This is a genomic window from Bradyrhizobium frederickii, from assembly GCF_004570865.1.
GTDB lineage: Bacteria > Pseudomonadota > Alphaproteobacteria > Rhizobiales > Xanthobacteraceae > Bradyrhizobium > Bradyrhizobium frederickii.
Window position 1 is genome coordinate 55,884 of record NZ_SPQS01000005.1, and the last position, 230,686, is coordinate 286,569.

Below are 230,686 nucleotides of genomic sequence, written 5' to 3' on the forward strand. Positions count from 1 at the left end.
GACATGCTGGGCGGCAAGCGCGAGCAGCGCGTGGTCGATGCTGTTGTCGGAGAGAATCGCGAGCGGGTGTTCCGCGCTGAGGCCCTGCGCCAAAATCCAGGACGCCGCCGCACGCACCTGGCGCAGCGCCTGCGCATAGGTGACGGTGGTCCACGGCGCTTCGACATTGCCGCGCTCGGCGAGGAAGATCGCATCCGGCGTTTGCCGCGCCCATTGCTCCAGCCAGTCGCCGACGCAACGCGCGGCATCCCGCAACGGATCGGGCGATCGCAGCACGATGCTGCCGTCGGCGCGATGCTCTGCGACGGTCCGCGGGCTTGCGAACAGGCCTGCAACGTCACCACGTGGGGCGACTGTCATATGTGTCTCCTCCCTCCGTCCGGATACGACCGGCCGCGACCTCGTTCGGGCTGCTTGGCCACAATGTTGGGCTTGACAATTGTTGTCGTCAACAACAATCTTTTGCCTCGCTGACGCGCTAAGCTTGCCGGGCGGGAGACACGATGTGACAGCCAGCGCACCCCAGATTGCCCCACGCAAGCGCGCCGGCAATGGCGCGGCGCCCAGCGATGTCGCCGACGACATCGGGCTCGATGCGCTGGTCGGGCACGCCGGCTACGCGGTGCGGCGCTTCCAGATCTGGATCTTCCAGGACTTCATCAAGACCCTCGGCGAAGTCGACATAAGGCCGACGCAATATTCGGTGCTGACGCTGATCGGCGCCAATCCGGGCCTGTCGCAGATGGCGGTGGCAAAGCGCCTCGGCATCGAGCGCGCCCGGCTGGTGCATCTGCTCGACAGCCTCGAGCTGCGCAGGTACGTCAAGCGGGTCAAGTCGAAGGCGGACCGCCGTTCCCATGCCCTGCACCTCACCGCGCAGGGCGAGACGGCGCTGGCGAAATTCAAGCGGCTCGCGGCCGAGCACGAGCGGCACGTCGAAGAGAAGATCGGCAAGGAAAACCGGGCGCAGCTGCTCCGGATCCTCGCTGGCTTCACCTGATCTCGACTGCCCATCATTTAGGCTGTCGCTCGGCAAAGGGCGGTGATGCCGCCGCCGGCGGGCTTGCCGAAATACCTCATAACCAACTGATTACATTTATAATCTTCATCAGCGATCGGGCGTCCTGCTATTGTGCACAATGGCACATCGCTTGCTTCCCTCACGGTGAGGACAGATTGCCGGAGTTTTGTCGCCATGGGGGCTGAGCAGCCTGAAACGATCGCCGCGATTGTGGCCGCGCATCGCGCGGGCACGCTGACGCCGGCAGAGACGATCGCGCGGACCTATCAGCGCATCCGCGACCACGACGATCCCGCCATCTTCATCAGCCTGCGCGAGGAGAAGGATGCGGTCGCGGAAGCCGAGAGGCTCGCCGCGCGCGCGGACGCCGCCAGCCTGCCGTTGTACGGCGTGCCGATCGCGGTGAAGGACAATATCGACGCGCTGGGCTTTGCGACCACCGCGGCCTGCCCCGCCTTTTCCACCGCGCCGACACATGATGCGACCGCGGTGGCGCGCCTGCGCGCCGCCGGTGCCATCATCATCGGCAAGACCAATCTCGACCAGTTCGCGACCGGCCTCGTCGGCGTACGCTCGCCCTACGGCATTCCCAGGAATTCGATTCGTGAGGATCTCATTCCCGGCGGATCGAGCTCCGGCTCCGCCGTGGCGGTCGGCGCCGGCCTCGTGCCGCTGTCGCTCGGCACCGACACCGCCGGCTCGGGGCGTGTGCCGGCGATGCTCAACAACATCGTCGGGCTGAAACCGAGCCTCGGCATGATCTCGAATGCCGGCCTCGTGCCGGCCTGCCGTACGCTCGACTGCATCTCGGTGTTCGCGCTGACGGTCGACGACGCGGCGCTGGCGCTGTCCGTGATGGCGGGACCGGACCCCGCCGATCCGTTCTCGCGCGACCGGCCGCTTGGCGCGATGACGCCGCTCCCGGCAGATCTGCGCCTTGGCGTGCCGCGCAACGGACAGCTGATCTTCTTCGGCGACAGGAATGCCGAGACCGCTTACGCCGATGCGCTGAAGCGCTGGACCGCGCTCGGCGCAACGCTGGTCGAGTTCGACCTCGAGCCGTTCTACGAGACGGCGCGGCTGCTCTATGAGGGCCCGTGGGTCGCCGAGCGTTACCTCGTGATCAAGGATCTGCTCGCCTCCGCGCCGGATGCGATCCATCCCGTCACGCGCGAGATCACCGCGGCCGGCGCGCGGCTCACGGCCGCCGAGACCTTTTCGGCGCTGTACCGCCTGCAGGGCCTGCGCAGGATCGCCGAGCGCACCTTTGCCAATATCGACGCGCTGGTGCTGCCGACGGCGCCGACCGCCTATACGACCGCGCAGGTGCTCGCCAATCCGATCGAGCTCAACAGTCGGCTCGGCACCTACACCAATTTCGTCAATCTGCTCGACCTCTGCGGCCTGGCGCTGCCGGCGTCGATGCGCGCCGACGGCATTCCGTTCGGCATCACGCTGCTCGCGCCCGCCGGACGCGATGCGATGCTGGCGAGCATCGGTCGCGTCTTCCATGCGGATACCAGGCTGAGCCTCGGCGCGAAAGGCGCGGCACCAGCACCGCTCGCGCCGCTGCCGGCAAGCCGCAGCGACGACATCCCGATCGCCGTGGTCGGCGCGCATCTGTCCGGCATGGTGCTGAATGGCGAATTGACAGCGCTGAACGGACGCCTGATCGAGACGACCAGGACAGCGCCCGATTACAAGCTCTACGCGCTCAAGACCACGCCGCCGAAGCCCGGCATGCTGCGCGTCGCCGCCGGCAAGGGCGCGTCGATCGAGCTGGAGATCTGGTCGCTGTCGCCATCCGCCTTCGGCCAGTTCGTCAACGCGATTCCCTCGCCGATGGCGATCGGCACGGTGCGGCTGGCCGATGGCCGCTCGGTGAAGGGGTTTCTCGTCGAGCCCGAAGTGCTGGGAGATGCGCACGACATCACGGCGCTTGGAGGATGGCGCGCGTACATGAAGGAAGCTGCGACAAAGAAGATTTCGTAGGGTGGGCAAAGCGTAGCGTGCCCACGATTCCCTGAATCACAAGAAGACCGTGGGCACGGCGCTTCGCGCCTTTGCCCACCCTACGGCACCGCGTGCGCGTCCTACACCGACACCGCGTAGATCTCGTACTCCCCGCGCACCAGCTCGATATGCGCGCGCATCGCGGCTGCCGCGCCCTGCTTGTCGCCGCGCATGATGGCGACGACGACGCGGTCGTGCTCGGCATGCGATTTTGCCAACCGGCCGAGGTTGCGGAACTGGGCGCGGCGGAACGGCTGCACGCGGACGCGGGTGGCCAGCGTGATCTCGGCGATGTAGCCGTTTTGCGAACCGGCATAGATGGCGTTGTGGAAGCGTTCGTTGACCTCGTGAAAGCGATCCGGGTTGCCGGTGTAGCTCAGCACGCGCAGCTCTTCGTGGATGGCCTCCAGGCCGTGGCGCTCGGCCGCGGACATGCGCTCGGCCGCAAGGCCAGCGCACAGCGCCTCGAGCTCCGCCATCGCCTCGAACATGCTTGTCAGCCGCTCGATCGAGGGCTGCGCCACCACCGCGCCGCGATGGGGCCGCGCCTCGACGAGGCCGCTCGCCACCAGCTGGCGCAGCGCCTCGCGCACTGGCGTGCGCGAGACGTTGAAGCGCCGTGCGATGTCAGTCTCGTCCAGTGGTGCGCCGGGGGCGAGGGCGCCGCGCACGATCTCGTCCGCGAGCTGCAGGCGCAGCTCCTCGGCGCGCGTGACCTTGTGCACGCTGGGTGGCGCTCGGTCGACGCGAGGCACCACCGGCTCGGCCGGCGCTGTCCCTTGCGGAAGATCGTCAAGCGTCATGCGGTCTCTTTCGGCTCGTCGATGATGCTGACATGGGCGGCGACGACACGCCAACCCTCGGGAAAGCGGATCCAGGTCTGCATCTGCCGGCCGACCTTGCCTGGCGCCGTGTCGCGATAGAACAGGGTGGAAGCCACCGCGGTGTCGCGGCCATAGCTGGTAATGACCGTCTTGGCGGTGCGGCGGTTCAGGCCGACGGGCGAGCGCGCGGCACGGAAGCCGCTGATCGCCGCATAGCCATAGAGGTTCTCGCCGATGCCGTAGCGCAAGGTGCGGGGATCGTTGCGGAACAGCTCGCCGAGCACGGCGACGTCGTTGTTGACGAGGGCCTGCTCATAGCGATCGAACGCGGCTTTGACGTCCGCGATCACGTCGGGGAGATCGATCTCCATCTCAGATTCCTCTCGGCGATGGCGCGGCGGCCACGCCCATCTTTTCCAAGGCGTAGGCGACGCGGAGCGCAATGTCCTCGCGCCAGGGCGCGGCGATGATCTGCACGCCGATCGGCAACGGCTCGAGCGGCACCGGGACCGCCACCACCGGGAGGCCGATGAACGAGATCGGCTGGGTGTGGATGCCGATATTGGCGCGCACCGGCAGCTCGACGCCGTCCAGATTGAAATTCACCTGGCCGAGCTTCGGTGCCGTACAGGGCGTCGCCGGCGCGAGCAGCACGTCGACTGACTTGAAGATGTCCGCGAGCTGCGCGCGATACCAGCGGCGGAATTTCTGGGCGCGGTCGACCAGCGGCGCCGGCACCATGGCGCCTGCGATCAGCCGGTCGCGCACGGCCGGGTCGAAATCGTTCGGGCGCTTGCGCAGGCGATCGAGATGCAGCGATGCACCTTCGGTCGTGGTGATGACATAGGCCGCCGCGCGGGCACGGGCGGCCTCGGGCACGTCCACGACCTGCGTTGCGCCGAGCGCCCTGGCGACGCGGCTGACCGCTTCGACGGCTTCCGGAAACACATTCTTCTGGAAGTAACCGCCGGCGATCGCGATACGCAGATCCGAAACCGGGTTGGCGATCAGCGGCAGCGTCGGCTCCAGACCGCGCGTGGTGCAGGCGCTGTCCTCCGGGTCCGGCCCCTGCATCACGTCATAGGCGAGCGCGAGATCGGTGGCGGAGCGCGCGAACGGGCCGAGATGATCGAGGCTCGCGACGAAGGGGAACGAGCGCGCCCGCGACAGCCGGCCATAGGTCGGCTTCAGGCCAAAGATGCCGCAGAACGAGGACGGCACGCGGATCGAGCCGTTGGTGTCCGAGCCGAGCGCGATCGGCACCAGCGCGCCGCCGACGGCGCTGCCCGAGCCGCCGGAGGAACCGCCGGTCATCCGCGTCGTGTCATGCGGATTGCGCGAGGGACCGTCATGGACGTTCTCGCCGGTGAAGTCGTAGGCGTATTCGCCCATGTTGAGCGCACCGACGAGCACGGCGCCGGCGGCCTCCATGCGCTCGATCAAGGCCGCATCGCGCCTGGCAGGCGGAAGGTCGCGGTTGATCTTCGAGCCGGCCCGGGTGGGGAGGTCGGCGACGTCGAACAGGTTCTTCACCGCGAAGGGGACACCGGCGAGCGGGCCGACTTCCTTGCCTGCGGCGATGTCGGCATCGATCGCGCGTGCTTTCGCGCGGGCGCGATCGGCGGTGACATCGGTAAAGGAATTGAGGATGCCGTCGTGCTGCTTGATGCGCGCGAGCGCCGTTTCAGTGGCATCGAGTGCGGACATCTTGCGGGCCGCAACCGCGCTGGCGATTCCGGCGGCCGTCGTCTCTGGCTTGCTGGTCATGGCGATGTCAGGCGGTGAAGATCGGCGCCGGCTCGGTCTCGTCCGGCAGCGCGAATTCGTCGACCATGCGGCCAAGCCGCAGCGAGACTTCGAGATTGGCGCGCACCGCGGGCCTCCAGGCCTCCTCGACCGGCAGCGCCAGCGCTTTCGATACGGCGTCGATATAATCGTCCAGCGGCTCGGCCATCACGCTCCCAAACAATCTCTCAATGCACCGGCAACGGCGGATGCGGGATCGCCGTCAGCAGTTCCTTGGTGTAGTCGTCCTGCGGATCGCTCAAAACCTGCTCGGAGGAGCCCTCTTCGACGATCCGTCCCGTCCGCATAACAATGACACGATCGCACAACAAGCGCACCACATTCAAATCATGCGAGACGAACAGATAGCTCATACCTAGCCGCTGCTTCAGGTCCTGAAGCAGGTTCAGCACGACGGCCTGAACCGAGACGTCCAGCGCAGCCGTCGGCTCGTCGAGGATGACGAGCTTCGGATGCAGCGCGATGGCGCGGGCGATGCCGACGCGGGCCTTCTGGCCGCCGGACAATTGATGCGGGAAGCGGTCGAGCAGATTGTGCGGCAGGCCGACCATGGTGGCGAGCTCCTCGCAGCGCGCGCGAAGCGCGTCGCGCCCCCTGACGTCGCCGAGCTGCATGATCGGGTCCGCAATGGCGCGCGCGGCGGTGAAGCGCGGGTTGAGGCTGTCGGTCGGATCCTGGAACACCATCTGGATACGGCTGCGCTGCGGCAGCCGGGCAAAGGCTGATGGCGCGATGCCGGAGATGTCCTCGCCATCGAACTGGATCAGGCCGGAGGTCTGGTCCAGGAGCCGCATCACCATCATCGACGTCGTCGATTTGCCGCAGCCGGATTCGCCGACGAGCCCGACGCTCTCGCCATGGCCGATCGAAAAGCTGATGCCATCGACGGCACGGAACACGTCCGGCTCGACCGGCGGCTTGCGGCCGAACAGCTTGCCGAGCACGGCGGTGGCGCCCTGGCGGGGGTACTCCTTGACCAGCTTGTCGACGAGAAGGAGGGGCTGGCTCTCACCACACGCGACACTGTGCTCCCTCGCCCCGCTTGCGGGGTCGCGACGAGCTTCGCTCGCGCTGGGAGCGTCGGGGTGAGGGGCTCCCTCCGCGAGCACGGTGCTGGGAGAGTCCCCCTCACCCGCCACGCTCCGGGGCGCAATTGCGCTCCCGAGCGTGTCGGCCTCTCCCCGCACGCGGGGAGAGGCGAAGGAAGCGCTCTCCTCTTCAGGCAACAAGTCTCGCAGGCTCACGCCCAGCCGCGGCGTCGCGCGCATCAGCTTCTTGGTGTAGGGGTGCTGCGGGTTTGCAAAGATGTCGGCGGCCTTGGCGGTCTCGACCACGCGGCCCTTCTCCATCACGACGACGCGGTCGCAATAGGCAGCCGCGAGGCCGAGATCGTGCGTGATCAGGATGGTCGACATCGCGCGGCGCCTGGTCAGCTCGACGATCAAATCCATCACCGCCTTCTGGGTGGTGACGTCGAGGCCGGTGGTCGGCTCGTCCGCGATCAGGAGCTGCGGATTGCAGGCGAGCGCGAGGGCGATGACGACGCGCTGGCACATGCCGCCCGAGAGCTCGAAGGGATAGGCGTGGTAGCGCTCGCGCGGGCGGGCGATCTTGACCTGCTCCAGCGCCTCGATCGCCTTCTCGCCGCGATCTGCGACCTGGGCCTGCTGCACATGGGTGCGCAGCACGTCCTCGATCTGGTCGCCGACTTTCCGGATCGGGTTGAGCGCGGCGCGCGGGTTCTGGAAGATCATCGAGACTTCGCGGCCGCGCAGATCGCGCATCTGGTCTTCGCTCGCCGCCTTCACGTCGATGCCGGAGAACATCACCGAGCCCTCGGCGATCCGCCCGGCACGGTCGAGAATGCGCATCACCGCATAGGACGTCACCGATTTGCCGGAGCCGGACTCGCCGACGATGGCGAGCGTCTCGCCCTTGGCGACGGAGATGTTGACCTGCTGCACCGCTTTGACGATGCCGCGGCGGGTGGTGAACTCGACCGTGAGGTCCTGAACGTCGAGCAGCGGCTGGACGGTCATGCGGGCCTCCCCATCAAAAAGGTCGAAAACAACCCCATGCACAGTAGAATGGCATTGGAATCGTTGGGGAATTTTTGACGGAAATTCGCGCGTGAGGGAGGCACCGCTCTCTCATTCCCTCCCCCCTTGCGGGGGAGGGGCAGGGAGAGGGGTGCTACACGGGGATTCTCTCCGCACGCGAACACCGCGGCATCCGGATCACCAACACCTTTTACTGGGCTACCCCTCTCCCCAGCCCTCCCCCGCAAGGGGGGAGGGAGCGATAGAGAGGTGCCCTCCTCACAGCTTCGCTGCACGTCTCTGCCCCTAACCATCATCATGTCCTCCGCTGGGGATCGACGATGTCGCGCAGGCCGTCGCCGAGGAGGTTGAAGCAGAATACGGCGATCATCAGCGCGAGGCCGGGGAAGAGCGCGATCCACCATTCCCCTGACACCATGAAGCCGGCGCCTTCGGCGACCATGATGCCCCATTCGGCGGTCGGCGGACGGACACCGAGGCCGATGAAGGACAGACCGGCGGCGTTGAGGATGGCGTAGCCCATGGTCAGCGACATCTGCACGATCATGATCGGCATGATGTTCGGCAGGATGTGCACCAGGAGGATGCGGAATTCGCCGTTGCCCGACAGGCGCGCGGCCTGCACGAAGCCGGCGTTGCGGCGCACATTGGCCTCGGCGCGCGCGACGCGGGCATAGAGCGGGAAGTTCACGATCGCGGTCGCCAGGATGATGTTCTGCACGGTGTTGCCGAGCGCGGCCACGATGCCCATCGCCAGCACGAACAGCGGGAAGGCCATGATGGTGTCGGCGATGCGGCCGACGATGCGATCGGTCCAGCCGCCGAAGTAACCGGCCGCGATGCCGGCAAGGCCGCCCATCAGGAACACCAGCGCAACCGAGGCAATCGCGATGAAGGTATCGAGCCGCGTCGCCACGATGACGCGGCTGAAGATGTCGCGCCCGAGCTGGTCGGTGCCGAACCAGTGCGCCGCCGAGGGCGGCTTCAGCGCCGCGGCGGTATCGGACGCGAGCGGATCATACGGCACGACGTAGGGTCCGAAGACCGCGGCAAGCAGGATCAGGATCAGCAGCGCGAAGGCAAAGCCCGTGACCTTGTTCTCGCCGAGGACGTAGCGGGTCTGGTCGAGGATCGCGACGAGGCCGGACGTACGCGCGGGACCGACGGGTTCGACAGCAGGCGCAACGGAGCTCATTGTTTCACTCCTGGAGCTTCATGACTTTGGGTGGCGAGCTTGGAGTTGGCTTCACCTCTCCCGCTTGCGGGAGAGGTCGCGCCGACGGCGCGGGTGAGGGCTTTCTCCTCTTGGGAGTTCTCGACCGCGGAGAAACCCTCTCCCCAACCCTCCCCCGCAAGCGGGGGAGGGAGCGCACCGTCCGCGTGATTCGCATCGAACGCGATCATGGTCGGCTACCCCTCCAACCGCACCCGCGGATCGATCACGCCGTACAAGATGTCGATCACGAGATTGAGCAGCACGTACATCACCGCCATGGTCAGCACGAAGCCCTGCACCGGCGCGAAGTCCGACGCGATCAGGGCTTCTACCGCGTAGGAGCCGATGCCGGGCCAGGCGAACACTTTTTCCACCAGCACGTTGGCGCCCAGCAGGAACGAGAACACCATGCTGAGCGTGGTGATGACGGGCAGCATCGCGTTGCGGAACGCGTAGGTGACGATCACGGTCGCCGGCGACAGCCCGCTGGCGCGCGCGGTGCGGACGAATTCGGACGCGAGCACCGCCAGCATCGAAGCGCGCGTCATGCGCGCGATCGGCGCCAGCGAGAAGATCGCGAGCGTCGTCGCGGGCAGAATGAGCTGGCTCAGCGCGGAGCGGAACGCCTCGAGGTCGCGCGCGATCAGCGTGTCGATCAGGTAGAAGCCGGTGACCGTCGGCGGCGCGCTGTAGAACACGTCGAGACGCCCGAGCGGCGCCGGCGACCAGCCCAGGCGGAAATAGAACACATAGACCAGCACGAGGCCGGTGAAGAACACCGGCAGCGACACGCCGGCCGTCGTCGTGACCCGGCAGAGATGGTCGATCCACGACCCCGGCCGCGTGGCTGCGAGCACACCGAGCGGAATCGCGATCACGACCGAGACGATGAGGCCGAGCAGGGTCAATTCGGCAGAGGCCGGCAGGCGGTTGCGGATCTCGGCCGCGACCGGCTGCCCTGTCGTCAGCGAGTTGCCGAAATCGCCATGGGCGAGATCGCTGGTGTAACGGAAGAACTGCTCGATCAGCGGCCTGTCGAGGCCGAGCTTTTTGCGGATCTGCTCGACGGCTTCCTTCGTTGCCGCGGGGCCGGCGAAGTAGGCGGCGGGATCGCCGGGCAGCGCGCGCGTCAGCAGGAAGGTGACGATGACGACCCCGATCAACGAGGGAATCGCGAACATCAGGCGCTTGCCGATCATGGTCAGCATGGGGCGCTCCCCATTGTGGACAGAACGCTCTCGGCACGCTCGGCTATGTTCCCTCCCCCCTTGCGGGGGAGGGCTAGGGAGAGGGGTGGCCGCGGGAGAGGTCTGAGTTCGTGGCTACCCCCCTCCCTGCCCCTCCCCCGCAAGGGGGGAGGGAATGAGAGAACTGCGCTCACCTCACTTCGCTTGAGGTGACCAACCGATGCTGATGCGAAGACGACATTCTCGATAGTCGACAACAACCTCGCCCCGCGCTCCGCTGCGTTTCCTCCCCCCTTGCGGGGGAGGGCTAGGGAGAGGGGTGCCACACCGGGACTCGCAGCGTGACAAAGAACACGCCGCGCGCGACGAGGAGCACCGTTTCCTGGGCTACCCCTCTCCCCAACCCTCCCCCGCAAGGGGGGAGGGAGCCTGAAGAGCGTGCTCACCTCACTCGGGAGGACAGCCAGCACTGTTGGCCCCATGCCCCCTCACCCCTTCGCCATCGCGCGATAATCGAGGCGGCGGTGGAACCAGTATTGGTAGCCGCTGATATTCTTCTGCATCGCGACGTTGACGAAGGGCTGGTAGAGCGGGATGCGCGGGATGTCGGTGAAGGCGAGATCGACGAAGCCCTTCACGTCCTTGTCGTAGGCCGCCTTGTCGCCGCTCGCGGCAGCGGTGCGCGCGCCGTCGATCAGCTTGTCCATCTCCGCCGACTTGTAGCTCATGGTGTTGAAGACGGAATTGTTGCCGTGATAGCACCAGTAGAAGAAGTATTCGGGGTAATCGAGCCAGCCCGAGAACACGTTGGTGAAGAGTGGCATCTCCTTCTTGTTCAATTCGGTGCGCCAGTTGGCGCCGGGCACCTTGTTGATGGTGGTCTTGATGCCGATCTGCGCGAGAGATTCCTGCACCAGCACGCAGAGCGGCTCGTTGACGCCGGCGAAGTTGAGATCGAACGAGATCGTGGTCTCGAAACCGTTGGCGTAGCCGGCCTCGGCCAGCAGCGCCTTCGCTTTCTCAATGTCGGTGTTGTATTTGTGCGGCTGCGGCCAGGCCACTTCGGTCGGCTTGTCCTTGGCGGCACCGAACATCGGGTTGGCGAGGCCGAACATCACCGCATCCATGATCTTCTGATAGGGCAGCGCGTAGGCGACGGCCTGGCGCACCTTCGGATTGTCGAAGGGCGGCTTGGTGACGTTCATGCCGATATACTGGATGCCGTTGGAGAACGGCAGCGACACCACGTTGAGCTTGCCGTTGGCCTTCATCTCCTGAAAGTCCTTGTTCGGCAGCTCGTAGGAGATGTCGGCATCGCCGCGCTCCAGCAGCGCGCGGCGGTTGCCGGCCTGCGGCACCATGCGCCAGATCACGCGCTTGATCTTCGGCAGCGGGCCGCAGACCCAGTCGTCGTTGCGCTCCATGATGACTTCGGTGCCGGCGGTCCACTTCGTCACCTTGTAGGCGCCGGAGCCGGCGGTCTGCTGCTTGGTGAATTCGAGACCCCAGGGATCCTTCTCGCTGGCGTTCTTCTTCACCAGCTCGGAATTGACGATGCAGGGCACGATCACGGCCAGATCGGGTATAGTCAGCTTGTCCTTCTTCAGGAAGTCGACGCGCACGGTATGGTCGTCGATGACGACGAACTGCTCCGGCTTGGTGAGCGAGCCCGCGCTCATCTGGAAGGTCGGAAAGCCGCCGACGCTGACGGCGCGGTCGAGCGACCACTTCACGTCCTTGGCGGTGACGGGCGTGCCGTCGTGGAATTTGGCGTTCTTGCGCAGCTTGAAGGTGACCGACATGTCGTCGATCTTGAAGTCCTCGGCGAGCTCGCCCTTGAACTTGTCGCGGTCGTAATAGGGCACGCCGCCGGGGCCGCTCTTCATCTCGTGGCTGATCAGCCGGTCGTAGCAATTCCAGGACACCTCATAGCCCGGCACGTTGGTGCCGACGCCGTGGATATCGAGATTGTTGGGGCCGCCTTCCGAGACGATCAGCAGCGTCTCCGAGCGGGCGTCGGCATAGGCGGTGGAGATCACGGACGGCATGGCCGGAAGCGCCGCTCCGGCGGCCAACCCGGAAACGGATTTGAGGAAATCGCGGCGCTTCATGAAATGCTCCAACACAAAGGGTTTGGTTGGAACCGGATTCGCAAGGTTCGTGCCAAGGCTTAATGAGGCGTTACGCCTGGCCTAAGGCACTGGGACTAAAAGTCTATTCGCTTTCCTCAAGGAGAAAGGGGGGAGCAACGACACCCAGCATTGCATACAAAGAGATGCCTTTGCCTAAATATTGGGCTATAAGGTGCCGCGACCCATTCCGGAGGCGGTCATGGAGGCCACGACGGAGCGGTACGCCCCAGCCGTCGTTCCCGGGCGATGCCAGCATCGAGCCCGGAATCCATCGGGCGGCAAAACGCGCGGAGCAATGGATTCCGGGCTCGCCGCTGCGCGGCGCCCCGGAATGACGGGAGGCGTGGCGCGCTCACCCCGACCAGATCAGCTCCTGCAATTCGACGAGATTCCCCGCCTTCTCCTGCCAGCCCTCGATGCAGATGTGGCTGTTGAGGTCGCTGGCCCGGTGCAGCAGCATCAAGGCCATCAGGCGGCGCTTGAGCGCAAAGTCCGGCTTCGCATAGCCGAAGCCTTCGAGCAGGCTCTTCACCCGGCCCGGGCGGCCCGCCGCCATGAAGGCGCTGGGGCCGAGCAGGTCGTAGTCGCGCCACCCCGCGAGCACGTCGCCGAAGTCGAACAGGCCCTTGAGCGACCATTGGCCGTCGTCGCAGGCGAGCAAAAAGTTTTCCGGAATGTATTCGCCGATCAGGATCACCGGCGGCGCGTCCATCGGGATCAGCTCTTCTGCATCGCGCAGGAGATCATCGAGGCCGGCGAGAAACTTCGGCGCAAGGCCGAGACGGGTGTGCCTGGCACGGCAGCCCTGCATCTGCCTCCGCAGGAAGTCGTCCCAGCGCGGCTCGATCGAGGCGAGCGGTCCGAGCGGAGTGCGCTGGACGGCCGCGATGGTCTCGCCGATCTGGCGCAGCACGCGCTCCTTCAGGTCTTCCGGCAGTTGCGGCCAGACCTCCGAGCCGAGCGTGCCGGCAAGGCGCGTGATGATCAGATAAGGCCAGCCGTCGCGCATCCCCTCCGCGACGATCTCCGGGATCGGCAGATCGAGACGGCCGGCGAGCTGCGCCAGAGCGCCACGCTCCGAGACGAATTGCGCAGCGAGCAGCGGCGGGAAGATCTTCAGGATCAGCGTCTCGCCGAGACCGACCACGAGATTGGTCCCGGTCGCGAACACATGCGGCGCGCCGATATCGAGACCGTGGCTGCGCGCGATGTCGAGCGCGATTCCAAGCCATTGCGCGGGAGCGGAGCGAAAGGCGCGGAAGCTCTCCGCGTCGGTGAAGTGAGGGAGTGTCATCGATATTGCGCTTGATGCGATTGAGCTCGTCATGCCCGGGCTTGTCCCGGGCATCCACGTTCTTCGTACTGCGTGGCAAGGCGTGGATGGCCGGGACAAGCCCGGCCATGACGCGGTGGAAAGACCTTGCGCGTCAACGTCAAGCCTGGCTTCCTTGCATCGCTACCGCTCCGGGCTTGCGCGCTCGAACTGGCGGAGCAGCTTGTTGCCGCGCTCGACGGCGGAGTCCAGTGCGGCTTGCGCGCTCTTGTGGCCGGCGAAGGCCTGCTCCAGCTCGTCCTCGATCGCGCCGCGGATCAGCACGAAGGAGCCGAGCCGGATGCCCTTCGAATTCTCCGTCGGCGGATGCAGGGTGATCTCCTCGAACGAAATCGCCGAGCCCGGATTGCGCTCGTAGAAGCCTTGCGACCGCGTCAGCTCGAACGCGCCGCGGGTGATCGGCAAGTATCCGGTGTTCTGGTGCCAGGCGGCCTGCACGCCGGGCTGCGACAGATAGGCGAAGAACCGCGCCACGCCCTTGTATTCCTCGCGCGGCCGGTCGCGCAGCACCCACAGCGTGGCGCCGCCGATGATCGAGTTCTGCGGCGCGTCCTTCACGTCGGGCCAATACGGCATCATGCCGTAACCGATCTCGAACTTCGAGTTCGCCTTGATGTCGGCGCGCGTCGCCGAGGAGCCGATGAAGATGCCGCATTCGCCGCGCTGGAAGCGCGGTTCGGCCGCTTGTCCGCGGCCGCCATAGTCGAACACCTTGGTCTTCTGCCATTCGGCGAGCTGGGCGACGTGACGCACGAGGGTGGGATTGTTGATGGTCAATTCCGCATCCAGCCCGGCAAAGCCGTTGGCCCGGCTGGCCACCGGCAGATTGTGGAAGGCGGAGAAATTCTCGACATGGATCCAGGACGGCCAGGACGTGGTGAAGCCGCAAGAAGCGCCGTGGTCGCGCAGGCGCTTTGCAGCCAATCCCAGTGCCGGCCAGGTCTTCGGCGGCGTCTCCGGATCGAGGCCGGCGTCGCGGAACATGGTCTTGTTGTAGTAGAGGATCGGCGTCGAGGAATTGAACGGGAACGACAACAGATTGCCGGCCGCGTCGGTGTAATAGCCGGAGACCGCGGGCAGGTAATCGGCGAGCGAGAACGGCTCGCCCTGGTCCCGCATCAGGTTGAACACCGGGTAGATCGCGCCTTTGGCCGCGGTCATGGTGGCGGTGGCGACCTCGTTGACCTGGACGATCGCGGGCTGGCTGCGCGAGCGGAAGGCGAAGATCGCGGCCGTCACCGTCTCGGTGTAATTGCCCTTGTAGACAGGCACGATGCGGTAATCGGACTGCGAGGCGTTGAAGTCGGCAGCGAGCTTTTCCAGCTGCCGGCCGAGCTCGCCGGACATGGCGTGCCACCACGCGATCTCGGTGGCGGCCTGCGCCGGTGCGGCGAATGCGAGGGCCGCAAAGGCGGCGACGAGCTGCAAAAGGCGCAATGCTGACCTCACGATGGCTCTTCCCAGAACGCACGGCGGAGGCCGGCCGCCCTGCTTAAGGCGCGGCATATCGAGTTTCAACCGGGATGAACGGCGGCCGCGCCGCACAATCGGCTCGCGGGCCCGGCGCGGGATGGCCTTCCCTTAACCATCTGCTAGATTGCATTGAACCTTTTGCTCCCGCCATAGACTCCACCACTGAGGGGTTGAGTGTGCCAGTGTTGAACCGTGCCGAACTCTCGCGGACCGGGGTGATCTTCGTCGCGCTTCTGCTTGCCGCGGTCTCGATGGACATGCGCGCGACGGGTGCCGTTGCGCGTGAATTTCGCGCCGCCGACACCCAGGCCGAGAACTACCCGACCGTCCAGGCGCTGCGCTATATGGGCGCCCTGATCGCCGAGCGCACCCAGGGCCGCCACGAGATCAAGGTGTTCCACTCCCGCCAGCTCGGCGAGGAAAAGGAGACCATCGAGCAGACCCGGGCCGGCGCGATCGACCTCAACCGGACCAACGTGGCGCTGATCGGCAACTTCGTTCCGGCGATGAACGTGCTCGCCATGCCGTTCCTGTTCCGGTCCATCGAGCACATGCAGAAGGTGCTGGACGGGCCTGTTGGCAGCGAGATCCTCGATAGTTTCGAGCCCTACGGCTTCGTCGGGCTCGCCTTTTACGATTCCGGCGCGCGGTCGATCTACAACGGCGTCCGCCCGGTGCGGGGGCTTGCGGATCTCAAGGGATTGCGGATCCGGGTGCAGCAGTCGGAGTTGATGAGCCAGATGGTCCGCGCGCTCGGCGCCGAGCCGGTCGAGCTGCCCTACGGGCAGGTGCTCACCGGTCTCGCCAACCATCTGATCGACGGCGCGGAAAACAACTGGCCATCCTTCGTGACGACGGACCATTACAAGCATGCCGGCCACTACACCCTCACCGAGCACACGATGAGCCCCGAGGTTCTCGTGATCTCGCTGAAGGCCTGGCAGAGCCTGTCGCCGGACGACCGGAACATCTTTCGGGAGGCCGCCCAGCGCTCCAGCCGGTTCATGCGGGAGAAATGGCGCGACCTCGAGGAGCAATCGCAGCGCAAGGCGCAGGCAGCCGGCGTCACCGTCATCAGGGATATCGACCGCAAGCCGTTCGAGGACGCGATGGCCCCGATCTACGCCAAGGCCGGGCGCGATCCCGCCGCGGCCGCGCTGATCGAACGCATTCGCAAGGTGGAGTGAGCCGCGTTGGCTGCGCTTGGACATCACGAGCACGCGGAACGGCCGCCCGGCCCGATCGGGCGGATGCGCGCGCGCCTGGTCGGCGTGCTGCGGGCGGTGCCGATCCGCTGGCGCATCCTGTCGATCGCCGCGCTGAATTCCGCCGTGGTGGTGGTGCTGGTGGCGATGATCTGGAACGGCGCGCAGGTGCTGGGCTCGGCCTGGGACGATGTCCGTCAGGTGCGCGAATCCGACCGGATCCTGGCGCTGCTCGAAAGCGAGACCGGACGGCTGCACAATCTGATCCACCGCTACATCAACCAGCCGAGCCCGGACCTGTTCGCCGAGATCCTTTTGCTGCGCGAGGCGGTGCTGGGCACGTTGTCCAACCGCGCCGCCAAGGACCCGATGCTGTCGGGCTCGGTCGAGGAGCTGGAGCGCACCACCGACCGCTTCCTCAACGGCTTCGGCGAGCTGCGCAGCGTGCAGTCCACCATCGCGAAGACCTATGAGGAGCAGGTGCAGGGCCCGGCCCGGGACATGGCCGGCCTCTACTCCATCATCGAGGGCGCCACCGGCCACCGCGACGCGCTGATCTGGCCCTCGCTCGGAAAATCCCGCGAGGCCTTCACCGCGATGCTGGTCGCCGCCAATTCCTATTACCTGTCGCTGTCGACGGGCGCGGCCGACGACGCGCGCCGCAACACCGAGACGATCGAGAAGACGATTCCCGTGATGATCGATCTCGCCGACAACGATCTCCAGCGCATGGCGCTGCAGCGGCTCGGCGCCCGCACCGCCGCGCTGCGCGAAGGCTTTGCCAAGCTGTCCGAGCAGCTCGCGAGCCGCACCGAGCTCTTGCGCAACAGCATCGACGCCAGCCAGGCCGAGGCGATCGGCGCCATCGACGACCTCTCCACCAAGATGCGCCAGCGCGAACAGAAGGCGCAGGAGACCTTTGACCGCACGCTGGCGGATATCTCGCGGCGGGTGCTGTCGATCGCGGTGATCTTCCTCGGCATCATCCTCACCGCCGGCGTGATGATCGCGCTGTCGATCCGGCTGCCGCTGCAGCAGATCATGACCGCGATGCGCGCGATCACGCTCGGCGACCTCGACCGCGAGGTGCAGGGCACCAAGGCGCGCGACGAGGTCGGCGCGATGGCACGCGCGGTGGAGGTGTTCCGCGAGAACGCCATCGCCAAGCGCCAGACCGAGGACGAGCTGCGCGCCTCCAAGGAGAAGGCCGAGAGCGCGCTGCTCGAGCTCAATACCGCGCAGCAGAATTTGATCGATGCCGAGCGGCTGGCCGCGCTCGGCGGCCTCGTTGCCGGCGTCGCGCACGAGGTCAACAACCCGATCGGCATCAGCCTCACGGTTGCCTCGAGCTTTGCCCGGCGCACCGAGATCTTCGAGGCCCAGCTCAGGGGCGACGGCGGCCTGCGCCGCTCGCAGCTGGAAGAATTCGTGCAGTCCTCGCGCGACGCCTCGCAGCAGCTGGTCGCCAATCTCCAGCGCGCCGGCGAGCTGATCCAGTCGTTCAAGCAGGTCGCGGTCGACCGCTCCCATGCCGAGCGGCGGCAATTCTCGCTCAGTGAGGCCACCGACCAGATCATCGCCAGCCTGCGCCCGGTCTTGAAGCGCTCGCCGATCACGCTCGAGGTCGACGTGCCCGAGGGGCTGCTGCTCGACGGCTATCCCGGCTCCTATGGCCAGATCCTGACCAACCTGTTCCTCAACGCCGCCAACCACGCCTTCGCCGACGGCCGCGCCGGCACCATCACGATCTCGGCGCGGCCGCGCGGCACCGACGATGTCGAGCTCATCTTCACCGATGACGGGGCCGGCATGACCCCGGACGTGCAGCGCCAGGCCTTTGACCCTTTCTTTACCACCCGGCGCAATGAAGGCGGCACGGGACTTGGCCTGCATATCGTCTATAACCTCGTCACCCAGCAGCTCGGCGGCCGCATGATGCTGGAATCCAAGCTGGGACAAGGCACTACTTTTCGCATTATCATGCCCCGCATCGCCAAGGGCGGTGCGCAAAGCACAGAAAGTGACGGGACTTCTCAATGGCCGAACAGGACGATGTCCTCCACCTGATCGACGACACCGGTACCGCGTCGGAGGATAGCAGCGCCCGGAAGTGGAAGATCGCCGTCATCGACGACGATCCGGCGGTGCATGACGGCACCCGCTTCGCGCTGTCCGACTACAGCCTCAACGGCCAGAGCCTGGAGATCCTGTCGGCCTATTCCGCGGCGGAAGGGCGCAAGCTGATGGCCGAGCACAGCGACATCGCCGCCGTGCTGCTCGACGTCATCATGGAGACCGACGTCGCCGGCCTCGAGCTGGTCGAGTTCATCCGCAACGAGATCAAGAACGAGACCGTGCGCATCATCCTGCGCACCGGCCAGCCCGGCCAGGCGCCGGAGCGGCGCGTGATCGTGCAGTACGACATCAACGACTACAAGGCCAAGACCGAGCTCACCGCCGACAAGCTGTTCACCTCGCTGACGGCGGCGCTGCGCTCCTATCAGCAGCTCGAGCGCATGGTGCAGACAAGGCGCGGGCTCGAGATCATCATCGACGCCGCCTCGACGCTGTACGACTTCAAGTCGATGCAGCGGCTCGCCGAGGGCGTGCTGACCCAGCTCGCCTCGCTGCTCAACGTCGACTGCGCCGGCATCCTGGTTCTGCGCGACAATGGCGGTCTCGACCCCGAGCTCTCGGTGCTCGCCGGCAGCGGCTGCTACAGCCGCTTCATCGGCACCACGACGTCGAAGGCGCTCGACCCCGATCTGCGCGAGATGGTGGAGGCCGCGTTCCAGCGCCGCAAGAACGAATTCGCCGACCACCGCAGCGTGATCTATCTGCGCACCGGGTCGGGCCGCGAGGTGGTGGTGCTGCTGCAGGCCGAGCGCGAGCTGTCGGAGACCGACCGCTCGCTGGTCGAGATCTTCTCCTCCAGGCTCTCGATCGCCTTCGACAACGTGATTCTGTATCAGCAGCTGCAGGACGCCAACACGCAGCTGGAGGACCGCGTCGCCCAGCGCACCCGCGCGTTGATGCAGGCCAACCGCCGCCTCTCGGCGCAATGGCTGCGGCTGCAGCGCGCCAACGGCTTCAAGAACGAGATTTTGGGCACCGTCGCGCACGATCTGAAGAACCCGCTCGGCGTCATTCTCGGCCGCACCGAGATGCTGAAGGAGCTGATCTCGACCGCCGCGTCGCAAAGCGGCGTGGTCGCGCAGGTCGACCACATCCGCGACGCCACCAAGCGCCTGATCACGATGGTCGACCATCTGATCTCGGACGCAATGGCCGACGCCTTCGACATCACCATCCGCCGCGAGCCGGTCGACGTCGCCGCTTTGGTCAAGGAGGTCGCCGAAGCCAACCAGCCGCTGGCCGTCAACAAGCAGCAGGCGATCAGCGTCACCGCGCCGGCCAACATCGTCACCATGTGCGACATCGACCGCATCCGCGAGGCGATCGACAACCTCATCAGCAACGCCATCAAATACTCGCCGATCGGCGGCAGGATCAACGTCGCCGTCAGCGATGAGAGCGGCGACACCACCGTCCGCATCAGCGACGAGGGCGCCGGCCTGTCGCCGGAGGATCTCGGCCGTCTGTTCGGCCGCTTCCAGCGGCTGTCGGCCAAGCCGACCGCCGGCGAGAGCTCGACCGGCCTCGGCCTCTCCATCGTCAAGCGCATCGTCGACATGCATGGCGGCGAGGTGACCGCCGACAGCGCCGGGCCCGGCCAGGGTTCGACCTTCACCATCACCCTTCCCGCGACCGAAATGCCGTGATCGAGAGACCATGACCCAAAGCCAGCACATCATGATCGTCGACGACGAAGCCCCGGCCCGGGAGATGGTCGGCGATTATCTCAAGATGCACGGCTTCACCGTGACGCTGTGCGACGGCGGCAAGTCGCTGCGCACGGCGATCCAGGGCAGCATGCCCGATCTTGTCGTGCTCGACCTCAACATGCCGGAGGAAGACGGCCTCTCGATCATCCGCGACCTCAAGAGCCGCATCAACGTGCCGGTCATCATGCTGACGGCGACGGCGAGCCCGATCGACCGCGTCGTCGGACTCGAGCTCGGCGCCGACGATTACGTGGCCAAGCCCTGCGAGCTGCGCGAGCTGATGGCGCGCATCCGCTCGGTGCTGCGCCGGAGCGTGCCGGCCAAGGCGGCCGCGCCGGAGGCGGCGGCGAAATCCGACAAGGACCAGCTGGTGCGCTTCGGCACCAAATGGCTCGATCTCGAAGCGCAGGCCTTGCGCGACGACGAGGGCAACGAGCATCCGCTGACCGCGTCCGAGTTCGGGCTGTTGAAAGTGTTCGCGGCCAATCCGAAGCGCGTGCTGTCGCGCGAACGCCTGCTGGAATTGGCCAATGCGCGCGACGCCGAAGCCTTCGACCGCGCCGTCGACCTGCGCATCATGCGCATCCGCCGCAAGATCGAGCCCGATCCGGCCAAGCCGGCCGTGATCCGCACCATCCGCGGCGGCGGCTACCTGTTCTCGCCGCAGGGTGAGAAGGCGTAGCGGCGGGCGTAGAGGGCGGCACCCTCCACTGTCGTCCCGGACAAGCGCGCCCTCAGGCGCGCGCCGATCCGGGACCCAGAATCACAGGCCGCGCTTTGACGCCGGGCTGGTAACTCCGAATCTTCGTCAAACTACTCCCTGTGGTTATGGGTCCCGGCTTCGCTTCGCGCCCCGGGACGACAGGGGTGGGTGCGGCACGGCCGAACGCAAATCGCCGGGATTCGTTCCGTGGCGTCCCCGTCCGCCTCTCAAGGCCTCCTCCCGTATTTTCCGTACATTGAAATTGCACGCTTTTTTGCCTCGAATGTTTCGTCGCGCTCCCTCCGACGAAACAATTTGGCGGCGCACGAAACCATTTTCCGCTTTTCGTGCAGACGTCCCGAAACGTTGGCTGATTAACACTTTGGTCCAAGGAAACGCCGCTCGGTTGCGGCGCTACGGGGAGCCAAGTCCATGCCGAACGTCATCGCCATCAACGCCCAAGCCAGCCAGAGCATCATCGCCGCTCAGGCGACCTCGGACGACATGCTCCTCGAAAGCATTGCCGACGGCAACCGGACGGCCATGCACATCCTTTATTGCCGGCACAATGTGCGGGTGTACCGCTTCATCCTGCGCATCGTGCGCGACGCCACCGCGGCGGAAGACCTCGTCAGCCAGGTGTTTCTGGACGTGTGGCGAACCGCCGGCCAGTTCCAGGGCCGTTCCCAGGTCTCGACCTGGCTGCTCTCGATCGCCCGCTTCAAGGCCCTGACCGCGATGCGCCAGCGCCGCTTCGAGGACATCGACCAGGAGGACGTGCGCCAGATTCCCGACGGTAACGATACGCCCGAGACCTCGCTCGACCGCAGCGACACCAGCGCCATCCTGCGCGCCTGCGTGCAGAAGCTGTCGCCCGCCCATCGCGAGATCATCAACCTGATCTACTATCACGAGAAGTCGGTGGAGGAGGTCGGGCAGATCATCGGCATTCCCCAGAGCACCGTGAAGACGCGGATGTTCTACGCCCGCAAGCAATTGGCCGAATTGCTTAAAGGCTGCGGCGTCGAGCGCTTCGCCGCCTGAAGTTTCGATATTTCAATGGGATAGGACCTTGCTTTTGGTCCTGTCCGGGACACGGAAGTGTTACCGCCCACGAAACAATTGAAACAAAGCACAACATCAGGCGGAAAAACTTCCCCCCTATAAAGTTCACATACGGTTTTGCTTAAACCTCCCAAGGACCTCCAACGACCCGGACGGGATGCCCCCCTCCGGGTCGTTTTGTGTCTTGGGGGGCTCCGAGCTCATGTCGCGCGCTAAGTGAGGCGGGCACCGACCTCTCATTCCCTCCCCCCTTGCGGGGGAGGGAGCGCACCGTCCCTGGGGCCACCGGGGTTGCCTCGCCAAGCCACCTACTCTCGGCGGTCGCGCTGCTGCTCGGTGCGCTGATGGGCTGTTCGATTTCGATCCGAATTTGCTGCGCGAGGCCGCCTGCTGCTCAACGCCAGCAGCTGATGCCGCACGGACATCGCGCGGCGGGTTTCAGTTGCCGGCCTTGTTGCTTGACTCCACAAACCCGTCCGTGGAGTTTCCAAGGCGACGCAATCATCCGCCCGCGATGGACGACACCACCACCAGCAGCGACATTCGCCTCCGTGAAGGCTCCTCGATCGCGCAGCGGCTGGTGATGTCCGGCTTTGCGGCCGCCGTTGCGCTCTGCTTCACCCCCGGCCTGTTCACGCACGACACCATGGAGATCATCATCTCCGTGGTCGCGCTGCTGGTCGGCGCCGGATTCGTCGTCGGCATCATGATGGCGCCGGCGGTGGTGTGGATCATCACATCGGATGAAATCCTGATCGGACAGCAGCGCCCGTTCGGAAAGCTCCGTACCAGGATCATCGCCAAGGACGACATCGCCGGCTTGCAGGTTCCCGGCAGCAAGAGGACGAAAGCCCGCTTCCAGCTGGCGTTCACATTGGCCTCGGGAGAGCGGTTGACGTCGCCGCCGATCTCGGACGTCACGCACGTTCATGACACCGTGGCGCGGATCGCCGCGCAGTTCGACGTTCCTGACGTCGAGGCGCCGAGCAATCCGCTCGATGCCAGCAATCCCGAGATGCGTCTCGGCGATCCGCTCGAGCCGTTTTCCGCCCGGGACATCCGGATCGTTGCGTTCATTGCCCTCGCCCTGTGCGCGGTGCCCTACGCCTACAAGCTCTGGCGGGGGCTATCGCCGACCCATGTCGACATCCTGCTGCTGCCGCTCGGCGCGCTCGCCGCCTTCGCCGTGCACCGCTACGCCAACCTCGTCACCGGCGCGTTCTGGATCATCCGGCAAGCCGACATCCGCGTCGAACGCCTGTGGGGCGACGGCAGCTTGCGCGCCGACCATATCGAGGGGCGCGACGTGAAGACGATCACGGTCGAGCGCCGCGGCCGGTCCGAGGACGAGCATTGCATCGTGGCGATCCGGCTGCATTCGGGGCAAAGATTTCGCAGCCCCCGCATCGGATCGCGGGTCGAGGCGCGCGCGGTGGCGACCGAGATCGTGCGGCGGCTCGGGATCGCGCCGGAGAGCAACAAGATCTGACTGGCGCTTGGCAATGGTCGGAGACGGTCTTTCCGCGACTTCGGTCTGAGCCTCTCCCGCTTGCGGGAGAGGTCGCCGCGTCCCGGGCGATGCGAAGCATCGTCCCGCGCGGCGGGTGAGGGTTCTTTCCTCTAGGGGAGTGTCCCATTGTGGAGACACCCTCTCCCCCGCCCTCCCCCGCAAGCGGGGGAGGGAGCGCAGTACCGCCTTGGCCACGACCTAAGCTTTTCGCGCCATCCCCCGTTTGTGGCATTGCCCGGCTTCGTCAAGAAACCATAGGCATTCTAGTGACATACTAGAGCGGCGCGCCATCAACTTGCCATGAACTTGCCCCTCAGGTTTGATGGCTTTGAATGATTTGCGCTGTGGCAGCGGGGAGAGATTGAAATGGCGGATTTTCGTCACCTGACCGGAATATGCGTGGCCGCGATCGGCCTGTTCCTGTCCGCGCCGCAAAGCTTCGCCCAGCAGCCGGACCGCGGCGACGAGCCGGGCCTGGTTGCCGACGACGGCTATCAGCTCGAGCCGGAATGGCAGAAGCAGGTGGTCTATTTCCGCACCACCGAAGCGCCGGGCACGATCATCGTCTCGACCGCCGAACGGCACCTGTATCTGGTGCAGCCCGGCGGGCGCGCGATCCGCTACGGCATCGGCGTCGGCCGCGACGGCTTTCAGTGGCAGGGGCTGGTGACCATCACCAACAAGAAGGAGTGGCCGGACTGGACGCCGCCGCCGGAGATGATCCAGCGCCAGCCCTATCTGCCGCGCTTCATGGCCGGCGGCCCCGGCAATCCGTTAGGGGCCCGCGCCATGTATCTGGGCACTACCGTCTACCGTATCCACGGCACCAACCGCCCCGACACGATCGGGACCAAGGTGTCCTCGGGCTGCTTCCGCCTCGTCAACAACGACGTCGCCGATCTCTACGACCGCGTCCCTGTCGGCACCAAGGTGGTCATCCGGCAGAAGCCTGAGCTCTGAGACTCATGATTCGAGCGTGATCTCTTCGGACGACCGCGTCGCCTTGCCGGCGCGGCTTGTCCGGACCGGGATCATGCTCTCCCGCCCTCGCCTGATTCCTTTTCCCGATTTTTCGAGAGAACAACATGATGCGCACTTTTCGTGGCGGCCTGCTGATCGGGCTCGCGGTCGCCGTGCTGGTCGCCGTCCTGGCCATCATCTATGAATTCTACGACACCCGCACGCTGAAGCGCACCGTGCGCCGCGGCGAGGTGCTGTGCGGCGTCAACAAGGGCCTGCCGGGCTTCTCGATCCCCGACGACAAGGGCAACTGGACCGGCTTCGACGTCGATTTCTGCCGCGCGGTCGCCGCCGCGATCTTCAACGACCCGGGCAAGGCGAAGTTCGTTCCGCTCGACGCCAACGAGCGCTTCAAGGAATTGCAGAGCCGGAAAGTCGACATCCTGTCGCGCAACTCGACCTGGAGCATGGCGCGCGAGCTCGACTACGATCTCTACTTCCCCGCGGTCGCCTATTACGACGGCGTCGGCTTCATGCTGCCGCGGTCGCGCAACAAGGAAACCTCGCTCGACCTTGATGGCAGCAAGGTCTGCGTGCAGACCGGGACCACGACCGTGCTCAACGTCGCCGACTACTTCCGTGCCAACAACATGAAGTACGACGAGGTGAAGTTCGAGAAGCTCGACGATGTCGTCAAAGCCTACGACACCGGCAAATGCGACACCTTCTCCGCCGACGTTTCCCAGCTCTATGCGCTCAGGCTGAATCTGTCCAAGCCCGGCGACCACATGATCCTGCCCGACATGATCTCCAAGGAGCCGCTTGCCCCCGTCGTGCGCCAGCGCGACGACGACTGGATGATGATCGTGAAGTGGACGCTCTACGCGATGATCAACGCCGAGGAGTTAGGTGTGACCTCGGAGAACATCGACGAGGCCTTGAAGTCGAAGAAGCCGGAAGTGATGCGCCTCGTCGGCACCGAAGGTCGTTACGGGGAGCAGCTCGGCCTCACCAAGGACTGGGCCGCCCGCATCATCCGCCACGTCGGCAATTACGGCGAGATGTACGAGCGCAATATCGGCGAGAAATCGAAGCTGAAGATTCCACGCGGCATGAACCAGCTGTGGAACGCGGGCGGCGTGCAATACGCGCCGCCGATGCGGTAACAGGTCATTGCGAGCGCAGCGACGCAATCCAGTATTCCGCGGTGATGGGCTGGATTGCTTCGTCGCTGCGCTCCTCGCAATGACGGATTCTGGCCGGCGCTCTTCACAATTCAACTGTCATCGCCCGCGAAAGCGGGCGATCCAGTACGCCGCGGCCTCTCCGTAACTTTCTGCTGTCTCTGGAATACTGGGTCGCCCGGTCAAGCCGGGCGACGACACCGGCTGTGAGGCGCGGCCTTCGCGCCTCGGCTCAATACCCCCGCGCGCGCGCCAGCTGTTCGGTGTGGTAGTTGGCATCGCCGAACAGCTCCTCGCACACCCGCGCGCGCTTCATGAAGAAGCCGATGTCGAACTGGTCGGTCATGCCCATGCCGCCGTGCATCTGCACGCCTTCCTGCACGGCGCGCGTGGCGGTGGTGCCGGCGCGGGCTTTCGCCACTGCGACGGCTGAGGCAGCCTTGGCAACATCCGCGTCCAGCGCCTGGAGCGCCTTCATGGTCGCGGCGCGGGTGATCTCGATGTCGACATAGAGCTCGGCGGCACGGTGCTGCAGCGCCTGGAATTCGCCGATCAGCTTGCCGAACTGCTTTCTGTTCTTGAGATACTCGACGGTGCGGCCGAAGACTTCGTCGCTGAGGCCGACCATCTCCGCAGCGACTGCGCCGCGGCCGATGTCGAGCACGCCGTCGAGCAGCGCGGCGCCCTGATCGACCTCGCCGAGCACGCTGTCGGCATTGACTTCGACATTGGAAAGCTCGATCCGCGCGGCATTGTGCGCGTCGACCATGATGGTGCGCTCGACCGCAACGCCCTTGGCCTTGGGGTTGACCAGGAACAGCGTGAGGCCGTCACGCTCACCGGCTGAGCCCGCGGTGCGGGCGGCGACGATGAAGAGATCGGCGACGTGGCCGTCGACCACCAGCGCCTTGGCACCGGAAAGCTTGAAACCGTTGCCGGCGCGCACGGCCTGCAGGCTGGTCTGCAGCGGACGATGCTTGGCGCCCTCGTCGATCGCGAGCGTCGCGAGCAACGAGCCGCTCGCGATCTTCGGCAGGTATTCCGATTTCTGCGCGGCATTGCCGCCGCGGTTCAGCGCCGAGGCCGCAACCACTGAGGTCGCGAGGAAGGGCGACGGCATCAAGGTGCGGCCGATCTCCTCCATCACGATTCCGGCTTCCATGAATCCAAGCCCGCTGCCGCCGAATTCCTCCGGCACCAGGAGGCCGGCAAAACCCATCTCGGCGAAGGAATGCCAGAGCTCCTTGGAGAAGCCGGTGGGGTCCTTGCTGTCGCGCAGATGCCGCAGATGCGACACCGGCGCCTTGTCGCTGATCAGCCCGCGCGCGGAGTCGCGGAGCATCGATTGTTCTTCGGTGAGGACGAGGGCCATGTGCGTGTTTCCGATTCGAAATCTGTTTGTTGTCGTCATTCCGGGCTGACCCGAAGGGTCAGACCCGGAATCCATCAGGCCGCATGCATGCCGTGAGATGGATTCCGGGTTCGCGCTTCGCGCGCCCCGGAATGACGGGTGCGAGAGCGTGGCTTACGCCCCCGGCAGATCCAGGATGCGCTTGGCGACGATGCCGAGCATCACCTCGGACGTGCCGCCTTCGATCGAGTTGGCCTTGGTGCGCAGCCAGGCACGCGGACGGGCGCCCTGCTTCGAGCGCTCGCTCTCCCATTCCAGCGCATCGACGCCGCCGGCCGACATCAGGATCTCGTAGCGACGCTTGTTGAGCTCGGTGCCGTAATATTTCATCGCCGACGAGAACGCCGGATGCGCCTGCCCTGACTTGGCGAGATCGACAGCACGCTCGGCGCAGGCCGCAAGGGCGGCCTCATCCACGTCGAAGCTGGCGATCTTGCCGCGCAGCATGGCATCGTCGAGCTTGCCTTGCGCATCGGTGCCGACGGAGTCGGCCGCGATCTGGCCGAGCGGCCGGCCGACGCCGCGCTCGCCCATCCCTGAGATCATCGCACGCTCGTGCTGCAGCAGATATTTCGCGACGTCCCAGCCGCGGTTGATCTGCCCGACCACGTGCGATTTCGGCACGCGGACGCCGTCGAAGAAGGTCTCGCAGAACGGCGAATAGCCGGAGATCAAGAGGATCGGCTTGGTCGAGACGCCCTTCGAGGTCATGTCGAACAGGATGAAGCTGATGCCGTCGTGCTTCTTGGCCGTAGGATCGGTGCGGACCAGGCAGAAGATCCAGTCGGCGTAATTGGCGTAAGACGTCCAGATCTTCTGGCCGGTGATGATGAAATCGTCGCCATCGCTCTCGGCGCGGGTCTGGAGCGAAGCGAGATCGGAGCCGGCGTTCGGCTCGGAATAGCCCTGGCACCAGCGGATCTCGCCCGCCGCGATCTTCGGCAGATGCTCCTTCTTCTGGGCGTCGTTGCCGTATTTCAAAAGCGCCGGCCCGAGCATCCAGATGCCGAAGCTCGACAACGGCGGACGCGCGCCGATTCTTGCCATTTCCGCGCGCAGCACCTTGTGCTCGGCGGCGCTGAGGCCGCCACCGCCATATTCCTTCGGCCAGTCCGGCACGGTCCAGCCCTTGTCGCGCATGCGCTCGAACCAGATGCGCTGCGGCTCGGAGGAGAACTTTGCGTTGCGCCCGCCCCAGAATACGTCGGCGTCCGACGTCGCGGGCTTGCGCATCTCCGGCGGGCAATTGGCTTCCAGCCAGGCGCGCGTCTCGTTGCGGAATGTTTCGAGCTCGGCGGATTCAGTGTCGCTCATGGGTCGTTTCCATCAATCAAAATCGACTTTGTTGGCGAGGAGTCTGGGCCAAGCCCCCGCGGAATTCAACCACTTCCGCGCGCCGCATTCCGCTATAGTCGCGGCGCGGATGGTGCTTGAAAACAAAGAGGAAACGACGATGCGCCTGAAACTTCTTTCGTCTGGCGAAATGAACGAGAGCCAGCGGCAGACCTACGACGAGTCGATTGCCGGCAAGCGCGGCAAGCCGCCGGCACCGATGATGGCCTGGCTCAACAGCCCGGAGATGGCGCGCCACGCCACGCGGCTCGGCGAGGTCCTGCGCTTCGACACGATATTCCCGGCAAAGCTCTCGGAGATCGCGATCCTGGTGACGGCGCGGCACTGGACCGCGCATTACGAATGGTACGCGCACAAGCGCCTCGCGCTTGCCGGCGGTATGGATCCTGGCGTCATCGACGCCATCCGCGACCGCCGCACGCCCGAGTTCGACGATCCCGAGGCCAGGATGATCTACGACCTCGCGAAATCACTGCACGAGGGCCACGGCGTCGAGAAGGGCCTCTACGACGAGGCGGTGAAGCTGCTCGGCGAGCGCGGCGTGGTCGAGGTGATCGGCCTGTGCGGCTATTACACGATGGTATCGATGACGCTGAACACGTTCGAGTTCGAGCTGCCCGAGGGTGAGGTGAAGGAGCTGAGTTAGTTTCCGATCGGGAAACGATGGGTTTCGAGATGAGCAATAGCGCTGTCCCGAGGCCCGCCCTATCTGGAGTTTAGCAACGGAGCATTCCCATGTCGCAAAATCCCGCCGTCGCCGCCGGCACAAGGATCGGCCACGTCCACCTCAAGGTCGCCGATCTCGATCGCGCGCTCGGCTTCTATTGCGGCGTGCTCGGCTTCGAGCTGATGCAGCGGATGGGCTCAGGCGCCGCCTTCATCTCGGCCGGCGGCTACCACCACCACATCGGGCTCAACACCTGGGAAAGCAAGGGCGGCTCGCCACCGCCGCCCGGCACGACCGGGCTGTTTCACACCGCGATCCTCTATCCGACGCGGCCGGCGCTGGCGGACGCGCTGCATCGTGTGCTCACGGCCGGGATTGTGCTGGATGGGGCGAGCGATCACGGCGTCAGCGAAGCGCTGTATCTGCGCGATCCCGACGAGAATGGCGTGGAGCTGTATTGGGACAGGCCCAGGGAGCAATGGCCGTTCGGGCCGGATGGGAAGCTGGCGATGTTCACCAAGCGGCTGGATGTCGAGGGATTGCTGAAGCAGCGGGAGGTGCCGTAGGGTGGGCAAAGCGGAGCGTGCCCACGAACCCTTGTGAGTCATTGAGAAATCGTGGGCACGGCGCTTTGCGCCTTTGCCCACCCTACGAGAGCTTTGTCCGCGGCTTGCCCCGCACCATGATCAGCGCAGCCGCCGCGACCTCCAGCGCAACGCACAGATAGAACGGCAGCGAATAGCCGCCGGACCAATCGCGCAAGGCCCCGACGACGCCGGGGCCGAACGCGTAGGTGACCTGGTTGATCGCGGTATTCAGGCTGATCAGCACGCCGAACGCGGCGCTGTCGAACTCCTGCTGCACGATCAGCGACGGCAGCGTGATGAGGTTGCCGACGGAGAAGCCGAACAATGCGCAGGCCGCGATCAGCACGTAATCATTGTGCAGGTTGATGACGACACACAGCGCCGCGGCCTGGCTCAGGAACGACAGCGCCGAGGCGAGGCGCTGGTTGAGGCGGTCGATCACCAGCGAGAACAGCACGCGGCCGACCACGGCCATCGCGGTCAGCACCGCGACCGCGACGGCGGCGCGCTCGCGGCCGATCACGGGATCGAGGAACGAGATCAGGTGCACGATGAAGCCGACCTGGGCGAACAGCACCAGAGCGAATGCAATGGTCACCGTCAGGAAGCCGACGTCGCGCAACGCCCAGGCGCGGATCTGCGTCGATGATTGCGGCTTGGCCCGCGCCGCCGCGTGCCGGCCGTGGTGATCGGGCGGCCGGCCGACGAGAACAAGGATCACCGGCAGCAGCAGCGCCAGCATGGCGCCGGCAGCGATGTACATCGCGCTGGCGAAGCCGACATGACCGATCAGCATGACCAGCAGCGGCACGCCGGCGATGCCGCCGAAGCTGGCGCCGTTGAGCGCGAGGCTGATCGCCATGCCGCGCTTGCGGTCGAACCACAGGCTGATCGTGTTGGTGATCATGGCAAGACTGGTGCCGGCCCAGCCGAAGGCGAGCACGGCATTGGCGAGATAAAGCTGCCAGGGCTCGCGCACCGCGCCGATTGCGACCGCTGCAGCCGCCATCGCCAGCGTGCCGGCGATCAGGCTGAGGCGGGGGCCGTATGTCCGCACGGCTTCGCCGACGAACACGACGAGCAGCGCGCCGAACAGATAAAAGAACGTCGTGCCGGAGGAGATCAGCGTGGTGGGCCAGCCCCGCGCGCGCTGCAGCTCGGCGACATAGACGCTCTGGCCGTAGAAGCCGAGCCCCCAGCCGAAGGTCGCGAGCAGGAAGCAGACCGCGACGATGCGCCAGCCTTCGTAGCGGAGCGAGGATTCGTCGATTGGCGCGGTGGGGCGGGGGTTGTCGAGCATTTGCGCTGGTCCTTGGTTTCCCCCCGCGAGCGCCGTGCTTCACGCTCGCCTGTTGATGACGAGCATCATGTAACAACCCGGGCACCGAAAATCACTTCGACCCGGATCGAAGTATCAACGTTGCTGACAGCCTCCTGCCAACTTAGACCGCGTCCGGGAACTCACCCATGGCCGCGTCCAAGCGCGCCCTGCGGCGACGGGCCCAGGAGACCAGCGAGAGCACGACGAGACCGAGAACCACCGGCGGGAACACCACCAGGTTCACCGCCGACCAGCCGTAACTGGCGAGCAGCTGCCCGGAGGAGAACGAGCCGAGCGCCATCATGCCGAACACCAGGAAGTCGTTGAAGGCCTGCACCTTGTTGCGCTCCTGCGGGCGGTGCGTCTCCAGCACCAGCGCGGAGGCGCCGATGAAGGAGAAATTCCACCCCACCCCGAGCACGGCCAGCGTGGCCCAGAAATGCATCGCCGTGAGGCCGGAGAGACCGATGGCGGCGGCGCCGGCCTCCAGCAGCAGGCCGGCGGCCACGACCTTCGGGGCGCCGAAGCGGGCGATCAGCGTGCCGGTGAAGAAGCTCGGCCCGTACATGGCGACGATGTGCCATTGCAGGCCGAAATTGGAATCGGAGACGGACAGGCCGCACATCTTCATGGCGAGCGGCGCCGAAGTCATCACCAGGTTCATCATGGGATAGGAGATGACGCCGCACAGCGCCGCCGCGACGAAGCGCGGCTGCGTCACGATGGTGACGAGCGGCCGGCCGCCATGCAGATCGGCCGGCGCGGGCTTCGGCATATCGACACCGGCGACGATGCCCATGGCGATCAGCGCCACGGCGGCCTGCACCAGGAAGCTGAAGGCGAACAGATAAGGCTGCCAGACGTCCATGGTCCATTGCACGAGCTGTGGACCGAGCACGCCGGCGAACACGCCGCCCGCCATCACCCAGGACACCGCCTTGGGCCGGTAGGCCGCGCTGGCGCCGTCGGCGGCGGCGAAGCGATAGGACTGTGCGACGGAGCCGTAGAGGCCGCCGAGGAAGGTCGCGATGCAGAACAGCGCGAACGAGCCGTGCAGGATCGCGAACGAGCCGAGCAGGCCGGTCAGCGTGCCGAGGCCCGTGCCGATGACGAAGGCGACGCGGCGGCCGAAACGGCGCGAGATCGCGCCGGTCGGCAGCGTGCCGGCAGCAAGTCCGACCACATACATCGAGATCGGCACGGTCGCGAACGACATGTCGGGCGCGAGCGTGGCGCCGACGATCGCGCCGGTGGCGAAGATCACGGCCGAGTTGGCACCGGTCAGCGCCTGGGCTGCGGCGAGCCGCACCACGTTGGCGCGCACGCGGGCGTCGTCGGCGATCTCATGGGCTGCAGTCACGTCAAGCATCGGCTTTTCCGCCCCAACGGGCTCTCGAGGGGCTCTGTTGATTCCCGGCACTATGGAGGGGTGCGGGAGGGCGGGCAACCGGCGCAAACGGGCGCAGGCCATGCCTCTGACGCAATCGGTGCAATGATAGCGGCTCGCACCCTTGACGGCTTGCGCTCGATCAAATCTGATCCGCCGCGATTTTCCCGGGAGTTTCATTCATGTCCGTCGACGACAGGCCCACGCTCAGCGCTCCCGACGACGATCCCTTTCTGTGGCTGGAGGAGATCGAAGGCAAGCAGGCGCTCGATTTCGTCGAGCGGCAGAATCAGCTGACGCTGCAGGCGTTCGGCGGCAAGGCCTACGAGCACGACCGCGACGTCTTAGCTGCGATCTACGACCGGCCCGACAACATTCCCTATGTCACCCGGCGTGGCTCCGATCTGCACAATCTCTGGAAGGATGCCGCCAACCCGCGCGGCCTGTGGCGGCGGACGACGCTTGCGGAGTTTCGCAAAACGACGCCTGCATGGGAGACCATGCTGGATATCGACAAGCTGGCGGCGCGCGAAGGCGAGGACTGGCTGCTCGGCGGGATCGCCACGATGCCGGGAAGCTCGCGTGCGGTTCTGAGCCTGTCGCGCGGCGGCAGCGACGCCGTGACGCTGCGGGAATTCGACATGGATACGAACAGCTTCGTGACGGACGGCTTTACGCTGCCGGAGGCGAAGGGCGGTCTCGACTGGCTCGATGCCGACACGCTGCTGCTGTCGAGCGCCTATGGCGAGGGCATGGCGACGAGCTCGGGCTATGCGCGCACGGTCCGGCTGTGGCGGCGCAGCCAGCCTGTCGAGCGGGCGGAGGTGATCATCGAGACCACCGCCGATCACATGGCGATGTCAGGCATGGCCGACGACACCGGACCTGAGCCGCGGGTCTGGATCGTCGACCAGATCGATTTCTTCAATCACGCGATCTGGCTGCGCGACGCAGCCGGCGGCATGACGAAGCTCGATCTGCCGACCGGGATCTGGCTGCAGGCGCATGGCGACTGGTTCGCGATGAAGCTGCGCAAGGACTGGACGGCCGGGGGGCGGACCTACGCCACCGACACCGTGCTCGGCATCTCGCTCTCGGCGTTCCTCGCCGGCAGCCGCGATTTTGCGGTGCTGTTCGAGCCGGCGCCGCGGCGCGCGCTGCAGGGCCTGTTCTGGGCGGCGGGCAAGCTCGTGCTGTCGATCCTCGACGAGCTGCGTCCGCGCTTCGAGATCTGCACGCCGTCCGCCAACGGCTGGAGCCGCGACACGCTCGCCGGCCTGCCTGAGATCGGCGTCGTCGACGTCTGGCCGCTCGATCGTCATCCTTCCGAGAGCAACGGCGATCTGCTCGCCAACGTGCAGGATCCGCTCACGCCGCCGTCGCTGCTGCTGCTCGAACGCGGCGTCGCCAGCCCGATCGTGCTGAAGCAGGCGCCGAAGACCTTCACCGCCGACGGGCTTGTGGTGACGCAGCACGAGGCGGTCTCGATCGACGGCGAGCGCATTCCCTATGTGCAGACCGGTCCGGCGGACGAGACCGGCGATGCACCGGTTTATATGAGCGCCTATGGCGGCTTCGCGCTTGCGGTGAAGCCTTATTACAATTCCTCGCTCGGCAAGCTGTGGCTAGAGCGCGGCGGCACCATTGTGCAGGCGAATCTGCGCGGCGGCGGCGAGTTCGGCACGCGCTGGCACGATGCCGGCCGGCTCGCGGGCAAGAAGCTGTCGCACGACGATTTCGCCGCGGTCGCCGCCGACCTGGTTCGCCGCGGCGTGACGCGGCCGAAGCGCATCGCCGCGCAGGGCGGCTCGAACGGCGGCATCCTCATCACCAACATGCTGGTGCGCTATCCCGAGCGCTTCGGCGCGCTGTTCTGCACCATCCCGCTGATCGACATGCGCCGCTACACCAAGCTGCTCGCGGGCGCGAGCTGGATCGCGGAATACGGCGACCCCGACAAGCCCGAGGAATGGGACTGGCTGAAGACCTACTCGGCCTATCACAACGTGAGGGCCGGCCAGCCCTATCCGCCGATCCTGATCGCCACTACGCGCCGCGACGACCGCGTCCATCCCGGCCACGCGCGCAAGATGGCGGCGAAGCTGCAAGCAATGGGCTACGAGGCCTGGTTCTACGAGCCGGCCGCCGGCGGCCACGGCTACGGCAAGGACAACAAGGAACGCGCCGGTTTCGAGGTGCTCGGCTTCCGGTTCTTGAAGGAGAAGATCGGGTGGCGGGACGGCGAGGTGTAGTCGTGACTCCGCCTCAAGCCTCTGATCGCATCGCGACGTAAGGCGGCCACCACGCTCTCATTCCCTCCCCCCTTGCGGGGGAGGGGCAGGGAGGGGGGTGCCACACGGGGACTCTCTCTATGTACGCGCGACATGATCGGAGATGGTTAGACCTTTTGCTGGGCTACCCCTCTCCCCAACCCTCCCCCGCAAGGGGGGAGGGAGCGCAGCGCCGTTGCGGCGCGCAGCCGGGCCCAAGCCAGCAACGCCTCAGCGCGAAAACACCAGCGTCAGATTGTTCGCGGGCATGTCGATGGAATCGACGAGGCGAAGGCCGGCGGCCGTCGCGAGCGGTTCGAGGTCGGCGATGTCGCGCACGCCCCATTCCGGATTGCCTTCACGCAAGGAGGTGTCGAACACCGCATTGCTGAGCGCGGTGTGCTTGCCGTCGCGCTTGAAGGGACCGTAGAGGAACAGCTTGCCGTCGGAGCGCAGATAGCGGCCGGCGCCGGCGAACAGGCCCTCGGCCACGGCCCAGGGCGCGATGTGAATGACATTGGCGCAGAACACGGCGGCAAGGCTCGTCGGCGCCTGCCCGCTCTTCATCTCCGGACACCAGTCGGGATCGGTGAGATCGATGCGCAGCGGGCTGCGGACGTTTGGCAGGCCCGAATAGACGCGCCAAGCCTCGATGCTCCTGAGATGACGCTGATTGAGGTCGCTCGGCCACCAGACCAGGCCGGGCGTATGGCGGGCGAAATGGACCACATGCTGGCCGGTTCCGCTGCCGAGCTCGACCACGTTGCCGGTCAGGCCAGTGAGGTGCTGTTCGAGCGCCGCCCAGATCGGCGCGTGATTGCGATGGAACGCGGGCGCATCGAGCCGCCCATCCGGCTCGACCCGGCCACCATCCCTGCCAAACTCGACGACATATTCAGCCAAGTGAGATCCCCAAAATATGCACACAGAAAGGAAGGCCCGAAGGGCCAAACGCCCTAGAATAATTTGCTAGTGCCACCCTATTGAATGAACGAACTATCTCATGGGTTGCAATGCGGAGGATATTAACTCCATTTTGCCGCGTGCATAGTCTTGATTGTCAGGCGATGCCCTTTGTGCTTTGCAACGCCTATATATTTCCACAAACGAGATCATCGACATAACGCTCGGGACGATGCCTTGACCGCCTTTCCTTGCAAGCCTGCCATCCTGCTGGCGCTGGCCCTCTGCGCCGGCGCGGCTCCGGCACAGGCGCAATCCACTGTGGCCGACGGCCAAAAACTCGCCTTCGACCGCGGCAAGGGCAATTGCCTGACCTGCCACATCATCAAAGGCGGCGACTTGCCGGGAACGATCGGTCCGGAACTGAAGGACCTCAAGGCCAAATATCCCGATCGCAACGAGCTCACCGCGATCATCTTCGACGAGACCAAGCGCAATCCGCAAACCATGATGCCGCCGTTCGGCCGGAACCGGATTTTGACCGAACAGGAGATCAGCGCGATCGTTGATTTCCTGCAGACCCTGTAACGGCCGGCTGCCCAGGAGACCAGAGATGACCACGACCACCGGCCCCGTTGCGACACGGCGCCTGATCCTTCAGGGCGCGGCCTCCGTCGCATTGCTCGGCCTCGGCAATCTGCCGTTCACGGCGACGTCCGCGCGTGCGGCGGCCAACGACAAATATCCGGAAGAGGCCTTCAAGCAGAAGAACGAGGCCGACGCGATCAAGGCGCTCTACGGCAAGACCGCCGAGCCCTCCGACAAGGTCAAGCTGGATGCGCCCGAGATCGCCGAGAACGGCGGCGTCGTGCCGGTATCGGTGACGACGACGCTCGACAAGGTGAGCTCGATCTCGTTCCTCGTGGCCGAGAACCCGTACGCGCTCGCCGCGTCCTACAAGATCGCCGAGGGCACGATTCCGGCCATCGCCAACCGACTGAAGATGGCCAAGTCCACCAAATTGGTCGCCATCGTCGAGGCTGACGGCAAGCTCTACAGCGCGACCAAGGAAGTGAAGGTCACCGTCGGCGGCTGCGGCGGCTAGGAGGATCGGTCCGATGGCATCAAGCATTCGCGTGCGCGCAACGTCCAATGGCGACATCACCGAGGTGCAGGCGCTGATCCAGCATCCCATGGATACCGGCCTGGTGAAGGATCCCAAGGGTGAGCTGATCCCCGCGCACTACATCCAGCAGCTGAAATTCGAATGGAACGGCAAGGACGTCTTTGTCGCCGATTGGGGCACCGCGGTCTCCAAGGACCCCTATGTGAAGTTCAGTTTCAAGGGCGCCAAGAAGGGCGACGAGCTCAAGATCTCCTGGACCGACAACAAGGGTGGCTCGGATACGACCACCGCGAAGATCGCGTGATGAAGACCCGGTCTGCCCTGCTGCTTGGCTCGCTCAGCGCCGCACTCGTTGCGCTCGCCCTCACCGCTCCGCGCGTCGTCGCGGCCGACAAGGTCGATCCCGTTGCCGACGCCAAGGCGTTCCAGAACTTCTTCTTCCAGAAGTTTCCTGACGTGAAGCACGAGGACTTCGTCAACGGTCCGTATTCCATGAACGCCGATTTGAAGCGGCAATGGCAGGAGAAGGAAGAATTCCCGCCCTACGAGTTCGCGCTCGAGGCCGGCAAGGAAATGTTTGCGACGCCGTTCAAGAACGGCAAGACCTATGCCGACTGCTTCCCGAACGGCGGCATCGGCGTCCGCCAGAACTATCCCTATTTCGACACGAAGGAAGGCAAGGTCATCACACTGGAGCTCGCGCTCAACCGCTGCCGCGAGGCCAATGGGGAAGCGCCCTATTCCTACGTCAAGGACGAGATGGCCTCACTGACCGCGTACATGGCCTACACGTCGCGCGGCAAGCCGATGGACATCAAGATCCCCGACGATCCGCGCGCGCTCGAAGCCTTCGAGAACGGCAAGCGCTATTTCTACACCCGCCGCGGCCAGATGAACTTCTCCTGCGCAAGCTGCCATGTGCAGAGCCCGGGCGAGCGCATCCGCGCCGAGATCCTGGCGCCGGCGCTCGGCATCATGAACGCGATGCCGATCTACCGCTCCGAATGGAGCGGCATGGGCACGACCAGCCGCCGCTTCGTCACCTGCAACAGCCAGACCCGCGCGGTTCCGCTGGAGCCGCAGGCGGACGAATACCGCGACGTCGAATATTTCCTGTCCTACGTCGCCAACGGCCTGCCGATATCAGGCCCGGGAGCGCGGCCATGAAGCGGACACTTGCTCTCGCCATGCTGCTCGCGCTCGGCCTCGTCGCCACGGCGCGCGCGGCGACCGAAGCGGACTACAAGGCGGCGTACACCGCCGCCGAAGCTGCATCGAAGGAGGCTGCCGGCTTGCGCAACCAATGGACCGTGACCGTCTCGATGCTGGCCGCGGCCAGGAAAGCGGCCGATAGCGGCGATTTCGACCGCGCCATCGCCGCAGCCAGGGAGGCCGAGGCGCTGGCAAGGGCGTCGATCTTCCAGGCGACGTCTGAAAAAGAGGCCTGGAAGGCGATGGAAATCCGCTAGACTGACCTCAACTGGAACAGTCTTGCGACCATTGAGGGCGCGGAGAATTATGGGATGGCGATCCGCCGCCGCGATTTCCTGAAGTCTGCAGGCCTTGCCGCCGCATCGCTCGGTCTGCCGCGGCTTGCGCGCGGCGCCGAGACCGCGAGCATTTACGACATCGAGCGGTTCGGCAATGCGCGCATCCTGCACATCACCGACACGCATGCGCAACTGAACCCGGTTTATTACCGCGAGCCCAGCGTCAATATCGGCATCGGCGAGATGGCCGGACGGCCGCCGCATCTGGTCGGCCGCGCCTTCCTGGAGCGGTTCGGCATCCGCTCCGACAGCGCCGAAGCCTATGCCTTCACCTGTGTCGAGTTCGAGAAGTCGGCAGGCCGCTTCGGCAAGCTCGGCGGCTTTGCCCATCTGAAGACGCTGGTCGACCGCTTGCGCGGCGACGTCGGCGAGCAACGTTCGCTGCTCGTCGACGGCGGCGATCTCTGGCAAGGCACCGGGCTTGCCAATGTCATGCAGGGCCGCGACATGGTCGAGGTCGCCAATCTGCTCGGCATCGAAGCGATGACCGGACATTGGGAATTCACCTATGGCGAGCAGGCGCTGCGCGACAATCTCGAGCGCTTCAAGGGCGAGTTCCTGGCGCAGAACGTCTTCCTGACCGAGGAAGCCGCGTTCAACGACGCCCTCGCCTTCGACAAGGCCACAGGGCGCGTGTTCAAGCCATCGATGATCAAGGAGATCGGCGGCCATCGGGTCGCGATCGTCGGCCAGGCCTTCCCCTACGTGCCGATTGCGCATCCCAAGCGGTTCACGCCGGACTGGACCTTCGGCATCCGCGAGGAGGAATTGCAGAAGCATGTCGATGCCTTGCGCGGCACCGACAAGGTCGACGCGGTCATCCTGCTGTCGCACAACGGCATGGATGTCGATCTCAAGCTCGCAAGCCGCGTCACCGGCATCGACGTTATCCTCGGCGGCCACACCCATGATGCCGTGCCGCAGCCGATCGCGGTGAAGAACGCCGGCGGCATCACGCTCGTCACCAATGCCGGCTCCAACGGAAAATTCCTCGCCGTGCTCGATCTCGCCATCGACAGAGGCAAGGTCAGCGACGTTCATTATCATCTGCTGCCGGTTTATTCCGAGCTGCTGAAGCCCGATCCGGCCATGGCCGAGCTGATCGGCCGGCTGCGCGCGCCGCATGTGAGCGACTGGTCGGAGAAGATCGCAACGCCGGACCGCCTGCTCTACCGCCGCGGCAATTTCTCCGGACCGGTCGACGAGCTGATCTGCACCGCGCTCCGCACCGAGCTCGATACCGAGATCGCGCTGTCGCCGGGCTTCCGCTGGGGCGTCACCGCGCTGTCCGGCCAGGCGCTGACCATGGAGGATCTGCTCGCGGGAACCGCGATCACCTATCCCGAAACCTATGTGCAGGAGATGACGGGCGCCCAGATCAAGGACGTGCTGGAGGACATCTGTGACAACCTCTTCAACGCCGATCCCTATTACCAGCAGGGCGGCGACATGGTGCGCGCCGGCGGGCTCAGCTACACCTGCACACCGACCGCCGCGATCGGCAGCCGCATCTCGGATTTGAAGATCCATAATGGCAAAGCGATCAGCGCCGGCCATCGCTACAAGGTCGCAGGCTGGGCTTCGGTCACCGGCCAGCAAGGCGCACCGGTGTGGGACGTCGTCGGCAAATATCTGCGCTCGGGCCGGATGTTTCAGGAGCGGCTCGGCTCCGGTGTCACGCTCAAGGGGGTCGACGATAATCCAGGCATAGCGGGACAGGGATGAGGCGCGCGCAGATCCTATCCGCATTGATGCTGGCGCTGCTCGTCCTCGCCGCCGTCCCGCCGGCCTCGGCGCAACAGGTGCCGCTCCAGGACAAGCCATTCGCCGAGCACAAGATCGTGCTGCAGCTCTCCGACGGCGATGCGAGGAAGCAAGCACTGGTACTCAGCGTCGCCAACAACCTCCTGAAGGCCTACGCCCCCGACAAGATCGCGCTCGAAGTGGTGGCGTTCGGCCCCGGCATCGACCTCTTGCTGTCGGGCAGCGAGCGCCGCAAGCAGGTGGAAAGCCTGATCGCGCAGGGCGTGCGGTTCGACATCTGCCTCAACACGGTGGACACGATCGAGCGCGAGACCGGCAAGCGGCCGGAGTTCATCCCCGCGGCGACGCCGGTGCAGGTCGGCGTCGGGCAGATCCTGTTCCTGGCGGAGAACGGCTACACGCTGGTGAGGCCGTAGGACTCCGTCCCACGGCGCCCCACGTGCTCAGTGTCATTCCCCGCGAAAGCGGGGAATCCAGTACTCCGCAGCTTCTCCGTATCTCACTTCGGCCTCTGGAATACTGGATCGCCCGCCTTCGCGGGCGATGACAGCTGGGCGTGAGGCAATGGCATGGCCGACCGGCCTCCTACACCCGCACCGCAACAAAAATCTTCCAAACCCTCCCGCCCAAACAGTGAATTGCTTCTCTTTCCGGCCCGGAACGTAGTAGAATCCTCGAAATAAGTTCCACTGCCGGGCTTCCTGCCATGATCTTCCGCCAGCTCTTCGACAGCGTTTCGGGCACCTACAGCTATCTCCTCGCCAGCCGCCCCGGCGGCGAGGCGCTGATCCTCGATCCCGTGCTGGAGAAGGTCGATCGCTATTGCCAATTGCTGCGCGAGCTCGACCTCAAGCTGGTCAAGGCAGTCGACACTCATCTGCATGCCGACCACGTCACCGGCCTCGGCGAGCTGCGCGACCGCACCCATTGCATGACCGTGATGGGCGACCAGACCAAGGCCGACGTTGTGGCGATGCGGGTCGCCGACGGCGACAAGGTGACGATCGAGGGCCTGACGCTCGACGTGATGTACACGCCCGGCCACACCGACGATTCCTATTCCTATCTGATGGGCGATCGCGTCTTCACCGGCGACACGCTTCTGATCCGCGGCACCGGCCGCACCGATTTCCAGAACGGCTCCTCGCGCGCACAGTACGATTCGATCTTCAACCGGCTGCTGAAGCTGCCGGACGAGACCATGGTGTTCCCGGCGCACGACTACAAGGGCGACACCGTCTCCACCATCGGCGAGGAGAAGCGCTACAATCCCAGGCTCCAGGTGCGCTCGGTCGACGAATATATCGAGCTGATGGCCAATCTGAAGCTGCCCAATCCGAAGATGATGGACGTGGCGGTGCCCGCCAACATGCATGTCGGCCTGCATCAGGAGGAGCTGGAGAAGGAGGGCCGCGCGCTCAGCGCGGCCGAGGCGATCCGCAGTCTCGGCCGGCCGGATATCCTGCTGGTCGATCTGCGCGAGGGCAACGAGCGCGCCAAGCACGGCATGCTCGAAGGCGCACTCCATGCGCCGTATCAGTCGGTGGAGGAGAGCCTCAAGCCCGGCGGCATGCTGCGCGAGGTCGCAGCCGCCACCGGCCGCCGCATCGTGTTCTTCTGCGCCTTCGGCGAACGCTCGGCGATGGCAGTGGCCGCCGCCAAGGAGGCCGGCCTTGCCAATACGGCGCACATCGCCGGCGGCCTGGATGCCTGGAAGAAGGCCGGCGGGCCGCTCGTGCACTGACGGCCGCGCGGCGGCTTGAGATAAGTCAGCCGCCGCCCACATATTCGGACTAGGATCGGATGCAGCATCACCATCCGGGACCAGCCATGACCAAGACCGCCAAGCCGAGCGAGCCGCCCAAGACTGCCAAAGAGAAGCCGGCGAACGACAAGGCGAAGAAGCCGCTGCCGGTCGACATCGACGACGACGATTACGAAGACGGCGACATCGCAACACCGAAGCGCGACCGGCACGGTCCGGACGACGAGCCGCTGTGAAGGTGTGAAGCTTCCTCACGAACGGTGCGTCCCCTCCCCCCTTGCGGGGGAGGGTTAGGGAGAGGGGTGCCGCACGGCGCACTCTTTCGGGAGTGCGATGATCTCTTTGCACGGACGACGGACAGACCGTTTGCTGGGCTACCCCTCTCCCCCGCCCTCCCCCGCAAGGGGGGAGGGAGCGCAGTGTGCCTCGCTGAAAGGAGTGAGCCTCTGCGGCCCCCGCCCGCACTACCTGCCATGCGCCTGCGTTCATGGACAAATAACCGCCCTTCGATAGTTTCCGCACCTCGCAGGGAGTGAAACGGAACTGCAATGGTCGACATTCTCGCCGCACCGCAGCAAGGTAAGGCGGACAGCGCGCTGCGCACGCTGATCGGAATCTCGATCGCGCATTGGGTCAGCCATTTTCATCTGCTGGTCCTGCCGATGCTGTTTCCGTTTCTCAAAGCGCAGCTCGGCGTCGGCTATATCGAGCTCGGCTTCGCGCTCACCGTGTTCGCGGTAGTGTCCGGACTGACGCAGGCGCCGACCGGCTATCTCGTCGACCATTTTGGCGCGCGCAAGATCCTGCTGATCGGCCTGACGCTGGGCGGCTGCGCGCTGATCCTGCTCGGCCTGCATCTCAGCTACGTCTCGCTGATCGCCTGCGCCGTGCTGCTGGGCCTCGCCAACAGCGTCTATCACCCCGCGGACTACGCGATCCTGGCCGAGCACATGGACGAGGCGCGAATGGGCCGCGCCTTCTCGATCCACACCTTTGCCGGCTTTCTTGGCGGCGCGGTGGCGCCGGCGATCGTGGCGGCGCTCGTCGCCCTGTCCGGCGGCGTCGGCGCGCTGATCGCATCGGGCGCGATCGGCATTCTGGTGGCAGTGCTGCTGCTCGTCATGAACATTCCCGACGCCGGCGCCAGCAAGACAAAGCCGGGCGCGGAGAACACGCCGAGGCAGGCCGTCATCACCCCGGCGCTGGTCACGCTGACGGCGCTGTTCATGCTGCTCAGCCTCTCCGTCGCCGGCATCAACAATTTCGGCGTCGTGGCGCTGATGAGCGGCTACAGCATCTCCTATTCGGCGGCCAACGTCATGCTGACGGCATTCCTCGGTGCCAGCGCCGTCGGCGTGCTCGCCGGCGGTTTTCTCGCCGATCACACCGAACGCCACGGCTATGTCGCGGCGGCCTGCTTTGCTGTCAACGCGGCGATCGTGCTGCTGATCGCGCTCGCGACGCTGCCCGGCTGGGCCTTGACCGCGGCGATGACGGTCGCGGGCTTCCTCTCCGGCGTGATCGCGCCCTCGCGCGACATGCTGGTGCGCAATGCCGCACCGGCGGGCGCCGCGGGCCGCGCTTTCGGCATCGTCTCCACCGGCTTCAATCTCGGCGGCATCGTCTCACCGCTGCTGTTCGGCTGGATCATGGACCAGAGCGCGCCGCGCTGGGTGTTCGGCGCGTCCGTGATCTTCATGGTCGCCACCGTGGTGCTGTCGCCGTTCACGGAACGGAAGCGGGCGAAGGCGTAACCACGGCGAAGAGTCGTAGCGCGAAACTGGTCACTCCGGAGTGGGCGATTCGCGCCCTCTTACGTCGGCGACACCGCGCCCTTCAGCGCGGCCGCCTGTGCCGCGGCACCACGCCTCAACCTCGCCTTTTCCGTGTTCGGCCAGAGCAGCAAGAGGCCGAGCAGGCCGGAGCCGACCATGATCACGGCGTTGATGGTGAAGCCGGTCATGTAGCCGTCGAGCGTGCTGCCGGCACGCTGGATCGTCGCCCCCATCACCGCCGGCGCGATGATGCCGGCCAGCGTGTACAGCGCACCGTAGATCGCGAGGATGGCGCCGCGCTGCGAGGTCGGCGTGAACTCGCCGAGCATCGGCGGACAGACGACATAGATCGCCCCGCACAGGCCGGAGCCGACCACCAGCAGTGCGATCTGCAGGCCCGCACCCTGAACGTGCGGCATCATGGCCAGGATCAGCCCACCGATCGCCAGCGGCACCGAGCCGAGCACGCCGCGTGCCACGCGCGTGTTGTAGCCGCGCGCCATCATCACCTGCGAGATCCAGCCGGTGAGAATGACGATGGTGGCGCCGAACACCCAGGGCAGGATCGAGATGAAGCCGGCCTGGCTCTGCGAGAAGCCGAGCCCCTTGACGATGAACGGCGTGAACCAGGTCAGGCCGAGCGACAGCGCCCAATAGGCACCGAAGGTCGCCGCGACGCAGCCGATGAAGGTGCGAGAGGTGAGCAGTTGCAGGTAGGGAATCTTCTGCTCGGTCTCGGCAAGGACCTGCGTGTCCTCCAGCGGCCCTTCCTTGCCGAGCGCAAGCCAGGCACAGACCCAGATCAGGCCCACGATTCCGAGCGCACCGAAGGCATAGTGCCAGGAATGATTGACGATGATCCAGTTCAGCGCCGGCACCGCCAGGATGACGCCGAAGGCCGAGCCCTGCGACAGGATCGCGGTCGGCAGCGTGCGCTTCTCGTCGGGGAACCATTTGTAGATGGCGTGCGCGGCGACCGAGAAGGCCGGGCCTTCGCCGGCGCCCAGCACGATGCGGCAGATCAGGAGCGTGGTGAAGGAGACGGTGCCGACCATCGGAAACTGCGCCAGAGCCCAGATCACCGCGAGCGTCAGCAGCACCCAGCGCGTCGGCACCTTGTTGACGATGAAGCCGACCACGATGGCGGCGATCGAGAACAGGAAGAAGAACGAGGAGCCGAGTAGGCCGAACTGCTCCGGCGAGAGCTTCAGATCGGTCATGATCGGCACACCGGCGAGACCGACGACGATCTTGTCCGCGAAGTTCACGACCATGAAGAGAAAGAGGAGAAATGTAACGGTCCAGGCGCCCTTCGGCGTTGGCTTCGCCGAATCCCTGGACTCCCCTGCCGTCCTGCCCGCCGCATGGGGCGTTCCCTGAGCGCTCATCGTTCTCCCCGCATGTCCTTTCTGGCACTTTTTTGATTTGGCCATCTTGGAATCCAACAACGAAGCTAACAACGGCTTCGAAACCAACGCAACCCGGCATTTCCGCAGCAAGTGTGCTACGCCACGAGTCCGTTAATTCCGTCCGGCGCCATTCATCGTGCTGAGCATCCGAAATCTTTCCAAGACCTTCTCCTCGGCCGGCGAACCGGTTCATGTGCTGCGCGGCGTCGATCTCGACCTCAGGGCAGGCGAGCGCGTCGCGCTGACCGGCGAGTCCGGCAGCGGCAAGAGCACGCTGCTGCACCTGATCGCGGGGCTCGACGCCGCCGACGGCGGCACGATCCGGCTGGAGGACGTCGAGGTGACCAAGCTCTCCGATGCGGGGCGCGCCAGCTTGCGGCGCGACCGGATCGGCCTGGTTTTTCAACAATTCAATCTGATCCCGAGCCTGTCGGTCGCGGACAATCTGGTCTTTCAGGCGCGGATCGCGGGCCGGCACGATGGAGCCTGGACGAAAGAGCTGGTCGAACGGCTCGGGCTTGGATCACTTCTGAAGCGCTATCCCGAGCAATTGTCCGGAGGTCAGCAGCAACGGGTCGCGATCGGCCGGGCCTTGGCGACAAAGCCCTCGCTGCTGCTGGCGGACGAGCCGACCGGCAATCTGGACGAAGACACCGCCGAGGACGTGCTGGCGCTGGCGCGCGACCTCGTCGCGCGCACCGGCTGCGGCTTCCTGATGGTGACGCACAGCCTGCATCTGGCCAGAGCGCTCGACCGCCACCTCACCCTGCATGCGGGGCGGATCGCATGAGACGCGCTCTCTGGATCCTCGCGGTGCTGCTCAGCCATTGGCGGCGGCACAAGATGCAGTTCGCGACGCTTCTGGTCGGGCTGATCGCGGCGACCGCGCTGTGGAGCGGCGTGCAGGCCATCAACCAGCAGGCCCGCACCGCCTATGACCGCGCCGCGGCGACGTTCGGGGGCACCCGCACGGCGATGCTGGTCGCGCCACATGCAGCGACGTTTCCCCAAGAGTTGTTCGTAAAACTCCGCCGCGCCGGCTGGCCGGTGTCGCCGGCGCTGGAGGGACGGGTCCAGATCAACGGCCGCTCCATACGCTTGCTCGGGATCGAGCCGGTGACGTTGCCGGTCGAAATCGGCAACGCGCCGCGCCTCGGTGCTGCGGATTTGGGAAGTTTCGTGGCGGCGCCGGGCCAGACCTTGGTGGCCCGGGAGACGCTGAGCGACTTGCAGGAAGCGGAAGGCGCGGCACCGCTGATCAGCAACGGCGCAACGCTGCCGCCGCTGCGCGTGCTGCCGCATCTGGTGCCCGGCGTGCTGGTGGTCGACATCGGCGTGGCGCAGCGCCTGCTGAACAAGCCGGATCAGCTGTCGCGGCTGCTGATCGGCAAGCCGAAGAGCAGACCTGCTCCGCTCGCAAGCATTGTCGGCGACCAATTGCAGCTGATCGAGCCGACCGCGGAGACCGAGCTGGAGCGCCTCACGGACAGCTTCCATCTCAACCTCACGGCGTTCGGCCTGCTGTCGTTCTTCGTCGGCCTCTTCATCGTCAACTCAGCCGTCGGCCTCGCCTTCGAGCAGCGGCTGCCGATGCTGCGGACGCTGCGCGCCTGCGGCGCCTCGGCGCGGCTCGTCAACACCGTGCTGGTGGTCGAGCTCGTCGCGCTGGCGCTGGTCGCGGGATTGATCGGCCTCGTGTGCGGCTATTTCATTGCCGCCGTGCTGCTGCCCGACGTCGCGGCGTCGCTGCGCGGGCTCTATGGCGCGCAGATCCCGGGGCAGCTCAGCCTGCGGCCCGAATGGTGGCTCGCCGGCATCGGCATCAGCATTGCGGGCGCGCTCGTCGCGGCGGCGACCAGCCTGATCAAGGCGATCAGGATGCCGGTGCTGGCAACGGCGCAGCCGCGCGCCTGGCAGCAGCGGCAGCGCCGCTGGCTGGTCCTGCAGAGCTGCGCGGCCGGCGCCGTGTTCGCGGTCGCGCTGCTGCTGCTTCGTTATGGCGAATCACTGATTGCGGGCTTTGGCTTGCTCGCGGCCCTGATGCTCGGCGCGGCCTTGATCCTGCCGGCCTTGCTCGAGCTCCTCCTGCTCGCGGGCCAACATGCCGCGCGAAGACCGCTGGCGCTGTGGTTCTGGGCGGACAGCCGGCAGCAGCTGTCCGGATTGTCGCTGGCGCTGATGGCGCTGTTGCTGGCGCTCGCCGTCAATGTCGGCGTCTCCATCATGGTGGAGACGTTCAGCCGCACCTTCCTCGGCTGGCTCAACGGACGGCTCGCCGCCGACGTCTACGTCAGTGCCTCCGACAATGCCCAAGGTGTCGCGATCCGCAACTGGCTGAAACAGCGCGGCGAGGTGCAGGCGATCCTGTCCGGCGGGCGCGCCGAAGCGCAGCTTCAGGGTCAGCCGGTGGAGCTGCTCGGCCTGCCCGATCACGCGCTCTATCGCGAGCGCTGGCCGCTGCTGGACGCCGCGCCGCGGGCCTGGGCCCGGCTCGTGCCCGGCAACTCCGCCTTCATCAGCGAGCAGCTCAGCCGCCGCCTGAATCTGCGCATCGGCGACGTCGTCGAGGTGCCGGCACCGGGCGGGACCTGGGAGCTCGACATCGTCGGGATCTACGCCGATTACGGCAATCCGAGGGGGCAGCTGACCGTGAATGTCGCGGCCTTGATCCGGCAGTTTCCGCAGACGCCGCAGACGCGGATCGGCCTGATCGTCGCGAAGGAGAACATCTCGGGCCTGATCGCGGCGTTGCAGAAGCAGTTCGCGCTCGACGACCGCAGCGTCGCCGACCAGGCGACGGTGAAGGCGGAATCGATCCGCATCTTCAACCGCACCTTTGCGGTGACCTCCGCGCTGAATGCCCTCACGCTCGGTGTCGCCGGGATCGCGCTGTTCACGAGCCTGCTCACGCTGGCGAATTCCCGTCTGCCGCAGCTCGCGCCGCTGTGGGCGATCGGCATCACGCGGCCGCGCCTTGCCGCGATCGAGCTGACCAAGACGCTGTCGGTGGCGCTGTTCACGGCGCTGCTGGCGGTGCCGCTCGGCCTCCTGGTGGCATGGTGCCTGATCGCGATCGTGAATGTGAAGGCATTCGGCTGGCGGCTGCCGTTCCATGTGTTTCCGGAGCAATTGATCGGGCTGGTCGCGGTGGCGCTGCTGGCCTCGCTGCTGGCGGCCCTCCTGCCGGTCGTGCGGCTAGCGCGGATGCAGCCGACAAGTCTCGTCAAGGTGTTTGCCAATGAGCGCTGATCGCATGTCGCGCCGCGCCTTCGCCGGCGGCATTGCCGCGCTGGCACTCGCGCGCCGCGCCGGCGCGCAAGGTTATGCCGGGCTCGGCGAGACAGCGGATGGCTTTGCGAAGGTGACGCCGGGAAGGCCGTTTGCCTTTCCGGCCGATCACGGGCCGCATCCGGAGTTTCGCATCGAGTGGTGGTATCTCACGGCCAACCTCGTCGACGGCAGCGGTGCGGCTTGCGGCCTGCAATGGACGCTGTTCCGCCAGGCGGCGCAGCCGGGTCCGCAAGGCGAAGGCTGGGCCAATCAGCAGGTGTGGATGGCCCATGCCGCGGTGACGCGCGCCGACACGCATCGCTTCAACGAAACATTCTCACGTGGTGGCATCGGGCAGGCTGGCGTCACAGAAAAGCCGTTCGATGCCTGGATCGACGATTGGCAAATGAAGGGCCTCGAGCGCACCGACGATCGCCATCTGGCGCCGCTGACGCTGAAAGCGTCCAGCACCGATTTCAGCTACGCGCTGACGCTGGAGGCCGATCGTCCGGTCGTGTTGCAGGGTGATCGCGGCTACAGCCGCAAGTCGGAGCGCGGGCAGGCGTCGTATTATTACAGCCAGCCGTTCTACCGCGCCCGCGGCACGCTCACCATCGACGACAAGGCGGTCGATGTCTCGGGCCAGGCCTGGATGGACCGCGAATGGAGCAGCCAGCCGCTCGACAGGGATCAGACCGGCTGGGACTGGCTGTCGCTGCATCTGTCGTCGGGCGACAAGCTGATGCTGTACCGGCTGCGCCAGAAGGACGACAAGAATTATCCGTTCGGCAATTGGATCGACGCCGCAGGCAACACGCAGATGATCGCGGGGGACGACATCCAGATGATTCCGAAGGCGACGGCGGAGGTCGCAGGACGCAAGGTCCCGGTGGAATGGCAGATCGCGATCCCGTCGCGATCGTTCTCGATCCTGTGCAAGCCGCTCAATCCGAAAGCCTGGATGGGGACCGGCTTCGCCTATTGGGAAGGGCCGATCGGCTTTGCCGGGAGCCATGACGGTGTTGGCTATCTCGAGATGACCGGCTATTGAGGCCGCGACCTCTTCAAAGGGATTCCGCGATGTATCACCTCACCGCCCTCGTCACCCTGCTGGCGATCGCATTTTACTTCTTCACCAGCATCAACGTCTCGCGCTCGCGCACCAAGACCGGCGTCAAGGTGCCCGCGATGTCAGGCCATCCGGATTTCGAACGCGCCTTCCGCATCCAGATGAACACGCTGGAATGGATGCCGATCGTCCTGCCGGCGCTCTGGCTGTTCGCGGTCTATATCAGCGACGCCATCGCCGCCGGACTCGGCGCGGTCTGGATCATCGGCCGCATCGTTTATTTCGTCGGCTATTCGCAGGCAGCGGCCAAGCGCGGCCCGGGCTTTGCGATCCAGGGCATCGCGGCGATGGCGCTTTGGGCGGGGGCGCTGGGCGCGGTGGTGTTGCGATTGCTGTGAGGTAATCCGTCGCCACACATTCAGTGTCGTCCCGGACAAGCGCAGCGAAGCGGAGCGCTGATCCGGGACCCATAGCCACAGGGAGCTGCTGGGGCGCGAGCCGGCAACTCAGAGTCCCCGTAACCACGTCCGCCTGTGGCTATGGGTCCCGGATCTGCGCGCGCTTGGGGCGCGCTTGTCCGGGACGACAGGGAGAATGGGGCGCCAGCGCCGCCCTTCACTTCGTCAGCGGACAGCCGCTTTCCTTGGCGGTGAAGAAGGCCTTGTCGCCGGGGACGGTGGCGAGCAGCTTGTAATAGTCCCAGGGCTTCTTCGATTCCGCGGGCTTCTTGACCTCGAACAGATACATGTCGTGGACCATGCGGCCGTTCTCGAGCACCTTGCCGCCTTGGGCGAAATCGTCGTCGACCGGAAGTTCCTTCAGCTTCTTGGCGACGGCATCGGGATCCTTGGTGCCGGCGGCCTTGACCGCCTTGAGGTAGCTCAGCGTCGCCGAATAAGTGCCGGCCTGGATCATGTTCGGCATCCGGCCGGTGCGCTTGAGGAAGCGTTCGCCGAGATTGCGACTCTTGTCGTTGACGTCCCAGTAATAGCCTTCCGTCAGCACCAGGCCCTGCGCGGCCTGCAGGCCGAGGCCGTGCACTTCGGCAAGCGTCATCAGGAGGCCGGCGAGCTTCTGGCCGGCGGAGACGATGCCGAACTCGGACGCCTGCTTGATCGAGTTGGTGGTGTCGAGGCCGGCATTGGCGAGGCCGACGATCTTGGCCTTGGAGCTCTGCGCCTGCAGCAGGAAGGATGAGAAGTCCGAGGAGTTGAGCGGCACGCGCACCGAGCCGACCACCTTGCCGCCATTGGCGGTGACGATCTCGCTGGTGTCCTTCTCCAGTGCATAGCCGAAGGCGTAATCGGCGGTGAGGAAGAACCAGGTGTCGCCGCCGGCCTTGGTCAACGCGCCGCCGGTGCCGACGCCGAGCGCGCGGGTGTCGTAGGCCCAGTGGAAGCCGTAGGGCTGGCAGGCATCGCCTGTCAGCCGCGAGGTCGCGGCGCCGACGACGATGTCGATCTTCTTCTTTTCCTTGGACAGGTCGTGGATCGCGAGCGCGACCGAGGAGGTCGTCAGCTCCGTGATCATGTCGACATTCTCGACGTCGTACCAGCGCCGCGCGATCGAGGTCGCAAGGTCGGGCTTGTTCTGGTGATCCGCGGTGACCAGCTCGATCTTCTGGCCCAGCACCTCGCCGCCGAAATCCTCGATCGCCATTCTGGCCGCCTCGACCGACCATTTGCCGCCGTAATCGGCATAGACGCCGGACTGGTCGTTGAGGATGCCGATCTTGACGCCTTGGGCGGAGGCCGGCGCCGCCAGCACCAGGACAGAGGTTGCGACGGCGGCCAAAAGTGCTGATTTCATTCGTTAAGCTCCCGGTAGTTTTCTGTTTTGAAATCGCGCGGATAGTAGTGAAGAACGCCGCGCGCGCCCATCCGTTTCGTGTTGGTCGTTAGTATGGGATTCTGCTCGCCACGTTCTCCGCGTCGTCCCGGACAAGCGCGCCTTAAGCGCGCGCAGATCCGGGACCCATAGCCCCAGGAAGGGTTTTGGCGAAGACTCGGAGTTGCCGCTGCCCGCGCCAAACCACTCCCTGTGGTTATGGATCCCCGCGTTCGCGGGGATGACAGCGATGGGTGTGGAGACGGCTATGGCCATAGAGGCAGCGTCAGGCCGCCAGCTCCGGCTTCTTCCCCTCGTTCCGCCCCTCCGCCAGGTTCCGCACCACCACATAGAAGATCGGCGTGAACAACAGGCCGAACAGGGTGACGCCGATCATGCCGAAGAACACGGCGACGCCGACCGCCTGCCGCATCTCGGAGCCGGAGCCGGTCGAGATCACCAGCGGCAGCACGCCGAGGATGAAGGCGAAGGAGGTCATCAGGATCGGCCGCAGGCGCAGGCGGCAGGCCTCGATCACGGCCTCCAGCCGCGGCTTGCCTTCATTCTCGATGTCGCGCGCGAACTCGACGATCAGAATTGCGTTCTTCGCGGCCAGCCCCACCAGCACGACGAAGCCGATCTGGGTGAGGATGTTGACGTCCTGGCCCATGATGCGCACGCCGATGGTGGCGGCGAGCAGGCACATCGGCACGATCAGGATCACCGCGAACGGCAGGGTCCAGCTGCCATATTGCGCGGCGAGCACGAGATAGACGAACAGCACGCAGATCGGAAACACGTAGAGGCCGGCATTGCCGCCGGTGATCTGCTGATAGGACAGATCCGTCCATTCGAAGGTGAAGCCGCTCGGCAAGGTGTCGTTCGCCAGCTGCTTGATGGCGTTGAGCGCGGTGGTCGAGCTGGTGCCCGGCGCGGGCTCGCCCTGAAGCTCGGACGCGGCATAGAGATTGTAGCGCGCGACGCGGTCGGGGCCCGAAACGTCCTTGAACTCGACCACGCTGCCGAGCATCACCATATCGCCGGAAGCGTTGCGCGTGCGCAGGCGCGCGAGATCGCTGGGCTCCTTGCGGAACGGAAAGTCAGCCTGCGCGGTGACGTGATAGGTGCGGCCGAACAGGTTGAAGTCGTTGACGTAGGTCGATCCGAAATAGCTCTGGATCGTGTCGTTGATGTTCGAGATGGGAACGCCGAGCTTCTGCGCCTTGGTGCGGTCGATGTCGACGAAGAGCTGCGGCGTGTTGGCTGTGAACGGCGAGAACACCGAGGGGCCGAGCAGCGAGGGCGATTTGCGCGCCGCGGCGACAAGCTCGTCGGTGGCCGCGGCGAGCATTTCAGGCCCGCGGCCCTGGCGGTCCTGAATGCGGATGGTGAAGCCGCCGCCGGTGCCGATGCCCGGCACGGCCGGCGGCGGAATCACGATGATGAAGGCGCCCTGGATTGCGGACAGGCGCTTGCGCAGCTCGACCGTGATGGCGTTCGCGGACAATCCCTTCTTGATGCGCGCCTCGGGTTCGTCGAACACCGGAAACAGCGCCGCGGCATTGCCGGCCTGCGTTCGCGTGGCGCCGGAGAAGCCGGCAAAAGCGGCGACGCGGACGATACCCGGCGTATCCAGCGCGATCCGCTCGATCTCGCGCACGACCTCGGTGGTGCGCGCCAGCGAGGCGGCACCGGGCAATTGCACCGATACGATGACGTAGCCGCGATCCTGCGCCGGGATGAAGCCTTGCGGCGTCGTCACGATCAGCCAGCCGGCGCTGCCGATCAGCACCACGTAGATCAGGAGCATCACCACCGAATGCCGGATCACGAAATTGGCAAGGCCGGCATAGCCATGCGCCAGCCGGTCGAACACACGGTTGAACACGCCGGTAAATGCACCCCACGCCCGCGCGATGACATTCCAGCTCGCGGGTGGCCGCTTCGACTCGTGCGGAGTGAGGATCTGCGAAGCCAGCGCCGGCGACAGCGTCAGCGAGCAGAAGCAGGAGATCGCGGTCGCAACCGCGATGGTGACGGCGAATTGCTGGAAGAACTGCCCGGAGATACCGCCGAGAAACGCCGTCGGCACGAACACCGCGCACAGCACCAGCGCGATCGAGACCAGCGCACCGCCGACCTCTTCCATGGTCTTGAGCGCGGCGTCGCGCCGGCTCATGCCGTGTTCGAGATGCCGCTCGACATTCTCGACCACTACGATTGCGTCGTCGACCACGATGCCGACGGCGAGGACGAGGCCGAACAGAGTGAGATTGTTGATGGAAAAGCCCAGCGCGGCCATCACCGCGAAAGTGCCGACCAGCGACACCGGGATCGCGATGATCGGAATGATCGCGGGCCGCCATCCCTGCAGGAACACCAGCACCACGACCACCACGAGCAGCATGGCCTCGTAGATGGTCTTGATCAGCTCGTGCACGGACTGCGCGATGAACTCGGTCGGATTGTAGCCGATATTGTAGTCGAGACCTTTCGGGAAGCTCTCCTTGAGCCTCGTCATGGTATCGTTGATGTTCTTTGCCGTGGCGAGAGCGTTCGATCCCGGGCGCTGCGTCACCAGCATGGCGACCGCGGATTTGCGCAGCAGGAAGCTGTTGGTGGAATACGCCAGCGCACCGAGCTCGATGCGGGCGACGTCGCGCAACCGCACGACGCGGCCGTCGGAGCCGGCCTTGATCAGGATGTCCTCGAACTGCTTCTGGTCCTTCAGCCGGCCGGTGAAGGTCAGATTCGGCTGGAAGGCACGATCGGCGATCGGCGGCTCGGCGATCTGGCCGCCCGCGATCTGCACATTCTGGGCGCGGATCGCGGCCAGAACCTCGGCCGAGGTCAGGCCGAGATTGGCGATCCGGTCAGGATCGAGCCACAGCCGCATCGAATAATCGCGCGCGCCGAAGATCTGGATGTCGCCGACGCCGTCGAGGCGCAGCAGCTGGTCGCGAACCTGGAGCAGCGCGTAGTTGGAGATGTAGAGCTGGTCGAAGGTGTCGTCCGGCGACAGCATGAACACGACCATCAGGATGTCGGGCGAGTTCTTGCGCGTGGTGACGCCGTTGCGCTGGACCTCCTCCGGCAGGCGCGGCTGCGCGATCGCGACGCGGTTCTGCACCAGCACCTGGGCCTTGTCGAGGTCGGTGCCGAGCTTGAAGGTGACGGTGATGGTGAGCTGGCCGTTCGAGGTGGCCTGGCTGTAGAGATACAGCATGTCCTCGACGCCGTTGATCTCCTGCTCGATGGGAGCTGCGACCGTGTCGGACACGGTCTGTGCGGAGGCGCCGGGATATTGCGTGGTGACGACCACGGTCGGCGGCACCACCTGCGGATATTCCGAGACCGGCAGCGTGGTGTAGGCGAGCGCGCCGACGATCAGGAGCACGATCGACAGCACCATCGCCAGGATGGGCTGGTTGATGGAGAGACGGCCGAGATTCATGACTTGTCACCGGGCTTGCCACCGGCCGGTGCTGGCGCGGTCTGCGGAGCGACCTTGGCGCCGACGCGGGCGCGCTGAATGCCGTTGACGATGACGCGATCCTCCGGCTTCAATCCTTCGCGGATCACGCGCAGGCCGTCATCCAGCGGGCCGAGCACCACGGGACGGGCCTCGACGGTGTCATCGGGCTTCACCACGAAAACGATCTTGCGGGACTGGTCGGTCGCGACGGCAGCATCCGGAATCAGCAGAGCCTCGTACGGCGCGCTGCCGATCAGCCTGACACGGCCGAACTGGCCGGGCAGGATCGACAGGTCGGTGTTCTTGACGACCGCGCGGCTCCGCAGCGTCCCGGTCGAGACGTCGAGGCGGTTGTCGAGAAAATTGATGCTGCCTTCATGCGACGGCTTGGTCTCGCCGGCGAGCGTCACTTGCACAGGGTTCGCCGTGTCGCGCGAGCTTGGGCGCCGCCCCTCGAACCACAGCTTGCTGTATTTGATGAAGGTCGCCTCGTCCATGTCGAAATAGATGTAGATCGGATCAAGGGTGACGATGGACGTCAGTAATGTCGACGTGCCGCTGTCGCTGCCCTGCACGAGATTGCCGGGACTGACGAGATGGCGGCTGACGCGGCCCGTCAGCGGCGCCGTCACATGCGTGAACTCGATATTGAGCCGGGCGGCCTTCAGCGCGCCTTCGGCCTGCGTCTCGGCGGCGTGCGCGGCCTGCAGGGCCTGACGGCGTTGATCCACCACCTGCTCGGAGACGGCGCTGCTCTGCACGAGGCTGAGTCCACGATCGAGCTCGCGCTTGGCAAGCTCCACCTTGGCGCGTGCATCCGACAGCTGGCCCTCCGCTTGCGTCGCCACCGCCTCGAACGGACGCGGGTCGATGACGTAAAGCAGATCGCCCTGACGCACGATGGCGCCGTCCTGGAATTCGACCGAGTTGACGAAGCCGCCGACGCGCGGGCGCACCTGCACCTCCTCGACCGCCTCGAAGCGCCCGGTGTACTCGTCCCAATCGGTCACGGTGCGCTTGACCGGCTGGGCCACCGTCACCGGCGCCGGCGGCGGAGCAGCGGCTTGCGAGGTCGGTTGTCCGCAACCGGTGAGTGCGAATGTCGCGCCAAGAAGCGCGGCGATTGCACCGAGTCGAGCCAGAACGAAATCGTGCTTTTTGACAAACCGCTCGCTTCCATCCGGTCCGCTCATCCCAGGTCCTCGCACAAAAGCCGCAGAAAATGCAGGGTACGCCCCTACCTGCGGGCGCCACAAGATGGGTGGCAAAGATGAACTCTTCAAGACCGCGATGCGCAATGCTGGGACGAGCGCCCGGGCCGGATGGCGGGTTGACAGCCAGATCGGCGGCCCCACGCGCGGCGGATTGCGAAGGGCGCTATTCGCGGGGGTCATGAATTGGGAGGGTGCCACCTTCGCCTCTCCCCGCGTGCGGGGAGAGGCCGGAGCGCATCGCAAGATGCGATCCGGGTGAGGGGGGAGCCTCCGCGAGTCCAACTGTCAGCTCCCTCGCGGACAGCCCCCTCACCCCGACCCTCTCCCCGCACGCGGGGAGAGGGAGAAGAGCCCCAGCGTCTTCACACATGACGAAGGCGGGTCGCTCGGCTAGGCTACCCCCTACAAAAACAAGGCGAATTGTCCGGGAGGACAGGCGTGCACCAGGGACGTGTCGTTTTCGGCGCGATCGAGGAGGTCGTGTTCGGCCATCCTGCGGCCGGCGCCATCGTCGCGCAGATGGACCGGCTGGGAGCGCGCCGCGCCTTCCTGATGGTCTCCGGCACGCTCAACCGGCACACCGACGAAATCGCGACGATCAAGCAGGCGCTGGGCCCGCGCTGCGCCGGCCTGTTCGACGCCATGCCGGCGCATACGCCGCGCGACGCGGTGATCGCCGCCACCCTTGCGGCGCGCGAGGCGGAGGCTGACCTGATCGTCACCGTCGGCGGCGGCTCGATCACCGACGGCGCCAAGGCGGTGCAGCTTTGCCTCGCCAATGGCATCACCGATATCGACGGCATCGAGCGCATCCGCGTCCGCAAGGGCATCGCGCCCGAGATGAATGCGCCGACGGTGCGGCAGATCAGCGTGCCGACCACGATCGCCGGGGGCGAGTTCAGCGCAATCGCCGGCGTCACCGACCGCAGCACCAATGTGAAGCAGATGCTGAGGCATCCGCTGACGGTGCCGCGCGCGACCATCCTCGATCCGGCCATCACCGTGCACACGCCGGAATGGCTGTTCCTGTCGACCGGCATCCGTGCCATCGACCATTGCGTCGAAGCGATCTGCTCGCGTGAGACGCATCCTTATGCCGACGCGCAATCGGTGAAGGGCCTCGCCATGCTCGCCGACGCGCTGCCGCGGGTGAAGGCCAACTCCGCCGATCTCGACGCCCGAATGGACGCGCAGATCGGCACCTGGCTGTCGATGGGTGCGCTCGCCGCCGGCGTGCCGATGGGCGCAAGCCACGGCATCGGCTACGTGCTGGGCGCGGCCTTCGACGTGCCGCACGGCTACACCTCCTGCATCATGCTGCCGGCGGTAATGCGCTGGAATGCGCGCGACAATGCCGAGCGGCAGATGATCGTCGCCGCCGCCATGGGCTATCCCGGCCGCAACGCCGCCGACGTGCTCGATGCCTTCATCCGCTCGCTTGGCATGCCGCGCAGCCTCGCCGACGTGCGTGTGTCGCCCGAGCATTTCGAGTCAATCGCCGAGCAAGCGATGCGCACGCCCTGGGTGCCGCGCAATCCGCGCAAGATCGAAGGCCCGGCGCAGGTGCGCGAAATCCTGCTTCTCGCCGCATGATTCAAGCCGGAGGATAGATGTACACTGGTCACCACGCCCGCCTGCGCCCGCTGCAGCCCGCCTTCATCATGGCGGCCACAGGCGAGGCCGTCACCTACCGCGAGCTGGAGGCGCGCAGCAACCGGCTGGCGCATCTGTTCCGCAAGCACGGCCTGAAACGGCTCGACCATTACTCGATCTTCATGGAGAACAATTCGCGCTACCTGGAGGCCTGCGGCGCGGGCGAACGCTCCGGGCTGTACTACACCTGCATCAACTCCTTCCTGACGCCGGGCGAGCTCGCCTATCTGCTCGTCAACAGCCAGTCCCGGATTCTGATCACCTCGGTGGCGAAGCTCGACATCGCGCGCGAGGCGATCAAGTCCTGCCCCGATATCAAGCTCTGCATCGTCGCCGATGGCCCGGGCGAGAGCGAGCGCATCGTCGGGCTGGCGGACGTGACCGCGGACATGCCGACGACACCGATCGCGGACGAATGGCTCGGCACGGCCATGCTGTATTCGTCCGGCACGACGGGGCGACCAAAAGGCATCCTGCGGCCGCTGCCGGAGGAGCCGCCGAAACACAATCTGCCGCTGTTCGATTTCCTGACCAAGCTCTGGCACTACCGTGAGGGCATGGTCTACCTGTCGCCGGCCCCGCTCTACCATTCCGCACCGCAAGCCGCCGTGAACCTCACGATCCGCATGGGCGGCACCGTGATCATCATGGAGAGCTTCGATCCCGAGCGTTACCTCGAGCTGGTGCAGCGCTGGGGCATCACCCACACCCAGCTGGTGCCGACGATGTTCTCGCGCATGCTGAAGCTGCCGGAGGAGGTCCGCAAGCGCTACGACCTGTCGTCGCTCGAGATCGCGATCCATGCCACCGCGCCCTGCCCGGCTCTGGTCAAGGACGACATGATCAAATGGTGGGGACCCATCATTCACGAATATTACGGCGCCACCGAGGGCCTCGGCTTTACCGCCTGCAATAGCGAGGAATGGCTGGCCCACCGCGGCACCGTCGGCAAGGTGCTGCTCGGCGATCTCCACATCCTCGACGAGAACATGCGGGAATGCCCGACCGGCACGCCCGGCCAGGTCTGGTTCAAGACGGCGACGCCGTTCGAATATTTCAACGATCCGGAGAAGACCAAGGAGGCGCGCTCGCCGGACGGCAGCATGAGCACGGTCGGCGACGTCGGCTATGTCGATGCCGATCGCTTCCTCTACCTGACCGACCGCGCCACCTTCATGATCATCTCCGGGGGAGTGAACATCTATCCGCAGGAATGCGAAAACCTCCTGATCACCCATCCGAAGGTCGCCGATGCCGCCGTGTTCGGCGTGCCCAATGCCGATCTCGGCGAGGAGGTGAAGGCGGTGGTGCAGCCGATGCCGGGCGTGGTGCCGAACGCGGCGCTGGCCGAAGAGCTGATCGCGTTCTGCGCGAAATCGCTGTCGCGGCAGAAGGTGCCGCGCTCGGTCGATTTCGAGAAGGAATTGCCGCGGCTGCCGACCGGGAAGCTGTACAAGCGCCTGCTGCGGGACCGGTATTGGGGAAACAAGGCGTCAAGGATCGTGTGAGGGTTTCCGCTACGTAAGGTGCGCAAGCAAGCGCCACACGCGCAACTGTCGTCCCGGGGCGCGACGAAGTCGCGAGCCCGGGACCCATAACCCCAAGGGAGGAGTCGTTGCGCGGCGGCAACTCCGAGTCTTGGCCAAACTGCCTCCTGTGGTCCCGGATCTTCGCTGCGCTCGTCCGGGACGACGGCGGTGTTTGTCGAGGCAGCTGCGCGCAACAGCTGCACCAGGACCATCTCTTCGCACCTGCACTCTCACATAGTGAGACGATGAAGACCCTGCGGCCTTCCGTCATCCGAATTGTCGAGGCGGCATGCGGCGCTATCGGGGTTGCCTCCCCCGGCTTGCGTGCTATCGTCGCGACAAACAGGCCGCAAAAGGCCGATGTCCAGGGAGGATGAGCATGCGGAGCGTGTGGGCGCTTGCCGTAACGGCGGCGCTATCTGTGCTGATGGCCTCAACCACCACGCTCGCCGGCGAGCCGAAGCAGGGCGGAACCTTGCGGATGTATCACCGCGACAGTCCGGCCAACGCCTCGATTCTCGAAGGCGCGACCTATTCGGTCAACGTGCCCTTCATGGGGGTCTTCAACAATCTCGTCATTTATGATCAGCACATCGCGCAGAACAGTCCCGACACCCTGAGGCCCGAACTCGCCGAAAGCTGGTCCTGGAGCAGCGACAACAAGAAGCTGACGTTCAAGCTGCGCCAAGGCGTCAAATGGCACGACGGCAAGCCGTTCACGTCGGCCGACGTCAAATGCAGCTTCGATCTGCTGATGGGTAAATCGCAGCAGAAGCTTCGGCAGAATCCACGCAAGGCCTGGTACAACGAAGTCAACGAGATCACGACGAGCGGCGATTTCGAGGTCTCGTTCGAGCTGAAGCGGCCGCAACCCTCGCTGCTGGCGATGCTCGCGTCCGGCTATACGCCGGTCTATCCCTGCCATGTCTCTCCGGCGGACATGCGCACCCATCCGATCGGGACCGGACCGTTCAAGTTCGTCGAGTTCAAGGCCAATGAATCGATCAAGCTGACGCGAAATCCGGACTACTGGAAGAAGGGCCTGCCCTATCTTGACGGCATCGAATACACGATCATCACGAACCGCTCGACCGCGATCCTCGCTTTCGTCGCCGGCAAGTTCGACATGACCTTCCCGACGCACATCACGATCCCGCTGCTGAAGGACATCAAGTCGCAGGCGCCGAACGCGACCTGCGTCGTCGAGCCGACCAACGTTTCGACCAATATCATTGTCAATTCGAGCTCCCCGCCGTTCGACAACATCGATGTTCGCCGGGCGGTGGCCCTTGCGCTCGACCGCAAGGCTTTCATCGACATCCTGTTCGAGGGCCAGGCCGATATCGGCGGCACCATGCTGCCGCCGCCTCAGGGCATCTGGGGCATGCCGAAGGACAGGCTCGAGACCATTCCGGGCTACGGCCCGAACGTGAACGCGAACCGCGAGGAGGCGAAGAAGCTGATGCAGAAGGCCGGATACGGTCCCGACAAGCATCTGGCGGTGAAGGTCTCGACGCGCAATCTCGCGGAGTATCGCGATCCCGCCGTGATCCTGATCGACCAGCTCAAGAGCATCTATATCGACGGCGAGCTCGACGTCGTGGAGACCGCCAACTGGTTCCCGAAGGTCGCGCGCAAGGACTACATGCTCGGCCTCAATCTGACCGGCAGCTCGGTCGACGACCCCGACCAATCCTTCTACGAGAACTATTCCTGCGGCTCGGAGCGAAACTACACCAATTACTGCAACAAGGAGATCGAGAAGCTGTTCGACGTGCAATCGCAGGAGACCGACACCAACAAGCGCAAGCCGCTGGTGTGGGACATCGACAAGAAGCTGCAGGAGGACGTCGCCCGCCCGATCATCTTCCATGCAAGGGCCGGCACGTGCTGGCAGCCTTACGTCAAGGGCATCACGATCATGTCGAACAGCTCCTATAACGGCTTTCGCTACGAGGATGTGTGGCTCGACAAGTAGAACGGCAGGCTGAAGACTAGCGGCTCGCGGAGGGCGAAGGATGTTTGCCTATCTGGTGCGACGCCTGTTGCTGATGCTCGTGACCCTGTTCGGGATCTCGGTCGTCATCTTCGTCCTGCTGCGCGTCGTGCCCGGCAATATCGTCGACATCCTGTTCGCCGCTGCCGGCTATGTCGATCCCGCCGACAAGGCCAATCTGGAGAAGGAGCTCGGCATCGACCAGCCGCTGATCGTGCAATACTGGCACTGGATCAGCGGTTTTCTGCGCGGCGACCTCGGTTATTCCTATGTTTCCGAGAAGCCGGCACTGCAGGAGATATTGCCGCGAATTCCGATCACGGCAAAGCTGGCTGGCCTCGCGCTGCTGTTCTCGGCCTCGATCGGAATTCCCCTGGGCGTCATCAGCGCCGTGAAGCAGGGCACGCGACTGGATTACGCCTTGCGCGTGGTCAGCCTCAGCGGCCTGTCGCTGCCCTCGTTCTGGCTCGGACTTTTGATCCTCACCGCGTCGGTGGCGATGTTCGGCCAGATGCCGATCTTCAACCCGAATCCGCAGACCTGGCTCGAGGCGTTCGCAACCTACGCGGTTCCGGCCGCCGCCGTCGGCTTCCGCAGCGCGGCGCTGACCATGCGCATCACGCGATCCTCGATGCTGGAAGTGCTGCGGCAGGACTACATCCGTACTGCGCGCGCCAAGGGCGCCTCCGAGGCCGCCGTGAACTATCGCCACGCGCTGAAGAACGCGATTCTGCCCGTGATCACCGTGATCGGCATCGAGGCGGCCTTCCTGATCGGCGGCCTGATCGTCACCGAGACGGTGTTCAACATCCCCGGTGTCGCCCGCTTCCTGGTCGAGGCGATCCGCTGGCGCGACTATCCGATCGTGCAGAACCTCGTGATGTTCATCGCCGTGGTCGTGGTGGTCGCGAATTTCACCGTCGACATGCTCTACGCGGTGTTCGACCCGCGGATCAGGTACACGGATTGACGGCATGATTTACTCTCACACAGCGTGTGCGCTCTCCTTCACCTCTCCCCGCCTGCGGGGAGAGGTCGGATTGCGCAGCAATCCGGGTGAGGGGGACTCTCCGCGAGCCCAGCTCTCACCTCCCCTGCGGAGAGTCCCCCTCACCCCAACCCTCTCCCCGCAAGCGGGGAGAGGGAGAAGATAGAGCTGACATGGCCGCAATCGACTATGATCTCGAACTACGGCGCGCCGGCGCGCATGCCACCGGGGGCTGGCGGCGCGTGCTGTTCTTGGCGCAGCGGCACGTGCTCGGCGCGGCCGGGCTCATCATCATGACGGTGTTCGTGTTCACCGCGATCTTCGCCGATTTCATCGCGCGCTATGACCCGCTGACGGTCGATTCCGCGCGCGCGCTGGCTCGCCCGAGCTGGGCGCACTGGATGGGGACCGATTCCTTCGGCCGCGACGTGTTCAGCCGCATCATCCACGGCGCGCGCATCTCGCTCGCCGTCGGCATCGGCTCGACCGCGCTCGGCGGCACGATCGGCGTCATCGTCGGGCTCACATCGGGCTATCTGTCCGGCTGGGTCGATCTCGTCTTCCAGCGCGTTTCCGACGTTCTTCAAGCGCTGCCGCTGCTGGTCCTAGCCCTGATCATGACGGCGGCGCTCGGCCCGTCCTTGCCGAACGTCATCATCGCGATCGCCATCCCGCTGATCCCGACCGTGTCGCGCGTCACCCGCGCCAATACGCTGGCGCTGCGCGAGCAGCCCTTCGTCGAAGCCGCCAAGTCGATCGGCATGAGCGAGGTGCGGATCGCGCTGCGCCACGTGCTGCCGAACACGCTGGCGCCGCTGATCGTGCTCGCGACCGCCCAGCTCGGCTCGACCATCCTGACCGAGGCTTCCCTCTCCTTCCTTGGCCTCGGCATTCCCGAGCCTTATCCGTCGTGGGGCCGCATGCTGTCGGAATCCGCCGCAGAATATGTCCGCACCGCGCCCTGGCTGGTGATCTTCCCGGGCATCGCCATCAGCCTCGCCGTGTTCGGCGCCAACCTGTTCGGCGACGCCCTGCGCGACATCCTCGATCCCCGGCAGCGCGGCTGATGACGAAACAATCCGATCTCGTGCTCGAGGTGAAGAACCTGAAGACGGTGTTCTTCACCAATTCCGGCCTGTTCAAGGCCGTGGACGATCTCTCCTTCAGCGTGAGGCGCGGGGAGACCCTGGCGATCGTCGGCGAATCCGGCTGCGGCAAGAGCGTCACCGCGCTGTCGCTGATGCGCCTCGTGCCCGATCCGCCCGGCCGCATCATCGGCGGCTCCGTCTCGCTCGAAGGCACCGATCTGCTGGCGCTGGACGAAGCCGAGATGCGCGCCGTCAGAGGCAACCGCATCTCCATGATCTTCCAGGAGCCGATGACATCGCTCAATCCGGTGATGCGGATCGGCGACCAGATCGTCGAAGCCGTGCGGCTGCACCGAAGCATCCCGGCCAGGGAGGCCCAGACCATCGCCGTCGAGATGCTCCGCCTGGTGCGCATTCCCGAACCGGCGCGACGCGCGAGGGAATATCCGCATCAGCTGTCCGGCGGCATGCGCCAGCGCGCGATGATCGCGATGGCGCTGGCCTGCCGGCCGGCGCTGCTGCTCGCGGACGAGCCGACCACGGCGCTCGACGTCACCATCCAGGCGCAGATCCTGGCGCTGATCCTCGACCTTCAGAAGGAGCTCGGCACCGGGCTCGTGCTGATCACGCATGATCTCGGCGTGGTCGCGCAGACCGCGCAGCGCGTGATCGTGATGTATGCGGGGCGGAAGGTCGAGGAAGCCAGCGTCGAGGCGCTGTTCGCCTCACCGATGCATCCCTATACGCGCGGGCTGATGGCGTCGATCCCGGCGGTCCCCGCAGCCGGAATCGTCGCCCCGGAGCGACTGAACGAGATCCCCGGCACGGTGCCCTCGCTGGTGCGCTTGCCGAAGGGTTGCGCCTTCGCGCCGCGCTGCAAGCTCGCCATCAAGCGTTGCGAGGCCGAATATCCGCCGCTGGCGGATTGGGGCGGCGGCCATCTCGCCGCCTGCTGGCGCGCGGAAGAAGTCGCGGAGGTGGCATGACCGAGGCCCTGCTCGAGGTCACCGACCTCAAGAAATATTATCCGGTGCGTGCCGGCGTGCTGCGGCGGCAGGTCGGCACCGTGCACTCGGTCGACGGCGTCTCGTTCTCCCTTCAGGCCGGCGAGACGCTCGGGCTCGTCGGCGAGTCCGGCTGCGGCAAGTCGACGGTGGCGCGCAGCGTGCTGCGGCTGGTCGAGCCGACCTCCGGCAAGATCCGCCTCGACGGAGAGGACATCACGCACCTCTCCAAGTCGGCGCTACGCCCGCACCGCCGCTCGATGCAGATCGTGTTCCAGGATCCGTTCGCCTCGCTCAATCCGCGCATGACCGCCGGCGACATCGTCGGCGAGCCGCTCATCGTGCATGGTCTGGCGACCGGCAAGGCGCTGGAGGCGAGGGTTGCAAAGCTGTTCGAACAGGTCGGATTGCGCCCCGACCAGATGCACAACTTCCCGCATCAATTCTCCGGCGGACAGCGCCAGCGCATCTGCATCGCGCGGGCGCTGGCGCTGGGGCCGCGCCTGATCGTCTGCGACGAGCCGGTGTCCGCGCTCGACGTCTCGATCCAGGCTCAGGTGATCAACCTTCTGATCGACCTGCAGCGGCAGCACGGCTTCTCCTATCTCTTCATCGCCCACGACCTCGCCGTGGTCGCGCATATCAGCCACCGCGTCGCCGTGATGTATCTCGGCCGCATCGTCGAGATCGCCGGCAAGGACGAGCTGTTCCGCAATCCGAGGCATCCCTATACGCAGGCGCTGCTCGCCTCCGTGCCGATCGCCAATCCGCTGGCGAAGAAGCTCGCACCGCTGGTCGACGGCGACGTGCCGAGCCCGGTCAATCCGCCGCCGGGCTGTGCGTTTCACACCCGCTGCCGGTTTGCGATGGAGCGTTGCAAGATCGAGCGGCCGGCGCTGCTGGATGCCGGTGATGGGCATCAGGTGGCGTGTCTGCTCAATGAGGGAACGGGGCGGAGCAACGCGACTGCGTAGGGCGGGCCAAGCGACTTGTCCGCCGTAGCTCGAAGAGCGAAGGCGGAAGCGTGCCCACCACCTCTCTGCCAATCGAAACGAATGGTAGGCACGGCGCTATGCGCCTTTGCCCGCCCTACGATTGCGGATCGTGCCGCAACGAGCTGATCACCGGCCAGGCCGCCAGCGCGGCAGCCAGATGCTTGAGCGTGTGGCCCGAGACGATGTGGCCCGTCGCGTCGAACACGATCGCATCGCCAAGCTCGAAAAGCTTGGCCAGCGCATAGAACAAGATCACGCCGCCGAGCGGCACGCCAAGCGCGCCGGGCCGGGGCCGCGTCAACGCCAGTCCCACGGCCAGCGCGATGCCGCCGTACTGCACGACCACCCACGGCGTGAGATTCTCGCGCGCCACCCAGGCAGCCAGCAGGCCCGTGATCATCATCAGCACCAGCACCGCCTCGCCCGCGCGCACGCTGATGCGCTCGCTGGCCGCGATGCCCAGAAATCCCGCGAACGCCACGGCCATGCCGAGGCGGTCGGCGATCAGCCGTTGCGGCACGTCGGGGTCGAGATGATAGAAGCCTGAGCCCAGGCAAGTGAGGATCAGTCCCACGAAGAACCAGCTTGCACCGACGGGCACCTCGAGACGGCCGCGCAGCCGCTCCGAGCCCCAGACACCCATCGCGAGGAAGGCGAGATTGCTCAGCACGTCGGCGGCGTTGGGCACGCCGAGCCAGGCGCGGCTGTCGACGAAATGCGGGATGTGCCAGGCGGCGGCAGGCAGCGCCGGCGCAAAGAGGGCCGCGACCGCCAAGACGAGGAGCGCCGCGGTCAGATATTTTTCGCGGGCTTGCGAGGCGCCGAACGAAGGGCGGCGGGCCCCCAAGGGGAGTAGGGCAGCCGCCTGGATGGGATCATTTGCGCGCGACATGCGGGGCTCTCCAGCATTGAACAATGTTCAGTATTAGTAGCCGAAAGATGAACAATGTTCAATAAAAATTACCCGTGACGCCAGCTGGTATCCATCCTATTGGAAACCATGGGATATTTTAGAACGACGGGGCCGACCGCAGCGCCTCGCGCGAGCGTGCAGCGCTCGCGTCCTGGGCGACATGGGTCCCGGCTCGCGCGCCGCGCGTCCGGGACACGAGGCTACGCGGCGATCTCCGCCACGATCCTGCCCGTGGTCACCTGATCGCCCTCGGCGACGTCGATCGCGGCGACAACGCCGTCGATGCCGGCCTTGTGGACGTGCTCCATCTTCATCGCTTCCAGCGTCATCACCGGCTGGCCGGCGGCAACCCGGTCGCCCGGCTTGACCAGAACGGCGACGACGCGGCCATTCAGGGCCGCGCGGACCTTGCCGTCTCCGCCATTGCTCGCGGCGGCCTTCGGCGCAGCCAGGGTGAGATCAATCACCGCAAGCGGGATACCGCGATGCTGGAGATAGAGCCGATCGCCGTCGCGCAGGAATTTGGCGCTGTCCATCACGCCGTCGTGGCGAAAGCGGATGGCGTCAGCGTCGAGCTGCTCGATCTCGAATTTGTCCTGGCGGCCATAGGTCGCCACGATATAGCCGCCGTCGCGTTCGCGCGTGATTTCGAGCTCCAGCGTTTGGCCGGCGATCTCGGTCTTCGCGGGAAGCGGGAACGTTGCCGACAGGCTCCGGCCACTTTGCCAGGACGGCGCGCGCGGATTGGTGACGTAGAGCAGCAGGCCTGCCAGCGCCGTATCGAATGCCGCCTCTCGCCGCGGCGCCAGCAATTCGTCGCGGTGCGCATCGATGAAAGCCGTCGTCGCCTCGCCCCTGGCAAAGCCGGGATGCCGCAGACACGACATCAGGAACGCCTGATTGGTCGTCACGCCGAACGCGGTGAGCTGCTCCAGGCCGACGATCAGCCGCCCCCTCGCCTCCTCGCGCGTGGTGCCATGGCTGATCACCTTGGCGATCATGGAATCGTAGAACGGCGGGATCTCCGAGCCCGATTGCAGCGCGTGCTCGACACGGATGCCGTCAGGCACCTGCCAGCGTGCCATGCGGCCCGATTGCGGCATGAAGTCGTGCGCGGCATCTTCCGAGCACAGCCGCACCTCGATGGCATGGCCGGAGAACGTGATGTCCTGCTGCTTCACCGGCAACGGCTCGCCGCGCGCGACGCGCAGCTGCAACTCGACGAGATCGAGCCCGGTGATCGCCTCGGTGGCGGGATGCTCGACCTGAAGACGGGTGTTCATCTCCATGAAGTAGAATTCGCCGCTCGCATCGAGCAGGAATTCCAGCGTGCCCGCGCCTTCATAACGCAGCGCCTTCACGGCCGCGACGGCGACCTCGCCCATTCTGGCGCGCAGCTCCGGCGTGACCGCGGGCGACGGCGCCTCCTCGATCAGCTTCTGGTGACGACGCTGCACCGAGCAGTCGCGCTCGCCGAGATGAATGGCGTTGCCGTGGCTGTCACCGAACACCTGGATCTCGATGTGCCGGGGATTTTGGATCGCTCGCTCGAGGATGACTGTGGGATCGCCGAAAGCGGCCTTGGCTTCCGACCGCGCGCTGCGCAGCGCATCCGGGAACGAGGCCGCTTCAGTGACGAGCCGCATACCGCGGCCGCCGCCGCCGGCGACGGCCTTGATCATGACTGGGAAGCCGATCCTCCTGGCCTCCGCCAGCATGACTTCGTCGCCCTGCTCAGTGCCCTGATAGCCGGGCACGACGGGAACGCCGGCCTTCGTCATGATTTCCTTGGCGCCGGCCTTGTTGCCCATCGCCTCGATCGCCTGCGGCGACGGCCCGATGAAGACCAGGCCGGCATCCTTGCAGGCTTGCGCAAACGCCTCGTTTTCGGCGAGGAAACCGTAGCCGGGGTGGACGGCATCGGCACCGCTCGCCTTGGCCGCTGCAATGATCGCGGGGATGTTGAGATAGGACTGCGCCGGCAAGGCTTCGCCGATGCGCACGGCTTGGTCCGCCTGCCGAACATGGAGCGCATCGCGGTCGGCATCCGAATAGACCGCAACCACGCCAAGGCCGAGCCGCCGCGCGCTGCGCATCACGCGTAGTGCGATCTCGCCGCGATTGGCCACAAGGACCTTGAAGAACGGTCGGTGCTGCACTGATCCGTTCCTCATGGGCGGGCCACCGAGAATTGCATGCGCTGGGGTGCGCGCGCGTCGCCCTCGCGGCAGATCGCGAGCACCTCCGACAGCACCGCACGGGTATCGCGCGGATCGATCACGCCGTCGTCGAGCACGCGCGCGCTGGTCGAGAAAACGTCCATCTGGCCGTCGAACACGCCGACGATCTGCGCCTTCATGGCATCCAGCTTGTCCTTCTCGATCGGCTTGCCGCGGCGGGCGGCGGCGGCCTCGGTCACGATCGCCATAGTCTCGGCGGCCTGCTCGCCGCCCATCACGGCGGTCTTGGCGTTCGGCCAGGAGAAGCAGAAGCGCGGATGGAAGCCGCGGCCGCACATGCCGTAATTGCCGGCGCCGAACGAGGCGCCGCAATAGATCGTGATCTGCGGCACCGTCGCCGAGGTCACGGCCTGGATCATCTTCGAGCCGTGCTTGATCATGCCCGCTTCTTCATAGGCCTTGCCGACCATGTAGCCGGTGGTGTTGTTGAGATAGAGCAGCGGCGTGCGGGTCTGGCAGCAGGCCTGGATGAAATGCGTCGCCTTGTTGGCGCCGGCGGGATCGAGCGGCCCGTTGTTGGTGATGATGCCGATCGCCTGTCCCTCGATGCGGGCATGACCGCAGACGGTGGCCGGGCCGTAGTTGGGCGCCATCTCGGTGAAATCGGAATCGTCGATGATGCGCGCGATCACCTGCTTCATGTCGACCGGGCGCTTGTGATCCATCGGCATGATGCCAAGCAGCTCGTCCTGATTGTAGCGCGGCGGCTTGAACTCCGGAGCCGCCCGCCCCGGCCGCTCCCACTCCAGCGCGGCCATGATTTCGCGCGCGATGCGCAGCGCGTCGCGGTCGTCTTCGGCGAGGTAGTCGCCGAGGCCGGACACCTGCGTGTGCATCTCGGCGCCGCCGAGCTCCTCCTCGGTCGCAATCTCGCCGGTCGCGGCCTTCAACAGCGGCGGCCCCGCGAGAAAGGCGCGGGTGCGGCCGCGGACCATCACGATGTAGTCGGACAAGCCAGTCTGATAAGCGCCGCCCGCCGTGGACGAGCCGTGCGTGACGGTGACGACGGGCAGGCCGGCCGCCGACAGCCGCGCCAGATTGCGAAAGATGTTGCCGCCGCGGACGAAGTCCTCGACGCGGTAGCGCAAGAGATTGGCGCCGGCGCTTTCGACGAGCTGCACATAAGGCAGCTTGTTCTCCAGCGCGAGCTCCTGCACGCGCAGCGTCTTGTCGAGGCCGAAAGGCTGCAGCGCGCCGGCATCGATGCCGGAATCGCTGGCGCTGACCATGCAGCGGACGCCCGAGACGAAGCCGATGCCGGCGATGACGCCGCCACCGGGCACGCTCTTGTTCGCGTCCGGCACGTCGAACATGTAGCCGGCCAGCGTGGACAGCTCGATGAAGGGCGCGCCGGGATCGAGCACCAGCGCGACACGCTCGCGCGGCAGCAATTGGCCGCGCTTGTGGAAACGATCCTTTGCCGCGGCAGATGCGGCACGCGTGCGCTCTTCCAGCGCGCGCATGCGGTCGATCAAGGCGAGCATGCCGTCACGGTTGGCGTGGTAGGCGGCGCTGCCGGGGGATATGGTGTTTTCGAGAGTAGACATTAGTGCTCCTGCCCGTCATTCCGGGGCGCGCGGAGCGCGAGCCCGGAATCCATACTCCCGATCGTGGTTATGGATTCCGGGCCTGGCCCTTCGGGCCATCCCGGAATGACAGAGTGTGGCTAGCGATTCGTCCCAAAGATCTTCCGCGCCTCGGCCGGGCTCGCGATCTCGCGGCCCGCACGCCTTGCACAGGCGGCGATCGCCTCGATCAACTGGCCGTTTGATGTCACCTTCTTGCCGTCGGCGAGATAGAACGTATCCTCAAGCCCCGTGCGCAAGTGCCCGCCGAGCTCGGCGCAGCGCTGGTGCAGCGGCCAGATCTCCTCGCGGCCGATCGCGGTGACCTGGAAATGCGCCTCGGGGCGCTTCAGCTTGATCAGGATCGGCAGCAGCTCGGGATCGGCAGGCATGCCGGAGGCAACGCCCATCACGAAATTATATTCGAGCGGTCCCCTGTACATGCCGACCTGGTGGTACATGCCGACGCAGCGGACGATGCCGACGTCGAAGCATTCGAACTCGGGGATGGTGCCGACCGCGTTCATGACGTCGAGATAGTCCTTCACCTTCTCGACCGCGTTGTCGAACATCATCGGCGGCCAGGCCCAGGTGTTGTCGGCCTTCACCTTCAGATAATTCAGCGAGCCTGCATTGCAGGCGGCGATCTCCGGTTTGGTCTCGCGGATGCAGTCGAGCGCGCCGGAGTAGTTCGGCCCTGACACGCCCGAGGTATGATTGATGATGACGCCGGGGCAGGCTTCGCGGATAGCCTGCTGAATCTCCTTGCTGACGCTCACCTCCCAGGACGGCAGGTGTCCCTTGCCCGGCGCCTGCTGGCGCAGATGGATGTGCATGACGGACGCGCCGGCCTCGAACGCAGCCCTGGCCTCCCGCGCCATCTGCTCGGGCGTCACAGGCACGTTGTGCTGCTTGGGGTCGGTGAGCACGCCGTTCAGCGCGCAGGTGATGACGGCCTTGTCGCTCATGCCAACAATATCTCGCACGTTGAGAATTCAACGTTTGCGATCATGTGATGGGTGGCATGCAGCTTCTTGCGCGGAGAAGCTGGGAGAGGCGGGCTTTCGTAGGGTGGGCAAAGGCGCTCTTGCGCCGTGCCCACCATCTCTCCACACCTCACGAAAGTCGTGGGCACGCTTCGCTTTGCCCACCCTACAAGAGCGGTGCTAGCCCGCCTCCGCCAGCCGGACCGTCTCGGTGCTGCGATAGATCGCAAGGTCGCGCGAGCCGACGAAGATCGCGCGCGGCTTCAATCCGTAGAAGCGGCGGATCGAGTGGCTGAAATGGGTGGAGTCGGGATAGCCGATGTCCTGCGCGAGATGGGCGAGGTTGAGATCCTGGTTGGCGAAGTGCAGCAAATGCCGCGCGCGCTTCCAGGCACGGAAGGAGCGGAAGGAGATGCCGGTCTCTTCCTTGAACAGGTGCAGGAAGCGCGAGGCGGACAGTCCGGCTTCGGCGGCGCAAGTATCCGCCGTCACCGGCTCGCCGGAGAAACGCTCGATGCGGGCAACGGCCCGCGTGATGCGCGGATCGAGCACGCGGCGCGGCAGCGCCTCGCCAAAGCACATCTCGTCGAACTCGGCGGTGGTGATGTCGCCATAGCGGCGCTGGCGCAGGAGCGCATAAGCGGCCAGGATCTTGCGGGCATAGGCGGCTTTGTCCGGCCCGCGCAGCCGCTCGGCCAGGGACTCGATCACGCCGTCCGGCATGCTTTCCGGCTCCAGCGTCACGCTGATGACGGTGCGATAGTCGCTGGCGATGGAATGGCGCTGGTTCGGCAGCGTGACGAACAGCTCGCCGCTGACAAAGGTATCGTCGATCGTGAGATGCAGGCTGCCCTTCACCGCGACATAGACATGGCAGCAGCCGGGGGTCCGCTTGCGAGGGCGCCCGAGCAGGCCGGCATAGAACACCCGCTCCGGCGTGATCAGCATCAGATGGTCGGATTCGCGACCTTTATCTTCCATTGGGTTCCTCCTCGCGCGGCTCTCTGGCCGCTGCGGACGGAGGTCACCTTAGCGGAAATTTGGCCGCTGTCACGAGAGGATAGCGCTGTCATGAAACATGCATCGTCGTTCCGGGGCGATCCGCAGAACCGAGCCCGGAACCTCGAGATTCCGGGCTCGATGCTGCTCATCGCCTCAGGAAATGACAGCCTCCCTTACGTCCTCACTCTCGCTGCAACATTCTGCTCGACGCCAGCCTTCTGTTCCGCAGCCACGGCACGCTTGAAACCTTCGCGCTGCTGCAGGCGCGCCCAATAGGCTGCGACATTTGGCCCAAAATCCTTGGCGAGCCCGATGTTGCTCGCCAGGCGAAGCGCGTAGCCGATGACGATGTCAGCGGCGGTGAAGCGGCCGGCGCACAAGGTTTCGGCATTGGCTGTGGCTGCCTCAACGGCGCGCAGTCGGCCCAAGAACCATTTCGCATAGTCGCCGGCGACCTGCGGATTGCGACGCTCCTCCGGCTCGAGCTGGGTGTATCGCAGCACCAGCGTCTGCGGAAAGGTTAACGTGGCATCGCTGAAATACATCCAGTTCAGGAATGCGCCATAAGCGGGATCATCCGGCCCGACCATCAGCGGCGTCGGGCCGTATTTGATGCCGAGATAGTGGCAGATGCCGGAGGACTCGGTCATCCTGGTCTCGCCGTCGATCATGAAGGGAATCGTGCCCAGCGGATTAAGCGCGAGATATTCCTTGGCGAAGACGCGCGGCGGGAACGGCAGCATCTTCAGCTCATAGGGCAGCCCCATCTCTTCCAGCATCCAGAGCGGACGGAATGAGCGCGCGGCGTCGCAATGATAGAGCGTGATCATCAGGCGTTTCCTTTGCTCCCCGGCAGCGTGCCCATCATCTTGCACAGGACCATCAGCATGACCTCGTCGGCACCGCCGCCGATCGAGGTCAGGCGGCTGTCGCGATAGGCGCGGCTGACCGGCGTCTCGTTGGTAAAGCCCATCCCGCCCCAATATTGCAAGCAGGCGTCGGTGAGCTCGCGGCCGAGCCGGCCGGCCTTCAGCTTGGCCATCGTCGCGAGCCGCGTCACGTCCTCGCCGGCGACCAGCTGCTCGCCGGCACGATAGATCAGCGCGCGCAGCAGCTCGACCTCGGTCTGCATCTCCGCGAGCTTGAAGTGCACGACCTGATTGTCGAGGATGCTCTGCCCGAAGGCCTTGCGGTTGCGCGTGTATTCGATGGTCTGGTCGATGATGTATTCATGCGCCTTCAGGCAAGCCGCCGCGCCCCAGAGCCGCTCCTCCTGGAACTGGATCATCTGGTAGGTGAAGCCCTTGCCCTCCTCGCCGATCCGGTTGCGCTTGGGGACGCGGACATTGTCGAAGAAGATCTGCGCGGTGTCGGAGGAACGCATGCCCAACTTGTCGAGCTTGCGGGCGACCGTGACGCCCTTGCTCTTCATGGGCACGCAGATCAGCGACTTGTTGCGGTGAACGGGCCCGTCGCCGGTGTTGGCGAGCAGGCAGATCCAGTCGGCCTGCGTGCCGTTGGTGATCCACATCTTGCCGCCATTGATGACGTAATCCTCGCCGTCGGAGCGCGCCTGCGTCTTGATCGACGCGACGTCGGAGCCTGCGCCGGGTTCGGAGACGCCGATGCAGGCGACGAAATCGCCCGAGATCGAGGGCGCCAGAAACTCGCGGCGCACCTCGTCCGAACCGAAGCGCGCCAGCGCCGGCGTCGCCATGTCGGTCTGCACCCCGATCGCCATCGGCACGCCGCCGCAGGTGATGGCCCCCAACTCCTCCGCCATCATCAGCGCATAGGAATAGTCGAGGCCGGAGCCGCCGAATTCGACCGGCTTGTTCAGGCCGAGGAAGCCGAGGCTGCCCATCTTCTTGAACAGCTCGTGCGCCGGGAAGATGTCGGCCTTCTCCCATTCATCGACATGAGGATTGATCTCGCCCGCGATGAATTTTTGCAAGGAGCGGCGAATGTCGTCGTGGTCGGCGGTGAATAGCATTTTATCCTCTTCGTCATTCCGGGGCGCGCGAAGCGCGAACCCGGAATCCATTTCTCTACAGTGCGTGCGGCCCGATGGATTCCGGGCTCGACGCTTCCGCGTCGCCCCGGAATGACGGCGTCCGTCACAGCCCCATCTGCCGTGACGCCAGATCCTTCATGATCTCCTCGGTGCCGCCGCCGATGGCATTGACCTTGACCTCGCGGTAGATGCGCTCGGCCTTGATGCCGCGCATGAAGCCGGCGCCACCGAATATCTGTACGGCTTCGGAGGCACAGTAAGCCATGGTCTGCGTCGCCTGGTTCTTCATCATGCAGATTTCCGCAACCGGGCTCTCGCCCTGCTCGAGCCGCCAGGCCAGCATCTCCAGCATTGCCTGCGAGGCTGCCACCTTCTGCGCCATGTCGACGATCTTGTGCCTGATCACCTGATGCTGGGCGAGCGGCTTGCCAAAGGTCTTGCGCTCCTTGGCATAGGCGATGGCCTCGTCGAGACAGACCCGGGCGAAGGCGGTGCAGCCTGCCGCCATGCCCATGCGCTCGCTGTTGAAATTCTGCATGATGATCTTGAAGCCCTGGCCCTCCTCGCCGATCAGATTTTCGGCCGGCACGCGGCATTCGTCGAAATGCAGCGTCGCGGTATCGGAGGCCCACCACCCCATCTTCTTGAGCTTGGTGCGCAACAGGCCGGGCGTATCGCCTTCGATCAGGAGCAGGCTGACGCCGCCGGCGCCTTCGCCGCCGGTACGCACGGCAACGGTCAGATAATCGGCGCGCATGCCTGAGGTGATGAAGGTCTTCTCGCCGCTCACGACGTAGTGATCGCCGTCGCGCCGTGCCCTGGTGCGGAGGCCCGCGACGTCGGAGCCACCGCTCGGCTCGGTGATCGCGAGCGCGGAGATCTTCTCGCCCGACAGCACCTGCGGCAGCACGCGCGCCTTCACCTCAGGCCGCGCCGCGCGCGCGATCGGCGGCGAGCCGATGGTGTGGCTCATCAGGCTGGCACTGACGCCACCGGCGCCGGCCCGCGCCAGCTCCTGGCTCGCGACGATCTTCATGAACTGATCGGCGGCGATGCCGCCATATTCCTCGGGGAATCCCAGGCCCAACAGGCCGATCTCGGCCGCCTTGCGATAGAGCGCGCGGGGAAATTCGCCGGCCTCGTCCCACTCATGGGCGAAGGGCGCGATCTCCTTCTCGACGAAGCGGCGCATCACGTCGCGAAACGCGTCGTGCTCGGCGGTATAGAACGGGCTCTTCATTGGTCTCGCCCTGTTGGCGGATTCGCTGGTCCACCATGGCTGGAACATTTGCCATTCACTTGCGCAGAGTGGCTGACCGTAAGGAGCCTCTCCACCGTAGCCTGCGGCCTAGCAACTCAACGCAAGACGATTTTCCCCGCTCGCAGGCCAACTCTGGCGCAAAAAAACGTTGCTGCACAGACTCCGGCTGGCCCCAGGGCCATGCCGGGCATGGTGCGCAGGGGAGGTATTTTTGGCCGTTCGTTACTACGACTGGATCGTCCATCATGGCCGCCGCACACCGAACAAGGTCGCGGTGATCGACCTCGCGAGCGAACGCCGCTTCACCTATTCGCAGCTCGATGCCCGTGTCTCGCGCCTCGCCTCGTTCCTGCGCCACACGCTGAACGTCTCGCGCGGCGACCGCGTCGCGGTGCTGGCGCTGAACACGACCGATACGCTGGAGGTGCAGTTCGCCTGCGGTCGCCTGGGTGCGATCTTCGTGCCGCTGAACACCCGCCTCACCGTTCCCGAGCTTCAGTTCATCACCGGCGATTGCGCGCCGAAGGTGATGATCCACGACGCCGATCTCGCCGAGACGGCGCTTGCCGTGGCGAAGCTCTGCGGTGTCGCGACCAGCCTGCTGCTCGGCCCGGGCGCGACCTACGAGGCCGGCATCGCCGCCGCAACACCGCTCGACCGCACTGAAGAGGTCACGCTCGATGACGTCTCGACCATCATGTACACATCGGGCACGACGGGCCATCCGAAGGGCGCGACCATTACCCACGGCATGACCTTCTGGAACTGCGTCAATCTCGGCGGCCCCGCCTGCATCGGGCCGGCCTCGGTCCTCCTCACCGTGCTGCCGTTGTTCCACACCGGCGGGCTCAATTGCTACACCAATCCCGTGCTGCATGCCGGCGGCACCGTGATGATCATGCGCGCCTTCGATCCCGGCACGGCGCTCGGCCTGATCAACGACCCCGCGCAGGGCATCAACGTGTTCTTCGGCGTGCCGGCGATCTACCAGTTCATGGCGCAACACCCCGCCTTCGCGACGACCGACCTCAGCCGGCTGATCGTCGGCGGTGTCGGCGGCGCGCCGATGCCGGTGCCGCTGCTGAAAGTGTGGGAGGCGCGCGGCGTCGCGCTGCAGCAGGGCTACGGCATGACCGAGACATCGCCGGCCGTCTTGGTGCTCGATCGCGAGGATGCCGCGCGCAAGGCCGGCTCCGCCGGCAAGCCGGTGCTGCATACGGAGGTGCGCATCGTGCGACCCGACGGCAGCGATGCCGATGTCGGCGAACTTGGCGAGCTCTGGGTGAAGGGACCGAACATCACACCGGGCTATTGGAACAGGCCGGAGGCGAACAAGACCTCCTTCACCGACGGCTGGCTGCACACGGGCGACGCGACGCGCGTCGACGAGGAAGGCTTCTACTACATCGTCGACCGCTGGAAGGACATGTACATTTCCGGCGGCGAGAACGTCTATCCGGCCGAGGTCGAGAACGTCCTGCATCAGCTCAGCGCCATCGCCGAAGCTGCCGTGATCGGCATCCCGGATCCGCAATGGGGCGAGGTCGGCCTTGCCATCGTCGCGGTCAAGCCCGGCCAGAAGCTCACTGAGGCCGACGTCTTGGCGCATTGCGCGGCCAATCTGGCGCGCTTCAAGTGCCCGCGCCAGATCCGCTTCGTCGACGCGCTGCCGCGCAACGCCACCGGCAAGATCCACAAGCCGACCTTGCGCAAGGAATTCTCGGTGGCCTCAGAGATCGACAGGAAAGTCGCCAACTCCTGACCACAGCGCCCTTCGCGGGCGCTTTTCCGGCGGACCGGCCCGTCGATTGCGGATTATTGCGTCAGGAACAGCGCAAAAGGCTCTTCCACCGTGCGGCGCAGATGTTTTCGATACAGGGCGTGGTTGGCATCGTCGGGCGCAACCCGCCCCAAGGATGGCTGCGGGACGTTCCTGAGCGGCACGTAGGCGATCGGGGCCGCGATCGGCGTGAGCTGCGAACCAGGGCCTGCACGGAGCGTCGAGATGATGCCGTACATCTCGCCGGCGACCGTCGGCCGCGACACCGTGATCACGCGATGCTGGCCGTGCTTGACGATGACGAGGTAGATGAAGCCCGATTGATGGGGAACGGCGACTTCGCCGGTATGCTCGTAGGCGGCATCGGTTCGATCGCCCTCGCGGAAAACCAGAGAAGAGACTTTCGGCTCCCAGATGATCTCGGTGCGGTAGGCGAAAATCGCGTCCTTGTCGCCAAAGGACGGCCGCAACGTGATGTAGACGTCTTCGAGCCAGGTCACGGCGCGATGCGCATAGGAGCCGAGGCTGTCGGGAGCGACATCGTTGCCGGCCTGAGGCGCCGGCACGACGGGGCTCTTGCGTAAGGAGACGCCCAGTGCCTGCTCCAGCCGGACCGTCGTCGCCAGCGTGAACGGGCGTCGTCCGCCGAGCACCTTCTCCAGCGTCGAGAGGCTGAGCTTGGCCTGCTCGGCCAGCGCCTGCCGGGAAATCCGGCGTCTGGCGAGCTCCTCGCGAATGGTCTCGGCGATCTCGCGGCTCTGCTCGTCCGAAAGCTGCTTGTCGGAAACCTTGTCCTGCATCTGCATCGTTGGCCCTGCTCCAGCACAGTCATTCTAGCAGGCCGGACAAACCAGCACAAAACCGCACATGACCACCCCGGCCACGGCGCACCCGGCCGGCCGTGGCGGAACATTGCCGATCATTCTGCTCGCGAAAGCGACCGCTCCCGGCGAATGCTCGGAGCCAGCAAACGCCCTTTCGGGAGCAGGCCAAATGGACACCTACGACACAGCCGACGACGACGAGCACCCCATGTTGAACCGGCTGATCAAGCTCGGATTGCTTCTTCTCGCGCAGGGCATCGCGGTGATGCTGATGGCCTTCGTGGCCCTGCTCGTCAGCTTCGGGACGAGTTGGTCGGCAACGACCGAGCAGGCCAGCCTGCTCCAGCCCGGCGATGCCAGATCCGGAAGCCTGCTCCTGAAGGGCGACGGCGCCATCACGGAAGCGATCCGCCTCGGCATCGACGTCGACATCACGGTTTCCGGCCCGACCCTGCGCACCCGGGTCACTCAGGTCTTCCGCAACCCGACCCAGGATTGGGTCGAGGCGACCTATGTCTACCCGCTCGCGACCGGCGGTGCCGTCGATACGCTGAAGATGGTGGTCGGCGACCGCATCATCGTTGGAGACATCAAGGAGCGGCAGCAGGCACGATTGATCTACGAAGAGGCGCGCCGCGCCGGTCAGAGGGCCGCGCTCACCGAGCAGGAACGGCCGAACATCTTCACCAATTCGGTTGCCAATATCGGCCCTGGCGAAACCGTGCTGGTGCAGATCGAATACCAGGAGCCTGTGCATCAATCCGGCAAGGAATATTCGCTCCGCCTGCCGCTGGTGATCGGACCGCGCTACAATCCGGCGCCGATCGTCCAGAGTGTCGATTTCCGCAAGGACGGATCGGGCTGGGGTGCGACGACATCGGACCCGGTAACGGATCGTGACCGCATCTCGCCGCCCGTGCTGGATCCCGCCAAGACTGCACCGGTCAATCCGACCAGCATCACGGTGCGCCTGAAGGCCGGCTTCGCGCTTGGCGAGGTCAAGAGCCACCACCATAATGTCAAGATCGAGAGCCCGGACAGCACGACACGAATCGTCACGCTCGCCGACGGCGCTGTCCCCGCCGACCGCGACTTCGAGCTGACCTGGAAGCCACTCACCGACAAGGCGCCGTCGGTCGGCCTGTTCCGCGAACGTGTCGGCGATGCCGATTATCTGCTCGCCTTCGTCACTCCGCCCGGCGCCGAGCAGGCGACAGAAAAGCCGATGCCACGCGAGGTCGTGTTCGTGATCGACAATTCGGGGTCGATGGGCGGCACGTCGATGGTCCAGGCCAAGGCGAGCCTCGCTTACGCGCTCTCCCGGCTTCAGCCGACCGACCGGTTCAACGTCATTCGCTTCGACGACACCATGGACGTGCTGTTTCCCGCTTCCGTGCCGGCCGATGCCGCGCATGTCGGCGAGGCAACCTCGTTCGTGAGCGCTTTGCAGGCGCGCGGCGGCACCGAGATGGTGCCGGCGATGCGCGCAGCGCTGGCCGACAAGCTCGGCGACACCGGCATGGTTCGCCAGGTCGTCTTCCTGACCGACGGCGCAATCGGCAACGAGCAGCAATTGTTCGAAACGATCACGGCGATGCGCGGCCGTTCGCGTGTCTTCATGGTCGGCATCGGGTCGGCACCCAACACCTATCTGATGACCCGCGCCGCCGAGCTCGGCCGCGGGGCCTTTACCCATATCGGCTCCGTCGAGCAGGTGGAGGAACGCATGCGCAGCCTGTTCGCCAAGCTCGAAAACCCGGCCGTGACTGGTCTCGCCGCGAAGTTCTCCGAGGCCAACGCCGACGTCACCCCGGCGATTATCCCCGACGTCTATCGCGACGAGCCGCTGGTGCTGGCGGCAAAGCTCGACAAGCTCGCGGGCGCGCTCGAGATCAGGGGGCGCGTCGGCGACCGCCCATGGTCGGTGACCCTGCCGCTGCAACATGCCGCCGAGGGCAAGGGCCTGTCGAAACTCTGGGCCAAGCGCAAGATCGGTGACGCCGAAGTGGCGCGCGCCATGCGGGAGCTCGCACACGAGGAGGCGGACAAGGCGATCCTGGCGCTGGCGCTCGACCATCAGATCGTCACGCGCCTGACCAGCCTGGTCGCCGTCGACAAGACGCCGAGCCGCCCCGAAGGCGCGCCGCTCAAGCTCAGCGAATTGCCGATCAACCTGCCGGCCGGCTGGGATTTCGAGAAGGTGTTCGGCGAACGGCCGCAGATCCCGGCGCAGCTGCGCGAGCGCCATGCCGATGCGGGCACCTCACCGGCCATGCGGCGCCCGACACCCGCAGCGCCCGATGCGATCCGTCTGCCCAAGACGGCGACCTCGGCCGAACTGAAGATGATCGCAGGCCTGATCCTGATCGTGCTTGCCCTGGTCCTGTTCGCGTTCAACCGGCGTCGGCCCTTGCTCACCAACGCCGCTTGAGAGAGGAGCTCCCCGACTCCTCTGTTAGCGCGCGCGGCTGCCTGTCCCGTAACCAACGGCCGCGCGCGCCTTTTTTGGGGACGTCATTGCGAGGAGCGAGCGACGAAGCAATCCAGGCTTCCGCTCCGGAGACAGTCTGGATTGCTTCGCTTCGCTCGCAATGACGGAAGGAGAAGCACGATGCCTCGCCTCATATCTCCTCTGGTTCTGGCCCTGATCGGCCTCTTCCTGTTCGGCGACGGCGCCTACATCCACGCCAAGGCACGGCTCGCCCAAATGCTGCTGGAGCGGGCGTTCGACCGAAGCATCGCGACGGGACAGGCGGTGAAGCCATGGTCGTGGGCCGACACCTGGCCGGTGGCGCGGATCGAGGTCAAGCGGATCGGTGCCAGCGCCATCGTGCTGGAAGGCGCGAGCGGACAGGCGCTGGCGTTTGGCCCCGGCCATATCCACCAAACAGCCGATGCGGGTGAACGCGGGACTGCCGTCTATGCCGCCCATCGCGACACTCATTTCCGCTTCCTGCGCAATGTCGTCATTGGGGACATCATCGATGTCACACGTCGCGACGGTCGACATTTCCGCTATCGCGCAGATTCCTCGGCCGTGGTCCGTTTCGATGCATCGGGAATCGACGCCACGACACAAGGTTTCGAGCTTGTTCTCGCGACCTGCTGGCCATTCGACGCGGTCACCTCGGGCCCCGAGCGCTACATCCTGCATGCAACATTGATCGGAACCGACAAGTCGCCTACTGCGCCAGCGACACGCGCCAGTGTCGCTCATTCCACCACACGGCATACCCCCGTGGTTGCCAGTCCGAAGGACTCGCCATAGAACGGAGTGGCACTCGACCAAGAAGAACAACAGGTGAGGTCACGGCATGGAAGCCCAGGTGTCTGCTGCATCCGCGTTCCATCCATGGTCTCCACCGTCCGATGCCAGCGACATCGTCAAGGGCATCCACGCGATGCTGCATCCGCGCAACATCGTGCTGGTGGGCGCGACCGACAAGCCTGGCAATTATGCCGAACGCATCTGGAACAATCTGATCAAGTACGGTTACGAGGGCGGCCTCTATCCGGTCAACGCCAAGCGCGACACTATCTGGGGCGTTCCCTGCTACAAGGATTTTGCGAGCCTCCCGGAGAAGCCCGATCACGTTCTGGTGCTGGTGCCGGCGCGTTCTGCCGTACAGGTGATCCGCGACGCCGCGGCGGCCGGCGCGCGCTCGGCCACTATCGTCACCTCCGGCTTCAGCGAGCTGCAGGACGAGGAAAGCCAAAAGCTCGCCGCCGAATTGCAGGCGGCCGTGCGCGAGACAGGACTTGCGGTCACGGGGCCGAACTGCCTCGGCAATCTGAGTGCCGGCGAAAAGCTCTTCACCAACATCGATGACCGTGTCGTGACCATGGAGCAGGGCGCGGTGGCGATCGCCGGACAGTCCGGTGCCATCGTCATGGCAATCCGTCAAGCGCTGGAGGATCGCGGCGTCGGCGTCGGCTACATGGTGACAACAGGCAATGAGACCGGGCTCGAGACGCCGGACCTGATGCGCTATTTCGCCGAGGATCCGAGCGTCAAGGTGATCGTCGTCTATCTCGAAGGCGTACGCAACACCAGGGCGTTCCGCGACGCCTGCAAGGCGGCGCGCGCCGCCAGCAAGCCCGTGATCGCGCTCAAGCTCGGCGCCTCCGAAGGCGGCCGCGCTGCGGCGATGGCACACACCGGCGCGCTTGCGGGCTCGATCGAGACGTTCGATGCCGTTGCAACGCGCGAAGGCGTGATCCGGGTCGGTGGGCTCGACGAGCTGATCGAGACCACCGAATGCTTCGTCCACGCGGCCGTGCCCAAAGGCGACCGGCTCGCCGCCGTCACGCTGTCGGGCGGCAAGCGCGGCATGCTGATCGACGCCTTTGACGCAGAGGGCCTGAAGTTTGCGCCGCTGAGCCCGCATGTCAGCTCGGAGCTGGCGAAGATGCTCGGACCGGGCTCGATCGTCGGCAATCCGCTCGACGCCGGCTTTGCCGCGGTCGTCGATCCGTCCGTCTATATGAAGTCGATCAAGCTGATGATCGACGATCCCGATATCGACATCGTCATCGTCGATGCCGAGCTGCCGAAGGCGCCGCACGAGCTGCGCGAGCGCAATCTGCGCATCGTCGACGAGATGGCGGGCAAGGGCGGCAAGCCGGTGATCTACATCAGCGCGATGTCGATCGGCTTCACCGAATTTACCAAGTCCTTGCGCAAGTCGCTGCCGCATCTCGCGGTCATGCAGGGCATGGACCGGGCGGTGACTGCGATCAAGTCGCTGCTCGCCTACGCCAGGCTGCGCAAGGAGGTGCCCGACATCGTCTCGAGCTCGAAGCCCGCCGCGCGCGCCGTGCTGGAGAAGGCGCTGAAATCTGCAAGCGGCGCCGCGCTCGACGAGGTCGCCTCGAAGAAGCTTCTGAAGGCGTATGGCATTCCGATCTCGAAGGAGGCGATCGCACAGACCGCGACGGAAGCCGTAGAGATCGCCAAGCAGATCGGCTTTCCGGTCGTGGCCAAGGTCGTCAGCGCGGAGATCCTGCACAAGTCCGACATCGGCGGCGTTGTGCTGAACCTGAACAGCGCGGCCGAGGTGAAGAAGGCGTTCGCCGATATCACGGCCCGGGTGAGTAGGTTGAAGGGCAAGCCGAGGCTCGACGGCGTTCTGATCGCGCAGCAGGTCAAGGCCGAGCTCGAGCTCGTGGTCGGCGCCTCGCTCGATGCCGAGATGGGGCCTGTCGTGCTGTTCGGCACCGGTGGCATCGACATCGAGCTGATGAAAGACGTCGCGCTCGCCGGCGCGCCGCTGGACGAGGCCGAGGCGCGGCTCCTGATCGGCCGTACCAAGGCCGGCATCAAGATGCGCGGCTATCGCGGCAAGCCGGCCCTGCACGAAGCCTCCGCGGTGAAGGCGCTGGTCGGCCTGTCCAATTTGATCGCGGATGCCGGCGACCGGATCGCCTCGATCGACGTCAACCCGTTCCTGATCAACACCAGGACCGGCGTGGCCGTCGATGCCCTGATCGTGCTGAACAATGCTGCGGCAAAAGGGGCGGCGGGACATTGAGACGCCGTAGCCCGTAGGGCGGATTAGCGCAGCGCAATCCGCCACTCCATAAGACAGGCGAAGAAGGCGGCGGGTTACGCTTCGCTAACCCGCCCTCCTTACATTGCGGCCTTCTTCCAACTTCCCTGCTTTGGCCTTAGACTCAGCCTCATGGCACGTGCGAGCAATCTGGTGATCGGAACGGCGACGCTGGCGGCGATCGCCGTGGCGTTCGGCGGCCTGCTCGGCGTGCAGAAATGGCGCACCATCCAGAGCCGCAGCCAGTTGCGCGTGGTGTTCGAGGGCGGCTCCGCCAGCGGCCTGCGCCGCGGCGGCCCGGTCAATTTCGACGGTGTGCCGGCCGGCCAGATCCGCTCGATCAAGCTGGAGAGTCCGCGCCGGATTGTGGCGCTGGTGATGCTCGACAATACCGCGCCGATCCGCAAGGACACTGTGGCGGGCATCGAGTTCCAGGGCCTCACCGGCGTCGCCGCGATCTCACTGATCGGGGGCGCTCCCTCCGCGCCACCGGTGCCGCTGGACTCGGACGGCGTCCCCGTCCTGACCGCCGATCTCAGCGACGCCGAAACCATCGTCGAAACCCTGCACAGTGTCGACCGCGCGATCGTCAGCAATGCCCCCGCAATCAAGGAGGGCCTGAGCACGTTCGAAAATTACACGGCCGGTCTCCGGAGCAAGGGCACCGAGATCGATTCCGTGATGGCCAAGGTCGACAGCGCCTTCGCGGGCTTCGACAAGGCGGTCACGAAGATCGAGGGCGTGGTGCCCGGCTTCGTCGACGGCAAGGCCGACGAGCTGTTCGAGAAGATCAAGGGACTGCACGAGCTTGCCGACACCATGAAGAAGAAGTCGGCGGGCTATCTCGAGGACATCCGTCGCTCACTGCTCGATGTCAGCGAAGCCGCCAACAAGATGAGCGGGATACCCACGCCCGCCGCCGCCCCGCGCCCGCCGCGCAAGCCTGCACAGCAGAAGCGCTGATCTAGTAATTGGACGCCGCCGCCTCATTTGGGATGCCGTCGATCGGACACTCCTCGGTCCCCGGCGTCGCGCGGGTCATCGCCTCGACCATGTCGCGCGTTCCTTCGGGATCCCTGATCCAGTTCTTGTAGAAATCATACGGGCACGCCGCGACGCCGCGCGGGCTGTCGCCGGAATTGATCATGCCGGTGTAACCGCGGTGGACCAGCTTGTAGAGATGGTTCTGCGACTGGCCGTTGCGGCGCGCATCGCGGATCAGGTGTTTCGAGAGCTGCGCATATTGGATGCCGTAATCCTCCTCGCCGCATTCGCCGAGCGTGCGGCCGTCGAAGCCGATGATCGCGGAATGGCCGAAATAGGAATAGACGCCGTCGAAGCCGGCGGCATTGGCGACCGCGACATAGACGTTGTTGGCCCATGCCATCGCCTTGGAGATCATGACCTGCTGCTCCTTGGCCGGGTACATGTAGCCCTGGCAACGCACGATCAGCTCGGCGCCCTTCATGGCGCAGTCGCGCCAGATCTCCGGATAATTGCCGTCGTCGCAGATGATCAGGCTGACCTTGAGCCCTTTCGGCCCCTCTGACACGTAGGTGCAGTTGCCCGGGTACCAGCCCTCGATCGGCACCCATGGCATGATCTTGCGGTACTTCTGCACGATCTCGCCCTTGTCGTTCATCAGGATCAGGGTGTTGTAGGGCGCCTTGTGCGGATGCTCCTCGTGGCGCTCACCGGTCAGCGAGAACACGCCCCACACCTTCGCCTTGCGGCAGGCCTCGGCGAAGATCGCGGTTTCCTCGCCCGGCACCACCGAGGCTGTCTCGTACATCTCCTTGGAGTCGTACATGATGCCTTGCGTGGAATATTCCGGGAAGATCACGAGGTCCATGCCGGGCAGGCCGACCTTCATGCCGACGATCATGTCGGCGATCTTGCGGGCGTTCTCGAGCACCTCGGCCTTGGTGTGCAGGCGGGGCATCTTGTAATTGACGACCGCGACGCCGACCGTGTCGTTGCTGCTGGAGATGTCACCGTGAAGCATGTTGAGCGCTCCTGTACCTATCTGTTTGATGCTGGCGTGTAGCGTTAGTGGCTGATCATCCAGGGCCGCGCCGTCGGAAAACCCTTGGCGCCGCTTCCGGACTTGGTCATCAGCCGCGCCGGCTTCTTCTTGTCCGGCGAGCCCTTGTCCTTCGCCGTCTTGCCCGACGAGCAGCAGCCGCAGCCGGGGCCGTGCGAGGCCTTGTATTGCGCCAGCGTCTGCGGTGCGTGCGAGCTGCGCTCGTTGACCGCATGCGCCTTGCGCTTGTCGGCCGGCATGCAGAAGAAATTCGGGGCGGTCAGAATCACCCGCGGCGCCATGGTCTCGCAGTGCGGACAGCTTTGCGGATCGTCGCATTCCGCCATCAGGCGCAGGTCCTTGAAGGGACCGCAGTCGTCACAGAGATATTCGTAGACCGGCATTTACATCATCCCCAACGCGCTGGCCTGTTCACAACTCGCTGCCACCGCGCATGCGGAGACAGCCCCTCACCCCAACCCTCTCCCCGTAAGAACGGGGAGAGGGAGCGCAAGCGTCACTTGTCCGGCGAGATCGGCATCTGGATATCGCCGGTGATGTGCTTGATGGGTCCGGCCGCCGACGGCATCACGTCGAAGTCGAAGATCTCCGTCGGCAGCCACAGCGTGGCGCAGGCATTGGGTACGTCGACCACGCCGGAGATATGTCCCTGACACGGCGCGGTGCCGAGGATCGAATAGGCCTGAGCGCCTGAGTAGCCGAACTTCTTCAGATACTCGATCGCGTTGAGGCAGGCCTGACGATAGGCGATGTGAACATCGAGATAGTGCTGCTTGCCGGCCTCGTCGACCGAGATGCCTTCGAAGATCAGATAGTCCTTGTAGTTCGGCGTGATCGGCGACGGCTTGAAGATCGGGTTCTTGATGCCGTACTTCGACATGCCGTCCTTGATCACTTCCACCTTCAGGTGCAGCCAGCCGGCCATTTCGATGGCGCCGCAGAAGGTGATCTCGCCGTCGCCCTGGCTGAAGTGCAGGTCGCCCATCGAAAGACCGGCGCCCGGCACATAGACCGGGAAGTAGATCTTCGAGCCACGCGAGAGATCCTTGATGTCGCAATTGCCGCCATGCTCGCGCGGCGGCACGGTGCGTGCTCCTTCGGCGCCGATCTTGGCCTTGACGTCGCCCTTGGCGCGGCCGCCATGGGCGGTCGGCGCGAACGGCGGGTTGGCAAGGCCAGGCACACGGGTCGGGTTGGTCGAGATCAGCTCGGCCTCGCGCTTGTTCCAGGTGTCCAGCATCTTGGGATCGGGCAGACAGCCGATCAGGCCGGGATGGATGAGACCTGCGAAGTTCACGCCGGGCACGTGGCGCGACGAGGTGTAGAGGCCCTTGATGTCCCAGATCGACTTCTGCGCCAGCGGGAAATGGTCGGTGAGGAAGCCGCCGCCGTTCTGCTTGGAGAAGAAGCCGTTGAAGCCCCACAGGCTCTCCTTGAGCGGACCGACGTCGAGCAGATCGACGACGAGCAGGTCGCCGGGTTCGGCGCCCTTGACCCCGATCGGGCCGGAGAGGAAGTGCACGATCGACAGATCGATGTCGCGCACGTCGTCGGCGGAATCGTTGTTCTTGATGAAGCCGCCCGTCCAGTCGTAGGTCTCGATGATGAAATCGTCGCCGGGATTGACCCAGGCCACGATCGGGATGTCGGGGTGCCAGCGGTTGTGCACCATGTCATTTTCATAGGCCGATTTGGTGAGATCGACCTTGATCAGTGTCTCTGGCATCGAGATGCTCCCCTTTTACACAGTTGGTTAGACGGACAGATATTTCGAGACCTGCGCGGCATCGACGGCATCGCGCGGATCGTCACGTACGATCTCGCCGTTCTCGATCACCAGAACGCGGTCGGCGATATCGAGCGCAAAGCTCAGGACCTGCTCGGACACGACGATGGAGAGCCCCTTTTCGTCGCGGATGCGCTTCAGGGTGCGCGCCATCTCCTTGATGATCGACGGCTGGATGCCTTCGGTCGGCTCGTCCAGCAGCAGAACCTTCGGCTTGGTTGCGAGCGCGCGCGCGATCGCGAGCTGCTGCTGCTGGCCGCCGGACAAGTTGCCGCCGCGACGACCCTTCATTTCCAGCAGCACGGGGAACAATTCGTAGATGTCGCCCGGCACCTCGGAGCCACCGGAGACGACGAGCCCGGTCTCGATGTTCTCCTTCACCGTCATGGTCGAGAAGATCATGCGGCCCTGCGGCACGTAAGCGAGGCCCTTGGCGACGCGCTCGTAGCTCTTGAGGCTGCCGAGCTCGGCGCCGTCCATGGTCACCGAGCCGCGTCTCGCGGGCAGGATGCCCATCAGCGACTTCATCAGCGTGGTCTTGCCCATGCCGTTGCGACCCATGATCGCCACGATCTCGTTGGGCGCGACCTTGACGTTGAGCCCGTGCAGCACCTCGCTCTGGCCATAGGCAACGTGGAGATCGGAAATTGCCAGCATCAGCGTATTCCTGGTTCAGAGTGAATGGTGAGGCACGAACGCCTTCCTTCTCCCCTTGTGGGAGAAGGTGGCGCGGACGCAGTCCGCGACGGATGAGGGGTCTGCATCCGCGGATGCACGAGGCAGTTTGACGCGCGGAGAGATACCCCTCACCCGGATCGCATCTGGCGATGCGATCCGACCTCTCCCACAAGGGGAGAGGTGCACCGCCCGAGCCGCAACTGTTTCACTCACCTTCGTCATCGCTCAGTGCCCCAGATAGACTTCGACGACCTTGGGATCGTTCTTCACCTTCTCCATGGTGCCCTCGGAGAGGATCTGGCCCTGGTGCAGCACGGTGACCTTGTGCGCGATGTCCTCGACGAACTTCATGTCGTGCTCGATCACCAGCACCGAGCGGTTCTTGATGATGCGGTTGAGCAATTCGGCGGTCTTGGCGCGCTCGGACACGCTCATCCCGGCGACGGGCTCATCGAGCATCAGGAGGTCGGGGTCCTGGATCAGCAGCATGCCGATCTCGAGCCATTGCTTCTGGCCGTGGCTGAGCTCGTCGGCATAGGTATTGAGCTTGTCCTTGAGGAAGATCATCTCCGCGATCTCCTCGACCCTGTCCTTCACCAGCTGGTCGCGCTGAAAGGTCAGCGAGCCGAACACGCTGCGGCCGCGCGGGAACGAGATCTCGAGGTTCTCGAACACGGTGAGATCCTCGAACACCGACGGCGTCTGGAACTTGCGCCCGACGCCGGTCTGCACGATCTCGTTCTCCTTCATCTTCGTGAGCTCCTTGCCACGAAACTGAATCGAGCCCGAGGTCGCCTTGGTCTTGCCGCAGATCAGGTCGAGCACCGTGGTCTTGCCGGCACCGTTGGGACCGATGATGACGCGAATCTCGTTCTCCTCGACGTAGAAGGAGAGATCGTTGACCGCCTTGAACCCGTCGAACGAGACGGTCAGGCCGGAGACCGCGAGCAGGAAGTCCTTGGGTTGATGACCGATGAGCATGATCTATCTCCTCACTGCCGGCGCGGCATCGGCATCGTGATGACCGATGAGCATGATGGCCTTCTCACTCTGCCGGCGCGCCGTCGGCGACCGAATTGTCGTTCCAGCCCGGCTTCGCCTTGCGCGAGGCGAACAGCCGATCGATGCGCGGCTGTACGTAGTCGGCCCAGAGTCCGGACAGACCATTGGGGAAGGCGAGCACGACCGCGATGAACAGCGCGCCGAGGCCGAACAGCCAGAGTTGCGGGAAGGATTCGGACAGGCTGGTCTTGGCGAAATTCACCAGGATGGCGCCCCAAATCGCGCCGAAGATCGACATCCGCCCGCCGACTGCGGTGTAGATCACCATCTCGATCGAGGGCACGATGCCGACGAAGGACGGCGACATGAAACCGACATTGAGCGCGAACATGGCGCCGCCGATCGCGGCGAAGACCGCGGCCATGCAGAAGGCAAAGATCTTGAAATTGGCGACGCTGTAGCCGGAGAAGCGAACGCGGTCCTCCTGCTCGCGCATCGCCACCAGGATGCGGCCGAGCTTGGTCAGGCGGATGAACTGCGCGATGCCGATGCAGGCGAACAGCAGCACCACTTCGACGAAGTACAGGATGATCTTGGCGTGGTCGGGCCGGATATCCCAGCCCTTGAGCGTGCGCAGATCGGTCATGCCGTTGATACCGCCGGTATAGCCCTGCTGCCCGACGATCAGGATGGTGAGGATGGCGGCCACGGCCTGGGTGATGATCGCGAAATAGGTGCCGCCGACGCGGCGCTTGAACATCGCGGTGCCTATGATCAGGGCGAACAGGCCGGGGACCAGGATGATGGCGAGGATGGTGAAGGTGAGGCTGTGGAACGGCTGCCAGAACAGCGGCAGTGACGTGATCTGATTCCAGTCCATGAAATCAGGAATGCCGGGCGTCGACTGGATCTTGGTGTTCTCGACGCTGGAGGCCTCGAGCTTGAGGAACATCGCCATGCAATAGCCGCCGAGGCCGAAGAAGACGCCCTGCCCCAGGCTCAGGATGCCGCCATAGCCCCAGCACAGCACGAGGCCGAGTGCGACAAAGGCGTAGGTCAGGTATTTCGCGACCAGATTGAGGCGGAATACATCCAGCGTCAGCGGCAGGATCACGAACAGCACGGCGGCAAGCGCAATGAAGCCCATCAGTTCGGATCGGTTGAAGAAGCGTGAGTTGATGATCATGACTTGCCTGCTTCTCGTTATTTGCGGACTTTGAGGGCGAAGAGGCCCTGGGGCCGCAGCATCAGGATGCCGACGACCGCGAGCAGCGTGAGCACCTTGGCCATCGAGCCCGACATGAAGAATTCGAGCGTCGATTGCGTCTGCGAGATCGAGAAGGCGGAGGCGATGGTGCCGAGCAGGCTGGCGGCGCCGCCGAACACGACGACCAGGAACGTATCGACGATGTAAAGCTGCCCCGACGTCGGCCCGGTCGAGCCGATCATGGTGAAGGCGCTGCCGGCGACGCCCGCGATGCCGCAGCCGAGTCCGAAGGTGTAGCGGTCAACCTTCTCGGTGTTGATGCCGACCGCGCCGGCCATGATGCGATTCTGCACGACGGCGCGAACCTGGCGGCCCCAGCGCGACATGTAGAGAACGTAGGCGACTGCGATGGTGATCAGCACGGTGAGACACATCACGAAGACGCCGTTGATCGGCACCTCAATGCTGTCGGTGACGCGCAGCGAGCCGAGCATCCATTGCGGCAGCTCGACGCCGACCTCGCGTGCGCCGAACACGGAGCGATAGGCCTGCTGCAGCATCAGGCTGAGGCCCCAGGTGGCGAGCAGCGTATCCAGCGGACGCTTGTAGAGGTGCCGTATCAGCGCCCATTCCACCAGCATGCCCAGCGCGCCGGATGCGACAAAGGCGAGGATCATCGCGAGGAAGAAGTAGCCGGCGAACAGACCCGGCAAATAGGCCTGGAAGAGATTGGAGGTCATCCAGGTGACGTAGGCCCCGAGAATCATGAACTCGCCATGGGCCATGTTGATGACGCCCATCTGGCCGAAGATGATGGCAAGCCCGAGCGCCATCAGGACGTAGACCGAGAACAAGATCAGCCCGGCAAAGCCCTGCATGACGAAGATGGAGCCGAGATCACCAAGCGAGTAGTCGCCGAACATCGATGTCCTCCGTCGGGGATAAGGGTCCCGCGTCGCGATGCAGTGTCGCGACGCGGGGTCTTGGGCATGGACTTGCGATCCACGCCAGGGAGCGGCTTGGTCTGTGGGAGAAAGCGCGACGGATGTCGCCGCTTACTGATAACCCTTCGGGAACGGATCCGGCTCGACGAGATCGGCGGTCTCGTAGATCAGCTCGAACTGGCCATCGAGCTTGGCGCGCCCCACCCGGGTCTTCGACCAGAGGTGATGGTTCTCGTGGATGCGCACATAGCCTTCCGGGGCGCCCTTGAACTCGACACCCGTAGAAGCCGTAGCGATCTTGTCGACATCGAAGGAGCCGGCCTTCTCGACCGTCAGCTTCCACAGCCACGGGCCGAGATAGGCAGCCTGGGTGACGTCTCCGATGACAGTCTTCTCGCCCCACATCTTCTTGAAGGCCGAGGCGAAAGCCTTGTTGTTCGCGTTGTCGAGCGACTGGAAGTACTTCATACAGGCATAGGCGCCCGCAATGTTCTCGCCGCCGATGCCGTCGATTTCATCTTCGGTCACCGAGATCGTCAGCAGCGCCTGCTTGGAGAGATCGATGCCGGCCGCCTTGAGCTGCTTGTAGAACGCGACGTTCGAGCCGCCGACGACGTCGGTGAAGATCACGTCCGGCTTGGTCAGCTTGATCTTGTTGATGACCGAGTTGAACTGCGTCGAGCCCAGCGCATAATATTCCTCGCCGACGACCTTGCCCTTGAGCACGTTTTCGACGTGCTTGCGCGCGATCTTGTTCGAGGTACGCGGCCAGATGTAGTCCGAGCCGATGAAGAAGAACGACTTGGCGCCCTTCTCCTTGGCGATCCAGTTGAGACCGGCGAGAATCTGCTGCGTCGCTTCCTGGCCGGTGTAGATGACGTTCTTGGATTGCTCGAGGCCTTCGTAGAAGGTCGGGTAGTAGAGCATGCCGTTATACTGCTCGACGACCGGCAGCACCGCCTTGCGGGAGGCCGAGGTCCAGCAGCCCATGATCGCCGCAACCTTGTCGTTGACGAGGAGCTTCTTCGCCTTCTCGGCGAAGGTCGGCCAGTCCGATGCGCCGTCCTCCTGGATGAACTTGATCTTGCGCCCGAGCACGCCGCCCGCCGCGTTGATCTGCTCGATGGCGAGCTTTTCGGCCTGGATCGAGCCGGTCTCGGAGATCGCCATGGTGCCGGTCGCCGAGTGCAGGATGCCGACCGTCACTTCGGTGTCGGTGACCGCAAGACCCGTGGTGTTGACCGCAGAGGTCGCCGGGGCCTGGGCAAATGCCCCCCGCGGCAGCATCGTCATGGCCGGCACGGCGGCCATTCCCATCAATAATTTGCGCCGAAACGGCGACAACAGGCCCTTGTTTCCTTCGTCCGACATGAGCACCCCACTTTTTGTTCGAGAACACGCGATTGGTGCCGTGAGGATGGCGCGGATCTGGGCGGCGGAAGCATACGCAAGATCGCGTATACTGCACCGCAAAATGCCGACGTAGGCTTTTGGTACGGAATTTGCGAGGGCTCCGGGTCCGTATCGGGAGTGGGGTAGAGCGTGGCAGGGCGGCAGCGAATAGACCGCGTCAGGCGCCAGTACAACCAATGGGTCGCCAACCAGACGCTGGAAGACTACGCGCTGCGCTTCACGGCCAAGAGCGCACGCCGCTGGTCCGCCGCCCGGGTCGCCAACACTGCGCTGGGCGCGATCTCGTTTCTGGCGATGGAGGCGATCGGCGGCACCATTACCCTGAACTACGGCGTCACCAACGCCACCGCCGCCATTCTCGTGGTTTCCCTCATCATCTTCTGCTGCGGCGTTCCGATCGCCTATTATGCCGCCAAATGCGGCATCGACATCGACCTGCTGACGCGCGGCGCCGGCTTCGGTTACATCGGCTCGACCGTCACCTCGCTGATCTACGCGTCCTTCACCTTCATCTTCTTCGCGATTGAAGCGGTGATCCTCGCGTCCGCGCTCGAAATGTGCTTCGGGATTCCGCGGCCGGTCGGCTATCTCATCAGCGCCGTCGTCATCATCCCGCTGGTGGCTTACGGCATCACGCTGATCAGCCGCTTCCAATTGTGGACGCAGCCGCTGTGGATCGTGCTGCACATCATCCCGTTCGCGGCGATCGCCTGGCACAACCCGCACTCCTTCACGGAATGGCGCAAGTTTTCGGGCGAGCACGGCGATCTCAGCGGACATTTCGATCTCCTTCTGTTCGGCGTCGCGGCCTCGGTCGTGTTTTCGCTGGTGGCGCAGATCGGCGAGCAGGTCGACTTCCTGCGCTTCCTGCCGCGCGACCGCCGCGCGTCCAGGGCCTCCTGGTGGATCGCGCTGATGAGCGCAGGTCCCGGCTGGATCGTGCTGGGCGCGCTGAAGCTGCTGGCGGGTTCGTTCCTCGCCTTCTTCGCGCTCAGCCACGGGGTGCCGCCCGAGGAGGCCGCCGAGCCGGCGCACATGTATCTCGAAGCGTTCCGCTACGTGCTGTCGCAGCCCGATCTTGCGCTGGCCTTGACCGGAACGTTCGTGATCCTGTCGCAGGTGAAGATCAACGTCACCAACGCCTATGCCGGCTCGATCGCCTGGTCGAACTTCTTCTCGCGTCTGACCCACAGCCATCCCGGCCGCGTCGTCTGGCTGGTCTTCAACGTCATCGTGGCGCTGCTGTTGATGGAGATCGGGGTCTACAAGGCCCTGGAGCAGACGCTGGCTTTGTATTCGAACGTCGCGATCGCCTGGGTCGGCGCGCTGGTCGCCGATCTCATCGTCAACAAGCCGCTTGGATTGCGGCCGCCGCAGATCGAATTCAAGCGCGCGCATCTCTACGACGTCAATCCGGTCGGCGTGGGCGCGATGACGATCGCGACCATCGTCTCCATCAGCGCCTTCTACGGCCTGTTCGGGCCCACCGCGAAGGCGCTGTCGGCCTTCATCGCGCTGGCGGTTGCCTTTATCGCGGCACCGTTGATTGCCTGGGCGACGGACGGCAAGTACTACATCGCACGCAAGCCGAAGCGGAGCTGGCAGAACATCGAGTCGATCCAGTGCTGCATCTGCGAGCACGCGTTCGAGCCGGAGGACATGGCCTCCTGCCCCGCTTACGCCGGGCCGATCTGCTCCCTGTGCTGTTCGCTGGACGCCCGCTGCCACGATCTCTGCAAGCCGCACGCGCGGATCCAGGCGCAGGTGTCGGAGACGCTTGGCAAGCTGATGCCGCAGCCGATCTATGCGCGGATCAACTCGCAGCTCGGCCACTATATCGGCGTGTTCGTGGTCTCCGCGGGCCTCGTGGCGCTGGTGCTCGGGCTGATCTATCTGCAAACGTCGGCGAGCGTGCATGGCGAGAACGCGCTCGTCTCCGAGGTGCTGTGGAAGGTGTTCTTCTCGCTCAGTATCATCATCGGCGTGGTGGCCTGGCTGTTCGTGCTGGCGCAGCAGAGCCGCCGCGCGGCCGAAGCCGAGACGCGGCGGCAGACGACGCTGCTGATCCAGGAGATCGACGCCCACAAGCGCACCGACGCCGAGCTCCAGCGCGCCAAGGAAGTGGCCGAATCCGCCAACCTCGCCAAGAGCCGCTATGTGGTGGGCCTGAGCCACGAGCTGCGCTCGCCGCTGAATGCGATCAGCGGCTACGCCCAGCTGCTGGAGCAGGATGCGACGCTGAGCACCAAGCCGCGCGACCAGGTCCGCGTCGTCCGCCGCAGCGCCGACCACCTCTCCGGCCTGATCGACGGCATTCTGGACATCTCCAAGATCGAGGCAGGGCGGCTGTATCTGTCGCGCGACGAGGTGCGCCTCGGCGAATTCCTCGATCAGCTCGTCGGCATGTTCCGCTTGCAGGCCGCCGCCAAGGGCATCGACTTCGTGTTCCGGCGGCCGCCATACCTGCCGCTGGTGGTCTATGCCGACGAGAAGCGGCTGCGCCAGGTGCTGATCAATCTGCTGTCCAACGCCATCAAGTTCACCCAGAGCGGCAGCGTGCAGTTCGTCGTGCACTATCGCAGCCCCGTCGCCGAGTTCGAAGTGATCGACACCGGCCCAGGCATCCGCGCCGACGACCTCGAACGCATCTTCGCGCCCTTTGAACGCGGCGCGCTCGGCGTCTCGCAACCGCAGACCGGCACCGGGCTCGGCCTGACCATCAGCCGCCTGCTGGCCGGGGTGATGGGCGGCGATATCAAGGTGACGAGCACGGTCGGCGCCGGTTCGACCTTCAAGGTCAAGATCCTGCTCTCGGAGGTCACCAATCCGCAGCGCATCGCGCCGGTGGAGGCGCCGGTCTCCGGCTATCACGGCGCGCGCAAGACCATCCTCGTCACCGACGACGATCCCGTCCATCGCGACCTGCTGCGCGAGGTGCTGACGCCGCTCGGTTTCATCCTGCTGAGCGCCCCCGATGGGCCCGGCTGCCTCGCGCTGGCACAGCATTGCCGGCCCGATCTGTTCCTGCTCGACATCACGATGCCGGCCATGGACGGCTGGGCCGTCGCGGAGGCCTTGCGCGCGAGCGGTCATCACCAGGCGCGCATCCTGATGGTGTCGGCAAGCGCGCTGGAGGCCCACGGCACCCCGCTGGCGCAGCCCTTCCACGACGGCTATCTGATGAAGCCGATCGACATCCCCCGTCTCCTGGAGACGATCCGCCACCTGCTCAAGATCGAATGGCAATACGGCTCGGACGAGATCGCGGTGCCGTTCTGGCGTCCCGAGACCGGATCAAGGCCGCCGGCGCGGCACATCGAGGCGCTGATCGGGCTCGGCCGGATCGGCTACGTCAGGGGCATCCAGTTGAAGCTGGACGAGATCGGCAGCGAGCATCCGGAGCATGCCGACTTCGTCGCACAGATGCGGTCGCTGGTGGACCGCTTCGATCTCGATCAGTACATGGACACATTGAAGACATTGCATGCGCATGAGCATTGAACCGAAGAAGCGCGACGTCGCGCTCGTTGTCGATGACTCTCCGGAGACGCTGCGGCTGTTGACCGACGCGCTCGACGGCGCCGGCATGACGGTGATGGTGGCGCTCGACGGCGCAGCCGCGATGCGCATCGTCGACCAGATCACGCCCGACATCGTGCTGCTCGATGCCGTGATGCCCGGCATCGACGGCTTCGAGACCTGCCGCCGGCTCAAGCGCGACGCGGACCTTGCCAATGTCCCTGTCATCTTCATGACCGGCCTCGCTGAAACCGAGCACATCGTGCGCGGGCTCGAGGCCGGCGGCGTCGACTACGTGACCAAGCCGATCGTGATCGAGGAGATGCTGGCGCGCATTCGCGTCCATCTCGGCAATGCCCGGCTGACGCAGAGCGCGCGCGCCGCGCTCGACGTCTCCGGCCGCTTCCTGTTCGCGGTCAACCGCCAGGGCAACGTGCTGTGGGCGACGCCGCAGGCGCAGAAGCTGATGTCCGACCATCAGGGCGCGCAGGCCGCCGATTTCGTCCTGTCGCCGTTGCTGCTGCAATGGCTGGAGCAGGCCAAGGCCAAGGGCAGCTCGAAGTCGCAGGCGACCTCGTTACCCGACAACCCGCAACTGCGGCTCTATTACATGGGCGAGACGGCGCCGAACGAGTTTCTGCTGCGGCTCTCCAGGGAGTCCGGCACCGCACTGCCTCCCGAATTCACCAGCGAGCTCGGCCTCACCACCCGCGAGGGCGAGGTGCTCGCCTGGCTCAGCAAGGGCAAGACCAACCGCGACATCGCGCAGATCCTGGGCCTCAGCCCGCGCACGGTCGACAAGCATCTGGAGCAGATCTATGCCAAGCTGGGCGTGGAGAACCGGACGGCCGCGGCGGCGATTGCGGCGAATGCGACGAGACGGAATTCTTAGGGGTGGCGCGAATGAGTTGAGGCGCCGCGCGCCCATTAAACAGTGTCGTCCCGGACAAGCGAAGCGCTGATCCGGGACCCATAACCACAGGAAGATGTTTGGCGAAGACTCGGAGTGATCCGCGTGCCCAATGACCGCTCCCTGTGATTATGGGTCCCGGGTTCGCTTCGCGCCCCGGGACCCAGCGGAGTGTGTGGCGCGCGCGTCCGCCGCAAACTACCGCCTCCCTCACCCGTACACAAACGCCTTGTCGTCCAGATCCGTCTTCGGAATCTCGTCCTTCTCGGTCCAGTAATCCTGGCTGTGCTGCCATTCCGGCTTGTCGCCGCGCTTGGGCAACAGGCCCATGTTGCGCATCATGTAGCCGGGGTTGAAGTTTTCCGGATCGATCCAGGGCAGGATCGGCATGTTGTGGTCTTCGGGGCGCAGTTTCACCTCGACCTTCCTCGCGCCCTTCGCCTTCATGTGACCGAGCAGCCGGCAGACGAAATCGGCGACGAGATCGACGCGCAGCGTCCAGCTGGCGCGGAAATAGCCGAACACCCAGACCATGTTCGGAACGCCCGTGAACATCATGCCGCGATAGGTGACGGTGTCGCCGAAAGCCAGCGGCTTTCCGTCGATCTCGAAGGCAATGTCGCCGAGCGCGGCGAGATTGAAGCCGGTTGCGGTCACAATGATGTCGGCTTCGAGCAGCTTGCCGGATTTCAGCTGGATGCCGTTCTCGACGAAGCACTCGATCTCGTCGGTGACGACAGAGGCCTTGCCGCTGGCAATGCCCTTGAACAGGTCGGCATCCGGCACGAAGGCGATGCGCTGCCGCCACGGCCGGTAGCTCGGCGTGAAGTGCGTCTCGACATCGTAGTCGGGACCGAGCACGGCGCTGATCTGGCCGATCAGCTCCTTCTTCACCTGCTCGGGCTTGGATACGCAGAGCTTGGTGAAGGCATCCTGCTCGAACAGGATCTTGCGCCGCACGATCTCGTGGATCCACTCCTCGTCGACCTGAAGCCGGCGCAGCTCCTCCGCGATTTCGATGGCGTTGCGGCCTAGCCGGAAATAGGTCGGCGAGCGCTGTAGCATGGTGACATGCGCGCATTTGTCCGCGATGTTCGGCACCAGCGTCGCCGCGGTGGCACCCGAACCGATCACGACGACCTTCTTGTTCGTGAGGTCAATGTCGTCGGGCCAGGTCTGGGGATGGACGATGCGGCCCTTGAAACGGTCCATGCCCTTCCATTCCGGCATGTAGCCTTCGGAATGGCGGTAATAGCCCTGGCACATCCAGAGGAAGTTGGCGGTGAAGGTTCTGGACTCGCCAGTGTCGGTCGTCACCGCCTCGACGGTCCAGAGATTCTGCTCGCTCGACCAGCTCGCGGAATTGATCTTGTGCTTGTAGCGGATGTGCTTCGCAAGATCGTTCTCTTCGATCACCTCGTTCATGTAGGCGAGAATCTCTTCGGCGGTCGCGATCGGCGGGCCGACCCACGGCTTGAAGCGATAGCCGAAGGTATGGAGATCGCTGTCGGAGCGGATGCCGGGATAGCGATGCGTGATCCAGGTGCCGCCGAAGCTCGCCTGCGTTTCCAGGATGACGAAGCTCGTCCCCGGAAGCTGCTTTGTCAGGTGATAGGCGCTGCCGATGCCGGAGATGCCGGCGCCGACGATCAACACGTCGAAATGCTCTGAAGCCTGTTTGGCCGTGGCGTGACTGCGAACAGCGACATTCATTGTTGTTTCTATGCCTTGCTTGCTTTTGTGGCCGCCCCTGACCGGACGGCGCGTTTCCTCCGCGACGGGCAGTTTCGCTCGCCGCGCTTCCGCTACAAAATGACATAGATCAAGTGCGGGTCAAATCACAGCGCCGCACCCCAGCTCCGCGCGGTCTGCAAGATCCAGTCGCGATAGAGCGTGAGCGGCGTGACGCCGGTCAATCCGCCGCAACCGGCGGCGCCGTTCGGCCCCGTGGACCAGCTGACGAGGCCGACGAGAACGGCACCATTCGGCCTGTCCTCGAACACGGGACCGCCGGAATCGCCGGTGCAGGCACCGATTCCCTCGCGAACGCCGTTGGTTACGGGATCGACCAGCCGGATCTGGAGCGTGCCGGGCTGGCCCGTGGCGACAAGCGCGGCAACACGCGTCGTACCGCCGCTCTTGCCTTCGCCGCGAACGGTGACGCCGATGCCGGCGATGACGAAACGGCTGCCGACCTGAATCGGAATGGCCGGCATGCCGACCGTCACCGTGGATTTTCCCTTGAGTGGAATTTCCAGTTGCAGCAATGCCACGTCGGCGGTGGCTCGGTGCGACTGCATCGCCTGCATGTTGAAGTTCGGATGGATCGCGACCGCGCGCACGTTCAGCAATTGCGGCGTACCGTCGGCGCCGCGATCGACCACCTTGTAGTCCGCGCCCGGCTGCACGCAGTGCGCGACGGTCAGGACAACGCGTGGCGCAATCAAGCTGCCGGTGCAGAAATTGCCGCGCGAGCCGACGATGGTGACGATTGCGCGCGCGATACCATCGGCCTGCGGCGTGCCGCCGCCGACGATGGCACGAGCTGGCCCGACGGTCAGCAGCGCAGCTATGACGAGAGTTGCAAGCTTCTTCATGGGAACATGCTTCGGCATCGGTGATAGCGGGAGATTGCTTCGGACTGGCCCTTGCCGATAGCCCATGCTAGCCGTCTTGGAAAGGAATTGACGAGGGCAGGACATTGACGATCGAGGCAGTGATCTTTGATTTTGGTGGCGTGCTGACGAGTTCGCCCTTCGAGGCATTCGCGCGGTTCGAGACGGCGCGCGGCCTGCCCGTCGACATCATCCGGCGCACCAACGCCGCCAACCATCTGGAAAACGCCTGGGCCAAGTTCGAGCGGGCCGAGGTCGACATCGAGACGTTCGATCAATTGTTCGCCGAGGAATCTCGCGCGCTCGGCGCCGAGGTGCGCGGCCGTGACGTGCTGCCGCTGCTGCAGGGCGACCTGCGCCCGGAGATGGTCGAGGCCTTGAAGCGCATCAAGGCGCAATTCAAGACCGGCTGCATCACCAACAACCTCCCGGCCAATGCGATCGGAAGCCTGACGGGGCGCTCGCTCTACATTGCCGAGGTGATGGTGCTGTTCGACCACGTGATCGAATCCGCCAAGATCGGCCTGCGCAAGCCGGACCCGCGTATTTACGCGCTGATGGTAGACACGCTGAAGGTCGATCCAAGGAATTGCGTCTATCTCGACGATCTCGGCGTCAACCTCAAGCCCGCGCGCGAGATGGGCATGACCACGATCAAGGTGACGAGCGGTGCACAGGCGATTGCCGAGCTCGAGAAGGCGACGGGGCTGAAGCTCAACTAGCGCAACTCATTCTGCAGCCGTAGGGTGGGCAAAGCGCAGCGTGCCCACCACCAGCAGATGGTGGGCACGGCGCTTCGCGCCTTTGCCCACCTTACGGGAGCCTACTCCGCCGCAGCGGCGATGCGCTCGGGAAATGCCGCCGCCAGCGCGGCACGATCCGGCTTCAGCACGCCGCGCTCGGTGATGAGACCTGTGACCAGCCGCGCCGGCGTCACGTCGAAGGCGTAGTTCGCGACCGGCGAACCCTCCGGCACGATGCGCACCGTCTCCAGTCGGCCATCGGCCGTGCGGCCGGTCATATCGGTGACCTCGACGCCGCTGCGCTGCTCGATCGGGATGTCGCGGATGCCGTCATGGACGGCGAAATCGATCGTCGGCGACGGCAGCGCGACGTAAAACGGCACGTTGTTGTCGTGGGCGGCGAGCGCCTTCAGATAGGTGCCGATCTTGTTGCAGACGTCGCCATTGGCGGCGACGCGGTCGGTGCCGACGATGGCGAGATCGACCATGCCGTGCTGCATCAGATGCCCGCCGGTATTGTCGGGGATCACGGTATGCGGCACGCCGTGATGGCCGAGCTCCCATGCGGTGAGCGAGGCGCCCTGGTTGCGCGGACGCGTCTCGTCGACCCAGACATGGATCTTGATGCCGCGCTCGTGCGCAAGATAGATCGGCGCCGTCGCCGTGCCCCAATCGACGGTGGCGAGCCAGCCGGCGTTGCAATGGGTCAGCACGTTGACGATCTCGCCCGGCTTCTTCGCCGCGATCGCCTCGATCAGCTTCAGACCGTTGCCGGCGATGCCGCGATTGATCTCGACATCCTGCTCGACGATCTCGTCGGCGCGCGCATAAGCGGCCTCGGCTCTTTCAACGGGATCGATCGGCGTGAGCGTCGCACGCATCTCGTCCAGCGCCCATTTCAGATTGATCGCCGTCGGCCGCGCCACCACGAGCGTATCGTACGCATGCTTCAGACCGGCGTCGGAGGCATCCTCGCGCATGGCGAGTGCCATGCCATAGGCCGCGGTGGCGCCGATCAGCGGCGCGCCGCGCACCAGCATGTCGCGGATGGCAACGGCCGCGTCTTCGCACGAGGTCAGTTTGGCGACGACGAACTCATGCGGCAGCCGGCGCTGGTCGATCGCGCCGATCGACCAGCCATCGTGTTCGCGCCAGATGCTGCGGAAATGCTTGCCGTCGACCTTCATGGCATTCTGCCTTTCGTATCACGCCCGCAGCACGCGCCCCGCCACCGCGTCGAGCTTCTTGAGGAGCTCGGGATCGCGCGCCTCGGGCGCCGTGATCAGCGCGGTGTCGAGCGCACGGTCCGAGCCGATCGGGCACGGCTCGTGCTCGCGCGGAAGATCCTTGGCCAGCCGCGCCACCAGCGCCTTCGCCTTGTCGGCGTTCGACGTTAGCACGCGGATGATGTCCTGCACCGTGACGGCATCGTGGTCGGGATGCCAGCAATCGAAATCCGTCACCATCGCGACCGTGGCGTAGCAGATCTCCGCCTCGCGTGCGAGCTTCGCCTCGGGCATGTTGGTCATGCCGATCACGGAATAGCCCAGCGTCTTGTAGGTCATGCTCTCGGCGTAGGTGGAGAATTGCGGCCCTTCCATGCAGACATAGGTTCCACCGCGCGCAATCGCGATATTCTCGGCTTCAGCCGCTGCCGCAAGGTGGATGCGCAACCGCGGCGAGACCGGATGCGCCATCGACACATGCGCGACGCAGCCCCGCCCGAAGAACGAGCTCTCGCGCTTGTGGGTGCGGTCGACGAACTGATCGACGAGGACGAAGGTGCCGGGCGGAAGCTCCTCTTTGAACGAACCGCAGGCCGACAGCGAGATCAGGTCGGTGACGCCGGCGCGCTTGAGCACGTCGATATTGGCGCGATAGTTGATATCGGAGGGCGACAGCCGATGGCCCTTGTCGTGCCGCGGCAGGAACACGATCGGCAGCCCGGCGATATTGCCGCGCCTCAAGGGAGCCGACGGCTCGCCCCAGGGACTCCTGATCACCTCTTCGCGCGCATCCTCGAGACCCGGCAGATCGTAGATGCCTGAACCGCCGATGATGCCCAATACCGCCTGCGCCATGCCTGCTCCACCCTGTACGCCACGTGTGACATGGTTAAGCTATGCCAGTTTTGCGGCGGTTTTGGAACGGGGGGTGGAGGCGGATGGCGGTGTCGTGAGGAGGGCGCGCCCCATATTCAGTGTCGAGGGACCCATATCGCGGATTCCATCGAGGTGGTCGGTCGCAATTCCGAACGACCAGCCTTCGCCAAATTTCTCCCTGGGGTTATGGGTCCCTGCGTTCGCAGGGACGACCCGGGGAGAGGTCGGTGCGCGAATTAAGCCGCGTTCGCCAGCCGCAACTGGGTCGCCACCATCCGCTCCAGCGTCTCGACGGACTGGAAATTCTCCGGCGTGATCTCCGACTGCGGGATGGTGAAGTCGAACTCGGCTTCGACCCCGAGCATCAGATTGACCATGTCCATCGACGTCAGGCCGACATCAACGAGCTTGGCGGAAGACGTGACGTCTGCGGTGAGTGAATTCTGTTCGAGGATGCCCTTCACCAGCTTGATGATGCGATTGCGCACGTCGGTATTGAAGGCCTGCATCGGCAAATTCCCATCTGTCTAACGAGTCGGATCGAACTGCCGGCTACGATGGGCACGGCTCGCCGATCCTGCAATGGGCGTCACCAATACTTCGCGTTTCTTAGTAAACGATGACTCAGATTGTCCGGAATCCAGGCTTTTTCCAGAGTCCTAACGCGACGCCGGAAAATCCGGTGATGCAAACAACCGGCCCTTAACTGTTCGTCCGGAATTGGGTTTTGTTTACCCTCTATTTCATCGACGAATTTGAATTAAATCCGTAGCCTCGTCTCATAAGCAAAGATGACCGGAGGATCGCTTTCAGCGGCGTCGCAATGATGCCGGCGATCCCGAACGGCAAACCGGAGGCGGACGAGCATGAACGTGCGTGAAGCAATCCTCACTGTCGACGAAGCGCAGGCGAGCTTCCTCGAGCAGGGTCCCTCCCTGATCGAGCGCGCCGCCCGAACCGCCGCTGCTGCGGCGGCCGACGCCGACGGGGTCGATCGCGACGCCCGTTTCCCGCACAAGGCTTTCGAGGTCGCCCGCGAGCAGAAGCTGCTCGGCGTCATGATCCCGGTCGAGTTCGGCGGCTTCGGCGCCTCCATCTACGACGTCACCGACATCTGCTACACGCTCGGGCGCGCCTGCGCCTCGACCGCGATGATTTACGCGATGCACCAGACCAAGGTCGCCTGCGTTATCAGGCACGGCCACGGCATCCCGTGGATGGAGACCATGATGCGCCGGGTCGCCCGCGACCAGTGGCTGCTCGCCTCCTCCACCACCGAAGGCCAGAATGGCGGCAATATTCGCGCCAGCGCCGCTGCCGTCGACCACGCCGGCGACACCATCTCGCTGGTGCGCGATGCCACCGTGATTTCCTACGGCGCCGAGGCCGACGGCCTCGTCACCATCGCCCGCCGCGCCACCGATGCCGCTGCCTCCGACCAGGTGCTGCTGGCACTCGCCAAGGACGATTACTCGCTGAAGCCGACTCTCGGCTGGGAAACGCTCGGAATGCGCGGCACCTGCTCGACCGGGTTCGAGCTGAAGGTCGACTGCCCCGCCGACCGCGTCTTCCCGGAATCCTACGACAAGATCCACGCCCAGACCATGACACCGTTCGCACATCTGTGCTGGTCGTCGGCCTGGGCCGGGATCGCCGCCGCAGCCGTAACCCGCGCGCAGGCCTTCATCCGCAAGGCAGCCCGGAGCTCCGGCGGCCAGATGCCGCCGGCCGCGGCGCATTTCACCGCCGCCAAGATGTCGCTGGCAAAACTGCGCGCGCTGCTGTCGGCCAATATCGATGCCTTTGCCCGCGCCGAGCATGACGAGCGCGCTCTTGGCTCGCTCGACTTCCAGTCCTCGATCACGCTTCTGAAGGTGCAGGCCTCCGAGCTCGCGGTCGAGACCGTGATGCATGCGATGCGCACGGCGGGCCTCTCCGGCTACCGCAACGACGGCGAGTTCACCATGGGCCGGCACCTCCGCGACGTGCTGTCGGCGCCGATCATGATCAACAACGACCGCATTCTGGCCAATGCCGCGACGCCGACGCTGATGAGCGGCGTGCCGGCAAGCCTTCGTGACTAAGTGCTTGGCGACTGAGCCGATAAGAACAATTTTGAGATAGCAGGGTACTGATCCATGAACATTGCCGTCCTCCCCGATTCGCCGGCGACCGCACCGCAGACGATCGATCCGCTCGATCATCTCGCCGACAAGCTGTTCCATCGCATGGGCGCCGACGGCGTCTATGCCCGCACCGCGCTCTATGAAGGCGTCGTCGAGAAGCTGGCCGCGCTGATCACGGGCCATCGCGAGACCGGCACCGAAGTGATGCGCTTTCCGCCGGTGATGAGCCGGGCTCAGCTGGAGAAATCCGGCTACCTCAAGAGCTTTCCGAACCTGCTCGGCTGCGTCTGCGGCCTGCACGGGACCGAGCGCGAGATCAACGCCGCGGTGAGCCGCTTCGATGCCGGCGGCGACTGGACCACCTCGCTGTCGCCCGCCGACCTCGTGCTGTCCCCTGCTGCCTGCTATCCGGTCTATCCGATCGCGGCGAGCCGCGGGCCCTTGCCGAAGGGCGGTCTGCGTTTTGACGTTGCCGCGGATTGCTTCCGCCGCGAGCCGTCGAAGCATCTCGACCGGCTGCAATCGTTCCGGATGCGCGAATATGTCTGCATCGGCAGCCCCGACGACGTCGCCGACTTCCGCGAGCGCTGGATGGTGCGCGCGCAGGCGATCGCCCGCGACCTCGGCCTGACCTTCCGTGTCGACTATGCCAGCGATCCCTTCTTCGGCCGCGTCGGCCAGATGAAGGCGGTGAGCCAGAAGCAGCAGCAGCTCAAATTCGAGCTCCTCATTCCGCTGCGCTCGGAAGAGCAGCCGACAGCCTGCATGAGCTTCAACTATCACCGCGAGCATTTCGGCACGACCTGGGGAATCCAGGATGCCGACGGCGAGCCAGCCCACACCGGCTGCGTTGCCTTTGGCATGGACCGGCTCGCGGTCGCCATGTTCCACACCCACGGCACCGACCTTGCCGCCTGGCCCGCCAAGGTGCGAGAGGTGCTGGGCCTGCAGCCGCTGGCTCCGGCCGATGCCCATGTCGAAGGCTGGCGCTAACCAAACGAGGCCTGTCATTTCCACGGGTAAGACGAGCGTGATCCACACCAAGGTCCGGTGCCGCGAGATCACCGAGTCCGACGCAAACGCGATCGCGGACTTGCTGACGCGCGGCTTCGTGGGCCGCTCGCGCGACTACTGGATCCAGGGCCTGCGCCGGCAGGCCTTCCGGCCCGTGCCGGAGGGCTATCCGCGCTTCGGCTACATGCTCGACAATGACGGCACGCCGGTCGGCGTGCTGCTGCTGATCTATGCGGAACGCAAGAATGGCGAAGAGAGCGCCATTCAGTGCAACCTGTCCAGCTGGTATGTCGATCCGGCCTACCGCAACTATGCTCCGCTGCTGACCAAGATCGCCCAGCGGCACAAGGACGTGACCTACTTCAACATCAGCCCGGCGCCGTGGACCTGGCCGATCATCGAGACCCAGGGCTTTCGGGCCTATTGCCGCGGCATATTCTTCTCGGTGCCCGCACTGGCGCGTGTCCCGCGCTCGAGCGAGATCGAGGTCATCCCGCCTCACGCCAAGACGATCGAGGGGCTTTCCGAGGCCGAAACCGAGCTGCTGACGCAGCATGCGCGGTACAATTGCCTCAGTCTGGTCTGCCGCACGCCACAGGGAACATTTCCCTTCATTCTGCAACCCGTGCGCATCCGCCGCGGCTTCATCGCGCCTCCTGCGATGAAGCTGATCTATTGCCGTAACGCCGCGGAATACGCCGCCTGCGCCGGCCGTATCGGCCGGCTGCTGCTTCGGCTCGGCAAGATCGCGGTGGCGGTCGATGCCAACGGGCCGATTCCCGGTCTTGTCGGTATTTATACCGAACGGCGCGGTCGCAAATATTTCAAGGGCCCGCATCGGCCGCAGCTCGGCGATCTCACGGACACCGAGCTTGTGTTGTACGGGCCTTAGGGAAGGCGCTTCGGACCAAACCACCGCGTCGTTCCTGCGTTCGCAGGGACGACACCTGATATGCAGCTCCCTCTCGGCCAACTCATGCAGGCACCTCGGCAATCCGGACGCGCCTCCATCGCCGGTCACCCTCCGTAAACTACCGCGCTTAAGGGAATTTTCCGGCCTCTTCGCTACGCTCAGTGGTTGAATTAGGTTGCGTTGAATCTATTGCTCGCCGAGATCCCGCCGATCCCATGACGTCGACCTGCGACAACGAGCTTGGTGCACGCCGCGAATTGGGCCCGGAGGCCCTGGTCGCGTTGAGCCAGCTTGCGCTCGACCACATGGAGCAGGGCGTCTGCGTCTACGATGCCGACAACCGGATCGTGCTGGTCAACCAGCGTTACCTCTCCCTGTTCGATATGTCGGCCGACATCGTGCGGGTGGGCACGAGCTACCGCGAGGTGCTCGCGCACAGCGCCGGGCGCGGCAACTTCCCGCAAAGCGAGCTTGACGCGCTCTATTCGGTGCGGATGGCACAGATCGCAGGGGGAAAGCCGTTCCGGACCGAACAGCGGCTTGCGACCGGCCTCGTCATGTCGCTCGAGTTGAAGCCGCTTCCCGGCGGCGGCTGGATGACGATCTGCGACGATGTCACCCGCCTCGCCCGGCTCGAAGCGGAATTGCGGGTGCAGACCGAGCGCAGCCAGCACGCGCTCGCCAACATGTCGCACGGCCTCATCATGTACGACGCCGACAGCCGCGTCGTCGTCTGCAACGAGCGTTTCCTGAACCTCTACAACCTCGATCCCGGGGTCGTGAAGCCGGGGGTCTCCCATCGTACGGTGCTCGACCATTGGGTGTCGCGCGGCAATTTGTCGGACATGCCAGCCGACGAATTCCACAATTCCAGATTGGAGGACGCGCGCCTCAGACGGGCGAAATCCCTGCTGGTGATGCGTTACGACGGCCGCATGGTGCAGACGATCTCCCGCTTCCTGCCTGACGGCGGCTGGGTGACCGTGCACGAGGACGTCACGGAGCGGCTGCAATACGAGGAAACACTGCGGCAGCAGAACGTCATGCTCGATGCGGCGCTGGAGAACATGGCGCACGGGCTCGCTTTCTACGACAGCGACATGCGGCTTCGGGTCTGCAACACCACCTACCGCAAGCTCTACCGATTGTCGCTGGAGGAAACCAGGCCCGGCACGCATCTGGCCGAGCTGATCGAACGTTCGATGGCGAACGGCGCGTTCTCGTCCGAGTACAGCCCCCAGCAGCTCCTGGAAGTCGCCCGCGCGCGGATCGCCAACCGCGATACCTCGCCGATGCGTCGGCGCATGTCGAACGATACCGTGATCTCGGTGCGCTATTGCGCGCTGGCCGAAGGCGGCTTCGTCGCCACCTATGAGGATATCACCGAGCGGGAACATGCGATCGGAGAGCTGAGCGAGCAGTACCGCCGCTTCGACGCGGCGCTCAACAACATGAGCCAGGGCCTGTGCATGCTCGATGCGAGCCTGCGCGTGATCGTCTGCAATCGCCGCTATATCGAGATGTACGGCCTGTCGCCTGAGATCGTGAAGCCCGGCGTCTCGATGCGCGAGATCATGGAGCACAGCTGCGAGCTCGGCATCCATCCTGACATGACGGGAGCCAGGCTTTATGCCGACTATGTCGAACGGCTGCGCGAAGGCGAGCACACGCTGCACCGGCATCTGAACGACGGCCGCATCATCAAGCTCAACCACAAGCGCATGGAGCAAGGCGGCTGGGTCGTCACCTATGAGGACGTCACCGAGCGTCACAAGGCCCAGGCGCGCGTGGCGCACATGGCGCGGCACGATTCGCTGACCGACCTGCCCAATCGCATGCTGTTCCGCGAGAAGATGAGCGAGGGGCTGAACCAGGTCGCGGTCGCCGGCGGCGCGATGGCGGTGCTGTGCTTCGATCTCGACAATTTCAAGACAGTCAACGACCGCCTCGGCCACGCCGCGGGCGACCGCCTGCTGCGCTGGGTCGCGGCGCGCCTGAAGGAAAATGTCGGCGAACACGATACCGTCGCACGCCTCGGCGGCGACGAATTCGCGGTCCTGCAGCGCGGACCGCAGCCGCAATCGGCGGAGAAGCTTGCCCGCCGCCTGGTCGAGGTCATCGGCCGCCCGCCGCCGCTGGAGAACCAGTCGATCCATGTCGGCGCCTCCGTCGGCATCGCGATCGCGCCCGATCACGGGCTCGATGCGGACGAGCTGATGAAGTGCGCCGACCTCGCGCTGTACCAGGCCAAGGCCAAGGGGCGTGGCGCCTATCAGCTGTTCGAGCCCGAGATGGAAGAGGAGGCGCGCAGCCGCCACGCGCTGGAGCAGGATCTGCGCTGTGCGCTGGAGGCGCGCGAGTTCCACCTGGTGTTCCAGCCGCAGATGCGGCTCGATTCGTCGGAGCTCACCGGCTTCGAGGCCCTGCTGCGCTGGAAGCATCCCTCGCGCGGCCTGGTCTCACCGGCCGAGTTCATTCCGATCGCGGAAGAGAACGGGCTGATCGTTCCGATCGGCGAATGGGTGCTGCGCAGCGCCTGTGCGACTGCCGCGTCCTGGCCCGATGTCACCGTCGCGGTGAACCTGTCGCCGGTGCAGTTTCGCTCGCGCGGATTGGTGGCAATGGTCACGAGCGCGCTGGCTGAGGCCGGCCTGCCGCCGCAGCGGCTCGAGCTCGAAGTCACCGAAACCGCCCTGCTCGACGACAGCGAGGCGACGATCGAGATCCTGCACCAGCTTCGCGCGCTGGGAGTCCGCGTCAGCCTCGACGATTTCGGCGTCGGCTATTCCTCGCTGAGTTACTTGCGCAAATTTCCGTTCGACCGCATCAAGATCGACCGCTCCTTTGTCGGCACGCTCGGCGAAAGCCCGGAGAGTGTTGCCATCGTCCGCACCATCGCAAGCCTCGGCTCCGTGCTCGGCGTCGAGACGACGGCGGAGGGTGTGGAGACGGAAGAGCAACTCGATTTCGTCCGCGAATGCGGCTGCACCGCCGTGCAGGGCTATTATTTCGGCAGACCGTGCCCCGCATCGGAGGTCGGCCGCACTATCGAGACGCTGAACACGGTCCGAAAGGTCGCCTGAGCTTCGCGCCGCCGGCGGTGCAAATTCCGTGTCTCGGCAAGCGCCAGAAAGACCGATTGTCGCACGTCCCGTTTCCGGCATGATTGGGCTCCCCCACGGCTGCGCCGCGACCGCGCAATGCGCTTTTCTTCTCCCGTGAATTCGAGGACAATCCCCTCACAACAATGAGAATCTGCGGCCTTAGCGCGGCCGCTGCGAGGGAGGTGTTCCGATGTCGGGGTATGGGCTGAGGGCGGCTGCGTTTGCCGCGATGCATATCGTCATGGGTGCGTTGGCCGCGACTGCGGCTGGCGCGCAAGACTATCCGAGCAAACCCATCACGCTGATCGTGCCGTGGCCGGCCGGGGGATCAACCGATATCTCGATGCGCGCGATCGCCGACAGCGCCTCGAAGGTACTGGGGCAGCCGATCGTGATCGACAACAAGGCCGGCGGCGGCGGCACGGTCGGCCCCGCGACCATGGCAGCGGCGGCGAAGCCGGACGGCTACACCATCTCGCAGATTCCGATCACGGTCTTCCGCCTGCCCTTGATGCAGGAGGTGTCGTGGGATCCGGCAAAGGACTTCACCTACATCGTCCATCTTACCGGCTACACCTTCGGCGTGACCACCAGCGCAGAGTCGCAGTTCAAGAGCTGGAAGGACGTGGTGGAGTTCGCGAAGGCGAACCCGGGCAAGGTCACCTATGCCACGCCGGGCGCCGGCACCTCGCTGCATATCGGCATGGAGCAGATCGCCGGAATGTCCGGCATCAAGCTGACGCAAGTCCCTTTCAAGGGCGGTGCGGAGACCAACGCCGCGGTGCTGGGACAGCACACGATGCTTCAGGCGGATTCCACGGGATGGCGGCCGCTGGTCGACGCGGGCAAGCTGCGCCTGTTGATGGTGTGGACGGGCGCGCGGTCGCCGAACTACCCCGATGTGCCGACGCTGAAAGAGCTCGGTTATCCCATGGTCTATGACTCCCCGTTCGGCATCGCCGGCCCGAAGGGAATGGATCCCAAGATCGTCGCCAAGCTGCACGATGCTTTCAAGAAGGCGGTCGAGGACCCCGCCGTCGTGGCGACGCTCGCCAAATACGACATGGTGCCGAACTACAAGAACACCGAGGACTACAAGAAGTTCGTCGTCGAGCTCACCGAGTCCGAGCGCAAGGTGATCGAGACGCTCGGACTGGCGAAGAAGTGAAGAAGTAGATTCGTGTTGCCAAACATGCTGGCGTCATCCTGAGGTGCGAGCCGCACTTGCGGCTCGCCTCGAAGGATGGATCGGGGCACCGTCGCCCTTCGAGGGCCGCTGAAGAAGCGGCCACCTCAGGGTGACGGTGGTCGAGAGGTTTCTCACATGACCAACCAAACCAACGTCAAGCTTCGCCTCAACAATTCCGAACTCTGGGGCGGAGTGATCGGGCTCGCGCTCGGCGGCTTCGTGATCTGGTCGGGGATGAAGCTCAAGCTCGGCACCATCAACGATCCCGGCTCCGGCTACGTGCTGTTCTACACCGGCATCCTGATGTGCGTGTTCGCCGGCGCCATCATCGTCTCCGCGGTCACCGAGGGCGGCCCGACCCTGGCCTCGCGCTGGGAGAACGTGCGCTGGAGCAAGCCGCTGCTGCTGATCGCCTGTCTGGTGGCATTCTCCGTCGCGCTGGAGCCGCTCGGCTTCCTGCTGTCGTCGATCCCCTTGATGCTGCTGCTGTTGCGACTGATCGACCCCGTGCGCTGGACACTGGCGATTCCGATCGCCGTGCTGGTGCCGTCAGGCATGTGGTGGGCGCTCAAGCGGCTGCTGTTGATCCAGCTGCCCTCGGGCCTGTTCGGGATCGGTTGACCCTATGGATACGCTCATCAATGTCGCGCATGGATTCGGCGTCGCGCTGCTGCCGGTCAACCTGCTCTATTGCTTCATCGGCGTCTTCATCGGCACGCTGGTCGGCGTGCTGCCGGGCATCGGACCGATCTCGGCGATGTCGCTGCTGCTGCCCGTGACACTGTCGGGCACGCCGGAATCCGGCATCATCATGATGGCGGGCATCTATTACGGCTCGATGTATGGCGGCTCGACCACCTCGATCCTGGTCAACATCCCCGGCGAGGCGGCTTCCGTCGTCACCTGCATCGACGGCCACCAGATGGCGAAGCAGGGCCGCGCCGGCCCCGCGCTCGGCATCTCCGCCTTCGGCTCCTTCATGGCCGGCACGTTTGCACTGATCGCCTTGATGCTGGTCGCGCCGAAGCTTGCCAGCGTCGCCATCGCGTTCGGCCCGGCCGAGTATTTCAGCCTGATGGTGCTCGGCCTCGTGGTGCTCACCTTCCTGACGCAGGGCTCGATGCCGAAGGCGCTGCTGATGGCGTGCATCGGCGTCGTGCTGGGCCTGATCGGGCTCGACAGCATCACGGCGCAGCCGCGCCTGACCTTCGGCCGCATGGAGCTGATCGACGGCATCGGGCTCGTGCCCGTGGTGATGGGACTGTTCGGCGTTGCGGAGGTGCTGCTCAACACCGAGCAGGCGATCAAGCGCGACGTCATCAACACCAGGATCACCCATCTGCTGCCCACCAGGGAGGACTGGAGGGCGAGCGCAGGTCCGGTCGGCCGCGGCACCATCCTCGGCTTCTTCCTCGGCATCCTGCCGGGCGGCGGCGCGGTGGTGGCGTCGTTCGCCTCCTACGCGCTGGAGAAGCGGCTGTCGAAGACGCCCGAGCGTTTCGGCCATGGCGCGATCGAAGGCGTCGCGGGGCCGGAATCGGCGAACAACGCCGCGGCGGGCGGCGCCTTCATTCCGCTGATGACGCTCGGCATCCCGCCGAACGTGGTGATGGCGCTGCTGCTGGGGGCCTTCGTCATTCACGGCCTGCAGCCGGGGCCGCTGCTGATCACGCAAAACCCCGGCCTGTTCTGGGGCATCGTCGCCAGCATGTATATCGGCAACGTCATGCTGCTGATCCTGAACCTGCCGATGATCGGCATGTGGGTGCAACTGCTCAAGCTGCCCTACAACATCCTGTTTCCGCTGATCATCCTGTTCACGATCCTCGGCGTCTACTGCTCCAGCAACAACGTGTTCGACGTCTATGTGATGATCGCGTTCGGGATCATCGGCTATTTCATGCGCAAGCTCGGCTACGAGCCGGCACCGCTGGTGCTGGCCTTCGTGCTGGGACCGATGATGGAGAACAATCTACGCAAATCGCTGATCCTGTCGCAGGGCGATCTCTGGACCTTCGTGCAGCGGCCGATCTCGGGAGTCTGTCTTGCGTTCGCGATCATGCTGCTGGTCGCGCCGCTGTTGCCGTCGCTGCGCAAGAAGCGCGAGCTGGTGGCGCTGGATGAGGGGGCGTGAGGAATATCTCGTAGGGTGGATTAGCCGAAGGCGTAATCCACCACTTTCGTTTCCCAGGAGATTGGCTTGGTGGGTTACGCTTCGCTAACCCGCCCTACGACATCTCAGCTCGCCGCAGGCAATGCGTTCTCCGCCGCCGTACCCCACGGGCGCTCGGCCGCGGCAAGCCCGATCAGGCGACCCTGGATGTAGTCGCAGCCCCAGTCGCGCAGCATGCTTGCGGCGTCCTCGTCCTGCACCCATTCGGCGACGGTCTTGATGTCGAGGCGGCGGGCGAGATCGATCAGGGTCTGCACGAAGGCGCGGTCGTCGGCGGAATGGGTGATGTTCTGCACGAAGGCGCCGTCGATCTTCACGATATCGACACCGAGCTTGCGCAGGTTTCGGAACGAGGTGTAGCCCGCGCCGAAATCGTCGATGGCGATGCGGCTGCCGAAATTCTTCAGCCGCGTGACGAAGCCGCGGACGTCGTCGATGTCCTGGATCGCGACCGTCTCGGTGATCTCGACGATCAGCCGCTCGGCAACGCCGGGATGCGACAGCATCAGCGACTCGATCCCCGCCCACCAGTCCGGGTCCATCGTCGTATCCGGCGAGATGTTGAGGCTGAGGCTGACATCGGGCGCGGCGGCGAGCTCGGCGACCACGAGCTCGAGCACACGATGATCGACCAGGCGGATCAGGCCGAGCCGTTCGGCGACCGGCACGATGTCGGGCGCGAGCAGCACATGGCCGTCACCCTGGTCCATCCGCACCAGGCATTCGTGGAACGCGCGCTCGCGCGAGGCGGCCGACACCACCGGCTCATAGGCGAGCTTGATGCGGCGCTCGTTCAGCGCGGTGACGATCTCGTCGGTGACGCGGATGTTGACGCGGCGCTGCGCGTCGCGCGCGGCGTCCGGACGCCACGCGGCGAACGAGCCGGCGCGCCGGCGCTTGGCGGCGTCCAACGTCTCGTGGGCGCGGTTGACGGCCTCGTCGGTATTGCGGGCATAGCGCGGCAGGCTGACCGCGCCGATCGAGGCCGTGACCGAGACCGGACCTGATTTGGTCGGCACCACCTCGTCGCGGATGCCGGCGAGGAAGCGCTCGGCGGCGACGTTCATGTCGTCGACGGTGCAGTTCTTCAGGATCAGGCCGAACTTGTTGCCGGAAAAGCGGCCGAGCACGTCGCCGCCGCGCAGCCGCAAGCGGATGCGCTTGGCGATGTCGAGAATCACGGCATCGGCAACGTCGAAGCCGAAGGCATCATTGACGCGGGCGAGGTGATCGATGCCGACCAGCATGAAGGCGGCGGTGGAGCGGAAGCGGGTCGTCTCCTCGATCGCCTCGGCCAGCGCCGCGATCAGATGAGAGCGGTTGAGCTCGCCGGTCAGCGGATCGAGCCGGGCCAGCTTCGTCAGCTCCTCGTCGCGGGCATGGCGCTCGTTGTTGATGCGGACCGAGCCGATCGCGCGCGTGGGGCGGCCATCGGGGCCGGCGAACCAGCGGCCGGTCTCCTCGATCCAGATCACGGGATCGGCGGCGCTCACGCGGACGCCGTACTCGATGCGGTAGGGCGTGCCGTCCGCGCCATGCACGGCGGAAGTCTGCGCCAGCGCGGCGATCCGCAGCGCCGGCCCGGGCTCGATCAGCTTGGCGAATTCGGCGCCGGTCGCCAGCCGCTCGGCGGGAATACCGGGAAAAACGCTCGCGACCTGGTCACCCCAGACAATGGCATCGCTGGCGATGTCCCAGGCGAACACGGCCTGACCGAGCGCGGCCAGAATGTCGGAGGCTTGCGGCAATGCAGGGGTCAAAATCGCCTCGTTTCGGGACAGCCGGGAAGTCCTGAGCCGGCACAGGATAGAGCCAGATTCGCGTTTGACCCTAGGCAAAGTTCATAAACAATTTGGAAACCACGTTCCCAGAGTACCCAGGAACCAATTAAGCTCCACCGGCATAGCCCTTGCGAGACCATCACATGCGCCGGCGCCAATGTCCCAAAATGCGCCAGTTCGAGCAGATGAACGGTGTTGCGATGGTAAATGCGGACAGATTGCCAGAGACAGAGCGGCAAACCGGCACGGCCCTCGTGCCGCTGATGCCGACCTTGCGCTGGGCCCGCAAGGCGCCGCTGCCGCGCCCCGATCCGAGCTTCGTCACCCAGCTCATCGCCAATGCCGAGCAGCTGCCCCAAACGAGCCGGCTCCGCCGCGCGTCTTCTGAAGACGCGCAGATCGCCTATGGCAGCAAACGCCCGCTGCAAAGCGTCAGCGCACGGACACGGCAGGTGGCTTGAGGCTGGTCAGCGCGGCGGCGTGTCGGAGGACGGCGGCGTGCCGTTACCCGGCTGAAGCTGCGGCGAGGGAATTTCCGGGGAAGAGGCGCCCTGCACGGGCTTGGGCGCAGGATGATCCATCAGCACGGATTCGGCGACGGATTGCGCCGAGGTCGCGGGAGGCTCGACCGGTGCCGGCTGCGGTGCAATCACCGGCTCGAACTTGCGCTCGGACGCGACATCCTCCGCCGGCGCCTCGGCCTGGCGCTTGGCCTTGCGCGACGCCGGCACCGTGGTCTCGGCGACATAGGTAACGCGGCGGCGCGTGCGCTGGGCAATGCCGCCGAGGAAATCCGCCATCGCGAGCAGCACCAGCAGGAAATAGGTCGAGTTGCCGAACTTGGGCCACATCACGAATTCGGCCGCCGCCGCGCCGAAGACGATCAGCGACAGCAGATGGTCCATCAGGAACTTCGATCCGGGCCGCGCACCCTTGACCACCTCTAGCAGCAGCAGCACCACGCCGAGCGCGAGCAGGAGATCGGCGAGCGTGACCGGCCAGGCCTCGCCCGTGATCATCGGCACCTTGAACAGCACGTCCGAGAAGGACACGCTGGGCATCAGGAAGGCGATGATGTTGTAGACCGCGAGCGGAATCAGAAGCAGCGGGAAACCGACCATCGGCAAAACGCCTCTCGATCATGATATCCGGACAGAACAATGCAGCGGCGAAGCATTCGCTCCGCCGCCGTCACCGTCTATCTCGTGGATGGGCCGAAATCAGGCAAGCCAGATCATCCTGCCCAAAGAAAGGTCCTGACCTCAGGACTCTTTCTTCTTCAGGACCTGCCGGCCCTTGTACATGCCGGTCTTGAGGTCGAGATGGTGCGGACGACGGAGCTCGCCGGAGTCCTTGTCTTCCACATAGGTCGGCTTCTTGATGGCGTCTGCCGAGCGGCGCATGCCACGGCGCGACGGCGAGGTTTTTCTTCTCGGAACGGCCATTTCAATATCCTCTAGGGATTGGTGTCATCAGGGCATCGTCCGGAGGGGACGGCTCAGCACCCGCAATACGAGGCGAGCTGAATGCCGATCAAGGCCGGGCTTATAGAGGAAGGCTGGCCTTAAAGCTAGGCTTTTGGGCCGGAAAATACGCCCGGAACGGGCTCAAAATCAGCGATTTTCGCGCCAGCAGGTCGCAAGCGAGCTCGCCTGCCCCCGCGCCATATAGGTTGCCGCCAGCCGCCGGACGCCCGGGCCGGGGCTTTTAGCGCTGCGTTTGACTGGATTCGGCAGGATCGAGGCCAGAAGCGCCGCCTCCCGGGGTGAAAGGTCCTCGGCCGACTTGCCGAAGGCATAGGCGCTGCCGGCCTCGACGCCGAACTGGCCCTGCGGACCGAACTCGGCGATGTTGAGATAAATCTCCAGGATCCGCGGCTTGGGCAGGACGAGATCGATCCAGAGCGCCAGCGGAAATTCGAGCGCCTTGCGGACGAAATCCCGCCCCTGCCAGAGGAATAGATTTTTCGCGACCTGCTGGGTGATCGTGGAGGCGCCCCGGAAGGCGGTGCCGTCCTCCTTTGCGTCGTCGATCGCCTCGCGCAACGCGCCCCAATCGATGCCGTGATGCCTGCAGAAATGGGCGTCCTCGGCTGCGATCACCGATCGCGGCAGATAGGGCGACATCGCGGCCAGATCGATCCAGTCCCGCTGCATCGGCGCGCCGCGAAGCGAGCGCCAGGCCATCAGCGTCGAGACGGGATGGCCTGTGCGGTAGAATGGCGCGATCACATAGGGCGCGAGCAGCGCAACGGCGAGCACCAGGAGAAGGATTTTGACGATGCGCAAATCAACCTTTCCGGCGCAAATTGCAACGCGGCCACCGATCCTGCCATTAAGTCTGTGATAATTCGGGCCTTTTCCAGCACTTTTTAGGCCTTCCAAACGATTGACTGAAACGGGCGCATAAAGGATTGTCCCGCCGAATTTTAGTTCTGGAGCCCTTCTTGATGACCGGCACGTCCCCGTCCGATTTCGCCAAACGTCTGGACAAGACCGCTGATGATACCGAGGCCCTGCTCGGGCGCCTGCTGTCGGACGATATCCTGCACGATGAGATCGCCCGGCCCAAGCGACTGATGGACGCAATGCGCTATTCGAGCCTGAACGGCGGCAAGCGTTTGCGGCCGTTCCTGGTGGTCGAGAGCGCAGCCGTATTCGGCGTGCCGCGCGAAGCGGCCCTGCTCGTGGGCGCGGCGCTCGAATGCATCCACTGCTATTCGCTGATCCATGACGACCTGCCGGCAATGGACAATTCGGACCTGCGCCGCGGCCGGCCCACCCTGCACAAGAAGACCGATGACGCCACCGCGATCCTCGCCGGCGACGGCCTGCTGACGCTCGCCTTCGACATCGTCACCCGCGACGAGATCCATCGCGACGCCAACGTGCGGCTGCTTTTGACGCGCGCTCTTGCGCGCTGCGCCGGCATCGGCGGCATGGTCGGCGGCCAGATCCTCGATCTCGCCGGCGAAGGCCGCTTTGGCGGCAACGAGCCGATCGATGTCGCCCGGATCCAGCAGATGAAGACCGGCGCCCTGCTGCGCTACGGCTGCATCGCCGGTGCGATCCTCGGCCAGGCCTCGCAGCAGGAATATCAGGCGCTCGACGATTACGGCCGCGCGCTCGGCGAAGCCTTCCAGATCGCGGACGACCTGCTCGACGTCGAGGGCGATGCGGCAGCCCTCGGCAAGCCGTCCGGCCAGGATGCAGCCCTCGGCAAGACCACTTTCGTCACCCAGCTCGGCATCGAGGGCGCCAAGCAGCGCGTGCGCGACCTGCTGGCGCGGGCCGACAGCGCGGTCTCGATCTTCGGCGACCGCGCCGCCGTGCTGCAGGCGGCGGCACGCTTCGTCGCCGAGCGGAAGAACTAATAGCTCCGGGCTCCTTCACCTCTCCCGCTTTGCGGGAGAGGTCGACACGCTCGCAGAGCGTGGCGGGTGAGGGCTCTCTCCTCTTGGGGGTCCTCGATTGTGGAGGCACCCTCTCCCCACCCCTCCCCCGCGAGCGGGGGAGGGAGCGCACCTACGATGCGGCCACAACGAGAGTTGAGTGAGAGAGCCGTCCCGTCATGGCTACAAACAAGGAAGATCCCGCCCTCGCCCGCTTCCGCAAGATGTCGCGGCCGGTACGGTTGATCTATGCGCGGCCGCGGACCTTCATCGCGGTCGCGGCCGGCATCCTGGTCGGCCTGCTGCTGCCGGGCTCGTATCGGCTGGTGACGCGGTTCCTGTTCGGCTGGGACGCGCTGATCGCGGTCTATCTCGTGCTGGTCTATGCGATGATGCTGTGCAACGACCACCACCACATCCGCCGCGCCGCCGCGATGCAGGACGACGGCCGCTTCGTGATCCTGCTGGTGACGGCGACCGGCGCCTTCGCCAGCATCGCGGCAATCGTCTCCGAACTCGGCACGCCACATCGCGGAGTGCTGGAGTTGAGCATCGCCATCGCCACCATCGCATTGTCGTGGGCCGCCGTGCACACGACCTTCGCGCTGCATTACGCGCATGAATATTACCGCAGCGCCACGCCGGGCCTGCAATTCCCGAGCGGCGACAAGGAAGACCACGCCGACTATTGGGACTTCGTCTATTTCTCGTTCGTGATCGGCATGACCGCGCAGGTCTCCGACGTCGGCATCACCGACAAGACGATCCGCCGCACAGCCACCGCGCACGGGATCGTGTCGTTCATCTATAACACGGCCTTGCTGGCCCTGACGGTGAACATCGCAGCGAGCGCGATCTCGACCTGAATTCGTCCGAGCGTTGCCAGACGACGCTCTCGACCACGCGCGCCCTCAGCGACACACCTCGACATTGGCGTCGTTGTGGGGGCCGCCGCCGCCGCGATATTCGAGATGGCAGCCGCGGTTGACGGGACGGCAGCCGATGCTGTTGCAGAATATCTGCCCGCCGCCCGCGGGACGGCTGGCACCAGCCGCGGCGGCAATGCCGGCCGCGGCACCATAGCCGCCCGCCGCGCCAGCGGCAGCACCGCCGGCCTGACGACGCTGCCGGGCGGGACGCTCGTCACCGTCGTCGCGCTTCGCCGTCGCGGGCTTGGCCGGCTTCGCGGCGCGCTGTTTCTCGCACTCATTGTCGTCGTTGACCGCATAGCCCTCGCGGCAGACGATCTTCGTGCACTTGTCGCCGTCGGCCTTGAAGCCGTGCTCGCAAACCAGCGGACAAACCCGCGACGGCTTGGCCTTGACCGCATCGAGCGCGTCGGTGCTCGCGACCTTCACGTCGAGCTTGGTGCCGGCATAGCGATTGAACTGCGACAGCGAGCGCTGCGCGGACGTACTCCAGGTGCCGTCGGCTGTGCCTGAGAAGCACCCGACGCGGCCGAGCTCGGTCTGCACCGACCGGTTGAGATCGGCCGGCGCGGTCGGCGGCGTCAGCGAGGCGACATTGGTGCCGGCCGGACTCGCCGTGCTGGCTGGCGCGGCGCTCGGAGCCGCGGCGGCGAGGTTGACGCGCTGCTGCTCGGCGGCGGCTGCCTGCTGCTGCGCCTGCTCCTTCGCCTTCTGCGCGGTAAGCTGGGCCTGCTCGGCGGCTTTGGCGTCGGCCGCGGCTTTGGCCTGTGCGTCCTTCTGGGCGCCGAGGGCCGCGAGACGATCGCGCTCGGCCTCGGCCTGCTTCGCTTTCGCGATGGCCGCTGCATGGGCCTGCTCGGCACCGATCTTTTCGACCTGGAGCTTGGCGAGATTCGCATAGAAGCCATCGGGGTGCTGGGCGAGGAAAGCGTCCCATGCCGCCTTGTTGCCAACCTGCAGCGCGAGCTCATAGTCGCGGCGGATATCGGCCTGCGGGTTCGCCACGGGCGCGACCGGCGCAGCGGCCACCACCTTGACTGGAACCAGCGGCACGTCCTCGCCGCCGAGCGAGCCGTAGACGAACGGCTCCTGCTTATTGCCGGTCGACTTGAGCACCTCGTCGCGCACGAAACCGAAGGCGCGGCGGACATCGAGGCCCGGCGTCGTCAGATACTTCGACAGCGCCACCGTAAAGGGACTGTTGGCGCCGTCGCCGTCCTGGGCGGTGAAGCCGGCCTTCGCCGAATAGGCGATCAGCGTGTTGGGGCTGGTCGGCTCGACTTGTGCGAGGCCCCGACCCATGGCGCGCGAGGCAATCGTGCGCTTCATCCTCTTGGCGAACGGATTGTCGCGGCAGGCATCCAGGATCACCAGGCGGAGCTGCTTGGCGGGCTCGACGGCAACGAGGACGCGGTCGAGCGAAAGCGCCTCGTCAAAGACGTCGGTGTCGCGCTCGAGCTTGGCGTCGACCGGAATCAGATAGTTCGAGCCCTCGACCTCGATACCGTGGCCGGCATAGTAAACCACGGCGATGTCGGCCGTGCGGGTGGCGTCGGCAAAATCGCGCAGCACGCGACGGGTGTCCTGCGCGGACAAATCGTGCCGGGAATCGACGACATCGAAACCGGCCTCCTTCAGCGTCTTGGCCATCACCGCACCGTCATTGACGGGGTTGGTGAGCGACGGCGCGTGCTGATACGCCGAGTTGGCAAGCACCAGCGCGACGCGCTTTCCGGCAAACGCGGGATCCGGGCCGAACAGCAGCGCTGCGGCGAGGAGAAGCGGGCAGAGCCTGAGCAGATTGCGCATGACACGACTTCCGAGGTTCGGGGCGTCTCGAGCCCCCTTTGGGACCGCTTTAGCAGGATCTGGTGGCGATGCTTGTGATGGAGGTCACGAAGATCGCACCGACGACCGCCCGAAAGGCCCCCTCTGTTTGTCGCGCCAGCGCAGCCGCGGTTCGGCGGCCCAGCCGGTGTTCCGGCGAGTTCCACTAGCCGTCGCCGATATGCCCCCGATATTGCGGCAGATTGTCCGTAATTTCGTGCCAGGGCGCCTTCGAGCCGACAAAAATGTGGGCGCTCGGCCGGATCGAAGGGGCATCGACCAGGGCTCCCATGGCGACATGGACCCATTGTCCGTTGCGTACCCGGGAGTAAAGCAGCGAGCCGCATCGCCCACAATGGGCGTCATGGGCGGTGTCGTCGCCGAAAATGAGACGCTGGTCGTCACCCCTGACGATGCGGAGCTTGTCCTGCGGGATGCCGGCGAACGGCTTGAAGGCCGAACCGGTGGTGCGGCGGCAATTCGAACAATGGCAGTTCATCGCATAGGAGAACGCGTCGGCCACCTCGAAGCGGACGGTGCGGCAGTAGCATTCGCCGATCAAGATACGCGCGTTCGAATTTTCTGATCCGGTCATGGCAAGCCCTGGCGCAAATGGCTGACACACCCATAGCGCATTTTGACGTCTAAGACTAAGTTCGCCGCAAGCCATCATGCAAAAGGGTGACCCATGAGCCAGAACCGTTCGAGCGTCGAAGCCGTCGTGCAATCCTATTTTGACGGCCTTTACGAGAGCGACGCCGAGAAGCTCGGCGCCATCTTCCATCCCTCGGCAGATTTGCGCTGGGTCGAGAAGGGCGAGTTGCAGGTGCTGTCTGTGCCCGACTGGCTCGAGCGCGTGCGCAAGCGTCCCTCCGCCAAGGCCGAGGGCAAGCCGCGCGAGGATTTCATCGTCACCATCGACCGCTCGGACGAGAAAACCGCCTTCATCAAGGTCCGTTGCCAATTGCCGCCGCGCTACTTCACCGATTATTTGGTGGCGATGAAGCTCGCCGACGGCTGGCAGATCGTGTCGAAATCGTATCGGTATGACCTGAGGGAGTGAGTCCTCCCGATCTTCCGCCGCCCGAAATCTGTCGCACTCGTTCTCCATTCGTCATTGCGAGTGAAGCGAAGCAATCCAGGATCTCGCCTCGGAGGCCGACTGGATCGCTTCGCTCCGCTCGCAATGACGGTGCGGATAAAGCGTCCGCTACATCCCTATCCCTTCTGACCCACGCCAAAGGTCTCCCATGCTTGTCGATCGCCGCTCCCTGCTCGCCTCCCTGTGCTGGATCGCCGCGTCTCCCGCGGTCGCCGCGGAGGCGCCAGCCGAACTCGAATCCTACGAACGCGAGAGCGGCGGGCGGGTCGGGCTCTATGCGGAGAACCTTGCGACCGGCGCAAAGCTCAGCTGGCGCGCCGATGAGCGCTTCGTCATGTGCTCGACCTTCAAGGCCTCGCTCGCGGCTTGCGTGCTGGCGCGGGTCGATCGCGGCGAGGAGCAACTCGCGGCCATGATCCCTTACGGCAAGGCCGACCTGCTGGAATATGCGCCGGTCGCCAAGCAGAATCTCGCGGCCGGCACGATGTCAGTCGCCGAAATGTGCAAGGCGATCGTCGAGCTCAGCGACAACACCTGCGCCAATCTGCTGCTGGCACGGATCGGCGGGCCGGCTGCCCTCACGGCATTCTGGCGATCGATTGACGACAACACCTCGCGGCTCGATCATAATGAGCCCGAGCTCAACCGCTCGCCGCCCGGCAATCCCCAGGACACCACGACGCCGGCAGCGATGGCGGGCAATTTGCGGCGTCTGGTGGTGGGCGACGCCCTGTCGCCGGCCTCGCGCGCCCTGCTCACGGAGTGGATGGTGAACTGCAAGACCGGCGCGAACCGGCTGCGCGGCGGCCTGCCCGCAAGCTGGACCATCGGCGACAAGACCGGCAACAACGGCAAGGATGCAGCGGGCGACATCGCGGTCGTCTGGCCCAAACCCGACACGCCGATCCTGATCACGGCTTACGTCCAGGGCGGCGCGCCGAATGCGGCGCAGATCGAGGCCGCGTTCGCGCGGATCGGCCGGACGGTGGCTGCGCGGCTGGCGTCAGCCGCGCATTGACGCAGCAGTCGCTTCCGGGTCAAGACAGGCTGCCATGGAAGCGAAGTTTCAGATTTTTATCATCCTGCTCGCCGTATTGGCGGGCGTGGCGCTGGCCGCACGCCGCTTCAACATCGCGCCCGCCATCCTGCTGATGCTGGCCGGCGTCGGCCTCGCCTTCGTGCCCGGCATGCCCCAGGTGGAATTGCCGCCGGAACTGGTGCTGCTGATGGTGCTGCCGCCGCTGATCTACTCGGCCAGCGTCGCCATGAGCTGGCGCGAGTTCAGGAAGAATTTGCGCCCCATCGTGCTGCTCGCGGTCGGCGCCGTGATCTTCACCGCAGCGATGGTGGCGGCCGCGACGCATTACATGATCGGCCTGCCCTGGACCATCGGCTTCCTACTCGGCGCCATCGTCGCGCCGCCCGACGTGGTGGCGCCGCTCGCGATCGCGCGCCGGCTCAACATGCCGCGGCGGCTGCTGGTCATCCTCGAGGGTGAAGGGCTCGCCAACGATGCCACCGCGCTGATCCTCTACCGTTTTGCGCTGGCCGCAATCATGGTCGGGCATTTCTCGCTGCCGCTTGCGGCCGGCGAATTCCTCCTCATCGTCGCCAGCGAGATCGCCTTCGGCATCGGCGTCGGTTGGCTCTCCCTTCGCTTCCGCAAATGGTCCGGAGACCCGCAGGTCGAGCTGACGCTGTCGCTGATCACGCCCTACGTCTCCTATTGGCTGCCCGAGCATGTCGGCGGCTCCGGCGTGATCGCGACCGTCGCCTGCGGGCTCTATGTGAGCTGGAACGGTCCGCTGCTGATCTCGTCGGCGACGCGCCTGCAAGGCATCTTCTTCTGGGACCTCGTGATCTACCTGATCGAGGGCGTGCTGTTCCTGCTCACGGGCTTCCAGATGCGCGCGCTCTACGAGAAATCGAAGGCGTTCCCGCTCGACGACATCCTGATCGCAACCGCCGTGGTCCTGGTGATCGTCGTGATCGCGCGCTTCGCCTGGCTCTATCCGGCAACCTATCTGCCGCGGATGCTCAGCAAGTCGCTGCGCCAGCGCGATCCGTCGCCACCATGGCAATGGCCGTTCGTGCTCGCCTTCACCGGCGTGCGCGGCGCGGTGTCGCTCGCGGCCGCGCTGGCGCTGCCGTTCACGTTGCCGGACGGCGAGGCCTTTCCGTATCGCGACCTGATCCTGTTCGTCGCCTTCGGCGTCATCTTCGTCACGCTGATCGGCATCGGCCTCACGCTGCCGCCGGTGGTGCGCTGGCTCGGTGTCGCGCAGGCCGGCCGCAACGAGCATGTCGCCGAGCACGAGGCCGAGATCGCCGCGCGCCGCCAGGCCCTCGACGCCGCGCTGAAGTCGCTCGAAGCCATGACTGCGGGACAGGAAGTCTCCGGCGAGGTGATGCGGCTTCTGCGTGCACGTCACGAGATCCGCGTCAACCAGCTGCCGGATTCACTCGATCCCGCCCACCACGACGTTTCCGCCGCCGGCACCGCGCTGACCCGCGACTTGATCGCCGCCGAACGCAAATTCATTCACAACCTGCTGCGCGACGGCCAGATCACCGACGAGACGCGGCGGCGGATCGAGCGCGACCTGGATCTGGAGGAGGCGAGCCTGGCGAACCGGGAGTATCGGGGCGGGCCGTTGTAGCCTACCGCTTCGCGCAAAACTCTCCCACTGCGGCCGCCACGGCTCCCGCGATCGTCTCCTGCCGCTCCGGCGAGTTCATCTCCATCTCCTCGTCGCGATTGATGATCGAGCCGGCTTCCAGCAACACGGCCGCACTTCTCGTTCGCGAAAGCACCACGAGCCCGTCATAGCGGTAGACGCCGAAATCTTTGTCGAGGAGCTGGCGCCGGTAGCGGCCCATCACCGGCAAGGTGTACTGGCTGGCATAGCGCAGGCCCTGCTCCTTCAACTGCCGACCGATCATCCGTGCCAGCTTCAGGCTGGTGGCGAAGTGCGGATTGCGTTCGGAGACGAAGAGCGAATGGCCCGAATAGCGATCACTGAAATAGCTGCTTGCACCGTCGAACTCCCAAGCCTCGAGCATCTTGTCGGGCACCGAATCGTGGTGCACCGACAGCAACAGATCGGCCCGGCCGTCATTCGCGGCGCTGACCCGCTTGAACAGGCTCGGCCGCGCCTTGCCGTCCGTGACGAGCAGGCGGGTCGACGCGAAGCCTTCGGACTTGAGCTTCGCCGTGATGCGTTTTGCGAGAACGAGATTGAAGCCGAACTCCGGATCGTTGCGCGCGCTGAGGGCGCCGTAGGAGTCCGGGGTGTGCCCGACGTCGACCACGATCCGAAATTTCGGCATCTCGCATCTGGTCGGTGATTGCGGCTGCTTTGGCTTGGCTTTCGCGATCTTTCGCGCGGCGGCGGCCTCGCTGCGGCCGGCAGGCAGGAGCGATGACAACAGGATCGCGGCGACCAGTCCGGCGATGATGCTGCGCGATGGCCCCACGCGTTGCTCCGCTGCCGCGACCAGCGGACGGCCGACGAAGCCCGCGACATCGCCAAGACGTTCCAGCATCACGGCCGGCAGCTCCTTGGACTTGCTGTTGACGCAGGCGTTCCGGAACCGGATTCGGGCAGGAATTTATTGTCCTCTGCGCGAAGCATGGAAGATCCCCCCGATTTGCTTTCGGGAAGATTGGCGCGGGACCGGCAGGACGTCAACGCAGGAGCTGCACAGATCATGTCGTAGGGGTGGGCAAAGGCGCTCTTGCGCCGTGCCCACCATCTCTCTCGATCGCAAAAAATGCGTGGGCACGCTGCGCTTTGCCCACCCTACGGCACCGCGGCCTAGACCGGCCGCTCCCCCTTCACCGTGACGCGCGTGCCCGAGCGCGTGTGCGGCCAGTAGTCCCACATCGCGCGGTGCTGGGTGCAGCGGTTGTCCCAGAACGCGATCGCGTTCTCGGTCCAACGGAAGCGGCATTGGAACAGCGGATTTTCGGCGTGCTGGTACAGATAGGCCAGCATCGCATCGCTCTCGTCGCGGGGGATGCCGTTGATGTGCCGGGTGAAGCCGCGGTTGACGTAAAGCGCTTTCTTGCCGGTGACCGGATGCGTGCGCACCACGGGATGCTCGGCGTGCGGATAGCTCGGCCGGTCCGCAACGCCGTAGTTCGCATAGAGCCCGCGATAGATCGGCTCGCCGTCGTGCAGCGCGGTGAGGCCATCGAGATAGGTCTTCATGCGGTCCGACAGCGCCTCATAGGCTGCGTACATATTGGCGAACAGCGTGTCTCCGCCGCGCGGCGGACATTGCTTGATGTAGAGGATCGAGCCCATCGGCGGCTCGAGATCGCAGGACACATCGGAGTGCCAGCCCTCGCCGTTGGCCCGCGGCGAGTTCTTGTCGGCGTAGATCTTCATCAACGCCGGGTCTTCGTCCTCGTGCGGTGCGGCGGGATGGAAATGCAGCTCGCCGAACTTGCGGCCGAAGGCGAGATGCTGCTGCGGCGTGATATGCTGGTCGCGGAAGAAGATGACGAGGTTCTCGGCCAGCGCGCGGTGGATCTCGTCCATCTGCCGGTTGGAGCCCGCTTCGTCCGAGACGAGCTTGCCGATGTCCACGCCCGAGATTTCCGCGCCGATGATCGGCGTGAGCTTTTCCACCGCGATGGTCTCGTATGGCGCACCGTCCTCGGCCGTGTGGCGATAGCGCGGACCCTGCCTGCCGGCGAGCGAGCTCATGGGTGTTGCTCCCAATCATTGTTGATTGAGAGCCATCGTAGCGCGCGGTGACAGATACGCAATCTGCGCTGCAAACACGGCCGTCGTCCCGGGGCGCGCAAAGCGCGAGCCCGGGACCCATAACCACAGGATTGGGTTTGACGAAGATTCGGAGTGACAGCTCACCATAACCACAACGGCCCGTGGTTATGGGCCCCCGCCTTCGCGGGGGCGACGAGCGGAGCGCGGGCTACAGCTGAGTGAAATCACTCCGCCGCGGTCACCGGCACTTTGGCGCCCTGGCCGTAACGCTGCTCGATATAGTCGATCACCAGCGCCTTGAAGTCGGCGGAGATGGTGGGGCCGCGCAGCGTGCGGAACTTCTTGCCATCGACGAAGACGGGCGCCGCCGGCGCTTCGCCGGTGCCCGGCAGCGAGATGCCGATATTGGCGTGCTTGGATTCGCCGGGGCCGTTGACGATGCAGCCCATCACCGCGACGTTGAGCTCCTCGACCCCCGGATATTTCGTCTTCCAGACCGGCATCTCGTCGCGGATGAAATCCTGGATCGAGCGCGCCAGCTCCTGGAACGTGGTCGAGGTGGTGCGGCCGCAGCCGGGGCATGCTGCGACCAGCGGCACGAAGGTACGGAAACCCATGGTCTGCAGCAGCTCCTGGCCGACCTGCACTTCACGGGTGCGATCGCCGCCGGGCTCAGGCGTCAGCGAGATGCGGATGGTGTCGCCGATGCCCTGCTGCAAGAGGATGCCGAGCGCGGCCGAGGACGCCACGATGCCCTTCGTGCCCATGCCGGCTTCGGTCAGGCCGAGATGGATGGCGTAATCGGATCGGCTGGCGAGGTCCTGATAGACCGCGATCAGATCCTGCACCGCCGAGACTTTTGCGGAGAGGATGATGCGGTTCTTGGGCATGCCGAGCTCTTCGGCGCGCGCCGCCGAGAGCAGCGCAGACTGCACCATGGCCTCGCGCGTCACGGCGCGGACGTCGCGCGGATTGGCGGAGGCTGCGTTCTCGTCCATCAGCCTGGTCAAGAGCTCCTGGTCGAGCGAGCCCCAATTGGCGCCGATGCGGACCGGCTTGTTGTTCTTGTTCGCGATCTCGATGATGTCGGCGAACTGGGTGTCGCGCTTGTCCTTGAAGCCGACATTGCCGGGATTGATGCGGTACTTGGCGAGCGCCTCGGCGCAGGCCGGATAGGCCGCGAGCAGCTTGTGGCCGATATAGTGGAAGTCGCCGATCAGCGGCGTGGTGATGCCGCGCTTGGCGAGGCCGTCGCGAATGTGCGGAACGGCGGCCGCGGCTTCCTCGCGGTCCACGGTGATGCGGACCATCTCGGAGCCGGCGCGCGCCAGCGCTGCGACCTGGGCGATGGTACCGTCGATGTCGGCGGTATCGGTGTTGGTCATCGACTGCACGACGATCGGCGCACCGCCGCCGACGGCGACGTCGCCGACCTTGACCTGGGTGGTACGATGGCGCGGCGCAGGCCCCGCGATGTCGGAATCGATGGTGGTTTCGGGCTTGTTCATGGGGTCCAAATATCAGGTTTTGGTGACGTTCAGCAATGCATCAGCCGGCGCCGCAGCCGTTTGGCTCGGACGGTTAACCAGAAAAAGCCCAGCAATTACAAGGAGGGCGGCCGCCCCGAACGCCAGGCTTAGGGTGTCGTGCATGATGAAATAGCTACCCACCACGCCAAACAAAGGGGTGATGAAGGTAAAAGCCGACAATTTGCTGGCCGAATAGGCCTTCACCAGCGCGAACCAAAGCGTGAACGTGGTTCCAACCACCCAGATCGCCTGGAACGCCATCAGGCCGAGCGACAGCGGCGCCGGCGTGTGGGTGATGCTCTCGCCGAACAGCCAGGCCGCGAGCCCCAGGATCGGGATCGAGGTGGCGACCTGATAACCGAGCGCCTTCTCGGGCGCGGCAAACCGCAGCCGCGTGCCCTTGGCCACCAGCGTGGTGGCCGCCCACAGCGCGGCGCCGCCGACGATCATGAGGTCGCCGAGCAGGACATGCGAGTCGACATTGGGCTGCGGCACGCCGATCGCGAGGGCGACGCCGGCAAAGCTGATGGCGAGGCCCAGCCATTGCGAGGCGCCGAGCCGCTCGCCAAGCACCTGGTAGGAGCCGAGCGCAACGAAGAACGGCGCGGTGTAGAGGAACACCACCGCGCGCGATGCGGAGGTGAGGCGCAGCCCCTGGAAGATCAGCACGAATTCGATGCCGAACATCAGCCCGGCAATCAGGCCCGGCTTCCAGGTGCGGTCGTTCTCGAAGAATTTCACGCCGCGAAACGTGCCGATGATGAACAGCACCGGCAGCGCGCCCGCCGAGCGGATCGTAGCCTGGAGCATCGGCGGGATGTCCGGCAGCACCAGCTTCACCGCGATCTGGTTGAACCCCCAGGTCAGGCACAGCATGAGCATCAGGGCGATGGCGCCGGCACTGAGAGGACGTGCGGCAGAATGGTTGGCTTGTGATGAGGACATGTCTTCCCGAAAAACCGGCTTTGCGCCGTTGTTGCTCTATGCAGCTTTCTGGCAATGAGTGCAGACGCCCGTGATCTCCACCACGGACAGCTTCGGAGCAAAGCCCGAGCCGCGCGCCGCGGCATTGAGGTCCCCGGCGAATGACGCCGACGGGATCTCGCCGACCAGGCCACAGCGCTCGCAGATCAGGAACGCCACCGCCGAGGTCGCGTCGTGGTCGTGGGCGGCACAGGCGAGGTAGGCGTTGCGGCTTTCGATGCGGTGCACGAGACCGTTGGCCATCAGGAAATCGAGCGCGCGATAGACCGTGATCGGCGCCGGCCGCGACATGGACTTGGCGAGCTCGTCGATCACCTCGTAGGCGCCGAGTGGGCGATGGCTGGAGAGCAGCGCTGCCAACACCTGGCGGCGGAGGGGCGTGAATTTCTGCGCGCGCTGCTCGCAAACCTCCTCGGCATGCGCCAGCGCATCCGCGGTGCAGCGGCCGTGATCGTGATCGGGCGCGGGGAATGCCGGCTTGGCGAGGGTCATGCGCTGACAATCTTAGCATCCGGGCTGGGGAACCCAAAGCGCCACCATGCAGACGGCTGCCAGCCATGCTCGCGCTGCGGGGCAGCCTCCTCTGAACTCGGCATGGGAATAATCGTAAGCTTGCTTATTATATTCCGAGCTTATTGGAGACCAAGCTCATGAGCCGCGGGTCCGTCGACCAGAACTTCCTGTTCACGCTGGGCGAGCTTTACCGCCTCTTGCGAGTCTATGCCGACAAGGAGGCAAGGCGGTTCGGCATTACCCGCGCGCAATGGGCGGTGCTGGCCAAGGTCGAGCGCAGCGAGGGCATGAAGCAATCGGAACTCGCCGAGCTGCTAGAGATGCAGCCGATCACGCTGACCCGCCTGATCGACAAGCTCTGCGACAATGACTGGATCGAGCGCCGCAGCGACGCTTCGGACCGCCGCGTCAAGCGCCTCTATCTCAAGAAGGCCGGCCGGCAATTGCTGGGCCGGATGAGCGGGTTGAAGTCCGAGCTGACGGCCAACGCGCTCGACGGCATCGCACCGGCGGACGCCCACCGCCTCCTGACCCAGCTCGAGACCATCAAGGAAAACGTGCGCACCGCGATCCAGAGATCCGGCGCTGAGCAAGCACGCAAGGAGCAGCGCTATGGCTGACCAGGTCCTCAAGTTCCAGCCCGAGCAGAAGACCGAGAGCGGCAAGCCCACCAAGAAAGCCGGCACCGACCCGCGCCGCCGCCTGGTCGCGGGCCTGCGCCGCTATCGCCGCTTCCTGCTTCTGGTCGTGCTGCCCGTTGCCGCCGCCATCGGCGGCCTCACCCTTTACCTGCATGGCGGCCGCTATGTCGGCACCGACGACGCCTATGTCGGCGCCCAGAAGGTGCTGGTGACGCCCGACATCTCCGGCAAGATCCTGAAGGTGGTCGTGAAGGAGGGCCAGTCGGTCAAGCGCGGCGACGAGCTGTTCGAGATCGACCCCGTTCCGTTCCGCCTCGCGGTGGACGAGGCCAAGGCGCAGCTCGCGCAGGCCCGCACGACCTATGACAACCTCGTCGCCAACATCAAGATCTATGGCGACATGCTCGATCTGGCCCAGCAGGGCATCGATCTGAAGAAGCGCGATGTCGAGCGCAAGCAGGCGCTGGTGAAGAACAATTTTGGCTCGCAGCTCGACCTCGACAACGCCTCGAATGCACTGGTCACCGCCGGCGCGCAGGCGCAATATATCAAGCAGCAACTCTCCAACGCCAGGACGCAGCTGCTCGGCGACCCCGAATTGCCGCTGGAGCAATTCCCGCCCTACGCGCAGGCGAAGGCCAAGCTGGACGATGCCCAGCGCAACCTCGATCACACCGTGCTGCGCGCGCCGATGGAAGGTGTGGCAACGCAGGTCGAGCAGATCCAGCTCGGACGCTACGTCGCGGCCGGCACGCCGGTGTTCTCCATCATCGACGTCACCCACCCCTGGGTCGACGCCAATCCGAAGGAGAGCGACCTCACCCACGTCTCCGCAGGGCAGCCTGTCACGCTCGAGGTCGACGCGTTCCCGAACCACGTCTTCAAGGGCAAGATCGGCTCGCTCTCGCCCGGCACCGGCGCGCAATTCGCAATCCTGCCGCCGCAGAACGCGACCGGCAATTTCGTCAAGGTGGTGCAGCGCGTGCCGATCCGCATCTATTTCGACGAGACCGACAAATACGTGCGGAAGCTGAAGGCCGGCATGAGCGTCTATGCCACCATCGACACCGGCCATCAGCGCTCGCTCGCCGGCCTCCTCGGCCTGTCGGCGACCGCGAGTCAGGACAAAGACTAAACCGATAAGACAAAGACTGATCCGATGTCCGGTCCCAACGCCAATCTGATGGTCCCCGGCCTGCGCCGGAACATGGTGACGATCTGCGCCATGACCGCGACCATCATGCAGGCGCTGGACACCACCATCGCCAACGTCGCCTTGCCCTACATGCAGGGCACGCTGTCGGCCTCGCAGGACCAGATCAACTGGGTGCTGACCTCCTACATCGTCGCCGCCGCGATCATGACGGCGCCGGTGGGCTGGATCGCCAACCGCTTCGGCCGCAAGCGCATCTTCATCATCTGCTCGGCCGGCTTCACCATGGCATCGGTGCTGTGCGGCCTCGCGCAGGACATCAACCAGATGGTGCTGTTCCGCCTGCTGCAAGGCGTGTTCGGCGCCGCCCTGGTGCCGCTGTCGCAATCGGTCATGCTCGACTATTACACGCTCCAGGAGCGCGCCAAGGCGATGTCGATCTGGGGCATGGGCGTGATGATGGGCCCGATCATGGGCCCCTCTCTCGGCGCCTGGCTGACCGAGACCTATTCCTGGCACTGGGTGTTCTTCGTCAATCTGCCGTTCGGCGTCATCACGGTGCTCGGGCTGATCGTCTTCATGGACGAGACCAGGAAGGATCTCAGCCTCAGATTTGACTGGTTCGGCTTCGCGGCGCTGGCGATCGCGATCGGCGCGCTCCAGCTCGCGCTCGACCGCGGCGAGCAACTGGGCTGGCTCGAGTCAGGCGAGATCGTCGCCGAGTTCATCGTCTCGGCCGTCGGCTTCTACTTCTTCCTCGCGCACTCCTTCACGACCTCGACCCCGTTCATACGCTTCGCGCTGTTCCGGGATCGCAACTTCGTCACCGGCTGCGTGTTCATGGTCGTGATGGGGCTCGTGCTGTTCTCGACCATGGCGCTGGCCTCGCCCTACATGCAGAACGTGATCGGCTATCCCATCATCACCGCCGGCCTGCTGCTGGCGAGCCGCGGCCTCGGCACCTTCTTCGCCATGATGCTGGTCGGCCGCATGATGCGCTATTTTGAGGCGCGCACGCTCATCATCTCGGGCCTGACGCTGACCGCGGGCTCGCTGTTCCAGATGACCGGCTGGACCGACCTGACCCAAGTGCCGGAGATCGTGACCGTCAGCGTCATCCAGGGCTTCGGCTTCGGCCTCGTCTTCGTGCCGCTCTCGACCGTGGCGTTCCTGACACTGTCGAACGATCTGCGCACCGACGGCACCGCGATGCTGACCCTGATGCGCAACGTCGCGAGCTCGGTCGGCATTTCCGTCGTCATCGCCGAGCTGACGCAGGGAACGCGGCGGACCTACGCGATTCTCTCCGAGCACATCAACCCGTTCAACCACGCGCTGCAGATGCCGGACGTCAGGGGCCTGATCAATCTGTCGACCGACGCCGGCCGCGCCATGGCGGACAGGATGGTCAGCGTGCAGGCGCAGATCATCGCCTTCGCCCACGACTACCAGCTGGTGATGATCTTCATCCTCTGCACCATCCCGCTCGCCTTTCTGATCGGCTCGACCAAGGCCACGCTGCGCAGGCAGGCGGCCGGGCCGGAACATGCGGTGATGGAGTAGTAGATCTCTCGTGCCCCGGACGCAGCGCAGCACGCAAGTGATGCGCTGCAGAGCCGGGGCCCATGCCTGCGGCGCGATGGGTCCCGGTTCGGCGGCGCATCGCTACGCGCTGCACCGCGCCCGGGACAAGAGCCGGGCTACAACAACTCCTCGCAGCCCAAATCGTCCACCGCCGCCATCACCCGCTCCAGATTATTCCACCAGATCACCGGCGGAATGTTGATGCTCCACTGCCAGACCGGCTTGGTGATGTGCCACAGCACCGACCGGCGATAATCCTGGTCGAGTGCTCCGCGGGTGTAGCCGGTGACCCCGTGTGCGTTCAGCATCTCGTAATAACGGTTCAGCAGTATTCGTTCGAGGGCCTGCCGGCGTTCTGGGTACCATTGCGTCGCCATCATATAGGCGAGGTCGTGGGTCGGAACGTTGATGCGCCACTGATCGAAATCGAAGATGCGTACGGCGTCCGTGACGCCCGCGCGTGGCAGTAGGAAATTCCAGGTATGCGCATCGCCATGCGTAATGGTCACGTGGCGATGCGAATGGTAACGTTGCAAGAGCTGCTCCGCCTTCTCGATGAAGCGCCGGTAGAGGGTGCGCCGCTCCTCACTGAGGCGGTCGCCGAGGAGATCGGCGAAACGATCGTAGTGCCCGGCGAAGGTCTCCATCAGTCTCGCACTGTCGTCAGTGCTCATCCAGGTACCGATGGTTTCGCCAAGGCCCGGATGGTCCCACCAGGCCGCATGCCAGCGTGCGAGCGTCGTCACAATCGCGATCGCCTGATCGCGCGATGGCGGCAGCGGCCAAGCCGCCGCGACGTCGTGGCTGTCGGTAAGGTCCTCGAGCAGAAGATGCCAGGTGAGGCTGTCCTCGTCGAAATGTCCGTCGAAGCAGCGGGGCACGAGTCCCGGCGGCATGCTCGGCGTCAGCTGCGTGTAGTATTCCACCTCGCGCCGGCCGCCATTGGCAAGTTTCTCGGCGAAGGCGGAATTCGCGGTCTTCAGGATCAGCGAGTGCGGGGCGCCGGCGGATTCGCCGACATAGCGCAGGCCAAGCCGGACGATATGGGACACGAGGGTGTCGCGCTGGTGCAGCACCTTCACCTCGCGCACCGCGCCTGCGTCCAGCACGCCGCCCCGGCGCAGCGCGGCCGTCAGTCGGGCGGGCTCAACGACCGCCGGCAATTGTGGAGAAGTCATGAACCACGATGCCCCTGTCCCGCGCCATACTGCACGATCGCACCCCCGGACACCAGCAGCCGAGATGCCGCCGGGCTCAGGCTGCCGCGGTCGAGTCGCGCACGGTCCGCACCACGACCGACCGTAGCTGTTCGAGATTGGCCGCCATGCCGGCGATCGCCTGCCTGACCTCCGCGGCGCGCTCGTTCACGGAGGCGGCGTCGCGGCTGACATTGCCGATCTTGGCCGAGACCTCCTTCGCCGCAGTCGCCGATTCGGAAATCGACCGCGCGATCTCCCGCGTCGCGGCGTCCTGCTGTTCCATCCCAGCGGCAACCGATGTCGCCACGCCGTCGATCTCGACGATGTGCGCTCCCATCGTCTCGACGGCATCGACCGCGGCCTGCGTCGAGGCCTGGATCTCGGCGATCAGCCGCGCGATCTCCTCGGTGGATTTGGCGGTCTGGTCCGACAGGGATTTCACCTCGGCGGCGACCACGGCGAAGCCGCGGCCGGCCTCGCCGGCGCGCGCCGCCTCGATCGTGGCGTTGAGCGCCAGCAGGTTGGTCTGGCCGGCGATGCCGCCGATGAGGTCGGAGACCTCGGCGATCTTCTTCACCGATCCGGCCAGCGCCTGGATGGTCGAACGCGCCTGCTCGCGGCCGGCGACCGCCGATTTCGTGACCGTGCTGGTCCGCGCGACCTGGCTCGCGATCTCGCGGATCGAGGCGCTCAGTTCCTCGGCCGCGGCCGAGACGGTCTGCGAACTTCCGAGCGCCTGGGTGGAGGCTGCGGCGACGGCCTGCGACTCTGTCGAGAGCGAACTTGCGATCTCGGACAGGCTGGTGGCAACCCGCTCCACGCCCTGGCTCGCCGCGCTGGCGGTGTCGACCGAGCGGCCGGTCTCACGCTCGACGGTCTCCGCCATCTGTTGCAGCGCGCCACGCTTGGCCAACGCCGCCTCCTGCTCCTGCCGCAACTGTTCCTCGCGCAGGCGGGAATTCTCGACCGCCGCCTGCTTGAACACCACAAGCGCACCCGCCATCGAGCCGACCTCGTCCTGGCGGTGGGTGAACGGAATGTCGGCGGCGAGATCGCCAAGCGAAAGCTTCTGCATCGTGTCCGTCATGCGCACGATCGGGCGCACCACGCCGACGGCAACGCCGAGCAGGCCCGCGGCAACAAAGGCCAGGACGGCGGCGGAGACGCCGAGGAGGATCCAAAGCATCGAGCTGTCGCGGTCCGCGGCCAGCTTCTCCATGGCAGCATTCTGCTTGTTGGCGCTCTCGACGATGCTGTCGATCACGGCGCGATGCGCGGTGTAGGCCTCCTTGAGCTGGGCATAAGCGCGCTCGGACGCAGCCGCGTCCTTGGCGTTGAGAGCCGGCAGGAGCTGGTCGGACGCCTTCCAGAATTTCTGCACTTCGGCGTCGGATTTCGACACCAGCGCCGTCTTCAGGTCGGCCGAGAGGCTGGAGGAGACCCAGAAGGCCTTGCGCTCGTCGTAGTCCTTGCGGAGCTGAACCAGGCGCTCGCCGTGGGCCGCCAGCTGATCCGGCTCGCGCATCGCCAGCGTCGCCTCGAGATAGGCCTCGATGACATATTCCGGCGGCGGCAGAATGTCCGCGATGAGGTCGTTGCCGAGCTTGATGTCGGAATAGAGCGGACCGCCGACCTTGAGCTCTTTCAAGGCGTACAGGCTGGTCGAAACCACGGCGGCAAAGCCGATGGCGAGAACGATGCCAAACGCAACGATCGCAGAGGACAACGACAGACGAAATTTCATGAAACAATCCGGGGCGACGTCGAAACTGCGACCACCCTAGACCAATACGGTAAATACGGAATTGCTTCGCGCCGGAATTGTATCGCGCGAATCCCGCACAAGTACGGAAATTGGCGCCAAGCCAATCGGAATTTGAGTCAGCGAGACTGACGCACCAAAGTGGGAAGACAGCGTTCGGGGCATGATGCAACGCAGCGTCGGCCAACATAGTGCGACATGCGCGCCGAGGACCGGGCCCCCGGCGCGCATTGCTCAGACGTCGAAGAACACCGTCTCGTTGTCGCCCTGGAGATGCAGGTCGAGCCGGTAGATGGACTTGCCAGCCTCCCGCACGGCAATCAGCGTGGCGCGGCGATCGGCGGGCACCAGCTCCAGCACGGGATCGGCGGCGTTGCCGGACTCGTCGCTGAAATAGATGCGGGTGTAGAGATGCCGCAGCATGCCACGGCCGAACACCGCAACGAGGATGTGCGGCGCCTGCGGCTTGCCGTCGGGATCCGGCACCGCGCCCGGCTTGATGGTCTCGAAAGCGTAATGGCCGTCCTTGTCGGTGCCGCAACGGGCAAAGCCGCGAAAGCTCGCATTCGGCAGCGCACGCCTGTCCTGCGGGTCGGCAAAACGGCCCTGCGCGTCCGCCTGCCAGATCTCCAGCATGCAATCCGGCACGGCGACACCATCGCCGTCGAACACGCGGCCTTCGATACGGACCCGATCCCCCGTGACGTCGGGGGTCAGCGTCGAGTGCGTGAATGCGTCGTTCCAGGCGTACTCGCCGGTCGGCGTCAGGCCGTATTTGAAGAACGGGCCGACGGTCTGCGACGGCGTGATCCCATTATCCTGCACTTAGCTGTTCTCCATGGGGGTGGCGTTCTTGCCGCGCAGCACGATGTCGAACCGGTAGCACAGCGCCCATTCGGGCTGGGTGTTCTCGAGATCGAACGAGGAGACCATCCGCGCCCGCGCCTTCTCGTCCGGCACCGAGTTGAAGATCGGGTCGAACGGAAACAGCGGATCGTTCGGGAAGTACATCTGCGTCACGAGGCGCGTGACGAAGGAATGGCCGAACACCGACAGATGGATGTGCGCCGGCCGCCAGGCATTGTGGTGATTGCCCCAGGGATAGGCGCCGGGCTTGATGGTGACGAAGCGATAGTAACCGGACGCATCGCTCACCGTGCGGCCCGCGCCGGTGAAATTCGGATCGAGTGGCGCCGGATGCTGGTCGCGGACATGGACGTAGCGCCCGCAGGAATTGGCCTGCCAGATCTCGACCAATGAGCTCGGTACGCCCCGGCCGTCCTCGTCGCGCACGTGGCCGTGGACGATGATGCGCTCGCCGAGCGGTTCGCCGCTGTGCTGGCGGGTGAGGTCGTCGTCGCCCTCACGCACAGTCTCGTGGCCGTAGACCGGGCCGGTGAGTTCCGACAACGTATGCCGCATCGGGATCAAGGGCTTGTTCGGCGCGCGCTTGATCGAGCTCTTGTAGTCGGGCGACAGCGGCAGCGGATGCGCCTTGTTGCTGTCAGTGGGATAGATGAATGTCATTGGCGAACTCCTCCCCGGCCATTTTCGGTCCGGCCGGTCAACGCTTCCGGCAATCATTATAGGATATAACTAATTGGGGAAAGCGGGTTTTGGGGGCCAGTACGCGCCGGAATTGGCCTGAAGCGCCCTATTTAATCGGTGGCCGCGGCAGCGTGGCCTCGCCGGCTTCGAGCCGATAGGTGTGATCGAGCGAATACCAGGGCGCAACGACCTCCGGCACTGCCGGATGCGGCGAGTCATGGCGCTGGAACTTGCCGATGAGAGCCCGTGTCACACCGAACTGCACATCGCTGTCGATATGCGGGTCGGCGGGATCGTAGACCTGCGAGATCAGCGTCTTGAATCCGGGCTTGAAGATCAGGGCGTGCAGATGCGCGGGTCGATAGGGATGCCGGCCCTGCGCCGCCAGCAAGCGGCCGACCACGCCATTGGTCGGGATGGGATAGCCGACCATCATCACCGAACGGAAGGAGAAGCGCCCATCCTGATCGGTCGTGAACTTGCCACGCAGGTTCATGTCCGCCTGTTCAGGATCCTGGTTCTCGTAGAGGCCGACCGGGGACGCGTGCCAGACGTCGACCTCCGCGCCGGCAACGGGACGGCCATCCTTATCTACAACGCGGCCGCTGACGAACAGCGGCGCGCCCGGGGTCTCCGAGCGCACGATCGAGTCGCCGTTCTCGACCCGCGGCGAGTTCAGCCGCCAGAACGGCCCGAGCAGTGATTGATCGGTTTCCGTATTGCCCTGATCGCCATTGTTGAGCAGGCACACCAATGAGGAAACGCCGAGCGAGCCTGCCATCAGCACGACTTCGTTGTGCGTGTCGGTCGAGAGCTTGCCGAGCTCGGCGATAACAGCCGTGGCGTCGCGAAACTCCTTCTCGGTCAGGCGGACATCGCGGACGAAGGCATGCAGATGCTTGACCAGGGAGCGCATGATCTGGCGCATGCGCGGATCGGAGGTCTGCTCCATCACCGCCAGTGCCGCGGCCGTGACGTCCTGCTCGCGCTCGATGATCATGCCACTATTTCTCCCTGTCATTCCGGGGCAGCCCGACAGGGCTGAACCCGGAATCTCGAGATCCCGGATTCCGCCCTATCGGACGGCTCCGGGATGACCGGACGCTTCGCGTCCGGTCAGTTCAGCTTCTCGATCGCGACCGCGACGCCCTGACCGACGCCGACGCACATGGTGGCGAGCGCGAGCTTGCCGCCGCGCTTTTCCATGCCGTGGACGGCGGTGAGCGCGAGGCGCGCGCCGCTCATGCCGAGGGGATGACCGAGCGCGATGGCGCCGCCATGCGGATTGACGAAATCGGCATCATCGGCGACGCCGAGCTGGCGCATGCAGGCGATGCCCTGGGAGGCGAAGGCCTCGTTGAGCTCGATCAGGTCGAAATCGCTGATCTTCTTGCCGAGGCGTTCCATCAGCTTGCGGGTCGCGGGCACCGGGCCAATGCCCATGATGCGCGGCGGCACACCGGCCGAGGCGAGGCCGAGGATGCGGGCGCGGGGCGTCAGGCCATGCTTCTTCACAGCTAGCTCCGAAGCCAGGATCATCGCGGCAGCGCCGTCATTGACGCCGGAGGCGTTGCCGGCGGTCACGGTGCCCGGGTTGCGCACGATCGGCTTCAGCTTGGCGAGGCCTTCCAGCGTGGTCTCGGGACGCGGATGCTCGTCCTTGTCGACAGTGATGGGACCGGCCTTGCCGCCGGGAATGGTGATCGGCGTGATTTCTTCCGCAAAATAGCCGGAGGCGATCGCCGTGCCGGCGCGCTGCTGCGAGCGGATCGCGAAGGCGTCCTGGTCGGCGCGCGAGACCTGGAATTCCTCCGCGACGTTCTCGCCGGTCTCGGGCATGGCGTCGACGCCGTACTGCGCCTTCAGCAGCGGATTGATGAAGCGCCAGCCGATCGTGGTGTCGAAGATCTCGGCCGAGCGCGAGAAGGCCTCCTGCGCCTTGCCCATCACGAACGGCGCGCGGGTCATCGACTCGACGCCGCCGGCAATGGCGAGCTCGATCTCGCCGGAGCGGATCGCGCGGCCCGCGGCGCCGACGGCATCGAGGCCGGAGGCGCAGAGCCGGTTCAGGGTCTGGCCGGGAACCGAATCCGGCAGACCTGCTAGCAGGAGCGCCATGCGCGCGACGTTGCGGTTGTCCTCGCCGGCCTGGTTGGCGCAGCCAAAGAAGACTTCGTCCACCTGTGCCCAATCGAGATTGGGATGCTTGGCCATCAGCGCCTTGATCGGGGCGGCGGCGAGATCGTCGGCGCGCACCTTGGCGAGCGAGCCGCCGAAGCGGCCGATCGGGGTCCGCACGGCATCGCAAATAAAGACGTCACGCATCGTTGTTCTCCCTGAATGCCGCGGTTCGGCCCAAATTCTTCAATGACCGCGGAGTTTTAGGAGGGCGCCCGCGACAGGTCAATTGACGGTTTCGCGGGTGGCGTATTCGGAGCGGCGCCATGAAATTCCCTCGTCATTCCGGGGCGCCCGAAGGGCGAGCCCGGAATCCATATCCACGAGCCGGGGTTATGGATTCCAGGCCTGCGCCTCCCGGCGCATCCCGGAATGACGACGGGAAATGTGGCAGTTCCTCGCCCCACGCGGACAACGTGGAAAACCTCGTCTCTCCGGCCAAAGCGATAGGAGCAGGTGCCGAAATTTTGTAGGTTGCGCCGCCCATGACGATGCAACAGCCGATCCAAGCACCCCCCGCCGACGAAGCGCCCGCACCGCCGGCGGAAGCCGCCGCGCGCGTCACGCCGATGATGGAACAATATCTGGAGATCAAGGCGGCGCATCCGGGCCTCCTGCTGTTCTACCGGATGGGCGATTTCTACGAATTGTTCTTCGAGGACGCCGAGATCGCCTCCAAGACGCTCGGCATCGTCTTGACCAAGCGCGGCAAGCATCAGGGCGCCGACATCCCGATGTGCGGCGTGCCGGTCGAGCGCTCCGAGGACTATCTGCACCGCCTGATCTCGGCCGGTCACCGCGTCGCGGTCTGCGAGCAAACCGAGGATCCTGCCGCTGCGAAAGCGCGCGGCAACAAGAGCGTCGTCCGCCGCGGCGTGGTGCGGCTGGTCACGCCGGGCACGCTGACCGAGGACACGCTGCTCGACGCGCGCGCCAACAATTACCTGCTGGCGATCGCGCGCGCGCGCGCCTCCGGCGGCGGCGATCGCTTCGGTCTTGCCTGGATAGACATCTCGACCGCCGAGTTCATGGTCACCGAATGCTCCAGCGGCGAGCTCGCCGCGACGCTGGCGCGCATCAACCCGAACGAGGCGATCGTCACCGACGCGCTCTATAACGACAGCGAGCTCGGACAGACCCTGCGCGAGCTGCCGGCGGTGACGCCGCTGACCCGCGACGTCTTCGACGGCGCCACCGCCGAGAAACGACTGTGCGACTATTTCGCGGTCGCGACCATGGACGGGCTGGCGCAGCTGACGCGCCTCGAGGCCACCGCCGCGGCCGCCGCAATCACCTATGTCGACCGCACTCAGGTCGGCAAGCATCCGCCGCTGTCGCCGCCCGCGCGCGAGGCCTCGGGCGCGACCATGGCGATCGACCCGGCCACGCGCGCCAATCTCGAGCTGACGCGGACGCTCGCCGGCGAACGCCGGGGATCGCTGCTCGATGCGATCGACTGCACCGTGACGTCGGCGGGCTCGCGCCTGCTGGCGCAGCGGCTGGCAGCGCCGCTGACGGATGCGCCGGCCATCGCGCGCCGGCTCGATGCGGTCAGCACCTTCGTTGCCGATTCAGCCGCGCGCGAGGACATCCGCAGCATCTTGCGCGGCGCGCCCGACATGTCGCGGGCGCTGGCCCGTCTTTCGGTCGGTCGCGGCGGGCCGCGCGATCTCGCCGGCATCCGCGACGGCATCATCGCCGCGGACCAGGTGCTGACGCGGCTCTCTGAACTGGATGAGCCGCCGCAGGAGATCGCGGCGGTGATGGCAGCGCTGCAAAGGCCGTCGCGCCAGCTTGCGGCGGAATTCGCCAGCGCGCTGGACGAGCAGCTGCCGCTGATCAAGCGTGACGGCGGCTTCGTTCGCCAGGGCTATGAGCCTGCCCTCGACGAAGCGCGAAACCTGCGCGACGCCTCGCGCCTGGTGGTGGCCTCGATGCAGGCCCGCTATGCCGACGCGACCTCCGTCAAAGGCCTCAAGATTCGCCACAACAACGTGCTCGGCTATTTCGTCGAGGTCACCGCGCAGCACGGCGACAAGCTGATGTCGCCGCCGCTGAACGCGACCTTCATCCATCGCCAGACGCTGGCAGGGCAGGTGCGCTTCACCACCTCCGAGCTCGGCGAGATCGAGGCCAAGATCGCCAATGCCGGCGACCGTGCGCTCGGACTGGAGCTCGAGATTTTCGAGCGGCTGTCGGCGAAGGCCATGGCAATCAGCGACGATCTGCGCGCCGCCGCCCACGCTTTTGCCTTGCTCGACGTCGCGACATCGCTCGCAAAACTCGCGGTCGACGATAATTACGTGCGACCGGACGTGGACGATTCGCTCGGCTTCGCGATCGAGGCCGGCCGCCACCCCGTGGTCGAGCAGGCCCTGAAGCGCAATGGCGAGCCGTTCATCGCCAATGCCTGCGATCTGTCGCCGGCGCCCGGCCAAAGATCCGGCCAGCTCTGGCTGCTCACCGGTCCCAACATGGCCGGCAAATCGACTTTCCTGCGCCAGAACGCGCTGATCGCGCTGCTCGCCCAGATCGGCAGCTTCGTGCCGGCCGCGCGCGCGCGGATCGGCATCGTCGACCGGCTGTTCTCGCGCGTCGGAGCCGCCGACGATCTCGCTCGCGGGCGTTCCACCTTCATGGTGGAGATGGTCGAGACCGCGGCGATCCTCAATCAAGCCGGCGAGCGCTCGCTGGTGATCCTGGACGAGATCGGCCGCGGCACCGCGACGTTCGACGGCCTCTCGATCGCCTGGGCCGCGATCGAGCATCTGCACGAAAGCAACCGCTGCCGCACCCTGTTCGCCACGCACTATCACGAGCTGACCGCGCTCTCGGCCAAGCTGCCGCGGATGTTCAATGCCACCGTGCGGGTGAAGGAGTGGCAGGGCAATGTCGTGTTCCTGCACGAGGTGCTGCCGGGCTCGGCCGACCGCTCCTACGGCATCCAGGTGGCCAAACTCGCCGGCCTGCCGCCGGCGGTGATCACGCGCGCGAAGTCGGTTCTCTCCAAGCTGGAGGCACAGGACCGCGGCCAGACCGCGCGCGCGCTGGTGGACGACCTGCCGCTGTTCGCCGTGCCCTCGCGCGCCGCAGCGGAAGCCGCCCCGCCGAGCGAGGCCGAGCTGCTGATGGCAGCGGTGAAGGCGCTGCACCCCGACGAGATGTCGCCACGCGAGGCGCTGGATGCGCTCTATGCACTGAAGGCCAAGCTGCCGAAGCAGTGATGGTGCCGGAGAGCCGCAATGCCGTAGTGCCGTAATGTGGGCAAAGCGACTTATCCGCCGTAGCTCGAAGAGCGAAGGCGGAAGCGTGCCCACCAATAGCAAAATGAAAGCACAGAGATGGTGGGCACGGCGCGCAAGGGCGCGCCTTTGCCCACCCTACGATTCCTGCGTGCTACGCCCTCGATGCGATCGCCGCCGCTTCCGCCGCCGCCCGCTGCATGCTGGTCGACATCTCGTTCGTCACGGTGCTCTGCTCCTCGATCGCCGCGGCCGTCGACGTCACGTATTCGCTGACATTGTTGATGGCCTGCTTGATCGAACCGAGCGCGCTGACGACGTCGCCGGAGATGCCGTTGAGGCTGCCGATCTCCGCACCGATCTTGTCGGTGGCCTGCTTGGCCTGGTTGGCGAGGCTCTTGACCTCCGAGGCGACCACCGCGAAGCCGCGGCCGGCTTCGCCCGCGCGTGCCGATTCGATCGTGGCGTTGAGCGCGAGCAGGTTGATCTGTCCGGTGATGTTGTTGATCAGCTCGACGATGCCGCTCATCGCCTGCGCGGCTTCAGTGAGGCGCTGCGCCTGGGCGTCCGCGGTGGCGACCTGATCCACCGCACTCATCGCGGTCTCGCGCGATTTGGTCATCGCCTCGGAGATCTCCCGCACCGAGGCGTTCAATTCCTCCGAACCTGCGGCGACCGATTCCATCATGCCGCGCACGCGCTCGTTGCCCATACGGACCAGCACCTGCTTGGTGACATCGGTGGCGTATTTCACGACCTTGAACGGCTTGCCGTTGAGATCCATGATCGGATTGTAGGAGGCCTGGATGTAGACCTCCTTGCCGCCCTTGCCGATGCGCTTGTATTCGGCCGCCTGGTATTCGCCGCGGTTGAGCGCCGCCCAGAACTCGCGATAGGCACCGCTGTCGCGCTCGCTCGGCTCGACGAACATGCTGTGATGATGGCCCTTGATCTCGGCCAGCGAATAGCCGAGCGCGCCGAGGAAGTTGGCATTCGCGGTGATGATCGTGCCGTCCATGTTGAACTCGATCACGGCCTGGGCCTTGTCGATCGCCGCGATCTGGCCGGCGAGATCGGCGTTCTTCAGCTTCTGCGCCGTGACGTCGGTCGCAAATTTCACGACCTTGAAGGGCTTACCATTCTCGTCGAAGACCGGATTGTATGAGGCCTGGATCCACACTTCCTTGCCGCCTTTGCCGATGCGCTTGTATTCGGCGGCCTGGTATTCGCCTCGGTTGAGTGCCGCCCAGAACTCGCGGTAGGCGGCGCCATCGCGCTCTGAAGGCTCGACGAACATGCTGTGGTGCTTGCCCTTGATATCGGCCAGCGAATAACCGAGCGCGCCAAGGAAGTTGGCGTTGGCAGTGACGATCGTACCGTCCATGTTGAACTCGATGACCGCCTGCGAACGGTTGGCGGCGGCAACTTGCGCTCCGTAGTCGAGATTCTGCAGACGGACCGAGGCGTCGGACCATTCTACCACAACTCCCGCTCGGCCGCCGTCGTCGTTCTTCACGGGAGTTGCAACGAGGTCGAATTTCCGATCGCCGACCTGGATCATCGCGCGATGCACGCTGTTGAGGCTCGCAAGCATCTGGCGCTGATGCTGCGGGTTCTTGTGAAACACGTCGATGTTGGTCCCGACGAGCGTGTCTACATTGAAGTGCGGCAGCTCCTTCTTGAGATCGGCCTCGGCTGCTCGAAGCAAATCCGTCACAGCGTTGTTCATGTAGATGATCTTGAGGTCGTTATCCGCAACCATCAGATTGGCGCTCACGACCTTGGCCGCCATCAACGTAACTGCGTCGGTATTCGATTTGCGCTTGAACATGATCTCTCCAATATCGACCCGGTTGTACTGCACTCCGTAAACTTACGGAGCGAGAAGGATATGCTTTACGCGGGACGGGAATTAACGAGACAATTGTAGAGAACAAGTTCAAACAAACTTCTAATATGTGTATCGGAAACACGCCGCGACGTCGCAGCCCACCTCGATCACGGCTGTTGATATTTGGAAATCATCAGCGACGTCTCACGCGAGAAGATCGAGATCCCGCTTATGTTCGCGGCATTTAGTGCAGTCGCGAACTTGACCGCCGCCGCGACGCAATCCCGATGCACCACAGCGTGAAATTCCAAGCAACGCAGGTGCCGAGCGCGAGACACAGACCGACGCTCGATCCGAACGACACCACCGCCACGTGCAGGACTGCGATTGCCGCGCCGAATCCGAGCAGGCCCCAAGCGGAGTTGGCGAGCACGGCGGCTGTCGGCGGGCCGCCGATGCGCGGATGCAGGATCACCATGATGCTGGAGAACACGACGGGATACAGCGCGATGATGCCGCTGATGCGGGGACCGACCCAGCCCGAGGTCGAGACCACGATGGCGACAAGCATTGCCACCAGCGCAGCCCGCATCGGAACGTCATACCAGCGGCGCGTCACCAGCGGCATCTTCACGTGGCGGTAGCCGGCTAGGAGCGGAATGCAGATGCCGAAGGCGATCAGGTTCGCGGCCAGCCCGGCGGTGAGCGGCCAGTCGAACTGACGGACGATCGATGCAAGCACGATCCAGACCGCGACTGCGCTGCCACAACTCACCAGAAGATTGTACCGCTGCGCCAGCACGACATAAGTGAGGCACATGAAGATGGTTGCCGCATTGATCGGAAGACTCGCCAGCGCGCCCTGCGCGATGAAGGCGGCGTCGTGATCGAGTGCGAGGAAGACGTAGGACGGACCGGCTGAGATCGGCAGGGTCGCGACCAGCGCTCCGATCACCGGTCCCGCGCGTTCGGTGATGATCGACGCCGTCACGACGAACGTCGCCGCGATCGCCATGCGCAGGAGCAGGAAGAGGATGAAGTGAAGGTCGGGTGACATTCTGTCTGTCATTGCGGGCGCGCGAAGCGCGAGCCCGGAATCGATAACCACAGGCCGTACAGATTCAAGAGCTGAAGCAACGACCGTCTGAAATCACGACGGCCTGGGGTTGGGTCTCGGCTCGCCCCAAGCGGCGCGCTCCGGGGCGGCACCGATCGTGGAGTAGCGACCTTCGCCTCACATCCGCTGCATCGACACCGAGACCTTCGGGCCGTTCTTGATGGTCTGGTAGACGACACAATAGCGCTCGGTCAGCTTGAGCAGGAGATCGAGCTTGTCCTGCGGCGCGTCGGTGTCGACCTCGAAGCGCAGACGGATCTCGGCGAAGCCGACCGGGGTTTCCTTGTCGATGCCGAGCGTGCCGCGGAAATCAAGATCGCCCTCGGCAAAGACATTGCCGGTCTTCAAGGGCACCTCGATCGCGGTCGCAACCGATTTCAGCGTGACACCGGCACAGGCGACCAAGGCTTCGAGCAGCATGTCGCCGGAGCAGAGCTCGAGACCGGAGCCGCCGGTGGCCGGATGCAGGCCCGCCATTGCGATCGCGCGGCCGGTCTCGACCTTGCAGGCGATGCCTTCGCTGTCGGTGGAGCCCTTGGCTTTCAGTGTGATCAGCGCGGTCTTGGGATCGGTCTTGTAGCGCTCCTTGATCGGAGCCTGCATCTGGCGCAGTTGGGCGGCGTCCATCTTGTTCTCTCCCGGCACATCGCGTCTGACGAGCGGTATAGAAGGCTATCCGTTTCGTGTCAGCCCATGATTGATGGAAGCTGCCATGAGCAACCGGAACTCAGACCCGAAACTCCAATCTATTCATGATGTTACAGACCCCTATCAAGAGCGGCGCAGCGACCCTCCCATCTGGGTAACCAGGTTCATCTGTCGACCTCTCACGAAGTCTCGTGACAGCGCCCGTCACCTCTTATATCCGGTGAGATATGGACAGCGTCGCGACTGAGCATAGGGCCGAGGTGGACGATCGTTTCGACACTGCGCGGATCACCGCCGCGGTCGATGCGCTTGTCGAAAAGCATCAGGGGCGCGAAGACGCGTTCCGCACCGCCATGGCGCAATTGCTCAAGGCCGAGCTGATCGCAGCGCGCACCGCGGCACAGGAGATCCTTTTGAAGGACCGCCACGGCCGCCGCTGCGCCGAGCGGCTGTGTCACGTCCAGGACGAGATCATCCGCATCCTGTATTCGGCGGCGACCCGTCATCTCTACCGCTCGCCGATCCCGAGCGGTGCCGAGCGCATGGCGGTGGTCGCGACCGGCGGCTACGGCCGCGGCCTGATGGCGCCCGAATCCGACATCGATCTGCTGTTCATCCTGCCCTACAAGCAGACCGCCTGGGGCGAGCAGGTGGCGGAGGCCATCCTCTATTGCCTCTGGGACATGGGCTTGAAGGTCGGTCATGCCACGCGCTCGGTCGACGAGTCGATCCGGCAGGCGCGCGGTGACATGACGATCCGCACCGCGATCCTGGAGACGCGCTTCCTCACCGGCGACAGGCCGCTCTATGACGAGCTGGTCGCGCGCTTCGACAAGGAGGTGGTGCAGGGTACCGCCTCGGAATTCGTCACGGCAAAGCTCGCCGAGCGCGAGGAGCGGCATCGCCGCGGCGGCCAGTCGCGCTACCTGGTCGAGCCCAACGTCAAGGACGGCAAGGGCGCCCTGCGCGACCTGCACACGCTGTTCTGGATCGCCAAATACGTCTACCGCGTGCGCGACACCAGCGAGCTGGTCGAGCGCGGCGTGTTCGACGCGCAGGAATATCGCAGCTTCCGTCGCTGCGCCGATTTCCTCTGGTCGGTGCGCTGCAATCTGCATTTCTACTGCAACCGCGCCGAAGAGCGCCTCTCCTTCGATCTCCAGCGCGAGATCGCGGTGCGGCTCGGCTATACCTCGCATCCCGGCATGCAGGACGTCGAGCGCTTCATGAAGCACTACTTCCTGGTCGCCAAGGAGGTCGGCAACCTCACCGCCATCCTCTGCGCCAAGCTCGAGGACCAGCAGGCCAAGCCTGCGCCGGTCCTGAGCCGGATGATGGCGCGGCTGCGGCCGACCGCGGTGAAGCGGCGCGTCCCCGACAGCGACGACTTCATCGTCGACAACAACCGCATCAACGTCGCCGCGCCCGACATCTTCAAGCACGATCCGGTCAATCTGATCCGCATCTTCCGCCTCGCGCAGAAGAACAATCTCGCCTTCCACCCGGATGCGATGCGCGGCGTGACGCGTTCGCTGGGCCTGATCAACGCGCAGCTTCGCGAAAATCCCGAGGCCAACCGGCTGTTCATGGAGATCCTGACCTCCGACAACGCCGAGATCGTGCTGCGGCGGATGAACGAGACCGGCGTGCTCGGCCATTTCATCCGCGCCTTCGGCAAGATCGTCTCGATGATGCAGTTCAACATGTATCATCACTACACCGTCGACGAGCACCTGATCCGCTGCATCGGCTTCCTCCAGGACATCGAGCGCGGCGGCGCCGAGGAGTTCGCGCTCGCCAGCGATCTCATGCGCAAGACGAGGCCCGAGCACCGCGCGGTGATCTATATCGCCACGCTGTTGCACGACGTCGCCAAGGGCCGGCCGGAGGATCACTCGATCGCCGGCGCCAAGGTGGCGCGCCGGCTCTGTCCGCGGCTCGGCTTCAGTCCGGCCGACACCGAGCTCATCGCCTGGCTGATCGAGGAGCACCTGACCATGTCCACGGTCGCGCAGTCGCGCGACCTGTCGGACCGCAAGACCATCGAAAATTTCGCCGCCGTGGTGCAGTCGGTCGAGCAGATGAAGCTCTTGACCATCCTGACCACCGCCGACATCCGCGGCGTCGGTCCCGGCGTGTGGAACGGCTGGAAGGCGCAGCTTTTGCGCTCGCTGTACTACGAGACCGAGCCGGTGCTCACGGGCGGCTTCTCGGAGGTCGATCGCGGCAAGCGGCTCGCGGCTGCCTATGCCGAATTCCGCATGGCCTTTGCCGAATGGCCGGCGGACGAGCTCGATGCCTATATCGGCCGGCACTATCCGGCCTATTGGCTCAAGGTCGAGCTGCCGCGCAAGATCCGTCACGCCCGCTTCGTCCGCTCCAGCGAGCAGGCCGGCCACAAGCTCGCGATCAATGTCGGCTTCGACGAGGTGCGCGGCGTTACGGAGCTGACGATCTTTGCGGCCGACCATCCCTGGCTGCTCTCGATCATCGCCGGCGCCTGCGCCTCGGCCGGCGCCAACATCGTCGACGCCCAGATCTACACCACGACCGACGGCCGCGCGCTCGACACCATCTCGATCTCCCGGGAATACGACCGCGACGAGGACGAGGGACGGCGCGCCACCCGCATCGGCGAGATGATCGAGGACGTGCTGGAAGGCAAGCTGCGGCTGCCGGAGGTGGTGGCGCGGCGCACCGTGCGCAGCAAGGCGAGGCCCTTCGTGATCGAGCCGGAAGTGACCATCAACAACCAATGGTCCGACCGCTACACGGTGATCGAGGTCTCCGGCCTCGATCGCCCCGGCCTGCTCTACGAGCTGACCACGGCGATCTCGAAACTCAACCTCAACATTGCGTCAGCCCACGTCGCGACCTTCGGCGAGCGCGCGCGCGACGTGTTCTATGTCACCGATCTCCTGGGCGCTCAGATCAACGCGCCGACCCGCCAGGCCGCGATCAAGAGCGCGCTCACCCATGTGATGGCTGGCGAAAAAGCGGTTCAGCCGGCGGCGTGAGGTTTTTCGCCATTCCGGGGCGCGTCTCTCTCCGCTCGTCATTCCGGGGCGATGCGAAGCATCGAACCCGGAATCCATCGAGCCACTGGTTGCACGGATAAATGGATTCCGGGCTCGCGCTACGCGCGCCCCGGAATGACGACGGAGAGCGCGAGACCTAAACCTCCACGCCCTCGTGCCTTAGCAGCCACCTCTTGCGCTCCAGCCCGCCGCCATACTTCACCAGCGAGCCATCCGCGCCGATCAGCCGGTGGCACGGCAGCACGACGCTGATCGGGTTGGAGCCATTGGCATGGCCGACGGCGCGAATCGCTTTGGGCATCTCGATCTTTGCGGCGAGCGCGCCGTAGCTCATCGTGGTGCCGGCAGGGATTTGCGCGAGCGCAGTCCAGACCTTCTGCTGAAATGCCGTGCCGGCGATGCGCCACGCGATGCCCGGGAGCTGGCCGAGATCGCCTTCGAAATAGCCTGACAGCGCGGTCCGCATGGCCGCGGGCGCGGCCTGGTCGCTCAGCTGGACCACACCGTAATGCAGGCGCAAAAGCTCGCGCATGCGGTGCTCGTAGTCCTCCCAGTCGAGTGCGCGCAGGGCGCCTTCGGCATCGGTAACGAGCAGCGCTATGCCGATCGGCGTCGTCAGGCGATCGAGGCCGAAGCTTGCAGGAGGTTTGGTTGATTGGCTGGCCATTGCGGCACCATTGCATCGAAACACGCCCGTCGCACTTGCCATGCCGGCCATGCTAACGTCCACCCGAAAGCTGACGCTTTGGGGGAGCTCACCTTGATCCTGATCGCCAATGTCCTGGTGGCGCTGGTTGCCGCGCTGCACGTCTTCTTCCTGATTCTGGAGATGTTTCTCTGGAACAAGCCGCAGGGCCTGAAGGTGTTTCGCAACACGCCGGAGAAGGCCGAGATCACGAAGGTGCTGGCCGCCAATCAGGGCCTTTATAACGGCTTCCTCGCCGCCGGCCTGGTCTGGGGTCTCGTCCACGGCAATCCGGCCTTCGCATTCCAGATCAAGGCGTTCTTCCTGCTTTGCGTGATCGTGGCCGGCGCCTATGGCGCTGCGACTGTCAGTTCACGCATCCTGATGGTGCAGGCGCTGCCGGCGGTGATCGCGCTGGCTGCGTTGTTCCTGGCTTAGTTTCTGGCCTGAGACGCTACGGCGCAGTGTCGCGATCCTTGCGCGGCGCTGCGCCTTCCTCCACAATCTTCGGCAGCGATGGCGACCGTTGCAATCAACGGAGAAAGACCATCGGCCGAAAATTCCGTCAGGAGGAACAACCAAATATGAACAATCGCAGGGTCTTCCTAGCTGCCACGGCAGCGCTCGCCTTCGCGTTCTCCGCGAGCCAAGCCTTCGCCCAGAAGAAATACGACACCGGGGCGAGCGACACCGAGATCAAGATCGGCCAGACCGTGCCGTTCTCCGGCCCGTATTCCGTCTATGCCAATATCGGCAAGACCCAGGCCGCCTATTTCAAGATGATCAACGATCAGGGCGGCATCAACGGCCGCAAGATCAATCTGATCCAATATGACGACGCCTACTCGCCGCCGAAGACGGTGGAGCAGGTGCGCAAGCTGGTCGAGGGCGACGAGGTGCTGTTCACCTTCCAGCTGATCGGCACCGCGGCCAACGCAGCCGTGCAGAAGTACCTTAACGGCAAGAAGGTCCCGCAACTCCTCGCCTCGACCGGCGCCGCGCGCTTCAACGATCCGCAGAACTATCCCTGGACCATCGCCTACAATCCCAATTACGTGTCCGAGGGGCGGATCTACGCCAAGTACATTCTCAAGGAGCATCCCAACGCCAAGATCGGCGTGCTCTACCAGAACGACGATATGGGCCGCGACTATCTGGCGGGGCTCAAGAGCGGGCTCGGGGACAAGGCCGCCAGCATGATCGTCGGCGAGGTCTCCTACGAGGTCACCGACCCGACCGTCGATTCGCAGGTGGTCAAGCTGAAGTCGATGGGGGTTGATCTGTTCTTCGACGCCTCGACGCCGAAGTTCGCGGCGCAGGCGATCAAGAAGCTCGCAGATCTCGGCTGGACTCCGGTGCACATCCTCGACATCAATGCGAGCCCGGTGTCGGCAACGCTGAAACCGGCCGGCCTCGATATCTCCAAGGGCATCATCTCGACCAATTACGGCAAGGACCCCGGCGATCCCCAGTGGAAGGACGATCCCGGCGTGAAGGCCTTCTTCGCCTTCATGGACAAGTATTTCCCCGAGGGCGACAAGCTCAATACCGTCAACACCTACGCCTATTCGGTGGCCGAACTGCTGGTACAGGTCATGAAACAATGCGGCGACGATCTGACGCGCGAGAACGTGATGAAGCAGGTCGCCAACATCAAGGGCTACACACCAAGCCTGGCGCTGCCCGGGATCAAGATCACCACCGGCCCCAATGACTACCGCGTCAACAAGCAGATGCAGATGATGAAGTTCAACGGCGAACGCTGGGAGCTGTTCGGACCGATCATCGAGGACACGGGCCCCTCGGGCTAGGACGCAACTTCCTCAGCGACGTCATGCCCGGGCTTGTCCCGGGCATCCACGTTCTTGGCCAAAGGGAAGCCGTGGATGGCCGGGTCAAGCCCGGCCATGACGATCGAGAGAGCTTCCTACCTGGCGTTCAGGTCGGTATCTCCCCGAAATTCTTGCCCACCGGCAGCACGGCATGCCGGATCAGCCGCGAGTCCTCCACGGCTGCCTGCCGATGCTTCACCGCCTCGCGATAGACGGGGTCGCGGATCATCTCGACGAAGGCGGCGACGCTTGGATATTCGGCGATGAAGCAATGGTCCCAGCGTTCCTGCTGCGGACCGATCAGCATCAGCTCGAACTTGCCCTGCCAGACGATGCGGCCGCCCAGGCGCTCGAACACCGGGCCGCTCTCGCGGCCATAGGCGGCGTAGGCTTCCGCCCCGCTTGCCTTGCGTCCGTCCGGATAGGCCGCCTCCTTGCGCAACCGCACCAGGTTGAGCATGTGGATCGGGCCGGGACGGTCGTTCTCCCGGAACTGCGCGAAGATCTCCTTGGTCGGGTCGATATGGCCCATGAGCGCTCCCTCTTCTTCTTTATGGCGACGATCCTAGCTCCGCCGGCAAAAGAGCGGAACTGCGAGGTGCGAATGCCCCACCTCCTAATCGCGCGTTAACCTCGGGGTAACCGGGCCTTAAACAGCGACCGCTAGCGTGCGGCGGGGCGGGCTGACTGGGCGTTTGCGTATGGCGTGGGGAAAGAAAAAGGGTGGGCGGAAGGAGCCGCTGTTCGGCTTGCCCGCAGCGCTCGCCGACCTGCGCCTGACCGCGGCGGATCGCATTCCCGGCGGCGGCGACGACAAGCCGAAGAAATCAGCCAAATCATCCGCCAGGCGCAAGGGCGAGGATGCCGGCGACGAGCCGCCGCGCGAGCGCAAGGCGCCGGCCGGCCGCAGTGGGGCCAAGCGGCGCGCGAAGTCGCGCGGCGGGTTCGGCCTCGGCCGTCTCGTCTATTGGGGCGCGGTGCTGAGCCTGTGGGGCGCGATCGCGGTGGTCGGCGTCGTGATCTATGTCGGCGCCCATCTGCCGCCGATCCAGTCACTGGAAATCCCCAAGCGCCCGCCGACGATCCAGATCGTCGGCATCGACGGCAGCATGCTGGCGCAACGCGGCGAGATGGCCGGCGCCAATGTCGCGCTGAAGGACCTGCCGTCTTATCTGCCGAAAGCGTTCATCGCCATCGAGGACCGCCGTTTCTATTCGCATTTCGGCATCGATCCCGTCGGCATCCTGCGCGCCCTCGTCACCAACGTGCTCCATCGCGGCGTCTCGCAGGGCGGCTCGACGCTGACGCAGCAGCTCGCCAAGAACCTGTTCCTGACCCAGGAACGCACCATGGCGCGCAAGCTGCAGGAGGCGGAGCTCGCGATCTGGCTGGAGCGCAAGCATTCCAAGGACGAGATCCTGGAGCTCTATCTCAACCGCGTTTATTTCGGCTCGGGCGCCTACGGCGTCGAAGCCGCCGCGCAGAAATATTTCGGCAAGTCGGCCAAGAACGTCACGGTCGCCGAAGCGGCAATGCTGGCCGGCCTCGTCAAATCGCCGTCGCGCCTCGCACCGAACCGCAATCCCGAAGGCGCCGAAGCACGCGCGCAGATCGTGCTCGCGGCGATGGCCGATGCAAACTTCATCACCGACGCGCAGGCCAAGGCCTCGATCGGCCATCCCTCCTACAACGTGAAGCCGGCCGGTGCCGGCACCGTCAATTACGTCGCCGACTGGATCGGCGAAGTGCTGGACGACCTGGTCGGCCAGATCGACGAGAGCATCAAGGTCGAGACCACGATCGATCCGAAGCTGCAAAGCGTGGCGGAAGCTGCCATCATCGACGAGCTCGCGGCCAAGAGCGTGAAGTTCAACGTCAGCCAGGGCGCACTGGTGGCGATGACGCCTGATGGCGCCGTGCGCGCCATGGTGGGCGGGCGGAACTATTCCGAGAGCCAGTACAACCGCGCGGTGACCGCCAAGCGCCAGCCGGGTTCCTCGTTCAAGCCGTTCGTGTACCTGACGGCGCTGGAGCAGGGCCTGACGCCTGACACGATGCGCCAGGACGCGCCGATCGAGGTCAAGGGCTGGAGACCCGAGAACTACACCCATGAATATTTCGGCGCGGTGACGCTGACCCAGGCGCTGGCGATGTCGCTCAACACCGTCGCCATCCGTCTCGGCTTCGAGGTCGGGCCGAAGAACGTGGTGCGCACCGCGCACCGGCTCGGCATCTCCTCCAAGCTCGAGCCCAATGCCTCGATCGCGCTCGGCACGTCGGAAGTCTCGGTGGTCGAGCTGGTCGGTGCTTACGCGCCGTTCGCCAACGGCGGCTTCGCGGTCGCGCCGCATGTCGTCACGCGGATCAGGACGCTGAGCGGCAAGCTGCTCTACATGCGCCAGCCGGAAGAGCGCAATCCGGTGATCGATCCCCGCTATGTCGGCATGATGAACGCGATGATGCGGGAGACGCTGATATCGGGCACCGCCAAGAAGGCGGAGATCCCGGGCTGGCCGGCGGCCGGCAAGACCGGCACCAGCCAGGATTATCGCGATGCCTGGTTCATCGGCTACACCGCGAGCCTCGTCACCGGCGTCTGGCTCGGCAACGACGACAACTCGCCGACCAAGAAGGCCACCGGCGGCGGCCTGCCGGTGGAAGTCTGGTCGCGCTTCATGAAGACCGCGCACGAAGGCGTGCCGGTGGCCAACTTGCCGAGCGCACCGGGCGGCTGGGGGCTGTCGAACCTCGCGCAGGCGGCCTCGCAGGTGTCGCCGCCGACAGCGATTGCGCCCGCCCCGGCAGCCGCCAACAATGGCGGCTATCGCCCGCCGCCTCCCACGCGCGCCAATGTGCGGCCGGAAGCGGCGGCAGGGCTCGACGGCTGGCTGATGGACCGGCTGTTTGGCGGGAATCGATAGGCGCGGCTTGAGGTTTCGATGACCTCGAAACAAGAACTGCGAAAACAACCTCATGCACAGTAGCCGAGGATAATGAATTCAACGGCTTGCGCAGGCAGCGCAGAGCCTGAAGCGCGCGCTTCATCACTTCGGCAATTCCTGCCCAGCGCGGCAAGATCGACCGCGACCCACGCATGGCTGAAGGGAAAAACACCAATCTCTTCAAGCACCCGTCTTCGGCCCGGGATTTGCTCTCATAAATTGAGCAGGGACCTGGGAGCGTTCGATGATTTCAAATATATCCGGTGCGGCGTTGCCTCATCTGCGGCCCGCATCAACTCCCGCGTCGAATGCGGCATCGGGTCTCCAACCGGTGGTACCGGACGCGACTGACGCTGCGACCAGCAGCTTCCGGATTGACGTCTCGCAAGTCAAGCCGCTGTCAGGTGCCAAGGTGATATCGGCGGCGGACAATGCCCACCTGCGCGACCTCCTGGCAACGAACTGGCTGAGGACTCACGACGCGAGTGCGACGCAACCGGTCGCCGCAGACAACGCACCGGAGAACACCTACGCTCAGGTCAAGGTTGACGGCAAGGTGGTGGCCACGTTGTACAATGGCGGGTCCTCGGTGATGACCAACCAGGCCGCGGCGAAGGTCGGCAAGCTCGAGGATCCTCCCGGCTTGAGCGGGCCGGACCTGGCGCAATGGCGGGCCGACAGATACGCCGAGCTGCTTGGCGGCACCGTCGAGAAGGCCTCCACGGCCATCACGCAATCGCAATGGACGCCGCGCGAGAGCAGGCCCACGACATATAGTCGCGAGCAACTCGACGCGGCGTTCCAGGCGATGGTGGCGGAGGGTCAGACGGCTGGCGCGCAGCAGCAATCAGCCTATCTGGCCTCACGCGCGCAGGCGGGAACGAGTGCGGATTTCAGTGCATGAGGGTGGTTTGAAACCGCCCCGCTCTCTGCTGTCACTTACCGCGAAAGCGGGCATCCAGTACACCACCGCGCCCCGGCTCAACAACAATCGTCTCTGGAATACTGGGTCGTCCGGTCAAGCCGGACGACGACAGCGAGTGATAGGCGGGTAGTGAGAGCCTAGTCCTCGACCCCGTACCGGTGCAGGTCGTTGCCGTAGGTGTCGAGCCACTTCTTGGCGCGCTCCATCGACGGGCAGACTTTTCCGCATACGCGCCAGAACCGCGCCGAGTGGTTCATCTCGACGAGATGGGCGACTTCGTGGGCGGCGAGATAGTCGAGCACGAAGGGCGGCGCGAGGATCAGGCGCCAGGAGAACGACAGCGAACCGGCCGAGGTGCAGGAGCCCCAGCGGCTGGACTGATCGCGGATCGAGAGGCGCTTGACCCTGACACCGAGCTCGGCGGCGTAGGCCTCCGCCGAACGCTGCAGATCGCGGCGCGCCTCGCGCTTGAGGAAGTCGCTGACGCGGCGATCGACATGTTCGAGCCCACCGGCGACGCAGAGGATGCGTTCACCGCTATCGCGCATCTCGGTCCACACCGTGCCGCGCGTGCCGGCGCGATGAACGATGCGATGCGGCGTGCCACGGAGCGGTATCACCGTGCCAGACTGGAACGGCGCGGCCTTCGGCAAGCGACCGAGACGCGCAGCAATCCAGGCGCCGTGACGCTGCGCAAAGTCCTTCGCTTCGGCGAGCGTGCCCCGCGGCGGCATGGTGAGGATGGCTTCGCGATCGCTCGGATGAATCCTGAGCGTATAGCGGCGCGCGCGTCTGTGCCGGCGCAATCGGATGGCAAAAAATTGCGATCCGTGGGTGATGACGAGGGTCTTCGGTTCGTGGGGCCGCCGATAGAGGAGTGCGCGAGTGGCCATGTCTGTCAGTCCGGGGGGCAGGAGGGCGCCCGGATTCTGCCATAACCGCCGCCATGGGAAGCGCTCGGCGCAAAAACAAATCATTTGCCCAATATACAGCGGTCAGGCGACCGGGAGACCCTACAGACTGGGGTTGGAACCGGCTTTTTTCGCCCTCGCTGGATGCATGCGACACCCCCAAGGGGTGAGTACTGACTCACTCCTACGGAGCTACCTAAATACCGCGAATCTGGCGGGAACTCGCCCCCGCCGGGGCCTTCGGCCAAGCCTGGATTCTCGACCGGAAAGCCGAAAACGAAGCCTATTCGGCTGCGCGCGCCTGCAATGAGCTCGGATTGGCCGCCGAGACCATGAAATCATGAATCCGCGGCACGATTTCCGACTTGAAGCGCGAGCCGTTGAACACACCGTAATGTCCGACGCCCTTCTGGACGTAATGAACGCGGCGATGCTCGGGGATCGAGCTGCACAAAGTGTGCGTTGCTTCGGTCTGACCGAGACCGGAGATGTCGTCGTTCTCGCCTTCGACCGTCATCAACGCAACGCGCGTCACCTTGGAGGGATCGACGCGTGTTCCGCGATGGGTCATCTCGCCCTTGGGCAGCGAGTGCTTCACGAACACGGTGTCGACCGTCTGCAGGTAATATTCGGCGGAGAGGTCCATCACCGCGAGGTATTCGTCGTAGAACTCGCGGTGCTTATCGACGAGGTCGCCGTCGCCTTTCACCAGATTGGCGAAGAGCTGCTTGTGGGCGTCCATGTGCCGGTCGAGATTCATGCTGATGAAGCCGTTGAGCTGCAAGAATCCCGGATAGACGTCGCGCATCATGCCCGGATGCGGGAACGGCACCTTGGTGATGACGTGGTTGCGGAACCAGTCGATGCCGCGCTCCTGGGCGAGGTTGTTCACCGAGGTCGGATTGCGACGGGTATCGATCGGGCCGCCCATCAGCGTCATCGAGATCGGCACGAACGGATCGCGCCGCGCTTCCATGATCGAAACCGCGGCGACCACGGGCACCGAGGGCTGGCACACCGCCATGACGTGGGTGTTGCCGCCGAGCACGTGCAGCATCTCGATGACGTAATCGATGTAATCGTCGAGATCGAAGCGGCCGTCGCTGAGCGGCACCATGCGGGCATCGGCCCAGTCGGTGATGTAGACCTCATGCGCCGGCAGGAAGGCCTCGACCGTTCCGCGCAGCAGCGTCGCGTAATGACCGGACATCGGCGCCACGATCAGCACGCGCGGCTGCGGACTACGCAAGGGCCGCGCGAACTTGCGATCGAAGTACAGCAGCCGGCAGAACGGTTTTTCCCAGACCGAGCGGATCTCGACGGGAACGCGGATGCCGTTGACCTCGGTGTCGTTGAGACCCCATTCCGGCTTGCCGTAGCGACGCGTGGTACGCTCGAACAATTCGCAGGCCGCGGCGACCGACTTGCCGACCTCGGTGCGCGCCCAGGGATTGAGCGGATTCTGAAACAGCAGCTTGGTCGCGTCAGTGACGGCGCGCGCCGGATTGAGAGAGGCGTGCGCCATCTCGTACATCCAGTACATCGGCGTCGTCAGGACCGGACTGCCTTCAGCCGCCAGGGGCGGCGCGCCGCCAAACTCACCAATAGGCATTGTTATATTCCTCTTCGCATCGCAGCATACTGCCGAATGCGTAATATTGCGTCAATGCATGGTTCCGTACATCTACGTAAGAGAAACGGTAAAACCAGCCTGAATCCACGGGAAAGTGACGCTATTCGCCGCTCGAGAGCAGCGAGCCGTGTTTTCTGGCGCTGCGCAAAAGGGCAAGGAATGCCCCAAAAGATGCAACGAGAAGCGCGGCATTGATGGCCAATGCATCCAGCATCAGGTCGGCGCGAAAGGTGTTTTCGATCAGCAGCGCGCGCATTCCTTCGAACACGTAAGTCGGCGGCAGCGTCCAGGCGACGTATTGCAGCCAAGCCGGCAGCACGCTGACCGGATAGTAGATGCAGGCGAGCGGCATGATCGCGAACATCAGGGTCCAGACGATGCTCTCGGCGCCAAGGCCGTTTCGCAGCACGAGACCCGAGACGAAGATGCCGACCGACCAGCTCGTGAAGATCAGGTTGCAGAAGAACGCGATCAGCGGCAGGCCGAGCGCATAGACGTTGAAGTGAAACAGGAACAGCGCCAGCAGCGTCATCGGGATCACCCCGATCGCGAGCCGGATCAGGCTCATGACCATCAGCGACAACAGAAACTCGATCGGCTTGAGCGGGCTCATCATGAGGTTGCCGAGATTGCGCGCCCACATCTCTTCCAGAAACGAGATGGAGAAGCCGAGCTGGCCGCGGAACAGGATGTCCCAGAGGATGACGGCGCCGATCAGCGTGCCGCCGGCGCGCGCGAAGAAACTGGCGTTCTCGGCGATGTAGAGCTGGAGGAAGCCCCAGGTGATGACCTGCAGCGCCGGCCAGTACAACAGCTCGAGCAGGCGCGGCCAGGACGACAGCAGCAGGTACCAATAGCGCAGGATCATCGCGCCGATACGGTGCACGGAGATGCCGTGGTGGAGGGAGATGTCGGTCATGGGGCAAACCCGTAGCCCGGATGGAGCTTCGTCATTCCGGGGCGCGCGGAGCGCGAGCCCGGAATCCATAACCGCAGGCGGCGGCTGCGGGACGAGGCTGATAACTCCCGGTCTTCGCCAAATCCAGCCCTGTGGTTATGGATCCCGGGCTCGCGACTATGTCGCGCCCCGGGATGACAGGATCGATCCGGGCTAAAATTGCGGCTCCCCCTCACCGCGTCGCCTCCTTCGCGCCGTTCACCCGGCCGCGCGCGACGTCGAGAAAAACCTCCTCCAGCGTGGTGCGGTTGTAGCGGGCCATGATCGCCTCGGGCGTGTCGTCGTCCTCGATGCGGCCGCGCTTCATGATGATGACGCGGTCGCAGAGCCGCTCGACCTCGAGCATGTTGTGCGACGCCAAAAGGATGGTGGCGTTGTTGTCCCTGCGATAGCGCTCCAGATGCGCCCGCACCCAGTCGGCGGTATCGGGGTCGAGCGAGGCGGTCGGCTCGTCCAGCAGCAAGAGCTCGGGCTGGTTGATCAGCGCCTTGGCAAGCGCGACGCGGGTCTTCTGCCCGGCGGACAGCTTGCCGTTGGCACGATCGATGAAGTCGGTGAGATCGAGATCGTCGGCGAGCTCGGCGATGCGCCCGGCGAGGTTATTCACCGCATAGAGCCTGCCGAACACGGTGAGGTTCTGCCGCACCGTGAGCCGCATCGGCATGTCGACATAGGGGCTTTCGAAGTTCATCCGCCCCAGCACCGCGGCGCTCTCCTCGGGCATTCGATGGCCGAGCACCTGCACGCGGCCGGAGGTCGGCAGCACCAGGCCCATGATCATCGCGATGGTCGTGGTCTTGCCGGCGCCGTTGCCGCCCAGAAGCCCGGTGATGCTGCCGCGCGGCAGCGAAAAGGAGATGTCGTCGACGGCACGGGTCTGCTTGTAGACCTTGACGAGATGATCGACCGCGATCGCCGCGGACAGGCTGCGATCCGCGACAGTCGGCCGGCTTGAAGCGTCGTCATTCTCGGTCATGCTGACCGTTCTTCTGCTATTGCGGCAGGGAGCGCAAGGCTTGTAATCCGGTGGTTCCGCGAGCCCAGCGTTTGTGACTTTGGAAGGCGCCGCCACATTGGCCGATATGACCGAAATTGCCGCTTCGAGCTTCCGCCACGCGCAGCGGCATATCCGCCTGGACACGATCCTGCGGCTGCGCTGGCTCGCGGTGCTGGGCCAGCTCGCTGCGATCTTCATCGTGGCGCAGGGGTTGGAATTCAACGTCGAGATCGTCCCCTGCGTCAGCATCATCGCCTTGTCGGCGGCGGTGAATCTGGGGCTCCAGACCGCGGCCAACCCGATGCAGCGGCTGGAGCCGGTGCAGGCGGCCGGCCTGCTCGCACTGAACATCGTGGAACTGGCCGGCCTGTTGTATTTCACCGGCGGCTTGCAGAACCCGTTCTCGTTCCTGTTCCTCGCGCCGGTGCTGATCTCGGCCACGGCCCTGCCGGCGCGCTTCACCTTCGGCCTCGGCGTGCTTGCGGTCGCCTGCGCCTCGGTGCTGTTCTTCTTCCACCTGCCGCTGCCATGGGATTCAGACGATCCGCTGGTGCTGCCGCCGATCTATCTCGTCGGTGTCTGGCTTTCCATCGTGCTCGCGATCGGCGTCACCAGCCTCTACTCCTTCCAGGTGACCGAAGAAGCGCGCAAGCTCGCGGACGCGCTGGCCGCGACCGAGCTGGTGCTGACGCGCGAGCAGCATCTGACCCAGCTCGACGGCCTTGCCGCTGCCGCCGCGCACGAGCTCGGCACGCCGCTCGCCACGATCTTCTTGATCTCGCGCGAGCTGGAAAAGACGGTGAAGGACGCCAGCATCGCCGCCGATCTGAAGACGCTGCGCGAGCAAACCCAGCGCTGTCGCGACATCCTGAGCAAGATCACCCAGCTCTCCCCCACCGGTGCGCCGTTCGACCGCATGAAGCTGTCGGAGTTGATCGAGGAGGTGGTGGCCCCGCACCGCGATTTCGGCGTCGAGATCAAGGTGCGGATCGCGGTCGCCGTCGTGACCGAACCGGTCGGTTCCCGCAATCCGGCGATCCTCTACGGTGTCGGCAACATCGTCGAGAACGCGGTCGATTTCGCTCGCACCACCGTCGAGGTGAACGCGTGGTGGAATAAGGACATCATCGAACTCGTGATCTCCGATGACGGTCCCGGCATTCCCCCTGATATCCTGAACCGGATCGGCGAGCCCTATCTGTCGCGGCGGCGAACCGTGGACGACGGCGGAGGTGAACGACGCGGCCTCGGATTGGGCGTGTTCATCGCGCGCACATTGCTCGAACGCACCGGCGCCAAGGTCTCGTTTACCAACCGGACCTTTCCGGAACACGGTGCCGTGGTCCAGATCAGTTGGCCGCGACAACGATTTGAGACTATCGAGACCCTGGAAGAAACAATAGGATAGGGCATGATCCGGAAAGGCACTCAGCGGTTTTCCGACACGATCATGCTGAAAGCGAGAATCGCAAGCGCGATGAGGATTCATCGCGCTTGAGGCCGCGACCTTGCGTCGCACAACGGGGCCGATCGACTATCGGCGGCCTTGGCACCGCCCGATAGCAAGGCCATATGTCAACGCGCTGGAGAGAGGACCAAACCTTGAACGCCATCGCCGAATTGAACGAACAGGCCGACCGCTCGCTGCTCATCGTGGAGGACGACAAGCCGTTCCTGGAGCGCCTGTCGCGCGCCATGGAAACGCGGGGCTTTACGGTGACCTCCTGCGATACCGTCTCGGACGGACTTGCGCAGATCGGCAAAGCCGCGCCCGCATTCGCCGTCGTGGACCTGCGGCTGGGCGACGGCAACGGCCTCGACGTGGTCTCGGCGCTGAAGAAGAAGCGTCCGGATGCGCGCGCGATCGTGTTGACCGGTTACGGCAACATCGCCACCGCCGTTACCGCGGTGAAGATGGGCGCGGTCGATTATCTCTCCAAGCCCGCGGATGCCGACGACGTGGTCGCGGCGCTGCTGTCGACCAACGCGGAGAAATCCGAGCTGCCCGCCAACCCGATGTCGGCGGACCGCGTGCGCTGGGAGCACATCCAGCGCATCTATGAGATGTGCAACCGTAACGTCTCCGAGACGGCGCGCCGGCTCAACATGCACCGCCGCACCCTGCAGCGCATCTTGGCCAAGCGCGCGCCAAGGTAACGGTGTCGTAGGGTGGGCAAAGGCGCAAAGCGCCGTGCCCACGATCTGTCAGGGTTGGATGGAGATCGTGGGCACGCTTCGCTTTGCCCACGCTACGGCAGCTCGACTGCTGCTACTCCCAAAATTCCGCGTGGCCTTGCGGATCGACCAGCCGGTTGATCCGCAGCGCTGCCGCCATTCCAAACCGCACCGTCATCTGCTTGCGCGTGGCGGCGGCGAGCTTGTGCTCGGGCGCTTCGCAATGCAGGTAGGCGCCATAGGCGTCGGCGACGATCAGGCCGGTGTCTTGCGGAAAGATCTCGCACGGCAGGTCCTGCGTGAAGGCGAAGAACAACCGGTCGCAATGGGCGCGGTATTCGTGCCATTTCTGGTCGGCACGCAGATCCTCCACCGACGATTTGATCTCGACGATCCAGATCTCGCCGCGTTCGTTCAGCGCCACCAGATCAGCGCGCCGGCCCGAGGGCAGCGGCAATTCGCTGATGCAGGAGAAGCCGAGCGAGCGCAAAAGCCGCGAGGTGCCGCGCGCGATCGCGAGCGCCGTCTCGGATTGGCGGCGGTCGGGCGGTGGAACGAGGGAGAGGTTGCGGGCAGTGCTGTCCATGGCGGGGAGGATAGCCGATTCCGTTCTACCCGTCATTCCGGGCGCGCGAAGCGCGAGCCCGGAATCCATAGCCACAGGGAGTGGTGTGAGGCGCCGCGGGCAGCTCCGAAGCGTCGCAAAACTCCTTCCCGTGGTTATGGATCCCGGGCTCGCGCCAAGTGCGCGCCCCGGGACGACAGCGAGGGTGGAGCGGGAACCTCCCCTTCCCCACGCACTTATCACGCAGCCGCCGGACCTCGGCGGAACCCCGAGGCGGCGCGTGCATGATCGACGATCTCTGGTACAAGAACGGCGTGATCTACTGCCTGTCGGTCGGCTCCTATATGGATGCCAACGGCGACGGCATCGGCGATTTCAAGGGCCTGCTCCGCCGGCTCGACTATCTGCATGGGCTCGGCATCACCACGATCTGGCTGATGCCGTTCCAGAGCTCGCCGGGCCGCGACGACGGTTACGACATCGCGGATTATTACAGCGTCGATCCCCGCTACGGCACGCTCGGCGATTTCGTCGAGTTCACCCATGGCTGCAAGCAGCGCGGCATCCGCATCATCATCGACCTCGTCGTCAACCACACCTCGGACCAGCATCACTGGTTCAAGGAGGCGCGGCGCGACAAGGCCTCGCCCTACCGCGACTGGTATGTGTGGTCCGACACGAAGCCGGCCGGCGCCAACAAGGGCATGGTGTTTCCCGGCGTGCAGAAATCGACCTGGACGCGCGATAAGGAAGCCGGCGCGTACTACTTCCACCGCTTCTACGATTTCCAGCCCGATCTCAACACCTCGAACCCGCATGTGCAGGCCGAGATTCTCAAGATCATGGGCTTCTGGATCCAGCTCGGCGTCTCCGGCTTCCGCATGGACGCGGTGCCCTTCGTGATCGCGACCAAGGGCGCCAAGGTGAAGAAGCCGGTCGAGCAATATGACATGCTGCGCGCGTTCCGCGAATTCCTGCAATGGCGGCAGGGCGACGCCATCATCCTCGCCGAGGCCAACGTGCTGCCGAAGACGGACATGGAATATTTCGGCCATGACGCCGACCGCATGCACATGATGTTCAACTTCCACGTCAACCAGCACCTGTTCTATGCGCTGGCCTCAGCCGATTCGCGGCCCCTGGCGAAGGCGCTGAAGGCGACCAAGCCGCGGCCGGCCACCGCGCAATGGGGCCTGTTCCTGCGCAATCACGACGAGCTCGATCTGGGACGCCTGACCAAGGCGCAACGCGACGCAGTGTTCAAGGCATTCGGTCCCGACAAGGACATGCAGCTCTACGACCGCGGCATCCGCCGCCGTCTCGCGCCGATGCTGGGCGGCGACCGCCGGCGGCTCGAGCTCGCCTACAGCCTGATGTGCACGCTGCCGGGAACGCCCGTGATCCGCTATGGCGACGAGATCGCGATGGGCGATGATCTCTCGCTGCCCGAGCGCAATTGCGCGCGCACGCCGATGCAATGGTCGACCGAGCCGCATGGCGGCTTCACCAAGAGCGACAGGCCGGCCTGCCCTGTCATCGACAAGGGCCCGTACGGCTATCCGCATGTCAACGTCGCCAAACAGCGGCGCGACCCGAATTCCATGCTGAACTGGACCGAGCGCATCGTCCGCATGCGGAAAGAGGTGCCGGAGGTCGGCTGGGGCGATTTCGCCATCATCGCGACGCGCGATCCCGCCGTGTTCATCATGCGCTACGACTGGCGCAACAACTCGGTGCTGTTCGTGCACAATCTCGACGAGAAGCCGCGCGAGATCGCGTTCTCGGCGGGGCTGCCCGGCGAGACCGGCGCGCACCTGATCAATCTGCTCGCCGAGGACCACAGCCACGCCGACAAGCGCGGCCAGCACCGCGTCGTGCTGGAGCCCTATGGCTATCGCTGGTACCGCGTCGGCGGGCTGGATTATCTGTTGAAGCGGAGCGATATCGACGGCGATAAAGCGCGGGGGAAGAAGCATCCGGGGTGATGTATCGACACCCTCCGCCGTCGTCCCGGACAAGCTCGCCTCGGGCGCGCAGATCCGGGACGACGACTAGGGTGGAGCGACGATGACGCCCTCATTGCCGCGCAAATCCAGCACGCCTTCGATCTGCTCGCCCTCACGATCCAGGAAAGTCGACAGCAATATCCTGCTGCCGAAGCGGACCGCGCTGGTCGTCACGGTGACCGGGGCCGCACCGAGATTGAGCGCCACGATCACCGCCTTGCCCTCGGCCTGCCGCCGATAGACCAGGAGATCGCCTTGCGCGGCGATCGGATCATAATCGCCCGCGACCAGCGGCGGGCAACTCTGCCGCAAGCCGATCAGGCGCTTGTAGAGGTTGAGGATCGAGTGCGCATCGGCTTCGAGATTGGCGACATTGTCACGCACATAATGCTCGGGCAGCGGCAGCCAGGGCCGCACGGCGGAGAAGCCAGCAAATTCGGACGCATCCCATTGCATTGGTGTGCGGCAGCCGTCGCGGCCGACGCCGATGCCGGGCACGTTCTTTTCGAAGGGATCGCGGACATCCTCCGGCGCGATGGTTACCTGGTGCATGCCGATCTCGTCGCCGTAATAGAGCGTCGGTGTGCCACGCAGCGTCAGCAGCAACATAGCGGCGACGCGCGCCTGCTCCGTGCCGACGCGGCTCGCAACGCGTGGACGATCATGATTGCCGAGCACCCAGTTCGGCCAGGCGCCGCGCGGCAGGGCCTTCTCGTAATCCTCGATGATCCTCTCGATCGAGCGCGCGCTCCAGAACGTCGAGAGCAGCGCGAAGTTGAACGGCATCTGCGCGCCGGTGAGGTCGTTGCCGTAATAGGCCATGAGCCGGTGCAGCGGCAGATAGATCTCGCCGATCAGGACGCGCGCGCGATACGCATCGGTGACCCGGCGCATTTCGGCGATGACATCGTGCACCTCCGGCTGGTCGGTGGAATATTGCGTCAGGATCTTCTCGTTCGGCGGCCGGCCCTCGACGTAATGCGGGTTCGGCGGATTGTCGCGGAATTCGGCGTCCTTGACGAGATGCCAGATGACGTCGACGCGGAAGCCGTCGACGCCCTTCTCCAGCCAGAACCGCATCACGTCGTAGATGGCGTCGCGGACGTCCGGATTGCGCCAGTTCAGATCCGGCTGCTGGGCGAGGAAGGCGTGGTAGTAATATTGGCCCGTGGTCTCGTCGAACTGCCACGCGCTGCCGCCGAACTCGGACAGCCAATTGTTCGGCACGCCGCCGTCAGGCGCGGGATCGCGCCAGACGTACCAATCGCGCTTGGGATTGTCGCGCGAGGCGCGGCTTTCGACGAACCAGGGATGCCGGTCCGAGGTGTGGTTCGGCACGAGATCGAGGATCAGCTTCAGGCCGTTGTCATGGACCGCCGCGATCAGCGCATCGAAATCGGCCATCGTGCCGAACAGCGGCTCGATGTCGGTATAGTCCGAGATGTCGTAGCCGAAATCGGCCATGGGCGACGGGAAGATCGGCGACAGCCAGATCGCGTCGACACCGAGCGATTTCACATAAGGCAGCCGCCGCAAGATGCCGGCGAGATCGCCGACGCCGTCACCGTTCGAATCCTGAAACGAGCGCGGGTAGATCTGATAGAAGATGCCGTCGCGCCACCAATTCTCGTTGTCGTGAGCCATGCCGGAAGACCACCCAAAATCTGCCTCTCGCGCGGAAGAACGCGACAACACCGCCCGGGTTCAAATTGGCAGGCCAATTGGGACGGCCGTGTGACTATTGTTCCGGGGTCCGGTACGAATCTTTTGCTTGGCGGCCTGGCAAAAATCGGCATTGTGACGCCATGACCGAGCAAAATGACACCAAAGCCAAGGCCGGCGCGATCATCGTCCCCGTGACGCTGTTCGAGCAGAACTGCACCATCATCTGGGACGAGCCATCCAAGAAGGCCGTGGTGATCGATCCCGGCGGGGACGTGCCGAAGATTCTGGACGCGATCGAGCAGACCGGCGTCACCGTGGAGAAGATCTGGCTGACCCACGGCCATATCGACCATGTCGGCGGCGCAGCCGATTTGCGCGACGCGCTGAAGGTGCCGATCGAGGGACCGCATGAAGCGGACAAATTCCTGCTCGACAACGTGGTCGAAAGCGGCGCGCGCTTCGGCATGACCGGCGTGCGCAACTTCGCGCCCGACCGCTGGCTCAACGAGGGCGACACCGTGTCGATCGGCGATCTCAAGTTCGACATCTTCCACTGCCCCGGCCACTCGCCGGGCAGCGTGGTGTTCTTCAACAAGGAGCTGCGCTTTGCCCATGTCGGCGACGTTCTGTTCGCGGGCTCGGTCGGACGCACCGATTTGCCCGGCGGCAGTCATGCGACCCTGATCAATTCGATCAAGACAAAGCTGCTGCCGCTCGGCGACGACGTCGGCTTCATCTGCGGCCATGGCGCCGGCTCGAGCATCGGCCAGGAGCGCATGACCAATCCGTTCATTACCGGAGAGATGTGAGATTCTATTCGGCGGCGTCCGCCAGCGCCGCCGGCTCACCAAGGTTGCGCTCGCCCCACTCACGGATTGCCGCGACGACGGGCACGAAGCTCTTGCCTTTGCGGGTGAGGCGATACTCGACCTTCGGCGGCACCTCACCGAAGTCCTTGCGGGCGATCAGGCCGCTCGCCGTGAGCGCCTTCAGTTCGCGGCTGAGCACGCGCGGCGTGATCTCCGCGCTGCCGTTGGCACCGCGCAGAAGGCCGCTGCGGATCTCGCCATAGCGGCGCGGGCCGTCCTTGAGGTCCCAGACGATGCGCAGCTTGTACTTGCCGCTGATCATCTTCTGAAAGGCCGCAACCGGACAGCTGCGCGCCGGGTTCGCCTTTGCCATGTCGTCAGCTCCACGCGCAATCAGCTTGCGGCAGGATAGGAGCAACGACGAAAAAGTCCATACTATCAATTTTGTCCATACTTGCGGCAGCGCCTCCAAGGCGCAGATGATGACGCACATGTCGAACAAGGAGCGTCACATGAAGCACTTCATGATCAAATACGAATTCAAGGACGGCGCCACAGAGGCCTGGCACCAGGAGATCGGCCGCTTCATCAAGGCGATCGACAGCGATCCGGAGCTGAAAGGGCGGATCGGCTATCGCGTCCTGAAGCATCGCGACGACGGCAACTACTTCCATCTCGCCAGCGTCGCCGACGAGGATGCGCAGAAGACGCTGCAATCGCGCGACTTCTTCAAGGCCTATTCGGCGATGACACGACAGGTCTCCGGCGGCGAGGTGACGGCAACGCCGATCGAGATGATCGACGCAACGGCGTAGCCACAAACACGGCTGTCGTCCCTGCGAACGCAGGACGACGGCGGTGGCTACTTCATCAACCCGGCCGCGGTCAGCGCGCGCGTGATGATCTGGCTGAGATCGAAGCCGCGCCCCTGCTCGCGCTTCGGTTCGGCCGGCTGTTCGGCGATCGCAGCGCGGATCGAGCGGGCGAGATGCGGCGCAGGCGAGAGCGCGGGCTTGGCCAAAGGCCTGGCGTCCGCCTTGGCAGCGTCCGCGATCCAGGCGGTGAGGCCGAAGAACTTGGCGATGTGGTAGGACGAGGAAATGCCGGCCTCGATCAGGAACGCGCCTTCGACGCCATAGCGCTGGTCGTTGTCCGCGAGGCCCAACGGGGTGCCGTGCGCCATGTCGGTGATGGCGTAGGATTCGACCAGCGTCTCGCCGTCCTTGCCCCACCAGGTCTGGCGCGGATGACCGTCGACGATGGTCTCCGCCATCGGCGCGTCCGGCAAATCGTGCAGATCGAGCCACTGTTTGACGATCTCGTTGGCATTGCCGGGATTGACGGTGCGGTCGGCACTGCCGTGCCACACCGAGATTTTCGGCCAGGGACCGCGATGACCGGAAGCGTTGCGCACGAGATCGCCGAGCTCGCGCGCCGGACGCACCGGGGAATGAAACATGCCGTCGAGCGCCTCGCGCAGGTTCGAGGCGATGCCATAGGGCAGTCCCGCAATGACCGCGCCGGCCGCGAAGACCTCCGGGTAGGTCGCGAGCATCACCGAGGTCATGCCGCCACCGGCGGACAGGCCGGTGATGAAGACGCGCGTGGGATCGATGCGATGTGCCCCGACCATGTGCGCGACCATCTCGCGGATCGAATGCGCCTCGCCGCTGCCTCGCGCCGTGTCTTCCGGATTGAACCAGTTGAAACAGGTATTGCCGTTGTTGATGCGCTGCTGCTCGGGCATCAGAAGCGCGAAGCCATAGTGCTGGGCCAGCGTCGACCAGCCGGCGCCAAGATCGTAAGCCGCCGCGGTCTGCCCGCAGCCATGCAGCACGACGACCAGCGCGCGCGGCTTCTGCAACCGCGCCGGCACGTAGGCGAACATGCGCAAGCCACCGGGATTGCCGCCGAAGCCGGTCACCTCCTGCAACGGACTTGACGCATCCGCCCCGCGTCCAGGCTCGGCGAAGCGCAGACCGTCCAGCCTCGGCAGACGTCTCAACAGATCAATATTTTTGGCGAGCGACACGGCAACTTCCTGGTGGGGCGACGTTCAACGTTCAGCCAAACCAGATAGTTGCTGCGTTGCAAAATAAAAAGACCGTGCGCTGTCAATTCAGCGAAATCAGCGGAAATCCTGCGGAAATCGCACGCATTAACCTCATTGGCGCAACTTCATGTCGATGCGCGGCGCAGCCACGTCAGAAATGCGGCACAAATCATGATCAATGTCACAAACAATCCGAGCGAGACCACAAATCCTGCGCGCGCTGATTGCAGAGCCTCGATCGCGAAGAACACCGCGCCGATTGCGGCCACCCCGGCCGCATTTCCGATCTGCGCAATGGTGCCGTAGATACCGGAGGCCGAGCCCGCGGCGACGGGCTTCACGGTCGAGAGCACCACGCCGGAGAGCGGCGCCATCACCAATCCCTGACCGTAGCCAAAGATGATCATGGTGAGGGCGAGCAGGAGCGGCGACGCCGCATCGACATAGCCTGCGACAAGCGCGAGGGCGGCGAGGCCCGCGGCCTGGATCGCGCAGCCCTCGATCAGCACCCTGCTGCCGCGATGCTGCGCCCGCGCGCCACTGTGGCGCGACGCCACGACGAAGGCCAAAGCGAGCGGGAGGAAGGCCATGCCGGCCGTGAGCGGCGGGATCTCGAGGCCGCGCTGCATGAACAGCGTCATGACCAGATAGAAGGAGAGGTTGGCAAGGAAGAAGAAGAAGGCAGCGCCAAGCCCGCGCAGGAAGGCTGCGTCGGACAGCAGCGTGAGATCGATCAACGGCATGCCGCCGGCGCGCGCCACCGCATGCTCCAGCTTCAGGAACCCGGCGAGGATGACGCCGCCGAGGGCCATGACGGCCCAGAGCCAGAGGCTCCAGCCGACATCGTGACCAAACAGCAGCGGGCCGATCAGGCACAGCAGCCCTGCGAACAGAACCACGCTGCCTTTGATATCGAGCCTTGTCCCCGAGCGCCGCGGCGCCGACGGCATGATGCGCCAGGCGGCTGCTGCAATGGCGAGGCCGCCGGGCACGTTGACGAAGAACACCGACCGCCAGCCGGTGCCGGCAAGATCAACCGTGAGCAAGAGCCCGCCGAGCAGGAAGCCGGCCGCGCCGGCCAGCCCGAGCACGATGCCGTAGACGGCGAAGGCGCGGCCGCGCGATTCATCCGTGAACAACAGATGCAATGTCGCCAACACCTGAGGCACCATCAGCGCCGCGGTCGCGCCTTGCGCCAGCCGAGCAATGATCAGTTCCAAGCCGGATTGGGCGAGGCCGCACCACAGCGACGTCAGGGTGAAGCCGAGCACGCCGGCGAGAAATACGTTCTTGGTGCCATGGATGTCGCCGAGCCGGCCGCCGGTGACGACCAGCGTGGCATAGGCGATCAGATAGATCGCAATCACGGATTCGATCTGGGCCGGCGTCGCCTGCAGCTCGACTGCGATGGTGGGAATGGCGACGTTCACGATGAAGGCATCGACGCCGAACATGAACTGGGCGGCCACGACGATCGCCAAGACCCACCAGCGGCTGGTCGAGTCGATTGGCTTTGTGACGATTTGATGCATCGGTGCGGATCCCTGGCTCGCGGCCGATGATCTCAAACCACATGCAAGGCCGCGATTACCTCACAGGTAAGGTTCGTGCCCTCCTCGCCTCGTGTGCGAGGAGAGGCCGGAATTCAAACGGAGTCGTATTCCGGGTGAGGGGAATTTCCGCGAACTGCGCGCAACGACGGCGTGGGGACATTTCGGAAGTCCAACTGACACCCGCGGAGACTCCCCCCACCCTGACCCCCTACCCGCAAGCGGGGAGAAGGAGAAAAACACGCATGCCTGCATTCCGCCGTGCGGGACACCGCGTGATTGCGTTTGCTCACTCCGGCACGTAGCCTTGCCGCCTCAACAAACAGAAAATCAAAGCCGGAGAAACGCCATGGCGCGCCTGAAGTTCGGAGCCTTTCTTGCCCCGCATCACCCGATCGGGGAGCATCCGATGCTCCAGTTCCGGCGCGACCTCGACCTGGTCGAGCAGCTCGACGCGCTCGGTTATGACGAGTTCTGGTGCGGCGAGCACCATTCATCCGGCTGGGAGATGATCGCCTCGCCCGAGATGTTCCTGGCCGCGGCCGGCGAGCGCACCAAGCGGATCAAGCTCGGCACCGGCGTGGTATCGCTGCCGTATCATCATCCCTACAACGTCGCCCAGCGCATGGTGCAGCTCGACCACATGACCGGCGGCCGCGCCATCTTCGGCTCCGGCCCCGGCGCCCTCGCCTCGGACGCCCATACGCTCGGCATCGACCCGATGACGCAGCGCGACCGCCAGGACGAGGCCATCGGCATCATCCGCCGCCTCTTCAACGGCGAGCGTGTCACCGCCAAGAGCGACTGGTTCACCATGAACGACGCCGCGCTGCAGATCCTGCCGCTGCAAGAGGAAATGCCGTTCGTGGTGGCCTCGCAGATCTCGCCCTCGGGCATGACGCTGGCCGGCAAATACGGCATCGGCATCATCTCGCTGGGATCGATGACGACGCAGGGGCTGATGTCGCTGCAGCAGCAATGGCAGTTCGCCGAGGACGCGGCGAAAAAGCACGGCACCAAGGTCGACCGTGCCGACTGGCGCGTGCTCCTGACCTTTCATATCGCCGAGACCCGCGAGCAGGCGCGCAAGGAGGCCGGCGCCGGGCTGATGCGCTGGCACAACGAATATAATGTCGGCACGCTGCAGCGGCCGGGTCTCACCGCGTTCTCCTCGCCCGACGAGGCCGTGGACAAGACCGCCTTCGTCGAGGGCGCGGCCTCCACCATCGGCACGCCCGACGATCTCGTCAAAACCATCAAGAACGTGATGCAGGTCTCCGGCGGCGTCGGCGCCATCATCGGCTTCGTGCATGACTGGGCCAACCCGGAAAATACGCGCCGGAGCTGGGACATGGTTGCGCGCTACGTCGTGCCGGAGATCAACGGCTATATCGACGGCCTGCGCAGGTCGCAAAAATTCGTGATCGAGAACCGCGCGATCTTCGAGCGCGCGGGCCAGGCGGTGATGGCCAAGATCATGGAGAACGAGAAGGCCGCCGAGGCGCTCAAGGTGACCGGCCCGGGCCGTGTCGCCATCCCCGCCGTCAACGCCCCGGATCTGCAGAAGGAGGCGGCGAAGCGGTAGGTCGCGCGGCACTCGTCGCCCCGGGGCGCGCGCAGCGCGAACCCGGGACCCATAACCACAGGATGCAGTTTTACGAAGACTCGGAGTTGCCGGCTTCGCGCCACAACCTCTTCCTGTGGTTATGGGTCCCCGCCTACGCGGGGACGACGATGTCGTGTGGTCTTTTGCGCCAGCAACCGTCGCATCATCGCGGCCGGATCGTGCTATGTTCGCGGAGCTTGGCTCAACCGGAGCAATCGTCATGTCGATGCAGAATGTGGCCGCAACGTCGCCCGACTACACCGCGCCCAAACGCAACGCGCTGACGCACATTCCCGGCGATGAAGGCTGGCCGATCATCGGCAAGACCCTCCAGGTGCTGGCCGATCCCAAAGGCCATGTCGAGGCGAACGGCGCCAAATACGGCCCGGTCTACCGCACCCATGTTTTCGGCGAGACCAATGTGGTGCTGCTCGGGCCTGAGGCCAACGAGCTCGTGATGTTCGACCAGCAGAAGCTGTTCTCCTCGACCCACGGCTGGAACAAGGTGCTCGGCCTGTTGTTTCCGCGCGGATTGATGCTGCTCGATTTCGACGAGCACCGGCTGCACCGCAAGACGCTGTCAGTCGCCTTCAAGTCCGGCCCGATGAAATCCTACCTCGCCGATCTCGACCGCGGCATCGCCGCCCGGGTCGCGCGGTGGAAGGCCAAACCCGGCGAGATGCAGCTCTATCCGGCGATGAAGCAGCTCACGCTCGATCTCGCCGCGGCCTCGTTCCTCGGCGCCGACCTCGGACCGGAGGTCGACGAGATCAACCGCGCCTTCGTCGACATGGTCGCGGCCGCCGTCGCCCCGATCCGGCGCCCCCTGCCCGGCACGCAGATGGCGCGGGGCGTAAAGGGGCGTAAGCGCATCGTCGCCTATTTCCGCGAGCAGATTCCGCTGCGACGCGGCAATCACGGCGGCGACGATCTGTTCTCGCAGCTCTGCCGCGCCACCCACGAGGACGGCGCGCTGCTGTCCGAGCAGGACATCATCGACCATATGAGCTTCTTGATGATGGCGGCGCATGACACGCTGACCTCGTCGCTGACCTCCTTCGTCGGCGAGCTCGCCGCCAACCCGGACTGGCAGGACAGGCTGCGCGCGGAAGTTCTCGCGCTCGGGCTCGCGCCGGGCGCGCCCAGCAGTTTCGACGACCTCGAGAAGATGCCGCTGACGGAGATGGCGTTCAAGGAAGCACTGCGGATCAAGCCGCCGGTGCCCTCGATGCCTCGCCGCGCGATGCGCGATTTCACCTTCAAGGGTTTTACGATTCCCGCCGGCACCGCGGTCGGCGTCAACCCGCTCTATACCCACCACATGAAGGAGATCTGGCCTGACCCGGACCGCTTCGATCCCCTGCGTTTCACCGAGGAAGCCCAGCGCGGCCGCCACCGCTTCGCATGGGTCCCGTTCGGCGGCGGCGCGCATATGTGCCTCGGCCTGCACTTCGCCTACATGCAGGCGAAATGCTTCGCGCGGCACTTTCTGCAGAACATCGAAGTGTCGCTGGAACAGGGCTACAAGCCGGACTGGCAGATGTGGCCGATCCCGAAGCCCCGGGACGGCTTGCGGGTGCGGGTGAAGGCGATCTAGCGTCCACTCTCGTGTCCCGGACGGCGCGAGCCGGGGCACGAGGTCTCGTAGGGTGTGCAAAGGCGCGGAGCGCCGTGCCCACGTTTCGTCGCGATAAGAATTCGTGGGCACGCTTCGCTTTGCCCACCCTACGACACCGCCGGTGGAGCGGCCTCTACGCCCCCTGGTCGAATGCCTTGCGCAAGGCCACATAGCCCTGCTGCTGCTGGCTCCAGTTGCGGCCGCCGGTCATGGCGCCGTCGACGACGAGATCGTGGCCGTTGATGAAGCTGGATTCGTCGCTCGCCAGAAACACCGCGGCCTGGGCGATGTCGTCGGGCAGGCCGGCACGCGGGATCGGCTGCGCGGTCTTGTAGACCTCGCGCATCACCGCCGGCGTTTTCTCCGCGGCATCGGTCGAAAGCCCGAGCGCCTTGCCGAAAATCCCGGTCGCGATCGCACCAGGCGAGATCGAGTTGACGCGCACGTTGGACTCGCCGAGCTCCATCGCCACGCATTTGGTGAGATGGATCACCGCCGCCTTGGCCGCGCTGTAGACCATCGAGGACGAGAAGCCGGCAAGGCGGCCGGCGATGCTGCCATTGTTGATGATGCTGCCGCTCCCCTGCTTCTTCATCACGGGCGCGGCGTGCTTCATGCCGAGCATGACACTGCGCACCAGCGTCGCCATTGCCGCATCGAAGCGCTCGACCTCGAGGCCCTCGATGCCGCCGGTCTGCGCCGGGCCGCCCGCATTGTTGAACAGGCAGTCGATCCGGCCGAACTTGTCCACGGCGAGCGCGATCAGGGCCTGCATCTGCGCTTCGACCGTCACGTCGGTCTGGCGGAAGATGCAATTGGCCCCGAGCTGCTTCGCCAGCGCCTCGCCTTCCGGTACGCGCCGGCCCGCGATCACAATTTTGGCACCTTCGGCAACGAAGACTTCCGCAGTGCGCAATCCGATCCCGCTCGTCGCTCCCGTAATCACCGCAACCTTGCCGTCCAGCCTGCCCATGGAATGTTCCTGTTTTCAAACGATTTGATGCCAAATGGCGAAACCTGGCCGCTGCCATGGCCGGAGCCGCTACTATTCCTGCCCGCTTCCGCCGAGGCAAGCTATGCTTGTGCGCACGGCATGCGTAAAATCCTGATGGGTCGCGCGCTTTTCGAATGCCTATCGCAACTGGGCCGCGCATGGGGAAGCTGATCGACGAGTTCCGCAATGGCTGGCAGGGCACGGCGCCACCCTCGCTCGGTCTCAGCATCTCCTTTGCGGTTCTCTGCCTGTTGGCCGCGACCCTGGTCCGTTGGGGACTCGCCCATGTGCGCCCCGACGTCTACTTCACGCCGTACTTCCCGGCCGTGTTCTTTGCCGCCGCATTCGGAGGCTTCCGGATCGGTATCGTCACCGCGCTGGTCGGCGGCGTGCTGGGCGTCGTCGTGAATTTCGGCGATGCCTTTGCCGATCGCGCGCGGTTTGCCCTGCTCGCGCTCTATTGGGCGGTCTGCGCGCTCACCATCTGGGGCGTCGAGCACTATCGCACCATGCTGGCGGAGCAGCGCCGGATCGCCAAGCGCCTGATCGAGGAAGAAGAGTATCGCAAGCTGCTGGTCGACGAGCTCCAGCACCGGTTGAAGAACAAGCTGTCGACGGTTCACGCCGTGCTGCACCAGGTGCTGCATGACCAGCCGCAGGTCTGGGCCCGGGTCGATCCGCGGCTGCGCTCGCTGGCCGCGACCGACGATCTGATCTCGCGGATCGACAAGGCCGGCTGCGACATCCGCGATCTCCTGATCTCGGAGCTCGGGCCTTACGGCCATGTCCGCTTCACCCTCAATGGCGAGCGGCTGTTCCTGCCGCCGAGGCTCGCGGTCACGCTGTCGTTGATGTTTCACGAGCTCGCCACCAACGCCGGCAAGTATGGTGCGTTCTCCGCACCGCGCGGTCTGTTGCAGGTGTCGTGGACCGTCAGCGATGACCGCCTGACCATCACCTGGGACGAGACCGAGGGGCCGAGCGTGGACAAGGTCTCCGAGCCCGGCTTCGGCACCAAGCTGCTGAAATCGGCCCTGTCGGCCTTCGATGGCAGGACCGAGATCTCCTACCTGAAGACCGGACTGCATTGCATCATGCAGTGCCGAATTCCGCGAGGCGAGTAAATCTCGCAACGCCGCTTGCGGGTAGGGCAATCGCATGTGATCTTGCGCGATCTGAGCACGCGCCCCGTCCTTCGAGACGACCGCTCCGCGGTCTCCTCAGGATGAGGCTAAGCGGCATCGGTACTCGTCTAACTAGCGCAGGGCACTCCGTCCTCATCCTGAGGGCCCGCCAACGGCGGGCGTCTCGAAGGATGGCCCCAGGAGCCCGCTCCCACGCGCGCTCGGCCCGTGCTTTCGCATGCGCTGTTGACGCTCTGTTAATGACGATCGTCTGCGCACCTCGCAACGTCGCAAGTTTCCGCCAAAACAGCCCCGTATTTCTCCGGACCCCTTAACCAAACTTAAGAGGGAACCGCGCAAGATCGCGTCCATTGCAAAAGCGCGCTGAAACAACAAGATTCATGACGTCTATGAACGACAACGAATATTCCGGCGCGACTGAAGCCGAGCTCAGTTTTCTCAAGGAAATCGTTAGAATGCTGCCGGCCGGCCTGACCGTGCAGGATGCGCATGGCGAGCTGCTGCTGGTCAACGACGCCGCGGCCGCGCAGCTCGGCATCGACGGCAGCCGCCCTTCACCTGATCTGGCACCGCGCCGCGAGGCCTGTCGCCGCGCCCTGCGTGCCGGCCAGGCCGTGGTCATGGAGGAAGCGCTGCACGGCGGCGCCGCGCGCCAGGTGCTGCTCACGACCCATCGTCCCGTTCGCCTCGCCGGACGCGAGCTCCTCATCTCGGCGTCCTCCGACATCACCGAGCAGAAGAATTTCGAGGACCAGCTGTTCCGCTCGGCCTATTTCGACGAGCTGACCGGATTGCCCTCGCGGCGCGTCATCGAACATCGCGCCGCCAGCCTGCTTGCGGAGAACAGCGGCAGCGGGCGTTTCGCGCTGGCCTTCCTCGACGTCGACAATTTCAAGCACATCAACGACTATTACGGCCACGCCGTCGGCGATGCGCTGCTGGTCGAGTTGTCGAAGCGGCTCGGACGCGACTTGCGCGATTCCGACATGCTGTCGCGCATTTCCGGCGACGAATTCCTGCTGCTACTGTCGCCGATCCAGAGCGTGGAGGAGGTGGCCGAATTCATACAATCGACGCTGGAGCGGCTGACGGCGCCGTTCTTCATCGACAATTCGGAAATCTTCGCCTCCACCTCCGTCGGCGTCAGCCTCTACCCCGATCACGGAGGCAGCTTCGAGGCGCTGCGCCAGAACGCCGACATCGCGATGTACCGCGTCAAGAACGACGGCAAGGGATCGGCGGCCTTCTTCGACTCCAGCATGGAGCGGGAGGCACTGGCGCGGATGAAGATCGAGCAATCGCTGCGACTGGCCATCCTGGAGAAGCGGTTCTGCTGCGCTTTCCAGTCCAAGGTCGACATCCGTACCCAGGCCGTGAAGGGCATCGAGGCCCTGGTGCGCCTGCGCGACGACGAAGGGGTGATCCAGGCGCCCGGCTCGTTCATCGATCTCGCCGGCGAACTCGGCCTGATCGACGAGCTGACCCACCTCGTGCTCGCCGAGATCGTCAGGTCGATCGACGCGATCAACGCGACGTTCGGGGCCGAAGCGACCATCAGCATCAACGTCGCCGCCAAGCAGGCCGGCAACCCCGAGTTCATGCGCAGCTTTGCGCGGGCGCTGGAGGAGACCGGCTTCCCGCAGCGCTTCATGATCGAGGTGACGGAAGACGCCTTCGTCGCCAAGAATCATTTCCAGGCCGAGATCCTGCCGATGTTCCGCAAGCTCGGCGTCGGCATCTCGATCGACGATTTCGGCACCGGCTATTCCTCGCTCTCGGCGCTGGCCGATATCACCGCGGACGAGATCAAGATCGACCGCTCCTTCATCACCGACATTCACAAGCGGCCGCGTAGCCAGGGTATCCTGCGCGCGATCGAATCCTTGAGCGAAGCACTCGGCATGACCGTGATCGCCGAAGGTCTCGAATCCTTCGAGGAACTCGCCTATCTCCAGGCCGCGACCAAGATCCGTTACGCGCAGGGCTATTATTTCTCGCGGCCGATCTTCCTCGAGGAGCTGAAGCTCGCAACCCCGTTCTCCAGCGAAGCGCGGACCAACGTCGCGAGCCGCCCGCACCAGCAGAACCGCCAGGGCTATTCGCGGGCGAGCGGATATCGACGGTAGGGCGAAAGCGGCGCAACACACATCGCCGTCGTCCCGGACAAGCGAAGCGCAGATCCGGGACCCATACCCACAGGGAGCCGTGTGACGCGAATCTCCCACTCCGAGTCTTCGCCAAACCTCTTCCTGTGGGTATGGGTCCCGGGTTCGCTTCGCGCCCCGGGACGACAGCAATTGCTGAGCTCGCTGAGGGCCCATTTCCCCCTTTGAAATCGCTGGCCTTTTGCTAATACACAGGCGCACTTCCGCTGGGATATGTCATGTCCGCTTCCGCCTCGATCCGCGACCCTGCCTATCTCCGTGCGCGCGCGATGGAGACGCTGTTCGAACGGCTGGAAAAGCTCTGCGAGGGCGCCATCGCGATCGACCGCGGCGGGCGGGTCGTCTACGTCAACGAAAAATACCTGGCAGCGCTCGGCCTCGCGCGCACCAGTGAGGCGATCGGCCGTCCCGTCGAAGAGGTCATTCCGAACAGTTTGATGCGCAAGGTGGCCGAGACCGGGGAGCCGATCCTGCTCGACATCATGGAGCTCGGCGGCGAGCAGCTGGTCGTCACGCGCATGCCGATCGAGGACGAGAACGGGACGGTGATCGGCGCGATCGGCTTCGTGCTCTATGACCACCTCGAAAGCCTGAAGCCGCTGCTCGCCCGCGTCGCCCAGCTCGAGAGCGATCTGCGCCTGGCGCGCCGGCAATTGTCGAACGCGCGCGCGGCGCGCTTCACCTTCGCCGACTTCGTCGGCACCACGCCCGGCATCGCGCAGGCCAAGGCGCTGGCAGGCCGCGCCGCGCGGCAGAGCGTCACGGTGCTCCTCACCGGCGAGACCGGGACGGGCAAGGAGATGCTGGCCCAGGCGATCCACAATGCCTCCTCGCGCGCAGACAAGCCGTTCGTCAGCGTCAATGTCGCCGCGATCCCGGAGACGCTGATCGAATCGGAATTCTTCGGCACCGCGCCGGGCGCCTATACCGGCGCCGATCGCAGGGGACGCGAAGGCAAGTTCCGTATTGCCGACGGCGGCACGCTGTTTCTCGACGAGATCGGCGAGATGCCGCTGCAATTGCAGGCCAAGCTGCTGCGCGTGCTGCAGGAGCGCGAGATCGAGCCGCTCGGCTCGGACAAGATCTCGAAGGTGGACGTGCGCGTGGTCGCCGCGACCAATGTGGACCTGCGCAAGCGCGTCAGCGACGGCGCGTTCCGGCCCGATCTGTATTATCGGCTGAACGTGCTCTCGATCGACCTGCCGCCACTGCGCCAATGCCTCGACGATCTCCCGGACATCTGCGCCCGGCTGCTCGAGGACATCAGCGCCTCCGGCGACTACGTCAAGGCGAAGATCACGCCGAGCGCGCTCGACGCACTCGCACGCTACGACTGGCCCGGCAACGTCCGCGAACTCCGCAACATCCTCGAGCGCGCGCTGATTCTCAGCGATTCCGGCAGGCTGACCGGCGAGGACGTCGCGCGCATCCTTCCCATCGGCACCGAGGTCAGGCTTGCGCCGCCCGCACGCCCGGCCGGAGCGGTGGTGCCCTATGCCGAAGCCGAGGCGGAGTTCGAGAAGCACACGCTCGAACAGGCGCTCGCCGCCAGCAACGGCCAGATCTCCGTGGCCGCCAGGATGCTGCGGATCTCGCGCGCGACCTTCTACAAGAAGCTCGCCAAATTCGGCCTCGCCTCAGGGCAACCCTCCGTCTGAGTTTCGAGACACGGACCTGTCCGGAGTCTCGGATTCCTGACACGGTGCCTGGCTACTCTCCGGCTCCAGCCATGCCGGATTGCCTGGATTCGACAGCCTTTCACAAGCCAAAGGGATCTGGCGCAAACCTTGCTCGTTGCTGCCCGCTCTCGCGGGAGCAAGCTATTCCACGGCTGGTCCCTGCGCTAGAATCAACGCAAAACAATATCGGCATACGGTCGAAGGATCGGGAGGACCACCGTGAGCCATCATCCAGCTCTGCCCTATTTGCGCAATTCCGAGAAAGGCAAGGTGGTCACGGCGGCCGAGGCGGTCATGCTGATCCGCGACGGCGACACGGTGGCGACCGGCGGCTTCGTCGGCATCGGCTTTGCGGAGGAGATCGCGATCGCGCTGGAGGAGCTCTACCTCTCCAACGAGGGCGATGCGCCCTATACGCAGGGCAAGCCGCGCAATCTGACGCTGGTCTATGCGGCGGGCCAGGGCGACGGCAAGCTGCGCGGCCTCAACCATTTCGCGCATGAGGGCCTGGTCCGGCGCGTGATCGGGGGACATTGGGGACTTGCGCCGAAATTGCAGCAGCTCGCGGTCGCAGGCCAGATCGAGGCCTACAACCTGCCGCAGGGCGTCATCACGCATCTGTTCCGCGACATCGCCGCGCACCGGCCCGGCCACATCACCCGCGTCGGCATGGGCACGTTCGTCGACCCCCGGCAGGGCGGCGGCAAGTTGAATGCGCGCACCACCGAGGATCTGGTGGAGCTGATCACGCTGCGCGGCGAGGAGTGTCTGCTCTACAAGACCTTCCCGATCAACGTCGGCATCATCCGCGCCACCACCGGCGATCCCGACGGCAACCTCACCATGGAGAAGGAGGCACTGACGCTGGAGGCGCTCGCCATTGCCATGGCGGCGCATAATTCCGGCGGCATCGTCATTGCCCAGGTCGAACGGGTGGCGGAGGCCGGCAGCCTCAATCCGCGCCAGGTCAAGATCCCCGGGATCCTGGTCGACTGCGTCGTGGTGGCAAGGCCGGAGAATCACTGGCAGACCTTCGGCACCCAGTACAATCCGGCGTTCTCGAGCGAGATCCGTGTCCGCGCCACCTCGCTGCCGGTGATGCCGGTCAGCGAGCGCAAGATCATCGCGCGGCGCGCGGCGCTCGAGCTCAAAGCCAACAGCGTCGTCAATCTCGGCATCGGCATGCCCGAGGGCATCGCCTCGGTCGCCAACGAGGAGCGGATCATCGACCTCATCACGCTGACGGCGGAGCCCGGCGTGATCGGCGGCATCCCGGCGAGCGGCATCGATTTCGGCGCGGCGATCAACACCCAGGCCGTGATCGACCAGCCCTATCAGTTCGACTTCTACGACGGCGGCGGGCTCGATGCCGCCTTTCTCGGGCTCGCCCAGGTCGATCGCGCCGGCAACCTCAATGTCAGCAAGTTCGGGCCGAAGCTTGCGGGTGCCGGCGGCTTCATCAACATCAGCCAGAACGCCAAGGAGGTCATCTTCGTCGGCACCTTTGGCGCGGGCAAGCAACGTATTGCGGTGAACGACGGGAAGCTCGTCATTGTCGACGAAGCCAAGTCGCGCAAGTTCGTAGGCAACGTCGAGCATGTCACCTTCAGCGGCCGGTTCGCCGCCGCCCGCAAGCAGCGCACGCTGTACGTCACCGAGCGCTGCGTGTTCGAGCTCAGGCCCGACGGGCTCGAGCTCACCGAGGTCGCGCCGGGCATCGACGTCGAGCGCGACATTTTGCGCCTGATGGATTTCAAGCCGCTGATCCCGCGCGACCCCGCACTAATGGACGAGCGCATCTTCCGCGAGAGCCTGATGGACCTGCGCGAGCGCCTGCTCACCATTCCGCTCGACCAGCGCTTCACGCTGGACGAGCAGCAGAACCTGTTCTTCGTCAACCTGGAGCGCTATCCGCTGCGCAGCAGGGCCGAGATCGACACCATCGCTGCGACCGTCGAGGCGAGGCTCGCGCCGCTTGGCCGCCGGGTCTACGCCATCGTCAATTATGACAATTTTTCCATCCTGCCGGAGTTGATGGACGATTATTCGGCCATGGTCCGCAGCCTCGTCGACCGCTTCTATTCCGGTGTGTCGCGCTACACCACGTCCGGCTTCCTGCGCATCAAGCTCGGCGAGGCCCTGGAGAAGCGCGGCGTCGCGCCGCATATTTTCGAAAGCGCGGAAGAAGCGCGATCCGACTGGCGTCAGGTCCAAGGCGCCGGCACCGCGCGCGCCATGCAGCAGGCCCAAAAATGATGCAGGCTCGCGAGGCTGATCCGCGTCGCCGGAAGGTTCAATTGCAATGTCCGTAGTGTTGTGCGAATCGCTGTTGCCAGAAACTTTACATCAGGAGGGACCATCGTGCGTCGATCATTCATCATAACAACAACCATCCTCGCGCTCGCCGCGGGCACATCCGCGCGAGCCGACGACCTCAAGATCGCGTTGATCCACGGCAAGACCGGTCCGCTCGAGGCCTATGCCAAGCAGACCGAGACCGGCCTGAAGATGGGCTTTGAATACGCTACCAAGGGCACGATGACGCTCGACGGCCGCAAGATCGTCATCATCACCAAGGACGACCAGGGCAAGCCGGACCTTGCGAAGGCCGCGCTCGCCGAAGCCTATCAGGATGACAAGGCCGACATCGCCATCGGCACGACCTCGTCGGCCGCGGCGCTCGCGATTCTCCCCGTCGCCGAGGAGAACAAGAAGATCCTGATCGTCGAGCCCGCCGTCGCGGACCAGATTACCGGCGAGAAGTGGAACCGCTACATCTTCCGCACCGCGCGCAATTCCTCGCAGGATGCGATCTCGAATGCCGTCGCGGTCGGCAAGCAGGGTGTCACCGTCGCAACGCTGGCGCAGGACTACGCGTTCGGCCGCGATGGCGTCGCCGCCTTCAAGGAAGCGCTCGCCAAGACCGGCGCGACGCTCGCCGCCGAAGAATATGCCCCGACCTCGACCACCGACTTCACCGCGGTCGGCCAGCGCCTGTTCGACGCGCTGAAGGACAAGCCGGGCCGCAAGGTGATCTGGGTGATCTGGGCCGGCGCCGGCAATCCGCTCGCCAAGCTCCAGGACATGGACCCGAAGCGCTACGGCATCGAGCTCTCCACCGGCGGCAACATCCTGCCGGCGCTCGCCGCCTACAAGGGCCTGCCCGGCATGGAAGGCGCGACCTATTATTTCTACGACATCCCGAAGAACCCGGTGAACGACTGGCTGGTCGCCGAGCACCAGAAGCGCTTCAGCGCACCGCCGGACTTCTTCACCGCCGGCGGCTTCGCGGCCGCGATGTCCGTCGTCGCCGCCGTCACCAAGGCGAAGTCGACCGATACCGAGAAGCTGATCACGGCGATGGAGGGCCTGGAGTTCGACACGCCGAAGGGCAAGATGGTGTTCCGGAAGGACGACCATCAGGCGCTGCAGAGCATGTATCACTTCAAGGTCAAGGTCGATCCGAACGTCGCCTGGGCCGTGCTCGAGCCGGTGCGCGAGCTGAAGATCGAGGACATGGACGTTCCGGTCAAGAACAAGCGCTGAGTGCTTCTTGCTTCACCTCTCCCGCTCTTGTCCGCCGAAGCCTTGGCGAAGGCGGATGCGGGAGAGGCCGGGAGAGGGCTTTCTCCTCTTGGGGGCTCTCGCGCCTGTGGAGACAGCCCTCCCCCGCAAGCGGGGGAGGGGACGCAGCGTAGCCGCGGATACATCTCGTTTCATCGATTGCCAGATTCAATGCCCCTCACCCTCGAAACCCGCGATCTCACCATTCGCTTCGGCGGTCACGTTGCGGTCAACAACGTCTCCTGCACGTTCCGTCCGGGCGAGCTCACCGCGATCGTCGGACCAAACGGCGCCGGCAAGACCACTTATTTCAACCTGATCTCGGGCCAGCTGCGCGCTTCACACGGCAGCATCCTGTTCGACGGCACCGACATCACCCAGCTTTCCGCGCCGCTGCGCACCCGCGCGGGCCTCGGGCGTGCTTTCCAGCTCACCAATCTCTTTCCGAACCTCACCGTGGAAGAGAACGTGCGCCTGGCGGTGCAGGCGGCAAACGGCACCCATTACGACATGCTGCGGCCCTGGATGGTGCGCCGCGATTTGATCGCGCGTGCCGACGCCATCCTCGACCAGGTCGCGCTCGGCAGCCGCCGCGGCGTCGCCGCGACCGCGCTGTCTCATGGCGACCAGCGCAAGCTCGAGGTCGCGCTGATGATCGCGCTCGAGCCGAAGGTTTTCATGTTCGACGAGCCGACCGCCGGCATGAGCATCGACGAAGTGCCCGTCGTCCTCAACCTGATCGCGCAGCTCAAGCAGGACAAGAGCAAGATCATCCTCCTGGTCGAGCACAAGATGGACGTGGTGCGCTCGCTCGCCGACCGCATCATCGTGCTGCATAACGGCCAGCTCGTCGCCGACGGGCCGCCGGCCGAGGTGATCGCCTCGCCGATCGTGCAGGAAGCCTATCTCGGCGTCGCGCCCAAGAGCGCTGCAGAGAGTGTCGCATGACCGATTTGCTCAAACTCTCCGGCGTCCACACCCATATCGGCCGCTACCACATCCTCCAGGGCATCGATCTCACCGTCCCGCAAGGACAGGTCACGATGCTGCTCGGCCGCAACGGTGCCGGCAAGACCACGACGCTGCGCACCATCATGGGGCTGTGGCAGGCCTCCAGCGGCGAGATCAGCCTCGGTAGCGAGCGCATCGAGCGCCGCGCCACGCCCGACATCGCACGGCTCGGCGTCGGCTACGTGCCGGAGAGCATGGCGGTGTTCTCCGATCTCACGGTGAAGGAGAACCTGGTCCTCGCCGCGCGCGACGGCCCGCTCGACGACAGCCAGCTCGACTGGATCTTCGGCTTCTTCCCGGCGCTGCGCCGATTCTGGCTGTCGCGCGCGGGGAGTCTCTCCGGCGGACAAAAGCAAATGTTGTCCATCGCCCGCGCCATCATCGAGCCGCGCAAACTGCTGTTGATCGACGAGCCGACCAAGGGCCTGGCGCCCGCGATCGTGATGGCGCTGATCGAGTGCCTGAAAGAAATCAAACGCAAGGGCGCGACCATCCTGCTGGTCGAACAGAACTTCTTCGCCGCCCGCGAGCTCGGCGACAACGTGCTGGTGATGGACAACGGCACCATCGTCCATCGCGGCGAGATGGCGGCGCTCGCCGCCGACGTGCCGCTGCAGGAGCGGCTGCTCGGCCTGAGCCTGGAGACACATCAGTGACCGAACTTGCCGCAAATGATCCCCTGCCGAAGCCGAAGCGCGACATCGCGCCGGTCCTGCTTCCGGTCGCGCTCGCGCTGCTCGTGATCCCGCTGATCGGCTCGACCTCCTCCTGGCTGACGCTGACGGCGGCGAGCCTCGCGATGGGCATGATGATCTTCATCATGGCCTCCGGGCTGACGCTGGTGTTCGGCCTGATGGACGTGCTCAATTTCGGCCACGGCGCCTTCATCGCCGTCGGCGCCTATGTCGCGACCCTGGTGCTGGCGCCGTTCGCGGCCTCCATTCAGGCCGATTCGCTGTGGATGAATCTCGCGGTGCTGGCACCGGCCGCGCTGCTCTCGATGGCGGTGTCGGGCGCGCTCGGCCTGGTCGTCGAGCGCGTGCTGATCCTCCCCGTTTACGGCCAGCACCTGAAGCAGATCCTGATGACAACCGGCGGCCTCATCGTCGCCGAGCAGACGCTCTATGCGCTGTGGGGACCGCAGATCATTCCGATGCCGCTGCCGGCCTCGCTGCGCGGCTCCTTCATCCTCGGCGACGTCGCGATCGCCAAATACCGCGTGCTGGCGATGCTGATCGGGCTTGCCATCTTCATCGCGATCCAGCTCGTGCTCAATCGCAGCAAGCTCGGCCTTCTGATCCGGGCCGGCGTCGAGAACCGCGAGATGGTCGAGGCGCTCGGCTATCGCATCCGTCGTCTGTTCCTCGGCGTCTTCATGACGGGATCGGCGCTCGCCGGCCTCGGCGGCGTGATGTGGGCGCTCTATCGCGAGCAGGTCCACGCCTCCATGAGCGACGACCTCACCGTGCTGATCTTCATCGTCGTCATCATCGGCGGCCTGGGATCGATCGGCGGCTGCTTCATCGGTGCGATCCTGGTGGCCATGGTCGCCAATTACGGCGGCTTCCTGGTGCCGAAACTCGCCCTCGTCTCCAACATCCTGCTGATGGTCGCCATTCTGATGTGGCGGCCGCGCGGCCTCTATGCGGTGACCAGCCGATGATGATCCTCTCCGGCGACCCGCCGCGCAGCCGCGTCCTCACGCTCGTTCTCGTCGTCGTCATCCTGGCACTGGCGGCGACACCGTTCCTGTTTCCGGGCGCCAAGGCGCTGAACGTCGCGGCCAAGATCTGCGTCTTCGCAGCGCTGGTCGCCTCTTATGACCTCCTGCTCGGCTATACCGGCTCGGTGTCGTTCGCCCACACTATGTTCTACGGCATTGGCAGCTACGCCATCGCCATCGCGCTTTATGGGATGGGTCCGAATTGGGCCGCGGTCGCAACCGGCATCGTCGTCGGCCTGCCGCTCGCGGCCCTGCTCGCGCTTGCCATCGGCCTGTTCTCGCTGCGGGTTGCGGCGATCTTCTTTGCCATGATCACGCTCGCGGTCGCCTCCGCATTCCAGGTGCTGGCCTCGCAATTGTCCTGGCTGACCGGCGGTGAGGACGGGCGCAGCTTCCAGCTGCCTGAGCTGCTGCGCCCCGGCACGGTGTTGATCTCCAAGAGCCTGTTCGGCTTCGAGATCAACGGCCGCATCCTGACCTTCTACCTGGTGTTCGCCGTCTCGGCCCTGATGATCCTCGCTTTGCTCCGCGTCGTGAACTCGCCGTTCGGGCGCGTGCTGCAGGCGATCCGCGAGAACCGCTTTCGTGCCGAGGCGCTCGGCTTCCGCACGGTGTTTCACCTGACCTACGCCAATTGCCTCGCCGCGCTGGTCGCCGCCGGCGCCGGCATCTTGAACGCGCTGTGGCTGCGCTATGCCGGTCCCGATACCTCGCTCAGCTTCTCGATCATGCTGGACATCCTGCTGATGGTCGTGATCGGCGGCATGGGCACGATCTACGGCGCGATCATCGGCGCCAGCATCTTCATCCTCGCCCAGAACTATTTGCAGTCGCTGATGGGCGTCGCCTCCAAGGCGGCCTCGGAAGCCGGCCTGCCGCTGCTGCCCGGGCTGCTGCATCCCGACCGCTGGCTGCTGTGGCTCGGGCTATTGTTCATCGCCAGCGTCTACTTCTTCCCGACCGGCGTGGTCGGACGGCTGCGCAACCCCGCGGGCGGCAAGGGCGCCGGCAGCTCGCATTAACGCACGATTCATGATGCGGCGCCGTCATTGCTGCGCGCGCAGCACAACTCTGGCGCGATTCCCGCTCCGCTGCGTACGAACGCGATCGCGCAACCCGATTAATGCTTAGGTAACTGGCTTTCCTAAGGTTTAGGCCATTTGTGAGGTGTATTCCTGTTCCTCCAGGGAGGGGGAATGCGCCAGGTCTTTTCCACGGTGGCAACCGGAATGTCTCTAGCCGCAAGGAACGGCTGGGAGGCCTTGCTGCGGCGTGGTCCGGTCCTGTGGTTGACCCTGTGCGGCGTGTTGCTGGTCGCGGGCATCTTCGGCGCGACGGCCATGGCCGTCGGCGAGTTTCGTGAGCGCACGCTGGCCAATCGCGAGCGCGAGCTGGAAAACACGGTGCAGCTGATCGCGCGGCACTTCGATCAGCAATTCGAGGATTCCGACGTCGTCGCCGCCGATCTGATCGCGCAGATGAATCTGGCGGAGATCACCTCCCCGGCGATGTTCCGCGAACGCATGTCGGGCCCTGCGGCGCACCAGATGCTGCGCGGCAAGATCAGCCCGGTGTCCTATCTCGGCGATATCGCGATCTACGATGCCGACGGCGAGCTGATCAACTGGTCGCGGGCCCAGCCGCTGCCCAAGATCAACATTTCGTCCCGGGCCTACTTTCAGACGTTCAAGACCAATCCGCGGTCCGAACCGGTGCTGCTGGAATCCGTCCGCAGCTTCATCATCAACAAATGGACCACGATCGTCGCACGCCGCTTGAACGGCGCGGACGGCACCTTCCTCGGCGCGATGGTCCGCCGGATCGATCCGGACAGTTACCAGCACTATTTCGCATCCGTCGCACTTGCCGAGGGCACGGCCATCTCGCTGTTCGATCGCGAGGGCAAGATGCTGGCGCGCTATCCGCATCGCGAGGAGCTGATCGGGCGGAACTTCAAGGACGCGCCGCTGATGCGGAAGATGCTGGCTGAGGGCGGACAGCTGACGCTCCGCGGCAAGAGTCCCATCGACGGCGAGGACCGACTCGGCTCGGCCGCATCGCTGACGCATTTCCCGCTCGTCATCATCGCCACCAACACGACAGCCGCGGCGCTGGCGGACTGGCGGCAGCAGACCGATTTCATGGTCATGACGGCGACGCTCTCGGCCTCCGTCATTGCCCTGATCCTCTATCTGATCATTCGCCAGATCAACCGGCAGAACCGCGAGGCGCAGAAACGGCTGGAGGCGGAGCGGCTGCGGCTCGACACCGCCTTGAACAACATGACGCAGGGGCTGATCCTGTACGACGCCGCGGGATATATCGTCACCTGCAACCGCCGCTACGCCGACATGTTCGACCTCTCCCACGACGTCATCAAGCCCGGCTGCCACATCCGCGAGGCGATGTATCATCGGAAGGAGCGCGGCGCGTTCGACGGCGACGTCGAGGCGTTTTGCGCCGACGTCATGAGGGTGGTTGCCGAAGGCACGGTCTCCACCCGAATGCATCAACTGGCCAATGGCCGCGCCTTTCAAGTCATCAACACCCCGCTCGAACAGGGCGGCTGGGTCGCTACGATCGAAGACGTCACCGAGCGCCGCAACCTGGAACAGGAGCGCGACCGCAACTACACGTTCTTGCGCGAGATCATCGACCACATCCCGTCGCAGATCACGGTGAAGGACGCTCGCACGCGGCAATATCTCCTGCTGAACGGCGTCGCCGAGCAGCTGTTCGGCCAGTCGCGTCAGGATATCGTGGGCAAGACCGCTTTCGACATCTTCCCCGAGGCGTCCGCCGCCCGCATCACCGAGGACGACAGCTACGCGTTGAAATCCCCCAGAGGATTGTTCAAGGATGAGCACGCCTGGCACATGCTCGGCAAAGGGCTGCGCTACATTACGTCGACCCGGATCGGCATCAACGACGGAGCCGGCGAGCCGCGCTATCTCATTCATGTGATTGATGACGTCACCGAGCGGCGCCGGGCCGACGAGAAGATCGAGCATATGGCGCATTACGATGCGCTGACCGACCTGCCGAACCGCACCTTGTTCCGCGAGCAGATCGAACGCGAGCTGGCGAAGGTCACGGGCGGGGATCAGTTCGCACTGCTCTATATCGACGTCGACGAGTTCAAGGGCATCAACGATTCGCTCGGACATCATGTCGGCGACGAGCTGTTGAAGGCGATCGCAAGCCGTCTGCGCGGCTGTCTCAAGGAGGGCGATCTGATCGCACGACTGGGCGGCGACGAGTTCGCGGTGATCCAGACCGGGATCCAATCCTCCGCCGAGGTGCTGTCCTTCGTGACCCGGATCTACCAGGCGATCCGGCAGCCCTATCATTGCCTCGGCCATCAGCTCTCGACGGACGCGAGCATCGGGATCGCGCTGGCGCCGCAGGACGGCACCGATCTCGACCAGCTCGTCAAGAACGCCGACCTCGCGATGTACGGTGCCAAGGCCGAAGGGCGCCGCACCCATCGCTTCTTCGAGCCGGCAATGGATGCTTGCGCCAGGGCGCGCCTGAGCATGGAGCAGGATTTGCGACAGGCGCTGGTGGATGGCGGCTTCGAGATTCACTATCAGCCGCTGGTCGACCTGCGCTCAGGCGAGGTCTCGGGCTGCGAGGCGCTGCTGCGCTGGCGCCATCCGGAACGCGGCATGGTGTCGCCGGCGGAGTTCATTCCGGTCGCCGAGGACACCGGCCTGATCACCGAGCTCGGCGAGTGGGTGCTGCGCATGGCCTGCAACGAGGCCGCGACCTGGCCGACGCATATCCGCGTCGCGGTCAACGTGTCGCCGGTGCAGCTCAAATGCGACACGCTGGCGCTTCGCATCGCGGGCGCACTCGCCGCCTCCGGACTCGACCCACGCCGGCTCGAGCTCGAGATCACCGAGGCCGTGCTGATCCGCGACGACGAGGCAGCGCTCTCGATCCTGCACCAGCTCCGCTCGATCGGCGTGCGCATCGCGCTCGACGATTTCGGCACCGGCTATTCCTCGCTCAGCTATCTCAAGCGTTTCCCGTTCGACAAGATCAAGATCGACCGTTGCTTCGTTGCCGACATCGCGGAGACCAGCGGTGCGCCCGTGATCGTGCAGGCGGTGGTGAACATCGCCGCGGCCAGCAGCATGACCACGGTCGCCGAGGGCGTCGAGACCGAGGCGCAGCGCGAGATGCTGCGCGCACTCGGCTGCACGCAGATGCAGGGCTATCTGTTCAGCCCGCCGAAGCCGGCCGCCGAGGTGCGTAAACTGTTCGGCCCGAGCGATGGCTTGCCCGCAGTCTTGCCGGTGGCGGCCGTGGCCTGATGGCGAAGCCAATGAAGTCGTCGAGCAAGACGTCAAGAAGAACTTCGGCCAAGTCGGTCGACGTCGCGGATTCCTATGCCGTGCGGCTGATGCAGCATTTGGTGGTGCCGACCTTCGTGATCGACCCGAAGCGCCGCGTCGTGATCTGGAACAGGGCCTGCGAACGATTGACCGGCCTCGCCGCCTCGGAGGTGATCGGCACCGACAAGCACTGGCAGGGATTCTACGAGACCAGGCGCCCCTGCCTTGCCGACCTCGTCGCGCTCGACCGGCCGGAGCTGCTTCCGGAGTTCTATTCGGAATATGCCGCGCGCGGCCATAACGGCCTCGGCTTTTCCGCGGAGAACTGGTGCACGATGCCGAAGCTCGGCAACCAGCTCTATCTCGCCATCGACGCCGGCCCGATCCACGACGAGGCCGGCCATCTGATCGCGGTGGTGGAGACGCTGCGCGACCTCACCGATCAGAAGCGCGCCGAGATGGCGCTGAAGGAGCTCGCCACCAAGGACGGGTTGACCGGCCTGTCGAACCGCCGTGCGTTCGACCAGACGCTGGTGACGGAGTGGGCCCGCGCCCACCGCACGCAGAGGCCGCTGGCGCTGCTGTTCGCCGACGTCGATCATTTCAAGCTGTTCAACGACCATCACGGCCACCAGACCGGCGATGAATGCCTGCGCGCGGTCGCCGCCGTCGTCAGCCGGCATGCCGTGCGCCCGCTCGATCTCGCCAGCCGCTACGGCGGCGAGGAGTTTGCGCTGATCCTGCCCGACATGGATTGCGACAGCGCCTGCGTCATCGCCGAGGAGATCCGCGGCGCGGTCACGGCCTTAGCGATCGCCCATGGCGCCGCGGGCGCGGGCGACCAGGTCACCCTCAGCGTCGGCGTCGCCAGCCAGATTCCCGGCGCGGGAGACAGCGGCCCCGACCGGCTGCTGGGTGCGGCCGACGAGGCGCTCTATGTCGCCAAGCGGCTCGGCCGCAATCGCGTCATCAGCGCCGAGCGGGTGTTGGCCGAGTTCGCCAGCCTCGGCCGGCAGGCCGCAGCGGTTCCGGGCCCTCTCCGGCGCAAATCGGCGTAAGACCCGTTGCGGCGAGAAGCGGTTGCTCCCCCCTCGCCAATCGGCTAAATGAACCTCGACTAGCACCCGTAGCTCAGCTGGATAGAGCGTTGCCCTCCGAAGGCAAAGGTCACACGTTCGAATCGTGTCGGGTGCGCCAGTTTTTTCAAGACCTTACTAAAAATTACGCTTGTGGCGAATCATGCCGTTCGCACCGGGTCAGCAACTTGCAACCTTTTGACCAGTTTTCTCAAGAGGAGCCGATTGACGTAGCAAGTTGGCGTCGACCCAAATTTTGCGGCCAATCCCATTGGCCGTAGGCCAAAGCGACCTGAGCAGCAGGGGCGCCTGAATCATGCGGAATTCGGGACGACACTGACGAGCATTGCCTCGAATTGGCGAAGCAGGCCCCTCAATGCGACTTGATCCAAATCAACCGACGACCGGAGCAGCCGTGCTCTGCTTTTCCAGCCAAGAATAGACGTTCGACGACATTGCATGGACCAGACCAACGGCGTCTCTGGTTCAGGTCGGGCAAACTGCGCACCGCTCAGCGGTGAGCCGCCGTGAGAAGGCACTTTCCTCATGCCCACGGCCTCGATCATTCCAGTTCACACAAGACTTGGAATCAACAACCGGCTCCTGCTTGCACTGTCTCCCGCGACGTTAGACCGGCTGCTAAAGGCTTCTGAACCAGTAGCTCTCTCCAAAGGAGAGCACATTGAGACCGCAGGACAGCCGATCACGCACATCCATTTTATCAACCGGGGATTGGTTTGTGCAACCAAGGCAGTGAGAGATGGCCGGGTTGTCGAGATCGCAGCAATCGGAATCGAGGGCATCGCCGAGTTCGTCACGCTGCTCGGCATGGACCGGTCACTAGTCGATACGGCAGTCCGGATCCCGGGTATGGCGATCCGCATCAGGCGCGAGGTCCTCATGCACGAGATGGAGGGGGATAGGCCGCTTCGCGAATTGATGCAGGCCTATGTGTGCTTCGGCCTTAAGGAAGTTGCACGGCACGTCGCCTGCATTCGACTGCATCATCTCGATCAGCGGTGCTGCCGCTGGCTGTTGATTGCTCATGACCATGCCCTGTCAGATGATTTTCCGCTGACCCATGAGGATCTTGCGATGATGCTTGGCTACCAGCGCGCAGGCGTTTCGGTCGCCATGGCCTCGCTCGTCAAGGCGGGACTTATCGAGCACAAGCGGGGCAGAGTGATAATAACCGACCGGCCCGGTCTCGAGGCGGCTTCCTGTGAATGCTATCGGGAAATGCAGACCGAACTCGACGAATTCCTGCCAGCGAAGAAATCGGCCCAACTGTTCGAAGTCGGACAGAACACCAAGGTGCGGCGCCGCTAACTTCCTTCCGTTGCGCTTTTAGGCCGGCGAGGCGGTGAGCACCCTGCAACACGCCTGATCAAGGGAGACTGGAATGGCTTCCACCGATCTTCAGGCTAACCAGTTGCGTCATCAAGTCGAAGAAACGATGCAGACCTGCTCGGCGCTGTTCGTCGCCCAGGGCGGCGCGAGCCGGCTGGACCGGCCCCGCATTCGTGCCGGCGCATACCGCTCAGACAAAAGTTAGCGTCAAGGCCAGACGCAGCCTGAGGCCCGGGAGTTTACCAGGTGGAATTCAACCCAACGGAAAGGCAAGCAGTGATGAGCAGATTTGTCGTAACTACATTTGGCACCGAGGCGAAAGCGTATGAAGGTACGCACGCCTTGAAGGAACTCCATGCAGAAGGTGAGCTCACGCTTTACGGATTCGCCGTCATCGCCAAGGACGCCGGCGGACAGGTGTCGATCAAGCAGGCGCCGGATGATCTGACCGGCACGGCGCTCGGCACTCTGGTCGGCGCGCTGGTTGGCCTGCTTGGCGGCCCGGCTGGTGTCGTTGTCGGGATGACCGCCGGCATGATGCTGGGAAGTATCGGGGACCTCATCAACATCGGGGTCGGCGCCGATTTCGTTGACAAGGTGTCCCGTGAGCTCGCTCCGGGCAAGACGGCTGTCATCGCCGAAGTCGATGAAGAATGGGTCACGCCGCTCGATGCGCGCATGGAGGCAATCGGCGGGTCTGTAGCGCGCCAATGGCGTTCGGATTTCGAGGACGCTCAGATCGCGAAGGAAACTGCCGCCCGAAAGGCCGAACTGGGACAATTGAAGGCCGAAATAGCTCAGTCCGGCGCAGACGCCAAGGCCAAGCTCCGCGCAAGGATCAACGAGGTCACGGCCAAGCTCAACGAGCTGTCTAGCCAGGCGCAGACGAAACTTGACAAGCTCGAGAAAGACACCGACGCGAAGATCAGCGCCTTGAATGGGCAGGTCGCAAAAGCCAGCGCGGAGACCAAGGCGCGTATCAAGCAACGGCTCGCCGCGTTGCGGGCCGAACATGACCGGCGCGTCGCAAAGTTGCGGGAAGCCGGTGCGTTGATCAAGGAAGCGCTCGCCGCGTGAGAAACCCCAGGCTGAAGGGATGATCTTTCCGGGGAGCGGCAAAGCCCTCTTTGCCGCTCCCAGTTGAAAAAAGAATGGCATAATATGCTATGGCCCTTGGCGGCCTCGACCTGCAAGTTGTGGTCGGCTACCGCTGCTTGCGATTTCCGATCGTGGCGTCGGCGTCTTCATAGCGTCACGGCGAACGAGTCGTGCCATCTCCATCGGCCGTGGTGCGCGAGCCCTGCCGCCGTATTCACGGCGGCTCTTGAACCGGCATCAAGATCACTTGGATCTGGTCGAAGGCGGACGCCAGTCCGGTCCAATGCCAAGCCGTTCGCGGCAGGCTCGATCGAGGCCGAAAACTCAATTCATACGCCAGATGGCCGCATTGAGCACGCCGGCAAACGCGACCCAGGCCGCATAAGGCACGAACAACGCCGCTGCCAGACGGTCACGTGACAGTTCGAGACCGATATAGGTCACGATCGCGGCGAACAGACAGATCAGGATGACGAGCGCGGCGCCGATCCGGTGCATCGTGAACATCACCGGCGACCAGGCGAAATTGAGCGCCAGTTGCGTCGCCCAGGCCAGCATCGCTTTGCCCGAGGGATCGCGCCGAAAGGTTCGCCAGCCCGCAATTGCGATCATGACGTAGAGGACGGTCCAGGCCACCGGAAACGCCCAGTTCGGCGGCACGAAATCCGGCTTGGCAAGGCCCGCATACCATTGGCCGGGGAGATTGGTCGCGCCGATCAGCCAGCCGATGCCGACCACGCCCACCACAAAGGCCAACAGCTGCAGCATCCCTCACCTCGCGCTTCTTATGGCCCAATTGTATCATCTTTCCATGAGCGAATCCGACACGGTGACCGGCAAGGCCTCGCCGGTGCGCAAGATCATCCATATCGACATGGATGCTTTCTATGCGTCGGTGGAACAGCGCGACAATCCGGAGCTGCGTGGAAAGCCGGTTGCGGTCGGAGGCTCCGCCGAGCGCGGCGTCGTCGCGGCCGCGAGCTACGAAGCGCGCAAGTTCGGCGTTCGCTCCGCCATGCCGTCGGTGACGGCGAAGCGGCAATGTCCCGATCTGATCTTCGTCAGGCCGCGCTTCGAGGTCTACAAGGCGATCTCCAGGCAGATCCGCGACATCTTCGCCGAGCACACGCCGATCATCGAACCGTTGTCACTCGACGAGGCCTATCTCGACGTGACGGAAAATCTCCAAGGCATCCCGCTGGCGCGGGACATCGCGCTGCGGATCCGCGAAAAGATCAAGGCCGAGACCGGCCTCAACGCGTCGGCCGGCATCTCCTACAACAAGTTTCTGGCCAAGCTCGCCTCCGATCATCGCAAGCCCAACGGCCAGTTCGTGATCGCGCCGGAGATGGGACCGGCCTTCGTCGAAACGCTGCCGGTCGGCAAGTTTCACGGCATCGGACCGGCGACTGCGGCGAAGATGAATTCGCTCGGCCTGTTCACCGGCCTCGACATCCGCAACCAGACGCTGGAATTCATGAACACGAATTTCGGCAAGTCGGGCGCCTATTATTACTGGATCTCGCGCGGCGTCGACGAACGGCCGGTTCGGGCCAACCGGATTCGCAAGTCCATCGGCGCGGAGAACACGTTCTCGACCGACCTCGCCGAATATGACGCGCTGGCCGCCGAACTCAGACCTCTCGTCGACAAGGTCTGGCGCCATTGCGAGGCGACCGGCAATCGCGGCCGCACCGTCACCCTGAAGATCAAGTTCGCCGACTTCGAGATCATCACGCGCAGCAGGTCCGTCGCAGCGGCGGTTCGGGGCCGGGCCGATCTGGAGCGGCTGGCCTGCGGCCTGCTCGAGGCCGAGATGCCGCTCGGAAAGCGCGTCAGGCTGCTGGGTGTCTCGCTGTCCGCCCTCCAGGCCGGCGACGACGCGGAGCCGCAGCTGACGCTCGGCATCTGAGCGAGACCGCTCGCCGGAAACGCAGGGGTATCGCATTTGACGTGCAGGATGCATCGGCAGTGGGACTCCCTCCCCCGCTTGCGGGGCGCGACGAGCTTCGCTCGCGCTGAAAGGGCTGGGGAGAGGGTGTCTCCGCGCAGGGACTGTTGAGAATAACTGAGGATGTCCCTGCGCGGCGAGAGCCCTCACCCGCCGCGCTCTGCGAGCGCGTCGGCCTCTCCCGCAAGCGGGAGAGGCGGAGCAAGCCTAGACAGCCCCCGTGTCATTCATATGCGATTGCCGGCCCGCAAGCAGGAAAGGGAGTGGAGCTCCGTTGCAGCAACCAAACCCGGTCTCATCGCACTCAATGCCGCATGTGCTCGAACACCACGATCACGCCGGTCGGCTCGGGCTCGTGCGCCATCAGGCGGGTCAGGTCGGAATCGCCCCAATCGGCGAGGCTGACGACTTCGCCGCTCTGGCGATCGGCACCGAGCGACGCGGCGGGCTCGAGCACCTTGAGGCCCATTTCGTCGACGAAGAAGGTGTGCTCGCCGAACATGCTGTTGAGCTGCGGCATGGCGGGATGTTCGTCGGGCAGCACCTGAGCGCCGAGTTGGTTGACGGTCTGCTTCACCTGTTCGGATGTGAGCTTCATGAGCTGCTCCGTTCTGTGTCCGGTTTCATTGGCCTTGAGCGGAAGCACGCGTTCCCTGCGCCCTTGTCCGCCTGGCTCAAGCCCGAACAGGTGCTGCGGACAAATGTTCCGACGAAATGTATTTTGTGATCGCGCGTCGTATCTGCCGCGCTCACGGCACGAGATCGCCACAGGATTCACACGATCTGGCCGTGAGCTGCGCTCACCGACTATTCGCTGCGGTTCTCGCCCACCGACAGCGCGCAAATGCGCGATAGGTGGGTGTAAGGCAGGCCGGTTTCCTCGGCCCAGGCGTTGAACTGCGCCTGCACCTTGGCGAGATCGCCCTTCGACTTGACCTCTTCTGCAATGTCGAGACCGGCATCGCGCAGGCAGACGACGACGTCCTTTGACGTCACAAAGCCGTCCCACCCGACGAAGCGCAGCAGCATCTGGCCGGTGTTGCCGCCGAGACGGCTGCCGCGCCTGGTCAGGAGGTCAAGCAGGCCGATCTGGTTCGATGAAGGCCATTTCGCCAGAAACTTGCCGAAGCTGCCGTGCTCCTTCGCGATCTCCTGGACGAAAGCGGCGTTGTCGCGCACCGACATGATCTTGGCCCCGTTGCGCACGATGCGGGCGTCGCGCAGCAGGCCCTCCCAATAGTCTTCCGGCTGGAAGCTGAGCTTGGCCGGCTGGAAATGCAGGAAAGCCTCTTCGAAGCCTTCCCATTTCGAATCGATCACGCTCCAGGCAAAGCCGGCGCAGAACACACGCTTGGTCATCTCAGCCAGGATACGATCGTCGCCGAGCTTGGCCAGACGCTTCAAGTCGGGCTTCGCCGGCATCAATTTGTCCAGCGCCTTGGGCCCGCCCTTGCGCTTCTCGGCGCGGGCGCGAATGGTCTTGAAGGGGGTCATGTGAACACAGGCGTTGAGGGCAGGCCACGACACCAGAATTCGGCGATCCGGTCCAGCCCCCGCATTGCCGCCCCTTGCGCTCTGCGACGGGACGCAGCATGCTGTCGCTCATAGGATTGACGCAAAGGGGCGGGCGGGCTGGTCTGCTTCTTGCTTTATGCCGTTTTTGGAATTCCCTGACATTTTGATCTCTGGCCGTTGGATTTTCCATGCGCTGCCTGGTCGTGGCCGACCTGCACTATTCGCTGCCTCAGCTCGACTGGCTGGTCAGCGCGGCGCCGCGATTCGACCTCGTGATCTTCGCCGGCGACGCACTCGACATCGGCTCGATGGTCGATTTCCGCGCCCAGATCGTGGTGGTGAAGAAGTACCTCGCGCTGCTGGCCGCGACGACCCGCGTGATCCTCTGCTCCGGCAATCACGATCTCGACGAGCGCAACGCCGAAGGTGAGAAGGTTTCGCGCTGGATCTCGGAGGTGCGCGAGCTCGGCATCGCCTGCGACGGCGACGGCCTTACGGTCGGCGATACCCTGTTCACCGTGTGCCCGTGGTGGGATGGACCTCAGGTCAAGCAACGCCTCATCGAGCAGTTGCGCGATGTCGCGGCCGTCAGGCCGCAGCGCTGGATCTGGGCGCATCATGCGCCGCCGGCGGATTCACCGACGAGCTGGGGCGGCAAGCGCTTCTTCGGCGACGTCGAGCTGGTGCAGTGGATCATGCAATACCAGCCGTCGATCGTGATCTCGGGCCATGTGCATCAATCACCCTTCATCAGCAATGGATCGTGGTTCGACCGGCTGGGCCAGACCTGGGTCTTCAACACGGGCCTGCAACCCGGCCGTCCCCCAACCTACATCGTGCTCGATCTCGATGCCGACAAGGCGTTCTGGCTGGCGGCCGGCGAGGCGCAGTGGATCGACCTGAATGCGCCGCTGCGGCGGCCCGCCGCCCCCATCGAGGCGCCGCCCGACTGGCTCACATTCTTGGATCGGATTGCCGATCCGAGCCTGGCGAAACCTCAAGCGGCGGCAGGTTGATCATGCTCTGGAGCACCTCGCCGACCATGGCCAGATGCGTGCCGTGGCCGGCATATTGCCGTTTGAGATCGGCGAGGTAGGTGTTGGCGACGTTGAGCCGCTGCGCCAGCATTTTTGCGATCAGCAGCGCCACGCCCGGCTCCTTCTCGAGGAACGAGGCCGCATCCTCGAATTCGTAGACGGTCGCGTCGGAGCAGGCCCGTACGGTTGCGGTGTGCGGCTGGCCCAGCAGCACGGACATCTCACCCAGCACCGCGCCAGGCTCGGTGACGGTGGCAACCACCATCTCACCCTTGAGCACCTCGAGCCTGCCTTGCATCAGCACGAAGAGATGGCCGGAGGTGCCCCCCTCGGCGACGACGATGGTGCCGGCGGCAAGCTGCCGTTCCGTTCCGCCGGTGCAATAATTGAGGACTGCGCGCATGGTGCGAAACCTCCCGCCGCGGGACGATACCCAACGCCGGAAGACTAGAGCACGATCCATGCCAGGCGGCAATCAGCGGGGGCCGGCTGGCGCGCGAGGCGCGTCACACCCGAGAGAGCGAGGGCGCCTCTCCGGGCAGGATGGCCTGCAATCCGCCAAAGCGGCGCTCGCGGCCATGGAAGGCGGCGAGCGCCTCGGCAAGATCGCCCGCGTCGAATTCGGGCCACATCCGCTCGGTGAAGTGCAGCTCGGCATAGGCGCCTTCCCAGAGCAGGAAGTCCGAGAGCCGCTTCTCGCCCGAGGTGCGGATGATGAGGTCGACGTCGCGCAGGCCGGCTTCGCCGGTGACGAGCTGCGAGAAGGCTTCGCGGGTGAGGCTGGTCAGCGCCGCCGCCTTCGCCGCGGCGTTGAGGATGGCGTCGCGCGCGGAATAGTCGACCGCGATGCGCAAATGCAGCGTGCCGCCGCCGGCGGTGGCCCGTTCGGCCTGCGCGATCGCGCTGGCGATGCCGTCGGGCAGGCGATCGCGGCGGCCGATCACGGTGAGCCGCACGCCGTTCCTGACCAGGCTCTGCACCTCGTTGGCGAGATAGAAGCGCAGCAAGGTCATCAATGCGGCGACCTCGGCCTTCGGCCTCCGCCAATTGTCGGCGGAGAAGGCGTAGAGCGTCAGCGTGCCGATGCCCTGCTTGGGCGCGGCCTCGACGATGCGGCGGATGGCTTCGACGCCGGCCTCGTGGCCGCGCACGCGCGACAGGCCGCGTCGCGTCGCCCATCGCCCGTTGCCGTCCATGATGATGCCGACATGAAGCTTCTCGTTATGGGACGCATCACTTTGCATTGCAAAGTCTCCGGTCAAAAAGGGGGAAGGATCAGGTCGAGACGATGCCGAGGCGGCCGAGCGGCGGCGCCTCGCGGCCGGCAGCCTTGGCGGCGTCGCGCACCAGGCGCTCCAGCACGGCGAGATAGTCGAGGAAACGGCGGCGCCCGGTCCTGGTGAGGCGGCAGGTGGTGTGCGGACGGTTGCCCTCATAGCCCTTGGTCACGTCGACGAGGCCGGCCTCCTGGAGCACGGCAAGGTGCCGGCTGAGATTGCCGTCGGTGAGGCCGCACAACTGCTTGAGGTCGGCAAAGGCCAGCCCCTTGGGATGCGCCATCAGCGAGGTCAGAAGACCGAGCCTCGCCTTCTCGTGGATCACGCGGTCGAGCCCTTCGTAGGAGAAGGGTGCGCTGTCAGTCTTCGACATCATGGTCTCCGGATGCGACATGCAGAATGGCCGCCATCAGCGATTGCCCGATCAGGAAGGGCAGACCCATGGTCCATGGCGACAGCGTGTGGGTCTGGCTCGCGATCACCACCACCGAAAAGCCGGACACGAAATACCAGGCGCCGGCGAGCGCCACGGTGCGCGGCAGCGAGCGGACGGAGGCGAAAATGCCGAGCGACACCAGGATCTGCCACAGGCCGGGCAGCAGCCACAACGTCTCGGCCGCGAACTTCCACATCACCACCGCGAGCAGCACGCCGGCAACGCCCGCGGGCAGGAACTGCTCGACCGCCTGGTGGATCATGGCATCGGCCAGACCCGAATGATGGCGGCGCGAACGCGCCCGCATCTCGATCCCGATAATCAGGAGGGACAGCGCGGCGGCGACAAACCAGCCGGCGAAGAAGCCGAGCGGCTCACCCGTGGGATCGCCGAGCAGCCAGAATTGCAGCACCGCCGTGACGAGCGCGACCGCACCGGTCGCGGCCATCGTCGCCGGACCGTAACCGCGGAATGCCGTGCCGGCCGCAATCTGGCTGCGGATCGCCACGATGTCGGCCAGGGCCTTGTCGAGATCGCGCATTGGCAACGCCAGAACCTCGCTCCGCACGGACTTGCCGGGATTGCTGACCCGTTACTTTGTATTGCAAAGTATATAGCGACGCAAAGTAAACGCAAGTCCGAAAGCCGCGACGGGACGTCCGGCCCAAACGAACAACTGGCGGTTGCACGACACCGTCTGCCCCGGATAAGATGGATCCAAAACATTCCCGGGGGCTGAATATGTGGCTTAAGTCATTTGTCGTTGCGTTTGTTTCCCAGGTGATGCTCGCCGGTCTCGCTCATGCGGCGGGGCCTTTTGGCACCATCCACGTCGGCAACTGGAACGGCGGCGCCTACACCAACGATTCAACCGGCGCATTCTCCCATTGCGCCGCAAGCACGCCCTATGCCAACGGCATGACGCTGCTCGTCGGCCAGGATTCGAACAATGCGTGGCTGCTCGGCTTTGCCAATCCAGCGTTTCGTTTCAAGAAGGGCGAGAACCTGACGATCGACGTGACTTTCGACGGACAGGCCGAGGTGAGACTGTTCGCGACCGCGTTGTCCGAGGTGATGGTCTCGGCCGTTCTGCCCACCAACGTCGCGCGTGCTTTCCAGAAAGCAAGCCTGATGGTGGCGGTGGCGAGAGGCACACCTTTTCAGTTCAGTTTGACGTCAACTGCGCCCTTGATCGCCGCGGTCACCAATTGCGTAACGCGAGTCAAGGCCGACGGGCTGGACAAGGCCGGCGATTTTACAAAGGTTGCCGCCAAGCCGCAGGCCGCGCCGGACAAGCAGACGCCGCCGCCTGCTGCCGGCAAGTCCGTCAAATCGCAGAGCGGCACCGGTTTCGTCGTGAGCGCGAGCGGACACATCGTCACCAACAATCACGTGGTCAATGGCTGCGTCGGCGACATCAAGGGCAACCTCACCGGCGAGGCCGCGATGGTGCTGCGCGTCGTTTCGACCGACGCCAACAATGATCTCGCCTTGCTTCAGGCGCCGTCGACGGCGACGTTCAAGGATTTCGCCCGCATTCGCGACCGCTCGTTCCGCGCCGGCGATTCCGTCGTCGTGATCGGCTTTCCCTACCACGGATTGCTCAGCTCGGACCTAAGAGTGACGACCGGGATCGTGAGCTCGCTCAGCGGCATGCGCAACGACACGCGTTTCCTGCAAATCAGCGCGCCCGTGCAGCCCGGCAACAGCGGTGGCCCGCTGTTCGACACCACCGGCCAGATCGTGGGCGTGGTCACCAGCAAGATCCCGGGATTGCGTATCGCCGCCATGACCGGCGACATTCCCGAGAACATCAACTTCGCCATCAAGACCGGCGCGCTGCGCGATTTCCTCGACAATTCCGTGGTGCCCTACCAGACCGCGGAGCCCAAGGGCGAGCTCAAGACCACCGACATCGCCGGCAACGCCCGCGCCTACACGATGCTGCTCTCGTGCACCACGACGGAGCAGGCCGACGCGAAGCGGTAGATCGCGGCTCCAATACGGCGCGACAGGCCGCGCGCGCCGCGGCGGCGGTTGCACGAAACAGAGTGCGCAAGAAATAAGCCCTGCCAAACGGCAGGGCTCCATTCCCGGTCGTCACAAGATCGCTATTCGACCTTCAGGCCGGCGAACTCGACCACCTTCTTCCACTTCTCGGTCTCAGCCTTGATCTCCTCGCCGAACGCTTCCGGAGTCTGCGCCCGCGGCTCGCCGCCGAGCTCGACCAGACGCTTGGCCATGTCGGGCTCCTTGATCAGCGCGTTGACCTCGGCGTTGAGCTTGGCGATGATGTCCTTCGGCGTGTTCTTCGGCGCGCCCATGCCGAACAGCGCGCTGGCCTCGTAGCCCTTCACGGTCTCGGCGACCGTCTGCACGTCGGGCAATTGCGGCGAGCGCTCCGCCGTGGTGACGCCGATCGCACGAAGCGAGCCGGAGCGGATGTGCTGGATGATCGAGGGCATGTTGTCGAAGATCACCTGCACCTGGCCGCCGAGCATGTCGGTGATCGCGGGTGCCGCGCCGCGATAGGGCACGTGCTGCATCTTGCAGCCGGTCATGGCCATGAACATCTCGCCGGACAGATGCACCGAGGTGCCGTTGCCGGACGAGGCCATGTTGACCTTGCCGGGATTGGCCTTCACATATTCGATGAACTCGGCGACGTTCTTGGCCGGCACGTCCTTGTTGACGGTCATCACGTTCGGCACGCGCTGGAACGAGGCGATCGGCGCGATGTCGCGCACGAAGTTGAACTTCAGGTTGGTGTAGAGCGAGGCGTTGATGTAGTTGGCCGGATTGACCATCTGCAGCGTGTAGCCATCGGGCTCGGCATTGATGACCGATTCGGTCGCGATGTTGTTGCCGGCACCCGGCTTGTTCTCGATCACGAATTGCTGGCCGAGCTTTTCCGAAAGCCGCTGCCCGATCAGTCGTGCCAGGATGTCGGTGGCGCCGCCCGGCGGATAGCCGACCACCCATTTCACGGGCCGGGCCGGATAATCGGCGGCAAGAGCCTTCGACAGCGGGGTGGCTGCAAGCGGACTGGCGGCGAGCAGGCCCAGCGCGGTACGGCGAGTGATCATCTCAAGGGTTCTCCCAAGTGTTGTTCTTGAAGCCAGATCGCTTGAACCCGGCGTCGGCGGGGTTGTAACAAAGCTTGCCGCAGGCGGAAAGTGCGCGAGGCGCATCACGACGAAAGGATGAGACATGCCGGTCAAGGTTCACGCCCTGGATCATCTCGTGATCAATGTCCGCGACGTCGCGGCGACGGCGGAGTGGTTCCGCAAGATTCTCGGCATGGAAGTCAAGCTGTTCGATCCCGGCGGCGGCAAAGCGCCGCGGACTTTCCTTCAATTCGGTAACCAGAGGATCAACGTCCGACAACGCGATGCCGACAGGGTGGAGTGGTTCACAGCCGACCACCCCACCGCCGGCAGCGAGGATCTGTGCTTCCTCACCTCGGCCACCCCGGACGAGGTGGTGGCGCATCTGAATGCACATGGCGTTGCCATCGAGGCCGGACCAGGCCCGCGGCAGGGCGCACGCGGCACGCTGCGCTCGGTCTATTGCCGGGATCCGGATGGCAGCCTGATCGAGATTTCGTCGTACGAGGATTGAGGCCGATAGGACCGCACCGCCCGCCCCAAACGCCGTCATTGCGAGGAGCGCTTGCGACGAAGCAATCCAGGCCGGTTTCGGCGGAGACAGTCTGTATTGCTTCCCTTTGCTCGCAATGACGGCCGAGGGAGCGCGGACGACATACGCCCCCGGATTTGCTCCCGGCGTCATCCGATGGCAGGAAGACGCAATCATCGAGAGACAGCCGCCATCAAGATGCAGGCTGCACGGGAGGAAGCCATGCCAGTTCGACAAGCCACCGCCGGAATCGTGAGCCCGTTCGACGGGCTCGACGTGCCATGGTTGCTCAGGATGCGCGCCGAGGTCCGGCGCGATCATCCGTTCCTGATCTGGGCGCCGTTCGATGCGCCGGCGCGGCGCTGGAGCTATGGCGAGTTTCACGACCGGGTCGGCGCGCTGGCGGCGGGGCTGGCACGGCGCGGCGTGAAGCCGGGCGAATATGTGCTCATTCATCTGGACAATTGCATCGAGGCGATGCTGGCCTGGTTTGCCTGTGTCGAGCTGGGGGCCATCGCGGTCACCACCAACACCCGCTCGGCGCCGGCCGAGATCGCGTATTTTGCCGATCATTGCGGCGCGGTCGCCGCGATCACGCAGCCGGCCTATGCGGAGATCGTCGCGCAGAACTGCCGCAACATAAGCTGGCTGGCGGTGACCTCGCATGATGCGGGCGCAACCCCTGCGCAAGCGGCCTCGCGCGGCGACAGCTTTGAATCCCTGTTCGCCGACAGCGCCGACCGTCCGAAACGCCCGACCGATCCGTTCGCGCCATGCAGCGTCCAATACACCTCGGGCACGACCTCGCGGCCCAAGGCGGTGCTGTGGACCCACGCCAACGCGCTGTGGGGCGCCAAGATCAACGCCGCGCACGAGGACCTGCATGCGAGCGACGTGCATCAGGCCTATCTGCCGCTGTTCCATACCAACGCGCTGGCCTATTCCATGCTGGCGACGCTGTGGGTCGGGGCGACTTGCGTGATCCAGCCGCGCTTCTCGGCGAGCCGCTTCTGGGGCGTCGCGCGCGAGCACGGCGCGACCTGGACCTCGACCATCCCGTTCTGCATGAAGGCGCTGCTCGAGCAGGAGACCCCGAAGGACCACAAATTCCGCCTGTGGGGCTCGGCGATCAACGAGCCGCCGACCTTTGCCGGCTTCGGCGTCAAGGTCATCGGCTGGTGGGGCATGACCGAGACCATCACCCACGGCATCGTCGGCGAGGTCGACCAGCCCAACATCCCGATGTCGATCGGGCGCGCCGCTCCCGAATATGAAATCCGCATCACCGACGACGACGGAAGGCCGACCGAGGTCGGCGGCACCGGCAATCTGTCGATCAAGGGCATCCCCGGCCTGTCGCTGTTCGCCGAATATCTGCACAATGAGACAGCGACGCGCGACAGCTTCGACGAGCACGGCTTCTTCCTCACCGGCGACCGCGTCGAGCGGCTGCAGAACGGCTACATCAAGTTCGGCGACCGCGCCAAGGACATGTTGAAGGTCGGCGGCGAGAACGTCGCAGCCTCCGAGATCGAGCAGGTGATCGCGCTGGTGCCAGGCGTGCGCGAGGCCGCCGTGGTGGCGAAGTCGCACCCGATGCTGGACGAGGTGCCTGTGGTCTTCATTATCCCGCAGGGCGGTGTCGCCGGCGCCGCGCCGGATCTGCCCGAGCGCGTGATGGAAGCCTGCCGCAAAAGCCTTGCCGACTTCAAGGTGCCGCGCGAGATCAGGCTGGTCGACGACATGCCGCGCTCGACGCTGGAGAAGGTGGCGAAGGCGGAGCTGCGGAAGATGGTGGGGTGAGCGCGCAGGGTGGGTTAGCCGAAGGCGTAACCCACCATGCTTCAGAGAATGCCGAACGAAGTTCGGTGGATTACGCCTTCGGCTAATCCACCCTACGGCACAGAACTAAAACGACCCCAGCGCCACCGGGCGGAACGCCTGCAGCAGCTGCTGGTCCAGCTTGCCGTTCATGCCTTCCATCATGGTGAACGCACGCGAATGCGTGAACGGCATGCGGTAAGCGCGTTTCTCGACCAGCGCGGCGTAGATGTCGACGATCGTCGTCAGACGCACGATGTCGCTGATCTGGTTCGACGACAGGCCGTTCGGATAGCCGCTGCCGTCGAGAAATTCGTGGTGATGCAGGATCACGTCGAGCATCTCCGGCGGGAAGCCGCCCTGGGCGGCAAGCGCGTCGTAGCCGCGGCGCGGATGCTGGCGGACCTCGGCCATCTCCTCGTCGGTGAGCTTGCCGGGCTTGTCGAGCAGCGCGGAGGGAACGAAGGCCTTGCCGACGTCGTGCAGCAGCGCGGCGCGGACGAGGCGGCGCTGGTCGTCCTCGCGCATGCCGAGATGCTGCGCGAAGGCGACCGCGAAGCCGGTGACGAACAGGCAGTGACGATAGCTGCCTACATGATGGCAGCCCACCGTGGTGAGCCATTCGCGCAGCGAGGAATGCCTGATCGCCTTCAGGATCTTGCTTTCCGCCGCGATGACGTCGTCGAAGGTCAGGGGCACGCCGAGCGGCAGCTTCTCGAACATCTTCGCCAGCACCGCATGCGCCGCCTCGACGCCGCGGTTGAGCGTCTTGCCGCGGTCGGTCGCGTCATAGACGGCGGTGTCCGGGAAGGCGGCGCGGATGCGCTGCAGGATGGCGTCGGCCTGGAGCGGCCGCGAAATGGTGTCGGTGGCGCCCAGCGCCCACGCCTGCATGGTGCCGTGATGCAGCGCGTCGGCGAGCACGAACAGCCGCGGCATCGAGCGATAGGCATCGCCGCGCAGCTTGTTGCGCACCCGCTGCACGCTCTCGGGCGAGCGCAGGTTAATGTCGACCACGAGGCCGGAGAGATCGCGCGAGGGTTTTTCGGGGATGTCCTGCGTCGTCACCGTCGAGACGTCGCCGACCGCCTTCAGGATGCTGGCGAGCTCGGAGCTCTCGTCGCTCCGGTCGGAGGCGAGCAGAAGCCGGCGTTTGGCGGCGGATTTAGCTGGCGCGTTCATGGCTTCCCCAAGGCATGGGATTGGGATTTGGCATGAGCCTAAGCCGGATCAGGTTCTCTGGCCCTTAAGAGGCGTGCTCAATGGGACCTTGGGGAATTCGGTGCAATTTTAGGGATTTGGGTTCCCTGCAGGCGGGAACTTCAAAACCGCGAAAACAACCCCATGCACAGTAGAAGGGCATTGAAAACACGGGGAAATTTTTCGCCCTTCCCCCATCCCCCGATGTCGTCGCCCGGCTTGGCCGGGCGACCCAGTACGCCGGGACGGCTCGGCTGGAACCGAAAAGCCGCGGCGTACTGGATGCCCCGCTTCCGCGGAGCATGACACTGAGATTGTGGAGACGATCTCCCGAAATAAATCCGCCGGAGGTTTCCCTCCGGCGGATCATCTCATTCGGCAATCGCAGCCGGCCTTACGCCTTCATGCTCGCCTTCACCGCCTCCGCCGTGATCGGCAGCGCGCGGATGCGGGCGCCGCTGGCGTTGAAGATGGCGTTGCCGATGGCGGGCGCGACCACGGTCACCGCGGGCTCGCCGACACCGGTGGCCTTGTCGCCATTGGCGATGACGGCAACGGCGACCTCGGGCGTCTGGCTCATGCGCAAGGGCCGGTAGCTATCGAAATTGGTCTGCTCGATGCCACCGTCCTTCAGCGTCGCCTTCTCGTACATCGCCAGCGACAGCCCCCACAGCGCCGCGCCCTCGACCTGGGCGCGGATGTTGTCGGGATGCACCTGCGTGCCGACGTCGGTTGCGACCGTGAGCTTCTTCACGGTCACCTCGCCCGACGGCGCCACCGCGACATGGGCGACGCAGGCTGTCCAGCTCGCGGTCGCGCGCTCCTGCGACGAGACGCAGGCAACCCCCATGCCCTCGCCTTTCGGCAATTGCCGGGTGCCGTAGCCTGACAGGCCCATCGCGGCGAGCAGCGTGTTGCGTAAGCGCTGTGCGCCGCCGTCGTTCTTGCCGGCGCCGTCGAGCAGCGAGATGCGGAACTGCGCGGGATCCTTGCCCGTGGCAGCGGCGATCTCGTCGATCATGCTTTCGACCGCCCAGAAGGTCCAGCCTGGTGCCACCGAGCGGAGCTGGCCGGAGGGCGTCGCATTGTGCGCGAGCTCGTTCTTGATCGCGCGCACATAATGGTTGGGCACGGTGTAGAAGAAATCCGCGCCATTGACCGTGAAGCTGTCGAGCGGGCCCTTCTTGTCGACCGAGGGCGTGAGGAAATCCGGAATTCCCCAGCGAGCGGTCGGCCAGGCCGAGACCACATCGTGGCTGATCGCGATGAGCTTGCCGTCACCGTCCACGCCAGCCTTCACTTTCTGGTAGGTGAGCGGCCGCGAGAAATCCATCGTCATGTCGTTCTCGCGCGAGTAGATCACCTTGACCGGCTTGCCGACCGCCTTCGCCGCCTGCACGGCCGGAATCATCATGTCGGCATCGAGTCTGCGGCCGAAACCGCCGCCCAGCCAATGCTGATGCATCACGACGAATTTCGGATCGATCCCAGCTGCGCCCGCCGCGATCGCGCCGGAGCGCGTCGCGAACTGGTTGCCGGAATAGATGTGCAGGATGTCGCCCTTGAACTCCGCGGTGGCGTTCATCGGCTCCAGCGGCGCATGGATGTTGATGCTGGTGGTGTACTCGGCCTCGACCACTTTCGCCGCCGAGCCGAACGCCGCATTGGGATCGCCGTCCTTGACGAAGAACTGGCCGGAATCCTCCAAGCCCTGAAGCCGCTTGGCTTCATCCAGCAGCGACTGGCTCGACAGCTTGGCGTTCGGACCGCTGTCATAGGCGATCTTCAGCGCGTCCGCCGCCTTGCGGGCATTGGCGTAGGTGTTGGCAACCGCGACGACCCAGCCGGACGTGGTTCCGGTCTTGTCGTCGAGGACGACGGCCTTCATGAAGCCGGGCACTTTCTTGGCTTCGCTGTCGTCGACCGATTTCACCGTGGCGCCGAAGCGCACCGGCGGGGTCACCACCTTGCCGTAGGCCATGCCTGGCAGCATCACGTCGATGCCGTATTTGGCCGTGCCGTTGGTTTTAGAGGGGATGTCGAGCTGCGGCACCGAGACGCCGATCATAGTGTATTGATCCGGCGTCTTCAGCTTGATCGCCTTGAGCTCGTCCGGCGTGAAGGTCTTGGTTGCCTTGCCGCTCTTGACGATTTCGGCAAAGCTCATCTGCTTCTTCGACTTCGGATGCGAGATCACGGAGTCGCGGACGATGAGCTGGTCCTTGAAGTAAGGTGGCAGGCCCATGGCTGCCGCCGCGGCCTCGGTCAAGGCGATGCGGCCGGCCGCACCGGCCCGACTCATCGCCTCGAAATTCATCATGGTCGACCAGCTGCCGCCGGTGATCTGCGCTCCCAGGACCGGATCGTTGAACTTGGGGTCGTTGGAGGCGAGCTGCACGCGCATGTCGCTCCACTTCGCGCCGAGCTCCTCACAGACGATCTGCGCCATCGTCGAGGCGATGTGCTGGCCCATGTCGGCCTTGCCGCAGGTCACGGTGACGAGACCGTCCGGCGAGATCGCATACCAGACGCTCGGCTCGAAATTGGCGGGTGCCGCGGCCGCCGCAGCATCGATGCCGGGCACGCCGGCATAACCGAGCACGAGGCCGGTCGCGGCAGTACCGACGAGGAAGGAGCGGCGGCTGAGATCGGCTGTCTCAGGTGTCAGGTTCTTGACATGCTCGTTCATGTGGGCCTCCGCTCGTTGGAGGTGGCCGATGCGGTGCGCATCTCGGATGCGGCGCGCATGATCGCCTTCTGGATCCGCGAATAGGTCATGCAACGGCAGAGATTGCCGTCCATATGCGCCACGACCTCTTCCTTGGTCGGATTGGGATTCTTTGCGAGCAGCGAGGCCGCCTGCATGATCTGGCCGGACTGGCAATAGCCGCATTGCGGCACCTGCTCGGCGATCCATGCCTTCTGCAAGGGATGATCGCCCTTGGCGGAGAGGCCTTCGATGGTGGTGATCTTCTTGCCGGCGACGTCGCCGACCATGGTCTGGCACGAGCGCACGGCTTCGCCGTTGACATGCACGGTGCAAGCGCCGCACAGCCCGGCACCGCAGCCGAACTTGGTGCCGGTCATCTGCAATTGCTCGCGGATCGCCCAGAGGAGCGGCGTGTCGTTCGCCGCATCCACGGACAGACTCCGCCCGTTGATGGTGAGAGTTGGCATAGGCGTCTTCCCCTGCCGGTGCATGAAGCCGCTTACGGCGGCAACTTGAATGGCGGACGCCCACCGGGCTGGCGCCAGCCTTGGCCGCAAGAATGATCGCGTTCGGTTGCCGTGGCAAATGCAATTTGGAACGAGTTGAAACAAGCGCGCCGTCGCGACGTTGTGCGTTGCGAGAATGGGCTGGTGCAGCGACTGGACGCAACAGAGAGCGTCGTCGGCTATGCGTGCCATTGCACTCAGGCAGTTTCTTCCAGGTAACTTGGCGCGTTAGAGTATAAGCGCCACCCCGTCGCTACGGCTCGCGAGAACAAGAAACGAGAAAGGATCGGAAGCAATGCCTGGGATCAATCGGGACGGCGTCAATATCCATTACGAGGTTCACGGCGAGGGAGCGCCGCTGCTGCTCACCCATGGCTATTCCTCGACGTCGGCGATGTGGCATGGCCAGGTCGATGCGCTCGCCAGGGAGCACAAGCTGATCCTGTGGGACATGCGCGGCCACGGCCAGTCCGACTATCCCGATGATCCCAGGGCGTACAGCGAAGCGCTCACGGTCGGCGACATGGCGGCGATCCTCGATGCGGCCGGTGCGGAGCGCGCGATCATCGGCGGGCTCTCGCTCGGCGGCTACATGTCGCTCGCGTTCTATCGCGCCCATCCGGAGCGGACGCGCGCGCTGCTGATCATCGACACCGGGCCGGGCTTCAAGAAGGACGACGCGCGCGAGGCCTGGAATGCGCGGGCGCTCGCCACCGCCGACAGGCTCGATCGCGAAGGCCTCGACGTCCTGAAGTCGGCAACGCGCGAGCGCGCCGCCGCCAGTCATCGCAACGCCAAGGGACTGGCGCTCGCCGCACGCGGCATGCTGACCCAGCGCGATGCCCGCGTGATCGAGCTGCTGCCCGACATCAAGGCGCCCTCGCTGATCGTGGTCGGCGCCGACGACACGCCGTTCCTGGCCGCATCCGACTACATGGCCGCAAAAATCCCGGGGGCACAAAAGGTCGTGATCCCCGCTGCCGGACACGCCGTCAACATCGATCAGCCCAAGGCTTTTGTTGACGCCGTCGCGCCTTTCCTGAAGAACTTGCCTGAAGAACTTGCCGGCATAGGCCAGGCAATCCGGGACGCAAGACCATGATGCGAGCGATCTTCGCGGCGGGCGCAATGGCGACGCTGCTGTCGTCGGCGGCGCCGGCCGAGCCGTTCGGCGCGGTGCCGTCGCGCCGGCCCTTCGTCGCGACCTTGTCCAACAACATTCCGCTCGCCTTCGGCATGGACGCCGAGCAGACCGCCCGCGCCCTCGGGCAGCCGCTGCAATATGTGCGCGGACGTCCCGGCAACGAGATCTATCTCGCGCTGCGCAACATCGGCGGCAGCGGACTGGTCCCTTACCGTCACCGCCTGTTCCTGCAATTCCGCCACGGACGGCTGGCGGGATGGAAGGAGGATTACGGCGAGAACTGGATGTGGGAGTGAGAGCGTCGTGCGCCGACACGTCCGGATCGTCGTGGCCGGGCTTGTCCCGGCCATCCACGTTCTTCTCGCTCGGAAACGAAGACGTGGATGCCCGGGACAAGCCCGGGCATGACGAGTTTGTGGAACGAGCGAATTCTCGATCAACGACCAACCATCAAGGACAACCCGCGTGGGACAGGACATCAAACTGACGGCCTCCGACAATTTCCAGCTCGGCGCCTATCGCGCTGATCCCTCGGCTGCGTCGAAGGGCGCGGTGGTGGTGATCCAGGAGATCTTTGGCGTCAATCACCACATCCGCGCGGTCTGCGACCGCCTCGCCGGGGAAGGCTATGTCGCGGTCGCGCCGTCGATCTTCGACCGGACCGCACCGAACTTCCAGTCGGGCTATTCGCCCGACGAGATCGCCGAAGCGCGCAAGTTCGTCGCCAACCCGGACTGGGCTGCGATGCTGCGCGACACGCAGGCGGCGATCGATGCGGTGAAGAGCATCGGCCCGGTCGGCATCATCGGCTTTTGCCTGGGCGGCAGCATCGCCTTCGTCGCCGCGACGCGATTGACCGGCCTGAAGGCCGCGATCGGCTATTACGGCGGCGCCGTCGTTCGCTTTGCCGACGAGACGCCGAAGGTGCCGACGCAATTGCATTTCGGCGAGAAGGATGCGGGCATCCCCTTGACCGACGTCGAGACCATCAAGTCGAAACGGCCGGAGGTGGAGGTCTTCATCTATCCGGGCGCGCAGCACGGTTTCCATTGCGACGAGCGCGCCAGCTACGACAAGGCCAGCGCCGACATCGCCTGGCCGCGCAGCATGGAATTTTTTGCGAAGCATTTGACGTAAGGCGCGCGTCTCCTTCCTCTTGTCATTCCGGGATGCGCCGATAGGCGCAGGCCCGGAATCCATCGAGCGTCAGCGATAGCGGCGCGATGGATTCCGGGTTCGCGCTAACGCGCGCCCCGGAATGACCGGGGAGAGAGTTGCGCCTGCCTCCAAAGCAGGAATCGGGTGGTTGCATGATGACGCGCGCCGATAGAGTTGGCTGATCAAGCCACCTCTCGCCGGGAACTCGCCATGCAGCAATCCATCACGCATCTCGTCATCCGCAATCCGTTCGGAACCATGGACGTGCCCTCACCCGACGATTCCGAGGTGATGGATTATGCCGCGACGGCCTCGCTGCCCAGTGATGCGGCCGACGGCAATGCGGCGGCGTGGGCAGCGATCGCAGCGCCGTCCGATCCGCTCGAAGGCATATGGGCGAGCCGCTGGAATGGCGGGGCCGATCCGACCATTGCCGGCGATACGCCGGACAGGTGGAAACAGGGGCGCGCGGACATCCGCATCGCGGCCGGCCGGGTCTATCTGCGCTTCGACTGGGACAATGGCCGCCGGCACGGGCTGATCGAGGCCGCGCGCGACGGCGCAGCTCGTCTGGTCGGGAAATACATCAACCTGACCACGCCGGCGATCACGCGGCCATGGGTCGGCCGCGTGATCGACGCCAACAGGATCGACGGATGTTTTCCGAACGGGCGGCTGGATTTTCGGAGGTAGGAGTTGCGCGACATCCCCCGCCGTCATTCCGGGATGCGCCGACAGGCGCAGGCCCGGAATCCATCGCGAGGCAGAGTCGGTAGAGAAATGGATTCCGGGTTCGCGCTTAGGCGCGCCCCGGAATGACGAGAAGAGAGAGTTGGGCTGAAACTAGAACCAGCGCTCGCCGACGAATACGGTGTCGCCGGGATTCAAGGGCGTGCCGAGCGGCACCACGGCGCGCATGGATCCGCCCCGCTCGGTGTGGGTCACCGTGACCACGTCGCGCTTGGCGCGGGGCGAAAAGCCGCCGGCGATCGCGACCGCGCTCTCGACCGTCATGTTCGGCACGTAAGGATATTGGCCGGGTGCGGTGACTTCGCCGAGAATGAAGAACGGACGATAGGCCTCGATCTCCACCGCGACCGAGGGCTCGCGGATGTAGCCGTTGCGCAGCCGCGCGGCGATCTCGCCGGCAAGTCCGGCGGTGGTGCGGCCGCGGGCCGGCACCGCGCCGATCAGCGGCATGGTGATGGAGCCGCCGGCATCGATGGCGTAGCTGTTGGTGAGACCTTCCTGGCCGTAGACGACGACGCGGAGCTTGTCGCCGGCGTCGAGATGGTAGGAGGCGTCATAGCGCACCGGCGCCGCCATCGGCGCGGCGTAGCCGACCGGCATGGGGGCGGGCGACGAGGCAAAGGAGGTGCGCAGCGCGCCGATGGCGCCGCCGCCGTCGGCGACGACAACCGGCTGCGGCGCATTGTAAGGCTGGCCATAGGCCATGGAATCGAGGTCGGCGCGCGGTGGCATGACCGCGACGGGGCCGGCGGTCTGCATGCAGCCGCCAAGGGTCAGCGCGGCGGACGCTGCCAGGGCCACTGCCGAGATCGACGATCGAAACGCGCGTGCAACTGGCACCGGACTATCCCTCGAAACGAGACAGCTCCAGTGATGCACCGGTTATGGTTAATAAAGCGTTTGCGGGGGGTGACGCGACGCGGCTCGATGCAAACACGGGACACTCCCCCAGAGGAAAGAACCCTCACCCGCATTGCATCTGCGATGCAATGCGACCTCTCCCGCAAGCGGGAGAGGCGCACCGAGCCCGGAGCAGGCTTACGCGCTCACACCGACGCCGATCGGGCAGGACACGCCGGTGCCGCCAAGGCCGCAATAGCCGGCGGGGTTCTTCGCCAGATATTGCTGATGGTAGTCCTCGGCGAAATAGAATTCGCCTGAAGGCGCGATCTCGGTGGTGATGGCACCGAGGCCTTTTGCGGCGAGCGCCTTCTGATAGAGCGCCTTCGACTCGTCAGCCGCTTTCCGCTGCGCATCGGAACAGGTGTAAATCGCGCTTCGGTATTGCGTGCCGACGTCGTTGCCCTGACGCATGCCCTGCGTCGGGTCGTGGCTCTCCCAGAACGTCTTCAGGAGCGCCTGGTAGGAGATCTTGTTCGGATCGAACACGACCAGCACCACTTCGGTGTGGCCGGTGCGACCCGAACAGGTCTCTTCATAGGTCGGGTTCGGCGTGTGGCCGCCGGCATAGCCCACCGCGGTGGTGTAGATGCCATCGCCGAGCTGCCAGAATTTGCGCTCGGCGCCCCAGAAGCAGCCAAGCCCGAACACCGCCCTTTCGAGGCCGGCGGGATAAGGCGGCTTGAGCCTGCTGCCGTTGACGAAATGGGTGGCGGCGGTCGGAATGGCCTGCGCGCGGCCGGGCAGCGCCTCAGCTGCGCTCGGCAATGCGGTGGTCTTGCGCATGAACAGCATGGTTGGGTCTCCGCGAAACGAGCCGTCCGTCGCCTCAGCCAGATGCTGGAGGCGGCGTGCTCGCGATCAGGTGGGAATATAGGGACCTACGCGAGCGTGGGCAGCGTCGTTACGGCCGCGCACAGTGTTCAATCGCGGCGGGAACTGAAAGATCAATCCCGCGGGAATTGTAGCTCAATCCCGGGAATAGCCGATCAGCGGTTTCCGCGGCCGGAACAGGATCATCAGCAGGATGCCGAGAATGCCGAGGACGGCAAAGACCGGCTGATCCAGCAGCAGGCGGATCACCGAGGTCCAGAGCCACGGCGCCTTGGCCTCGACCCAGGTGCGGAAGGCCGACTGGCTGGCCTGATTGATGTCGTTCCAGAACTGGCCGAACCGGGTGAATTTGAGGGTCTGGTCGGCCACCCAGCGGGCGCCGTCATAGACCATGAAGATGAACCCGCCGGCGAGCAGCAACAGCCCAATCAGTCGGAAAAAGCCGCGGATCATGCCTCACCTTATATGGTCGTCCGATCGGAGGACCTCAACAAACGCCGCCAGCCAATAGCCGGGCGACGGTAGAAATTCAACCTCTTCAGGGCGTTACAGTGCCCCCTGGAGCGCCTGGGGGCCGCTTTTCCAGCTCCGAAAGCGTTGACGGTGCCGAAGAGCCTCTCTATAAGGGCGCCAACTGGCGGCGGGCGCAATCCTGCCGCCGCTGTTCTTTGAGCAGTTGCAGGCCACTTGAGCTTAGGGCTCTTTGAGGCCTCATGCTCCCGGGACGGCCCAGCAACCGAACACCCTAAATCCGAGCGTCGATTACGCGGTCAAGCAAGCCGGCGCTACCCGACCAAGACGCGACCGGTACCCGCAAAGGATATTGAGACCATGGCCAATACCACTTCCGCCAAGAAAGCGACGCGCAAGATCGCCCGCCGCACCGCCGTCAACAAGTCGCGCCGCACCCAGATGCGTGGTGCCGTGCGGACCGTCGAGGAAGCCATCGCGACCGGCGACCGCGCCGCGGCCGTGAAGGCGCTGGCGAATGCCGAGCCGGCTTTGATGCGTGCCGCGCAGCGCAACATCATTCACAAGAACAACGCCAGCCGCAAAGTCTCGCGCCTCACCGCGCAGATCGCCAAGCTCGCCAAGTAAGCTCGCGAGCAAGCTCGCCAAGTCAGCTTGCAAGTCACGGCGGGTCGACCAGTCGACTGAACGATCGCATCGCACGCGTCAAACAGCCCGGCATCGCGCCGGGCTTTTTTGTTGCCCGGCATATTCATGGGAAGGCGACACGCACGATCGATCCTCGATTGGAAGGTTCGCACGACCTGCACCATTCTTAGTTCCGTAGTTCTACCTGCCGATGCATTGCAACCGCGCAAACCTTCACTGCGTTGCGAAAACCCTTGTGCCGCGGGGCGAAAAACCCCTGTGCCGCGGGGCTAAGTTGAATCCGCACGCGCAGAGTTCTGCACACCGTAGATTCACCGGGATGCAGCTTGCGGTGGAGTTACCCTGCGAAACGAGACTCAAAAAACGATGTCTCGCTAATCACTTATCGACATAGCGAGCGCAAGCATTTGGAAAATTCGTCCGCGCGTCGGGCGCATGAAGATTTTGTTAAAAAATTTTGGCGGTGGCGGAGATTTGTCACATGAGGCGCGGCGTTCTCGATTCTGTGCACGAATCCAAAAACTTGCTCCGAAGCCTGTGCACAAGTCGCGTGCGACGTTAACCGACGTCAAGTTTTTTTGGCGGCTCAAGTGTGAATCAATTCGTTGCGAGTCTTTCCGCTTAGTGTATTCCTTAGGTCGTCAGCGGCGCCCACGATCTTCAGACCAGCGCGGTTTAGGAAACGGGGCGAGCGTGCAAATCGGCGGCGGTGTGCACGTAGGCGACGCTTCAAAAAGCGATATCGGTTCACAACCCATAGCAATATGGGAATGGTAGCTGTTTGTCTGAATGTCTCCAAGCGGGATCTTCCCGCCTCGTGCCAAGCGCATTTGAGGGACATCGCAAAGCTACCCCGATACGCAAGGTGGCGAAGTCGAGCGGACGATTAGTACACGGGCAGGCATCCGCGACATCGTACGCCGCGGCTGTCTTTTGGACACGCAGGACCTTGCCGCGAGCAATCACGGCAGGACGGGGAGGTATCATGTCTTACGGACTCAACGCGGTATTGAAACAGGTCTCCTATTCGAACGATGCCGGTTTAGATCAGTCCGACCTCCAGCCTCCCGCGTGTGACGGAGCGCCGAGTACGCGCTGACCTCGCGAACCCTCCATCTCTGACATCGCTGACCGGACGCGGCGTTCTCGCCGAACGGCGGAGCCATGCCTGACGATGGACTCGCTTGAGGTCGCACCATGACAGACCCCCTGGCGGCAGGAATTCTGCATGGCGCTCACCACGCAACTAAATCTCTCAAGAGAAGTTTTCTGACGATGACAATGGAACAGGATCGCTGGTCACGCGTGAAGGGTCGGCTGCGCTCGAGCGTTGGCGAGGACGTTTACACGAGCTGGTTTGCACGCATGGATCTGGAAGGCGTGCAGGACGAGAGCGTGCGGCTCTCGGTGCCGACGCGCTTCCTGAAGAGCTGGATCCAGGCCCATTATGCCGAGCGCGTGCTGTCGTGCTGGCAGGCCGAGATGCCGGAAGTGCATCGCATCGACCTCACGGTGCGTTCGGCCGTGCGCCCGCTGACGCACCCGAAGGAAGCCCCGGCGCCGGTCGAGACGCGCCGCGCGCCCGCGCCGGAGCTGCGCTCGACCGCAACCGCGCCGGTCTCGGCCAACCACGACGCGCTCGGCGGCTCGCCGCTCGATCCGCGCCTGACCTTCGCGAGCTTCGTCGTCGGCCGCTCCAACACGCTGGCGCATGCGGCCGCGCGTCAGGTCGCGGAAGGCCGCCGCGGCGACCCCGTGATGTTCAACCCGCTCTACATCCATGCCGGCGTCGGCCTCGGCAAGACGCATCTGCTGCAGGCGGTGACCTGGGCCGGCAATTCCGGCAACGAGCGCAAGGTGCTGTACCTCACCGCGGAAAAATTCATGTACGGCTTCGTCGCCGCGCTGAAGACGCAGACGGCGCTGGCCTTCAAGGAGGCGCTGCGCGGCATCGACGTGCTCGTGATCGACGACCTCCAGTTCCTGCAGGGCAAGTCGACCCAGGCCGAGTTCTGTCACACGCTGAACGCGCTGATCGACGCCGGCCGCCAGGTCGTGATCGCGGCCGACCGTCCGCCGTCCGATCTCGAAAGCCTCGACGATCGCGTGCGCTCGCGGCTCGCCGGCGGCCTCGTGGTCGAGATGGGCTCGCTCGGCGAGGAGCTGCGCCACGGCATCCTCAAGTCGCGCGTCGCAGCCGCCCGCACCCATCATGCGACGTTCGAGGTGCCTGAGGAGGTGCTGCATTATCTGGCGCGCACCATCACCCATAACGGCCGCGACCTCGAAGGCGCGATCAACCGTCTGCTCGCGCACTCGAAACTCAACAACCGGCCGGTGACGCTGGAGATGGCGGAGCACGAGGTGCGCGACCTGGTGCGGCCGCAGGAGCCGAAGCGGATCAAGATCGAGGACATCCAGCGCGTGGTGGCGCGGCAATATAATGTCAGCCGCTCCGACCTGCTCTCCTCGCGCCGCACCGCCAACGTGGTGCGTCCGCGCCAGGTCGCGATGTATCTCGCCAAGACGCTGACCCTGCGCTCGCTCCCCGAGATTGGCCGCCGCTTCGGCGGACGCGACCACACCACGGTGCTGCACGCGGTGCGCAAGATCGAGGCCCTGGTCTCCAAGGACACCGCGCTGTCGGAGGAAGTGGAGTCGCTGAAGCGCCAGCTCCAGGAATAAACGCCTGGGCCGCATGGGATGTCGTCATGCCCGGGCTTGTCCCGGGCATCCACGTTCCCGGTCCAGCAGCGCAAGACGTGGATGGCCGGGACAAGCCCGGCCATGACGCCCGGAGACGGAGATTGCCGCCAACCGGCACGTCGGGCTTCGGCACGAAACATCGGTAAATCGTGGGGAACTGCCGCCCAATCCCTTGAAACGGATGGCTTTCCGCGCCACCTTGCGCGACCCTGACGGCTTTGGTCATATCGGCGGGATGGCCTCAGCTTTGGGGGCCTTGCGGTGCCGCGGCGGGCTTCTCGGCCGTCCGGCTTTTTCAACTGGGGATCGGGCGAGTAGTGCAATGAAGGTTACGGTCGAACGCGCGCAACTCCTGAAGTCGCTGGGCCATGTCCACCGCGTCGTCGAGCGCCGCAACACGATTCCGATCCTCGGCAACGTGCTGGTCCGGGCCGAGAACGCCAAACTGTCGCTGAAGGCGACCGACCTCGACCTCGAGGTGACGGAGACGCTGCCTGCGGAAACCGCCACCGCGGGCTCCACCACCGTGCCGGCGCACATGTTCTACGACATCGTGCGCAAGCTGCCGGATGGTTCGCAGATCGTGCTGGAGGCCGATGGCGACCGCGCCGTGCTGGCGATCCGCGCCGGCCGCTCGCGCTTCACCCTGCAGACGCTGCCGGAGCACGACTTCCCGGATCTGGCCGCCGGCGACATGTCGCATTCCTTCTCGCTCGCCGCCAAGGACATCAAGCGGCTGATCGACCGCACCCAGTTCGCGATCTCCACCGAAGAGACGCGCTATTACCTCAACGGCATCTATCTGCACGCCGCCGGCACGCCGAAGGCCGCGACCCTGCGCGGCGTCGCCACCGACGGCCACCGCCTCGCCCAGCTCGACCTGGTGCAGCCCAAGGGCGCCGAGGGCATGCCCGGCGTGATCGTGCCGCGCAAGACCGTCGGCGAGGTGCAGCGCCTGATCGAGGACAGCGACGCCGAGATGACGGTCGAGCTGTCGCAGGCAAAGATCCGCTTTACGATCGGCAACGTCGTGCTGACCTCGAAACTGATCGACGGCACCTTCCCCGATTACGGCCGCGTCATCCCGCAAGGCAACGACAAGGAGCTCGTCGTCGACAAGAAGGATTTCGAGAACGCGGTCGACCGCGTCTCCACCATCTCCAGCGAACGCGGGCGCGCCGTAAAGCTGTCGCTGTCGCCGGGTAAGCTGGTGCTGTCGGTGACCAATCCGGATTCCGGCAGCGCGACCGAAGAGCTGGAGGTCGAATACGCCTCCGACGCCCTCGATATCGGCTTCAACTCCCGCTACCTGCTCGACATCGCCGCCCAGATCGAAGGCAACGTCGCAACGCTCCGTCTCGCCGACCCCGGCTCGCCGACCCTGGTGCAGGACCGCGACGACAAGAGCGCGCTGTACGTGCTGATGCCGATGCGGGTGTGAGGGCGTGCTCCCTCGCCGGGGCACACCGTCCGTAGACCCGAGCGCGATCCGCATTGCTGCGCCCTCTCCCCTTGTGGGAGAGGGCAGCTCCGCTGGAGGATACAGACTCGGTCGGGTGAGGGGTTAGTGCCGCAAGACCCTTCCCATCGGCCGGTCCCCAAACATCTCCGCCAATTTGCGAAGAACATGCGGCACGCGCCGACAGATGCGGAAGCGGCGATGTGGCGCCTGCTCAGAGACCGCCGCATGTCGGCGTACAAGTTTCGCCGGCAGGTCCCGTTCGGAAACTACATCCTCGACTTCGTCTGCTTCGACAAGCGTCTCGTGATCGAAATTGACGGAAGCCAGCATGCAGAGTCGCGAAGCGATGCGGATCGTAACGCGGCTCTGTCCACTGAGGGCTTTGCCATCGCCCGCTACTGGAACAATGACGTGCTTCAGCAGTCCACTTCCGTGTTGGAGGATATCCTTGCAAAGCTTGCCGTGCGGTAAGATACCCCTCACCCGTCGCCTCACTGCGTGAGGCGCCACCCTCCCCCACAAGGGGGGAGGGGAAGAATCGCGTCCATGACGAATTATCGATGACCCCCTCCCGCATTCATCGCCTGACGCTGACGCATTTTCGCAATTATCGGGCGGCGGGGCTCGAGACGGCGGCTGACCTGGTGGCGCTGGTCGGGCCGAACGGGGCGGGCAAGACCAATTGCATCGAGGCGATCTCGTTCCTGTCGCCGGGGCGGGGCTTGCGGCGCGCCACGCTGGAAGACGTCGCCGACAACCAGGGCGACGGCTCCTGGGCGGTATCGGCGCAGGTCGAGGGCGCGCTGGGGCTGGCGACGCTCGGCACCGGCATCGATGCACCGCGGCCCGACAGCGCGGTAAGCCGGCGCTGCCGCATCGACCGCGAGCCGGTGGGTTCGGCGGCCGCCTTCGGCGACCACATCCGCATGGTTTGGCTGACGCCGGCGATGGACGGGCTGTTCATGGGAGCGGCGTCCGAGCGGCGGCGCTTCTTCGATCGCCTGGTGCTCGCCATCGACAGCGAGCATTCCAGCCGCATCAACGCGCTGGAGCGCTCCTTGCGCTCGCGCAACCGCCTGCTCGAAACCCGCAATTACGACGACCATTGGTGTGAAGCGATCGAACGCGAGACCGCCGAGCTTGCGGTCGCGGTCGCGGCCACGCGCGGCCAGACCGCAGCAAGGCTGACCGGCATGCTCAACGCGCGCGCGCAGGCCTCCGCCTTCCCCTCGGCGCAAATCGCGCTCGACGGCTGGATGGAGAATGCGCTGCTGAGCGAGACCGCGACGTCGGTTGAGGACCGCTACCGCCAGATCCTGCGCGACAACCGCCCGCGCGATGCCATCGCCGGCCGCACCACCGACGGCCCGCATCTCACCGACCTGCAGGTGATCTATGCGCCGAAGAGCATGCCGGCGCGCGACGCCTCGACCGGCGAGCAGAAGGCGCTGCTGATCGGCCTCGTGCTGGCGCATGCGAGCCTGGTCGCCGAGATGACCGGCATCGTGCCGCTGCTGCTGCTCGACGAGGTCGTGGCGCATCTCGACCCTGGCAGGCGCGCCGCGCTGTTCGACGAGCTGAAGAAGCTCGGCGCGCAGGTGTGGCTGACCGGCGCGGACCCCGCGGCCTTCGCCGAGATCGGCGCCGGAGGCGAAGTGTTTGACGTCGAGAGCGGACGAGTCTCGGCCAGAGGCTAGGCCGCCGCGTTGAACCCGCTCGTTTCCGTCAGCGACTAGCTGCTTGAGGCCGCAAGACGCGGCCATCGCGCGAATATCTCGGACACGCGCGATATCCTTGGAGCATGGCATGACGACGGTCAGGCATGGGGCGCAAGCTCCGGCACGATGGCAGCTGTTTGCGTGCGGCCTTGCGCTGTTCGCAAGCTGCCTGCTCGCGGCAAGTGCCGGCGCCTTTGTGTCGAATCTGCCGCCGCTGTTCTCGGCCGCGCTCACGCCGGATCCCGCTGCCAAGCTGCCCGCGCCGACCCGCTACCTCTATCGCGGCACCCACACCACCGTGATGCCCGGCATCGAAAGCCCGCTCCGCACCAGGCTCGAAACCACGGTGCCTGCGGAGCTCGGCGACGTCCTCGCTTTCTATCGCACCGAGCTCGGAAAGCTCGGCTGGCAGGAAAAGCCCGATGGCGCAGTGATCGCAGCCGGCCACGTCCGGCTCGCCTTCGCCTCCCCGCTCGGGCCCGCCGCACTGGAGCTCGCCCGCAAGGACAGCAGCACCTCGATCCACCTCGTGCAGAAGAACGCCGCGGCGGCGAGCCGGGCGAACATCATGCCCGAGCCCGGCCAGGCGAAACTGGTGTTCAGCAATATTAGCGGCAAGGACGCCGTGCTCACGATCGACGCGAAGACCGTCAAGCGCGCCGCCGGCACCCACGCGGTCGCGCTGGATCTGGCGCCCGGCAGATATTCCTACGAACTGAGCGTGCCGGACCGTTCAGCCACCACGAAGACCCTCGAGATCCTGGCCGGCGATGCCTGGGAGCTCACGGTCGGGCCCGACGGAGACGCCTGGCCACCGCTCCAGCTGTATTGAGCCCTGCCTGCCTGATCAGGCCCATGACGCCGCTTCGCAGGCCGACCGTTGAACCTCTCCGGTTCCCATCGCGACTTCTGGTCTGAGGCCGCGCGCCGGCGGCGCCGCAGCCTGCCCATGCGCCGGGCGACGGCCCGCGCAACATCCAGGAGTTTTGACGATGCCGATGATCCCGCTTGGGGCGCAAGTCCCGGCAAGATGGCTGCTGCTCGCCTGCGGCATTCTCGCGATGGCGAGCACCTCGCGTCCGGCAGGCGCCGCGGACGAAGGCTTCGTCGACGTCCATACGCTGCCGCGGCTGGACGGCGCAGTGGAGGACACGTCGCGCCCCGACACCTATCGCGTCATCTACACCGTGCCGACCCCGCTTGCCGCCACGTCGGAGGCCACCAAAAAGCTGCTCGGCGCCGACGGCTGGGTGCCCTATGTGTATCCGCTGGATGAGAAGAGCGCCGCGTTGACCTTCAAGAAGGGGCGGCAAGGGCTGCGCGTCTCCTTCACACAGGCGCGCGGGCGCCCCGATCAGTCCGCGGTGTTCTACACGCCGAACCGGATCTATGCGAACGTACCCTTTCCGGACGGCGCGACGGACCTCGTGTTCGACGAGACCCGGCCCTATCTCGGCTGCATCGCGCCCGGCGCGCTCGATGCGACGTCGGAGTTCTTCACCAAGGAAATGGGCGCGATCGGCTGGCGCAAGCTCACGCCCGAGACGGCGGCGCGCTGGCCGAACGCCGATCTCGGCGAAGCCATCCCGAACGGCGTGCGCGCGTTCTACGACCACCCCGATCGCGACGCGACGCACCTCTATCAGAAGCCGGTGATGCTGACCCTGACGCGGCGCGACGACGGCCGCACCCATGTCGAGATCAGGGTGGCGCCGTTCGCGCTGCCCCAAGAGCTCGAGGCCGACGATGACATGGCCGGGCTGCCGCGGCCCAAGCCGACCAAATCGGCAAGGAGCCTCGGCAGCGAAAGCTCCAACAAGCGCGAGATGTCGGCCGCCGCGATGGCCGAGCTGCCCGCCGTGCTCGCCTTCTATCATCGCGAGCTCGCCGCACGCGGCTGGCAGGAAGATGGCAGCGCGCCGCTCGCCGCCGGCGACGACGTCGCGATCAGGATCTCCAACGTCGAGGAAACCGGCGTGCTGCGACTTGGCCGCAAATATGATTTCACCATGGTCAGCCTGACCGCGCAGGTGAAGGACTCCGCGCTTGCCGCCCGCGCCAAGGCCAAGAAGGAGGCGGACGCGAGGTTCCTCGGCGATGCCTTGGGGGCGGCTCAGCAGCTCATCGCCGCCGACGAAGCCCGGCGCAAGGCACAGGCCGCTTCCCTCTCGGACGCACCGCTCACTGCGCTTGCCGACAGCACGACGCCGGTACCACTGCCCGAAAACGCCGAAGGCGTGAAATTCGAAGGCGGCGACGGCCGGCTGGAATTCTCCTCGGCGTCGAGCGTGAAGGCGCTCACCGCGTTCTATCGCGCATCGCTCAAGCCCGCCGGCTGGAAGGAGCAGCCCTCCGTGATCAACCAGCCCAACATGGCAGTGATGGAATTCGCCAGGGGCGGTAAGTCGATCTCGATGACCGTGATGCAGATGGGCCCGAAGGTGAATGTGAGCGCCAGCGGATCGGGCTTGGTGATGGCCACGGCGAAGGCTGCGGCCATCCCGGAGGTGCAGGAGAAATCCTCCGAGCCGCTTCAGCTCGACACTGAATCCCAGCTGCCCGTGCCGACGCAGCGTTCGTCGAAATCGCTTGCCACCACGAAGATACCCGGCGGCGAGGCGCCGCTCCGCCGCGAGCTGACGGCCAGTATTCCCGCGCCGCTCCAGGACGTTCTCGCCTTCTACCGTGCGGAGCTGTCCAAGCTCGGCTGGCAGGAGAGGACCGACGGCGCGGCCGTGTCCGCGGACCACGCGCAGATCGATTTCACTTCGCCGCAAGGCCCGGCCGTGCTCAAGCTCGGCCGCACCAGGGGCGAGACCACGGTCAATCTGGCGCAGAAGAACGCGGATGTCGCTATCAAGGCCGACATCATGCCGAAGGCCGGACAGGCCCGGGTGATGCTCGGCAACATGGGCCCGAAGGAGGCCTCGCTGACGATCAACAAGCAGACCGTGAATATCGCGGCCGGTGCCGGCGGCCCGCGATCGCCGAAAGGCCCGATGCTCGATCTACCACCGGGCAAGTACCAATACGGGGTGCGCACGCAGGGACAGCCCACCCGCACTGACACGCTCACCGTGGCCGCCGGCGACATCTGGGGCCTCATGGTGGGCCCAGGCGGCGACGTGCTGCCGCTGCAGATGTATTGAGCGACCACAAAGGCGGCGCGCACCCTCTCCCGTTTGCAAGCGGGAGAGGGTGCACCGCGCAGGTCGCTCCACCATCTTGGCCAAAATCCGATGCCCTGACCGGCGCCTGGGAATACCTCACGCCCCGCAAAATCCACGCCTTTCAGGGTCCCAAAACGCCCCCTCGAATCGCTTTTTTGCCGCGCCCCAAATCGGCCTTCAGAAGCCTTGAAAATCAGCCAAAAAACCCTATCTGCTCAAAGGGTTGCGGCAGCATACTTTGCGCTAGGCGCAATCCCGCTTTCATGGCACAAATAGCCTGCAAATCAGCGCCTTCTGCGCCGCTGATTCGGGCGACATTTCGAAGGCCTCTCATGACAGAACCAGCTCGGCAGCCCGCTGCCGAAAACGAGCCCTCCAATCCGAGCGAATACGGTGCGGAATCGATCCGCGTGCTCAAGGGTCTCGATGCCGTCCGCAAGCGCCCGGGCATGTATATCGGCGACACCGACGACGGCTCGGGCCTGCACCACATGGTCTACGAGGTCGTCGACAACGCCATCGACGAAGCGCTGGCAGGCCACGCCACGCGCGTCGACGTGATCCTCAATGCCGACAATTCCGTCACCGTGCGCGACGACGGCCGCGGCATTCCGGTCGACATCCACAAGGGCGAGGGCATCTCGGCGGCCGAGGTCATCATGACCCAGCTCCATGCCGGCGGTAAGTTCGACCAGAACTCCTACAAGGTTTCCGGCGGCCTGCACGGCGTCGGCGTCTCCGTCGTCAACGCGCTGTCGAGCAAGCTGGAGCTTCGCATCTGGCGCGACAACAAGGAGCACTACATCGAGTTCGCCCATGGTGACGCCGTGGCGCCGCTCAAGGTCGTCGGCGACGCGCCGGGCAAGCGCGGCACCGAGGTGACGTTCCACGCCTCGACCGAGACGTTCAAGAACGTCGAATATGATTTCGCGACGCTGGAGCACCGCCTGCGCGAACTCGCCTTCCTCAATTCCGGCGTCAACATCGCCCTCTCCGACATGCGCCATGCGGTCGAGAAGCGCGAGGAGATGCACTATTCCGGCGGCGTCGAGGAATTCGTCAAATATCTCGACCGCAACAAGAGCCCGATCGTGCCGGCCCCGATCATGGTGCGCGCGGAAGCCAACGGCATCGGCGTCGAGGCCGCTTTGTGGTGGAACGACAGCTACCACGAGAACGTGCTGTGCTTCACCAACAACATCCCGCAGCGCGACGGCGGCACTCATCTTGCCGGTTTCCGCGGCGCGCTGACGCGCCAGGTCAACGGCTATGCCGAGGCCAACGCCAAGAAAGAGAAGATCGCGCTGACCGGCGACGACTGCCGCGAAGGGCTCACCGCCGTTTTGTCGGTGAAGGTGCCCGATCCGAAGTTCTCGTCGCAGACCAAGGACAAGCTGGTGTCCTCGGAAGTGCGTCCCGTGGTCGAGAACGTGCTCAACGAGGCGCTTGCCGCCTGGTTCGAGGAGCACCCCTCCGAGGCTAAGGTGATCGTCGGCAAGGTGATCCAGGCCGCGGCTGCCCGCGAAGCCGCGCGAAAGGCGCGCGAGCTGACCCGCAAGAGCCCGCTCTCGGTCTCCTCGCTGCCCGGCAAGCTCGCCGACTGCCAGGAGAAGGATCCGGCCAAGTCTGAGCTGTTCATCGTCGAGGGCGACTCGGCAGGCGGCAGCGCCAAGCAGGGCCGCAACCGCGAGTTCCAGGCGGTGCTGCCGCTGCGCGGCAAGATCCTCAACGTCGAACGCGTCCGCCCCGACAAGATGCTGTCGAGCGAGCAGATCGGCACGCTGATCACCGCGCTCGGCACCGGCATCAGCGACGAGTTCTCGATCGAGAAGCTGCGCTATCACAAGATCATCGTGATGACGGACGCCGACGTCGACGGCGCCCACATCCGCACGCTGTTGCTGACCTTCTTCTACCGGCAGATGCGGGACATCATCGACGGTGGCTATCTCTATATCGCCCAGCCGCCGCTCTATAAGGTCTCGCGCGGCAAGTCCGAGCAGTACCTAAAGGACGAACGGGCGCTGGAAGACTATCTGATCGACTCCGGCCTTGACGACTGCGTCTTCATTCCCGGCACCGGCGGCGACCGCACCGGCCGCGACCTGCGTTCGCTGGTCGACGACGCCCGCGTGGTCCGCAGCATCTTGCGCAATTTGCACAGCCGCTATAACCGCAAGGTCATCGAGCAGGCCGCCATCACCGGCGTGCTGAACAAGGCGATCTACGGCGATCCCGAGAAGGCGGCGGCTGCGGCGCAATACATCGCGGGCCGGCTGGACAACCAGGCCGACGAGGTCGAGCGCGGCTGGATCGGGCAATACGTGGAAGGCCAGGGCTTCCAGTTCGAGCGCACCGTGCGCGGCGTCAAGGAAGCCGCTATCATCGACGACGCCTTCCTGGGGTCCGCCGAAGCACGCAAGCTCGACGAGTACACGGTGAAGCTTCAAGATGTTTATGCCCGCCCCGGCAAGCTGCGGCGCAGGGATGTCGAGCACATGGTCTACGGCCCGGTCGACCTGTTCGAGGCGGTCACCGACGCCGGCCGCAAGGGCATCACGCTGCAGCGCTATAAAGGCCTCGGCGAGATGAACCCGGAGCAGCTCTGGGAGACGACGCTCAACACCGACGCGCGCTCGCTGCTGCAGGTGAAGGTCAAGGAGGTCGACGAGGCCGACGACATCTTCACCAAGCTGATGGGCGACGTGGTCGAGCCGCGCCGCGACTTCATCCAGGAGCACTCGCTCAGCGCGACGATCGATATTTGAGACCGGCTGGTTTTAGGTTCCGATCTCTCGGCCGAGCACTCGCTGCACCTCTCCCGCTTGCGGGAGAGGTCGCCACGCTCGCAGAGCGTGGCGGGTGAGGGCTTCTTCCCCTTGGAGATTGTCCCATTGCGGAGACACCCTCTCCCCAACCTCCCCCGCAAGCGGGGGAGGGAGCGCACCGCCGTCATGACGACACCGCCCTGAACCTCACCACGCGCCGTCGCGACGAAGTGGCATGAACCCGTTGGCCGATTCCGGCCGGGAAGCCTCGTGCCATGGTCGCCACTGCTACGTCCAGTTCCGCTACCCCCTCTCGCCGCCTCGGCATTATCGGCAGCATCGTCGGCGTGCTGGCGCTGATGGCGGCGGTGCTGCCGCATTGGGTGGTGCCGATCGTTTTTCCGCCGCCGCCGGCGGACAAGGTGATCGTCGACACCGGCCATCGCATCAAGGACCGCATCGTCGCGAAGGTGAAGGGCGTGGAGTACCAGGCTCCGAAAGTCGAAAAGTCGGCTGGACGAAGCTGGAGTGAAACCGCCTCGGTCGCAGCAATCTCGCTCGGCCTGCTCGCCATCCTGTTCTCGGTTCTCTCGCTGATCTTCCGGGAAGAGCGGCTCCTTGCCGCCGTCGCCGCCACACTCGGCACCGGCGCCATCGCGATCGAGATCTCCTTCTTCATGATGGGGGCGCTGATCCTGATCGCGATCCTCTATGTGATCGGGAATATCATCGGGCTGTTCTAGCGGCCGTTTGTCACAAGCTCCGACCTCATCCTGAGGAGCCCGCGCCAGCGGGCGTCTCGAAGGATGGCCGCGGGCGACATCCGGGCCTTCATGGTTCGAGACGCGCGTTCCGCGCTCCTCACCACGAGGTCTTGCAGTTGCATCCGAATGCCTCCGAACCAGGCCCAGCACAATTGCTCCCGCGCTCAATTCTCTGTAGTTTCCGCCGAAACAGCCCCGCCCACCAACAGGACAGCGAGAACCACGTGGCGCCCATTCAATACATCGTCGAGGGCGGTCACCGGCTCTCGGGCTCGATCGAGCCGTCCGGCAACAAGAATTCGGCGCTGCCGATCATCGCCGCGGCCCTGCTCACCGAGCATCCGGTGACGCTGGAGAACGTGCCGCGGATCCGCGACACCGAGACGCTGGTCGAGCTGATCCGCTCGGTCGGCGCGTCCGCGGAATGGACTGCCCGCAATACGCTCCATATCCACGCCAAGAGCATCCGCGCCGCCGATCTCGACCCCGAGCTGTGCGTGCGCATCCGCGCCTCGATCCTGCTCGCCGGCCCCCTGCTCGCCCGCTGCGGCGAAGTGATGCTGCCGCCGCCGGGCGGCGACGTGATCGGCCGCCGCCGGCTCGACACCCATGTGCTGGCGCTGGAGCAGCTGGGAGCAAAAGTCACCGCGACCGACCGGCTCGAATTCCGCGCGCCCAGGCTTGCCGGTGCCGACGTGTTCCTGGACGAGCCCAGCGTCACCGCGACCGAGAACGCGCTGGTGGCGGCGGTCGCCGCCGACGGCGTCACGCACTTGCGCAATGCGGCCTCCGAGCCGCACGTGCAGGACCTCGCCAACTTCCTGGTCGCGCTCGGCGCCAGGATCGAGGGCATCGGCACCAACACCATGATCGTCCATGGGCCGGCGGCGCTGGGGGAGGCGACCTACCGGATCCAGCCCGACCATATCGAGGTCGGCTCGCTGATCGGGCTTGCCGCGGTGACGCGCTCTCCCTTGCGCATCACGCGCGCCGGCGTCGAGCATCTGCGCTCGATCCGCATGGGGTTCGAGCGACTCGGCATCGTCAGCCGCGTCGAGGGCGATGACCTCATCGTGCCGTCCAATCAGACATTGAAGATCCAGGACGATTTCGGCGGCCACGTGCCGAAGCTGGAGGACCAGCCCTGGCCGGCCTTCCCGGCCGACCTGATGTCGATCGCGATCGTCACCGCCACGCAATGCGAGGGCGTCATCCTGATGTTCGAGAAGATGTTCGAATCCAGGATGTTCTTCGTCGACAAGCTGATCGCGATGGGCGCGCGCATCGTGCTGTGCGACCCGCACCGCGCGATCATCGCAGGTCCCAGCCGCCTGCACGGCGCAACCATGACCTCGCCCGACATCCGCGCCGGCATGGCGATGCTGCTGGCGGCCGTATGCGCCCAGGGCACCTCCACCATCAACAATGCCGATCAGATCGAGCGCGGCTACGAGCGCATCGAGGAACGGCTGAACGCGCTCGGCGCGAAGATCACGCGCGTGCCGGAAAGGAAGGGCTGAGGCTCTTTCTTCTCCCCTTGTGGGGGAAGGTGGCGCGAAGCGCCGGATGAGGGGTTCTCTCCGCGACCGCAGTCTCGTAGGGTGGGCAAAGCGCAGCGTGCCCACGCGTCTGTTGCAATATTGGATAGGTGGTGGGCACGGCGCAAATGCGCCTTTGCCCACCCTACGGCACCGAGCTAGTGGCTGGGGCCATGTTTTCGTCGCGCGGCCGTGCTATTGAGCCG

The 230,686-nt window shown here is 65.1% G+C and carries 191 protein-coding genes, 1 tRNA gene and 1 pseudogene (1 of these 193 running past the window's edge); 105 read left to right on the forward strand and 88 right to left on the reverse strand.

Going from position 1 to position 230,686, the window contains the following annotated elements; all coding sequences use genetic code 11:
• Positions 1-360, reverse strand: partial view of a feruloyl-CoA synthase gene (locus E4K64_RS10115; RefSeq protein WP_167771921.1) — the 5' portion only. 1,491 nt of this gene lie to the left of the window's left edge; 360 of the gene's 1,851 nt are visible here — the first part of the coding sequence; it begins with the start codon at positions 358-360; its stop codon lies beyond the left edge, outside the window.
• Between the two features lie 145 nt (positions 361-505).
• On the opposite strand from E4K64_RS10115, the gene E4K64_RS10120 reads away from it, so the two are divergent.
• Entirely contained in the window at positions 506-1,000 is a 495-nt protein-coding gene (locus tag E4K64_RS10120; RefSeq protein WP_167771922.1) for a MarR family winged helix-turn-helix transcriptional regulator, read from the forward strand.
• A gap of 195 nt (positions 1,001-1,195) precedes the next feature.
• A complete protein-coding gene (atzF, locus tag E4K64_RS10125) occupies positions 1,196-3,013 on the forward strand; it encodes an allophanate hydrolase (RefSeq protein ID WP_135163385.1) in 1,818 nt (605 codons plus the stop codon).
• A 101-nt stretch (positions 3,014-3,114) separates the two neighbouring features.
• Here atzF and E4K64_RS10130 read toward each other — a convergent pair whose 3' ends face one another.
• The 10 genes from E4K64_RS10130 to ugpB all read right to left on the reverse strand — a co-directional run bounded on the left by E4K64_RS10130 (position 3,115) and on the right by ugpB (position 15,056).
• A complete protein-coding gene (locus tag E4K64_RS10130; protein WP_135163386.1) occupies positions 3,115-3,837 on the reverse strand; it encodes a GntR family transcriptional regulator in 723 nt (240 codons plus the stop codon).
• Positions 3,834-4,229 (reverse strand): oxalurate catabolism protein HpxZ, encoded by a 396-nt coding sequence (hpxZ, locus tag E4K64_RS10135; RefSeq protein ID WP_135163387.1) that lies wholly within the window; start codon positions 4,227-4,229, stop codon positions 3,834-3,836. The genes E4K64_RS10130 and hpxZ overlap by 4 nt, the downstream gene beginning before the upstream one ends.
• Position 4,230: 1 nt before the next feature.
• Positions 4,231-5,625, reverse strand: a complete 1,395-nt coding sequence (locus tag E4K64_RS10140; protein WP_135163388.1) for an AtzE family amidohydrolase — start codon at positions 5,623-5,625, stop codon at positions 4,231-4,233.
• A gap of 7 nt (positions 5,626-5,632) precedes the next feature.
• Positions 5,633-5,812, reverse strand: coding sequence for a DUF4089 domain-containing protein (locus E4K64_RS10145; protein ID WP_164718544.1), 180 nt, complete (start codon positions 5,810-5,812; stop codon positions 5,633-5,635).
• 19 nt (positions 5,813-5,831) lie between these two features.
• Positions 5,832-7,703 (reverse strand): dipeptide ABC transporter ATP-binding protein, encoded by a 1,872-nt coding sequence (locus E4K64_RS10150; protein WP_135163389.1) that lies wholly within the window; start codon positions 7,701-7,703, stop codon positions 5,832-5,834.
• Between the two features lie 316 nt (positions 7,704-8,019).
• The gene (locus E4K64_RS10155; RefSeq protein ID WP_135163390.1) at positions 8,020-8,919 is read right to left on the reverse strand and encodes an ABC transporter permease; all 900 of its coding nucleotides are present in this window, start codon (positions 8,917-8,919) and stop codon (positions 8,020-8,022) included.
• A 215-nt stretch (positions 8,920-9,134) separates the two neighbouring features.
• Positions 9,135-10,148 (reverse strand): ABC transporter permease, encoded by a 1,014-nt coding sequence (locus E4K64_RS10165; RefSeq protein ID WP_126257204.1) that lies wholly within the window; start codon positions 10,146-10,148, stop codon positions 9,135-9,137.
• 467 nt (positions 10,149-10,615) lie between these two features.
• Positions 10,616-12,238, reverse strand: coding sequence for an ABC transporter substrate-binding protein (locus E4K64_RS10170; protein ID WP_135163391.1), 1,623 nt, complete (start codon positions 12,236-12,238; stop codon positions 10,616-10,618).
• 373 nt (positions 12,239-12,611) lie between these two features.
• Positions 12,612-13,553, reverse strand: a complete 942-nt coding sequence (locus tag E4K64_RS10175; protein ID WP_167771923.1) for an aminoglycoside phosphotransferase family protein — start codon at positions 13,551-13,553, stop codon at positions 12,612-12,614.
• Positions 13,554-13,715: 162 nt separating this feature from the next.
• Positions 13,716-15,056, reverse strand: a complete 1,341-nt coding sequence (ugpB, locus tag E4K64_RS10180; protein ID WP_135163621.1) for a sn-glycerol-3-phosphate ABC transporter substrate-binding protein UgpB — start codon at positions 15,054-15,056, stop codon at positions 13,716-13,718.
• Between the two features lie 185 nt (positions 15,057-15,241).
• On the opposite strand from ugpB, the gene E4K64_RS10185 reads away from it, so the two are divergent.
• From E4K64_RS10185 to E4K64_RS10220, 8 genes are all read left to right on the forward strand, one after another.
• Positions 15,242-16,252: a TRAP transporter substrate-binding protein gene (locus E4K64_RS10185; protein ID WP_135163393.1), complete on the forward strand. Its 1,011-nt coding sequence runs from the start codon at positions 15,242-15,244 to the stop codon at positions 16,250-16,252.
• A gap of 63 nt (positions 16,253-16,315) precedes the next feature.
• Positions 16,316-18,337: a sensor histidine kinase gene (locus E4K64_RS10190; RefSeq protein ID WP_209311960.1), complete on the forward strand. Its 2,022-nt coding sequence runs from the start codon at positions 16,316-16,318 to the stop codon at positions 18,335-18,337.
• A complete protein-coding gene (locus tag E4K64_RS10195) occupies positions 18,307-20,052 on the forward strand; it encodes an ATP-binding response regulator (RefSeq protein ID WP_135163394.1) in 1,746 nt (581 codons plus the stop codon). The genes E4K64_RS10190 and E4K64_RS10195 overlap by 31 nt, the downstream gene beginning before the upstream one ends.
• Positions 20,053-20,062: 10 nt before the next feature.
• Positions 20,063-20,797, forward strand: a complete 735-nt coding sequence (locus E4K64_RS10200; protein ID WP_126257198.1) for a response regulator — start codon at positions 20,063-20,065, stop codon at positions 20,795-20,797.
• Positions 20,798-21,250: 453 nt separating this feature from the next.
• The gene (locus tag E4K64_RS10205; protein WP_126257197.1) at positions 21,251-21,862 is read left to right on the forward strand and encodes a sigma-70 family RNA polymerase sigma factor; all 612 of its coding nucleotides are present in this window, start codon (positions 21,251-21,253) and stop codon (positions 21,860-21,862) included.
• Between the two features lie 535 nt (positions 21,863-22,397).
• The gene (locus E4K64_RS10210; protein ID WP_167771924.1) at positions 22,398-23,372 is read left to right on the forward strand and encodes a hypothetical protein; all 975 of its coding nucleotides are present in this window, start codon (positions 22,398-22,400) and stop codon (positions 23,370-23,372) included.
• 387 nt (positions 23,373-23,759) lie between these two features.
• Complete coding sequence (locus tag E4K64_RS10215; RefSeq protein ID WP_126257196.1) at positions 23,760-24,353, forward strand: L,D-transpeptidase; 594 nt, start codon at positions 23,760-23,762, stop codon at positions 24,351-24,353.
• A gap of 128 nt (positions 24,354-24,481) precedes the next feature.
• Complete coding sequence (locus tag E4K64_RS10220; RefSeq protein WP_135163623.1) at positions 24,482-25,519, forward strand: amino acid ABC transporter substrate-binding protein; 1,038 nt, start codon at positions 24,482-24,484, stop codon at positions 25,517-25,519.
• 250 nt (positions 25,520-25,769) lie between these two features.
• Here E4K64_RS10220 and E4K64_RS10225 read toward each other — a convergent pair whose 3' ends face one another.
• Both E4K64_RS10225 and E4K64_RS10230 read right to left on the reverse strand, forming a co-directional pair.
• On the reverse strand, positions 25,770-26,909 hold the full coding sequence (locus E4K64_RS10225; RefSeq protein ID WP_126257195.1) for an acyl-CoA dehydrogenase family protein: 1,140 nt from the start codon (positions 26,907-26,909) through the stop codon (positions 25,770-25,772).
• A gap of 153 nt (positions 26,910-27,062) precedes the next feature.
• Positions 27,063-28,262: an acyl-CoA dehydrogenase family protein gene (locus E4K64_RS10230; protein WP_135163396.1), complete on the reverse strand. Its 1,200-nt coding sequence runs from the start codon at positions 28,260-28,262 to the stop codon at positions 27,063-27,065.
• 139 nt (positions 28,263-28,401) lie between these two features.
• Here E4K64_RS10230 and E4K64_RS10235 point away from each other — a divergent pair, with 139 nt between their 5' ends.
• Positions 28,402-28,947, forward strand: a complete 546-nt coding sequence (locus tag E4K64_RS10235) for a carboxymuconolactone decarboxylase family protein (protein WP_135163397.1) — start codon at positions 28,402-28,404, stop codon at positions 28,945-28,947.
• A gap of 89 nt (positions 28,948-29,036) precedes the next feature.
• Positions 29,037-29,534 (forward strand): VOC family protein, encoded by a 498-nt coding sequence (locus E4K64_RS10240; protein WP_135163398.1) that lies wholly within the window; start codon positions 29,037-29,039, stop codon positions 29,532-29,534.
• A gap of 82 nt (positions 29,535-29,616) precedes the next feature.
• On the opposite strand, the gene E4K64_RS10245 is transcribed toward E4K64_RS10240, so the two are convergent.
• The gene (locus E4K64_RS10245) at positions 29,617-30,855 is read right to left on the reverse strand and encodes an MFS transporter (RefSeq protein ID WP_135163399.1); all 1,239 of its coding nucleotides are present in this window, start codon (positions 30,853-30,855) and stop codon (positions 29,617-29,619) included.
• 142 nt (positions 30,856-30,997) lie between these two features.
• Entirely contained in the window at positions 30,998-32,245 is a 1,248-nt protein-coding gene (locus tag E4K64_RS10250) for an MFS transporter (RefSeq protein WP_135163400.1), read from the reverse strand.
• A 200-nt stretch (positions 32,246-32,445) separates the two neighbouring features.
• On the opposite strand from E4K64_RS10250, the gene E4K64_RS10255 reads away from it, so the two are divergent.
• Positions 32,446-34,515, forward strand: a complete 2,070-nt coding sequence (locus tag E4K64_RS10255; RefSeq protein WP_135163401.1) for a prolyl oligopeptidase family serine peptidase — start codon at positions 32,446-32,448, stop codon at positions 34,513-34,515.
• A gap of 249 nt (positions 34,516-34,764) precedes the next feature.
• On the opposite strand, the gene E4K64_RS10260 is transcribed toward E4K64_RS10255, so the two are convergent.
• The gene (locus tag E4K64_RS10260; protein WP_135163402.1) at positions 34,765-35,436 is read right to left on the reverse strand and encodes a DUF938 domain-containing protein; all 672 of its coding nucleotides are present in this window, start codon (positions 35,434-35,436) and stop codon (positions 34,765-34,767) included.
• A 237-nt stretch (positions 35,437-35,673) separates the two neighbouring features.
• Here E4K64_RS10260 and soxX point away from each other — a divergent pair, with 237 nt between their 5' ends.
• The 10 genes from soxX (at position 35,674) to E4K64_RS10310 (ending at position 43,395) form a co-directional block, all read left to right on the forward strand.
• Positions 35,674-36,024 (forward strand): sulfur oxidation c-type cytochrome SoxX, encoded by a 351-nt coding sequence (soxX, locus tag E4K64_RS10265; RefSeq protein WP_135163403.1) that lies wholly within the window; start codon positions 35,674-35,676, stop codon positions 36,022-36,024.
• Between the two features lie 25 nt (positions 36,025-36,049).
• Entirely contained in the window at positions 36,050-36,541 is a 492-nt protein-coding gene (gene soxY, locus E4K64_RS10270) for a thiosulfate oxidation carrier protein SoxY (protein ID WP_135163404.1), read from the forward strand.
• 13 nt (positions 36,542-36,554) lie between these two features.
• A complete protein-coding gene (gene soxZ / locus E4K64_RS10275) occupies positions 36,555-36,866 on the forward strand; it encodes a thiosulfate oxidation carrier complex protein SoxZ (RefSeq protein WP_126257185.1) in 312 nt (103 codons plus the stop codon).
• Positions 36,866-37,729: a sulfur oxidation c-type cytochrome SoxA gene (gene soxA / locus E4K64_RS10280; RefSeq protein WP_167771925.1), complete on the forward strand. Its 864-nt coding sequence runs from the start codon at positions 36,866-36,868 to the stop codon at positions 37,727-37,729. Before soxZ ends, soxA begins: the two co-directional genes overlap by 1 nt.
• Positions 37,726-38,031 carry a hypothetical protein gene (locus tag E4K64_RS10285; RefSeq protein WP_135163406.1) on the forward strand — a complete coding sequence of 102 codons (306 nt, stop codon included), beginning with the start codon at positions 37,726-37,728 and terminating at the stop codon, positions 38,029-38,031. The genes soxA and E4K64_RS10285 overlap by 4 nt, the downstream gene beginning before the upstream one ends.
• A gap of 54 nt (positions 38,032-38,085) precedes the next feature.
• On the forward strand, positions 38,086-39,837 hold the full coding sequence (gene soxB / locus E4K64_RS10290; protein WP_135163407.1) for a thiosulfohydrolase SoxB: 1,752 nt from the start codon (positions 38,086-38,088) through the stop codon (positions 39,835-39,837).
• Positions 39,834-40,292 (forward strand): DsrE family protein, encoded by a 459-nt coding sequence (locus E4K64_RS10295; protein WP_135163408.1) that lies wholly within the window; start codon positions 39,834-39,836, stop codon positions 40,290-40,292. The genes soxB and E4K64_RS10295 overlap by 4 nt, the downstream gene beginning before the upstream one ends.
• Positions 40,293-40,582: 290 nt before the next feature.
• Positions 40,583-41,620: an MBL fold metallo-hydrolase gene (locus tag E4K64_RS10300; protein WP_135163409.1), complete on the forward strand. Its 1,038-nt coding sequence runs from the start codon at positions 40,583-40,585 to the stop codon at positions 41,618-41,620.
• An 86-nt stretch (positions 41,621-41,706) separates the two neighbouring features.
• A complete protein-coding gene (locus tag E4K64_RS10305; RefSeq protein ID WP_167771926.1) occupies positions 41,707-41,877 on the forward strand; it encodes a hypothetical protein in 171 nt (56 codons plus the stop codon).
• 312 nt (positions 41,878-42,189) lie between these two features.
• Positions 42,190-43,395, forward strand: a complete 1,206-nt coding sequence (locus tag E4K64_RS10310; protein ID WP_135163411.1) for an MFS transporter — start codon at positions 42,190-42,192, stop codon at positions 43,393-43,395.
• Positions 43,396-43,454: 59 nt separating this feature from the next.
• Here the strand turns inward: E4K64_RS10310 and E4K64_RS10315 are convergent, their stop codons facing one another.
• Complete coding sequence (locus E4K64_RS10315; protein ID WP_135163412.1) at positions 43,455-44,804, reverse strand: MFS transporter; 1,350 nt, start codon at positions 44,802-44,804, stop codon at positions 43,455-43,457.
• 157 nt (positions 44,805-44,961) lie between these two features.
• Here E4K64_RS10315 and E4K64_RS10320 point away from each other — a divergent pair, with 157 nt between their 5' ends.
• The 4 genes from E4K64_RS10320 to E4K64_RS10335 are packed head-to-tail and all read left to right on the forward strand — an operon-like array spanning position 44,962 to position 49,562.
• Positions 44,962-45,615 (forward strand): ABC transporter ATP-binding protein, encoded by a 654-nt coding sequence (locus tag E4K64_RS10320; protein ID WP_135163413.1) that lies wholly within the window; start codon positions 44,962-44,964, stop codon positions 45,613-45,615.
• Complete coding sequence (locus tag E4K64_RS10325) at positions 45,612-48,074, forward strand: ABC transporter permease (protein WP_135163414.1); 2,463 nt, start codon at positions 45,612-45,614, stop codon at positions 48,072-48,074. Before E4K64_RS10320 ends, E4K64_RS10325 begins: the two co-directional genes overlap by 4 nt.
• Positions 48,064-49,146: a lipocalin-like domain-containing protein gene (locus tag E4K64_RS10330; RefSeq protein WP_135163415.1), complete on the forward strand. Its 1,083-nt coding sequence runs from the start codon at positions 48,064-48,066 to the stop codon at positions 49,144-49,146. Before E4K64_RS10325 ends, E4K64_RS10330 begins: the two co-directional genes overlap by 11 nt.
• A 29-nt stretch (positions 49,147-49,175) precedes the next feature.
• Positions 49,176-49,562: an MAPEG family protein gene (locus tag E4K64_RS10335; protein ID WP_135163416.1), complete on the forward strand. Its 387-nt coding sequence runs from the start codon at positions 49,176-49,178 to the stop codon at positions 49,560-49,562.
• A 217-nt stretch (positions 49,563-49,779) separates the two neighbouring features.
• Here E4K64_RS10335 and E4K64_RS10345 read toward each other — a convergent pair whose 3' ends face one another.
• The 3 genes from E4K64_RS10345 to E4K64_RS10355 form a co-directional block, all read right to left on the reverse strand.
• Positions 49,780-50,973, reverse strand: a complete 1,194-nt coding sequence (locus tag E4K64_RS10345; protein WP_135163418.1) for an ABC transporter substrate-binding protein — start codon at positions 50,971-50,973, stop codon at positions 49,780-49,782.
• 304 nt (positions 50,974-51,277) lie between these two features.
• A complete protein-coding gene (locus E4K64_RS10350; protein WP_135163419.1) occupies positions 51,278-54,445 on the reverse strand; it encodes an efflux RND transporter permease subunit in 3,168 nt (1,055 codons plus the stop codon).
• On the reverse strand, positions 54,442-55,659 hold the full coding sequence (locus E4K64_RS10355) for an efflux RND transporter periplasmic adaptor subunit (RefSeq protein WP_167771927.1): 1,218 nt from the start codon (positions 55,657-55,659) through the stop codon (positions 54,442-54,444). Before E4K64_RS10355 ends, E4K64_RS10350 begins: the two co-directional genes overlap by 4 nt.
• Positions 55,660-56,118: 459 nt before the next feature.
• Between E4K64_RS10355 and E4K64_RS10360 the strand changes: the two genes are divergently transcribed.
• The 7 genes from E4K64_RS10360 to E4K64_RS10390 all read left to right on the forward strand — a co-directional run bounded on the left by E4K64_RS10360 (position 56,119) and on the right by E4K64_RS10390 (position 64,912).
• Positions 56,119-57,273: an iron-containing alcohol dehydrogenase gene (locus E4K64_RS10360; RefSeq protein ID WP_167771928.1), complete on the forward strand. Its 1,155-nt coding sequence runs from the start codon at positions 56,119-56,121 to the stop codon at positions 57,271-57,273.
• Between the two features lie 17 nt (positions 57,274-57,290).
• Positions 57,291-58,841 carry an AMP-binding protein gene (locus E4K64_RS10365; protein ID WP_135163422.1) on the forward strand — a complete coding sequence of 517 codons (1,551 nt, stop codon included), beginning with the start codon at positions 57,291-57,293 and terminating at the stop codon, positions 58,839-58,841.
• Positions 58,842-59,241: 400 nt separating this feature from the next.
• Positions 59,242-60,840, forward strand: a complete 1,599-nt coding sequence (locus E4K64_RS10370) for an ABC transporter substrate-binding protein (RefSeq protein ID WP_135163423.1) — start codon at positions 59,242-59,244, stop codon at positions 60,838-60,840.
• 40 nt (positions 60,841-60,880) lie between these two features.
• Positions 60,881-61,828: an ABC transporter permease gene (locus E4K64_RS10375; protein ID WP_126257166.1), complete on the forward strand. Its 948-nt coding sequence runs from the start codon at positions 60,881-60,883 to the stop codon at positions 61,826-61,828.
• Between the two features lie 191 nt (positions 61,829-62,019).
• Positions 62,020-62,913 carry an ABC transporter permease gene (locus E4K64_RS10380; RefSeq protein WP_167771929.1) on the forward strand — a complete coding sequence of 298 codons (894 nt, stop codon included), beginning with the start codon at positions 62,020-62,022 and terminating at the stop codon, positions 62,911-62,913.
• Entirely contained in the window at positions 62,913-63,920 is a 1,008-nt protein-coding gene (locus tag E4K64_RS10385) for an ABC transporter ATP-binding protein (protein WP_135163425.1), read from the forward strand. The genes E4K64_RS10380 and E4K64_RS10385 overlap by 1 nt, the downstream gene beginning before the upstream one ends.
• A complete protein-coding gene (locus tag E4K64_RS10390; RefSeq protein WP_135163426.1) occupies positions 63,917-64,912 on the forward strand; it encodes an ABC transporter ATP-binding protein in 996 nt (331 codons plus the stop codon). The genes E4K64_RS10385 and E4K64_RS10390 overlap by 4 nt, the downstream gene beginning before the upstream one ends.
• 115 nt (positions 64,913-65,027) lie before the next feature.
• Here the strand turns inward: E4K64_RS10390 and E4K64_RS10395 are convergent, their stop codons facing one another.
• From E4K64_RS10395 to E4K64_RS10430, 8 genes are all read right to left on the reverse strand, one after another.
• Positions 65,028-65,825 carry a hypothetical protein gene (locus tag E4K64_RS10395; RefSeq protein ID WP_135163427.1) on the reverse strand — a complete coding sequence of 266 codons (798 nt, stop codon included), beginning with the start codon at positions 65,823-65,825 and terminating at the stop codon, positions 65,028-65,030.
• Between the two features lie 221 nt (positions 65,826-66,046).
• Positions 66,047-68,020 (reverse strand): acetyl/propionyl/methylcrotonyl-CoA carboxylase subunit alpha, encoded by a 1,974-nt coding sequence (locus E4K64_RS10400; protein ID WP_135163428.1) that lies wholly within the window; start codon positions 68,018-68,020, stop codon positions 66,047-66,049.
• The gene (locus E4K64_RS10405; protein ID WP_135163429.1) at positions 68,017-69,633 is read right to left on the reverse strand and encodes an acyl-CoA carboxylase subunit beta; all 1,617 of its coding nucleotides are present in this window, start codon (positions 69,631-69,633) and stop codon (positions 68,017-68,019) included. The genes E4K64_RS10400 and E4K64_RS10405 overlap by 4 nt, the downstream gene beginning before the upstream one ends.
• Positions 69,634-69,752: 119 nt before the next feature.
• A complete protein-coding gene (locus E4K64_RS10410) occupies positions 69,753-70,619 on the reverse strand; it encodes a beta-keto acid cleavage family enzyme (protein WP_135163430.1) in 867 nt (288 codons plus the stop codon).
• A gap of 198 nt (positions 70,620-70,817) precedes the next feature.
• Positions 70,818-71,618, reverse strand: coding sequence for a helix-turn-helix domain-containing protein (locus tag E4K64_RS10415; RefSeq protein ID WP_135163431.1), 801 nt, complete (start codon positions 71,616-71,618; stop codon positions 70,818-70,820).
• Positions 71,619-71,812: 194 nt separating this feature from the next.
• Complete coding sequence (locus tag E4K64_RS10420; RefSeq protein WP_135163432.1) at positions 71,813-72,469, reverse strand: glutathione S-transferase family protein; 657 nt, start codon at positions 72,467-72,469, stop codon at positions 71,813-71,815.
• Positions 72,469-73,632, reverse strand: coding sequence for an acyl-CoA dehydrogenase family protein (locus tag E4K64_RS10425; RefSeq protein ID WP_135163433.1), 1,164 nt, complete (start codon positions 73,630-73,632; stop codon positions 72,469-72,471). The genes E4K64_RS10420 and E4K64_RS10425 overlap by 1 nt, the downstream gene beginning before the upstream one ends.
• Positions 73,633-73,756: 124 nt before the next feature.
• Positions 73,757-74,893 carry an acyl-CoA dehydrogenase family protein gene (locus E4K64_RS10430; RefSeq protein ID WP_167771930.1) on the reverse strand — a complete coding sequence of 379 codons (1,137 nt, stop codon included), beginning with the start codon at positions 74,891-74,893 and terminating at the stop codon, positions 73,757-73,759.
• 232 nt (positions 74,894-75,125) lie between these two features.
• Between E4K64_RS10430 and E4K64_RS10435 the strand changes: the two genes are divergently transcribed.
• Positions 75,126-76,676, forward strand: coding sequence for an acyl-CoA synthetase (locus E4K64_RS10435; RefSeq protein ID WP_135163435.1), 1,551 nt, complete (start codon positions 75,126-75,128; stop codon positions 76,674-76,676).
• A gap of 53 nt (positions 76,677-76,729) precedes the next feature.
• Here E4K64_RS10435 and E4K64_RS10440 read toward each other — a convergent pair whose 3' ends face one another.
• Positions 76,730-77,500, reverse strand: coding sequence for a helix-turn-helix transcriptional regulator (locus tag E4K64_RS10440; protein WP_135163436.1), 771 nt, complete (start codon positions 77,498-77,500; stop codon positions 76,730-76,732).
• Between the two features lie 187 nt (positions 77,501-77,687).
• On the opposite strand from E4K64_RS10440, the gene E4K64_RS10445 reads away from it, so the two are divergent.
• The 4 genes and pseudogenes from E4K64_RS10445 (at position 77,688) to E4K64_RS10460 (ending at position 84,030) form a co-directional block, all read left to right on the forward strand.
• The gene (locus tag E4K64_RS10445; protein ID WP_135163437.1) at positions 77,688-79,949 is read left to right on the forward strand and encodes a marine proteobacterial sortase target protein; all 2,262 of its coding nucleotides are present in this window, start codon (positions 77,688-77,690) and stop codon (positions 79,947-79,949) included.
• A 180-nt stretch (positions 79,950-80,129) separates the two neighbouring features.
• Positions 80,130-80,690, forward strand: a pseudogene (locus E4K64_RS10450) (class GN sortase); the annotation flags it as partial.
• A gap of 142 nt (positions 80,691-80,832) precedes the next feature.
• Positions 80,833-83,049, forward strand: coding sequence for an acetate--CoA ligase family protein (locus E4K64_RS10455; RefSeq protein ID WP_135163438.1), 2,217 nt, complete (start codon positions 80,833-80,835; stop codon positions 83,047-83,049).
• 150 nt (positions 83,050-83,199) lie between these two features.
• A complete protein-coding gene (locus E4K64_RS10460; RefSeq protein WP_135163439.1) occupies positions 83,200-84,030 on the forward strand; it encodes an MlaD family protein in 831 nt (276 codons plus the stop codon).
• Between the two features lies 1 nt (position 84,031).
• Here the strand turns inward: E4K64_RS10460 and E4K64_RS10465 are convergent, their stop codons facing one another.
• The 8 genes from E4K64_RS10465 to urtA all read right to left on the reverse strand — a co-directional run bounded on the left by E4K64_RS10465 (position 84,032) and on the right by urtA (position 92,099).
• The gene (locus E4K64_RS10465; RefSeq protein ID WP_135163440.1) at positions 84,032-85,072 is read right to left on the reverse strand and encodes an aliphatic amidase; all 1,041 of its coding nucleotides are present in this window, start codon (positions 85,070-85,072) and stop codon (positions 84,032-84,034) included.
• Between the two features lie 44 nt (positions 85,073-85,116).
• Entirely contained in the window at positions 85,117-85,494 is a 378-nt protein-coding gene (locus tag E4K64_RS10470; protein ID WP_135163441.1) for an FmdB family zinc ribbon protein, read from the reverse strand.
• A 113-nt stretch (positions 85,495-85,607) separates the two neighbouring features.
• Entirely contained in the window at positions 85,608-86,837 is a 1,230-nt protein-coding gene (fmdA, locus tag E4K64_RS10475) for a formamidase (protein WP_028133835.1), read from the reverse strand.
• A 27-nt stretch (positions 86,838-86,864) separates the two neighbouring features.
• The gene (gene urtE, locus E4K64_RS10480; RefSeq protein WP_126257146.1) at positions 86,865-87,554 is read right to left on the reverse strand and encodes an urea ABC transporter ATP-binding subunit UrtE; all 690 of its coding nucleotides are present in this window, start codon (positions 87,552-87,554) and stop codon (positions 86,865-86,867) included.
• A 246-nt stretch (positions 87,555-87,800) separates the two neighbouring features.
• Positions 87,801-88,556, reverse strand: coding sequence for an urea ABC transporter ATP-binding protein UrtD (urtD, locus tag E4K64_RS10485; RefSeq protein WP_126257145.1), 756 nt, complete (start codon positions 88,554-88,556; stop codon positions 87,801-87,803).
• 64 nt (positions 88,557-88,620) lie between these two features.
• Complete coding sequence (gene urtC / locus E4K64_RS10490; RefSeq protein WP_164718535.1) at positions 88,621-89,763, reverse strand: urea ABC transporter permease subunit UrtC; 1,143 nt, start codon at positions 89,761-89,763, stop codon at positions 88,621-88,623.
• 17 nt (positions 89,764-89,780) lie between these two features.
• On the reverse strand, positions 89,781-90,707 hold the full coding sequence (gene urtB / locus E4K64_RS10495; protein WP_135163442.1) for an urea ABC transporter permease subunit UrtB: 927 nt from the start codon (positions 90,705-90,707) through the stop codon (positions 89,781-89,783).
• 132 nt (positions 90,708-90,839) lie between these two features.
• On the reverse strand, positions 90,840-92,099 hold the full coding sequence (gene urtA, locus E4K64_RS10500) for an urea ABC transporter substrate-binding protein (protein ID WP_135163443.1): 1,260 nt from the start codon (positions 92,097-92,099) through the stop codon (positions 90,840-90,842).
• Positions 92,100-92,270: 171 nt separating this feature from the next.
• Here urtA and E4K64_RS10505 point away from each other — a divergent pair, with 171 nt between their 5' ends.
• Positions 92,271-95,642 (forward strand): hybrid sensor histidine kinase/response regulator, encoded by a 3,372-nt coding sequence (locus E4K64_RS10505; RefSeq protein WP_135163444.1) that lies wholly within the window; start codon positions 92,271-92,273, stop codon positions 95,640-95,642.
• The gene (locus E4K64_RS10510; protein WP_167771931.1) at positions 95,626-96,552 is read left to right on the forward strand and encodes a response regulator transcription factor; all 927 of its coding nucleotides are present in this window, start codon (positions 95,626-95,628) and stop codon (positions 96,550-96,552) included. The genes E4K64_RS10505 and E4K64_RS10510 overlap by 17 nt, the downstream gene beginning before the upstream one ends.
• A gap of 228 nt (positions 96,553-96,780) precedes the next feature.
• Here E4K64_RS10510 and E4K64_RS10515 read toward each other — a convergent pair whose 3' ends face one another.
• The gene (locus E4K64_RS10515; RefSeq protein ID WP_167771932.1) at positions 96,781-98,283 is read right to left on the reverse strand and encodes a flavin-containing monooxygenase; all 1,503 of its coding nucleotides are present in this window, start codon (positions 98,281-98,283) and stop codon (positions 96,781-96,783) included.
• Between the two features lie 125 nt (positions 98,284-98,408).
• Entirely contained in the window at positions 98,409-99,167 is a 759-nt protein-coding gene (locus tag E4K64_RS10520) for a S1 family peptidase (protein WP_167771933.1), read from the reverse strand.
• A 104-nt stretch (positions 99,168-99,271) separates the two neighbouring features.
• On the opposite strand from E4K64_RS10520, the gene E4K64_RS10525 reads away from it, so the two are divergent.
• A complete protein-coding gene (locus E4K64_RS10525) occupies positions 99,272-99,907 on the forward strand; it encodes an HAD-IA family hydrolase (protein WP_167771934.1) in 636 nt (211 codons plus the stop codon).
• Between the two features lie 101 nt (positions 99,908-100,008).
• Here the strand turns inward: E4K64_RS10525 and mtnA are convergent, their stop codons facing one another.
• The 3 genes from mtnA to E4K64_RS10540 all read right to left on the reverse strand — a co-directional run bounded on the left by mtnA (position 100,009) and on the right by E4K64_RS10540 (position 102,539).
• On the reverse strand, positions 100,009-101,115 hold the full coding sequence (mtnA, locus tag E4K64_RS10530; RefSeq protein WP_135163448.1) for an S-methyl-5-thioribose-1-phosphate isomerase: 1,107 nt from the start codon (positions 101,113-101,115) through the stop codon (positions 100,009-100,011).
• A gap of 18 nt (positions 101,116-101,133) precedes the next feature.
• On the reverse strand, positions 101,134-102,009 hold the full coding sequence (locus E4K64_RS10535; protein WP_135163449.1) for an S-methyl-5'-thioadenosine phosphorylase: 876 nt from the start codon (positions 102,007-102,009) through the stop codon (positions 101,134-101,136).
• Between the two features lie 257 nt (positions 102,010-102,266).
• Positions 102,267-102,539, reverse strand: coding sequence for a phosphopantetheine-binding protein (locus E4K64_RS10540; protein WP_135163450.1), 273 nt, complete (start codon positions 102,537-102,539; stop codon positions 102,267-102,269).
• A 357-nt stretch (positions 102,540-102,896) separates the two neighbouring features.
• Between E4K64_RS10540 and E4K64_RS10545 the strand changes: the two genes are divergently transcribed.
• The 7 genes from E4K64_RS10545 to E4K64_RS10575 all read left to right on the forward strand — a co-directional run bounded on the left by E4K64_RS10545 (position 102,897) and on the right by E4K64_RS10575 (position 112,510).
• A complete protein-coding gene (locus tag E4K64_RS10545; protein WP_135163451.1) occupies positions 102,897-104,114 on the forward strand; it encodes an acyl-CoA dehydrogenase family protein in 1,218 nt (405 codons plus the stop codon).
• A gap of 54 nt (positions 104,115-104,168) precedes the next feature.
• Complete coding sequence (locus E4K64_RS10550) at positions 104,169-105,149, forward strand: amino acid--[acyl-carrier-protein] ligase (protein ID WP_135163452.1); 981 nt, start codon at positions 104,169-104,171, stop codon at positions 105,147-105,149.
• 37 nt (positions 105,150-105,186) lie between these two features.
• The gene (locus E4K64_RS10555; RefSeq protein WP_135163453.1) at positions 105,187-106,062 is read left to right on the forward strand and encodes an acyl-CoA acyltransferase; all 876 of its coding nucleotides are present in this window, start codon (positions 105,187-105,189) and stop codon (positions 106,060-106,062) included.
• A 236-nt stretch (positions 106,063-106,298) separates the two neighbouring features.
• Positions 106,299-109,166 carry a PAS-domain containing protein gene (locus tag E4K64_RS10560; RefSeq protein WP_135163454.1) on the forward strand — a complete coding sequence of 956 codons (2,868 nt, stop codon included), beginning with the start codon at positions 106,299-106,301 and terminating at the stop codon, positions 109,164-109,166.
• Between the two features lie 211 nt (positions 109,167-109,377).
• Positions 109,378-110,355 carry a tripartite tricarboxylate transporter substrate binding protein gene (locus E4K64_RS10565; protein WP_135163455.1) on the forward strand — a complete coding sequence of 326 codons (978 nt, stop codon included), beginning with the start codon at positions 109,378-109,380 and terminating at the stop codon, positions 110,353-110,355.
• Between the two features lie 156 nt (positions 110,356-110,511).
• The gene (locus tag E4K64_RS10570) at positions 110,512-110,997 is read left to right on the forward strand and encodes a tripartite tricarboxylate transporter TctB family protein (protein ID WP_135163456.1); all 486 of its coding nucleotides are present in this window, start codon (positions 110,512-110,514) and stop codon (positions 110,995-110,997) included.
• Positions 110,998-111,001: 4 nt separating this feature from the next.
• A complete protein-coding gene (locus E4K64_RS10575) occupies positions 111,002-112,510 on the forward strand; it encodes a tripartite tricarboxylate transporter permease (RefSeq protein WP_135163457.1) in 1,509 nt (502 codons plus the stop codon).
• Between the two features lie 104 nt (positions 112,511-112,614).
• Here E4K64_RS10575 and E4K64_RS10580 read toward each other — a convergent pair whose 3' ends face one another.
• The gene (locus tag E4K64_RS10580) at positions 112,615-114,309 is read right to left on the reverse strand and encodes a bifunctional diguanylate cyclase/phosphodiesterase (RefSeq protein ID WP_135163458.1); all 1,695 of its coding nucleotides are present in this window, start codon (positions 114,307-114,309) and stop codon (positions 112,615-112,617) included.
• Positions 114,310-114,530: 221 nt separating this feature from the next.
• Between E4K64_RS10580 and E4K64_RS10585 the strand changes: the two genes are divergently transcribed.
• A complete protein-coding gene (locus E4K64_RS10585) occupies positions 114,531-114,791 on the forward strand; it encodes a hypothetical protein (protein WP_167771950.1) in 261 nt (86 codons plus the stop codon).
• Positions 114,792-114,797: 6 nt separating this feature from the next.
• Here E4K64_RS10585 and E4K64_RS10590 read toward each other — a convergent pair whose 3' ends face one another.
• From E4K64_RS10590 to mtgA, 3 genes are all read right to left on the reverse strand, one after another.
• A complete protein-coding gene (locus E4K64_RS10590; RefSeq protein ID WP_135163459.1) occupies positions 114,798-115,451 on the reverse strand; it encodes a hypothetical protein in 654 nt (217 codons plus the stop codon).
• A 141-nt stretch (positions 115,452-115,592) separates the two neighbouring features.
• Entirely contained in the window at positions 115,593-115,775 is a 183-nt protein-coding gene (gene rpmF / locus E4K64_RS10595; RefSeq protein ID WP_007598106.1) for a 50S ribosomal protein L32, read from the reverse strand.
• 168 nt (positions 115,776-115,943) lie between these two features.
• Positions 115,944-116,618, reverse strand: a complete 675-nt coding sequence (gene mtgA / locus E4K64_RS10600) for a monofunctional biosynthetic peptidoglycan transglycosylase (RefSeq protein ID WP_135163460.1) — start codon at positions 116,616-116,618, stop codon at positions 115,944-115,946.
• A gap of 161 nt (positions 116,619-116,779) precedes the next feature.
• On the opposite strand from mtgA, the gene E4K64_RS10605 reads away from it, so the two are divergent.
• On the forward strand, positions 116,780-117,703 hold the full coding sequence (locus tag E4K64_RS10605; RefSeq protein WP_135163461.1) for a polyprenyl synthetase family protein: 924 nt from the start codon (positions 116,780-116,782) through the stop codon (positions 117,701-117,703).
• 197 nt (positions 117,704-117,900) lie between these two features.
• The gene (locus E4K64_RS10615; protein ID WP_135163462.1) at positions 117,901-118,587 is read left to right on the forward strand and encodes a DUF1345 domain-containing protein; all 687 of its coding nucleotides are present in this window, start codon (positions 117,901-117,903) and stop codon (positions 118,585-118,587) included.
• A 45-nt stretch (positions 118,588-118,632) separates the two neighbouring features.
• On the opposite strand, the gene E4K64_RS10620 is transcribed toward E4K64_RS10615, so the two are convergent.
• Complete coding sequence (locus E4K64_RS10620) at positions 118,633-120,459, reverse strand: caspase family protein (protein WP_135163463.1); 1,827 nt, start codon at positions 120,457-120,459, stop codon at positions 118,633-118,635.
• A gap of 184 nt (positions 120,460-120,643) precedes the next feature.
• Positions 120,644-121,072, reverse strand: coding sequence for a GFA family protein (locus tag E4K64_RS10625; RefSeq protein ID WP_135163464.1), 429 nt, complete (start codon positions 121,070-121,072; stop codon positions 120,644-120,646).
• A gap of 93 nt (positions 121,073-121,165) precedes the next feature.
• Between E4K64_RS10625 and E4K64_RS10630 the strand changes: the two genes are divergently transcribed.
• From E4K64_RS10630 to E4K64_RS10640, 3 genes are all read left to right on the forward strand, one after another.
• On the forward strand, positions 121,166-121,540 hold the full coding sequence (locus tag E4K64_RS10630; RefSeq protein ID WP_126257121.1) for a nuclear transport factor 2 family protein: 375 nt from the start codon (positions 121,166-121,168) through the stop codon (positions 121,538-121,540).
• Between the two features lie 187 nt (positions 121,541-121,727).
• The gene (gene bla, locus E4K64_RS10635; RefSeq protein WP_135163465.1) at positions 121,728-122,597 is read left to right on the forward strand and encodes a class A beta-lactamase; all 870 of its coding nucleotides are present in this window, start codon (positions 121,728-121,730) and stop codon (positions 122,595-122,597) included.
• A gap of 34 nt (positions 122,598-122,631) precedes the next feature.
• Entirely contained in the window at positions 122,632-124,239 is a 1,608-nt protein-coding gene (locus tag E4K64_RS10640) for a Na+/H+ antiporter (RefSeq protein WP_135163466.1), read from the forward strand.
• Position 124,240: 1 nt separating this feature from the next.
• On the opposite strand, the gene E4K64_RS10645 is transcribed toward E4K64_RS10640, so the two are convergent.
• The 5 genes from E4K64_RS10645 to E4K64_RS10665 all read right to left on the reverse strand — a co-directional run bounded on the left by E4K64_RS10645 (position 124,241) and on the right by E4K64_RS10665 (position 129,320).
• The gene (locus E4K64_RS10645) at positions 124,241-125,056 is read right to left on the reverse strand and encodes an N-acetylmuramoyl-L-alanine amidase (RefSeq protein WP_167771951.1); all 816 of its coding nucleotides are present in this window, start codon (positions 125,054-125,056) and stop codon (positions 124,241-124,243) included.
• 341 nt (positions 125,057-125,397) lie between these two features.
• Positions 125,398-126,294 carry a TauD/TfdA dioxygenase family protein gene (locus tag E4K64_RS10650; protein ID WP_135163467.1) on the reverse strand — a complete coding sequence of 299 codons (897 nt, stop codon included), beginning with the start codon at positions 126,292-126,294 and terminating at the stop codon, positions 125,398-125,400.
• A 245-nt stretch (positions 126,295-126,539) separates the two neighbouring features.
• Entirely contained in the window at positions 126,540-127,823 is a 1,284-nt protein-coding gene (gene ispG / locus E4K64_RS10655; RefSeq protein ID WP_135163468.1) for a flavodoxin-dependent (E)-4-hydroxy-3-methylbut-2-enyl-diphosphate synthase, read from the reverse strand.
• A 12-nt stretch (positions 127,824-127,835) separates the two neighbouring features.
• Complete coding sequence (locus E4K64_RS10660) at positions 127,836-128,789, reverse strand: DMT family transporter (protein WP_135163469.1); 954 nt, start codon at positions 128,787-128,789, stop codon at positions 127,836-127,838.
• Between the two features lie 36 nt (positions 128,790-128,825).
• Complete coding sequence (locus E4K64_RS10665; RefSeq protein ID WP_135163470.1) at positions 128,826-129,320, reverse strand: Fur family transcriptional regulator; 495 nt, start codon at positions 129,318-129,320, stop codon at positions 128,826-128,828.
• A 158-nt stretch (positions 129,321-129,478) separates the two neighbouring features.
• On the opposite strand from E4K64_RS10665, the gene E4K64_RS10670 reads away from it, so the two are divergent.
• The 3 genes from E4K64_RS10670 to E4K64_RS10680 are packed head-to-tail and all read left to right on the forward strand — an operon-like array spanning position 129,479 to position 132,698.
• The gene (locus tag E4K64_RS10670) at positions 129,479-129,961 is read left to right on the forward strand and encodes a MarR family winged helix-turn-helix transcriptional regulator (protein ID WP_135163471.1); all 483 of its coding nucleotides are present in this window, start codon (positions 129,479-129,481) and stop codon (positions 129,959-129,961) included.
• Positions 129,954-131,117 (forward strand): HlyD family secretion protein, encoded by a 1,164-nt coding sequence (locus E4K64_RS10675; RefSeq protein ID WP_135163472.1) that lies wholly within the window; start codon positions 129,954-129,956, stop codon positions 131,115-131,117. The genes E4K64_RS10670 and E4K64_RS10675 overlap by 8 nt, the downstream gene beginning before the upstream one ends.
• Positions 131,118-131,141: 24 nt before the next feature.
• The gene (locus E4K64_RS10680) at positions 131,142-132,698 is read left to right on the forward strand and encodes an MDR family MFS transporter (protein WP_135163473.1); all 1,557 of its coding nucleotides are present in this window, start codon (positions 131,142-131,144) and stop codon (positions 132,696-132,698) included.
• Positions 132,699-132,835: 137 nt separating this feature from the next.
• On the opposite strand, the gene E4K64_RS10685 is transcribed toward E4K64_RS10680, so the two are convergent.
• The 6 genes from E4K64_RS10685 to pcaF all read right to left on the reverse strand — a co-directional run bounded on the left by E4K64_RS10685 (position 132,836) and on the right by pcaF (position 139,553).
• Positions 132,836-133,897, reverse strand: a complete 1,062-nt coding sequence (locus E4K64_RS10685; protein WP_135163474.1) for a phosphotransferase — start codon at positions 133,895-133,897, stop codon at positions 132,836-132,838.
• Positions 133,898-133,973: 76 nt separating this feature from the next.
• On the reverse strand, positions 133,974-135,662 hold the full coding sequence (locus E4K64_RS10690; protein ID WP_135163475.1) for a methyl-accepting chemotaxis protein: 1,689 nt from the start codon (positions 135,660-135,662) through the stop codon (positions 133,974-133,976).
• A gap of 252 nt (positions 135,663-135,914) precedes the next feature.
• Complete coding sequence (gene pcaG, locus E4K64_RS40245; protein ID WP_167771936.1) at positions 135,915-136,505, reverse strand: protocatechuate 3,4-dioxygenase subunit alpha; 591 nt, start codon at positions 136,503-136,505, stop codon at positions 135,915-135,917.
• Complete coding sequence (gene pcaH, locus E4K64_RS40250) at positions 136,506-137,207, reverse strand: protocatechuate 3,4-dioxygenase subunit beta (RefSeq protein ID WP_167771937.1); 702 nt, start codon at positions 137,205-137,207, stop codon at positions 136,506-136,508. It abuts the gene before it with no gap.
• A gap of 127 nt (positions 137,208-137,334) precedes the next feature.
• Positions 137,335-138,228, reverse strand: coding sequence for a dioxygenase family protein (locus tag E4K64_RS10700; RefSeq protein ID WP_135163476.1), 894 nt, complete (start codon positions 138,226-138,228; stop codon positions 137,335-137,337).
• A 116-nt stretch (positions 138,229-138,344) separates the two neighbouring features.
• Entirely contained in the window at positions 138,345-139,553 is a 1,209-nt protein-coding gene (gene pcaF, locus E4K64_RS10705; RefSeq protein WP_135163477.1) for a 3-oxoadipyl-CoA thiolase, read from the reverse strand.
• 338 nt (positions 139,554-139,891) lie between these two features.
• Between pcaF and mutS the strand changes: the two genes are divergently transcribed.
• On the forward strand, positions 139,892-142,630 hold the full coding sequence (gene mutS, locus E4K64_RS10710; protein WP_135163478.1) for a DNA mismatch repair protein MutS: 2,739 nt from the start codon (positions 139,892-139,894) through the stop codon (positions 142,628-142,630).
• A 172-nt stretch (positions 142,631-142,802) separates the two neighbouring features.
• Here the strand turns inward: mutS and E4K64_RS10715 are convergent, their stop codons facing one another.
• From E4K64_RS10715 to E4K64_RS10725, 3 genes are all read right to left on the reverse strand, one after another.
• On the reverse strand, positions 142,803-144,479 hold the full coding sequence (locus E4K64_RS10715; RefSeq protein WP_135163479.1) for a methyl-accepting chemotaxis protein: 1,677 nt from the start codon (positions 144,477-144,479) through the stop codon (positions 142,803-142,805).
• A gap of 244 nt (positions 144,480-144,723) precedes the next feature.
• Positions 144,724-145,536 (reverse strand): hypothetical protein, encoded by an 813-nt coding sequence (locus E4K64_RS10720; protein ID WP_135163480.1) that lies wholly within the window; start codon positions 145,534-145,536, stop codon positions 144,724-144,726.
• Positions 145,537-145,713: 177 nt separating this feature from the next.
• Positions 145,714-146,223, reverse strand: coding sequence for an OsmC family protein (locus E4K64_RS10725; protein WP_135163481.1), 510 nt, complete (start codon positions 146,221-146,223; stop codon positions 145,714-145,716).
• A gap of 248 nt (positions 146,224-146,471) precedes the next feature.
• Between E4K64_RS10725 and E4K64_RS10730 the strand changes: the two genes are divergently transcribed.
• Positions 146,472-149,261 (forward strand): [protein-PII] uridylyltransferase, encoded by a 2,790-nt coding sequence (locus E4K64_RS10730; protein ID WP_135163482.1) that lies wholly within the window; start codon positions 146,472-146,474, stop codon positions 149,259-149,261.
• 157 nt (positions 149,262-149,418) lie between these two features.
• On the opposite strand, the gene E4K64_RS10735 is transcribed toward E4K64_RS10730, so the two are convergent.
• Complete coding sequence (locus E4K64_RS10735; protein WP_135163483.1) at positions 149,419-149,949, reverse strand: methylated-DNA--[protein]-cysteine S-methyltransferase; 531 nt, start codon at positions 149,947-149,949, stop codon at positions 149,419-149,421.
• 99 nt (positions 149,950-150,048) lie between these two features.
• Between E4K64_RS10735 and E4K64_RS10740 the strand changes: the two genes are divergently transcribed.
• Together E4K64_RS10740 and E4K64_RS10745 are read left to right on the forward strand one after the other, a co-directional pair.
• On the forward strand, positions 150,049-150,405 hold the full coding sequence (locus E4K64_RS10740; RefSeq protein ID WP_167771952.1) for a DUF1304 domain-containing protein: 357 nt from the start codon (positions 150,049-150,051) through the stop codon (positions 150,403-150,405).
• Positions 150,406-150,551: 146 nt separating this feature from the next.
• Positions 150,552-151,778: an ABC transporter substrate-binding protein gene (locus E4K64_RS10745; RefSeq protein ID WP_135163484.1), complete on the forward strand. Its 1,227-nt coding sequence runs from the start codon at positions 150,552-150,554 to the stop codon at positions 151,776-151,778.
• Positions 151,779-151,905: 127 nt separating this feature from the next.
• Here E4K64_RS10745 and E4K64_RS10750 read toward each other — a convergent pair whose 3' ends face one another.
• Positions 151,906-152,331: a DUF1330 domain-containing protein gene (locus E4K64_RS10750; protein WP_135163485.1), complete on the reverse strand. Its 426-nt coding sequence runs from the start codon at positions 152,329-152,331 to the stop codon at positions 151,906-151,908.
• A gap of 169 nt (positions 152,332-152,500) precedes the next feature.
• Between E4K64_RS10750 and E4K64_RS10755 the strand changes: the two genes are divergently transcribed.
• Positions 152,501-154,720, forward strand: coding sequence for a transglycosylase domain-containing protein (locus E4K64_RS10755; protein ID WP_135163486.1), 2,220 nt, complete (start codon positions 152,501-152,503; stop codon positions 154,718-154,720).
• Positions 154,721-154,985: 265 nt separating this feature from the next.
• Positions 154,986-155,645, forward strand: coding sequence for a hypothetical protein (locus E4K64_RS10760; protein WP_135163487.1), 660 nt, complete (start codon positions 154,986-154,988; stop codon positions 155,643-155,645).
• A gap of 158 nt (positions 155,646-155,803) precedes the next feature.
• Here E4K64_RS10760 and E4K64_RS10765 read toward each other — a convergent pair whose 3' ends face one another.
• From E4K64_RS10765 to E4K64_RS10780, 4 genes are all read right to left on the reverse strand, one after another.
• Entirely contained in the window at positions 155,804-156,643 is an 840-nt protein-coding gene (locus E4K64_RS10765; RefSeq protein WP_135163488.1) for a M48 family metallopeptidase, read from the reverse strand.
• 217 nt (positions 156,644-156,860) lie between these two features.
• Positions 156,861-158,189: a polyhydroxyalkanoate depolymerase gene (locus E4K64_RS10770; RefSeq protein ID WP_135163489.1), complete on the reverse strand. Its 1,329-nt coding sequence runs from the start codon at positions 158,187-158,189 to the stop codon at positions 156,861-156,863.
• Positions 158,190-158,310: 121 nt separating this feature from the next.
• Positions 158,311-159,129, reverse strand: coding sequence for an ABC transporter permease (locus E4K64_RS10775; RefSeq protein WP_135163490.1), 819 nt, complete (start codon positions 159,127-159,129; stop codon positions 158,311-158,313).
• Positions 159,130-159,340: 211 nt separating this feature from the next.
• Positions 159,341-160,144 (reverse strand): ABC transporter ATP-binding protein, encoded by an 804-nt coding sequence (locus tag E4K64_RS10780; protein WP_135163491.1) that lies wholly within the window; start codon positions 160,142-160,144, stop codon positions 159,341-159,343.
• 106 nt (positions 160,145-160,250) lie between these two features.
• On the opposite strand from E4K64_RS10780, the gene E4K64_RS10785 reads away from it, so the two are divergent.
• Both E4K64_RS10785 and E4K64_RS10790 read left to right on the forward strand, forming a co-directional pair.
• Positions 160,251-161,573 (forward strand): ActS/PrrB/RegB family redox-sensitive histidine kinase, encoded by a 1,323-nt coding sequence (locus E4K64_RS10785; protein ID WP_135163628.1) that lies wholly within the window; start codon positions 160,251-160,253, stop codon positions 161,571-161,573.
• Positions 161,574-161,767: 194 nt separating this feature from the next.
• Positions 161,768-162,322, forward strand: coding sequence for an ActR/PrrA/RegA family redox response regulator transcription factor (locus E4K64_RS10790; RefSeq protein WP_164718531.1), 555 nt, complete (start codon positions 161,768-161,770; stop codon positions 162,320-162,322).
• A 112-nt stretch (positions 162,323-162,434) separates the two neighbouring features.
• On the opposite strand, the gene E4K64_RS10795 is transcribed toward E4K64_RS10790, so the two are convergent.
• On the reverse strand, positions 162,435-162,926 hold the full coding sequence (locus E4K64_RS10795) for an MmcB family DNA repair protein (RefSeq protein ID WP_135163492.1): 492 nt from the start codon (positions 162,924-162,926) through the stop codon (positions 162,435-162,437).
• Between the two features lie 263 nt (positions 162,927-163,189).
• Here E4K64_RS10795 and E4K64_RS10800 point away from each other — a divergent pair, with 263 nt between their 5' ends.
• Positions 163,190-164,890: an alpha-amylase family protein gene (locus E4K64_RS10800; protein WP_135163493.1), complete on the forward strand. Its 1,701-nt coding sequence runs from the start codon at positions 163,190-163,192 to the stop codon at positions 164,888-164,890.
• A gap of 66 nt (positions 164,891-164,956) precedes the next feature.
• On the opposite strand, the gene E4K64_RS10805 is transcribed toward E4K64_RS10800, so the two are convergent.
• On the reverse strand, positions 164,957-166,555 hold the full coding sequence (locus E4K64_RS10805; protein ID WP_135163494.1) for an alpha-amylase family glycosyl hydrolase: 1,599 nt from the start codon (positions 166,553-166,555) through the stop codon (positions 164,957-164,959).
• A gap of 161 nt (positions 166,556-166,716) precedes the next feature.
• Between E4K64_RS10805 and E4K64_RS10810 the strand changes: the two genes are divergently transcribed.
• Positions 166,717-167,385: an MBL fold metallo-hydrolase gene (locus tag E4K64_RS10810; RefSeq protein WP_135163495.1), complete on the forward strand. Its 669-nt coding sequence runs from the start codon at positions 166,717-166,719 to the stop codon at positions 167,383-167,385.
• A gap of 4 nt (positions 167,386-167,389) precedes the next feature.
• Here E4K64_RS10810 and E4K64_RS10815 read toward each other — a convergent pair whose 3' ends face one another.
• The gene (locus E4K64_RS10815) at positions 167,390-167,758 is read right to left on the reverse strand and encodes a winged helix-turn-helix transcriptional regulator (protein ID WP_126257086.1); all 369 of its coding nucleotides are present in this window, start codon (positions 167,756-167,758) and stop codon (positions 167,390-167,392) included.
• 139 nt (positions 167,759-167,897) lie between these two features.
• Here E4K64_RS10815 and E4K64_RS10820 point away from each other — a divergent pair, with 139 nt between their 5' ends.
• Positions 167,898-168,200: a hypothetical protein gene (locus E4K64_RS10820; protein WP_126257085.1), complete on the forward strand. Its 303-nt coding sequence runs from the start codon at positions 167,898-167,900 to the stop codon at positions 168,198-168,200.
• A 47-nt stretch (positions 168,201-168,247) separates the two neighbouring features.
• Here the strand turns inward: E4K64_RS10820 and E4K64_RS10825 are convergent, their stop codons facing one another.
• Positions 168,248-169,417: an extracellular catalytic domain type 1 short-chain-length polyhydroxyalkanoate depolymerase gene (locus E4K64_RS10825; RefSeq protein WP_135163497.1), complete on the reverse strand. Its 1,170-nt coding sequence runs from the start codon at positions 169,415-169,417 to the stop codon at positions 168,248-168,250.
• Between the two features lie 146 nt (positions 169,418-169,563).
• Positions 169,564-170,970 (reverse strand): MFS transporter, encoded by a 1,407-nt coding sequence (locus E4K64_RS10830; RefSeq protein ID WP_135163498.1) that lies wholly within the window; start codon positions 170,968-170,970, stop codon positions 169,564-169,566.
• Between the two features lie 367 nt (positions 170,971-171,337).
• On the opposite strand from E4K64_RS10830, the gene E4K64_RS10835 reads away from it, so the two are divergent.
• On the forward strand, positions 171,338-172,573 hold the full coding sequence (locus E4K64_RS10835; RefSeq protein ID WP_126257082.1) for an LLM class flavin-dependent oxidoreductase: 1,236 nt from the start codon (positions 171,338-171,340) through the stop codon (positions 172,571-172,573).
• Positions 172,574-172,814: 241 nt separating this feature from the next.
• On the forward strand, positions 172,815-174,191 hold the full coding sequence (locus tag E4K64_RS10840; protein WP_135163499.1) for a cytochrome P450: 1,377 nt from the start codon (positions 172,815-172,817) through the stop codon (positions 174,189-174,191).
• A 154-nt stretch (positions 174,192-174,345) separates the two neighbouring features.
• On the opposite strand, the gene E4K64_RS10845 is transcribed toward E4K64_RS10840, so the two are convergent.
• Positions 174,346-175,185 (reverse strand): SDR family NAD(P)-dependent oxidoreductase, encoded by an 840-nt coding sequence (locus E4K64_RS10845; RefSeq protein WP_135163500.1) that lies wholly within the window; start codon positions 175,183-175,185, stop codon positions 174,346-174,348.
• 179 nt (positions 175,186-175,364) lie between these two features.
• On the opposite strand from E4K64_RS10845, the gene E4K64_RS10850 reads away from it, so the two are divergent.
• The 15 genes from E4K64_RS10850 to E4K64_RS10915 all read left to right on the forward strand — a co-directional run bounded on the left by E4K64_RS10850 (position 175,365) and on the right by E4K64_RS10915 (position 194,336).
• On the forward strand, positions 175,365-176,330 hold the full coding sequence (locus tag E4K64_RS10850) for a sensor histidine kinase (RefSeq protein ID WP_126257079.1): 966 nt from the start codon (positions 175,365-175,367) through the stop codon (positions 176,328-176,330).
• Positions 176,331-176,740: 410 nt separating this feature from the next.
• Positions 176,741-178,477, forward strand: a complete 1,737-nt coding sequence (locus E4K64_RS10855; RefSeq protein WP_167771953.1) for a putative bifunctional diguanylate cyclase/phosphodiesterase — start codon at positions 176,741-176,743, stop codon at positions 178,475-178,477.
• 257 nt (positions 178,478-178,734) lie between these two features.
• Positions 178,735-180,174, forward strand: coding sequence for a sigma-54 interaction domain-containing protein (locus E4K64_RS10860; RefSeq protein ID WP_135163502.1), 1,440 nt, complete (start codon positions 178,735-178,737; stop codon positions 180,172-180,174).
• Between the two features lie 240 nt (positions 180,175-180,414).
• A complete protein-coding gene (locus E4K64_RS10865; RefSeq protein WP_135163503.1) occupies positions 180,415-182,451 on the forward strand; it encodes an acyl CoA:acetate/3-ketoacid CoA transferase in 2,037 nt (678 codons plus the stop codon).
• Between the two features lie 105 nt (positions 182,452-182,556).
• Entirely contained in the window at positions 182,557-183,741 is a 1,185-nt protein-coding gene (locus tag E4K64_RS10870) for a substrate-binding domain-containing protein (RefSeq protein WP_135163504.1), read from the forward strand.
• A gap of 189 nt (positions 183,742-183,930) precedes the next feature.
• Positions 183,931-184,707: an ABC transporter ATP-binding protein gene (locus E4K64_RS10875; RefSeq protein ID WP_135163505.1), complete on the forward strand. Its 777-nt coding sequence runs from the start codon at positions 183,931-183,933 to the stop codon at positions 184,705-184,707.
• Complete coding sequence (locus E4K64_RS10880; protein ID WP_135163506.1) at positions 184,704-185,426, forward strand: branched-chain amino acid ABC transporter ATP-binding protein; 723 nt, start codon at positions 184,704-184,706, stop codon at positions 185,424-185,426. Before E4K64_RS10875 ends, E4K64_RS10880 begins: the two co-directional genes overlap by 4 nt.
• On the forward strand, positions 185,423-186,433 hold the full coding sequence (locus E4K64_RS10885) for a branched-chain amino acid ABC transporter permease (protein ID WP_135163507.1): 1,011 nt from the start codon (positions 185,423-185,425) through the stop codon (positions 186,431-186,433). The genes E4K64_RS10880 and E4K64_RS10885 overlap by 4 nt, the downstream gene beginning before the upstream one ends.
• On the forward strand, positions 186,430-187,515 hold the full coding sequence (locus tag E4K64_RS10890) for a branched-chain amino acid ABC transporter permease (protein ID WP_209311846.1): 1,086 nt from the start codon (positions 186,430-186,432) through the stop codon (positions 187,513-187,515). The genes E4K64_RS10885 and E4K64_RS10890 overlap by 4 nt, the downstream gene beginning before the upstream one ends.
• A gap of 174 nt (positions 187,516-187,689) precedes the next feature.
• The gene (locus E4K64_RS10895) at positions 187,690-190,812 is read left to right on the forward strand and encodes a bifunctional diguanylate cyclase/phosphodiesterase (RefSeq protein ID WP_167771938.1); all 3,123 of its coding nucleotides are present in this window, start codon (positions 187,690-187,692) and stop codon (positions 190,810-190,812) included.
• A complete protein-coding gene (locus tag E4K64_RS10900) occupies positions 190,812-191,891 on the forward strand; it encodes a GGDEF domain-containing protein (protein WP_209311957.1) in 1,080 nt (359 codons plus the stop codon). Before E4K64_RS10895 ends, E4K64_RS10900 begins: the two co-directional genes overlap by 1 nt.
• A 62-nt stretch (positions 191,892-191,953) precedes the next feature.
• A tRNA-Arg gene (locus E4K64_RS10905) sits at positions 191,954-192,030 on the forward strand.
• Positions 192,031-192,455: 425 nt separating this feature from the next.
• The gene (locus E4K64_RS10910) at positions 192,456-193,238 is read left to right on the forward strand and encodes a Crp/Fnr family transcriptional regulator (RefSeq protein WP_135163511.1); all 783 of its coding nucleotides are present in this window, start codon (positions 192,456-192,458) and stop codon (positions 193,236-193,238) included.
• 73 nt (positions 193,239-193,311) lie between these two features.
• Positions 193,312-193,464 (forward strand): hypothetical protein, encoded by a 153-nt coding sequence (locus E4K64_RS40255; RefSeq protein ID WP_167771939.1) that lies wholly within the window; start codon positions 193,312-193,314, stop codon positions 193,462-193,464.
• Between the two features lie 41 nt (positions 193,465-193,505).
• A complete protein-coding gene (locus tag E4K64_RS10915) occupies positions 193,506-194,336 on the forward strand; it encodes a DUF1269 domain-containing protein (RefSeq protein WP_135163512.1) in 831 nt (276 codons plus the stop codon).
• 345 nt (positions 194,337-194,681) lie between these two features.
• Here the strand turns inward: E4K64_RS10915 and E4K64_RS10920 are convergent, their stop codons facing one another.
• Positions 194,682-195,125 (reverse strand): TspO/MBR family protein, encoded by a 444-nt coding sequence (locus E4K64_RS10920; RefSeq protein ID WP_135163513.1) that lies wholly within the window; start codon positions 195,123-195,125, stop codon positions 194,682-194,684.
• A 43-nt stretch (positions 195,126-195,168) separates the two neighbouring features.
• On the opposite strand from E4K64_RS10920, the gene dinB reads away from it, so the two are divergent.
• Positions 195,169-196,269, forward strand: coding sequence for a DNA polymerase IV (dinB, locus tag E4K64_RS10925; protein WP_135163514.1), 1,101 nt, complete (start codon positions 195,169-195,171; stop codon positions 196,267-196,269).
• 343 nt (positions 196,270-196,612) lie between these two features.
• Here the strand turns inward: dinB and E4K64_RS10930 are convergent, their stop codons facing one another.
• Both E4K64_RS10930 and E4K64_RS10935 read right to left on the reverse strand, forming a co-directional pair.
• On the reverse strand, positions 196,613-196,906 hold the full coding sequence (locus E4K64_RS10930) for a hypothetical protein (RefSeq protein WP_135163515.1): 294 nt from the start codon (positions 196,904-196,906) through the stop codon (positions 196,613-196,615).
• Positions 196,907-197,115: 209 nt separating this feature from the next.
• Positions 197,116-197,802 carry a DNA-3-methyladenine glycosylase I gene (locus E4K64_RS10935; RefSeq protein WP_135163516.1) on the reverse strand — a complete coding sequence of 229 codons (687 nt, stop codon included), beginning with the start codon at positions 197,800-197,802 and terminating at the stop codon, positions 197,116-197,118.
• Between the two features lie 209 nt (positions 197,803-198,011).
• Here E4K64_RS10935 and E4K64_RS10940 point away from each other — a divergent pair, with 209 nt between their 5' ends.
• Complete coding sequence (locus E4K64_RS10940; RefSeq protein ID WP_135163517.1) at positions 198,012-198,839, forward strand: metallophosphoesterase family protein; 828 nt, start codon at positions 198,012-198,014, stop codon at positions 198,837-198,839.
• Here E4K64_RS10940 and E4K64_RS10945 read toward each other — a convergent pair.
• From E4K64_RS10945 to E4K64_RS10960, 4 genes are all read right to left on the reverse strand, one after another.
• Complete coding sequence (locus tag E4K64_RS10945) at positions 198,778-199,263, reverse strand: Crp/Fnr family transcriptional regulator (RefSeq protein WP_135163518.1); 486 nt, start codon at positions 199,261-199,263, stop codon at positions 198,778-198,780. The two genes, E4K64_RS10940 and E4K64_RS10945, sit on opposite strands and share 62 nt — an antisense overlap.
• A 103-nt stretch (positions 199,264-199,366) precedes the next feature.
• Positions 199,367-200,104: a di-trans,poly-cis-decaprenylcistransferase gene (locus tag E4K64_RS10950; RefSeq protein WP_135163519.1), complete on the reverse strand. Its 738-nt coding sequence runs from the start codon at positions 200,102-200,104 to the stop codon at positions 199,367-199,369.
• Between the two features lie 31 nt (positions 200,105-200,135).
• A complete protein-coding gene (locus tag E4K64_RS10955; RefSeq protein ID WP_167771940.1) occupies positions 200,136-200,510 on the reverse strand; it encodes a transcriptional regulator in 375 nt (124 codons plus the stop codon).
• Positions 200,497-201,114 (reverse strand): hypothetical protein, encoded by a 618-nt coding sequence (locus tag E4K64_RS10960; protein WP_135163520.1) that lies wholly within the window; start codon positions 201,112-201,114, stop codon positions 200,497-200,499. Before E4K64_RS10960 ends, E4K64_RS10955 begins: the two co-directional genes overlap by 14 nt.
• Before the next feature lie 200 nt (positions 201,115-201,314).
• Here E4K64_RS10960 and E4K64_RS10965 point away from each other — a divergent pair, with 200 nt between their 5' ends.
• On the forward strand, positions 201,315-202,562 hold the full coding sequence (locus tag E4K64_RS10965) for a S1C family serine protease (RefSeq protein ID WP_167771941.1): 1,248 nt from the start codon (positions 201,315-201,317) through the stop codon (positions 202,560-202,562).
• A gap of 122 nt (positions 202,563-202,684) precedes the next feature.
• Here the strand turns inward: E4K64_RS10965 and E4K64_RS10970 are convergent, their stop codons facing one another.
• Positions 202,685-203,659, reverse strand: coding sequence for a Bug family tripartite tricarboxylate transporter substrate binding protein (locus E4K64_RS10970; RefSeq protein WP_135163521.1), 975 nt, complete (start codon positions 203,657-203,659; stop codon positions 202,685-202,687).
• Positions 203,660-203,783: 124 nt separating this feature from the next.
• On the opposite strand from E4K64_RS10970, the gene E4K64_RS10975 reads away from it, so the two are divergent.
• Positions 203,784-204,194 carry a VOC family protein gene (locus E4K64_RS10975; protein ID WP_135163522.1) on the forward strand — a complete coding sequence of 137 codons (411 nt, stop codon included), beginning with the start codon at positions 203,784-203,786 and terminating at the stop codon, positions 204,192-204,194.
• 240 nt (positions 204,195-204,434) lie between these two features.
• Positions 204,435-206,015 (forward strand): AMP-binding protein, encoded by a 1,581-nt coding sequence (locus E4K64_RS10980; RefSeq protein ID WP_135163523.1) that lies wholly within the window; start codon positions 204,435-204,437, stop codon positions 206,013-206,015.
• A 105-nt stretch (positions 206,016-206,120) separates the two neighbouring features.
• Here the strand turns inward: E4K64_RS10980 and E4K64_RS10985 are convergent, their stop codons facing one another.
• From E4K64_RS10985 to E4K64_RS10995, 3 genes are all read right to left on the reverse strand, one after another.
• Positions 206,121-207,215 (reverse strand): HD-GYP domain-containing protein, encoded by a 1,095-nt coding sequence (locus E4K64_RS10985; RefSeq protein WP_135163524.1) that lies wholly within the window; start codon positions 207,213-207,215, stop codon positions 206,121-206,123.
• Positions 207,216-207,627: 412 nt separating this feature from the next.
• Entirely contained in the window at positions 207,628-209,922 is a 2,295-nt protein-coding gene (locus tag E4K64_RS10990; RefSeq protein ID WP_135163525.1) for a xanthine dehydrogenase family protein molybdopterin-binding subunit, read from the reverse strand.
• Entirely contained in the window at positions 209,919-210,410 is a 492-nt protein-coding gene (locus E4K64_RS10995) for a (2Fe-2S)-binding protein (protein WP_135163526.1), read from the reverse strand. Before E4K64_RS10995 ends, E4K64_RS10990 begins: the two co-directional genes overlap by 4 nt.
• Before the next feature lie 334 nt (positions 210,411-210,744).
• Between E4K64_RS10995 and E4K64_RS11000 the strand changes: the two genes are divergently transcribed.
• From E4K64_RS11000 to E4K64_RS11015, 4 genes are all read left to right on the forward strand, one after another.
• Positions 210,745-211,551: an alpha/beta fold hydrolase gene (locus E4K64_RS11000; RefSeq protein ID WP_135163527.1), complete on the forward strand. Its 807-nt coding sequence runs from the start codon at positions 210,745-210,747 to the stop codon at positions 211,549-211,551.
• Positions 211,548-211,889, forward strand: coding sequence for a hypothetical protein (locus tag E4K64_RS11005; protein ID WP_135163528.1), 342 nt, complete (start codon positions 211,548-211,550; stop codon positions 211,887-211,889). Before E4K64_RS11000 ends, E4K64_RS11005 begins: the two co-directional genes overlap by 4 nt.
• 169 nt (positions 211,890-212,058) lie before the next feature.
• Entirely contained in the window at positions 212,059-212,730 is a 672-nt protein-coding gene (locus E4K64_RS11010) for a dienelactone hydrolase family protein (RefSeq protein ID WP_135163529.1), read from the forward strand.
• A 231-nt stretch (positions 212,731-212,961) separates the two neighbouring features.
• Positions 212,962-213,444 (forward strand): hypothetical protein, encoded by a 483-nt coding sequence (locus E4K64_RS11015; RefSeq protein ID WP_135163530.1) that lies wholly within the window; start codon positions 212,962-212,964, stop codon positions 213,442-213,444.
• A gap of 150 nt (positions 213,445-213,594) precedes the next feature.
• On the opposite strand, the gene E4K64_RS11020 is transcribed toward E4K64_RS11015, so the two are convergent.
• The 3 genes from E4K64_RS11020 to E4K64_RS11030 all read right to left on the reverse strand — a co-directional run bounded on the left by E4K64_RS11020 (position 213,595) and on the right by E4K64_RS11030 (position 215,688).
• Complete coding sequence (locus tag E4K64_RS11020) at positions 213,595-214,341, reverse strand: polysaccharide biosynthesis/export family protein (RefSeq protein WP_135163531.1); 747 nt, start codon at positions 214,339-214,341, stop codon at positions 213,595-213,597.
• Positions 214,342-214,539: 198 nt separating this feature from the next.
• Positions 214,540-215,196: a peptide-methionine (S)-S-oxide reductase MsrA gene (gene msrA / locus E4K64_RS11025; RefSeq protein WP_135163532.1), complete on the reverse strand. Its 657-nt coding sequence runs from the start codon at positions 215,194-215,196 to the stop codon at positions 214,540-214,542.
• 174 nt (positions 215,197-215,370) lie between these two features.
• On the reverse strand, positions 215,371-215,688 hold the full coding sequence (locus E4K64_RS11030; protein ID WP_028139549.1) for a hypothetical protein: 318 nt from the start codon (positions 215,686-215,688) through the stop codon (positions 215,371-215,373).
• 378 nt (positions 215,689-216,066) lie between these two features.
• Here E4K64_RS11030 and rpsT point away from each other — a divergent pair, with 378 nt between their 5' ends.
• The 10 genes from rpsT to murA all read left to right on the forward strand — a co-directional run bounded on the left by rpsT (position 216,067) and on the right by murA (position 230,462).
• Positions 216,067-216,333: a 30S ribosomal protein S20 gene (gene rpsT, locus E4K64_RS11035; protein WP_027563963.1), complete on the forward strand. Its 267-nt coding sequence runs from the start codon at positions 216,067-216,069 to the stop codon at positions 216,331-216,333.
• A 1,296-nt stretch (positions 216,334-217,629) separates the two neighbouring features.
• Entirely contained in the window at positions 217,630-219,039 is a 1,410-nt protein-coding gene (gene dnaA / locus E4K64_RS11045; RefSeq protein WP_135163533.1) for a chromosomal replication initiator protein DnaA, read from the forward strand.
• A gap of 343 nt (positions 219,040-219,382) precedes the next feature.
• A complete protein-coding gene (gene dnaN / locus E4K64_RS11050) occupies positions 219,383-220,501 on the forward strand; it encodes a DNA polymerase III subunit beta (protein ID WP_135163534.1) in 1,119 nt (372 codons plus the stop codon).
• Positions 220,502-220,627: 126 nt separating this feature from the next.
• Positions 220,628-220,993, forward strand: coding sequence for an endonuclease domain-containing protein (locus tag E4K64_RS11055; protein ID WP_135163535.1), 366 nt, complete (start codon positions 220,628-220,630; stop codon positions 220,991-220,993).
• An 89-nt stretch (positions 220,994-221,082) separates the two neighbouring features.
• Positions 221,083-222,219, forward strand: a complete 1,137-nt coding sequence (recF, locus tag E4K64_RS11060) for a DNA replication/repair protein RecF (protein WP_135163536.1) — start codon at positions 221,083-221,085, stop codon at positions 222,217-222,219.
• Positions 222,220-222,328: 109 nt separating this feature from the next.
• The gene (locus tag E4K64_RS11065; protein ID WP_135163537.1) at positions 222,329-223,072 is read left to right on the forward strand and encodes a hypothetical protein; all 744 of its coding nucleotides are present in this window, start codon (positions 222,329-222,331) and stop codon (positions 223,070-223,072) included.
• A 160-nt stretch (positions 223,073-223,232) separates the two neighbouring features.
• Positions 223,233-225,389, forward strand: a complete 2,157-nt coding sequence (locus E4K64_RS11070) for a hypothetical protein (protein WP_135163538.1) — start codon at positions 223,233-223,235, stop codon at positions 225,387-225,389.
• 353 nt (positions 225,390-225,742) lie between these two features.
• On the forward strand, positions 225,743-228,178 hold the full coding sequence (gene gyrB / locus E4K64_RS11075) for a DNA topoisomerase (ATP-hydrolyzing) subunit B (protein WP_135163539.1): 2,436 nt from the start codon (positions 225,743-225,745) through the stop codon (positions 228,176-228,178).
• Between the two features lie 275 nt (positions 228,179-228,453).
• Positions 228,454-228,921, forward strand: a complete 468-nt coding sequence (locus E4K64_RS11080) for a hypothetical protein (RefSeq protein WP_135163540.1) — start codon at positions 228,454-228,456, stop codon at positions 228,919-228,921.
• A gap of 245 nt (positions 228,922-229,166) precedes the next feature.
• Positions 229,167-230,462: a UDP-N-acetylglucosamine 1-carboxyvinyltransferase gene (murA, locus tag E4K64_RS11085; RefSeq protein WP_135163541.1), complete on the forward strand. Its 1,296-nt coding sequence runs from the start codon at positions 229,167-229,169 to the stop codon at positions 230,460-230,462.
• Positions 230,463-230,686 lie beyond the last annotated feature (224 nt).

Bases quoted from the DNA above. Each gene is read 5' to 3' on its own strand.
- E4K64_RS10375 (WP_126257166.1), top strand. From the start codon at position 60,881: ATGTTTGCCTATCTGGTGCGACGCCTGTTGCTGATGCTCGTGACCCTG.
- E4K64_RS10720 (WP_135163480.1), bottom strand. From the start codon at position 145,536: ATGTCACCCGACCTTCACTTCATCCTCTTCCTGCTCCTGCGCATGGCG.
- E4K64_RS10590 (WP_135163459.1), bottom strand. From the start codon at position 115,451: ATGGTCGGTTTCCCGCTGCTTCTGATTCCGCTCGCGGTCTACAACATC.
- E4K64_RS10840 (WP_135163499.1), top strand. From the start codon at position 172,815: ATGTCGATGCAGAATGTGGCCGCAACGTCGCCCGACTACACCGCGCCC.
- E4K64_RS11070 (WP_135163538.1), top strand. From the start codon at position 223,233: ATGCCGATGATCCCGCTTGGGGCGCAAGTCCCGGCAAGATGGCTGCTG.
- E4K64_RS10965 (WP_167771941.1), top strand. From the start codon at position 201,315: ATGTGGCTTAAGTCATTTGTCGTTGCGTTTGTTTCCCAGGTGATGCTC.
- urtC (WP_164718535.1), bottom strand. From the start codon at position 89,763: ATGATCATCAACTCACGCTTCTTCAACCGATCCGAACTGATGGGCTTC.
- E4K64_RS10910 (WP_135163511.1), top strand. From the start codon at position 192,456: ATGCCCACGGCCTCGATCATTCCAGTTCACACAAGACTTGGAATCAAC.
- E4K64_RS10780 (WP_135163491.1), bottom strand. From the start codon at position 160,144: ATGACCGAGAATGACGACGCTTCAAGCCGGCCGACTGTCGCGGATCGC.
- E4K64_RS10405 (WP_135163429.1), bottom strand. From the start codon at position 69,633: ATGTCTACTCTCGAAAACACCATATCCCCCGGCAGCGCCGCCTACCAC.
- E4K64_RS10660 (WP_135163469.1), bottom strand. From the start codon at position 128,789: ATGTCCTCATCACAAGCCAACCATTCTGCCGCACGTCCTCTCAGTGCC.
- E4K64_RS10220 (WP_135163623.1), top strand. From the start codon at position 24,482: ATGCGCACTTTTCGTGGCGGCCTGCTGATCGGGCTCGCGGTCGCCGTG.
- E4K64_RS11005 (WP_135163528.1), top strand. From the start codon at position 211,548: ATGATGCGAGCGATCTTCGCGGCGGGCGCAATGGCGACGCTGCTGTCG.
- E4K64_RS10725 (WP_135163481.1), bottom strand. From the start codon at position 146,223: ATGGACGCCGCCCAACTGCGCCAGATGCAGGCTCCGATCAAGGAGCGC.
- E4K64_RS10975 (WP_135163522.1), top strand. From the start codon at position 203,784: ATGCCGGTCAAGGTTCACGCCCTGGATCATCTCGTGATCAATGTCCGC.
- E4K64_RS10895 (WP_167771938.1), top strand. From the start codon at position 187,690: ATGCGCCAGGTCTTTTCCACGGTGGCAACCGGAATGTCTCTAGCCGCA.
- urtA (WP_135163443.1), bottom strand. From the start codon at position 92,099: ATGTCGGACGAAGGAAACAAGGGCCTGTTGTCGCCGTTTCGGCGCAAA.
- E4K64_RS10310 (WP_135163411.1), top strand. From the start codon at position 42,190: ATGGTCGACATTCTCGCCGCACCGCAGCAAGGTAAGGCGGACAGCGCG.
- E4K64_RS11065 (WP_135163537.1), top strand. From the start codon at position 222,329: ATGACGACGGTCAGGCATGGGGCGCAAGCTCCGGCACGATGGCAGCTG.
- E4K64_RS10820 (WP_126257085.1), top strand. From the start codon at position 167,898: ATGAAGCACTTCATGATCAAATACGAATTCAAGGACGGCGCCACAGAG.
- E4K64_RS10560 (WP_135163454.1), top strand. From the start codon at position 106,299: ATGACGTCGACCTGCGACAACGAGCTTGGTGCACGCCGCGAATTGGGC.
- E4K64_RS10995 (WP_135163526.1), bottom strand. From the start codon at position 210,410: ATGCCAACTCTCACCATCAACGGGCGGAGTCTGTCCGTGGATGCGGCG.
- E4K64_RS10535 (WP_135163449.1), bottom strand. From the start codon at position 102,009: ATGGCGCAGGCGGTATTGGGCATCATCGGCGGTTCAGGCATCTACGAT.
- E4K64_RS10210 (WP_167771924.1), top strand. From the start codon at position 22,398: ATGGACGACACCACCACCAGCAGCGACATTCGCCTCCGTGAAGGCTCC.
- E4K64_RS10175 (WP_167771923.1), bottom strand. From the start codon at position 13,553: ATGACACTCCCTCACTTCACCGACGCGGAGAGCTTCCGCGCCTTTCGC.
- E4K64_RS10675 (WP_135163472.1), top strand. From the start codon at position 129,954: ATGGCTGACCAGGTCCTCAAGTTCCAGCCCGAGCAGAAGACCGAGAGC.
- E4K64_RS10880 (WP_135163506.1), top strand. From the start codon at position 184,704: ATGACCGATTTGCTCAAACTCTCCGGCGTCCACACCCATATCGGCCGC.
- fmdA (WP_028133835.1), bottom strand. From the start codon at position 86,837: ATGCCAGAGACACTGATCAAGGTCGATCTCACCAAATCGGCCTATGAA.
- E4K64_RS10445 (WP_135163437.1), top strand. From the start codon at position 77,688: ATGGACACCTACGACACAGCCGACGACGACGAGCACCCCATGTTGAAC.
- urtD (WP_126257145.1), bottom strand. From the start codon at position 88,556: ATGCTCATCGGTCATCAACCCAAGGACTTCCTGCTCGCGGTCTCCGGC.
- E4K64_RS10230 (WP_135163396.1), bottom strand. From the start codon at position 28,262: ATGAGCGACACTGAATCCGCCGAGCTCGAAACATTCCGCAACGAGACG.
- soxA (WP_167771925.1), top strand. From the start codon at position 36,866: ATGAAGACCCGGTCTGCCCTGCTGCTTGGCTCGCTCAGCGCCGCACTC.
- E4K64_RS10615 (WP_135163462.1), top strand. From the start codon at position 117,901: ATGGCTACAAACAAGGAAGATCCCGCCCTCGCCCGCTTCCGCAAGATG.
- dnaN (WP_135163534.1), top strand. From the start codon at position 219,383: ATGAAGGTTACGGTCGAACGCGCGCAACTCCTGAAGTCGCTGGGCCAT.
- E4K64_RS10745 (WP_135163484.1), top strand. From the start codon at position 150,552: ATGAACAATCGCAGGGTCTTCCTAGCTGCCACGGCAGCGCTCGCCTTC.
- E4K64_RS11030 (WP_028139549.1), bottom strand. From the start codon at position 215,688: ATGATCCGCGGCTTTTTCCGACTGATTGGGCTGTTGCTGCTCGCCGGC.
- E4K64_RS10410 (WP_135163430.1), bottom strand. From the start codon at position 70,619: ATGAGCGACAAGGCCGTCATCACCTGCGCGCTGAACGGCGTGCTCACC.
- E4K64_RS10685 (WP_135163474.1), bottom strand. From the start codon at position 133,897: ATGACTTCTCCACAATTGCCGGCGGTCGTTGAGCCCGCCCGACTGACG.
- dnaA (WP_135163533.1), top strand. From the start codon at position 217,630: ATGACAATGGAACAGGATCGCTGGTCACGCGTGAAGGGTCGGCTGCGC.
- E4K64_RS10345 (WP_135163418.1), bottom strand. From the start codon at position 50,973: ATGAAATCAGCACTTTTGGCCGCCGTCGCAACCTCTGTCCTGGTGCTG.
- E4K64_RS10465 (WP_135163440.1), bottom strand. From the start codon at position 85,072: ATGCTTCACGGTGACATCTCCAGCAGCAACGACACGGTCGGCGTCGCG.
- E4K64_RS10205 (WP_126257197.1), top strand. From the start codon at position 21,251: ATGCCGAACGTCATCGCCATCAACGCCCAAGCCAGCCAGAGCATCATC.
- E4K64_RS10920 (WP_135163513.1), bottom strand. From the start codon at position 195,125: ATGCTGCAGCTGTTGGCCTTTGTGGTGGGCGTGGTCGGCATCGGCTGG.
- E4K64_RS10835 (WP_126257082.1), top strand. From the start codon at position 171,338: ATGGCGCGCCTGAAGTTCGGAGCCTTTCTTGCCCCGCATCACCCGATC.
- E4K64_RS10640 (WP_135163466.1), top strand. From the start codon at position 122,632: ATGGAAGCGAAGTTTCAGATTTTTATCATCCTGCTCGCCGTATTGGCG.
- E4K64_RS10385 (WP_135163425.1), top strand. From the start codon at position 62,913: ATGACGAAACAATCCGATCTCGTGCTCGAGGTGAAGAACCTGAAGACG.
- E4K64_RS10785 (WP_135163628.1), top strand. From the start codon at position 160,251: ATGACCGAAATTGCCGCTTCGAGCTTCCGCCACGCGCAGCGGCATATC.
- E4K64_RS10425 (WP_135163433.1), bottom strand. From the start codon at position 73,632: ATGCTATTCACCGCCGACCACGACGACATTCGCCGCTCCTTGCAAAAA.
- E4K64_RS10140 (WP_135163388.1), bottom strand. From the start codon at position 5,625: ATGACCAGCAAGCCAGAGACGACGGCCGCCGGAATCGCCAGCGCGGTT.
- E4K64_RS10245 (WP_135163399.1), bottom strand. From the start codon at position 30,855: ATGCTCGACAACCCCCGCCCCACCGCGCCAATCGACGAATCCTCGCTC.
- ispG (WP_135163468.1), bottom strand. From the start codon at position 127,823: ATGAACAAGCCCGAAACCACCATCGATTCCGACATCGCGGGGCCTGCG.
- soxZ (WP_126257185.1), top strand. From the start codon at position 36,555: ATGGCATCAAGCATTCGCGTGCGCGCAACGTCCAATGGCGACATCACC.
- E4K64_RS10390 (WP_135163426.1), top strand. From the start codon at position 63,917: ATGACCGAGGCCCTGCTCGAGGTCACCGACCTCAAGAAATATTATCCG.
- E4K64_RS10775 (WP_135163490.1), bottom strand. From the start codon at position 159,129: ATGACCGACATCTCCCTCCACCACGGCATCTCCGTGCACCGTATCGGC.
- E4K64_RS10225 (WP_126257195.1), bottom strand. From the start codon at position 26,909: ATGGCCCTCGTCCTCACCGAAGAACAATCGATGCTCCGCGACTCCGCG.
- E4K64_RS10255 (WP_135163401.1), top strand. From the start codon at position 32,446: ATGTCCGTCGACGACAGGCCCACGCTCAGCGCTCCCGACGACGATCCC.
- E4K64_RS40255 (WP_167771939.1), top strand. From the start codon at position 193,312: ATGGCTTCCACCGATCTTCAGGCTAACCAGTTGCGTCATCAAGTCGAA.
- dinB (WP_135163514.1), top strand. From the start codon at position 195,169: ATGAGCGAATCCGACACGGTGACCGGCAAGGCCTCGCCGGTGCGCAAG.
- E4K64_RS10980 (WP_135163523.1), top strand. From the start codon at position 204,435: ATGCCAGTTCGACAAGCCACCGCCGGAATCGTGAGCCCGTTCGACGGG.
- E4K64_RS10285 (WP_135163406.1), top strand. From the start codon at position 37,726: ATGAAGCGGACACTTGCTCTCGCCATGCTGCTCGCGCTCGGCCTCGTC.
- E4K64_RS10240 (WP_135163398.1), top strand. From the start codon at position 29,037: ATGTCGCAAAATCCCGCCGTCGCCGCCGGCACAAGGATCGGCCACGTC.
- E4K64_RS11015 (WP_135163530.1), top strand. From the start codon at position 212,962: ATGCAGCAATCCATCACGCATCTCGTCATCCGCAATCCGTTCGGAACC.
- msrA (WP_135163532.1), bottom strand. From the start codon at position 215,196: ATGCTGTTCATGCGCAAGACCACCGCATTGCCGAGCGCAGCTGAGGCG.
- E4K64_RS10295 (WP_135163408.1), top strand. From the start codon at position 39,834: ATGAGGCGCGCGCAGATCCTATCCGCATTGATGCTGGCGCTGCTCGTC.
- E4K64_RS10875 (WP_135163505.1), top strand. From the start codon at position 183,931: ATGCCCCTCACCCTCGAAACCCGCGATCTCACCATTCGCTTCGGCGGT.
- E4K64_RS10380 (WP_167771929.1), top strand. From the start codon at position 62,020: ATGGCCGCAATCGACTATGATCTCGAACTACGGCGCGCCGGCGCGCAT.
- E4K64_RS10625 (WP_135163464.1), bottom strand. From the start codon at position 121,072: ATGACCGGATCAGAAAATTCGAACGCGCGTATCTTGATCGGCGAATGC.
- recF (WP_135163536.1), top strand. From the start codon at position 221,083: ATGACCCCCTCCCGCATTCATCGCCTGACGCTGACGCATTTTCGCAAT.
- E4K64_RS10200 (WP_126257198.1), top strand. From the start codon at position 20,063: ATGACCCAAAGCCAGCACATCATGATCGTCGACGACGAAGCCCCGGCC.
- E4K64_RS10150 (WP_135163389.1), bottom strand. From the start codon at position 7,703: ATGACCGTCCAGCCGCTGCTCGACGTTCAGGACCTCACGGTCGAGTTC.
- E4K64_RS10515 (WP_167771932.1), bottom strand. From the start codon at position 98,283: ATGAATGTCGCTGTTCGCAGTCACGCCACGGCCAAACAGGCTTCAGAG.
- E4K64_RS10565 (WP_135163455.1), top strand. From the start codon at position 109,378: ATGTCGGGGTATGGGCTGAGGGCGGCTGCGTTTGCCGCGATGCATATC.
- bla (WP_135163465.1), top strand. From the start codon at position 121,728: ATGCTTGTCGATCGCCGCTCCCTGCTCGCCTCCCTGTGCTGGATCGCC.
- E4K64_RS10630 (WP_126257121.1), top strand. From the start codon at position 121,166: ATGAGCCAGAACCGTTCGAGCGTCGAAGCCGTCGTGCAATCCTATTTT.
- E4K64_RS10575 (WP_135163457.1), top strand. From the start codon at position 111,002: ATGGATACGCTCATCAATGTCGCGCATGGATTCGGCGTCGCGCTGCTG.
- atzF (WP_135163385.1), top strand. From the start codon at position 1,196: ATGGGGGCTGAGCAGCCTGAAACGATCGCCGCGATTGTGGCCGCGCAT.
- rpmF (WP_007598106.1), bottom strand. From the start codon at position 115,775: ATGGCCGTTCCGAGAAGAAAAACCTCGCCGTCGCGCCGTGGCATGCGC.
- E4K64_RS10850 (WP_126257079.1), top strand. From the start codon at position 175,365: ATGGGGAAGCTGATCGACGAGTTCCGCAATGGCTGGCAGGGCACGGCG.
- E4K64_RS10690 (WP_135163475.1), bottom strand. From the start codon at position 135,662: ATGAAATTTCGTCTGTCGTTGTCCTCTGCGATCGTTGCGTTTGGCATC.
- E4K64_RS10730 (WP_135163482.1), top strand. From the start codon at position 146,472: ATGGACAGCGTCGCGACTGAGCATAGGGCCGAGGTGGACGATCGTTTC.
- E4K64_RS10670 (WP_135163471.1), top strand. From the start codon at position 129,479: ATGAGCCGCGGGTCCGTCGACCAGAACTTCCTGTTCACGCTGGGCGAG.
- E4K64_RS10550 (WP_135163452.1), top strand. From the start codon at position 104,169: ATGAACATTGCCGTCCTCCCCGATTCGCCGGCGACCGCACCGCAGACG.
- soxB (WP_135163407.1), top strand. From the start codon at position 38,086: ATGGCGATCCGCCGCCGCGATTTCCTGAAGTCTGCAGGCCTTGCCGCC.
- E4K64_RS10540 (WP_135163450.1), bottom strand. From the start codon at position 102,539: ATGCAGGCCTTCAATACCGACGTGCGCAATCGCATCATCAAGCTGGTG.
- E4K64_RS10250 (WP_135163400.1), bottom strand. From the start codon at position 32,245: ATGCTTGACGTGACTGCAGCCCATGAGATCGCCGACGACGCCCGCGTG.
- E4K64_RS10315 (WP_135163412.1), bottom strand. From the start codon at position 44,804: ATGAGCGCTCAGGGAACGCCCCATGCGGCGGGCAGGACGGCAGGGGAG.
- E4K64_RS10735 (WP_135163483.1), bottom strand. From the start codon at position 149,949: ATGGCCAGCCAATCAACCAAACCTCCTGCAAGCTTCGGCCTCGATCGC.
- soxY (WP_135163404.1), top strand. From the start codon at position 36,050: ATGACCACGACCACCGGCCCCGTTGCGACACGGCGCCTGATCCTTCAG.
- E4K64_RS10350 (WP_135163419.1), bottom strand. From the start codon at position 54,445: ATGAATCTCGGCCGTCTCTCCATCAACCAGCCCATCCTGGCGATGGTG.
- E4K64_RS10855 (WP_167771953.1), top strand. From the start codon at position 176,741: ATGAACGACAACGAATATTCCGGCGCGACTGAAGCCGAGCTCAGTTTT.
- E4K64_RS10235 (WP_135163397.1), top strand. From the start codon at position 28,402: ATGCGCCTGAAACTTCTTTCGTCTGGCGAAATGAACGAGAGCCAGCGG.
- E4K64_RS10335 (WP_135163416.1), top strand. From the start codon at position 49,176: ATGTATCACCTCACCGCCCTCGTCACCCTGCTGGCGATCGCATTTTAC.
- E4K64_RS10455 (WP_135163438.1), top strand. From the start codon at position 80,833: ATGGAAGCCCAGGTGTCTGCTGCATCCGCGTTCCATCCATGGTCTCCA.
- E4K64_RS10715 (WP_135163479.1), bottom strand. From the start codon at position 144,479: ATGTTCAAGCGCAAATCGAATACCGACGCAGTTACGTTGATGGCGGCC.
- E4K64_RS10950 (WP_135163519.1), bottom strand. From the start codon at position 200,104: ATGCAAAGTGATGCGTCCCATAACGAGAAGCTTCATGTCGGCATCATC.
- E4K64_RS10570 (WP_135163456.1), top strand. From the start codon at position 110,512: ATGACCAACCAAACCAACGTCAAGCTTCGCCTCAACAATTCCGAACTC.
- E4K64_RS10300 (WP_135163409.1), top strand. From the start codon at position 40,583: ATGATCTTCCGCCAGCTCTTCGACAGCGTTTCGGGCACCTACAGCTAT.
- E4K64_RS10415 (WP_135163431.1), bottom strand. From the start codon at position 71,618: ATGGAAGATAAAGGTCGCGAATCCGACCATCTGATGCTGATCACGCCG.
- E4K64_RS10620 (WP_135163463.1), bottom strand. From the start codon at position 120,459: ATGCGCAATCTGCTCAGGCTCTGCCCGCTTCTCCTCGCCGCAGCGCTG.
- E4K64_RS10470 (WP_135163441.1), bottom strand. From the start codon at position 85,494: ATGCCGGTCTACGAATATCTCTGTGACGACTGCGGTCCCTTCAAGGAC.
- E4K64_RS10510 (WP_167771931.1), top strand. From the start codon at position 95,626: ATGCGCATGAGCATTGAACCGAAGAAGCGCGACGTCGCGCTCGTTGTC.
- E4K64_RS10430 (WP_167771930.1), bottom strand. From the start codon at position 74,893: ATGAAGAGCCCGTTCTATACCGCCGAGCACGACGCGTTTCGCGACGTG.
- urtB (WP_135163442.1), bottom strand. From the start codon at position 90,707: ATGTTCGGCGACTACTCGCTTGGTGATCTCGGCTCCATCTTCGTCATG.
- E4K64_RS10960 (WP_135163520.1), bottom strand. From the start codon at position 201,114: ATGCGCGATCTCGACAAGGCCCTGGCCGACATCGTGGCGATCCGCAGC.
- E4K64_RS10890 (WP_209311846.1), top strand. From the start codon at position 186,430: ATGATGATCCTCTCCGGCGACCCGCCGCGCAGCCGCGTCCTCACGCTC.
- E4K64_RS10680 (WP_135163473.1), top strand. From the start codon at position 131,142: ATGTCCGGTCCCAACGCCAATCTGATGGTCCCCGGCCTGCGCCGGAAC.
- E4K64_RS10585 (WP_167771950.1), top strand. From the start codon at position 114,531: ATGGTAAATGCGGACAGATTGCCAGAGACAGAGCGGCAAACCGGCACG.
- E4K64_RS10990 (WP_135163525.1), bottom strand. From the start codon at position 209,922: ATGAACGAGCATGTCAAGAACCTGACACCTGAGACAGCCGATCTCAGC.
- E4K64_RS10845 (WP_135163500.1), bottom strand. From the start codon at position 175,185: ATGGGCAGGCTGGACGGCAAGGTTGCGGTGATTACGGGAGCGACGAGC.
- E4K64_RS10165 (WP_126257204.1), bottom strand. From the start codon at position 10,148: ATGCTGACCATGATCGGCAAGCGCCTGATGTTCGCGATTCCCTCGTTG.
- E4K64_RS10940 (WP_135163517.1), top strand. From the start codon at position 198,012: ATGCGCTGCCTGGTCGTGGCCGACCTGCACTATTCGCTGCCTCAGCTC.
- E4K64_RS10170 (WP_135163391.1), bottom strand. From the start codon at position 12,238: ATGAAGCGCCGCGATTTCCTCAAATCCGTTTCCGGGTTGGCCGCCGGA.
- E4K64_RS10330 (WP_135163415.1), top strand. From the start codon at position 48,064: ATGAGCGCTGATCGCATGTCGCGCCGCGCCTTCGCCGGCGGCATTGCC.
- gyrB (WP_135163539.1), top strand. From the start codon at position 225,743: ATGACAGAACCAGCTCGGCAGCCCGCTGCCGAAAACGAGCCCTCCAAT.
- E4K64_RS10830 (WP_135163498.1), bottom strand. From the start codon at position 170,970: ATGCATCAAATCGTCACAAAGCCAATCGACTCGACCAGCCGCTGGTGG.
- E4K64_RS10955 (WP_167771940.1), bottom strand. From the start codon at position 200,510: ATGTCGAAGACTGACAGCGCACCCTTCTCCTACGAAGGGCTCGACCGC.
- E4K64_RS10800 (WP_135163493.1), top strand. From the start codon at position 163,190: ATGATCGACGATCTCTGGTACAAGAACGGCGTGATCTACTGCCTGTCG.
- E4K64_RS10145 (WP_164718544.1), bottom strand. From the start codon at position 5,812: ATGGCCGAGCCGCTGGACGATTATATCGACGCCGTATCGAAAGCGCTG.
- E4K64_RS10545 (WP_135163451.1), top strand. From the start codon at position 102,897: ATGAACGTGCGTGAAGCAATCCTCACTGTCGACGAAGCGCAGGCGAGC.
- E4K64_RS10900 (WP_209311957.1), top strand. From the start codon at position 190,812: ATGGCGAAGCCAATGAAGTCGTCGAGCAAGACGTCAAGAAGAACTTCG.
- mutS (WP_135163478.1), top strand. From the start codon at position 139,892: ATGACGATGCAACAGCCGATCCAAGCACCCCCCGCCGACGAAGCGCCC.
- E4K64_RS10795 (WP_135163492.1), bottom strand. From the start codon at position 162,926: ATGGACAGCACTGCCCGCAACCTCTCCCTCGTTCCACCGCCCGACCGC.
- E4K64_RS10750 (WP_135163485.1), bottom strand. From the start codon at position 152,331: ATGGGCCATATCGACCCGACCAAGGAGATCTTCGCGCAGTTCCGGGAG.
- E4K64_RS10930 (WP_135163515.1), bottom strand. From the start codon at position 196,906: ATGAAGCTCACATCCGAACAGGTGAAGCAGACCGTCAACCAACTCGGC.
- E4K64_RS10215 (WP_126257196.1), top strand. From the start codon at position 23,760: ATGGCGGATTTTCGTCACCTGACCGGAATATGCGTGGCCGCGATCGGC.
- E4K64_RS10760 (WP_135163487.1), top strand. From the start codon at position 154,986: ATGATTTCAAATATATCCGGTGCGGCGTTGCCTCATCTGCGGCCCGCA.
- pcaF (WP_135163477.1), bottom strand. From the start codon at position 139,553: ATGCGTGACGTCTTTATTTGCGATGCCGTGCGGACCCCGATCGGCCGC.
- E4K64_RS10700 (WP_135163476.1), bottom strand. From the start codon at position 138,228: ATGATCATCGAGCGCGAGCAGGACGTCACGGCCGCGGCACTGGCGGTG.
- E4K64_RS10860 (WP_135163502.1), top strand. From the start codon at position 178,735: ATGTCCGCTTCCGCCTCGATCCGCGACCCTGCCTATCTCCGTGCGCGC.
- E4K64_RS10945 (WP_135163518.1), bottom strand. From the start codon at position 199,263: ATGCGCGCAGTCCTCAATTATTGCACCGGCGGAACGGAACGGCAGCTT.
- rpsT (WP_027563963.1), top strand. From the start codon at position 216,067: ATGGCCAATACCACTTCCGCCAAGAAAGCGACGCGCAAGATCGCCCGC.
- E4K64_RS10520 (WP_167771933.1), bottom strand. From the start codon at position 99,167: ATGAAGAAGCTTGCAACTCTCGTCATAGCTGCGCTGCTGACCGTCGGG.
- E4K64_RS10605 (WP_135163461.1), top strand. From the start codon at position 116,780: ATGACCGGCACGTCCCCGTCCGATTTCGCCAAACGTCTGGACAAGACC.
- E4K64_RS10440 (WP_135163436.1), bottom strand. From the start codon at position 77,500: ATGCAGATGCAGGACAAGGTTTCCGACAAGCAGCTTTCGGACGAGCAG.
- mtnA (WP_135163448.1), bottom strand. From the start codon at position 101,115: ATGAAGGTCGACGGCAAGCATTTCCGCAGCATCTGGCGCGAACACGAT.
- E4K64_RS10370 (WP_135163423.1), top strand. From the start codon at position 59,242: ATGCGGAGCGTGTGGGCGCTTGCCGTAACGGCGGCGCTATCTGTGCTG.
- E4K64_RS11000 (WP_135163527.1), top strand. From the start codon at position 210,745: ATGCCTGGGATCAATCGGGACGGCGTCAATATCCATTACGAGGTTCAC.
- E4K64_RS10985 (WP_135163524.1), bottom strand. From the start codon at position 207,215: ATGAACGCGCCAGCTAAATCCGCCGCCAAACGCCGGCTTCTGCTCGCC.
- E4K64_RS10355 (WP_167771927.1), bottom strand. From the start codon at position 55,659: ATGAGCGGACCGGATGGAAGCGAGCGGTTTGTCAAAAAGCACGATTTC.
- pcaH (WP_167771937.1), bottom strand. From the start codon at position 137,207: ATGACATTCATCTATCCCACTGACAGCAACAAGGCGCATCCGCTGCCG.
- hpxZ (WP_135163387.1), bottom strand. From the start codon at position 4,229: ATGGAGATCGATCTCCCCGACGTGATCGCGGACGTCAAAGCCGCGTTC.
- urtE (WP_126257146.1), bottom strand. From the start codon at position 87,554: ATGCTGGCAATTTCCGATCTCCACGTTGCCTATGGCCAGAGCGAGGTG.
- E4K64_RS10815 (WP_126257086.1), bottom strand. From the start codon at position 167,758: ATGGCAAAGGCGAACCCGGCGCGCAGCTGTCCGGTTGCGGCCTTTCAG.
- E4K64_RS10650 (WP_135163467.1), bottom strand. From the start codon at position 126,294: ATGAGCTCGCTCGCCGGCAGGCAGGGTCCGCGCTATCGCCACACGGCC.
- E4K64_RS10155 (WP_135163390.1), bottom strand. From the start codon at position 8,919: ATGAGCTCCGTTGCGCCTGCTGTCGAACCCGTCGGTCCCGCGCGTACG.
- E4K64_RS10460 (WP_135163439.1), top strand. From the start codon at position 83,200: ATGGCACGTGCGAGCAATCTGGTGATCGGAACGGCGACGCTGGCGGCG.
- E4K64_RS10805 (WP_135163494.1), bottom strand. From the start codon at position 166,555: ATGGCTCACGACAACGAGAATTGGTGGCGCGACGGCATCTTCTATCAG.
- E4K64_RS10400 (WP_135163428.1), bottom strand. From the start codon at position 68,020: ATGAGGAACGGATCAGTGCAGCACCGACCGTTCTTCAAGGTCCTTGTG.
- E4K64_RS10665 (WP_135163470.1), bottom strand. From the start codon at position 129,320: ATGACCCTCGCCAAGCCGGCATTCCCCGCGCCCGATCACGATCACGGC.
- E4K64_RS10770 (WP_135163489.1), bottom strand. From the start codon at position 158,189: ATGCCTATTGGTGAGTTTGGCGGCGCGCCGCCCCTGGCGGCTGAAGGC.
- E4K64_RS10195 (WP_135163394.1), top strand. From the start codon at position 18,307: ATGGCCGAACAGGACGATGTCCTCCACCTGATCGACGACACCGGTACC.
- E4K64_RS10365 (WP_135163422.1), top strand. From the start codon at position 57,291: ATGTACACTGGTCACCACGCCCGCCTGCGCCCGCTGCAGCCCGCCTTC.
- E4K64_RS10395 (WP_135163427.1), bottom strand. From the start codon at position 65,825: ATGTCGCGCGCAAATGATCCCATCCAGGCGGCTGCCCTACTCCCCTTG.
- E4K64_RS10970 (WP_135163521.1), bottom strand. From the start codon at position 203,659: ATGATCACTCGCCGTACCGCGCTGGGCCTGCTCGCCGCCAGTCCGCTT.
- E4K64_RS10130 (WP_135163386.1), bottom strand. From the start codon at position 3,837: ATGACGCTTGACGATCTTCCGCAAGGGACAGCGCCGGCCGAGCCGGTG.
- E4K64_RS11080 (WP_135163540.1), top strand. From the start codon at position 228,454: ATGGTCGCCACTGCTACGTCCAGTTCCGCTACCCCCTCTCGCCGCCTC.
- E4K64_RS10190 (WP_209311960.1), top strand. From the start codon at position 16,316: ATGCGCGCGCGCCTGGTCGGCGTGCTGCGGGCGGTGCCGATCCGCTGG.
- E4K64_RS10325 (WP_135163414.1), top strand. From the start codon at position 45,612: ATGAGACGCGCTCTCTGGATCCTCGCGGTGCTGCTCAGCCATTGGCGG.
- E4K64_RS10765 (WP_135163488.1), bottom strand. From the start codon at position 156,643: ATGATTTGTTTTTGCGCCGAGCGCTTCCCATGGCGGCGGTTATGGCAG.
- E4K64_RS10420 (WP_135163432.1), bottom strand. From the start codon at position 72,469: ATGATCACGCTCTATCATTGCGACGCCGCGCGCTCATTCCGTCCGCTC.
- E4K64_RS10935 (WP_135163516.1), bottom strand. From the start codon at position 197,802: ATGACCCCCTTCAAGACCATTCGCGCCCGCGCCGAGAAGCGCAAGGGC.
- E4K64_RS10755 (WP_135163486.1), top strand. From the start codon at position 152,501: ATGGCGTGGGGAAAGAAAAAGGGTGGGCGGAAGGAGCCGCTGTTCGGC.
- E4K64_RS10810 (WP_135163495.1), top strand. From the start codon at position 166,717: ATGACCGAGCAAAATGACACCAAAGCCAAGGCCGGCGCGATCATCGTC.
- E4K64_RS10305 (WP_167771926.1), top strand. From the start codon at position 41,707: ATGACCAAGACCGCCAAGCCGAGCGAGCCGCCCAAGACTGCCAAAGAG.